Origin of the sequence: Streptomyces mashuensis, from assembly GCF_014654785.1 — a bacterium.
Lineage (GTDB): Bacteria > Actinomycetota > Actinomycetes > Streptomycetales > Streptomycetaceae > Streptomyces > Streptomyces mashuensis.
Genome location: NZ_BNBD01000002.1, coordinates 682,423 through 872,811, shown reverse-complemented (window position 1 = coordinate 872,811; position 190,389 = coordinate 682,423). Strand labels below are relative to the sequence as shown.

Below are 190,389 nucleotides of genomic sequence, written 5' to 3'. Positions count from 1 at the left end.
TGCGGGCTCGGCGCTGCGGTGGATCGCGGACAACACCAACCCGGAGGGGATGACGGGCACCCTGAAGGAGGCCGTGCGCGGCGCGGACGTCTTCATCGGCGTCTCGGCCCCGAACGTCCTCGACGGCACGGATGTGGCGGCGATGGCGAAGGACGCGATCGTCTTCGCGCTGGCCAACCCCGACCCGGAGGTCGACCCGGCGGTGGCCCGGCAGACCGCCGCGGTGGTGGCCACCGGCCGCTCCGACTTCCCCAACCAGATCAACAACGTGCTGGTCTTCCCCGGTGTCTTCCGCGGCCTGCTCGACGCGCAGTCCCGCACCGTCAACACCCAGATGATGCTGGCCGCCGCCGGCGCCCTGGCCGACGTCGTCGCCGAGGACGAACTCAACGCCAACTACATCATCCCCAGCGTCTTCAACGACAAGGTCGCCGGCGCGGTCGCCGGGGCCGTCCGCGAGGCCGCCAGGGCGGCCGGTGCCGCTGTGACGGCCACCACGACGGCCTGACGCCCGGCGCGTCGAGTGGCGCGCCGCCGCCGAAGCCCCCATAAGGTGTCGGGCAGAAAAATTCGCCGCAGAAATGCGGCGGCATCCGAGGCTGTGGCGCTTTCCGTGTGACTCTCCAGGGTGCCGGATTGGCTTTCCCGCCACTGGTGGGGGCAGGATGCGTTACCGGGCGGGAGGGTCTGGCAACGGACCCGGGTCCGGGGACTGTCCGAGGGCCCTGGCAGCATCGGCTTCGATCTCACGCCTCATTGGCAAGAAGAACACGGGAGTACAACATGAACCGCAGTGAGCTGGTGGCCGCAGTGGCCGACCGTGCCGAGGTGACCCGCAAGGACGCCGACGCCGTTCTGGCCGCTTTCGCCGAGACCGTCGGCGAGATCGTCGCCAAGGGCGACGAGAAGGTCACCATCCCCGGCTTCCTGACCTTCGAGCGCACCCACCGTGCCGCTCGGACCGCGCGCAACCCGCAGACGGGCGAGCCGATCCAGATCGCTGCCGGTTACAGCGTGAAGGTCTCCGCCGGCTCGAAGCTGAAGGAAGCCGCCAAGGGCAAGTGAGCCGCGGACGCCTCGCGGCAGCGCGAGAGCGTCGTGCAGCGCCTTTGACGTGAGGGGCGGCCACCCGGACTCCGGGTGGCCGCCCTTTTCCGCTCCGGGCGCCTGTGGGCCGTCACGGCGGCTTTCAGGGGGCCTGCCGGCCCGTCTGAGGGCCCGGGAAGCACGGAAGCCCGTACGGATCGCTCGAAGATCCGTACGGGCTTCTGGTGGGCTCACGGGGCGTCAGGAGGACGCCGTGGCCGGGGCCTTGTGGGTGCCTTGCGGGCGCCGCGGCCCTGTGGGCGGCCGGGGGCTCAGGCGTCCTGCTCGCCGGGGAGCTCGACGTTGGCACCCAGGTCGCGCAGCTTCTGCATGAAGTTCTCGTAGCCGCGGTTGATGAGCTCGATGCCGTGCACCCGGGACGTGCCCTGGGCCGCCAGCGCCGCGATGAGGTACGAGAAGCCGCCGCGCAGGTCGGGGATGACCAGGTCGGCGCCCTGGAGCTTGGTGGGCCCGGAGACGACGGCGGAGTGCAGGAAGTTGCGCTGGCCGAAGCGGCAGTCGGAGCCGCCCAGGCACTCGCGGTACAGCTGGATGTGGGCGCCCATCTGGTTGAGCGCGGAGGTGAAGCCGAGGCGGGACTCGTAGACCGTCTCGTGGACGATCGACAGGCCGCTGGCCTGGGTCAGGGCGACGACCAGCGGCTGCTGCCAGTCGGTCTGGAAGCCGGGGTGGACGTCGGTCTCCAGGGCGATGGCCTTCAGGGAGCCGCCGGGGTGCCAGAAGCGGATGCCCTCGTCGTCGATCTCGAAGGCGCCGCCGACCTTGCGGTAGGTGTTGAGGAAGGTCATCATCTCGCGCTGGCTGGCGCCGCGCACGTAGATGTTGCCCTCGGTGGCCAGGGCCGCGGAGGCCCAGGACGCCGACTCCAGGCGGTCCGGCAGCGCGCGGTGGTTGTAGCCGCCGAGCTTGTCGACACCGGTGATGCGGATGGTGCGGTCGGTGTCCATGGCGATGATCGCGCCCATCTTCTGCAGCACGCAGATGAGGTCCTCGATCTCCGGCTCGACCGCCGCGTTGGACAGCTCGGTGACGCCCTCGGCCAGCACGGCCGTCAGCAGCACCTGCTCGGTGGCGCCCACCGAGGGGTACGGCAGGCGGATCTTCGTACCGCGCAGCCGCTGCGGGGCCTCCAGGTACTGGCCGCCCTCGCGCTTCTCGATGGTGGCGCCGAACTGGCGCAGCACCTCGAAGTGGAAGTCGATCGGCCGGCCGCCGATGTCGCAGCCGCCCAGGCCGGGTATGAAGGCGTGGCCGAGGCGGTGCAGCAGCGGGCCGCAGAAGAGGATCGGGATGCGCGAGGAGCCGGCGTGCGCGTCGATGTCCGCGACGTTGGCGCTCTCCACGTAGGTGGGGTCCAGGACCAGCTCGCCCGGCTCGTCGCCGGGGCGGACGGTCACGCCGTGCAGCTGGAGCAGGCCGCGCACGACACGCACGTCTCGGATGTCCGGGACGTTGCGCAGGCGGCTGGGCCCGTGCCCGAGCAGGGCGGCGACCATGGCCTTGGGCACGAGGTTCTTCGCACCGCGGACGCGGATCTCTCCCTCGAGCGGGGAGCCGCCGTGGACAAGCAGGACATCGTCAGGGCCGGTCATGGATCTCGCGTTCCTGGAGTTGGGCAAGGGGCAAGAAGAAAGGGTAATGCGACCGGAGGGGCCTCCTGCCGCCCCGAGGGCCCCTCGCGCACGTCATGGGTTTGTCACAACACGCTGTGCTTACGGAATGGTCGCTACCGGTTATCGGTGGCGGGGGCCAAGGGGGTCAGAGGGGATGGAGGGGGTAAAAGGGGCCGGGGGGATTCCGGGGCCGGCCCGGGCCTGCCCGCAGCCGACCGGGGCCCGCGGGTCCGGCCGGGAGCCCCGCAGGTCCGTGCGCGGGCCCTGCGCTCGTACGCCCCCGGCGGCGCTCGGCCGGGGCCCGGATTCCCCTCCCCGCGCCGCCCCGAAATGCGGGATCATGTGGCCATGACCGAGGTGTCCTCGCTCACAGGTCGGCTGCTCGTCGCCACCCCGGCGCTGGCGGACCCGAACTTCGACCGCGCGGTGGTCCTCCTGCTCGACCACGACGAGCAGGGCTCCCTCGGTGTGGTCCTCAACCGGCCGACCCCCATCGGCGTCGGCGACATCCTCGAGTCCTGGGCCGCGCTGGCCGGCGAGCCGGGCGTGGTCTTCCAGGGCGGCCCGGTCTCGCTCGACTCGGCGCTGGGCGTGGCGGTGGTGCCGGGGGAGCGGTACGCGCACGGCGCCGCGGGCGGCCCCCGGGGCGCCGACCCCATCGGCTGGCGCCGGGTGCACGGCGCGATCGGCCTGGTCGACCTGGAGGCGCCGCCCGAGCTCCTGGCCACGGCCCTGGGCTCGCTGCGGATCTTCGCCGGCTACTCCGGCTGGGGGCCGGGCCAGCTGGAGGAGGAGCTGGCCGGCGGCGCCTGGTACGTGGTCGAGTCCGAGCCCGGCGACGTGTCGTCGCCCGATCCGCAGCGGCTGTGGCGCGCCGTATTGCGACGTCAGCGCAACGAGCTGGCCATGGTCGCCACCTATCCGGACGACCCGAGCCTCAACTGACGCGGCCCCGTCCCAGTACCCTTGGGGACCATGAGCACTCTCGAGCCCGAGCGCGGGGCAGGTACCGGCACCCTCGTAGAGCCGACGCCGCAGGTGTCGCACGGCGACGGCGACCACGAGCGCTACGCCCACTACGTCCAGAAGGACAAGATCATGGAGAGCGCGCTCTCCGGCTCCCCGGTCGTCGCCCTGTGCGGCAAGGTGTGGGTGCCCGGGCGCGACCCCAAGAAGTACCCGGTCTGCCCGATGTGCAAGGAGATCTTCGACGGCATGGCGCCCGGCGGGGACGACAAGGGTGGCAAGGGCGGCAAGGGCGACAAGTAGCCCGGCCGGCCGTCGGCCACCGGTCCCCCGTCAGGGGACGTGCGGCTGCCTCCGGGCAGCCGCGGCGCGCCACCGCTCGAAGTAGCTCTGCCATCGCTTTACGGCTGCCAGGCTGTCCGGCTGCCCGGCCTTTCGGTCGTCCGGTGGTCCGGTAGTCCCTACGGCCCTCGGCCCCGCACCTCGCGGGACCGGGGGCCGTAGGCATTCCTACGGGTCCCGTACGGGGCGCTTGCCCTTACGGGTGCTGCCCTGCCCTTACGGGGGCGCCTTCCCTTACGGGGGGGCGCTTCCCTTACGGGGGGTGCTTCCCTTACGGGTCGGCCGGCCGACCCGTTCCCGTAGGGGCCGTCGCGGCGCCACGATGTCCCCATGGCCATGACGGACAGCGACCCGTACGCCCCCGCCCCCGCCTCCACCCCCCTCCTCGCCCTGATCCCCGCGCCGACCCGTCTCACCCGTACGCCGGACCGCGGGCCGTACGTTCTCGACGCCGGTACGGCCGTCGAGGCGCGGCCCGGTACCGAGCACGTCGCCCACTGGCTGCGCTCGACGGTGGGTGCGGCGACGGGCCTGCCGTTCCGCGACGCCGCCGGTGTGGCCGGTGCTGCCGGTGCTGCCGGCGCGCCCGGCCGCCTCCTCCTGGCCGTCGACGAGGACGTGACGCGCGGCCTCGGCCCCGAGGGCTACCGCCTCGTCGTCGACGGCACCGGCGTCCGGATCACCGGTGGCGGGCCCGCCGGTGTGTTCTGGGGCGCGCAGACCCTCCGCCAGCTGCTGGGCCCCGACGCCTTCCGCCGCGCCCCGGTCGGCGGGCAGCGCGCGTGGCCGGTGCCGGCGCTCGTCGTCGAGGACGCGCCCCGGTTCGCGTGGCGCGGCGTGCTGCTGGACGTCGCACGCCACTTCCTGCCCAAGGACGGCGTCCTGCGCTACGTCGACCTGCTCGCCGCCCACAAGCTCGGCGTGCTGCACCTGCACCTCACCGACGACCAGGGCTGGCGCGTGGAGATCCGCCGGTGGCCGGAGCTGACGGCCACCGGCGCCTGGCGCGCCCGCAGCCGGTACGGGCACGGCGCGTCGTCCCTGTGGGACGAGCGCCCGCACGGCGGCTTCTACACGCAGGACGACCTCCGCGAGATCGTCGCGTACGCCGCCGCCCGGCACGTCACCGTCGTCCCCGAGATCGACCTGCCGGGCCACTCGCAGGCCGCCGTCGCCGCGTACCCCTGGCTGGGCAACACCGACGTCGTCGACACCTCCGCCCTGGGCGTGTGGGACCGCTGGGGCATCAGCCCGAACGTGCTCGCCCCCACCGACGCCACCCTCGCCTTCTACGAGGACGTGCTCACCGAGGTGCTCGACATCTTCCCCTCGCCCTTCGTCCACCTCGGCGGCGACGAGTGCCCCAAGGAGCAGTGGCGCGCCTCGCCCACCGCCCGGGCGTTCATCGCCAAGGAGGGGCTCGGGGACGAGGACGGCCTGCAGCTGTGGTTCATGCGCCACTTCGACCGCTGGCTGGCCGCCCGCGGCCGGCGCCTCGTCGGCTGGGACGAGATCCTCCAGGGAGGGGAACGGCGGGGAGCGGGAACCGGCCTGTCCGAGGGGGCCGTCGTCTCGTCCTGGCGCGGCTACGGGGGCGGGGTGGCCGCCGCGCGGGCCGGGCACGACGTCGTCATGTGTCCCGAGCAGCACGTGTACCTCGACCACCGGCAGGCGCCGGGCGACGACGAGCCCGTGCCCATCGGCTGGGTCCGCACCCTTGAGGACGTCTACCGGTTCGAACCGGTGCCGCCCGCACTGGCGGGGCAGGACGCCGCCGCGCACGTCCTGGGCACGCAGGCAAACCTCTGGACGGAGGTAATGGAGAACCAGCAGCGCATCGACTACCAGGCGTTCCCGCGCCTCTCCGCCTTCGCCGAAGTGGCCTGGTCGCACCTGCCCGCGCCGGAGGCACGCGACTGGCACGGCTTCGAACGCCGTATGACGGCGCATTACGCGCGTCTCGACGCCCTGGGCGTCGACTACCGCCCGCCTGGCGGCCCGCAGCCGTGGCAGCGCCGCCCCGGCGTGCTCGGACGCCCGATCGAGGGTGCGCCCCCGATCGTGTGAGCCGCGCCCGAAGGCGCCGAACCGGTTGCGGGGCCCTGGCACGGTGGTCCTCCGCAAGAGCCGTAAGCCGCAGCAGGTTGCAGCAAGGCGCCTCAAGAGGCATCAAGAGACATCAAGGGGCATCAAGAGACGCCAAGGCGCATCAAGGCGCGTCAATGGGCGTCAAGGCGCACCAAGAGGCGTCAAGATGCAGCAAGGTGTGGCGAGGCTCGTCAAGTCGTGCCAATACGCCCACAGGGGGCGCAAGGTTCACTTCAACCTCAAGAGTCGCAGAGCTCGCAGAAGGGAACACCGGGCCCGGCCGTTCCCCCTCCCCGGGGACCCGTGGGCCGTTCGCCGACCCTCGCGACGGCGGAGCCGGAAGATGTGCCAGAGTTGCCAAGTCCGGGCCGACAGCACGTACCGTACGGCGGGAACGGCCGGGACCACCGGGGAAGGGGCAGCTGGGTTGACCACGCACGCACCGCAGGCGGCGCACACGGTGACGTTGCCGGGCTCGCTCGACGAAGCCGTGGCGGCGCTGTCCGCCATGCCCACGGCCGTGCCCGTCGCCGGCGGCACCGACCTGATGGCCGCCGTCAACGCGGGCCTCCTGCGCCCGGCGGGCCTCGTGGGCCTCGGCCGCATCAACGAGATCCGCGGCTGGCAGTACCAGGACGGCGCCGCCCTGCTGGGTGCCGGGCTCACCCACGCGCGCATGGGCCGCCCGGACTTCGCCGCGCTCATCCCCGCGCTCGCCGCCGCTGCCCGCGCCGCCGGACCACCGCAGATCCGCAACGCCGGCACCCTCGGCGGCAACATCGCCTCCGCCCAGCCCACAGGCGACGCCCTGCCCGTCCTCGCCGCGCTGGAGGCCTCCCTCGTCATCGCCGGGCCCGGCGGCACGCGCCGCGAGATCCCCATCGGCCGCCTGCTGGCCGGCCTGGACATGCTGCGCCCCGGCGAACTCATCGGCTACGTCCGCGTACCGCTGCTGCACGCCCCCCAGACCTTCCTCAAGGCCACCGCCCGCACCGGCCCCAGCCGCGCCGTCGCCTCCGTCGCCGTGGTCCTCGACCCGGCGCGGCGCAGCGTGCGCTGCGCCGTGGGCGCCGTGGCCCCGATGCCGCTGCGCCCCTTCGACGCCGAGCGCTGGGTCTCGTCCGTCGTCGACTGGGACGGCGAGCGCACGCTCCCGCCGGACGTGCTGGCCGCCTTCGGCGACTACGTGGCCGCCGCCTGCATCCCCGACCCGACGCCCGCACAGTCCGCCCTCGACGGCACCGAGCCGGGTACCCTGCCGCCTGCCGTGCTGCATCTCCGTCGTACGGTGGCGACTCTGGCCCGCCGAGCACTGGGGAGGGCACTCGCGTGAGTGACGAACAGCTGCGACACACCGCCCACGCGCCCGCCGAGGGCGGCTGGCAGCCCATTCCGCGCGGTGGTGAGCTGGACGCGGACGGCACGACGTTCGTCCAGCTGCCGCCCGAGCTGCTGGCGCACGGCGGCGGCACGCCCGCGTCCGGGGCGTGGGGCCCGCTGGCCGCCCCGGGTACGGGGTACGCGCCGCCGGCCGCCGAGCCGTGGCAGCACCAACAGCAACAGCAACAGCACGTGCAACCGGAGCAGTCGGTGCCCGTGCCGCAGCCGGTGCAGGAGCCGGTGCCGGCGGCGGCCCAGGCGTCGACGGCGGCGTACGCGTCGCACTCCCCCCACCCCGCGCACTCCTCGCACCCTTCGCACGCGTCGTACGAGCACGGTGGTGCCCAGGGCGACGACTGGCCCATGAGCTTCGAGGCGGGCGGCCAGGGCGACGGCGGTGCGATGGCGCACGCGACTGTTTCCGGCCACACCGGCCCGACGGGCCAGTGGTCGGTTCCGGCCGCGGGCGACGACTCGGTGGAGGAGTCGGGCGAGTACGCGGTGCGGGGCGCCGTGAACCCGCAGCACGCCCCTGCCGGGAGCTACGCGCCGGAGCCGGCCGAGGCGTCGGGCGTCACCGGTGCGGGCGACGGTGTCCCTGGTGGCCCGGGTGACGGGCCGGGCGCCGAGTGGACGACGCCCGCCGACGCCGGGACGGCCGGGACGGCCGGCGAGGCCGCGCCCGAGCCCGGGCCGGCCGTGGAAGCGGCGCCTCCGGCTCCCGCAGTCGCGTCGGTGCCGGAACCGCGCTCGGAGCAGCCGCCGGCCCAGCCGGCTCCGGCACCCGAACCGGAGACCGGGCCGGAGACGGGGCTGGAGCAGGAAGCGTCCCCGGCCGCACAGGAGCACGCGGAGCACCCGGAGCAACTGGAGCACCCGGAGTACCAGGCACAACAGCAGCACCCGGCGCAGCAGGAGCACGAGCTTCCCCTCCCGCCCCACCCCACGCAGAACGAACACCCCTGCGCGTCCTACGTCCTGCGCGTCAACGGCACGGACCGCCCCGTCACCGGCGCCTGGATCGGCGAGTCGCTGCTGTACGTGCTGCGCGAGCGCCTGGGCCTGGCCGGTGCCAAGGACGGCTGCTCGCAGGGCGAGTGCGGGGCCTGTTCGGTGCAGGTCGACGGCCGTCTGGTCGCGTCGTGCCTGGTGCCGGCCGCCACGACCGCCGGGTCGGAGATCCGTACGGTCGAGGGCCTGGCCGTCGACGGGCAGCCGTCCGACGTGCAGCGCGCGCTGGCGCAGTGCGGCGCGGTGCAGTGCGGCTACTGCGTACCGGGCATGGCCATGACCGTGCACGACCTGCTGGAGGGCAACCACGCGCCCACCGAGCGGGAGACCCGGCAGGCGCTCTGCGGCAACCTCTGCCGCTGCTCCGGCTACCGCGGTGTCCTCGACGCCGTCCGCCAGGTCGTGGACGAGCGCGCGGCCATTGCCGCCGCGGAAGCGGCCGCGCAGGAGGAGGCCGAGGGCGCGCAGGGCCACGGCCACCCCGAGCCGGAGGCCGCGCTCATCCCGCACCAGGCGGCCCCCTACGGGGACGCGCCCTACGGCGACGCCCCCTACGGGCAGGGCCCGGACGCGTACCCGTACGGCAACGACCCGTACGGGCAGGGCCTCCAGGGCCCGCACGGTCCCCAGGATCCCTACGGGCTCGAGCACGGCCATGAGCACGGCCACGGGCACGGCCCGTACGGGGACGGCGGCAGCGGCGACAGCGGCATCGGAAGGGCAGGGGCATGACGGAGATGGGCGGGATGGCCGGATCGGCCGCGACGGGAGGCGGCACGGGACCGGGCGACGTGACCGGCGCCCTCGCCGCCGCGGCGCCCGTCGTGTCGGCCGCCGCCACGGCCCGGCCGCACGGCCTCGGCGTGTCCGTACCGGCCGCCGACGCGGACGCCAAGACCCAGGGCACCTTCCCCTACGCCGCCGACCTGTGGGCCGAGGGCCTGCTGTGGGCCGCCGTCCTGCGGGCCCCGCACCCGCGCGCCCGCATCCTCGCGGTCGACACCTCGGCCGCCGCCGCGATGCCCGGCGTGCACGCCGTCGTCACGCACGCCGACGTCCCCGGCGCCGGCACGCACGGCCGTACCGTCGCCGACCGGCCCGTCTTCGCCTCCGACACCGTCCGCCACCACGGCGAGCCGATCGCCGCCGTCGCCGCCGACCACCCCGACACCGCGCGGCTCGCCGCGGCCGCCGTGGCCGTCGAGTACGAGGTGCTGGACCCGGTCACCGACCCCGAGGCGGCGTTCTCCGCCGAGCCGCTGCACCCCGACGGCAACCTCGTCCGTCACATCCCGCTGCGCTTCGGCGACCCCGAGGCGCAGGGCGAAGTCGTCGTCGAGGGCCTCTACCGCATCGGCCGGCAGGACCCCGCGCCCATCGGCGCCGAGGCCGCCCTCGCCGTGCCGCGCCCCGACGGCGGCGTCGAGATCTACACCGCCTCCACCGACCCGCACACCGACCGCGACCTGGTCGCCGCCTGCCTGGGACTGCCCCAGGAACGCGTGAAGGTCGTCGTCACGGGCGTGCCCGGCGCCATGGGCGACCGCGAGGACCCCGCCCTCCAGATCGCGCTGGGCCTGCTCGCGCTGCGCACCGGCCACCCCGTGAAGCTCGCCGCCACCCGCGAGGAGTCCTTCCTCGCCCACGGCCACCGCCACCCGACGCTGCTCCGCTACCGCCACCACGCCGACGCCGAGGGCAAGCTGGTCAAGGTCGAGGCGCAGATCCTGCTCGACGCGGGCGCCTACGCCGACTCGTCCGCCGAGGCGCTCGCTGCCGCGGTCGCGTTCGCCTGCGGCCCGTACGTCGTCCCCAACGCCTTCGTCGAGGGCTGGGCCGTCCGCACCAACAACCCCCCGTCGGGCCATGTGCGCGGCGAGGGCGCGATGCAGGTGTGCGCGGCGTACGAGGGCCAGATGGACAAGCTCGCGGCCAAGCTGGGCCTCGACCCGGCCGAGCTGCGCATGCGCAACGTCATGGCCACCGGCGACCTGCTGCCCACCGGCCAGACCGTCACATGCCCGGCGCCGGTCGCCGAACTCCTGCGTGCCGTCCGCGACTACCCGCTGCCCGAGCCGGCCGCGCCGGAGGACGACTGGGCGCTGCCCGGCGGCCCCGACGGCGCCGGCGAACCGGGCGCCGTGCGGCGCGGCGTCGGCTACGGCGTCGGCATGGTGCACATGCTGGGCGCGGAGGGCGCCGACGAGGTGTCGACGGCCACGGTCAAGGTCAGCGGCCAGGTCGCCACGGTGATCTGCGCGGCGGTGGAGACGGGCCAGGGCTTCACGACGCTGGCGCGGCAGATCGTGCAGGAGGTCCTGGGCGTCGAGGAGGTGCACGTCGCCCCCGTCGACACGGACCAGCCGCCGTCGGGCCCGGCGGCGCACGGCCGCCACACCTGGGTCTCGGGCGGCGCGGTGGAGCGTGCCGCGCGCATGGTCCGTACGCAGCTGCTCCAGCCGCTGGCCCACCAGTTCGGCATGTCGACGGAGCTTCTCTCCATCGCCGACGGCAAGATCACGTCGTACGACGGCGTACTCAGCACGACGGTCGCCGAGGCCCTGGAGGGCAAGGAACTCTGGGCCACAGCCCAGTGCCGCCCGCACCCCACGGAACCCCTCGACGAGTCGGGCCAGGGCGACGCGTTCGTCGGCATGTCCTTCTGCGCGGTGCGCGCGGTGGTCGACGTGGACGTGGAGCTGGGCTCGGTGCGGGTGGTGGAGATGGCCGTCGCCCAGGACGTCGGCCGCGTCCTCAACCCGGCCCAGGCCCGCACCCGCATCGAGGCCGGCATCACCCAGGGCATCGGCGCCGCCCTCACGGAGAACCTCCGCACCCACGCCGGCCACATCCGCCGCCCCGACCTCACGGCCTACGCCCTCCCGACGGCCCTGGACACCCCCGACATCCACATCGTCAAACTGGTCGAGGAACGCGACGTCGTGGCCCCCTTCGGCGCCAAGGCCCTCAGCGCGGCCCCCGTCGTCACGTCCCCGGCAGCAGTGGCCTCAGCAGTCCGCGCCGCCACGGGCCGCCCGGTGAACCGCCTCCCGATCAGGCCCCAGACGGCGGCGATGGCGGTGCAGGGGAGCTGAGGGCCCGTCACCCGCCCGGTAAGTAAGCTGTAGCCGCCTAGCAGTTACGCACGTGACACGGGGGGCGAGGCGGGCAGGATGGACGTACGGGCGGAACTCGAATCGCTGAAGACGTTCCGGGGGCAGCTGGACCGTATCCTCACGGGCCTGCACGAGTCGGCGGGCGCTCCCCGCCGCATCGAGGACCACACCTTGGGCGGTCTTCCGTTCGGCCAGGACTTCGGTGAGGCGCACGCGCTGTACAACGTCTACTCGAGGGTCCATGAGGAGCTGAAGACGCTCTCGACGCTGCTGGGCGACCAGATCGAGGCGTTCCAGACGGCTGTTCTCGCTGCTCAGGTGGGCTACGCCAACGTGGACGACGACCTGCGCCGGCGCATGCGGGAGATCCAGGAGCGGACGCGGAAGCTGTACGACCCCCGCCTCGACCCGAACGGGAAGGCGGCGCAGCAGGAGAAGCACCCTGCCGAGACGAAGCGGGGCGCCGGCGAGGGGAGCATGCGATGGCGGACGGCTCGCAGGGCATCCCGTACAACTCGTACAACCCGTACGGCCTGTCGAAGCAGCCCCTTGTACAGCCCCAGGGAATCCCCTCCCTCCACCCGGACGTCCCGGCGCCCCTCCGCCAGTACATCGCTCCTTCCTACGAGCACTACGACCCGGTGGGGGAGCCGCGCCCGGCGGCGGGGCCGCTGAACACGAACCTGCCGAAGGACGGCAGGAGCACCTGGACGAACTTCGACCGGATGCCCCTGCTCCAGCTCCGGGCACTGCTCAAGAACGCCGATGCGAAAAAGGCCTCGGGCGTGGCCCACGGCCTCCAGGAGGCCTCCGAGGCCATCAGCAAGGTCGGCGACGCGATCAAGCAGCACATGGAACGCGTCGACTGGGACAGCGAGGGCGCCACGGCATTCCGCGAGTGGGGCGCGGACATGGCCAACGCGACGCTGCGCCTGGCCGCGTTGGCGCAGCAGGCGAGCCACTGGATCGACCACGCCGCCACCACACTGGCGGAGGCGAAACTCCCGCCGTACGCGGAGGACGACGTCAAGACACTGGCGGCCTACCACGCAAAGCACGGCACAGCCGGCACCCCCGTCCCGCAGCCCCTCTTCCCGACCGACCCCCGGACCGCCCAGCTCCTCAAGAACTACCCGGCCCTGCAACCGTCCGACGGCCCGACCCAGCAGGACGCCTACGCAGCACAGGAACGCCTGGAGAAGGCCCGCCGCGACACGGCCCAGGCGCTGCGCAAGGTGGCGGGGGCGTACGTGTGGTCGGCACACAACATCGTGGGGGCGAAACGGCCCACGTTCCGGCCGTTGCCGGACAGCTCGTCGAAGGACGGCTACGCGTACGTTCCGGGTTCGGGGTCGGGGTCGGGAGCAGGGTCGGGCTCGGGGGCGGCGGCCGGTGCTGGCGGTGCTGGCGGGGCTGGCGGGGCGGGGTCCTGGGCGCAGGGCGGCTACTCCGTGCCACAGGCCCCCCGCCCCTCGCACGACCGGGTGGACGCCGACGGGGTGAAGACGCCGCCGGTTCCCCCGCTACCGCCGGTCCCGTCGCACGACAGCCGACCGGAGACGCCGCACCGGCCGCCCACCGACAACTGGCCCCATGACGTCCCGCACCGGCCGGGCCCGGTGATCCCGAACGTGCCGCGCGTCCCCCCGGCGCCTCCCAGCCCTCCGCGTACGCCGGTGGGCCGTCCCGGGGACGTGCCGCACCGCATACCGTCCGGAGGCCCGGCGGACGAGTAGTGGTTCCCCCTACGGGGCCGGCGGGGCGGGGTCCGGTGACGCCCCCGGGCCTGCCCGGCCGCGGGGGCACGAGGGTGCCGGACGCGGGCGTCATCGGTGGCCGGCAGGCGGGGTCGGCACCGGGCCGGCCGTCGTCGCCGCCGTCACCGTGGGGAGCGGTGTTCGGCGCGGAGCCCTCGCCGCGCGGGACCGGGCAGACGGGCACGGGTTCGGGCACGGGCTTCGGCGCCATGCCCGGCATGGCTGCGGGCGCAGCCGGTGGACGGGCCGGCGGCGCCGCGGGAGGGGGCCGCCGTCTCACGTCCGAACCCGGCGGTGTGGTGGGCGGACGCCCTGGTCAGCGGCCTGCCTCCGAGGGTGGCGCCTTCACGCCAGGCGGAACGGGACTGGTCCGCGGTGCGGCAGAACCGAAGGGAGGCCGTACCGGTCGGCGTCGAGCCAGGGAGGACGAGGAGACCTGGTCGCCGAACCAACGCCGCACCGTCCCGCCCGTCATCGAGTAACCGCCGAGGAAGTTGAAGCTATGCAGCGCAGCGCAGCGTTCGCCCGAATCACCCGGCGATCCGTGGCACTGGGTCTGGCCGCGTTCTGCGTGCTCGGGATCTCCGCGGCTCCCGCCCACGCCGAGACGGTCCGGAAGCGGCAGTGGCACCTGGATGCCATGGGTGCCGAGGAGATCTGGGCCATGAGCACGGGAGCGGGCATCACGGTCGCTGTGGTGGACACCGGGGTGGATGCCCAGCTCCCTGATCTGGCCGGACAGGTGGTTCCCGGCAAGGACTACGGCGACCCGGACGGCGGGGTCCAGTCGGACCCCGACGGCCACGGAACGCGGATGGCCGTGCTCATCGCGGGCACCGGCAAGAGCGACGGTGGCACCGGGGGGTACGGCTTGGCTCCCGGAGCCAGGATCAGGCCCTTCCACGTGGTGCAGGGCGGGGAGGCGATCAGCCGGCGGAACGGGAACGCCGTGGTCAGCCGTGCCATCCGGGACGCTGCCGACTCCGACGCGAAAATCATCAACCTCTCGGTCGGAGGCATGAGCCGTATTCGCCAGGAGGCGGAAGCGGTCGAGTACGCGCTCAGCAAGGGCAAGTTGCTGTTCGCCGCCACGGGGAACGACGGGATGGACGACGCCGTCGACTACCCGGCCGCGTACCCCGGCGTCGTCGCCGTGGGCGCGGTGGACGAGTCGGGCAAGGTGACGAAGGAGTCCAACCAAGGACCTGAAGTCGCCCTGGGGGCCCCGGGGGACAACATGGTGATGACCTGCAAGGGCGGCACCGGCGTCTGCCGCAGCCACGGCACCAGCGACGCAACCGCCATCGCCTCCGCCTCCGCCGCCCTCGTCTGGTCCGCCCACCCCGACTGGACCGCGAACCAGGTCCTCCGCGTCCTCATCAACACCGCCGGCGCAGCCAAGAGCGGCGACAAGCGCACGACGGCGATCGGCTACGGCATCGTCCGCCCGTACCGCGCCCTGCAAAACCCCGGCGACCCGGGCCCGCCGGACGTCAGCCCCCTACCGGAACGGGCCCCGAAGCCGACCCCCTCGCCAACGGTCGCCCCGGCAAAGACCGCCACTACGGCAGCCTCGAAGGAGCAGCAACACTCACTCCTCAGCACCCGCAACGTCCTGACGGCGGCAGCCGTGGCGGCATTCGCCGCCGGCGCCACGGCCGCCGTGCTGGTGACCCGCCGTCGCAGCCAGCGAGCACGGAAGCCGTGACGGGACGCTTCATGAGCATCGGCCTCCTACGGCCGGGGGCAGGTCCACGAACGAGTGGACCTGCAAGCGGGGTCCGATGTGCGGAACGGGTGGGACGTGGAGTGGCGTGCTGTTCAGGCGCTGAGCACGAAGCTGAGTACCTGGGTATCTGAGTATCCGCACTCAGGCGATGTGTCACGTGCTGTCAGTAAGGTGTAGCGACCAGACAGTACGGGCGCGACGCAGGGGGCGGGGCGGACAGGGTGGACCTGAAGGCGGAGCTGGAGCAGCTGCAGACGTTCCGGGGCGAGGTGGAACGCATCCTCTCAGGGCTGAAGGAATCCAGCGGGGCCCCCGGCCGCATGGACGACCACAAGCTGGGCGGTGCCGTCTTCGGCAGCAATTTCGACGAGGTCCAGGCGTTCTACACCGTCTACAACGAGGTCCACGGCCAGCTGAAGACCCTTTCCCAGCTCATGCAGGACCAGATCGAGGCCCTGCAGACAGCCGTCCTGGCGGCGGAGGTCGGCTACGCCAACGTGGACGAGGACCTGCGTAAACGTCTGCTCGAAATCGAGAAGCGCACCCGCGAGCACTACAACCCGAAGCTCGACCCGAACAAGAAGGCGGCGGAGCACGCCCAGCAGGAGGCGCGCGAGGCGGAGAAGGCGAAGAAGGCCGCTAAGGACGGGAAGAAGGGCTCGAACCCCGACAATCACGAGGCGGACCTCGGATGACGACGCGCCCGAACGACCCACGCTTTCTGTACTCACCTGACCTGGCCTTCGCCAGGGGCCCTCTGGACCCGGCACCTGGGACGTCTCCCGACAAGCCCCTCGTAGCACCGATGGCGACGCCCGGCCCGGTCATCGTCCGCCCCGGAATAGGGCTCGCTGCGTGGACGAATTTCGACAACATGTCGCTCGACCAGCTGCGCGGGATGGTGGAGCACGCGGACACCGAGAAGGCCCAGCACCTGGTGAAGGGCTTGAAGGACGCGGCAGAAGCCATCAAGAAGGTCGGCAACGGACTGAAGACCCATGCCGACAAGGTGGACTGGCGCGGTGACGGCGGCACCGCGTTCCGTGAATGGTGCGCCGACATGGCGAACGCGACTCTTCGGCTCTCGGAGCTGACGTCTACCGCAGGAAACTGGGTCGACCACGCTACGACGACCCTGGCGTCGGTGAAATCCGCGCTGCCACCGGTATCGGCGGACGACCGCAAGACCCTGGAGACCTACCGCGCGCAGCACAACATGAAGACGGGCAGGGTGCCTCTGCCGCTCTACGAGCAGGATCTCCGCTTCACGCCCGTCAATCCTTCGGCTTCCGCCGTCCCGACCCAACTGCAGGCGTTCCAGGCCCAGCAACGGTTGCTCGAGGCGCAACGCCAGACGGCACAGCAGCTGAAGAAGCTGGCGGGCGCGTACGTGTGGTCGGCGCGCCAGATCGAGTCGGCGCAGCGGCCTACGTTTCGGCCAATGCCACCTGTTGCGGGCATTGATGCGAGGAGGGAATTCGTCCCAGGGGCGGGCGGCAGTGCTGGTGGAGCAAGCGCCCAGCCCCAGGGCAGTGGTGGTTTCGGAGGCTCCGGTGTCGCGCCGGGGACGATGGGCAGTGGTGGCTATTTCGTGCCCGGCCGTGTGGGGCAAGGAACACACAGCACGGGCCCCTCGCACGACCGAGTGGACGTCGATGGTGTGAAGATGCCCCCGACTGTGCCGACTCCGTCGCATGACAGTCGGCCGGGACTGCCTCACCGTCCGCCCACCGACAGCGGTACCCATGATGTACCTCACCGCCCAGGGCCGGTGGTGCCGAATGTTCCGCACCTCCCCCCTATGCCTTCGAGTGATCCGCGTACGCCGATGGGCCGTCTTGGGGATGTTCCGCGCCGAGTACCGACCGGGCCGGAAGGGCGGGTAGTGGTTCCGCCCCCGGGCCCGACGGGGCGCGGGCCGGGAGCCACGCCTGGGCTTCCCGGGCGTGGAGGCAGCGGAGCAACCGGAGTACCCAGGGTGCCGAATACAGGCGTGATCGGGGGTAGGGCAACGGGGCCCATGCCGGGTCGGGCCTCCTCACAGCAGTCCCCGAGGGGAGCTGCGTTCGGCGCGGAACCCTCCCCGCGTGGAACCGGACAGCCGGGCATGGGCTTCGGCCCAGTGCCTGGCATGGCAGCAGGCGGAGCCGCCGGACGCTCCGGTGGCGCTGCTGGAGGGAGCCGTCGTCTGACGTCCGAGCCCGGAGGCGTGGTGGGGGGCCGCCCTGGTCGACGTGCGGCTTCGGAGGGTGGCGCCTTCACGCCAGGTGGAACAGGCCTGGTACGGGGCGCTTCCGAGCCGAATACAGGCCGCGTCGGCCAGCGGCGAGGCGGAAGTCGTCCTGGCTATGCCAAGGAGGACGAGGAGACCTGGTCGCAGAGCCGGCGCCGCACTATCCCGCCTGTCATCGAGTAACCGCCGAGAAAGTTGGAGTTATGCGTCGCAGCGCAGTGTTCGTCCACGGTACCCGGCGATCCGTGGCATTGGGCCTGGCCGCGCTCTGTGTCCTCGGAACCTCAGCGGCTCCGGCCCAGGCCGAAACGGTCCGGGAACGGCAGTGGTACCTGGACGCCATGCATGCCGAGGGCGTATGGGCCAAGAGCACAGGGGCGGGCGTCACGGTCGCTGTGGTGGACACCGGAGTGGACGCCGAGATGCCTGATCTGGTCGGACAAGTAGTGCCCGGCAAGGATTATGCGGATGCCGACGGAGGGGGGCTGACAGACGCCGATGGCCACGGCACGCACATGGCCCTGATTATTGCCGGCACGGGAAAAAGCTACGGAGGCACGGGCACGTTCGGTCTTGCGCCGGGCGTGAAAATCAAGCCCTTCCACGTCACGACAGGCGAGGCTCCCATCACGAGTCAGGGTGGAAGAGCGTCCCTGAGCCAGGCCATCAGGGACGCTGCCGATTCCGAGGCCGAGATCATCAACATCTCTTTGGGCGGCATGAGTCAGACCTGGCAGGACGCAGAAGCTGTCGAGTATGCGCTCCGCAGGGGGAAGCTGATCTTTGCGGGTGCCGGTAACGACAGCTCCGATCACCTCGTTGCCTACCCGGCTGCTTACCCAGGGGTTGTTGCTGTGGGAGCGGTGGGCAAGACGGGGAGGGCACTCGATGATTCGAATCGAGGACCCCAACTCGCCTTGGCGGCTCCCGGAGACGAGATAGTGACAACGTGCAGGGGCGGGACCGGCGTCTGCCGTACCAGTGGCACCAGTGACGCAACCGCCATCGCCTCCGCCTCCGCCGCCCTCGTCTGGTCCGCCCACCCTGACTGGACCGCGAACCAGGTCCTCCGCGTCCTCATCAACACCGCGGGTCATCCCAAGAGCGGCATCAAGCGCAGCGACTCGATCGGCTTCGGCATCGTCCGCCCCTCCCATGCCCTGGCCAACCCGGGCGACCCCGGCCCGCCTGACGCGAGCCCCCTGCCGGAGCTGGCACCCAAGCCCAAGCCCTCGCAGACGGAGATCCCCGCCCAGGCGGCGACTGCGGCCAACACCAAGGAGCAGAACTCGCTCCTCAGCACACGCAACATCCTGGCGGCAGCGGTCGTCGCCGCAGTGATCACTGGCATCTCAGCTGCCGCGCTCCTTAGGCGCCGTCGCAAGACGCGCTTTCAGTAATCGCCCTACTTCCTTCATTATGAGGTCTGTTGATGACTGATGCCCACATACGACCCCTTCCGGCCGACTCACGGATGACCCTGGCATCCGCAGGGCCGGCCGAGGGTGGCGCCTCTGGTACTCACAAGGCCAGTGTCCAGCCTTGGACGACAGCCTCCGGCATAGCGGAAGAGCTGTCACACGGAATGGACGCCGCGCTCGGCGACCTCAGCCACGGGCACGAGGACTTCGGCAAGGGAACCAAGGGCCTGGCCAGCGCTGCGGCGCTGAAAGGCATCATGGATGGCTGGGAGTCGCGTCTCAAGGCTGTCCGTAACGAGTGCAAGGAACTCGGCGCTACCTTGCAGAAGGCTGGCATCAGCTTCTCGGGAAACGACGCGCGTGTTAAAAAGTCGTTCGAGGGGATGCGGTCGAAGATCGATCATTACTCCCAACCGGCCTCCCGCACGGCGAAGCGGGCAGACTAACAGTCGTGAAGATGGAAGATCTCGTCGGCCTCGACATCGCCAAACTCACCGACGCAGGCAAGGCGTGGAGTGCGGTGAGCAATTATGCCGGCGGTGCGCGGGACTTCGTCGACCAAGGGGTGCGGGGAAGGTTGGCCGCCACTCAGCAGGGGGAAGGGGCCAAAGCCGCGCTCGAAAAACTCGGCCTGCTCAGTGACAACTACCAGTACATTCACGTTGAGTGTGGAATGATCCGCACACTGCTTCAAGGGTTGGCTGAGGAATTGGCCGTTCCTCAACGTAACCTGAAACAGGCTCTTGAAGACGCCCACAAGCTCAACTTCACTGTGAAGGAAGACGGGTCGGTCGAGTACCCCCGCAGCGCATCGACTCCTTCCCCCTTGCTCCCTAAACCGGCCAGGTCGACAGGTTCCCCGCCTCTGATCAAGTCGGCGGACCCGAACGAGGCCAAAGCTCAAGTGCTGGCCGAGCGCATCGGTACGGCACTCAAAGAGGCAGCCGAGATCGATGGCCGGTACGCTAGAGCGGTCGCCGCGCTCAAGACCGACGGGAATCTGAAGAACACCGACTGGTCGGATGTCGCCCGAGATCAGAGAGGCGTTCAAACCGCTGCTGGGAAGCATTTCAATGAGGAGGGTATACCGAAGGGAAGGACTCCTAAGGAGAATGCTGAATGGTGGGACAGGCTGAGCCAGGAGAAGCAGGAAGAATATTTGGCTGTTCATCCTGAGATCATCGGCAAGATGGACGGGCTTCCCTCCGGCGTTCGCGACCAGGCCAATCGTGTGGTGCTTGCTGGGGCGCGTGTTGACCTGGAGGAGCAGATTCGCGATCTGGACAAAAAAGAGCCGGTGCATTATCAGCCGAGATACAATAATGCAACTGGGCTACCCACCGGCGCAAAGGACCCGACTGCTGCTTGGCTGAAATGGGAGGAGCGGCGTAATGCTCTCAAGGAAAAGCTGCTCGGGATCGATGCCATTCAGCAGCGGTTCGACCGGACCGGCGAAGAGGGCTTGCCGGACGCTTACCTTCTGGACTTTGATACCAAGAAGCGTGGTCACGCCGTCATAGCAAACGGGAATCCGGATACGGCAGAACATACGGCAGTCTATGTCCCAGGGACCACGGCCAAGCTCGGCAAAGTGGATGGTGACATCAGAAGGATGACCGGCCTTTGGCGAGTTGCTGCGACCATGCCGGGAGAACCCTCGGTGTCGACGATCACCTGGATCGGGTACGACGCGCCGCAGTCTGCCTATCCCACCCATAACGGTGACCTGCTCCCGGAAGCCGCATCGGATTCCTATGCGCACAAAGCCGCCCCGACCCTGAAGCAATTCCTCGACGGCGTCCAGACTGTCCAAGGTGGCCCTGACGCAAGCCATACGACTGTAATCGGCCACAGTTATGGAACCACTGTTGTGGGTGCCACGTCGATGGATCGCGGCCTGGGGGCGGACGATATTGTCTCTGTGGCCAGTCCTGGCATGCTCGTCGGACATGCGAACGAGCTGGATGCTCCGAAGGGGCATGTCTGGTCGGAGGCTGCTTCAGTGTGGAACGATCAGGTGACCGTCGGTGGAAAGATAGCGTTCCTCGGAGGTAATACACGTCTCGGCAGTTGGGACGTTACTACGCCAGTGACCGATTGGCTGACGCAGAACGTACCCTCGGACCGGGCGTTCGGGGCAAATATCATGCAGACCACGGCTAAGGACCATGGAGGCTACTGGGACGACGGATCTGTAAGTCTGGAGAACCAGGCGGCAGTGGTGACCGGTAGGTATGAGCAGGTGAAGCGTGACTAGCCTTAAAGCGGCGATGTGTGCGCGGGCGGCTCGATGGGCTGCGCTTGCCTTTTCTGGTTCTGTCTTCTTGATTTCTGGATGTGCGGCAATGGGCAACAGTAAGAGTCTTGACTACACTCCTCGGGTCCAGGAGATCGACATCGCGAAGGGCCAGGCCAAGGAGCTTTCGAGCGAGATATATGATGCTCTTGGCTTGCAAGGCCAAGTCAGCAAGTCTGGCCCTGGTGTTTCCCCGTGCGACCAGGATCCCGAGGTTTTGTACAAGGTCTTTCACCCCTGGTCGGTGTGGGGAGTTTCTGAGCAGGACATGGAACGTTCCATGCAGAGACTCAAGGATGACCTTCCAAGGCGTGGCTGGAAGGTGGTGGAATTCGGTCCCGGGAACACCGGTGCCAGATACCTGGAGCTGACCGCAAATTCGACTCGGCGTCAGTTCTCGGTAAATATTACCTTCATCGATGCGAGGAGGTCTGCCCCAGGGTCCCCGTCCAGCCGCAAATATAACCCGTCGGGAATTCGGGTGCACCTCACGTCCGCGTGCTTCCGTGTCCCCGAGGGAAATAAGATTGATCAGTACTGATCTGGCCATCGCTCAGCTGGTCACGCGGTCAGAGGCCGTGGCGGGAATCGAACCCGCGTTACTCGCTTTGCAGGCGAGTCCCTGAGCCACTCGGGCACACGGCCGTGTGTTGTGGCTCCTTGACCATAGGAGTGGCCCTTCTCCCTGCTCAAGCTCTCCGCGCGCCCCGCCACGTGACCGCAACAGCCCGTTCACGCAGCCGGGTGTGTCGGTCCCGGTGTGTGGAGGAAGTCCTCCACCAAACCGCGGAACATCTCCGGTTCGTCGACCCATGGGTAGTGGCCCACCCCGTGCAGGGCGCGGAGTGTTGCGCGGGGGAAGGAGGCTGCCACTGCCTTGCCTGCGCGTGTGCCCGTGATGGCGTCGTGGTCGCCCGTGATGACCAGGACCGGGCAGCGGGTCTCGCGGAGGCGGCGGAGGATGGTCAGGCGGGAGGGTTCGTCGGTGGGGGGCCAGAAGCCGGCGCGGGGGAGGGGGTTGAGTTGGTGGGGTTCGGTGGCGGCGTGGGTGCGTTGGGGGGTGTTCCAGCGGGCGTAGGCCATGGGGGCTGCGCGGAGCAGGAGGGAGCGGATCTCGGCCAGGTCGGTGGCGGCGGGCAGGGAGTGCACGGCCACGTATGCGTCGGGCCACCACTCCTCCGTGGCCCGTTGTTCGAAGATGTCCTCGGCGTCCGTGGGCAGTTCGCCCTGGAGGCGTGAGCCCGGGGTGACGAGCACCAGGTGCGTGAGGTACTCGCCGTGGGCCGCCGCGTACGCCTGGGCCGTGGCGCAGGCCGCGTCGTGCGCCAGCAGCGCGAAGCGGTCCAGGCCCAGGTGGTCGCGGAGCGACTCCAGGTCGTCGGCCAGCGCCGGGAAGGCGTACGCGGCCGGGTCGCGGGCCGGCGGTGACGCGCCCGTACCGCGGCTGTCCGGGATCACCAGCGGGCGGAGCGCCGCCAGGCCGCCCAGGTCGCCCAGGTACGCCGCGTCCCGGCCGGGGCCGCCGGCCAGGCAGACCAGCGGTGGGGCCGCGGGGCCGGGCCGTTCGTCGCCCAGCACCCGGTAGTGCAGTTCCGCCGCGTCGTACGAGGTGTAGTGAGGCATATACCCACCATGCCGGAAATGTTCCCTGTGGGGATCTCCGGCCTGGCTGCTCCGGCCCCCTGATTCCGCTGATGCCGTTAGATCCAAACCCGATCCGTGGTGATCGTCGGTCTTCCCCAAATTCCGCTTATGATTTGGGCGTGTTCGACTCCCGGCACATCAGGACCTTCCACGCGGTCGTCACGGCGGGGTCATACACCGCCGCCGCCCGTGCCCTCGGCTACACCCAGCCCGCGATCACCCAGCAGATGAAGGCGCTCGAGCGCGTCGTCGGCAGTCCGCTGTTCACCCGGGCCGGCCGCCGGATGCGGCTCACCGAGGCCGGCGAGGCCCTCGCCCGGCACGCCGAGATCATCCTGGCCAGCCTCAATGATGCGCAGCAGCAAATGAGCGCTCTGACGCGGCTGCGCGCCGGACGGGTGCGCGTCTGCGCGTTCCCCAGCGCGGGCGCGACCCTCATGCCCGAGGCCCTGGCCCGGCTGGCCGCCGACCACCCCGGCGTACGGGTTGAGCTCCAGGAGGGCGAGCCGCCCGACTCGCTCGGGCGGCTGGTGCGCGGCGAGTGCGACATCACCCTCGCCTTCACCTACCCCGGCCTGCACGAACACGTCCCCGACGAGCTCGTCGAGATCCCCCTGATGGAGGATCAGCTCACCGTCCTGCTGCCCATAGGGCACCCGCTCGCCCGCCGCCGCGCCGTGAAGCTCACCGACCTCGCCGACGCCCGCTGGATAGCCGGCTGCCTGCGCTGCCGCACCAACTTCCTGCACGAGTGCGCCGAGCAGGGATTCGCACCCGACATCGCCTTCACCACCGACGACAACCTGGTCGTGCAGTCCCTCGTCGCCGCCGGCCTGGGCGTGGCGATGATGCCGGGCCTCGTCCTGTCGTTCCTCCGCCACGACAAGATCACCGGCCGGGCGCTGGACCCCGCCTGCCGCCGCCAGGTCTCGGCCTACGTGCTCCGCGAGCACCTACGGGTCCCCGCCACCGCCCTCGTCCTGGACGAGCTGCGCGCGGCCGCCGCACAGCGCGTCGGCTGCTGACCGGAATCCGTAGGGGCAACCCATAAGCACGGCTTCACCTTGCGGCAACAAACTGTCGTTGGACGCCATGGAACCGCGCGGCCGACCCTGCACCCATGACCCCGCCCACCGCGCCCCCCGGCACCATTCCCCCGACCGCCCCCACGGCCGCCCGTACGACCGACCGGATCGCGCAACTCGTCGCCGACGTACGGGACGTCGTCGGCCGCGGCCTGCCGCCCGACACCACGGCGTACCTCGTCGGCGAGCGCCTCGCGCCCCACCTCGGCGCCCCCGGCCTGCTCACCCCCGAGCAGTGCGAGGGCGACCCGGACCGCTACCGGCAGCACCTCCTGCACGCCGAGCACGACGGCAGCTTCTCGATCGTGGCCCTCGTCTGGCTGCCCGGCCAGCAGACCCGCATCCACGACCACGTCTCGTGGTGCGTCACCGGCGTCCACCAGGGCACCGAGAGCGAGCGGCGCTACCGCCTCGTACCCGACGGCGCCACCGCCCGCCTCGTCGCCACCGAGGACGTCGTCAACCATCAGGGCGACGTCTGCGGCTTCGCCCCGCCCGGCGACATCCATCGCGTCCGCAACGCCTGCTCGTCCACCGCCATCTCCGTCCACATCTACGGCGCCGACGTCTCCCGCCTCGGGTCGAGCGTCCGCCGCGTCTACGAGCTGCCCACCGACGAGCGATGACCCTCACCGAGAACAACGGGCGGGCCGCCGGTACGACCTCCCCGCGGCCCGCACCCGCCGCCACCCCCGCCACCCCCCGCCGCATCCCGGGCCTCCCCCGCAGCCTGCCCGGCCTCGCCCTCGCCGCCTGCGGCGTCGCCGTCGCCGAGGCCGTCCACCTGCTGCTGCCCGCCGTCCCCATGCTCACGGCGGCCGTCGTCCTCGGCATCACCGCCGCCCACCTGCCGTGGCTGCGGCACCGCGTCCGCGGCACCGCCCGGCCCGGCCTCACGCTGGCCGGCAAGCGCCTGATGCGCCTCGGCGTCGTCCTCCTCGGCCTCAAACTCAGCCTCGACGACGTCCTCGGCCTCGGCTGGGCGACCGTCCTCATGGTGCTCGCCGTCGTCGTCGCAACCTTCTTCGGCACGCTCTGGCTCGGCCGCCGCCTCGGCCTGCGCGGCGACCAGCCCCTCCTCATCGCCACCGGCTACTCCATCTGCGGCGCCTCCGCCATCGGCGCCGTCAGCGAGGCGTCGGGCAGCGACGAGGAGGACGTCGCCACCTCCGTCGCCCTCGTCACGCTCTGCGGCACCCTCGCCATCGCCGTGCTGCCGCTGCTGCACCAGCCCCTCGGGCTCGACGACGCGCAGTTCGGCCGCTGGGTCGGGGCGGGCGTGCACGACGTCGGCCAGGTCGTGGCCACTGCCCAGACCGCCGGGCCCGCGGCGCTCGGCGAGGCGGTTCTCGTCAAGTTGATGCGCGTGGCGCTCCTCGCGCCCCTGGTGGCCGCCGTCGCCCTGGCCGTACGCAACCGGCGCCGCGCGGACGCAGCGGGAGCCGGAGCGGGAGCCGGGGAGGGCGCTGCGGCCGGCAAGCGTCCGCCGCTGCTGCCGCTCTTCGTCGTCGGCTTCCTCGCCATGGTCGTCGTACGCACCACTGGCGTGCTGCCCACCGCCGCCCTCGACGGCGCCCGCGAGGCCCAGGAGCTGCTGCTCGCCGCGGCCTTGTTCGGTCTCGGCAGCGCCGTGCACCTGCCCACGCTCGTCCGCACCGGCGGGCGCGTCGCGGCGCTGGGGCTGTGCTCGTGGGTGGTGATCGCGGGCGTGTCGTACGCGGGTGTGCTGCTGACCACGTAGGCGCGTGGGCGCGCGGGGGGCGTACGCACGTGGGCGCGTGGGCACGTCGGCAAGCATGTGCGGCCCTCCGGCCTAGGCCCTATGGACCATGCCATTCCGGTCGTCCGACAGGGGTGCCCCCGCCCCACCCGCCCCTACGCTGACAGTCATGGCCGATACCCCCACTGACCAGCACATATCCCCGGACGTCCCGTCCATCGCGCCCGTGCAACAGGCCGGGGACGCCGACGGCGTCCTCGGCCGCCGCCACCGCGCCCTCACCCTCGGCATCATCACCGTCGTCTCCCTCGTCGCGTTCGAGGCGAGCGCCGTCACCACCGCCATGCCGGTCGCGGCCCGCGCCCTGGACGGCATCGGCCTCTACGCCTTCGCCTACTCGGCGTTCTTCACCGCCAGCCTCTTCGCCATGGTGCTCTCCGGCGAGTGGTGCGACCGCAGCGGTCCGCTCGCGCCCCTCTTCACCGGCATCGCCGCCTTCGGGGCGGGCCTGGTGACGGCCGGCTCGGCCGGCGCCATGTGGATGTTCGTGGCCGGCCGGGGCGTGCAGGGCATCGGCGCCGGGCTCGTGATCGTCGCGCTGTACGTCGTCGTGGGCCGGGCCTACCCCGAACGACTGCGGCCCAAGGTCCTCGCGTCGTTCTCCGCCGCCTGGGTCGTCCCGGTGATCGTCGGCCCGCTGGCCGCCGGAACCGTCACCGAAACGATCGGCTGGCGCTGGGTGTTCCTGGCCATCCCCGTCCTGATCGTGCCGCCGCTCGTCGTCATGCTGCCGGCGCTGCGCAAGCTGCCGCCTGCCGGCGGTACGGACGGGATGGGCGGTGCGGACGGTACGGACGGCGCGAAGGCGCTCGACGGGCGTCGCATCGTGCTGGCGCTGGCCGTCGCCGTGGGCGCGGGCCTGCTCCAGTACGCCGGCCAGGACATCACGCCGCTCTCGCTGCTGCCGGCCGCGGCCGGGCTGGCGCTGCTGGTGCCGTGCGTGCTGCGGCTGCTGCCCCGCCGTACGTTCCTGGCGGGGCGCGGCCTGCCGGCGGTGGTGCTGCTGCGCGGCCTGGCGCAGGGGTCGTTCCTGGCCGCCGAGACGTTCGTGACGCTGATGCTCGTGACCGAGCGCGGCCTGACGCCCACGCTGGCCGGCCTCAGCCTCACGGGCGGCGGCCTGACCTGGGCCCTCGGCTCGTACACCCAGAGCCGCGCCCGGCTGGAACCGCACCGGGAGCGGCTGGTGGCCGCGGGCATGCTGTTCATCGCGCTCGGCGTGGCGCTGGCCCCGGCGGTCCTGGCGCAGGCCGTGCCGGCGTGGACGGTGGCGGTCGCGTGGGTGATCGGCGGCTACGGCATGGGCCTGACGATCTCCGGTGGCGCGGTGCTGCTGCTGAAGCTGTCCCGGCCGGGCGAGGAGGGCGCGAACTCCGCTTCGCTCCAGGTGTCCGACGCGCTGGGCAGCATCATGCTGGTGGGCCTGGCGGGCGTGCTGTTCGTCGCGGCGGGCGGCGCGTCGGCGGCCCCGGGCGCCACGGACGCGGCGGCCCCGCCGCGCGCGTTCCTCGCGGTCTACGCCCTGGCAACGGCGTCGGCCCTGGCGGGCGCGTACGTCGCCACCCGCCTGAAGCCGCCGCCGGCGGCCTCGCGGGACCAGGGCCCGGCCCGCGGGGCGTAACCCAGGCGGGGCCCGGCTGCTGGCCGCGTACGGTCACGGTCCCGTACGGGCGCGGCCGCACCGGGGCTGCGCCGCCGGGCCGTACGGGTAGGGATGCGGGCGGCGACCGCATCGGGGCTCCCCGCACCCCTACGGGTGGTCCGGACACGGGCGGGCCGGCCTCGGAGCCCCCGGTGCCGTGCCGCCGGGCCCGTAGGGGACCCGTCGCGGCCCTTCCGGGTTGCCGCTGACCCGTACGGAATGCCGGGGTGGCCGGCGGCCCCGGCCCGACTCGGTCGTCGTGCGCCCCAGGGCGTGTCCGGCGGATCATGCAGTGCCCCATAGGGACGCGGGGCGGTGTCGGTCTGCGGCTCCGCCGCGTGGGCGCGATCGGCCACCGACGGCCCGCAGCTGCCACGCCACCCCGGGGCCGGCCGCGGGCGCGTCGTGGCTTGTCGCGCAGTTCCCCGCGCCCCTACGGGGCGCCGTGGTAGCGCGTGACGAAGATCCGCCGGACACGCCCTTAGGGCCCGTAAGGGATCCGTCGTGGCCCCTCGCGGTTGTCGGCGACCCGTACGGGATCCGGGGGCGGCCCGCAGCCCTGCCCCGGCTCCGTCGTCTAGCGCCGTAGGGCCCGTACGGGACCGAGCGGCGCCGCGCCCCGGGCCCGTCCGGATCCGTCGCGCCCCCTCCGGGTCCCCGACCCGACCCGTACGGGACCCCCGGGGCCGCCCACACCCCCGTCCTCACCCCGAGCGCCCTACGGAACCCGTACGGGTCCCCGCGGCGCCCCGCCACCGGGCCCTCCGGGGCCCGCCCCGCACACCCCCCAGCGCATCGCCCCCACCCCCCGTACCGCTCCCCACCCACAGGGTCGGGGTGGGGCCCGAGCCGGGTATGTGACGTCCGTCCCACCCTCGGGTGAGGGCCGCAGGTCTCACCCGGAGGGGGGCCGGGGCGCAGGTAGGCTGACGCGGTTCCCGCTCGCCGTGCCGGGCGGCTCCTGCCGGGCCGGCAGGTTGCCGGACGACGCGGTCGGCGGAACCGCCGCCGGCGGCCGGAAGCCGGCCGGCGACAGCCGGAACGACCAGGCCGACCAGGACGACCAGCCGGAAGCCCGCCGGCGACCGACCAGCGACCGACCAGCCGGAAGCCCGCCCGCAGCCGACCAGTAACCGACCAGCGACCGACCGACGACGACCAGCCGGAAGCCCGCCCGCAACCGACCAGCCGACCGCCGAGAGCCGACCGCCGACGGAGACCGTGACTACCACCGCCGCCCATCACCACCTCTCGCCCGCCTTCCCCAACCGCGCCCCCTGGGGTACGGCCAACAAGCTGCGTGCCTGGCAGGAAGGCGCGATGGGGAAGTACCTGCAGACCCAGCCGCGTGACTTCCTCGCCGTGGCGACCCCCGGCGCCGGAAAGACCACCTTCGCGCTCACCCTCGCCTCCTGGCTGCTGCACCACCACGTCGTGCAGCAGGTGGCCGTCGTCGCCCCGACCGAGCACCTGAAGAAGCAGTGGGCGGAGGCGGCCGCGCGCATAGGTATCAAGCTGGATCCCGAGTACAGCGCCGGGCCTCTCGGCCGCGAGTACCACGGCGTGGCCGTCACCTACGCCGGCGTGGGCGTGCGGCCCATGCTGCACCGCAACCGGTGCGAGCAGCGCAAGACGCTCGTCATCCTCGACGAGATCCACCACGCCGGTGACTCCAAGTCCTGGGGCGAGGCCTGTCTGGAGGCGTTCGAGCCGGCCACCCGCCGTCTCTGCCTGACCGGTACGCCGTTCCGTTCCGACACCAACCCCATCCCCTTCGTGACGTACGAGGAGGGCTCGGACGGCATCCGCCGCTCGGCCGCCGACTACACCTACGGCTACGGCAACGCCCTCAACGACGGCGTCGTGCGGCCCGTCATCTTCCTCTCCTACAGCGGCAACATGCGCTGGCGCACCAAGGCGGGCGACGAGCTGGAGGCCCGCCTCGGCGAGCCGATGACCAAGGACGCCGTCTCGCAGGCGTGGCGCACGGCCCTGGACCCGCGCGGCGACTGGATGCCCAACGTGCTGCGCGCCGCCGACCGCCGTCTCAGCGAGGTCCGCAAGAGCATCCCCGACGCGGGTGCGCTCGTCATCGCGTCCGACCAGGAGTCGGCCCGTGCGTACGCCAAGCTGATCCGTGAGATCACCGGCGAGGGTGCCACGCTCGTCCTCTCCGACGACGCCGGCGCCTCGCAGCGCATCGACGACTTCTCCCAGTCCGACGACCGCTGGATGGTCGCCGTCCGCATGGTGTCCGAGGGCGTGGACGTGCCGCGCCTGGCGGTCGGCGTGTACGCCACGACGATCTCGACGCCGCTGTTCTTCGCGCAGGCCGTCGGCCGTTTCGTGCGGTCCCGCCGGCGCGGCGAGACCGCGTCCGTCTTCCTCCCCACCATCCCGACGCTGCTGAGCTTCGCCAACGAGATGGAGGTGGAGCGCGACCACGTCCTGGACAAGCCCACGAAGGAGGGCGAGGAGGAGAACCCGTACGCGGAGGAGGAGAAGCTCCTCGCCGAGGCGGAGAAGCAGCAGGACGAGGACACGGGCGAGCAGGACATGCTGCCCTTCGAGGCGCTCGGCTCGGACGCCGTGTTCGACCGGGTGCTGTACAACAGCGCCGAGTTCGGCATGCAGGCGCACCCGGGCAGCGAGGAGGAGCAGGACTACCTCGGCATCCCCGGCCTGCTGGAGCCCGACCAGGTGCAGTTGCTGCTCCAGAAGCGCCAGGCCCGGCAGATCGCGCACAGCCGCCGCAAGCCCGACACGGAGGCCGACCTGCTGGAACTGCCTGCCGAGCGGCGCCCGGTGGTGACGCACAAGGAGCTGATGGAGCTGCGCAAGGAGCTCAACAGCCTGGTCGGCGCGTACGTGCACCAGAGCGGCAAGCCGCACGGTGTCGTCCACACGGAGCTGCGCCGGGTGTGCGGCGGCCCGCCGAGCGCCGAGGCGACGGCGGGTCAGCTGCAGGAGCGCATCAAGAAGGTCCGGGAGTGGGCCACCCGCATGCGATGACGGCGCCGGTGACAGCGCCGTTGACGCCGCGCGCCCGGCGCGCGGCGGTTCGCGGTGACCGGATTGTGGGCAGACTCTTTCGCTGAGCGGACCGGCGGCGTTACGGTGCCGGTCACGCACACGCCCCGTGGCAGCGGCGCCGCGGAGCGCAGCCGGATCATGCGTCTAACGGCCGGCGGCCTCTTCTCGCGCGCTGCCGGACGGGACCGGCGGCGCAACCCCACCGCGACGAGGGCCGCCACTCATCGGAGGAGGGGCGTCGTGACCGCGGAGACCTCGCAGACGCTCGACAGAGGACTGCGCGTCCTCAAACTGCTCGCCGACAGCGACCACGGCCTGACCGTCACGGAGCTGTCGCTCCGCCTCGGCGTCAACCGCACGGTCGTCTACCGTCTGCTGGCCACGCTCGAGCAGCACGCACTCGTACGGCGCGACATCGGCGGCCGCGCCCGCGTGGGCCTGGGCGTGCTGCGGCTCGGCCGGCAGGTGCACCCCCTGGTACGGGAGGCGGCGCTGCCGGCGCTGCGCTCCCTGGCGGAGGACGTCGGCGCCACCGCACACCTCACGCTGGTCGACGGCGCGGAGGCGCTGGCCGTCGCCGTTGTCGAACCGAGCTGGACCGACTACCACGTGGCCTACCGCGCCGGGTTCCGTCACCCCCTGGACCGCGGCGCGGCCGGCCGGGCCATCCTCGCCGCCCGGCGCGGCGAGGTGGACCAGCCGGGGTACGCGCTCACGCACGGCGAACTGGAGGCCGGCGCCAGCGGTGCGGCCGCGCCGCTCCTCGGCGTGACCGGCATCGAGGGCAGCGTCGGCGTGGTGCTGCTGTCGGACACGGTCCCGGAACGGGTCGGCCCGCGCGTGATGGAAGCGGCGAAGGAGGTCGCGGACGCCCTCCGCTGACGGGGAGGGGTGACGGTACGGGGGCGGGGCTCGGCGCGCCCGACTGCGCGCACGCCCCCGGAGCACGGTCGCGCGGCCGGCGTGAACTAGATTCGACGCATGCCTGCCGCGCCCTCCGACGCCTCCGCCCCCGCACCCGACGCCTCCGGCGCCCGCGCCGCCCGCCGCCGGCTGCGTACGCTCGCCGTCTGCGCCGCGCCCGTCGTCGCTCTGCTCGCCGTCGCCGTCCTGGCGCCGCTGCCGTTCACGATCGCGCAGCCCAGCGCGACCGTGAACGTCCTGGGCGTGGACAAGGGACAGCCGGTGATCACCATCCAGGGGACGCCGACCCGCGGCACCAGCGGTCAGCTGCGCATGACCGCCATCGGGGCCACCGGCCCCGATGTCGAGGTCCGGCTCGCCGACGTGGTCTCCGGCTGGTTCCGCACCGACCGCGCGGTCATGCCGCACGACGCCGTCTACCCGGCGGGCAAGTCCGACCAGGAGATCGAGCAGCACAACCTCTCCGACATGAAGAAGTCGCAGGACGCCGCCACCCAGGCCGCGCTCGCCCTCCTGCACCGCTCGCCCGGCGACGTCAAGGTCGGGCTGCGCCTGGCCGACATCGGCGGGCCCAGCGCCGGCCTGCTGTTCGCGCTCGGCATCGTCGACAAGCTGGACGGCGACGGCCGCGGCGGCGACCTGACGGGCGGCAGGACCATCGCCGGAACGGGCACGATCGAACCGGACGGCACGGTGGGGCCCGTCGGTGGTGTGTCGCTCAAGATGCAGGCGGCGCACCGGGACGGGGCGACCGTCTTCCTCGTGCCGAAGGAGGAGTGCTCGGACGCGACGGGCGAACTGCCCAAGGGCCTCCGGCTGATCCCGGTGACGAACCTCAAGGGGGCGGTCGGCGCCCTCAAGGACCTGTCCGCGGGCCGGCCGGTGCCCAGCTGCTCGTCCTAGGCGGCCTCCGGGTGGCGCTCCGGGTGGCCCCTAGGCAGCCCTCTAGGCGGCCCCGGCCTCGTACCCTGCCCCGGCCCTGACCCTGACCCCGACCGATTCCCGCACCGTCTCCAGCGCCGTCGTCCGCTCGTCGTCGGTCATCCGGGCCGGCCCGTAGGTGATGACGGGTTCGAGGACCTCGTAGCCGACGAACTCGAACATGCCGCGGTGGATATGGAAGAGGAAGTCGTCCATCGGCCCGACCGCGCCGCCCGGCTGGAACGCCTCTCCGGACCCGCCGGTCGTGACCAGCAGCATGGCCCGCTTCCCGGCGAGCGCGCCGTCGCCGAAGGTGCCGTGGTCGCCGCCGAAGACCCCGCCCATCACGAAGACCCGGTCGATCCAGCCCTTGAGGACGGCGGGCAGCGAGAACCACCACAGCGGGAACGACAGCACGAGCAGGTCCGCGGCGAGCAGCCGGTCGAGGTGGGCCCGGACGGTCGCGTCCAGCGTCCCCTCCTTGACCGCGCGCATCTGCTCGGCCTGCGGCTTGAAGTGGCCTTCCACGGGCGGGAAGTCGTCACGCCCGAGGACCGGGCCCCAGCCCTCGGCGTGGAGGCCGTAGAGGTCGAGGACGTCGACCTGGTACCCGGCGTCCCGCAGGGCCTGCGCCGCGGTGGTCATCTGCGCGGTGCTGAATGAGAGCGGCTCGGGGTGGGCGTGCACGATCAGGGCGCGGGGGAGTGTCGGCATGACGCGAGCGTATCGACATATTGCGATGCGTCAATGGGATTTAGACCTCCGTGCCGATCGCCCGCGCCACCTCCGCCAGCCGCTCCTCGTCACGCCGGTAGTGGGTCCACTTGCCCACCCGGGTGGGCCGTACCAGCCCGGCCCGTTCCAGGGTGCTCATGTAGCTGGAGACGGTCGACTGGGCGAGCCCCGACTTCGCCTGGATGTGCGTGACGCACACCCCGACCGTCCGGCGGTCCGCGATCGGCTCGTACGCGGCGAAGTGCGTCTCGGGGTCCTTCAGCCACTGCATGATCTGCAGCCGGGCGGGGTTGCCGAGGGCCTTGAACACCTCGATCAGCTCACCCGGCCCAGGCCCCTGCCCCGCCGCCGTCCCCGCCACCCGGCCACCTCTCTCGTCCCGCAAGTCGTCCCGCATGTAGTTCCGCGTTTCGTTCCGCATTCCGGACACACCACCGTATCCCCGTACGCCGCCCGCCCCGCCTAGTCCTCCGACGCCTGCTTCACCAGCGGGATGATGCGCAGCGGCACCGGGTTCTCCATCACGATCGCCGTCGAGGCCCGGACGATCCCGTCGTACGCCACCACCTTGTCGATCACCCGCTGGAGGTCGGCGTTCGAACGGGCCACCAGCCGGCACAGCATGTCGCCGTGGCCGGTGGTCGTGTGCAGCTCCAGCACCTCGGGCACAGACGACAGGTGGCTGCGCACGTCGGCGCCCTGGCCCTGCTTGATCTCCAGCGTGGCGAACGCGGTCACCGGATAGCCCAGCGCCGCCGGGTCCACCTCCGGTCCGAAGCCGCGGATCACGCCCTGTGCCTGGAGCCGGTCGAGCCGTGCCTGGACCGTGCCGCGCGCCACGCCGAGCCGGCGGGACGCCTCCAGCACACCGATGCGCGGCTCCTCGGCCAGCAGCTCGATCAGCCTGCCGTCCAAACGATCGATCACCGTCGCCCGCCTCCCGTGGTCATCCTGTACACAACGCCCGATGGTTCTTGCGCACCGCTATGCAGATTGCCCAGCGAAAACGCAAAGTATTGCGCACCTTGTGGATCGGAGAGACGCTGCGGCCATGACTCAGACCACCGAACACACCTTCTCCGCCGAGCGGCAGGCCGATCCCTTCCCGGTCAAGGGGATGGATGCCGTGGTCTTCGCCGTCGGCAACGCCAAGCAGGCCGCCCACTACTACTCGACCGCCTTCGGCATGCGGCTCGTCGCGTACTCCGGACCGGAGAACGGCAACCGCGAGACGGCGAGTTACGTCCTGGAGTCGGGCAGCGCCCGCTTCGTCCTCACCACCGTGATCAAGGCGACGAGCGAGCACGGCCGCTTCCTGGCCGAGCACGTGGCCGAGCACGGTGACGGCGTCGTGGACCTGGCCATCGAGGTGCCGGACGCGCGCGCGGCGTACGCGTACGCCGTCGAGCACGGCGCCACGGGCCTGGAGGAGCCGCACGAGGTGAAGGACGAGCACGGCACGGTCGTCCTCGCGGCCATCGCCACCTACGGCCGGACCCGGCACACCCTCGTCGAGCGCTCCGGCTACGACGGCCCCTACCTGCCCGGCTACGTCGCCGCCGAGCCGCTCGTCGAGCCGCTCGCGCGCCGCAACTTCCAGGCCATCGACCACTGCGTGGGCAACGTCGAACTGGGCCGGATGAACGAATGGGTGACCTTCTACAACAAGGTCATGGGCTTCACGAACATGAAGGAGTTCGTGGGCGACGACATCGCCACCGAGTACTCCGCGCTCATGTCGAAGGTCGTCGCGGACGGCACCCGCAAGGTGAAGTTCCCGCTCAACGAGCCGGCCGTCGGCAAGAAGAAGTCGCAGATCGACGAGTACCTGGAGTTCTACGGCGGGCCCGGCGTGCAGCACGTCGCCCTCGCCACGAACGACATCGTCGCGAGCGTCCGGGCGATGCGCGCCGCCGGCGTGCAGTTCCTCGACACCCCCGACTCGTACTACGACACCCTCGGCGAGTGGGTGGGCGAGACCCGGGTGCCCGTCGAGACGCTGCGCGAGCTGAAGATCCTCGCCGACCGCGACGAGGACGGCTACCTGCTCCAGATCTTCACCAAGCCCGTCCAGGACCGGCCGACCGTCTTCTTCGAGATGATCGAGCGGCACGGCTCCATGGGCTTCGGCAAGGGCAACTTCAAGGCGCTCTTCGAGGCCATCGAGCGCGAGCAGGAGAAGCGCGGCAACCTCTGACGACCCGTACGGGCCGTCGGCGGGCGATCTTCCCCTCCCCACCCTGTGATGGCAGGGTGGGGTCATGGGTGATCTGATCGATCAGCTGCGCGAAGGGCTCCCCGCCGAAGCCGTCCTCACCGACCCCGACGTCACCGCCTCCTACGCCCGGGACATGGCCGGCTTCTGCCCCGCCGGCAGCCCCGCCGCCGTCGTCCTGCCCCGCACCACCGAGCAGGTGCAGCACGTGATGCGCACCGCCACCGCGCTGCGCGTCCCCGTCGTCCCGCAAGGGGCGCGTACCGGTCTGTCGGGCGCCGCCAACGCCACGGACGGCTGCATCGTGCTCTCGCTCGTCAAGATGGACCGCATCCTGGAGATCGACCCCGTCGAGCGCATCGCGGTGGCCGAACCGGGCGTCGTCAACGCGGTCCTGTCCCGCGCCGTCGCCGAGCAGGGCCTGTACTACCCGCCGGACCCGTCCAGCTGGGAGCAGTGCACCATCGGCGGCAACATCGGCACGGCCTCCGGCGGCCTGTGCTGCGTCAAGTACGGCGTCACCGCCGAGTACGTCCTCGGCCTCGACGTCGTCCTCGCCGACGGCCGGCTGCTGACGACCGGGCGGCGCACCGCCAAGGGCGTCGCCGGCTACGACCTCACCCGCCTCTTCGTCGGCTCCGAGGGCACCCTCGGCATCGTCGTCCGCGCCGTCCTCGCGCTCAAGCCGGCGCCGCCGCAGCAGCTGGCGCTGGCCGCCGAGTTCCCGTCCGTGGCCGCGGCCTGCGAGGCGGTGCGGCGCATCATGGCCGACGGCCACGCGCCCTCGCTGCTGGAGCTGATGGACGCGACGACCGTACGGGCCGTCAACTCCATGGCCCGCATGGGGCTGCCGGAGACCACCGAGGCCCTGCTGCTCGCCGCCTTCGACACGCCCGACCCGGCGCCCGCGCTGGCCGCCGTCGGCGAACTGTGCGCGGCGGCCGGCGCCACGCAGGTCGTACCGGCCGAGGACGCCGCCGAGTCCGACCTGCTGCTCCAGGCCCGCCGGCTGTCCCTGCCGGCGCTGGAGCGGCTGCGGCCCGCGACGATGATCGACGACGTGTGCGTGCCGCGGTCCCGGCTGGCCGCCATGCTCGACGGCACCGCCGCCATCGCCCGCGAACACGGCCTCACCATCGGGGTCGTCGCCCACGCGGGCGACGGCAACACGCACCCCGTCGTCTGCTTCGACCCCGCCGACCCGGACGAGTCGCGGCGGGCGCTGGAGTCCTTCCACCGCATCATGGCGCTGGGGCTGGAACTGGGCGGCACCATCACCGGCGAGCACGGGGTGGGCCTGCTGAAGAAGGAGTGGCTGGCGCGCGAGGCGGGGCCGGTGGCCCTGGAGGTCCAGCGCGGCATCAAGGCCGTGCTCGACCCGCTGGGCCTGCTCAACCCGGGCAAGGTCCTGGACCTGCCGGCGGCGGAGTGACGGCCGGGGGAGGGGGGAACCCGTAGGGCCCGTAGGTCCCTTACGGGTTCCCCGGCCCCTACGGGTCGCCCGACCCGCACCCGCACCCGCGCCCGCTCACGCGCCCGCCCCCGGCCCAGCCCCCGCTCACGCCCCCGACGCCAGCAGCTCCCGCAGGCCGCGCTCCAGCCCCAGCCACGCCCGCTCCCGCCCCGGCGGCACGATGCGCAGCGTCCGCTCCAGCCACTCCCCGACCTCGCCCGACCGCACCCGCAACAGCGCGCTGCCGTCGGGCGACGACAGCAGCACGCACACCACCGCGCGGCCCCCCTCCTTGCCCGGGAACACCCTCACGTCCCCCTCGCCACTGGCCCGGAACGCCCCCTCCATCAGCAGGTCACGGGCGAACGTCCAGGTCACGGGGGCGGCGGAGCCGAGATGGAAGGTGATGTGGACGGCGTAGGGGTCGTCCGTACGGTAGACCAGCCGGGCCGGCACGGGGACGCTGTTCTCGCGCGAGACCGCCAGCCGGACCTCGACGTCCTTCTCCACCACGCTGTGCATGACGTACGCCCTCTCTCCTCGCGTCTCTCTGGTGGCGCGGCTGCCTCGTCCGAGGCGGCCGCACACCGGTGAGAGGGCGCCGGGTACGCACTATGACGCGACTTCGCGCCACCGGCCGGAAATTTTTTCCGGTCGCAGTTTTTCGCCCGAAGGCAGTCTTTCGCTTGCGCTGCGTCTTCGTCCTGCTCCCGTCTTCGTTAATGTCGCACGAGGGCCCGCGCAGGAAGCGGCCCTGGGCGGCTGTGGCACGCGCGAGGCGTGCAGCCCGCGGTCGAACCGGTCGAACAGTCAAATGCGGTCAAAACTGGTTGACCCTGGTGGAAAATGGTCAAGCGTGGTGTTCATGAACGGAGTTGGGGGCATCGGTGACGTCTCCTAGCAGCCCTGAGAACGTGCCCGGCGAGGGGTACTACCCCGACCCGTCGATTCCCGGCTACATCCGTTACTGGAGCGGCACCGCCTGGGTACCCGGCACCAGCCGGCCCGCCCCCGCCGAGGGCGAGCCGATGCCCGCGCCGCCGGCCTCCGTGGCCGCGGCGGCAGCGCCCGCGCTCGCCGCACCCGTGCCGCCCACGCCCCGTACGGGGCAGCGGCCGGCGGACCCCCGCACCGCCGAGGAGACCGGGCCGGTGTTCCTGGACGAGGAACCCCGGCCGGCCGACGAGCCGACGGCCTGGAAGGCCGACACCGGGCGGCAGGAGGGCTTCGGCGGCGAGCGCGACCGCCGCGTCTCCTGGGGCGGCGCCCCCGCCCAGGACCCCCGCGACCCCCGCGACCCGCGCAGCACCCGTGACACCGGGCCGGCCGCCGGCCCCGTGACCGCAGCGCCCGGCCAGGGCACCCTCCACCTGCGCCCCAAGCCGCACGGCGCCGCCCCCGGCGGCCCGCCCGCGCCCCTGCCGTCGGCGCCCGCCGCGCCCGACCCCGGGCCGCTGCCCGTACAGGCCGCCACCGCGCCGGCCCTCCCGCAGCAGCAGTCGCCGCAGCAGGCCCCCCAGCTCCAGGCCCCGCAGCAGCAGTCGGCGCGGCCCGGTGCGGCGCTGCCCGTGCCGCGGCCGGAGTCCGCGCCCGTGCCGGCCGCCCGGCAGCAGCCGGGCGGCTGGGCCCGCCAGGTGCAGGAGCTGGCCCAGCAGGGCCCGGAGCCCGTGCCCGGCGAGCCGGTCACGCCGTGGAAGCCGCCGGCCGAGGACCCCTTCTCCGGCATGGCGCAGACGCAGGGCCGCCCGGCGTCGCTCGGCCGCCGGCTCGTCGCCCGGCTGCTGGACACGGCCGTGCTGGGCGGGGTGACGGCCACGGTCGCCGTCCCGCTGTGGAACAAGTCGGTCGCGCACATCGACGCCAAGGTCGAGCAGGCCCGGCAGAACGGCGAGACGGTGACGGTCTGGCTCATCGACGGCACCACCGGCACGTATCTGGCGATCGTGCTGGCCGTGCTGCTCGTCGGCGGTGTGCTGTACGAGGCGCTGCCGACCGCCAAGTGGGGGCGCACCCTCGGCAAGCGGCTGTGCGGCGTGCGCGTGCTGGACATCGAGGGGCACGACACGCCCGGCGCGGGCGCGGCGCTGCGCCGCTGGCTGGTGTACGGGGTGCTGGGCGTGCTCGTGGTGGGCGTGCTGAACGTCCTGTGGTGCCTGTTCGACCGGCCGTGGCGGCAGTGCTGGCACGACAAGGCGGCCCGGACGTTCGTGGCCTCGGCCGAGAGCTGACGCGACGGCGCCGGTCCCGTGAGGGCCGGGTGCCGTCCTGCCACGAACGGCATACGGCCGGATGCGCACCCCGGGGAGCTGGGTTGTACTCGGGCCATGAGCACCGATGAGCCCCAGGAGCCGCCACCGCCCGCCTCGGGCGCCTACCCCGGTGGTCCTCCACCGGCCGGTGGGCCCGTGGGCGGCGGCGGCCCTGCCGGGCCCGGTGGCCCTCCGCCGCCCACCGGGCCGCCGCCGGGCGGCACACCGCCCGGTGGCCCCTACGGCGGCGGTCCGTACGGTGGTGGCCCTTACGGGTCGCCGCCCCCGCCCGGCCACGGCGGCCCGTACCCGGGCGCCCCCTACGGGGGGCCGCCGAGCGACCCGCTCGCCGGGATGCCGCCGCTCGCCAACCGCTTCAAGCGGCTGATCGCCCGCATCATCGACGGGCTGCTCGTGTCGGTGCCGGTCAGCATCGTCTTCACGTTCGCGGCGGGCCACTACGACCCGTGGAACGACCAGAACAAGTCGACGGGGCTGTCGATCATCGTCGCGCTCGTCTACTTCGTCTACGAGGGCCTGATGCTCTCCACGCGCGGGCAGACCGTGGGCAAGATGGCCATGAAGATCCGTGTGGCGATGCTGGAGAACGGCGCGATCCCGCAGGGCGCGCCGGGCTGGACGCGCGCCGCGGTCTACTCCCTGCCGGAGGTCGTGCTGTGCTGCGGCTTCGTCTTCTGGCTGGTGAACGTCCTGTGGTGCCTGTGGGACGAGCCGTACCACCAGTGCGTGCACGACAAGGCGGCGAAGACCGTGGTGGTCTCCACCGCGGGGTGACCCCGCAAACCCGGCTCAGCCGTGCAGCGAGCGCTCGGGCACACCCGCCCCGGCGTGCGCGGGCGTGCGCGCCCGGCCGGCCGCCCGGCCCGCCGCGGAGGCGGCGTCCGGTGTGCCGCGCCGTGGTGCCGGCACCATGAGGGCGACGAGCAGCCCGAGCAGCAGGGCGCCCAGCGCGACGAGGGCGACGGCCGGCCCGGAGGGCCGGGACAGCAACAGCATGGCCAGGGCCGACGCGACGGTGGTGGCCGACCCGCAGGCGAGCTGTGCGGGGGTGGGTGCGGGACGCGACATGGGGATCCGTCCTGGGGCAGCGGGGGCAGCGGCAGGGGGCGCACGAGCCGGCTGAGGGCAGCACGTACCGGCCGGCCGGCTCTACCGTGCTCTCTGCCCGGGCCGAACCGTCGGTAAGCGTGACCTAACCCACGGTGGGGGGATCGTAACGGGCGTACGGGGGCGCGGGTGTGCCCGGGGCGCCAAGGGAGCCCCGCCTTCCGCCCGTTGTCGGCCGATTTCCGTAAGTTAAAGGCCGGATAACGTACTTGCTGTCATGCCCACAGTCAAGATCTGTCTTTTCCTGCGTCACTCCGGTCAAATACCTCCACAGTTCTTACTGGGGAGGACATTCACAAGTGAACATCAGCCAACGGAGGGTCGCCCGACCCGCCGCGATCGCGGTTGTGGTCGCCGCGCTCGGCGCGGGCACCCTGTCGGCAGGGGTCGCGCAGGCGGCGGGCACGACCGGCCCGTCCGACCGGCCCGCATCCGTCGAGCGCCATGACCCGGCGCAGGTCAAGCAGGGTGCGGAGCACGACCTCAAGGGCCCGTTCAGCAAGAAGCAGGAGGACGGCCGCAAGGCCGCGCTGGAGCAGGTGATCTCCGGCGACGCCAAGGCGGAGCAGCGGGGCGCCTCCAAGGTCGTGAAGCTGGGCCGGGACAAGTACGTCGAGCTGGGCCGGGAGAAGACCGACAAGATCTTCACCATCCTGGTCGACTTCGGCGACAAGGTGGACAACACCACCATGTACGACCCGGACGGTCCCGACGGCCCGAAGCCGCCCGTGGTGAAGTACGGCGGCACGCCCGGCCCGGCGCACAACCAGATACCCAAGCCGGACCGGAGCAAGGACAACAGCACCGCCTGGTCCGCCGACTACAACCGGCAGCACTTCCAGGACCTGTACTTCTCGCACGACAAGGACAAGGAGTCCCTGGCGAAGTACTACGAGAAGCAGTCCTCGGGCCGCTACTCGGTCGACGGCCAGGTCACCGACTGGGTCCGGGTCCCCTGGAACGAGGCGCGGTACGGCTCCAACTACTGCGGCTCCACCAACTGCACCAGCGCCTGGGACCTGGTCCGGGACGCGGTCAACAAGTGGGTCGAGGACCAGAAGGCCGCCGGCCGCTCCGACGCGGACATCAAGGCGACGCTGGCCCAGTACGACAAGTGGGACCGCAACGACTACAACCACAACGGCAACTTCAACGAGCCGGACGGTTACCTCGACCACTTCCAGATCGTGCACGCCGGCGAGGACGAGTCCGCCGGCGGCGGCGCGCAGGGCAAGGACGCGATCTGGGCCCACCGCTGGTACGCCTACGGCTCCGACGCCGGCAAGACCGGCCCCGCGGACAACAAGGCCGGCGGCACGCAGATCGGTGACACCGGCTTCTGGGTCGGCGACTACACCATGCAGCCCGAGAACGGCGGCCTGGGCGTCTTCGCCCACGAGTACGGCCACGACCTCGGCCTCCCCGACGAGTACGACACGACCGGCACCGGCGAGTCCTCCGTCGCCTACTGGTCCCTGATGTCCTCCGGCTCCTGGCTCGGCGAGGGCAAGGACACCATCGGTGACCTGCCCGGCGACATGAGCGCCTGGGACAAGCTGCAGCTCGGCTGGCTCAACTACGACAAGGCCAAGGCCGGCAGCCGCTCCCTGCACAAGCTGGGCGTCGCGGAGTACAACACCCGTGACAAGCAGGCCCTCGTGGTCGACCTGCCCGCCAAGAAGGTCACCACCGACGTGGTCAAGCCCGCCGAGGGCACCCAGCAGTGGTGGTCCGGCCAGGGCGACGACCTGAAGAACACGCTCTCCCGCAGCGTGGACCTCACGGGGAAGTCCAAGGCCGCCCTCGACCTGTCCGGCTGGTGGGACATCGAGGAGAACTACGACTACCTCTACGCCGAGGTCTCCACGGACGGCGGCAACAACTGGACGCCCGTCGACGGCACCGCCGACGGCAAGCGCATCACCCGGGACGGCGGCGACAAGCCCGCGCTGACCGGCGTCTCCGGCGCGTACAAGAAGCTGTCGTACAACCTCGACGCGTACGCCGGCAAGAAGATCGACCTGCGCTTCCGCTACGCCACCGACGGCGGCACCTCCGGCAAGGGCTTCACCGCCGACGCCATCACCGTCACCGCCGACGGTGCGGCGCTGTTCACCGACGGCGCCGAGAACGGCGACAACGGCTGGACCGCCAAGGGCTTCTCGCGCATCGGTGCCTCCTTCACCAAGGAGTACCCGCAGTACTACATCGCCGAGAACCGCCAGTACGTCTCGTACGACAAGACGCTGAAGGCCGGCCCGTACAACTTCGGCTGGCGCAGCACCCGTCCCAACTGGGTCGAGCACTTCCCGTACCAGAGCGGCCTGCTGATCTGGCTGTGGGACACCTCGCAGCCCGACAACAACGTCGGCGTCCACCCGGGCACCGGCCGCATCCTGCCGATCGACGCGCACCCGAAGGCCGAGAAGTGGGCCAACGGCAAGGTCATGGGCAACCGCTTCCAGGCGTACGACTCGACCTTCGGCCTGCGCCCGGCGCAGGGCTACACCGTCCACTCGGACGGCGTCGCCACCAAGGTCAAGGGCAAGCTCGGCGTCCCGGTCTTCGACGACCACCGCAACACCTACCAGGACCCGGCCAACCCCTCGGGCGGTGTGAAGGTCACGGACACCAACACCCGGATCCGCGTCCTGCACCAGGCCCTGGACGGCTCGACGATGATCCTCCAGGTCGGCCCGGCCAAGTGACACCGGACGGGTCCCTGTAAGGGGCACCCGTAAGAGCCGCAGCTCACAGCCGTCCGGCCGGCGCCCTCTGGCGGGCGCCGGCCGGACGTGCAGAGAATGCCTCTCATGATGGTCTTATCGACGCCACGACCCGTGCCGCCGGCCAGGGGGGTCTGAGAGGCATGGCAGGCGGTGGATACGCCAAGCTCCCCGACGGCAGCGTGGTCGTCGCGCTCTCGCTGACCGTGCCCGTCGCCCCGGCGGCGCCCGGCGGCCGCGTACGCGTCCTGGTGCACGCCGCCAACCGCCAGCGCGCCCTGACCCGGCTGCGCAACCTCGGCCTGCGCGCCGTCTACCTGCGCGGCAACACCGAACCCCCGGACCCCGACGAGATCACGGCCGTCCTGCACCACCCGGACGGGCTGGTCTGGCGCTCCGTCCCCGGCGTCGACACCGAGTCCTGGCACCCCATCCGGCAGCTGCGCCCGTACGGGTGACCGTCAGGGCCGTCGGCCGTCTCAGGCGGCCTGGACCACCGGCCGGCCGGTCAGTTCCACGCCGGCGGCCCGCAGCTCCTTCAGGGCCTGCTCCGTGGTGTGCGCCGACACGCCCGCCGTCAGGTCGAGCAGGACGCGCGTGGCGAAGCCCTCGTGGCGGGCGTCCAGGGCGGTGGCCCGCACACAGTGGTCGGTGGCGATGCCGACGACGTCCACGTCCGTCACGTCCCGCTCGCGCAGCCAGTCGGCCAGCGCGGTGCCGTTCTCGTCCCGCCCCTCGAACGCGCTGTACGCCGCGGCGTGCGCGCCCTTGTCGAAGACCGCCTGGACCGCGCCCGAGGTGATGGCCGGCGCCAGGTTGGGGTGGAAGCCGCTGCCCTCGGTGCCCGCCACGCAGTGCCGCGGCCAGGACCGCTCGTAGTCGGGCTCGTCGGAGAAGTGCTCCCCGGGGTCGACGTGCATGTCGCGCGTGGCGACGACGTGCGCGTACCCGGCGGGCGCCTCGCCGACGAGGTCGGTTATGGCCGCGGCCACGTCGGCGCCGCCGGCCACCGCGAGGCTGCCGCCCTCGCAGAAGTCGTTCTGCACGTCGACGATGATCAGTGCACGGTGCATGGTGCAGATCCTTTGTGAGGGGTCCCTCGGCCGACTGTGCGGATCAGCCCTGTGTGACCGAGGGTAGTGACTCCGGTGGGACGGCGGGAGGTGGCAGAGGGGGCCTGTCAGGGGCCCGTCAGGGAAGGTAGTGGGTGGGCAGCACGGGCTCGCCCCGCGAGAGCTGCGTCGCCGACATCGGGAGCGCCGCGCGCGCCGCGCGGTGGCGGTCGCGCGGCGCGTCCAGGGGCTCGCGGGCCACGACCTCGCCCCCGCGCACCAGCGGCACCAGCAGCTGCCGGTCCACCAGGTCCGCCGGGACCTCGCCGGTGCCCACGACCTCGGCCTCGGCCACACCGTCGGCGTCCACGCGGCGCGCGGCCCACTTGCGGCCGCCGAGGGACGCCTTGCCGCCCATCGACTTCTTCGCCACCGGCACCAGCGGCGCGTCGGCGCCCGGCCCCTCGGCGCGGGCGACCAGCTTGTAGACCATGGAGCAGGTGGGGTGGCCGCTGCCGGTCACCAGCTGGGTGCCCACGCCGTACGCGTCCACCGGCGCGGCGGCCAGCGAGGCGATGGCGTACTCGTCCAGGTCGCTGGTGACGACGATGCGGGTGTCCTTGGCGCCCAGCTCGTCCAGCTGCTGCCGGACCCGGTGGGCGAGCAGCAGCAGGTCGCCGGAGTCGATACGGACCGCGCCCAGGCCCGGCCCGGCCACCTCCACGGCCATCCGCACGGCCTCGGCCACGTCGTACGTGTCCACGAGCAGCGTGGTGCCGGCGCCCAGCGAGTCGACCTGCGCCGTGAAGGCGTCGCGCTCGGTGTCGTGCAACAGGGTGAACGCGTGCGCGCTGGTGCCGACCGTCGGGATGTTGTAGCGGAAGCCGGCGGCGAGGTCGGAGGTGGAGGTGAAGCCGCCGACGTAGGCGGCGCGGGCGGCGGCCACGGCCGCCAGCTCGTGGGTGCGGCGGGCGCCCATCTCGATCAGCGGCCGGTCGCCGGCCGCGACGGCCATCCGGGAGGCCGCGGCGGCGACGGCCGAGTCGTGGTTGAGGATCGAGAGGATCACCGTCTCCAGCAGCACCGCCTCGGCGAAGGTGCCCTCCACCCGCATCAGGGGCGAGCCGGGGAAGTAGACCTCGCCCTCGGGGTAGCCCCAGATGTCACCGCGGAAGCGGTAGTCCGCCAGCCACTCCAGGGTCGCCTCGTCCACGATTCGCTGGTCGGCGAGGAAGCCCAGCACGCCGCTGTCGAAGCGGAAGTTCTCCACGGCGTCCAGGACCCGCCCGGTGCCCGCCAGTACGCCGTAGCGCCGGCCCTCCGGCAGCCGGCGGGTGAAGACCTCGAAGACGCAGCGGCGGTCGGCGGTCCCGGACCGCAGCGCGCCCTGCAGCATCGTCAGCTCGTACCGGTCGGTGAAGAGGGCCGTCGACGGCACTGTCACCGGGAGTCCCAGGTCCGCAGTGTTCATGTGGTGATGCTACCCCCGCTACTCGTCAGAGTGACGATTTCCCCCCGGGGCTTTCTGCGGACCTCTGCGGGCTCGCCGGAGGGGGGCCCGTTTGCGCGGGGCGGGGTGCCGAGTGGCAGCATGGAAGCGTGAGTGTTGCACCGGTCGAGATCGAACGACCCGAAACGGGTGAGTCGCCGTACGCGGTGGCCGAGCCGGACGTCCCCTGGGTGACGCTGGTGCACAACGACCCCGTCAACCTCATGAGTTATGTGACCTACGTTTTCCAGACGTACTTCGGCTACTCCAGGGACAAGGCGCACCGGCTGATGCTCGACGTCCACCACAAGGGCCGCGCGACGGTCTCCAGCGGCAGCCGTGAGGAGATGGAGCGCGACGTGCAGGCGATGCACGGGTACGGGCTCTGGGCGACCCTCTCGCAGGACCGTTGATGGCCGGGCACTTCGAGCCGCTTCCCGGCGGCGGGGCGGCCGTTGCCCTGGACGAGGTCGAGGTCTCCATCCTCCGCAGCCTGGCGGTGCAGCTCCTGGAGCTCATCGGGCCGGGGGAGACGCACGGCCCGGAGTCCGTGGACCCGCTCGACCGGCTCTTCGCCGAGGGCCCCAGCGAGCCGCCCTCCGACCCGGCCCTGGCCCGGCTCTTCCCCGACGCCTACGGCGCGCCCGGCACCGAGCAGGACCAGCGGGAGCGGGCGTACGCGGCCGAGTTCCGCCGCTACACGGAGAACGACCTGCGCGAGCGCAAGCGCCAGGACGCCCTGGGCGTGGTGCGGTCGCTGGACGCGCTGACCGTCGCGGGCGACGACGCGGCCGTGCTGCGGCTGGCCCCCGAGGACTGCCGGCAGTGGATCGGGACGCTGAACGACCTGCGGCTGACGATCGCCGCCCGGCTGGAGATCGGCGACGAGGACGACAGCGGGCAGCTGTACGGGCTGCCGGACGACGACGCGCGCAAGCCCATGGTCATGGCCTACCTCTGGCTCGGGGGGCTCCAGGAGACCCTCGTGGAAGCGCTGATGGCCTGACCTGCGCCGGAACGACACCCGACCGTCGTCCGTTATCCGGACAAGCGGACGGTGTCATGTCCGGAGTCCGGACATGCGCCTCGATCCTCAGCGGACGCTCAAGTCCGGATAACGATCGAATCACTGTGGTGGCGGCTATTAGTAGCCGTTATGCATTTTGTCCTGATTTAGTTGTGGCGTGCGCCACAAAGTCCTCGGGTGCGCCCGGACGATCACCCGTTCACCCGTGATACATCTTGCCGACCTGCCTCCGCGACGCCACCCCTGTCGCGGCGGGAGCGCTGAGCCGACCGACCGTCGGCACTTGCAGGACTCCATCCGGGGGGATCGGAACCCGGTCCGGTGATACGGACCGGTATGGAGAAAGGCGCACCACCATGACCTCTGAGCAGGTCGCCGACCGCACCGCAGTCGAGGACGCGGCGCGGGACGGAAGCGGCAAGGAAGCTTCCGAGGGTTACCAGCGGGGGCTGGGCAACCGACAGATCCAGATGATCGCCATTGGTGGCGCCATCGGCACCGGCCTGTTCCTGGGCGCGGGCAAGGCCATATCCAAGGCCGGGCCGTCGCTGATCCTGGGTTATGCCATAGCCGGCCTGGTCATCTTCTTCATCATGCGAGCGCTCGGCGAGCTGCTCATGTACCGCCCGGTCTCGGGCTCCTTCTCCGAGTACGCCCGCGAGTTCCTCGGGCCGTTCTTCGGTTACGTCACCGGATGGACGTACTGGCTCTTCTGGGTCGTCACCGGCATGACCGAGGTCACCGCGGCGGCCACCTATGTGCAGTTCTGGGACAAGTCGATACCCCAATGGGTGTCGGCCCTCGGCTTCACCGTCGTCCTCTACCTGGCCAACCTGATCTCCGTGAAGCTCTTCGGCGAGCTGGAGTTCTGGTTCTCCATGGTCAAGGTCACCGCCATCATGGGCATGATCCTGATCGGCATCGGCGTCATCACGCTCGGCTTCTCCGAGGCCGGTGAGACCGCCTCGTTCAGCCAGCTCTGGTCGCACGACGGGTTCTTCCCCAAGGGCATCGGCGGCACGCTGATGACCCTGCACATCGTGATGTTCGCCTTCATGGCGGTCGAGCTGGTCGGCGTCACCGCCGGCGAGGCGAAGGACCCCGAGAAGACCCTGCCCAAGGCGATCAACACCGTGCCGTGGCGCATCGGCCTCTTCTACGTCGGCTCCCTCATCATCCTGATGTCGGTGATCAGCTGGACGAACTTCAAGGCCGGCGAGAGCCCCTTCGTGGCCGCCTTCCAGCGCATCGGCCTGCCGGCCGGCGCGGGCATCGTCAACTTCGTCGTCCTCACGGCGGCGCTGTCGTCCTGCAACTCCGGCATGTACTCCACCGGCCGCATGCTGCGCGACCTCGCGCTCAACGGCCAGGGCCCGAAGTTCTTCGCCCAGCTGTCGAAGAAGGGCCTGCCGCTGCGCGGCACCACCGTCTCCGCCGCGCTGATGCTGGTCGGTGTCTGGATCAACTACCAGTGGCCGGGCGACGCCTTCAACTACGTCGTCTCCTTCGCCACCATCTCCGGCCTCTGGGCCTGGGTGATGATCCTCGCCTCGCACCTGCGCTACCGCCGCCTGGCCGACAAGGGCCTGCTGCCGCGCTCCACGTTCCGCGCCCCCGGTGCGCCGTGGACGAGCATCTTCGGCCTGGCCTTCATCGGCGCGGTGTTCGTCCTCATGGGCATCGACGAGGACGCCCGGGTGTCGCTGTACTTCGCGCCCGGCTGGGCCGCGATCATGGTGATCTCCTACTTCGTCCTCAAGCGCCGCAACCCCGAGGCGTTCGCCCGCCGCGACCTGCCGGTCCACGCCGACACGACCGGCCCGGCGGCCTGACGGCCACACCGCACCCCCCACCCGGAGGGCCCGCCCGTACCGCACGGTACGGGCGGGCCCTCCGCGTCGTGGGCACCGGGCGCACAGCGGGATTTCATCCCCCCGCAACAAGAGGCCGTGTCCGGCCTCGTCCCGGCTGCCTATTCTTTGCGCATGCTGACCCTGACCCAGGACCTCTACGACAAGATCGTGGCGCACGCCCGCGCCGACCACCCCGACGAGGCGTGCGGAGTCGTGGCCGGGCCGGCGGGCAGCGACCGCCCCGAGCGGTTCGTCCCCATGCTCAACGCGGCCCGGTCGCCCACGTTCTACGAGTTCGACTCGCAGGACCTGCTCCGGCTGTACCGCGAGATGGACGACCGCGACGAGGAGCCGGTGATCATCTACCACTCGCACACGGCGACCGAGGCGTACCCCTCGCGCACCGACCTCACCTACGCCAACGAGCCGGGCGCGCACTACGTGCTCGTCTCCACCGCCGACACCGACGGCGCCGGCCCCTTCCAGTTCCGGTCCTTCCGCATCGTGGCCGGCGAGGTCACCGAGGAGGACGTCCGCGTCGTCGACGCGTACTGAGCCGTAGGGGCCGTACGGGCCGTAGGGGCCGAGCCGTACGGGGCTCCGGGACCCGTACGGGGAATCGATACGCTGCCCCCACCGTTGATCCCGGCGGGGACTCCCCGCGGGGCGGCGCCACGCGCCACGTACACCGCGCACCGCACACCAGCAGGCAGGAGCACACCATGGCCATCGAGGTCCGCATTCCGACCATCCTCCGCACGTACACGGACGGCCAGAAGGCGGTCGCGGGCAGCGGCGCCACGATCGGCGCGCTCTTCGAGGACCTGGAGAGCCGTCACCCGGGCATCCGCGAGCGCCTGGTCGACGACTCCGGCGAGCTCCGCCGCTTCGTGAACGTCTACGTCAACGACGAGGACGTCCGCTTCCTCGCCGGGCTGGGCACCGAGCTGGGCGACGGCGACAACGTCACCATCCTCCCGGCCGTGGCCGGCGGCGCGGCCTGAGCGGCAGGGCCGTGCGCTACGACAGCCCCCTGGCCGCGGTGGGCAACACCCCGCTGGTGCGCCTGCCGCGCCTGTCGCCGTCCGCCGCGGTCCGCGTCTGGGCGAAGCTGGAGGACCGCAACCCGACCGGCTCCGTCAAGGACCGCCCGGCGCTGCACATGATCGAGCAGGCCGAGAAGGCCGGCCGGCTCACCCCGGGCTGTACGATCCTGGAGCCCACCTCCGGCAACACCGGCATCTCCCTGGCCATGGCGGCCCGGCTCAAGGGCTACCGCATGGTGTGCGTGATGCCGGAGAACACCAGCGAGGAGCGGAAGCAGCTGCTCGCCATGTGGGGCGCCGAGATCGTGCCCTCCCCGGCGGCCGGCGGCTCCAACACGGCCGTACGGGTCGCCAAGGAGCTGGCGGAGCGCCACCCGGACTGGGTGATGCTCTACCAGTACGGGAACCCCGACAACGCCGGTGCGCACTACGCCGGCACCGGCCCGGAGATCCTGGCCGATCTCCCGGAGATCACCCATTTCGTCGCGGGCCTCGGCACCACGGGCACCCTCATGGGCGTCGGCCGTTACCTTCGCGAACACAAGCCGGACGTGACGATCGTGGCCGCCGAGCCGCGGTACGACGACCTGGTCTACGGCCTGCGCAACCTCGACGAGGGGTTCGTGCCCGAGCTCTACGACGCGTCCGTGCTCTCCACCCGCTATTCGGTGGGGTCCGAGGACGCGGTCCGTCGCACCCGCGAACTGCTGTCCGAGGAGGGCATCTTCGCCGGGGTGTCGACCGGTGCCGTGCTGCACGCCGCGCTCGGCGTCGCCCGGAAGGCCGAACGCGCCGGGGAGAGCGCCGACATCGTCTTCATCGTCGCCGACGGCGGCTGGAAGTACCTGTCCACCGGGGTGTACACGGCCCCCACCACGGAGGAAGCGGTGGCCGCGCTGCACGGGCAGCTCTGGGCCTAGGGGTCCTGGCGGCCCCGGCCCCGGCGCACGGGTGAACTTCCCCTACCGATGTTGGGGAGCGGCTGACATCATCCCGTAGGAGACGCACATGAACTGTCCCGCATGTGGATCTTCGGACATGAGGCAACTCAACAATGGAAACTGGCAGTGCGGAAGCTGCGGCGCAGTCACGGCTGGATCGTGAGGCCTGGGAGGCGCTCGCTCCCGAGACGCGTGAGCGGCTGGCGGCGTTCATGTCGCCGGAGGTGTTCACGGTGACCGCCGGCAGCAAGGAGTCGGCCGAGCGCTTCCAGCGCTTCATGGACACGCTGGACCGCGCGGAGAAGCACCGGCCGGTGTAGCCGCGTTCCGCCGCAGGCCGACGGGCCCCGACGTGCACCACCGGTGTGCGGCGGGGCCCGCGCACGTCCGTGCCGGGGCTCAGGTCCGTCCTGGTGATTCCGCCCACACGCCACCCTCTCGGAGGAGTCCTCGCGCCCATCTCGCCTTACCCTCGACTCCACCGCACGGCGCCCCGTACCCGGCCCACGGAGGTTCAGGCCCGCATGAAGCTCACCGTCATCGGATGCTCGGGCTCCTTCCCGTCCGCGGAATCGGCCTGCTCGAGCTATCTGGTGGAGGCCGACGGCTTCCGGATCCTCCTGGACATGGGCAACGGCGCCCTGGGCGCGCTCCAGCGCCACACGGGCCTCTACGACCTCGACGCCGTGTTCCTCACGCATCTGCACCCGGACCACTGCATCGACATGTGCGGCTACTTCGTCGCCCGTTACTACCGGCACGACGGCGGGCGGGCCGGCGCGGTGCCCGTGTACGGGCCGGAGGGCACGGAGGAGCGGCTGCTGACGGCGTACGGCGACGTGCCGGACGACGCGTGCATGGGTGAGGTGTTCGACTTCCGCACGCTCGTGCCGGGGCCGGTGGAGGTGGGCCCGTTCACGGTGCGTGCGGCCCGCGTCGACCACCCGGTGGAGTCGTTCGCGTTCCGGGTGGAGCACGGTGGTGCGTCGCTGGTCTACTCGGGCGACACGGGTCCGTGCGCGGCGCTGGAGGAGCTGGCCGCGGGCACGGACCTGCTGCTGTGCGAGGCGTCGTTCACGCACGGCAAGGAGGACATCCCGGGGCTGCACCTCAATGGGGTGCAGGCCGGCGAGTGCGCGGCGCGCGCGGGGGCGGGGCGGCTGGTGCTCACGCACATCCCGCCGTGGACCGACCCGCTGACGAACCTGCGCGACGCGCGCTCGGTGTACGACGGCCCGGCGGAACTGGCCCGCGCGGGCGCGGTGTACGAGCTCTGACGCCCCTTACGGGACCCGTAGGGCCCGTACGGGAACGGCGAGGGCCCCGGAACCATTGCGGTTCCGGGGCCCTCGCCGTGCGGGGTCACGCCTTGGTGGCGGCCTCGGTCTCCTCCTCGGGCTCGCGGCCCGGGGTGGGGATGTTGAACTTCAGGATGGCGAACCGGAAGACCGCGTAGTACACGGCGGCGAAGCACAGGCCCACCAGGACGAGCAGCCACGGCTTGGTGGCGATGCCGAGGTTCAGCAGGAAGTCGATGACGCCGGCGGAGAAGCCGAAGCCGTCCTTCATGCCGAGCGCCCAGGTCAGGGCGAGCGAGACACCGGTGAGCACCGCGTGGATCGCGTACAGGACCGGCGCGATGAACATGAACGTGAACTCGATCGGCTCGGTGACGCCGGTGACGAACGCGGTCAGGGCGAGGGAGCCCATCATGCCGGCGACGAGCTTGCGGTTCTCGGGCCGGGCGCAGTGCACGATCGCGAGGCAGGCGGCGGGCAGCGCGAACATCATGATCGGGAAGAAGCCGGTCATGAACTGGCCCGCCGACGGGTCGCCGGCCAGGAAGCGGGCGATGTCGCCGTGCTTGTCCTTGTACTCGCCGGCCTGGAGCCACGGGAACGAGTTGAGCAGGTGGTGCATGCCGACGGGGATCAGCGCGCGGTTGAAGAGGCCGAAGATGCCGGCGCCGACGGCGCCGGAGCCGACCAGCCACTCGCCGAAGTTGTGCAGGCCGGTGCCGAGGACGGGCCAGATCAGGCCGAAGACGATGCCGATGACGAGGCCGGCGAACGCGGCGAGGATCGGCACCAGGCGGCGGCCGCCGAAGAAGCCGAGCCACTCGGGCAGCTTCTTGCGGTGGTAGCGCTGGTAGAGGAGGGCGACCACGATGCCCATGACGACGCCGCCGAGCACGCCCGCGTCGACGGCGGCGTCGGTCATGACGATCTTTCCGTCGACGACCTTGGCGACCTTCGGCAGGTTGCTGTCGGTGAACGTGGCGAGGACGTTCTTGAAGACCAGGTAGCCGGTGACGGCGGCCAGGGCCGTGGAGCCGTCGGACTTCTTGGCGAAGCCGATGGCGACGCCCACGGCGAACAGCAGGGCCATGTTGCCCAGGAGGGCGTTGCCGCCGGCCGCCATGTAGCCGGCGATCTTCGTGATCACCTCGGGGAAGTTCTTCCGGCCCAGCATGTCGTCGTTGCCGAGGCGGACGAGCAGGGCGGCGGCGGGCAGCACGGCGACGGGCAGCATGAGGCTGCGGCCGATACGCTGGGCCACGGCCATCGCTCCGGCGCCGGGCTTCTTCTTTTCCTTCGCCGGTGCCTCTTCAGGCGCCGCCTTCGCCGCCTTGGCTGCCGTACTCATCGGATTCCTCCAGGTGAGGCGGGCGCTCGGGGGAAGCTGGACGGCCCGCATTTGGTCTACACCACAAGTGGTTTAGACCTGTTGTAGCACGTAAGCCCGGTATCAAGGAATCCATCGTTCCGAGTGGTCCGGCTCACAGGCGTAAGAGCGTCGTGAAGCCGCCCCGGGCCCCGTCCCGCGCCGTCACCGGCCGTTCACTGCACGTTCTGCTTCTCGCTCTCCGCGGCCTCCTCCTCCGGCTCCCGGCCGGGTGTGGCGAGGTCGAAGAAGGTGATGGCGAAGCGGAAGACCGCGTAGTAGACGAGGGCGAAGGCCGCCCCGACCGGAATGATCAGCCACGGTCGCGTGGCCAGCCCCCAGTTGATGACGTAGTCGATCAGCCCGGCCGAGAAGCTGAAGCCGTCGTGCACGCCCAGCCCCCATGTGACCGCCATCGACACGCCCGTCAGCAGCGCGTGCACCGCGTACAGCGCCGGGGCGATGAAGAGGAACGAGTACTCGACGGGCTCGGTGATGCCCGTGACCAGCGAGGTCAGCCCCACCGAGAGCATCAGCCCGCCCACCACCTTGCGCCGCTCCGGCCGGGCGCAGTGCGTGATCGCCAGCGCCGCGGCGGGCAGCGCGAACATCATGATCGGGAAGAAGCCGCTGGTGAACTGGCCCGCCGTCGGGTCGCCGGCCAGGAAGCGGTTGATGTCGCCGTGCACCACCGTCCCGTCCGGCTTGGTGTAGTCGCCGAACTGGAACCACACGAAGACGTTGAGGAACTGGTGCAGCCCCACCACCAGCAGCGCCCGGTTGGCCACGCCGAAGATGCCGGAGCCGGTGGAGCCGATGTCCACGAGCCACCTGCTGAAGCTCGTCAGCCCGCGGCCCACCGGCGGCCACACCCACAGGCACAGCGCGGCGAAGGCGATGGCGACGAACGCCATGATGATGGGCACCAGCCGGCGGCCGTTGAAGAAGCCCAGCCAGTCCACCAGCCGCACCCGGTGGAAGCGCTGCCAGAACCAGGCGGCCAGCAGGCCCATCACGATGCCGCCGAAGACGCCCGGGTTCTGGTACGAGGCCGCCGCCGGCTGCCCGGCGGCGGTGACGCAGACCCCGTTGAGCAGCCCCAGCGCGGTGTGCCGGGCGCCGGCCGGGCACGGCTCGGGGAACTGGTGCAGCACCGCGTAGTAGACGAGGAAGCCCGTCACGGCCGCGAGCGCCGTGGAGCCGTCGGACTTCTTGGCCATGCCGATGGCCACCCCGACGGCGAACAGCAGCGGCAGGCCCAGCGAGGAGTCCAGCAGCGCCCCGCCCGCGCCGGCCATCACCTTCGCGACGTCCGTCCAGCCCAGCCCGTCCTTGCCGAAGACGTCGGGCTGCCCGAGCCGGTTGAGGATGCCCGCCGCGGGCAGCACCGCGATGGGCAGCTGGAGGCTGCGGCCCATCTTCTGCAGCCCCTGGAACAGCCCGTGCAGCCTCCGGCGGCGCGGTGCCGCGGCGGCGGTGGAGCTCATCGGCGTCCTCCCGGCGACTGGCATACTGGTGTAGACCACTTGTGGTGCGTCGTGGGCCGCCCGGAACGCGGTTGCCGGGTGGTCGCCATCCTGCGTGAGATGGCGGACGAACGCCCACATAGTTGGGCTGAACGTGGAATACCGTGTGAAGCCGGTCGGCGGAACGCCGGAAGGCCGAGACAACCAGGAGTGCACATGGCCAGCAAGGCTGAGAAGATCGTCGCCGGCCTCGGCGGCATCGACAACATTGAGGAGGTCGAGGGCTGCATCACCCGCCTCCGCACCGAGGTCAAGGACGCCTCCCTGGTCGACGAGGCCGCCCTCAAGGCCGCCGGCGCCCACGGCGTCGTGAAGATGGGCACCGCCATCCAGGTCGTCATCGGCACCGACGCCGACCCGGTCGCCGCCGACATCGAGGACATGATGTGAGCCGGAGCCCCCGGCTCACAGGCACGGCCTAGCGCGAAGGGCCCCTTCCGGGCAACCGGAACGGGGCCCTTCGCCATGGGCGATAGGCTCGGGGCCATGTCTCGCATCGACGGCCGTACCCCCGACCAGCTCCGCCCCGTGACCATCCAGCGCGGCTGGAGCAAGCACGCCGAAGGCTCCGTCCTCGTCTCCTTCGGCGACACCAAGGTCTTCTGCACGGCCAGCTTCACCGAGGGCGTCCCGCGCTGGCGCAAGGGCACCGGCGAGGGCTGGGTCACCGCCGAGTACGCCATGCTGCCGCGCTCCACCAACACCCGCGGCGACCGCGAGTCCGTCCGCGGCAAGATCGGCGGCCGCACCCACGAGATCTCCCGCCTCGTCGGCCGCTCGCTGCGCGCCGTCGTCGACTTCAAGGCCCTCGGCGAGAACACCGTCGTCCTGGACTGCGACGTCCTCCAGGCCGACGGCGGCACCCGCACCGCCGCCATCACCGGCGCCTACGTCGCCCTCGCCGACGCCATCGCCTGGGCCCAGGGCAAGAAGCTCATCAAGCACGGCCGCAAGCCGCTCACCGGCAGCGTCGCCGCCGTCAGCGTCGGCATCGTCGACGGCGTGCCGCTGCTCGACCTCTGCTACGAGGAGGACGTGCGCGCCGAGACCGACATGAACGTCGTCTGCACCGGCGACGGCCGCTTCGTCGAGGTCCAGGGCACCGCCGAGGCTCAGCCCTTCGCCCGCGACGAGCTCTCCGCCATGCTCGACCTCGCCGTCGCCGGCTGCTCCTCCCTGGACGCCGCCCAGCGCGAGGCCCTCGCCCGCACCCTCGGCTGACCCACGGACATCACCATGACGAAGCGACTGATCCTCGCCACCCGCAACGCCAACAAGGTCACCGAGCTGCGCGCGATCCTGGCCGGTGCCGGACTCGACGTCGAGCTCGTGGGCGCCGACGCGTACCCCGAGATCCCCGACGTCAAGGAGACCGGCGTCACCTTCGCCGAGAACGCCCTCCTCAAGGCCCACGCCCTGGCCCGCGCCACCGGCCACCCGGCCGTCGCCGACGACTCCGGCCTGTGCGTGGACGTCCTCGGCGGCGCCCCCGGCATCTTCTCGGCCCGCTGGGCCGGCCGCCACGGCGACGACAAGGCCAACCTGGACCTGCTGCTCGCCCAGCTCTCCGACATCGCCGACGAGCACCGCGCCGCCCACTTCGCCTGCGCCGCCGCCCTCGCCCTGCCCGACGGCACCGAGCGCGTCGTCGAGGGCCGCCTGGAGGGCACGCTGCGCCGGGAGCCCGCCGGCAGCGGCGGCTTCGGCTACGACCCGGTCCTCCAGCCCCTGGGCGAGAGCCGCACCTGCGCGGAGCTGACCCCGGACGAGAAGAACGCCATCAGCCACCGCGGCAAGGCGTTCCGCGCGCTGGTGCCCGTGGTGCGCGAGCTGCTGGGCTGACGCACACGAAAAGAAGGGGCCTCCCGCCCGGCGGGAGGCCCCTTCTGCACGCTGTGCGGCCGGAGGGACTCGAACCCTCACGGGTGTTACCCCACTGGGACCTAAACCCAGCATGACTGCCAATTCCATCACGGCCGCGCGACACCGCCATCGTACTGGCCCCGCCGCGGCAGTTGGGCCCCACCGTCCCGTACGACGGGCCCCGCGACGGCCACTTGGCCGCCACGTAGGGGAGATCACGGGAGGAACGGGAACGCGGAGCGCCGATTAACCGTCACTCAGGGCGGGACAGCACGGGTGTGCCGCCCGGACGCGCGGCCTCCTCCCCTTTTCCGTCCCTACCGACCCACCCGGCCGTGAGCGAGGAAGAAGCCGATGACCGACCGAGCCGGCGCCCTGCGGGGCGGCCTGCGCACCGCTGGGGCGATTGTGGCGGGGGCGGCCGTGCTCGTGTTCGGCGGGTACTGGCTGGGCGACGCCACCGACCGGGCGAGCGTCGTCGACAAGGCGCCGAAGACCGCCGCCGCGCAGAAGTCGAAGGCGGCCGGGCAGGAGGCGCAGGCCGAGATCGAGGACGCCTCGGCGCGCGAGCTGCCCGGCGTGCGGGACTGCGGCGTGGGCGAGCCGGTGCTGGAGCCCACCATCATCACCCTCGACTGCTCCACGGCCGGCCGGGTGGCCAGCGGCATCCAGTGGGACGACTACGCGGCCGACGGCGCCGCCGGCAGCGGCGTGGTGCAGGTCTCCAGCCGGGCGGCGGGCGCCGCCGCCGGCAAGGCGTTCCCGGCGCGGCTGCGGCTGTTCGGGCCCAAGCGCGTCGACGGCCTGGTGGCGTTCACCGCCCTGGAGGTCGTCTACACGGGTGCCACTCCCACCGGGGAGCACCGTGAGGTGCTGACGATCGCGTGATGGGCATCCGCGGCCGCATCGCGCTGGCCATCTCGTTCGTCACCGCCCTGGCCGTCGTGGTGCTCGGGGTGGCGGTGCACCACATCTCCGGGATGGAACGCGACCGGCAGGCGCTCGCCTACCAGGACGGGCTGCTGAGCTCCGCGCTCCAGATCTACCAGCGCGACGGGACGCTGGCGCTGGGCGCCGAGCTCGACGACTCCACGCTGCCGTTCCCCCTCGCCCAGGCCGTGGCCAGGGGCCAGTCGGGCACGTACATCAGCGGGGGCGAGGACCCGCGCGTGTGGGCGGCCACCGGCGTCGGCGACGGCAGGGTGCTGTCCATCTCGGCCTCCTACCCCGACCGCGACCCGCTGCAGACGGCGCTGGACAAGGCCCTGGTGGTGGCCGGCGCGGCGACGGTGGCGCTGATGGCGGTGGTGGCGTGGTTCGTGGCGCAGAGCCTGTCGCGGCGGCTGCGGCTGAGCGCCGCGGCGGCCCGGCGGATCGCCGCCGGCGAGGCCCCGGACGCCGGGGCGCTGGACAGCGGCGGCCGGGACGAGGTGGCCGAGCTGGGCCGCTCGGTGCACCACATGGCCACCTCGCTGGCCGCCCGGGTGTCGGCCGAGCGCCAGTTCACCGCCGACGTCGCCCACGAGCTGCGCACCCCCGTGGCGGGCCTGGTGGCCTCCGCGGAGCTGCTGCCGCACCCGCGCGCCGTGGAGATGGTCCAGGAGCGCGCCCAGACGCTGCGCGCGCTGGTGGAGGACCTCCTGGAGGTCTCCCGGCTCGACGCGGGCGTGGAGAGCGCCCAGCTGGACGCCGTGGAGCTGCCGGCGCTGGTGCGCGGCATCGTGGGGCGGGCGCGGGGCCAGCGGGGCGTGGCCGACGTGGCGGTCGAGGTCGTCGGCGACGGCCGGATCGTGGCGACCGACGCGCGCCGCGTGGAGCGCATTCTGGTCAACCTGCTGGCCAACGCCGCCAAGCACGGCCGGCCGCCGATCGAGATCACCGTGGACGGCACCCGCATCGTGGTGCGCGACCACGGCGACGGCTTCCCGCCCGGCCTCGTCGACCAGGGGCCGCGCCGCTTCCGTACAGCCGCGCCCGAGCGCGGCACGGGCCACGGCCTGGGCCTGACGATCGCCGTGGGCCAGGCGGCGGTGCTGGGCGCGACGCTGCGGTTCGGCAACGCGGAGGGCGGCGGCGCCCAGGCCGTCCTCGACCTGCCGGAGGCCGAGGACGTGCCCGAGGACGAGCGGCCGGTGTGCCGGGGCGCGGCCGTCTAGCCCGCGCCGGTCAGCGGCTCAGAGCCCCAGATCCTTGATGATCCTGGCGACGTGGCCGGTGGCCTTGACGTTGTACAGGGCGCGCTCGACCTTGCCCTCCTCGTCCACGATCACGGTGGAGCGGATCACGCCCTGCACCACCTTGCCGTAGAGCTTCTTCTCGCCGAAGGCGCCGTACGCCTCCAGCACCTTCTTCTCGGGGTCGCCGACGAGGGTGACCTTCAGCGCCTCCTTGTCGCGGAACTTCGCCAGCTTCTCCGGCTTGTCCGGGGAGACGCCGATGACGTCGTAGCCGTGCCCGGCGAGGAAGTCGAGGTTGTCGGTGAAGTCGCACGCCTGCTTGGTGCAGCCGGGCGTCAGCGCGGCGGGGTAGAAGTAGACGATGACCTTGCGGCCCCGGCGGTCCGCGAGCGAGACCGGGTTGCCGTCCGCGTCGGGCAGGGTGAAGGCGGGGGCGGTGTCGCCCGGCTGCAGTCGCTCGCTCATGGGCTCTGCTCTCCTTACGGGGGTCTGGGATGACGGTCCCGAGGGTAGCCAGAGCGTGGAACGGGGGTGCCGCGGGGCGTGAGCCCCGGGCGGCTGACAGACTGGGGTCATCACCCTTCAGCATGATTGACCGACGAGACGGAGGCAGCGCGGTGGCGGAAGCCAGGACCCCTGCGCAGATCGAGGCGGACATCGCCCGCCGGCGGCAGGAGCTCGCCGTGGTGCTCGACGAGATCGGCGTGCGGATGCACCCGCAGACGATCATCGGCGACGCGAAGGCGAAGGTCGCCTCCAAGGTCGACCAGACGGCCGGGCGCGCCTACGTGGCGGCGAACCGCGTCGTCACCGAGGTGCGCTCCCGCTTCGTGGACGAGCACGGGGCGCCCCGCCTCGACCGCATCGTGCCGGTGGCGATGGTCGCCGTCGGCGTGGTCGGCCTGCTGACGGTGGCCCGCCGCCGCAAGTCCTGAGCGGGGCCCGGTGGCCTCGGCGTCCCGCCGGGGCGGGTACCGTCGTGGCGTGACGACGAACACCAGCCACGACAAGCTGCCCATCCGGATGCTCCACGACCGCGTACTGGTCCGGACCGACATCCCCGAAGGCGAGCGCAGGTCCACCGGCGGCATCGTCATCCCGGCGACCGCCGCGGTCGGGCGCCGGCTGGCCTGGGCCGAGGTCGTGGCGGTCGGGCAGAGCGTGCGCACGGTGGAGCCGGGCGACCGGGTGCTCTACGACCCGGAGGACCGGGCCGAGGTCGAGGTCCGCGGCGTCGCCTACGTGCTGATGCGCGAGCGCGACCTGCACGCTGTGGCCGCCGAGCGCCTGGAGGGCTCGGAGGACTCCACCGGCCTGTACCTTTGATCCGACCCCCGCCCTTCCGGGCTCCCGACGAGACGCGCCGTACCGGGTCAGGACAAGACGACGCACCCCCACGAGAACCACTCTCACCGGAGGTGCCGTCATGGCATGGATCCTGCTCGCCCTCGCCGGCCTGCTCGAAGTCGGCTGGTCGGTCGGCATGAAGTACACCGAGGGCTTCACCCGCCTGTGGCCCAGCGTCTTCACCGTCGCGGGCATCGCCGCCAGCATGCTGCTGCTCTCGCGGGCCGCCCGCACCCTGCCGATCGGCACCGCCTACGGCGTCTGGGTCGGCATCGGCGCGGCGGGCGCGGCCGTGCTGGGCATCGTCCTGCTGGGCGAGCCCGCGACAGCCGCGCGCATCTTCTTCATCGTGCTGCTGCTCGTCGCCGTGACCGGCCTGAAGGCCACCTCCGGCCACTGAGGGCCGGGGCGCCCGCTCAGTAGTCGTACCCCAGCAGGTCGCCGCCGCCGTGCCGGTCCCGCGGCTCCTTGGCCTCCGGCGGGCCGAAGGTCGGCGGGCCGGGCGGCGTCGGGAACCCCGGCGGCGTCACCGGCGGCGGCGTGAACGTCGGCAGCGGCGGCAGCGAGAACGGCGGCGGGGTGCGCGGCGGCAGCGAGGAGGCCGGCGGCGACGTGCTGGGCGACGGCGGGGCCGTGGGCGCCGACGGCTCCAGCGTGGGCGGCGCCGCGCCGCTCTGCAGCTCCAGGTCGAAGTCGGCCGCCTCGGTGCCCTCCAGCGCCTCCGCCGTGTACGCCGCCCAGATCTGCGCCGGGTAGCCGCCGCCGTTGATCCGGGCCAGGCCCGTGGCGCCGTACAGCGGCTTCTGCTCGGCGGAGTCCGGGTCCTGGCCCATGACGGCCACCACGGTGGCCAGGTCGGGCGTGTAGCCCGCGAACCAGGCCGCCTTGTCCTCCTCCGCCGTGCCGGTCTTGCCCGCCGCCGGGCGCCCCGCGGCCTGCGCGGCCCGGCCCGTGCCGCTCTCCACCACGCTCTGCAGGATCGACGTCGTGGTGTCGGCGGCCTCCCGCGACACCGCCTGCCGCGTCTCGTGGCCGTCGGGCAGCTGCACGTCCTCGGAGCCCTTGGTGACCTTCTCCACCAGCGTGTACGGGCCGTGCTTGCCGTGGTTGGCGAGCGTCGCGTACGCCTGCGTCATGTCCAGCACGCTCGCCGTGGCCACGCCCAGCGCGATCGACGGCGTGGCCGTCAGGTCCGGCGTCTTCTCCGGGATGCCCAGCGCCACCGCGGTGTCCTTGACCTTGCCCGGCCCCACGTCCTGCGCCATCTGCGCGTACACGGCGTTCACCGACCAGTCGGTGGCCTGGGTGACGGTGATCTGCCCGTACGACTTGCCGTCCTCGTTCTCCGGGCTGTAGCCCACCGGCCCGTTGGGCCCCTGCACCGGACGCTTGTTGGTGCCGTCGTAGCGGGTGCCCGGCGTGATGAGGCGGCCCTCCTGCGTGCTCGCCCCGTTGTCCACCGCGGAGGTGAACACGAACGGCTTGAACGTCGACCCGACCTGGTAGTCGCGCCGGGTCGCGTTGTTGACGTACTGGCGCGTGTAGTCCACGCCCCCGTACAGCGCCACCACCTTGCCGTTGCGCGGGTCGATGGAGGCGCCGCCCGCGCGCACGTACCGGTCCACGGCGCGGCTGTCGCTCAGCTCGGTCGTCAGCTGGTCGTGCACGGCGGTGGCGAACGCGCTCTGCTTCTTCCGGTCGATGGTGGTGGTGATGCGGTAGCCGCCGGTGGCCAGCGTCGTCTCGTCCACGAGCTTGTTGGCCGTCAGGTAGTCCTTGACGGCCTCCACCAGGTAGCCGCGCTGCCCGGCCATGCTCAGCCGCGGCTTGGTCTTCCCCGGCGCCGGGAACTGCATGGCCGCGCGGTCCTGCTTGCTCAGCCACTTCTTCTTCACCATGCCGTCGAGCACGTAGTTCCAGCGGGCCAGCGCGCGCGGCTTGTTCTCCGGGTGCGCCCCCACGTCGTAGAGGCTGGGCGCGTTGAGCAGCGTGGCCAGGTACGCGCCCTCGCCCAGCGTCAGCCGGTCCGAGTCCTTGCCGTAGTACGCCTGCGCGGCCGCCTGCACCCCGTAGGCGTTGCGGCCGAAGTAGCTGGTGTTGAGGTAGCCCTCGAGGATGTCGTCCTTGCTCTCCTCGCGGTCCAGCTTGATGGCGATGAAGAACTCCTTCACCTTGCGGCTGATGGTCTGTTCCTGGCCGAGGTAGTAGTTCTTCACGTACTGCTGGGTGATGGTCGAGCCGGACTGCTTGCCCTTGCCCGTGACCGTGTTCCACGCGGCGCGCAGCATCGCCTCGGGGTTGACCGCCGACTCGGAGTAGAAGTCGCGGTCCTCGGCCGCCAGGACGGCGTGCTGCACGTCCTTGGGGACCTTGCTCAGCGGTACGCTCTCGCGGTTGATCTCCCCGTCGCGGGCCAGCAGGCTGCCGTCGGAGTACAGGTAGACGTTGCTCTCGGCGATGGCCACCTTGTTGGCCGGGGGGATGTCGACCAGCAGGTAGCCCGCGACGAGCCCGCCCGCCAGCAACAGGACGACCAGCAGGAACCCGCCCAGGACCATCCGCCAGGTGGGGACGAGCCGCCGCCAGCCGCGGCGCCGCGCCGGCTGCCCGGCCGCCCCCGGGGCGGCGCCGGGGTCCCGGGGTGCCCAGCGCGGTGGCGCCTGGCCGCCACCAGCCCGACGCTGCTGTGACTGCTCGTCGCTCATGTCTCCTGGGACTCCTCGGCCGCCGCCGGGGTTGTGCGGCCCCGGCGAAAGACACTCTCGCATCATGGGTGCCGGCACGAGGGTGCAGCGCACCTTTGACAGCACCGTAAGGGCCGTTCGGGCCAGAGTGACCACCTGCTCGGGTGAAAAACCGTGGCCTCCGGCGGACGTCTGCGGCTAGGCTCCTGCGCTTCGGCGGGACGACGGCACCGCGGGCGCGCGGCCCCCGGTGTCGACAAGTCCCCGAAGTGCTTCAACGACGAGAACGACGAGGGGGCCCGGCAGGATGCGGCTGTACGCGACGGTCGCCGTCAGCAGCTTCCGGCGGTACGCCACCTACCGCCTCGCCACCGTCGCCGGCGTGTTCACCAACACCGTGTTCGGGTTCATCGTCGCCTACACGTTCATCGCCCTGTGGAGCGAACGGCCGCACCTGGGCGGCTACGACCGCGACCAGGCCCTGACGTTCGTGTGGACGAGCCAGGCACTGCTGGCCGCCGCCTGCCTCATCGGCGGCGGCTTCCAGGTGGAGCTCCAGGAGCGCATCCGCTCCGGCGACGTCGCCGTCGACCTGTACCGCCCCGCCGACCTCCAGCTGTGGTGGCTCGCCGGCGACCTGGGCCGGGCCGCCTTCGAGCTGCTCGGCCGCGGCGTCGCCCCCATGACCGTCGGCGTCCTCGCCTTCGGACTCGCGCTGCCCACCTCGCCGTTGACGTGGGCGGCCTTCCTCCTGTCGGTCCTCCTCGGCCTGCTCGTCGGCTTCGCCCTGCGCTACCTGGTCGCCCTGTGCGCCTTCTGGCTGCTCGACGGCTCCGGCGTCAACACGCTCCAGGGCCTGCTGTGCATGTTCTTCTCCGGCTCGCTGCTGCCCCTCAACGTCTTCCCCGGCGCCTTCGGCGACATCGCCCGGGCCCTGCCCTGGGCCGCCCTCCTGCAAGTCCCCGCCGACGTCCTCCTGGGCCGCCACCACGGCGCCACCGGCATCGGCGCCGCCCTCGCCTTCCAGGCCGTCTGGGCGGTGCTGCTGCTCGCCGCGGGCCGCGCCCTCCAGGCCGCCGCCACCCGGAAGGTGGTGGTCCAGGGTGGCTGACCACCCTCTCGTCCGCCCCTTACGGCGGCCGGCCGCAGGCACGCGCGCGTACGGCCTCGTCGCCGGCATGTGGATACGCTCCGCCCTCGCCTACCGGGCCTCGTTCCTCATGATGGCCGCCGGCAACTTCGCCGCCACCGCCCTCGACTTCGTCGCCATCTACCTCATGTTCCGCCACGTCGACGCGCTCGGCGGCTTCACCCTGCCCGAGGTCGCCCTCCTCTACGGCACCACCAGCACCTCCTTCGGGCTGACCGACCTCGTCCTCGGCAACATGGACCGCGTCGGACGGCGCGTGCGCGACGGCACCATGGACACCCTCCTCGTCCGGCCCGTCCCCGTCCTCGCCCACGTCGCCGCCGACCGCTTCGCCCTCCACCGGCTCGGCCGGCTCGGCCAGGGCCTGCTGCTGCTCGTCTGGTCCCTGAGCCGCGTCGACGTCCACTGGACGCCCGTCACCGTGCTCCTCGTCCCCCTGATGCTGCTCAGCGGCTCGCTCATCTTCGCGGCGGTGTTCGTGGCCGGCGGCGCCTTCCAGTTCCGCGCCGGCGACGCCTCCGAGGTGCAGAACGCCTTCACCTACGGCGGCACGACGCTGCTCCAGTACCCGCCCACCGTCTTCGCGCAGGACCTCGTGCGCGGCGTCACCTTCGTCGTCCCCCTCGCCTTCGTCAACTGGCTGCCCGCGCTGCGCCTCCTGGGCCGCGACGACCCCCTCGGCCTGCCCGGCTGGGCCGACTTCGCCTCCCCGGCGGTCGCCCTCGCCTGCTGCGCCCTGGCGGGCCTGGCCTGGCGGGCCGGACTGCGCGGCTACCGCAGCACAGGGAGCTGATACCGATGCCCACCACCCCCGCCGGGCCCCCGGCCACCGAGGCGCCGCTCATCGAACTCGACGGCGTGGAGAAGGTGTTCCACGTCCGGCGCCGCACCGGCCTGCTGCGCCGCGAACGCCGCGAGGTGCGCGCCGTCGACGGGCTCACCTTCCGCGTGCCGCGCGGTGAGATGGTCGGCTACATCGGCCCCAACGGCGCCGGCAAGTCCACCACCGTCAAGATGCTCACCGGCATCCTCGTGCCCAGCGCCGGCCGGCTGCGCGTCGCCGGCACCGACCCCTCCCGCGAACGCGAGCGCCTGGCCCGCCGCATCGGCGTCGTCTTCGGCCAGCGCACCACGCTCTGGTGGGACCTGCCGCTGCGCGACTCGTACGGCCTGGTGCGCCGCATGTACCGCATCCCCGAACGGCGGTACCGCGAGAACCTGGAGCGCTGCGTCGAACTCCTCGACCTGGCCGCCCTGCTGGACGTCCCCGTGCGCCAGCTCTCCCTCGGCCAGCGCATGCGCGGCGACATCGCCGCGGCGCTGCTGCACGACCCCGAGGTGCTCTACCTCGACGAGCCCACCATCGGCCTGGACGTCGTCAGCAAGGCCAAGGTGCGGAACGTGCTGCGCGACGTGAACGCCGAGCGCGGCACCACCGTCCTGCTCACCACCCACGACCTCACCGACATCGAGCAGCTCTGCAAGCGCGTCATGGTCATCGACCACGGTCGGCTCGTGTACGACGGCGGGCTGGACGGCCTGCTCACCGCGGGCGGCGGCGAACGCACCCTCGTCGTCGACCTGGAGCGGGAGTTCCCGCCCATCGAGGACGTGCCGGGGGCTCGCGTCGTACGGGTCGAAGGGCCGCGCCAGTGGCTCGCGTTCGCCGCCGGGGGCAGCGCCGCCCCGCTCGTCGCGGCGGTGGCCGAACGCTACCCGCTGGTGGACCTGTCGGTGCGCGAGCCGGCCATCGAGGACGTCATCGCCCGCATGTATGCGGACCGGCCCGCCGCCTAAGCTGAACCGCATGAGCGAACTTCCGGAAATGCGGGCCTCGGACGCCGAGCGCGAGCGGGTCGCAGAAGCACTGCGCGAGGCGGTCGCCGAGGGGCGGCTGGACATGGAGGAGTTCGGCCAGCGGCTGGACGCCGCCTACAAGGCGCGCACCCACGCCGAGCTCGAACCGCTGGTGCGCGACCTGCCCGTGCCCACCCGGGCCGCCGCGGCGCCCGAGCGGGCCGACGACGGCTCCTGGGCGGGCCGCATCGGCGGCACGCCCACCTCCCGCACCGGCATCGCCGTCATGGGCGGCTTCCAGCGGCGCGGCGGCTGGACCGTGCCCCGCCGCTTCACCGCCTTCACCTTCTGGGGCGGCGGCGTCATCGACCTGCGCGAGGCCCGCTTCGAGGGCGACGAGGCCGTCATCCGGTGCATCGCCATCATGGGCGGCGTGCAGGTCGTCGTGCCGCCCGACCTCGACGTGCACGTCGGCGGCATCGGCATCATGGGCGGCTTCGACGACGACGGCGCCTCCGGCCCCGGCGCGCCCGGCTCGCCCAGCGTGCACGTCACCGGCTTCGCCTTCTGGGGCGGCGTCGGCGTCGAGCGGAAGATGACGAAGGAGGAGCGCCGGCGGCTGCGCGAGGAGCGCCGCGCCGAACGCCGGCTGGAGCGGGACGAGCGGCGCGGCGGCGGGGGGAAGGAACTGCGCTGACCGCCGGCCTCCCCAGGGGCGGGCTACAGCGCCCGGTCCGGCTGTCCCCGGAGCGTCTCCAGGTCGACGGCCTGGGCCATGGCCCGGTAGCCGGCGTCGCTGGGGTGGAGGTGGTCGCCGCAGTCGTACGCCGGCAGCAGCCGCTGCGGGTCCGCCGGGTCGCGCAGCACCATGTCGAAGTCGACGACGTGGTCGAAGACGCCGCCCGCGCGAATCGCCTCGTTGACGGCCTGTCGGATGGCCTCCTGCTCCGGCCCCACGCCCTTGTGCCCCTCGAACGGCGTCAGCGTCGAGCCGACCACCGGCAGGCCCCGTGCGTGCGCCCGCGCCACCAGCTGCCGCAGCCCCTCCGTGATCCGCTCGGGGTCCGTCTGCCGCGGCTGCCGCAGGATGTCGTTGATGCCCAGCTCCACGACCACCGCGCGGACGCCCGTGCGCGTCAGCACGTCGCGGTCGAACCGCTCCAGTGCACTGGGGTTGTTCACGGCCGACGTGCCCATGCCGCCGAGCAGGACGCGGTTGCCGCTGATGCCCTCGTTCAGCACGCCATAGCGCGGCGCGCCGTGCTCGGTGCGCAGCCGGGCCGCGAGGAAGTCGGTCCAGCGCCGGTTGGCGCCCACGGTGGCCGACACGCCGTCGGTGATGGAGTCGCCGAGGGCGACGACCGCGCCGCTCGCCTCGGTGCTCCACACGTCCACCCCGGTGACGTAGCGCCAGTAGGCGGTCTTCTCGGTGTACGCGGTGCCGTCGGCGTCCTCGGCCCGGTCGCCCTCGGCGAGGTACGAGATCTGGCGGGCGTGCGGGTGCAGGGTCACCGGCCCGGACGGGGTGGGGGAGTAGGTGGTGACCAGCAGGTCGGCGCCGGGGCCCACGTCCAGGTCCACCGGGTCGCTGACGACGGCGTCGCCCGGCGGGACCGTCACCTCGAGGTTGCCGCCGAAGCGCAGCGGCCGCATGCTGCCGGGCGCGGCGGTGGCGCTGCCCGGTACGGAGGCGAGCGCGAGGGAGGCGTGGCTCAGGGTCAGCGGGGTGCTGCCGAACAGGTTGGACAGCTGGACCCGGGCCCGGCTGCCGGCGAGTGTGCTGTGCACCACGTTGCGGATGGAGCGGCCGGCGTAGCCGCCCGGCGTGTCCGGCTCGGCCACCGCCGGCGAGGTCGACCAGGCCCCCACCCAGTGCCCCAGGGCCGCGGGCGCGGCCGACCGGTGCGGCTCGCGCGGGCCCTCCGCGGGCTCGCCGGAGCCCGCGGCCCCGACGAATATCGCGGCGGACACGGCGACCACCACGGCCGCCAGGGCGGCGGCCACGGCGTAGGCGGCGCCGCGGGGCAGGGGTGACCTGAACATGAACGGTTGTCTCCCGGGGACGGTGGAGATGTCACCTCGGCGGCAGCGCATGAGCGCGGAAATGCCGGTGACATGTCATGGGCGACTTGTCAGACGCGGGGAACTCTTCGTGCGTTCCCCGAGTAGGACGAACGGGGACGTCGCGGGACGGCGTCGGAGCGGACAATGCACATGAGGTCAGCCGGAACGGGTGGTGCGGATGAAACAGTCCCATGGTGGGGAGCCGGCTGCCGCCGGGGGCGGATCGAGCGCCGCCGATGGAGTGATGCCCGTTCCGGGCGCCGGCCTCACCTACAGCGCGGCCGACGCGGAGCGGCGGCGCGGGGTCCGCAGGATGAAGACCCTCGCCACGGGTCTGCTGCTGGCGGTCGCGGTGGTGTACGGGCTCGCGAAGTGGGCCGGGGCGGCGGGCGCCGGCGGCTGGACGGCGTACGTGGCGGCGGCCGCCGAGGCCGGCATGGTCGGCGCCCTCGCCGACTGGTTCGCGGTCACGGCCCTCTTCCGGCACCCGATGGGCCTGCCCGTGCCGCACACGGCCATCATCCCCACGAAGAAGGACCAGCTGGGACAGAGCCTGGGCGAGTTCGTCGGGGAGAACTTCCTCTCCGGCGACGTCGTCCGGCTGCGGCTGCGCGCGGTCGGCATCGGCACCCGGCTGGGCGCCTGGCTCAGCCGCCCGGAGCACGCCGACCGGGTGACGGCCGAACTGGCCACCGCCCTGCGCGGCGCCCTCACCGTGCTGCGCGACACCGACGTGCAGGCCGTCGTCGGCGAGGCCATCACCCGGCGGGCGGACGCCGTGGAGCTCGCGCCCGGCGCCGGCGCGCTGCTGGAGAAGGTCGTCGCCGACGGCGGCCACCGCCGCGTCGTCGACCTCGTGTGCGTCCGGGCCCACGACTGGCTCGTCACCCACCAGGACTCGGTGATGGAGGCCGTCGCGGGCGGCGCCCCCGGCTGGACGCCGCGCTTCGTCGACCGGAAGGTCGGCGAACGCGTCTACCGGGAGCTGCTGCGCTTCGTCACCGAGATGCGCGACATGCCCGGGCACCCGGCGCGCGGCGCCGTCGACCGCTTCCTGTCCGACTTCGCCTCCGACCTGCGGTCCGACGCCGACACCCGGGCCCGTGTCGAGCGGCTGAAGTCCGAGCTGCTGGCCCGCGGCGAGGTGCAGGACGTCATCGCCTCGGTGTGGTCCTCGGTCCGCGCGATGATCGTGGCCGCCGCGGAGGACGAGCACAGCGAGCTCCGCCGCCGCACCCGCGCCTCCGTCCTCTCCCTCGGCACCCGCATGACGGACGACGCCCGGCTCCGCGCCAAGATCGACGGCTGGCTGGAGGACGCCGCGGTGTACGTCGTCACGACGTACCGGGACGAGATCACCGCGCTCATCACCGACACCGTGGCGAGCTGGGACGCCGAGCACACCACCCGGAAGATCGAGGCGCACATCGGCCGCGACCTCCAGTTCATCCGCATCAACGGCACGGTGGTCGGCGCCCTGGCGGGCCTGCTCATCTTCACGGCGTCGCGGCTGCTGGGGGCGTGAGCGGTGAACAGGTTGTCACCGCCCGGAGTCGCCTAGGGTCGGACACCGTGCTGAGAAAACGCCCCCACCTGGCCTGGCTCGCGGCCCCGTACGTGCTCTACCTGGCCGCCCTCCCGGCGGTGAACCGCCTCCACCCGACCGTCGCCGGGCTGCCCTTCCTCTTCTTCTGGCTGCTCCTGGCCACCCTCCTCACCCCGGCGGCCGTCTACCTGGCCTGGCGGGGCGACCGTGCCCACCGGGCCCGCAGGACGCGGGACGGTGCCGGCGGCACTGACCGGGGTGCGGCATGACGTCCCAGGCCGCCACCGCCACCACGGTCTTCGCCGTCTTCATGCTCGCCACTGTCGTCCTGGGCCTGGCCGCCGTACGCGGCCGTACGCCCGGCGGCGGCATCGCCGACTGGTCCGTCGGCGGCCGCAGCCTCGGCACCGTCCTCATCTGGGTCCTCATGGCGGGCGAGGGCTACACCAGCTTCAGCTACCTCGGCGCGGCCGGCTGGGGCTACAACCACGGCTCCCCGGTCCTCTACGTCATCGCCTACATGTCGTGCGGCTACGCCATCGGCTACGTCGTCGGCCCCACCCTGTGGGCGTACGCCCGCCGCCACGGCCTCGTCACCATCACCGACATGGTGGCCCACCGCTACGGCCGCCCGTGGCTGGGCACCGCCGTCGCGATCCTCGCGACCGTCTGCCTCCTGCCCTACATCCAACTCCAGATCACCGGAATGGGCGTGGTGGTTTCCACCATTTCCTACGGTGCCATCAGCCTGAACTGGGCCTACTTCGTCGCCTTCGCCGTGACGACGACGTTCGTCGTGATCAGCGGCCTGCGCGGCAGCGCCTGGGTGTCGGTCCTCAAGGACGTCCTCGTCATCGCCACCCTCGGCTTCCTCGCCGTCTACGTGCCCCTGCACTACTTCGGCGGCTACGGGCCCTTCCTCGACCGCCTCACCGCCGAGAAGCCCGCGTGGCTCACCCTCACGGGACACGGCGGCAGCGGCCTCGGCGGCGCCTGGTTCGCCACCACCAGCTTCCTCAACTCCCTCACCGTCGTCATCTTCCCGACCACGGTCGCCGGCTACCTGGGCGCCCGCAGCGCCGACACGCTGCGCCGCAACGCCATGCTGCTGCCGTTCTACAACGTGCTGCTGTTCGTGCCCATGCTGCTCGGCATGGCCGCGCTGTTCGTGGTGCCGGGACTCAAGGGCGCCGAATCGAACCTCGCGTTGTTCAAGCTGGTCGTCGACTCGCTGCCGGCCTGGGCCGTCGGCGTCATCGGCGTCGCCGCCGCCCTGTCGTCGATCGTGCCGATGGGCGTCTTCATGCTCGTCATCGGCACCATGTGGGGCAGGAGCGTGCTGGGCGCCGTACCGGCGCTGGCCGGACGCCAGGACCGGCAGAAGGTCGCCGCGCAGGTGGTCGTCGTCGTGGCCGGCGCGCTCGCCCTGCTCATGACCTACACGCGGCCGGACACGCTGGTGCGGCTCTCCCTCATCTCCTACGAGGGCATGGCCCAGCTCGTCCCGATGGTGCTGATCGGCCTCGTCTGGCGGAAACTGACGCTGTGGGGCGCGGTGTCCGGTCTCGTGGTGGGCGGCACGCTCGTGTGCTGGCTCGTCTTCACCGGCCACGACCCGCTGTGGGGCGTGAACGCCGGCGCGCCCGCGCTCGCCGTCAACCTGCTGGTCGCCCTGGCGGTTTCCCGGTTCGGGCCGCGCACGGCCGACCTCCGGCCCGACGACGAGGTCCTGGCGGCGGACCCGGGGCCGGGCGGGGAACCGGAGGGCCCGGGCGGGGCGTTGTCAGTGCCGGGGGCTACGCTCGGGAACGACTGAGCACCCATGGAGGGGAGCCACGGAGGGGAGAGGAGGAACGGGATGAGCGCCGCGCAGGCCGTGCGTACGCAGCTGAGCGTGCTGTTCGTCGTGCTCGCCGAGCTGTTCCTCGCCCAGAGCGGCATGCTCGCCGCCGCCACCGCCGTCACCGCGGTCGCGGCCACCACGGTGGTCGCGACGGCAGTCCTGCTGCTGAGCGCCCTGGCCACGGCCGCCGCCCCGGCCGGGCCGCTCACGCCCACCCGCATACGCACCGCGATACGGGACCGGGAGCTGCGCACCGCCTTCCTCGCGCAGCGCGACCCGGACGCCCGCGGCCGCCGGCGCCCCCGTGCGCCGGGCCGGGCCCTCCCGGCGACCGCGTAGGCACCCGTCACCACCCTTTCCCGGAGGCGCCCGCCAGGGCGCCGCCCGGTGCCGCGGGATGCCCGCGCGCCTCGTCACGCCGACCGCTCGACCCTTCGGCCACGACGAGACCCGTGGAGGGCTCTGTGTCTTCGTTCCTTGCTTCCCTTTCTGCTCCCTTCTTCCACCTGCTCGGGTCCCTGCTGACCCGTCTCGCCGCCGTCCTCGAACCCCTGGCGGGTGCTTCCGCGACGGCCGCCGCCGTCGTCGTGTTCACGGCGCTGGTGCGGCTGGCGATGCACCCGCTGGCCCGTTCGGCGGTGCGGGGCGAGCAGGCCCGCGTCCGGCTCGCGCCGCGCCTCGTGGAGCTTCAGCGGCGGTACGGCGGCGACCCCGAACGGCTGCGGCGCGAGGCGGGCGCGCTGTACGCCCGGGAGGGCGCGTCGCCGCTGTCCGGCTGCCTGCCCACGCTCGTCCAGCTGCCGGTGTTCTTCGTGATGTACCGCCTGTTCGCGTCCGGCGACGGCGGCGCGGGCCTGCTGGACCACACGCTGCTGGGCGCCCCGCTCGGCGAGCGCTGGTCCGACGCGCTGGCGCGCGGCGGCCCCGCCGGGGCGCAGGGCCTGGTGTACCTGGGCCTGTTCGCCGCCGTCGCGGCGGTGGCCACGTGGTCGTACCGCCGGGGGCGCGCGGCCGTCGCGAAGGCCGCGGCGGCGCAGCCCGTCGCGGACGGCACGCCGGGCGCCGGAGCGGTGACGGCCATGACGAAGGTCGCGCCGCTGCTGGCCTTCGGCACGCTCGTCACGGCCGCGGTGGTGCCGCTCGCCGCCGGCCTCTACCTCGTCACCACCACCACGTGGACGGCGGTGGAACGGGCGCTGCTGCAGAGGGGCGTGCGGGCGGAGCGTACGGCGTAGGCGGGGGCGGAGGCGGGGCGGGGGCCGAAACGATCCTTGTGCGGTGGGCCCCGGACCTGCACGATCATGGTCGAGGCCGTGCGCCCCGGACAGGGCGCGACGACGACGGGGGCGGGACGATGAAGCTGCTGCGGGTGGGACCGGCCGGCGGGGAGCGCCCCGCGCTGCTGGAGGAGGACGGGACGCTGCGCGACCTGTCGGCCGTCGTGCCGGACGTGGACGGCGCGCTGCTCTCCGACGACGCGGCCCTGGCCCGCGTCCGGGCCGCCGCCGGCGCCCGCATCCTGCCCGCGCTCGACCCCGTGGGCCTGCGGACCGGGCCGCCGGTGGCCCGCATCGGCAAGATCGTCTGCGTGGGCGTGAACTACCACGACCTGGTGGCCGAGGCGCGGATGGCGACGCCCACCGAGCCCGTCCTGTTCCTCAAGGCGCCCGACACGGTCGTCGGCCCCGACGACACCGTGCTCGTCCCGCACGGCAGCGAGAAGACCGACTGGGAGGCCGAGCTGGCCGTCGTCATCGGCCGCACCGCCCGCCACCTGGGCAGTGACGCCGAGGCGCTGGCCGCGGTCGCCGGCTACACGGTGTCCAACGACGTCAGCGAGCGCGCGTACCAGTACGAGCGCGGCGGGCAGTGGGACAAGGGCAAGAACTGCGAGACGTTCAACCCCCTGGGGCCGTGGCTGGTGACGGCCGACGAGGTGCCCGACCCGCAGGCGCTGCGCATCCGGCTGTGGGTCAACGGCGAACCGATGCAGGACTCCAGCACGGCCCGGCAGGTCTTCCCCGTCGCCCGCCTCGTCCGGTACATCAGCGGGTTCATGACCCTGTACCCGGGCGACGTGATCAACACGGGTACGCCGGCGGGGGCCGCCCTGACCCGCCCCGGCACGCGGTACCTGCGGGCCGGTGACGTGATGGAGCTGGAGATCGAGGGGCTGGGGCGGCAGCGGCAGGAGCTCAAGGACGCCTGAGACCGCTGTCCGCTCGAGGTCGTTGTCCGCCGATCGGGTCGTACGGGCGGCGTGGGGCGTGTACTGCCGTACGCGGCATGGGCGTATATGCATATTTTCGGATATGCGCCAGAGAACAGCCGCACGCCACCGGGTGTCCCGTCCGGTGACCACGGCTGTGGCCGCCCTGGCTACGGCCGGCGTCACGGGTCTGACGACCGCCCTGCCCACCGCGACGGCGGGGGAGATGCCGCCGGTGGCCCGCGCCACCGGGCCGGGCCCCTGCGTCCCCGGCAAGTGCCCGAAACCGTACCCCGAACCCCACAACGGCACCGTCTCCGGCCGGGACAACGCCGTCAACGTCTTCGTCGGCGGCGACTACGCCGTCCGCGAGGCAGCCGCCGGCGCCGAGGGCCGGGCCGTGGTGCTCGGCGACGTCGACGTCGCCAAGGCGCCCGGCGCGGCGCAGACGTACACCGTGGGCGCCGTCCCCGTCGGCTCGCGCGTACCACCGGACAACGGCACGCCGTTCCTGCGCGTGGGCGGCGCGGTCAAAATCGCGGCGGGCCAGCGGCTGCTCACCCAGGACGGCACGGTCAACGGCACCGTCTCCTACGGCGGCGCGCTCGCCGGCCCCGGCACCGTGGGCCCCAAAGCGGTGCGCGACCCCTCCGCCGTGGCCGCGTACCGCGCGCTGCGCGACGACGTCATGGCCGCCAGCACCTGCTACGGCTACGACCACGGCGTGCTGCGCAGGACCACCGGCACTGCCGTGAACCAGGGCGCCGCCACGGTGTTCACGGGCGACGGCACGTCGAAGCTCCAGGTGTTCAACGCGCCGTTCGACCTGACGGCGGCCGGTGGCGGCCCGCAGGAGATCGGCTTCCAGCGCGTGCCCGCCACCGCGACCGTGCTGGTCAACGTCACCAACCCGAGCGGCGAGGACCGCGCGGTGAACGTCTCGGCGAGCAAGCTGGCGGGCGTCCGCCGGGAACGGCTGCTGTGGAACTTCCCCGACGCCAAGAACGTGCGCCTCACCGGCAGCGGCACGCTGGAGGGCACGGTCCTCGTCGGCCGCCGCACCAGCACGGTGCGGGTGAGCGTCGCGGCGGTCAACGGGCGGTTCTTCACGGCGGGTTCCCTGGCGCACGAGTCGGGGCCGGCGGCCCCCGCCCCGGGCGCCACCGGGCCCGTCCTGCACGCGTACCCCTTCGAGGGCGCGCTGCCGGACTGCGGCACGGGCCCGACGCCGGAGGCCGACGGGCCCGTACGGGAGCTGGGCCCGGACTCCTTCCCGTTCCCGCCGGAGCTGCTGGGCCCGCCCGTGCAGCAGGCCGTGTACCCGGGCCTGCGCGGCGGCGCCCCCGCCCGCCCGCCGCGGCACGGCCAGGACCCGGAGCGCCACAGCCCGCCCATGAGCCCCGCCCTGGCCATCGGCACGCTGCTGGTGGCCGCGGGGACGACGCTGGCGCTGGCGGTGCTGTACCGCACGCGGCCCCGCGCCTAGGGGGCCGGTCTCAGCCGCCGGCTTCCAGATAGCGCAGGACGGCCAGGACGCGGCGGTGGCCCGACTCGGTCGGCGGCAGGCCGAGCTTGGTGAAGATGTTGGCGACGTGCTTCTCCACGGCCCGCTCCGAGACGACGAAGTGCTGGGCGATGGCGCGGTTCGTGCGGCCCTCGGCCATCAGCGCGAGCACCTCGCGCTCGCGCGGCGTCAGCACGTCCAGCGCCCGGGCCCGCTTCCCCGCGCCGAACAGCTGCGACACTACCTGCGGGTCGAGGGCCGTCCCGCCCGACGCCACCCGTTCCAGCGCGTCCACGAACTCGCCGATGTCGACGACCCGCTCCTTGAGCAGGTAGCCGAGGCCGGCCGCGCCGTCGCCCAGCAGTTGCTCGGCGTAGCGCGTCTCCACGTACTGCGAGAAGATCAGCACGCCGGTGCCGGGATGGGTGCGCCGGATCTCCACGGCGGCCCGCAGGCCCTCGTCGCTGTGGCCGGGCGGCAGCCGGATGTCGACGACGGCGGCGTCGGGGCGGTGCTCGGCGACCGCGGCCAGCAGCGCGTCCGCGTCCTCGACGGCGGCGGCCACCTCCACCCCGCGCAGGCCCAGCAGCTGGACCAGCCCGTCGCGCAGGATCGCGGAGTCCTCGGCGATGACGACGCGCATGCTCCCCCGTTTCTCGCGTCAGCTGATACGCGTCAGCTGTACGGCAGTACGACCGTGACCACCGTAGGTCCTCCCTCCGGGCTCGTGCAGCTCAGGGTGCCGTCGACGGTGCGTACCCGCGCGAGCAGCCCCGTCAGCCCGCTCCCCGCGCCCACGCGCGCGCCCCCGCGCCCGTCGTCCTCCACACGCAACCGCAGCGCCGTGTCGTCGGCCGTCACAGCGATGGCGACGGCCGACGCGCCACTGTGCTTCACGGCGTTGGCCAGGAGCTCGGCGGCACAGAAATAGGCGATCGACTCCAACGCGGGGCTGGGGCGGCGCGGGACGTCGACGGTGACGGTGACGGGCAGCGCGCTGTCGGCGGCCAGCGTGTCCAGGGCGGGGCCGATGCCCTCGTTCAGGACGGGCGGGTGGATGCCGCGGACCAGGGCGCGCAGGTCGGCGATGGCCTGCTTCGCGTTGCCCTGCGCCGTGTCGACGACGGCGAGGAGCTGCTCCGGGCCGGCGCCGGCGGTGACGAGTTCCCGAATCATCGTGAGGTGCATGCCGAGCCCCACGAGGCGGGCCTGCGTGCCGTCGTGCAGGTCGCGCTCGATGCGGCGCAGCGTGGCCGCGGCGTCCTCGACGGCCTGGGCGCGCGTCTCCTCCAGCACGGCGATGCGCCGGTCGGCGGCGCTCGGCCCGAGGAGCGAACGCAGCAGGGCGCGGTGCGGGGCCAGCGCCCCGTCGAGCAGCCGGCGGGCGAAGAGGAGGAGCAGCAGGCCGACGGCGACGGGGACGAGCAGCCGGGGCCAGGTGTCGAACTCCATGCCGGCGACCTTCAGGGAGACGTGCCGCACGGAGCCGTCGGGTTCGTGCACGGTCGTGTAGTTCCAGTGGCGGAGGAGCGGATGGAGGGTCAGCAGGACGCCGTAGACGTAGCCGACGAGGAGGGCGAGAAGCGGCACGAGGACGGTCAGCGGGGCGAGCAGCGCCCAGCCGGCGGCCCGCCGGGCGGCGCGGTCACCGAGAAGGGCCCGGCGGCGGGCGAACAGGCCGGACCCCGCCCGGGCCGGTGGCTCCGGCGCCTCCACGGCGTACCCGAGCAGGGAACGCGCCAGCACCCGGTGTGCGTTCCCGAGGCCCTTCGCGCCGCGCAGCGTCAGCGCGACCACCCAGGGGCCGAGGGCGGTCACGGACAGGACCGTGCCGACGAGCAGCCCGGCGGCCACGAGGGGGAGGCCGGCGAGGGAGAGAGGGAGGGAGAGGAGGACGTAGAGGGGAGCGCGGAGGTGGGTGCGGAGGTGGGAACGGTGGAGCATGGGGACCAGCATTTCACCAGGTCAGAACCTATGCGGCGAGCAGCCGGCGGGTGGCGCGGCCCTGGACGGCGAGGGCGCCGCGTATCAGGCCGAGCGCGGCCAGCTGCATTCCCAGGGCGACGCAGGAGTGCACGAACCACGCGCCGACGAGGGTGGGCCCGCCCCAGGCGTTGTGGAAGCGCTCGTCGGGCGTGAAGGGGTGCCCGAGGGCGAACGACGCGTCCGGGCGGAGGAAGTAGAGGTAGCCGGCGTAGGTGAGGTAGCCGACGAGGAGCGCGGCGACGAAGGACACCAGGGCGGGCAGGGCCACGGCGACGCTGTGCACCAGCACCCGCCACCGGGCCGGCCGCCGCGCCGGGAGGCCGGCGAGCGAGGTCTGCGCCCGCGCGGCGGGCCCGTGCGCGCCGAGCAGCGCCATGGGCACGGCGGCCACGGCGAGCGGCAGGGCGACGACCCCACGGAAGAGGGTGCGCGCGGCGGCGTGGAGCAGGGGGCGGAGGGAGACGGTACGGACGGTCGGGGTGACGGCGCTGCTGGTCATGGCTCCACCTTGCCCGTGGGGGAGGGGGCGGGGCGATGGTGGCAGTACGGGGATCGGGGGTTCGGTTTTCCCCACCCCTGGGCGGGGGTGGGCCCGCGCACGACAATCACCGTCATGGGAAAGACGTACGATCGCATCGACGGCAGGCTCCGCGCGTTCATCGAGGCCCAGCCCGTCTTCTTCACCGCCACGGCCCCGCTGGCGGACGACGGCACGATCAACCTCTCGCCGAAGGGCGTCACGGGTTCGTTCGCGGTCCTCGACGAACGGACGGTCGCGTACCTGGACTTCGCCGGCAGCAACGCCGAAACGATTGCCCACCTGCGGGAGAACCGCCGCATCACGCTGATGTGGTGCGCATTCCAGGGCCCGCCGAACATCGTCCGCATCCACGGCCACGGCGAACCGGTCTTCCGCGACGACCCCCGCTTCGAGGACCTGCTGACCCGTTTCCCGCACACCGACCCGGAGGCTCACGGCCTGCGGGCGGTCATCGTGGTCACGGCGACCCTGATCCGCGACACGTGCGGCTACGGGGTGCCGTTCATGACGTACGACGAGGACCGCGACCTGCACCGCCGCCGCTTCGAGCGGGAGGACGAGGCATCCCTGTCACGCTACTTCGAGCAGAAGCCCCACATAGCGGAAAGCATCGACGGCCTCCCGGGCCTGCCGCTGCCGCTGGCGCGGCGGCGCGGGAGCGCGACGGGCTGACACGCGCGCATCAGTCGCGCAGGGTGCGGAGAAAGACGGCCCAGGCCCGCGGCGGGACGGCGAGGGCGCCGCGAGCGGGGGCTTTGCTGTCGCGGACGGCGACCGGATCGCCCCGGCCGACGCGGAACTCGACGCACTCCCCGCACCCGTCACCGCTGTAGGAGGACTTGCGCCACTCAGGTCCGGGCCGGTGCTGATGCGTCATCACGGGGCCGCTCCTTCTCTATCCGTCGCGTAGGGTGCGGAGAAGGGCGGTCCAGGCGGCCGGGGGGACGGCGAGGGTGCCGCGGGCGGGGGCCTTGCTGTCGCGGACGGCGACCCAGGAGTTCCGCGTCATCCGGCATTCCACGCACTGGCCGTGCGTGTCGCCGCTGTACGAGGACCTGTGCCAGCTCTGCCCTGCACGTATCACGGAGGAGCGCCCTTCTTACGTCCGTTCGAGCTCGTCGGCGATCGACGAGATCAGCTCGGCGGACTGCTGCGCGGACAGCGCGCACGCACGCAGGCCGTCGAGCACCTTCCGGTACTTCTCGACCGTCGCATCCTCCTGCAAGTACAAGGCTCCGTCGAGGTATTCCACCTGCACCACGTCGAGGTCGAGGTGGTCCGGGTAGGAGTAGACGACGAACGATCCGCCGGTCGGCGGGCACGTCTGCTGCGTGAAGGGAATGACCTGGATCGTCATGTCCGGCGGGTTGCTCAGCTCGACGAGGCGCCGCAACTGCCGTGCCGCCGCCCGCGGTCCGCCGATCTGCTGCCGCAGAATGCCTTCGGGCAGCAGGCAGAGGTATTGCGGCGGGTTCGCCCGCCGGAAGATGTCCTGCCGGTCCATCCGCAGGTCGACGCAGAACTCGACCTGATCCGCCGGCGTGAAGTCGAAGCTGGAGATGACCGCCGTGGCGTACTCGCGCGTCTGCAACAGGCCCGGTACGACCTGGGCCTGGTAGGCGCAGATCCTCGCGGCGTCCGACTCCAGCGTCAGCAGTTCCTTGAACGTCGGGCCGAGCGCGTCGCTGCGCTGCCGCCACCAGCTCCGCTTACGTCCCTCCGAGGCCAGGGCGATCAGCCACTCGCGCGTCTTGTCGTCCGTGACGTTGTAGAGGCCGAGCAGCGCTTCGAGTTCGAGCCGGCTGATCAGATGGCGGCCGGTCTCCTGCCGGCTGATCTTCGTGCGGTCGCCGTGAATGGCCTTCGCCGCCTCCTCGGCAGACACCCGCGCGGCCTCGCGCAGTGCCTTGAGTTCCGCGCCCAGCCGCTGCCGGCGGGCGGTCCGGAGTGCGGACTGTCCCATCGCATCCTCCCCTGATGTCGGTGCCGCTCAGTCTGTCGGTGGGCCGCCGCAGTGCCGCGGAGCGATCGAACCTTTCACCCTCATGGGTGAGATCTGCACTGTGGAGCCCGAACCGGTTGCGAGCGTCCCTTCGAGGGGTGCATCGTAAGGCTGTGGCTACGCAGAGTAGTCGTCGTCGGCAGGGGGAAAGGGGCGGAGCCATGTCGTACCGGCAGGGCGCATACGTGATCGACACGCGGGAGAACCGGCTCGCGCAAGTGGTCGGCGGCACGGACGCGCGCGTCCAAGTGCGGAGGCCGGGCGGCGGTGGCCGTCCGTGGGAGGTGCCGTTCACGGCGTTGAGGCTGGCGACGCGCGCGGAGCGGGAGGCCGCGGGGTTGCGGGCGAGCGCGGCGCGGCCGCCGCTGTCGCCTGTGGGGTGCAAGGAGTGCGCGGAGCTGGAGGCCGCACGGCGGCAGGCCGTGCTGGGACGCGACAAGGAAGAGATCACGGACGCGACCGTGGCGATCCGGAGCCACTTCCGGAACGCGCACATCCTGCCGAGGAGGGACGTCTGATGGCGACGGCGACGTACAACACCTGCACGCACGCGTCGGGCTGGACTCACCACGCCGGGGAGGCGCGGTGCGACGCGTGCGGCGTGCGGCGGTTCACGGAGTACCGGGCGGTACGCCCCTCGGGGCTGCCGGTGGTGGTCACGCAGAGCCTGGAGGAGGCGCACGCGGCGGACAGGGCCGCGGCAACGTGGATCGCGCAGATGCTGTGCGACGAGGGCGCCGACTGGGTGCGGCCGGGGAAACCGGGGATCTGGCGGAGAAGGAGGGCGACGGCGGCGGCGCGCTGGGCGGCCGGACGGGCCGGTCCTCAGACGGCGGCGAGGGGCTCGGCCTCGTAGGCGCGGCGGAGGAGGCCGACGAAGGAGGCGGCGGCCGGCAGCGGCGCGGAGCCGATGCGGTGCACCGGGACGCCCGGGGTCCAGGAGTTCATGACGACGGCGCCGGCCAGCCCCGGCAGGTCGTCGGGGGTGACGTCCCGGACGTCCTGGGGGACGCCGAGGCGGTCGAGTTGGCGGCGGACGATGCTCATCGTCGTGCCGGTGAGGACGTCGGCCGCGGGCCACACCACCGTGGTGCCGTCCCAGAAGGCCAGGTTCCAGATGGTGCCTTCGCTCAGCCGGCCCCGGCGGTCCAGGAACGCGGCGTCGTCGTAGCCGTCGCGGGCGGCCTGGCGGAGGAAGTACGTCTTGGCCACTTCGCCGACGTGCTTCACGGCGGGGAGTACCCGCTCGTACGGGACGGTGGCCAGGGCCAGCGGGCCGGAGGGCCCGTCGGCGGGCAGGCCGGTGCGGACCAGCAGATCGGGCTCCGTACCGGCGTCGGCGGCGGTGAACTCGCCGGGCCGTGAGTACACCGTGGCGGTCAGGGAGAGGTCGGCCGGCCCCGCCTCGATCGCCGTGCGGAGGAAGGAGCGCACGCGCTCGTCGGGCAGGGCCCGCCCGAACAGCTCCACCGAGGCGGACCGCAGCCGCTCCAGATGGAGGTCGAGGCCCCGGACACGGCCACCGCGCACCTGGAGGGCGGTGAAGTGGGCGTAGCCGGCGAAGGCGAGGGGAGCGAGGTCGTCGGTGGTGGCCGGCCGGCCGTTGCGGTGGACGACGAAGGAGGGCATGCGTCACTCCAGCGGTACGGGAGGAAGGGGGGAAGGAGGAAGGGGGGGAATGACCGGTCGGGGGACGACGTTAGAGGTTCACACGGTGGCAAGGTCAACGCGGAGGCGGAGCAGGGGCGGATGCTGATCGGGGAGTTGTCCCGGCGCACGGGGGTCAGTGCACGGCTGCTGCGCTACTACGAGGAGCAGGGCCTGCTCGAAGCGGAGCGCGGCACGAACGGTTACCGCTACTACGGCGAGGAAGCCGTGGTGACGGTCAGTCAGATACGTGCGTTGCTGGCGGCGGGCCTGAGCACGGAGGTCATCCGCTCGGTACTGCCCTGCTTCAGGGACGAGGGTTTCGAGTGGTGCCCGGACCTCCGCGCCACACTGGACCGCGAGCTGCAAGAGCTGGACGCACGCATGGCGGAGCTCCGCCGCAGCCGCGACACCCTGGCGGACCTGCTGGCCGGGGGCACCGCAGCAGAGCAGCCGGCCTAGCCGGGGGAGGTCACTCGCCCCGGTGTCCCCAGCCGAGGACGTTCTGCTCGGGCGGGGGCTTGTAGACCTCGCCCCTCGCCTGCTCACGGTCGTTCTTGGCCTTCGCTTCCTGCTCCTGCTGCTCGCGGTCGCGGTCGGCGGCGGCCCCGGTGCCGGGCCCCGCCTCCGCCCCCGTCTCCTTGTGCCTTCTCTTCAGCAGCCCGGACATGGCCGGTCCCACCTCTCGTGCTCCGGCCCCCCACCTTCAGGTTCACACGCGCACACGCCGCGTGCACGCCCCGAGTGGAATGCCGGGGAGGTGCGCGGGAGCCTGGAGGCATGGGGTCGCGCCGGCGTTCAGCTCCCTGGCTCTACGTGCTGGGGCAGTGCGTGCCGTTCGCGCTTGCGCTGCTGGTGATCGCCATCGAGCTCTCGCCCGCACACTTCCTGTACACCGGGCCGCTCCTGACGGCGACGCCCGCGCTGGCGGCGGTGACGATGGGGCCGCGGGGCACGCTGGCGGCGATCGCCGTCGCCGTGGCGGTCAGCGTGACCACCGCGACGTACAACGACGCCTGGGGAACCCAGCAGGTCTACACCAACCTGCTGGCGCTCCTCCTCGTCTCCGCGGCGGGCCTCGCCGCGAGCAGTGCCGCGCGGACCCGCAGGCAGGGCGAGCTGGACCAGGTGCGCCGGATCGCCGAGGCGGCGCAGGAGGTCATCCTGCGGCCCGTCCCCGAACGACTGGGCCCCCTCCGGGCCGCCGGCAGATACCTGGCGGCCGAGGAGGGCGCGCAGATCGGCGGCGACCTCTACGAGGTCCTCCAGACCCGGTACGGCGTGCGGATGATCGTGGGGGACGTCCGGGGCAAGGGGTTGCCGGCCGTACGCTCGGCCGCCGCGGTCCTCGGCGCCTTCCGCGAGGCCGCGCAGTACGAGGACGACCTGGCCGGGGTGATGAACCACTGCACGGCGGCCCTGCACCGGGAGGCCGCCGTACCGGGCGCATACGACCAGGCGGTCCTGCTGGAGGGGTTCGTCACCGCGCTCGTGGCCCAGGTGTCGGACGCCCTCACGGTCGAGCTGGTCAACCGTGGTCACCCGCCCCCGCTCCTGCTGAGCCGGGGCACGGTCCGGGCCCTGGTTCCCGCCGACCCCCTGCCGCCCCTGTGGATGGAGGATTTCGCCGCAGGTCCGCTCTCCGGGACCGAGAGCCATCCGCTCGCCCCCGGTGACCTGCTGTTGCTGTACACCGACGGGCTGATGGAGGCCCGGAGCCGCGACGGCACGTTCTTCCCGCTGGCCGAGGCCGCGGAGAAAGCCGTCGCCGGCCGGGAGACCGGGGCAGAGGGGTGCTCCGTCAGCCCGCGGGACGTCCTGGAGGTCCTGCACCGGGCGTTGCTGCGGCACACGGGGGGCCGCCTGGCGGACGACGCGGCGATGCTCCTCGTCGAACGGGCCGGCGCGTGAACCGGCTAGCCCGCCGCTTCAAGCTCGAGTTTCCAGCTGCAAGCTTCCAGCGTCAGGGCGCCTGACGCCGCGGCGCGTCCCGTCACCCCCGGCGTGAGCGGCGCCGTGCGGACCAGGCCCCGGCGACGAGCAGCGAGACGGCGACGAGCACCAGCAGGCAGGTGCCCCAGAAGCCGCCGGCCAGCCGGACGTCGGCCCAGACGACCGCCACCGTGGCCAGGAACGGCGTCAGCATGAGGACGACGAGCCGCAGCACGGTGGCGAGGCCGGCCGTCGTGGGCAGGTGGACCGGCCGGTGCCGGTGCCGTACCAGGTCCCCGGCCCGGCCCGGCGTGTAGTACGCCACCGCTTTCGCCGCGAGCCGCAGGGTGTTCTTCCGGTAGATCGCCGCGAGGGCCGGCACCCAGATCAGCGGCAGCACCATGCCGACAAGGAATAGCGCCCCGATCCACGTCCAGGACAGCACCTGCTGGGCCCGGCTCTGCCGCTCGCCTCCGCCGACGAGGCCGAGGATCGCCGCCATCCTGACGAGCAGCGACCAGCGGGTCCGCCGGGGCACCTTGCCGTGGCCTCCGTGCGGGTGGCGTTCGACGTGCGTGAGGGCCCGGGCGGCCGCCTCGGGGGAGGGGTGGACGTTCTGGAGGACCAGCAGGTCGGCGACGCGTGCCTCGTCGCAGGGGTCGCGGCCGGCCAGCGCGGCCACTTCCAGCACCATCTGCGCCTGGCTGAGCAGAGCCGCCACGAAACTCACGGGCATGAGGACCACGAACGGCCCGCCCAGGGCCGCGCCGTCGACGATCGTCAGGCGTGTGCCGTGGGTGACGGTGGCACGGACGAGTGCGCCGTCGTCGGCGGACGGTTCGCGCTGCTTCCGGCGGGCCACGGCCGCGGCGGCCCGGGGCCCGAACCGCCGTACGGCGAAGAAGGCCAGCTGCTCGGGCATGTGCTGGGGGTCGGCCCAGATCATCGGCAGCAGTGCCTGGGCCTCGACCGTCGTCGACGCCTCCGGGCGGTCCGGCCGTGCGCCGTCGGCGGCCGGTCCGTCACGTCCCTCACGTCCGTCACGTTCCATCCGGGCCTGCTCTTCCCGACCGCCGACCGCCGACCGCCGTCCCGGCGGGCTTCCAGGGACGCCGCGACCGCGACCGGCGGCCCCCCTTGACCGTCCCCGGTGCGGGCCGTGCCCTCACCCGCCTCACCCGCACGGAGGACCACGGTGACTCCTCCGGACGAGCGCGGGGGGTGCCCGGCGGTCACCATGGTCGGGGGAGCCGCAAGGACCTGCGAGGTGCCATGGGACGTGCTGCCGCGACACCCGGCCGGGCGGCCCGGGCGCGCCGGCGCTGGAGCGCGCGTCTCGCGATCGGCGCGGCCGTGGGCGGGACGGTCCTCCTGCTGTCCGTGGCGGGTGTGGGGAGCCTGGCGCTGGCGGCCGTGGGCCTTGCGGGGCTGTCCGTCGCGGCGGCGGCCGGCTGGTGGGCGCTGACGCGCCGGGGCGTGCTGCGGGTCGCGGCCATGGTGCTGGCCGTGGCCGCGCCGCTGGCCGTCGTCGCGTCGTACGTCCTGGCGCGGCTGCTCTGGGTTGTTCTCGCCTCCTCGGCGCTGTGGGCGCTGGCCGCCGTGACGGGCCGGGCCGCCCTGCGCTCCGGCGGCCCTCGGACGCAGGCGGCCGGGGGACGTCCGCCGCGGCCGTGCACGCGCCCCTTCCTCCTGATGAACCCGCGGTCGGGCGGTGGCAAGGTGGGGCGTTTCCGGCTCAGGGAGCGGGCGGAGGCGCTGGGCGCGGAGGTCGTCCTGCTCGACCCCGCCCACCCGCAGGACGTGGCCGCGCTCGCCCGTGACGCCCTGGCCCGGGGAGCGGACCTGCTCGGTGTGGCGGGCGGCGACGGGACGCAGGCGCTGGTCGCGGAGGTGGCCGCGGAGGGTGACGTCCCGTTCGTGGTGATCCCCGCCGGGACGCGCAACCACTTCGCCCTCGACCTCGGGCTGGACCGGGACGATCCGGCGCGGAGCCTGGAGGCGTTCACCGACGGGGTGGAGTTCCGGGTGGACCTCGGCTTCGCGGGAGGGCGCGTCTTCGTCAACAACGCCTCCTTCGGGGCGTACGCGGAGGTCGTGCAGAGCCCCGCGTACCGGGACGACAAGGCGGGCACCGTGCTGCGGCTGCTGCCCGACGTGCTCACCCACCGGCAGGGCCCCCGGCTGAGGGTCACCGCGCTCGGGGCCACCGCGGGAGAGGGCTCGGGGGACGTGTCGGGGGAGGTCTCGGTGGACGGTCCGCAGGCCGTGCTGGTCAGCAACAACCCGTACCGGGTGGGCGACCGTGCCGGGCTGGGCCGGCGGGACCGGCTCGACGGGGGTGTGCTGGGCCTGGTCGGTATCACGGTCGACAACGCGGTGCAGGCGGCCGAGCTGCTGCGCGGCCCGCACGCCCCCGGCCTGGTGTCCCTGACCGCCGGCGAGGTCGTCGTCGACGCCGACCGGCCCGAGGTGCGGGCCGGTATCGACGGTGAGGCGCTGGTCCTGCCCACCCCGGTGCGCTGCGTGGTGCGGCCCGGCGCGTTGCGGGTGCGGGTGCCCCGGAGCCGCCCGGGGGTGCCGCCGCCCCGGCCGCGCCTGGAATGGCGACACCTGTGGGGCCTCGCCTTCGGCCGGGCCCGCGACTGACGGCCTGTCCGTCGGCCTGTCCGTCGGCCTGACCGTGGCGACCTGGCCGTAGCGGCCTATCCGCCGGCCTGTCCGTCGTCGCCCGCCCGGCGCCCGAGGGCGGACTGGACCGCGCCGACGACGACGTGGGCGGCGACGGCCAGGAGCAGGATGTCGCCCGTCATCTGCACCATGGTGATGATCCGCGCGTGTTCGGTGCGGGGGGTGATGTCGCCGAAGCCGACGGTGCTGAACACGGTGAGGGTGAAGTACAGGGCGTCGGTGCGGCCGAGCCGTTCGGAGAAGTCGCCCTCGCCGGCGCGGTCCAGAAGGTGGTACGTGGTCGCGAAGAGCAGCAGGAACAGCGGAACCGTGGTGGCCAGGGCCTCGACGGCACGCAGCCGCGGCCGGGGCGAGTGGAGGATGGAGCGGATCTGCCAGGTGAACAGCGCGGCGACGGCGCACAGCCCCAGCACGAGGCCGGCCCCCGTCCCCGGCGTGAACCCCCGGTCCATGGGGAGCAGGTAGTAGGCCAGGACGAGACCGGTCGCGGTGGCGAGGGGACGCAGGAGCTCCCTCATGCGCCGGCCTTCCGTGCGGGGCGGCGGGCCGGGAGGTGGCGGGTGAAGGGGAAGGCGGCGAGGGTGACGGCGCCGGCGGCCAGGACCGCGGCTCTGAGGGCGTCGAGCTGCGCGGTGGCGTACGAGTCCACGATCGCGTCCACTTCGGACGGCGGCAGCGCGGCGCGCTCGGCGCCGGCCCGTACCTGGTCGGTGCCGACGAAGCTGACCCCCGCCTCCATGGCGATGCCGGCCTGGTGCCGTGCCGCGTCGGAGACCTTCGGGTTCTTCTCGATCTGTGTGGTGAAGGCGCTGACCAGGGCGCCGATCAGCAGGGAGCCGATGAGGGCGGTGCCCAGGGAGGAGCCGAGGTTCTGTGCGGTGTACTGGAGGCCGCCGGTCTCGCTGCGCTCCTGTTCCCCGACGCTGGACTGCACGACGTTGCCCAGCTGGGAGGCGAGCAGCCCCATGCCCAGGCCGAGGACCGCCATCGCGAGCCCGAAGGAGAGGTTGTCGAGACGGGGCTTGATGGTGGCCAGCAGCCACAGTGACGCGGCGAAGAGCACGAGCAGGCCGCATCGCACCACCGTGCGGGGCGCGGCGACGCGGGCGAGCAGTGGCCCGGTCATGGCGGACACCAGCATGGTCACGGACACGGGCAGCAGCCGCAGCCCGGTCTGGAACGCGTTCAGTCCCTGCACCACCTGCAGGTAAAGGGGGATGACGAAGAACAGGCCGAGCAGCACGAGGTTCTGGCAGAGCAACATGGTGAGCCCGGACTTCAGGGGCGGGATGCGCAGGAGTGACAGGCGTACCAGCGGCTGCCGGCCGTGCGCCTCCCGCCGTCTCTCCCATGCGCCGAACAGCCACAGCAGGATGCCGCCGGCCGCGACGAGGAACAGGGCCGGGGAGAAGCCGAGGACGGTGAAGGGCGGGTTGCGGGGCTTGAGCCAGCCCCAGGAGCTGCTCTGCAGCACGCCCAGGACGACGGCGGCCAGGCCGGCCGCGGACAGGACGACGCCCACCCGGTCCAGCGCGGTGCGGGACTCCGCGGGGACGTCCGGGATCCACCGGACGACGCACAGCATGGCGACGACCAGGACGACCTCGCCCGCGAACACCAGCCGCCACGTCAGATACGTCGTCACCCAGCCGCCGAGCAGCGGCCCCACGGCGATGCCCGCGCCGGCCAGTCCTCCGATGACTCCGTAGGCGACGGACCGGTCGCGGTCGCGGTAGGCGCCGGCGACGAGCGCCGCGAGAGCCGGGAGGACGAGGGTGGCGCCGAGGCCCTCGACGACCGACCAGCCGAGCGCCAGCACCCACAAGGACGGGGCCAGGGACGTGACGGCGGAGCCGATGCCGTACACCACGAGGCCGGCGGCGAAGGTCCGGCGGCGCCCGAAGGCGTCGCCGAGCTTCCCGCCGGTGATCATGAAGGCGGCCATGACGAGGGTGTAGAGCGTGATGACGGCCTGGATGGCGGTGACCTCGGTGTCGAAGTCCTCGACCAGTCTGCTGATCGACACGTTCATCACGGACGTGTCCAGGACCATCAGGAACTGGGCCGTCCCCAGGACGAGCAAGGGCCGCCATCGCTTCATCTGATGTCTCCCAGGAGTGCCGGCAGCCCCTTGTCCGCACCCTAGAACGCCGCCGTCCCCGGCCCGTGCTGTGCGCGGCGGTGTGTCGCACGGCTCCCGGCGGCGCTCCGGGGACGGGCCGGAGCCCCGCCATGCGATCACGGCGAAACGGTGGTGACCCTGGAGACAGGAGTGGTCCACCCCGGCTGTCAGGCTCTCCCGCTGTCCGGGAAGGAAACAGCCCCATGAGCACGTCCGGCGTGCCGGGCCCCCACGAGCCCGCCCCCCCCCGCCCGCCGGCGTCCCCCTGAGCCCCGGCGAGCGTGACGACTACGAACGGCTCCGCCGCCACGAGACCATGCACCACCGGCGCCTGCGCTACGCGGTGACGTCCGTGCTCCTGGTGCTCGCGTTCGTCCTCTCACCGCTCGCGGTGGTGGCGACGTGGGCGCACAGCCAGGTCTCGGACACCGACCGCTACGTGCAGACCGTCGCCCCCCTCGCCAAGGACCCGTCGGTGCAGAAGACCGTGTCCGACCGGCTCACCACGAGGGTGGTCGACAACGTCGACGTCAACGGCATCACCGACGCGCTCAGCAATGCGCTGGCCAAGGCCAACGCCCCGCCGCTGATCGTGGACAAGTCCCACCTGCTGGCCGGTCCGCTGAAGAACGCGATCACCTCGGCCGTCCACGACGTGGTGAACAAGGTCGTCACCAGTGACGAGTTCGCCCAGCTGTGGGACGGCGCCAACCGGCGGGCCCACGCCGCCGTCGTCAAGACCCTCACCGGAGAGGGCAACAGCGCCGTGCAGGCCAAGGGCGACGCCGTCGTGCTGGATCTCGGCACCGTGGTGGACAAGGTCAAGCAGAAGCTGGTCGACGAGGGCTACCAGAGGGCCGCGAACATCCCCGACGTGGACAAGTCGATCACGCTGTTCCGGACCGACAAGCTGGACAAGGCCCAGGACGCGATGCGCCTGCTCGACATCACCGGGACCTGGCTGCCCGTCACCGTCGTGGTCATCGCCGCCGTCGCCGTCTGGGCGGCGCCCTCGCACCGGATCGGGCTGATGAGCGCGGCGACCGGCATCGGCGTCATGATGCTGCTGCTCCTCGCCGGGCTCGCCGTCATGCGACGCATCTACCTGGACTCGGTGCCGCCCGACGCGCTCCCGCCCGACGCGGCCGCCTCCATCTACGACACCTTCGTGCGCTTCCTGCGCGACGGCACCCGTACGGTCCTGGTCGTCGCGGTGATCACGGCCCTGGCCGGCTGTCTCTACGGTCCGGGACGCGGCGCCCGGTTCGTCCGCTCGGCGTCCTCCCGGAGCACCGGCGCCACCGGGCGGGCCATGGCGCGCAGCGGACTGCGGACCGGTTCCACCGGCCGGTGGCTGGAGTCCCACCGCCCCTGGACCACCGGCATCGTCATCACGGCGGCGGCCCTCGTCCTGTTCTTCTGGAACCACCCCACCGTGGCGGGCGTGGCCCTGGTGCTCGGCATCACCGTCCTCGTCCTGCTGATCCTCGCGGTGCTCGCCGCGGCCTCGACCCCGACGACAAGGAAGCAGACGCCATCATGAGTTCACACGTGCTCCTGGCCTACGACTACCCGCTGCTGGGCGCCTTCTGGACGGTCCTGTGGATCGTGCTGTGGGTGTGGTGGTTCATCCCACTGACGCCGGTGTACGTGCGCGAGGGCACGGCGGAGACCGTTCCGCCGTGCCCTCGGGGCCGGGGTCCCGGGCCCGTCAGCGGGCCCGGGGGCCGGTCACCAGCTCCAGTAGCGGTGGGAGATCCAGCCGCCGGCGCCGGTGGTGACGTCGTAGACCTTGTCCCACTGGCCGTCGCCGGAGACGTCCCGGTGGGCCAGGCGGTGGTCGGAGTAGCAGAGGCCGACGACCGGGCTGGAGGTGCTGGCGGCGGCACGGATGCGGACGCCCTCGCCGGTGCAGTGGCCGTAGACGTCGTCGGCGTAGGCGGGGGCGGCCAGGGCGGCGCCGCCGAGGGTGGCGGCGACGAGCAGGCCCGCGACCGACGCGGCGCGCTTGCGGGTGCTCTTCGCCCGGATGACAGAACTCACGTGGTGCTCCTCGACGGATGGTGCTGCGCCGAACAAATGATCTTGCGCGGCGTCGAGGAACGTATCAGCGACATGATCATGACCAGTCGCCTGATACGCAGTCAGAACAGGGTGGGTACCGGCCGCGGACGGCGTCGTGACAACCGTGACGAATACCCGCAGTAACCCCACCTCAGAGATGTACCGTGCGGCCCTCCGCCGCCGAGAGCCGGGCCGCCTCCAGGACCGCCAGGGCCTCGGCCGCCTCCTCGGCCGTGACCGGGGGCCGGGCGCCGGTGCGGAGGGAGTGGGCGATGGCGGCGTAATAGGCGGGGTAGTCGCCGGGGACGGTGGGGACGGGTTCGCCGCCGCCGGTGAGGGGCGACTCGCCGGAGCCGAGGCGGCCCCAGGAGCCGGGCGGTTCCTCGCCCCACGGGTGGGGGCCGTCGGGGCGCAGGCCCTCGCGCAGGGCGGCCTCCTGCGGGTCGAGGCCGTACTTCACGTACCCGGCGGTGGTGCCCAGGACGCGGAAGCGGGGCCCGAGCTGGGCGGCCGTGGCGCTCATCCACAGGTGGGAGCGGACGCCGGAGGCGTGGGTGAGGGCGATGAACGTGTCGTCGTCGGCCTCCGCGCCCGGCCGGCGCACGTCGCTCTCGGCGTAGACGGTGGTGGCGCGGCCGAAGAGGGTCAGGGCCTGGTCGACGAGGTGGCTGCCGAGGTCGTAGAGGATGCCGCCGATCTCGGCGGGGTCGCCGGACTCGCGCCAGCCGCCCTTGGGCTGCGGCCGCCAGCGTTCGAAGCGGGACTCGAAGCGCTGGACGCGGCCGAGGGCGCCGTCGGCGACGAGGCGGCGGACGGTGAGGAAGTCGTTGTCCCAGCGCCGGTTCTGGAACGCGCTGAGCAGCAGCCCCCGGCGGTCGGCGAGCGCGGCCAGGTCCCGGGCCTCGGCGGCCGTCGCGGCCAGCGGCTTGTCGACCACGACGGGCAGCCCCGCCTCCAGCGCGGCGCGCGCCAGGGGGACGTGGGTGCGGTTGGGGGAGGCGATGACGACGAGGTCCAGCTCGCCGGCCCGGTCGAGGAGGGCCTCGGCGGTGTCGGCGACCCGGACGTCCGGGTACCGGTCGCGGGCCTGGGCCTGCCGGCCGGGGTCGGACGTGACGACGGTGTCGAGGGCGAGGCCGTCGGTCGCGGCGACGAGCGGCGCGTGGAAGGCGGAGCCGGCGAGGCCGTAGCCGATCAGGCCGACACGGAAGGAAGGGGAGGCAGCCATGCGGCCCACTTTGGCAACGCTGTTGCGTAAGCGCAAGTCGTGGGGAGAATGACCGTGTGAGGAATGTGGGGAACCGGGGAGCCAACCTGTCCGCGCTGCGCGACCACAACGCCGCCGTGGTCCTCGGCCTGCTGCGCGACGCCGGCCCGGAGGGCGCGAGCCGGGCGGAGCTGGCCGCGGCCGCGGGGCTGACCCCGCAGGCGGTGAGCAAGATCAGTGCCCGGCTCAAGGAGGCCGGCCTGGCGGCCGGCGCGGGCCGGCGGGCGTCCACGGGCGGCAAACCCGCCACCGCGCTCAGCCTCGTGCCCGACGCCGCCCACGCGGTCGGGCTGCACCTCGACCGCGACACGGTGACCACCGTCCTGGCCGACCTGAGCGGCACCGTCGTCGCCGCCCGCACCGCGCCGCTGGCATTCGGCGCCGGTGCCGGGCCGGTGCTCGACACGGTGACCGCCGAGGTCCGCACGCTGCTCGCCGACGCGGGCCCGGACCCGGCCACCGTCCTCGGTGCCGGTGCCGCCGCCCCCGGCCCGCTCGACCACCGCACCGGCGTCCTGCACCGCGTCACGGGGTTCCCCGAGTGGGACGGCTTCCCGCTGCGCGACGCCCTGGGCGAGCGGCTCGCCCTGCCCGTGGCCCTGGACAAGGACACCAACGCCGCCGCCCTCGCCCTGGCCCCGCGCGGCCCCCGCGCCGGCGGCTCGTTCGCGTACCTGCACCTCGGCACGGGCCTCGGCGCCGGCCTCGTGCTCGGCGGCGCCGTGCACCGCGGCGCGCGGACGGGCGCGGGCGAGTTCGGGCACCAGGTCCTCCAGCTGGACGGGCCGCCGTGCCGCTGCGGCGACCGCGGCTGCCTGGAGGCGCTGTGCCTCGCGGCCGTCGCCGGGGGCGACACCGCGCGGGCGGCCCGCCTCCTCGGCGTCGGCGCCGCCAACCTCGTACGGCTGCTCGACATCGACCACGTGGTGCTCGGCGGCCGTACCGTCCTGGCCGCGCCCGACGCGTACGCGGCCGGCGTCCGCGCCGTGCTGCCGCCCTCCGTCCCCGTCGCCGTCACCCCCGCCGGCGACCGCACCGTCGCCACCGGCGCCGCTGAACTGGTCCTCGCCCCGCTCTTCGGCGCCTCCCCCGGCCAAAAGGACGAAGGGCTGCCGCGCGGCACTGATTAGGCTGGGGGTGTCGGGGCGGCGCACGAGCGGTGCCGTCCCGGCGTGTCCGGCCCGGCACGGGCCGTCCCGCACGGCAGGAGTCCCACGTGGCAGAACGCAAGCCGATCGAGTCCTGGCTCACCGACATGGACGGTGTCCTGATGCACGAGGGCATCCCGGTGCCCGGTGCGGACGCCTTCGTGAAGCGGCTCCGGGAGTCCGGAAAGCCCTTCCTCGTGCTCACCAACAACTCGATCTACACCGCCCGCGACCTGCACGCGCGCCTCCGGCGCATCGGCCTCGACGTCCCCGTCCCGAACATCTGGACGTCGGCCCTGGCCACCGCCCAGTTCCTGGACGACCAGCGGCCCGGCGGCACGGCGTACGTCATCGGCGAGGCCGGCCTGACCACCGCGCTGCACGACATCGGGTACGTCCTCACCGACGCCGACCCCGACTACGTGGTCCTGGGCGAGACCCGCACGTACTCGTTCGAGGCGCTCACCAAGGCCATCCGCCTCATCAACAACGGTGCCCGCTTCATCGCCACCAACCCCGACGAGACCGGGCCCTCCGCCGACGGCGCCCTGCCCGCCACCGGCTCCGTGGCCGCGCTCATCACCAAGGCCACCGGCCGCGAGCCCTACTTCGTCGGCAAGCCCAACCCGCTGATGATGCGCGCCGGGCTCAACGCCATCGGGGCCCACTCCGAGTCCAGCGCCATGATCGGCGACCGGATGGACACCGACATCCTGGCGGGCCTGGAGGCTGGCATGGAGACCTTCCTCGTCCTCACCGGCCTCACCCGTGCCGAGGAGGTCGACCTCCACCCCTTCCGTCCCTCGCGCGTCGTCGACTCGATCGCCGACCTGGTCGAGCTCGTCTGACGGCCCGCCAGGAGCGGTCCGCCCGTACGCCTCCGGTCACCCACCGGCCACACGTCCGGTGTGATCGGAACCGAAAGCACTACGTTCCCGAACCCGCCCCGGATTAGGCCGAATCGGTCGGATCGCGTCCGACGATCGCCAAATGGAGCAATACGACTTCGGAGCGGATGCGATCCGCGCCGCCGGCGGGTGAACCTCTGGATACAGGAGGTTCACCATGGCTCCACTGGCTTCAGTCCGCTCCGCCGCGGCCCTCGCCTGCGCGCTCGCCGTCGGCGGCGCGGCCCCCGCGCTCGCCGTCGACGGCCCCGCCACGTCCCGATCCGTCGAAGTCGCCCCCCTCACCAGCAAACCCGGTGCCGAGATCCGGCTGAAGGTCTCCGGCTGCTCCGGCGACCGGGCCACCGCCGCCTCCGAGGCGTTCGTCAGCGACGCCAAGCTCACCCGCGACGCCGCCGGCCAGGCCCGCCTCTCCGCCGACGCCACCGTCCGCGAGACCGTCACCCCCGGCACGTACCCGGTCAAGGTCGACTGCGACGGCTTCAACGTCGCCGCCGGGCAGCTCACCGTCGTCGACGACGACCGCGACCTCTCCGGCTACCACGCCGCCGACCGTCCCGACCGCACCGAGCACCCCGACGCCTCGCCCGTCGCCCCCGTGCCCGCGGGCGGCGGCGGCACCGCGGAGGCCGCCTCGCCCGAGGCCCCGGACACCGCCGGACTCGTCCTCGCCGGCACCACCGCCGCCATCGCCGGCGGCCTGATCTGGTACCGCCGCCGCACCAACGCCACCCAGCGCTAGCCCCCGGGCCACCCCCCCCGAGCGCCATGACCGAACCGCCATGACCGAACCCCGCGCCACCGGCGCCGGCCGCCTCCTCGCCGCGCTGGCCTGGACCGTGCTGCTGGTGCCGGCGTGGCTGTGGGGCCGGGCCCTCACCGAACAGCCCGCGGCCACCGTGTCCCCGCCCGGCGCGGCGTTCGCCGCCCGGCACCCGCACGCCGCCGCCGGCCGTCCCGGGGGCGCGCTCGCGCTGCCGCGCGCCCACACGCCGCTGCCCCGCGCCCGCCCCCGGGCCCTGGCCATCGCCTCCCTCCGGCTGCGCGCCCCCGTCGAGCCCCGCGGCCTCGACGCGTCCGGCGCCGTCGACCCACCGCCGTACGACCGGCCGGGCACCGTCGCCTGGTACCGGAACGGGCCCGCCCCCGGCAGCCCCGGCGCCGCCGTGCTCGTCGGCCACCTCGACACCCGGCACGCCCCCGCCGTCTTCCACGGCCTCGGCCGGCTCCGGCCCGGCGCCACCGTCCAGGTGGCGCGCGAGGACGGCAGCACCGCCGAGTTCACCGTCGAGGACGTCACCCTGCACACCAAGGACCATTTCGACGCCGCCAAGGTCTACGGGCCCCGCGACCGGTCCCGCGCCGAGCTCCGCCTCATCACCTGCGGCGGCCGGTACGACCCCCGGCACCGCACCTACGACGCCAACGTCGTCGTCTCCGCATACCTGACGGGCACCACCACGGCCGACGGGACAGGACGGGCCTGATGCGGTCGCCCGACAGGGCTACGCGCCCCGCCTCCTGGCATGACTCGCCCCGCCCGGGGGCACCTCTGTGCCAGCATGGCCAAGGCACCGACATTTCCACAGTCAACGTCACAGGCATCTCCACCAGCGGTACACCCAAGGGGGAGTGGATGTACGGCACCGACCGCCGACCGGCCCGGACGCCCCGCGCGCGCAGGCGCAGGACCGCCCTCGCGGTGACGGCCGTACTGCTCGCCCTGCCCGGCTGCTCCGGCGCCTCCGACGACGAGAGCGACGCCGGCGACCAGCAGCGGGCCGCCGCCGTCTCCCCGCCCTCCCAGCAGCCCAAGGACCGCTCCCCGTTCTGGGTGAACCCCGACGGCACCGCCGCCCGCGAGGCCGTACGGCTCGGCAAGGACGGCCGGCAGCAGGAGGCGCAGCTCCTCCAGCGCATCGCCCGGCAGCCCGTCGCCGAGTGGATCGGCCCGGACAACCCCGAGGGCCAGACCCGCGGCTTCACCGAGGCCGCCGCCAAGGCCGACCGCGACGCCTTGCTGGTCCTCTACAACATCCCGCACCGCGACTGCGGCCAGTACTCCCAGGGCGGCGCCGCCGACGGCAACGCCTACCGCTCCTGGCTCGACCAGGCCGTCGCCGGCATCGGCGACCGCGCCGCGACCATCGTCCTCGAACCCGACGCCCTCCCCCACATGGAGGACGGCTGCACCCCGCGCCAGTTCCACGAGGAGCGGTACGCGCTGCTCAAGGAGGCCGTCGGCAAGCTCAAGGCCCTGCCCCGCACCAAGGTCTACCTCGACGCCGGCAACCCCAGCTGGGTGACGCCCGCGGACCGCATGGCCGAGCCGCTGCGCCGCGCCGGCATCGACCAGGCCGACGGCTTCGCCCTCAACGTCTCCAACTTCCAGACCACCAAGGCCAGCAAGGACTACGGGCACCGGCTGTCCGGCCTGCTGGGCGGCAAGCACTTCGTCATCGACACCAGCCGCAACGGCAACGGGCCCCTGTCCGGTGGCGGCGCCGACCACGAGAAGGCGTGGTGCAACCCCGCCGGCCGCGCGCTCGGCGAGCCCCCGACCATCCGGACCGGGGACCGCCTCGTCGACGCCTTCCTGTGGATCAAACGGCCGGGGGAGTCCGACGGTTCCTGCCAGGGCGGCCCGGACGCGGGCCAGTGGTGGGAGAAGTACGCCCTCGAACTCGCCCGCAACAGCGGCTGAGCGCACCCCGGCCCGCCCTCAGCGCGCCCCTACCGCGCCCTCACCGCAGGTCCTCCGCCACCGGCACCTTCACCCACACCGCCTCCGACGGCGTGCCCTTCCGGTCGACCACGGTGAGCATGTACCAGCCGGGCGGCACCAGCGACGGGTCCTTCGGCAGGGTCAGCGTCACGCGCCCGTCCTGCGCCACCTTCATGTCCAGGGCGATCGACCGTTGTTCGACGTTGGTGACGTGGGTGAAGGACCCCGGCCGGATCAGCCGGGCGCGCGCCAGCGGCTCGGCCGACTGGACCGTGTACGTCGTGTCCCCGCCCAGCGCCACGGTCCTCGGCGTGCCGTCCTTGATCTCAGGCCGGTCCTCGCGGAACAGGTAGGGCGGGCTGTACAGGTCGATCTGCTGCTGGAACGTGCCCATGCGGGTGTTGTCCTTGTCGGCGAAGAGCGAGTCCGAGCCGAAGGTCATCACCCGGCCGTCGGGCAGCAGCAGCGCCCCCGAGTGGTAGTTGCGGCCGACCAGCGGGTCGGCGACCGGGCGGGTGCTGTCGTCCCGGGCGTCGAACAGCTCGGCGCGCAGCACGTTGGAGTCGCTGCGGCCGCGGTAGTCGCCCGAGCCGTTGGTGGTCAGCACGGTGTCGTCGGGCAGGATCACGCTGCTGGGGTAGCGGACCTTGGCGTAGAGGTCCGGCCCGTCCCGGAAGCGGGGTTCCTCGTCGTGCAGGTCGACGATGCGGGTACGGGCCGTGGACCTGCGGTCCTCGCCGACCCCGCCGCCGCCCAGCACCATGTAGCGCTGCTCCTGCGCGGGCGGCAGCAGCACGGACATCGACGTCTCCAGCAGGTCGGGGTCGCCGATGCCCGGCACCTCGGTGAACTCGTTGCTCTCCACGTCCCAGACGCCCGGCACCCGGCCGCGGTCGGCGGGGCCGTAGCCGGCGTTGGAACCGGTGTAGAAGATCTTGCCGCCGTCGGTGAGGAACAGCGCCGGGTAGGTGGGGAAGAACCGTTCCTTGGGCAGGTAGCTCCAGCGCTTCGTGGCCGGGTCGTAGACCTCGTTCTTGCCGGGGACGACCTGCCCGATCTCGTCGAGCCCGGAGACCGACAGGATGCGGCCGTCCTGGAGCATGGTCAGCGTCGGGTACCAGCGGGCCTCCTCCATGGGGTCGACGGTGATGTAGCGCTCGGCCACGGGGTCGAACTCGTAGGCGTCGCGGATGCCCTGGAAGTCCTTCTTGTCGAACGACAGCTTGTTGGCGATGCCGTAGACGTTGCGGGCGTCGTCGCCGGTGAGGCCGTCCACGCGGTAGTTGTCGGTGGTGCCGGTCTCGTGCTCGCGGCCCTTCTCCAGCGCCTCGACGTACACGCGGGCGGTGCTGGCGGTGACGCGCACGTCGGCGCCCTCGCCGGTCTTCCGGGCGCGCGGCACGAGCAGCGCGTCCTTCGACTCGAACGTCTTGCCGTTGGACCTGCCGGTGAAGCGGGTGCCCGCGGGCAGGGTCACCGGTTTGTCGGGGTCCTCGTTGTGGACGACCATCAGCCCGCCGGCCTTGGTGATGTCGCCCTCCAGCTTCTCGTAGCGCTGGGTGCCGCCGGCCACGAGCAGCTTGCCGTCGGCGAGCTGGGCGTGGCCGGCGCAGAAGAGGTCCTTGGGGGTGGGGATGTTCTTGAAGGTGTTCTTCACCGGGTCCCACAGGACCGTGCGGAACGACTTGGCCTTGAAGTTCTTGGCGTTGTTGCCGGAGCCGGCGACCAGCAGCACCTTGCCCGTGTGCAGGAGGGCGGCGTGGATGGTGTTGATCCGGTACTGCCGGGGCACGTCGACGACCGCCCAGTGGCCGTTGCGCTCCTTGTACGAGTCCCGGTTGATCGCGTACTCGTGGTACTGGCCGGCGGCGTACCCCCACAGCGCGGGCCCGTTCATCGCGGCGAGCACGAGCGACACGCCCGCGCCCACGGCCAGCCGCCGGGTGCGCCGGCTCGGCCGGAACCGCCCGGCCCAGCGGGCTCTCCGCTCCGCGCTCACCGGGCCTCCTCCGGTCGCGGGGCGAGCGGCCGCCGGGCGCGGTGCTCGGTCCAGGCCCAGGCGACGACCGGCGCGACGGTGATCAGCAGTGCCAGCGTGGCCCAGGTGCGCATGGCCACGTGGGTGTGGCCGAGGACGAACGAGGCGACGAGCGAGCCCCCGAAGACCACGAAGAAGAACAGGTGGATGCGGAAGGTGCCGAACAGGGTGTCGGGGCTGGCCGAGTCGCCCTTGGGGGTGACCACGAAGCGGCTCTTGCGGCGCAGCACGGCGTCCATCAGCGAGCGGGCGTAGATGGGTGCGGAGAGGGCCGACATCACCATGCCGGCGAGGCCCCCGGACCCCTCGGGTTCGTGCGGTGAGACGTTGTGCCGGCGGTTCCAGATGTAGAGGCCGATCTGCAGGGCGGCCGCGTCGCTGTAGAGCATCATCCAGATCTCGGAGTCGATCTGGATGCCGGAGGCGCCCAGGCCCAGGAAGAGGGCGCAGCTGAGGGCGCCGAGCATCCAGTTGATCGCCGTCATCGGGTAGTAGATGACCATCAGCGTGTAGTTGAGGAAGGGGCCGGGCGGGAGGCTGAAGGGCGCCTTCCAGTACTGCTTGAGGATGGTCTCGTACGTGCCGCGGGACCAGCGCAGCTGCTGGGTGAAGAAGTCCGTCCAGGCGCCGGGGCCCTCGCCGACGGCGAGCACGTCGGGCGTGTAGACCGAGCGCCAGCGCCGGCCGGTGCCGGGGTTGCGGTGGCGGTGCAGCTCGAAGCCGGTGGCCATGTCCTCGGTGATCGAGTCGTAGAGGCCGCCGATGCTCTTCAGGGCGCTGATGCGGACGGCGTTGTTGGTGCCGACGAACATGGGGGTGCCGTAGCGGTTGCCGGCGCGCTGGATGAGGGCGTGGAAGAGGAACTGCTGGCTCTCGGCGGCCTTGGTGACCGCCGCGTCGTAGTTCCCGTACACCTGGGGTCCAACGACAAAAGCGACATCCGGGTCACGGAAGTAACCGAGCATGCGCTCGAGGAAGTTCGGCAGCGGTACGTGGTCGGTGTCGACGGAGGCGAAGAAGTCGTAGTCGTCGCCGTGCGCGTCGAGCCAGGCGTTGTAGTTGCCGTGCTTGGTGCGGGCGCGGTGCGGGCCGGTGGGCCGGTTCCACTTCTCGACGCCCTTGCGGGTGAAGTGGCGCACGCCCAGGCGGGCGCAGACGGCCCTGGCCTCCGGGTCGTCGCCCTCGTCCAGCAGCCAGACGTCGACGGGGCCGCGGTGGCGGACCCGGACGGCGGCCTCCAGCGTGCGGGTGACCATGTCCAGCGGTTCCTTGCCGGGCACGTAGGAGGTGAGGAAGGCGACCCGGGTGCCGCTCTCGGGCACGACCGGTATCGGGTCGCGGGCGACGAGGGTGGCGTGCGCGTTCGACGTGACGTTGAGCGTGCGGAACAGCTCGATCAGCCCGATGGAGACCAGCATCACGACGTCCAGGGCCCGCAGCCACCCCGGTGCGTCGTCGCGCCGCGTCCAGTGGGCGGGCTGCATCAGCCAGATCAGCAGGCCCAGCGAGACCACGGGGGCGGCGCCCAGCAGCAGGGCGGCCCGGATGCGGTGCGGCTCGTCGGCCAGGAGGCTGCGGTATCGGACACGGTACGGGCCGGCGCCCGGCGGCCCCGGGTCGGTGAGCGGCCCGGCGAGCCGGCTGTAGTGCTCGTAGTCGTAGCGGGGCAGGGGTCTGCGGGGGTGCGGGGCGGGGGCGGGTCTGCGCGGCCCGCGCGCCGGGACCTGCGCCGGGACGTGCCCCGGGCCGTGCGGCCGGGCGCGCGCGCCGGGCGGGCGCGGGCCGCCGCCGGGCCGCGCGGGGCCGGGCCCCGACGGATCACGGGTCTGCTGCCGGGCGTCGGCAGGCATGGACGTCATGACTCATTCCCCCCGCACGCGAACGCACTGCGTGTGTATGGCGGTGCACGATCCCGCAGGCCCCCCTCCGGCCGTGCGGGCACGCCGGTGCCGGCTCCCTCCGGCACCACCCAACTCACTGGCCACACCGTGACATTGGGTGCAGCGTGCGGTTCAGGATCTCGGACCGCGGCTCATGATCGCAAGGGTGAAACAAGGAGTTTACCGGGCAAAGCGGTACGTCGAACGAAGACGTCTGTGAATGTGGCGCAAGTGGTCAGAATCGGCACAGTAGCGGCAGTCTGCCGAGCGCTTGTCTGTTCGTATCACTCCGGGAACGACTCAGGGCTCCTCACCGAAGTGAGGAGCCCTGAGTCTCGCGTGCGCCGCCAGGGACTCGAACCCCGGACCCGCTGATTAAGAGTCAGCTGCTCTAACCAACTGAGCTAGCGGCGCCTGCTGACAGAGAAAACTCTACCCGACGCCGGAGGGTGCTCCTGACCACCCCGCCTCCACGCCCGCCCGCCGGCGGGCGGGCACCGGCCACCCGGCCGGCCGCCCTCCGGTCGCCAGGACGCCCGGAATGCCCTTAGATGGGTGGACGACCCCTACCGTGGGTCATCGCCGTGCGACGTGACGTCGCCCTCGGTCGCCGCACACCGCGCTCCGCACCTCCGGAGAACCGTCCGGAAAGTCGTCCGGAAAATCGCCGGAACAGGAGCCGGATCAGCAAGGAAACCGGCGAAAGGCGAGAGAGATGCCCGAAGACATACCCGAGACCGGCCGCCGGCGCGCCCTGTGCGGGGCCCTGCTGGCGCTCATGGGAACGGCCGTCATCGCGACCCCGGGCGCCGCGGCCGCCGCGGTGCGCCCCGGTGCCGGGGTCGCGGCCTCCGCCCGCCCCCGCCCCGGGCCCGCCGTGAACTACGCCCTGCGGCACGTGGGCGACCCCTACGTGTACGGCGGCACCGGCCCCCGGCGCTGGGACTGCTCCGGGCTCGTGCAGCAGGCGTACCGCCGGGCCGGCGTCCGGCTGCCACGGCTGGCCGCCGACCAGTACCGCGCCACACGCCGCATACCGCGGGCCTCGCTGCGCCGCGGGGACCTGGTCTTCTGGTCGAGCGACGGCGCGGCCTCCGGGGTGCATCACGTGGCCATCTACCTGGGGGGAGGCCGGTACGTGGAGGCGGCGCACGGCGGTACGCGGGTGCGCGTCTCGTCCTTCAAGCGCTACGACGCGCACATGTACGGCCGGGTCGGCAAGAAGTGAGCCCCGGGCGGACGGCTGCCCCTCCGTAGCCGGTATTTGTGAACTGTGTTTGGCCTGGACATGACGAATCCGTGAGGGCTAGCCTCAAGGTGGCCGTATTTGGTCTAGACCTGGCGGCCCCCACGTCTCAGAACCCCCCACGTTCTCGAGGAGTGCATGTCCATGCGCAGAAAGATCGGCGCGGCGGTCATCGGCTTATCCGCCGCGTGTCTCACCCTCGTCCCGGCCGGCGGCGCCGCCGGCCACGGCTACACCGACACACCCACCAGCCGCCAGGTGTTCTGCGCCCAGGGCGCCGTCACCGACTGCGGCGAGATCCAGTGGGAGCCCCAGTCCGTCGAGGGCCCCAAGGGCTTCCCGTCCCACGGCCCCTCCGACGGCACCCTGTGCGCCGGCGGCAACAGCCGCTTCGCCGAGCTCGACGACCCGCGCGGCGGCGCATGGCCGGCCACCCGGGTCGCCGCCGGGCAGAACTACACGTTCCGCTGGCGGCTCACGGCCCGGCACGCCACCACGGACTTCCGCTACTACCTCACCAACGACAGGTACCGGCCCGACCGGCCGCTCACCCGGGCGGACCTCGACCTCACGCCGTTCCTGACCGTCCCCTACAACGGCCGGATCCCCGACGCCACCGTCAGCCACCAGGGCAGGCTGCCCGCCGGGAAGACCGGCCGGCAGATGATCCTCGCCGTGTGGACGATCGCCGACACCGGCAACGCGTTCTACGCCTGCTCCGACGTCGAGTTCTGACGCCGTCCGCCGCCGGGCCCGGGCCGTGGAGCCCTGGCCCGACGGCCCGATCAGCGGTCGCCGGACTCCGGCGCGGCGTCCCCGCCGGCCGGCCCGGGGCCGCGCCGGAACGCCACCCACGCCAGCACCCCGGCCACCCCCAGCGCGACCACCGCCAGCAGGACCTCGTCGGGCACCGCCCGGCCGGCGCGGGCGGCCCACTCCTCCAGGCGGAACTCCTGGTCGGCGTCGAGCAGCCCCGGCAGGCCGGTCGTCCCGTCGTAGCGCAGGAACAGCACCCCGATCGCGACGAAGAACAGCCCCGAGACCAGCGACGTGGTGTGCAGCCGCAGCCGGCCCAGCCGCAGCTCGCGGCCGCGCAGCCAGCCCCGGCTGCCGAGCCGGAACCGGTCCCACAGCAGCGCCAGCACGAACAGCGGCAGCGCCATGCCCAGGGCGTAGACGGCCAGCATCGACGCGCCGTGCACGGGGTTGCCGTCCAGCGCCGTCACCGTGAGCACCGCGCCGAGGATCGGCCCGGCGCAGAAGCCCGCCAGTCCGTAGACGCAGCCCAGCAGGAACGTCGAGGCGGCGGTGCGCGGCGTGATCCGCCCGGCGGCCGCCTGGGCGCGCCGCGAGGCGAAGCCCAGCCCGCCTATCTGGGCCAGGCCCAGCGCGATCACCAGCCAGCCGCCGGCCGTCACCAGCAGCTCGCGGTGGCCGTTGAACAGCCGGCTCGCGGCCGTGGAGGCGACGCCGAGCGGGACGAGGGTGGTGGCGAGCCCCGCGTAGAAGACGCCGGTGCGGAGCAGCAGCCGGCCGGCGCCGGTCAGCGAGTAGGCGAAGAACGCCGGCAGCAGCAGGGCGCTGCACGGGCTCACCAGGGCGAGGACGCCGCCGAGGAAGGCGGCCAGGTAGCCGATGCCGCTCACTGGCCGGCCGCCTTCACCGCCTTGGCCTGCGCGATGGCGGCCTCGAACTCCTTCAGCGGCTGGGCGCCGGCCAGGGGCTTGCCGCCGACGAGGAAGGAGGGCGTGCTGCGGACCTGGAGGGCGTAGCCCTCCTCCTGGTCCTTCTTGACGGCCTCCTCGGCCTCGGTGCTGTTCAGGTCGGCGCGGAACCGGTCGAGGTCGGTGACGCCGGCGGTGCGGGCGAGGTCGGCGAGCTTGTCCTCGGCGAGGGCGTCGCCCTTGCGGAGCTTGGCGAAGAGCTCGTCGTTGAAGGGCCAGAAGCGGCCCTGCCGGCCGGCGGCCCAGGAGGCGCGGGCGGCCCGCTCGGAGTCCTTGCCGAAGATCGGGAAGTTGCGGAACTCGATGCGCAGCACGCCCGCGTCGACGTACTTCTTGATCAGCTCGGGCTTGGTCTCACGGGTGAAGCGGCCGCAGAAGGAGCACTGGTAGTCGGCGTACTCGACGAGCACCACGGGCGCGTCGGCGCGGCCGAGGGCCATCGGGTCGCCGTCCTTGCGGCGGCTGGTGGCCTTCTCGATGCGGTCGTACGCGGCCTGGTTCGGGTCGAAGGCGGGCTCGTCGGCGGCGGTGGCGGCACGGTCGCCGCCGGAGCCGCCGGAGCCCCGGCCGATGGCGATGCCGGCGGCGACGAGCGCCACGACGAGGGCGAGCACCGCGCCGGCCGCGGCGATGCGGCGGCCCGGCGTGCTGAGGGCGGAAGGGCGTGCGGACATGGAGGGGTCTCCCGGGTCGTACGGATCTGGGCATGCCGGAGCACGGCCCGGCGCGGGGCGGGCCGTGGTGGGCGGTGTCTAGATCCGCAGGACGGGGAGGAGCTCGGCGCAGCCGGCGACGGGTATGGGCGGGGCCCGGGGCGGGACGGCGCGCGGCACCGCGGCCCGGGGCGTTGCCGTACGGGACGGGGCGGGGCCGGTGAGGGGGTCGCCGGTGGCGTGGGCCACGGCGGGTTCGGCGTCCTTCAGGGGGACGTCCTGCTGGCGGCAGCTGCCGCCGCTGCCGGCCGTGCCGCCGGGGGCGTCCGCGCGCGGGTGGTCCTCGGCGACCCGGCTGCCGGCCTGTGCGGCGGCGGCCGTGACGGGGGAGGAGGCGGTGGCGGCGGAAGGAGCGGCGGTGCCGGAGACGGCCGGGCCTCCGGCGAGGAAGGGGGCCAGGACGACGGCGAGGAGCAGCAGGAGCACGGCGGCGGCCGACGGGCGGCGGCGTCGCATGATCCGCTCCTCCTTCCCACGGTGGTCTTCCCGGCCCTTCGGGGGCGGGCCCTCTGACGACGAAGGCCCCCACCATAGGTGAGGGCCTTCGCCTGTCTGTGCGCCGCCAGGGACTCGAACCCCGGACCCGCTGATTAAGAGTCAGCTGCTCTAACCAACTGAGCTAGCGGCGCCCGCTGACAGAGAAAACTCTACCTGATCCGCAGGGGTGCTCCGAACCACCGGTCACTCCGGCCCCTCGCGCCCCTCGGGCGCGCCCCTGGACACGCCCCGGGCCGTGGCCCTAGAGCACCAGGGTGAGCAGCATCGGGGCGGCGTGCCGGTTGAGGGCCTCGGCGGCCTGCCGCAGCCGGTGGGCGTGGCCGACGGGCAGCGACAGGGCGAGCGAGCCCGCCGCCCGCCCCACGGTGACCGGCACCGCCGCGCAGACGGTGCCCACCGCGTACTCCTGGAGGTCGAGCACCGGCACCCCGGCGGGCTGGGCGTCGAGCTCGCGGAACAGCGCCTTCTCGTTGGTGATCGTGCGCGAGGTGAGGCGGGCGGTGCGGTGCCGGGACAGGTGGTCGCGGCGGCCGTCCTGGTCGAGCTGGGTGAGCAGGCACTTGCCCAGCGCCATGGCGTGGCCGGCGGAGCGGAAGTCCACCCACTCGTTGACCTTGGGCGTGCCGGGCCCGTCCGCGTACTGCGTGATCTGTATCTCGCCGTCGACGTAGCGGCTGAGGTAGACGGCGGCGCCCACGGTGTCGCGCAGGACGTCCAGCGAGCGCTGGAGCTTGCGCGCGAGTGCCCGGCGCCGGTCGCCGGCGGAGCTCAGCCGGGCCAGGGCGTCCCCGGACACGTAGCCGCCGTCGCCGGTGCGCTCCACGTACTCCTCGCGGCACAGCATCCGCAGCAGGTGGCCGAGGTGGGCCGGGGGCAGGCCGGTCTCCCGGGCGATCTGCTCCTCGCTCACACCGCCGGCGTACCGGGCGACCGCCTCCAGCGCGCGCAGGGCGTACTGCACGGAGTGGAACGGCGCGGTCGGCTCGGGCCTGAGCGCCACGGTCTTCCCCCCTCCCGTCGGGCCGTCTCCCTCGTTCTTGCTCGTTCTTCGACGTTCGTTCCTCGTCGTTCCCCGTCGTTCTGCCTGGTTCCACGATAAGCGCGAAACGGGCGGTGGCGAGAGGGCGTTGACGACATCCGGGCACGATCCGGGTCACCACCCCGGAAGATCCCCGGGGCGTTCACGGGGCATCCCCGAAAAACCCCGGGGCGCGCCCGGAATATACGGAGCCACTCTCCGGTTGCTGCGGTTGCTGCCCACCGGCAGCACCAGCCGCACAGCACACACACCAACCAGGGAGGCGGGCCACGGTGTCCGACGTTCGCGACCACTCCGTACGGGGCACGGCCCGGGGCACGGCCCCCGTGCCGCTGTCCGTGCTCGACCTCGCCACCGTCGGCAGCGGCCGCACCGCGCGGCAGGCGCTGGAGACCACGACGGAGCTGGCCCGGCTCGCGGAGCGCCGCGGCTTCCACCGCTTCTGGGTGGCCGAGCACCACTCCATGCCCGGCGTCGCCAGCTCCTCCCCGGCCGTGATCCTCGCCCACCTGGCCGCCCGCACCGAGCGCATCCGGCTCGGCTCGGGCGGCGTGATGCTGCCCAACCACGCCCCGCTGGTGATCGCCGAGCAGTTCGGCACGCTGGAGGCCCTGGCCCCCGGCCGCATCGACCTCGGGCTGGGGCGCGCACCCGGCACGGACGGCGCGACCGCCGCGGCCCTGCGCCGCCAGGACCACCTCCGCGAGGGCGCCGACGACTTTCCCGAGCAGCTCTCCGACCTCGTCCGCTTCCTGGACGACGACTTCCCCGACGGCCACCCCTTCGCCCGCATCCACGCCGTGCCCGGGCCCGTGCAGGGCCGCGTGCCCGGCGGCGTCCAGCGCGCCGACCGGCCCGCCATATGGCTGCTCGGCTCCTCCGGCTTCTCCGCCCGCCTGGCCGGGCTGCTGGGCCTGCCGTTCTCCTTCGCGCACCACTTCTCGTCGCAGAACACGCTGCCGGCGCTGGAGCTGTACCGGCAGTCCTTCCGCCCCTCCGAGGTCCTCGACCGCCCCTACGCCTCCATCGGCGTGCAGGCGCTCGCCGCCGACGACCCCGCCGAGGCGCGCCGCCAGGTGATGACCGGTGCCGTGGCGATGCTGCGGCTGCGCTCCGGCCGCCCCGGCCTCGTCCCCACCCCCGAGGAGGCCGAGGCGCACCCGCTGGCGGAGCACGAGCGCGAGTTCGTCGCCGACTGGCTGCGCCCCGTGATCTTCGGCTCGCCGGACGAGGTGCGGGCGGGCCTGGACGAGCTGGTGCGCCGCACGGGCGTGGACGAGCTGATGCTCACCAGCAACGCGCACGGCCCGCAGGTGCGGCTGCGCAGCCTGGAGCTGATCGCCGACGCGTACGGGATGTGACGCTTCCGGCCGTGGCGGGCGGCGTCACGGCCGGGCCCCCGTGCTGAGCAGCTCCGAGATGCGGTCGGCCGGGACGGGGCGGGAGTAGAACCAGCCCTGTCCCGTGTCGCAGCCGATGCGGCCCAGCCGCTCGGCCTGTTCCGCGCTCTCCACGCACTCCGCGGTGACGGTGAGGCCCAGCCGGTGCGCCAGCTGCACCAGGGCCTCGACGATCGTCTCGTCGGCGGGGTTGGGGTGGTGCTCGGTGCGGAAGCCGTGCACGAAGGAGCCGTCGAGCTTGAGCGTGGAGACCGGCAGCCGGCTGAGGTAGGCGAGGTTGGAGTAGCCGGTGCCGAAGTCGTCGATGGCGATGGCCACGCCCATCTCGCTGAGCGCCTGGAGCTGCTGGAGCGGCCGGCCGGCCGAGCCCATCACGGCCGATTCGGTGAGCTCCAGCTGGAGCAGGTGCGGCGGCAGCCCGGTCTCGGCGAGGATCTCGGCCACGTCCGCCACCAGGTCGGAGTCCCACACCTGGCGCACCGCCACGTTGACGCTGACGACGAGGGGTTCGTCCGGGTGGTCGAGCTGCCAGCGGCGGGCCTGGCGGCAGGCGGTGGCCAGCACCCAGCGGCCGAGCGGCACGATGGCGCCGGTCTCCTCGGCCAGCCCGATGAAGCGGTTCGGCGGCAACGTCCCGAACTGCGGGTGGTGCCAGCGCACCAGCGCCTCCACGCCCCGGACGATCCCGTCGCCCAGCCCGACCAGCGGCTGGTAGTGCAGGGCGAACTCCTCCCGATCGACGGCCGGCCGCAGGGTGCTGGAGAGGGCCTGACGGGTCATCCGGTGGGCGTTGCGCTCGGGGTCGAAGAGGGTCCAGCGGGCCTTGCCGTCGGCCTTGGCCCAGTACAGCGTGGTGTCGGCGGCCTGCATCAGCTCGGTGGCGTGGGTGCCGGCGGCGGGCCGTTCGACGACGCCGATGCTGGCCGAGACGGCCAGCCGCTGCCCGGCCACCTCGAACGGCTCCTGGAGCCGCTCCAGGACGGCGGTGGCCAGGTCGACCACCTGCCGGGTGCCCGTGGAGTCCTCCACCAGCAGCGCGAACTCGTCGCCGCCGAGCCGCGCCACGAGGTGGCCGCCCTCCGCCGCGCACTCGCTCAGGCGTCTGGCGACGGCGCCCAGCAGCCGGTCGCCGGCGCGGTGGCCCAGGGTGTCGTTGACGGCCTTGAAGCCGTCCAGGTCGAGGTAGCACAGCCCGACCCGGCCGGTGCCGCCGCGGCTGCGGGCCGTGGCGGCCGTGGCCAGGGCGGCGGCCAGGCGCTCGAAGAAGAGGCTGCGGTTGGGCAGATGGGTGACGGGGTCGTGCATGCGCAGATGGCGCAGCCGGGCCCGCAGCTCGCGCCGGTCGGTGATGTCCGTGACCGACAGGAGGGCGTCGTGCGTCTCGGGCAGCGGGGTGACCGTCACCTCCGCCCACACCCCTTGGCCGCCGGGCTGCTTGAGGCGGCGGGTGCAGTGCAGCCGGTCCCGGCGGCCGAGCAGGACCTCGCGGTAGGCGGTCCAGGTGCGGGAGTCCTCGCGCAGACCGGTGAACTCGGCGGCGGGCGCGTCGCGCAGCAGCTCGGGGTCGGTGCCCAGCAACGCGCCGAGGGCGTCGTTGGCGGTGCGTACGAGGCCGTCGCGGCCGACGACGGCCATCCCGAGGTGCGCGGCTCGGAAGGCAGCGCGGAATTCGTCCGACGTGACGTTACGTTGCGTGACGACTGGCGGCCCGGAACCGGGCGTGCCGCCCTTGCCGTCGAGTGTTCCGCTCAACGCTCGCTCCCGCGTGGCATGGGGTCCGCACGGAACCCGTGCGGCGGTGGGGTGACTCGTACGCGTGGTGGAAAAGACGGCAAATGGCCGTCTGTAGGGGGATTCCGTGCTGGAAGTGTGGCGAGCATAAAGCCCGCGCAGGGACCGTTCCAGCGGCCCGGCCGGGGGCCGGGCGGGTGCCGGCGGTGGTCCGACCGTTTCTGCGTGTTCCTGCGCGTTCGTGCGCGCTCATGCCGGGTGTCGCCTGACTGTTCTTCTCGACTGCCGTCCTCGATTGACCATATGTGACTCAGTGTGATGTACCCAGAAGTCTTATTGGTCACTCGACTGGGGTAGTGAAACGGGGCATATCACCGCAAATAACAAGAGGGTGGGTGAGGTCTCCCGATTCCGTCCCCGGAGGTCGACGTGGTGCGTCCGCTGACACCCATGGGAGTGGACCGGCCGCGTACGGGCCTGCTGCGCCGGCCCCGGCTCCGACGTGCCGGGGCGGTGCTCACCTGCCTCAGCGCGATCGCCACGACCGTGGTGGCCGCACCGGCGCACGCGGCGGGGCCCGGCGGCCCCTGCGCGCTGCCCCGCAGCGACGCACACCACTCCGAGGGGCTCGACAGCTGGAACCCCGACTACCCCCGGCCCCTCGGGCGGCTCGACGCCGTGATGATCTTCCTGTCCTTCCCCGACTCCAAGCCCCTGGTCACCCCCGGCCGGCTGGCCGCCGACCACTTCCCCGGCACCTCCCGCTTCTTCGAACGCGCCTCCTACGGCCGCTTCTCGCTGCGCGTCCACCCCCTCAAGCGGTGGTTCACCATGCCCAAGCCGTCGGGGGAGTACCACATACAGCGCGACTGGGACGGCGAACAGCGCTCCGCGTACCTGCGGGACGCCATCGCGGTCGCGGACCCGCACGTCGACTTCCGGCGCTACCAGCTCGTCTACCTCGTCGCGGACCCCGACGCGCCCGGCGTCGACTCCGACGCGACCAAGGTGGTCAACCTGGAGGAGCCCATCCGGACGGACGGCGCGGAGCTGAACCGCGTCGTCACCGTCTTCGAGCACCACCCGCCCGACCGCAACGTGCTCGCGCACGAGACCGGGCACGTGCTGGACCTGCCCGACCTCTACCACCGGCCCACCGACGGCAAGGGCGACTGGGACACGCACGTGGGCGACTGGGACCTCATGGGCAGCCAGTTCGGGCTGGCCTCCGAACCCTTCGCCTGGCACAAGTGGAAGCTGGGCTGGCTCTCCTCGCGCCAGGTCCGCTGCGTCAGCGCGCAGGGCAGCAGCGTGCACACCCTGCATCCGCTGGAGGCGCCCATGCGGCCGGGCGGCGACCCCCGCACCCGGCTGGTGGTCGTGCGCACCGGCGCGAGCAGCGCCGTCGCGCTGGAGGCGCGCTCCGCCACCGGCAACGACGCCGCCACCTGCACCGAGGGCGTGCTGGTCTACCGGGTGCGCAGCGACACCGCCTCCGGCAGCGGGCCGGTGCAGGTGCTCGACGGCCACCCCGGCACGCACGCGTGCTGGGGCGAGTCCGTCTACCCGCCGCTGGCGGACGCCCCGCTGGGCGTGGGCGAGTCCCTGGTCTCCACGCAGGACGGCGTACGGGTGGAGGTGGGCGGACGCACGCCGGCGGGCGGCTGGAACGTCCGGGTGAGCCGCGGCTGAGCAGCGGCGGGCGGACACGACGAAGGCCCCCACCGTACGGTGGGGGCCTTCGTCTGTCGGTGCGCCGCCAGGGACTCGAACCCCGGACCCGCTGATTAAGAGTCAGCTGCTCTAACCAACTGAGCTAGCGGCGCCTGCTGACGAAGAAGACTGTAGCACCCCGGTGGGGTGGAACGAAAATCCGCATGTTTCAGGGGCCCTCCGGGGTGGGTAGAACGGCAGATCGGGCCGTCGCGCGAACGGCCCGGACACAGGCCCACAGCAGTGCGTCCGCGCCCGGCAACCACGGGTGACGGCTCTCCGGTGCGATCAGCCACCGGGAGGCCGGCGGGCCCGGCTCCGCCCCCTCCGGCGGCGCGAACAGCGGGGGTACGGTCACGGCGTCGCCCGTCCCGTAGCAGAGCAGCGGCGGCGCGAGTCGGCCCTGCCGCGTCCACTCCTCCCAGCGCAGCAGCGCGGGCAGCCGCTGCGCCGTGCCCGGCGCCGCGAAGAGCAGCAGCCTGCCGCGCACCACGGCCACCGGGCCCGAGCCGGGGCCGGGCGCCGCCCACAGCCGGTCGAGGAGGGCCCGGCCGAAGAGGGCGGGGGCGTCGATCACGTCGAAGACCGTGCCGCAGGGAAGGACGACACCGGCCATCGGGTCCTCCGCCCACAGGGCGTGCACGGCGCGCGGCCGACGGTCGGCGGAGGCGAGCCAGTCGGCGCCCGCCAGGGGCACGGTCACGGCGGCCGCCGGCCGGGGCCGGGGCGGGGGCGGCGCGGACCGGCCGGTGCGGCGGGCGCGGTCGTGGTGGTGGTCGCGATCGCGGTCACGTTCGTGGTCGCGGTCGTGGCCGGAGCGCCCGGACCGGTCGGTGCGGGCGGCGCGGTCCGGACGGGGGGCGCAACGGGGTTCGTACGGCCGGGTGCTCATGGCTCCACGGTGGCCCTCCGCGGGAGCCCGTCCGGGGTCCTTCGGGGAATTCGGGACAGGGCCGTTCGCCGTGCGCTACCGTACGCGCCGCATATGCCAGCGGCGCGTGATCGGGCAGGGGAGGTCAGTCGACGGGGCTGCTGCCACGCTGCAGCTCACGGCCGAACTCGACCATCTTCTTCGCGTAGTCCTCGCTCCACTCGGCGCGCTCAGCGATCACCGCCGTCGGCAGTCTGTCGAAGCGCCGGGGATCGGCGAGCTGAGCCGCCGCCACCGCCTGGAACTCCGTCGCCCGGTCCGCGGCGGCCCGGAACGCCAGCGCCAGCTCCGTGGAGCGCGCCAGCAGCTCGCGCGGGTCCTCGATCTTCTCCAGGTCGAAGAAGTGCTCGGGGTCGGAGACGGCCTCGGGTGGCTCGAAGAGCAGCTGCGCAGGCTTCAGGCGCCGGGGAGCCTCGTCCCGGCCACCGGGAGCCTGCTTCGGCTCGCACATGTACATACCTCCAGAATCGTCTGCACCGTCATCCATTGTCCCGCCGTGCGCAAGTGCGCCCCGGCCCCACCGGGCGCACGATCACGCCCCCGGGCCCCGTGGGGCGGCCATACGATCACGGCCCCCGCCCCGGCCGCCCGCTCACGGCGCCCACCGCACCCGGTGCTCCGCCAGGTGCGCCAGGACCGCGTGGTTCGCCTCCCAGCCGTCGGGGCTGTGTCCTTCGGCCGCCTCCGGCGGCGTGCCGGACTCCGTCCGGCGGTCCGGGCGTGCCGTCCGGCCCATGGCGTCCGGCCCAGGGGGCACGGTCGCGGTGCCCCGCCCCGGCCGCCCGCTCACGGCGCCCACCGCACCCGGTGCTCCGCCAGGTGCGCCAGTACCGCGTGGTTCGCCTCCCAGCCGTCCGGGAACTTCACCGTCACGCCCAGCGACACCGGCTCCGTCGACGGGTGCTCGTCCAGCAGGCGGTCGACGCCCGCCCGGCACACCACCACGCACGCGTGCCGGTGCCGCGACGCCAGGACGCACAGCCGGCCCGTCTCCAGGTGGAACTCCGTCGCGTCCGGCCGGCCCGACAGCGGGTGCAGCACCACCGTCACGTCGTACTCGCGGCCCTGGAGCCGGTTCGCCGTGTCGACCGTCACCCCGTCCGCCCCGCACGGCACGCCCAGGTCCGCCAGGGCCGTCCGTACCGCCGCCGCCTGGTCGCGGTGCGCGGTGCCCACCGCGATGCGGGCCGCCGTCAGCGGCACCGGGCCCGGGGCGGCCTCGCTGGTCACCACGCCGCCCCGGTCCAGCAGCCGGCGCACCACCAGCGCCACCGCGCCCACCGCCTCCGGGTCCGTGCGCGGCGTGTGCCGCGCCGGCAGCTCCAGCAGGCCCCAGCCCGACCCGGCCGCCTCGTCCAGCACCCGGTCCGGCCCCGACCCGTCCGACGCCACGCCGAACGCCAGCCGCCGGTCGCCGTGGCCCGTGCCGCTGCGGAACGGCGTGTACGGGTAGAACGCCGCCGACACCAGCGGCGCCGCCGACGCCGGAAGCCGCCACGACACCGGCAGCCGGTGCTGCGGCAGCCCCGGGTTGTGCGCCAGCAGCGTGCTCACCGCGCTCGCCGACGGGTCGTACGCCAGGCCCGCCCACTGGTCGGCCCCCACCACGCTGAACGGGTCCAGCTGCCCCGGGTCGCCCACGAACAGCGCCCGTTCGAACAGCCCCGCCACCGCCAGCAGCGCGTCCGACCGCATCTGGTACGCCTCGTCGACGATCGCGTCGCCCCACGGCTCGGCCACCTTCGTGTGCGCCCACTTCGCGGCCGTGGACACCACCACGTCCAGCCCGGCCAGGTCGGCCGCCTTCGCCGAGGTGACCACCGAGTCCAGGGCGTCCAGCGCCGGGTCGTAGGGCTGCCAGTCGCTGCTGTGCAGCCGGCCCACGGGCAGGTCCGGGTCCTTCTCGGCCAGCCGCCGCACCAGGTCGTCGACCTGGGCGTTGGTCTGCGCCACCACCATCAGCGGCCGGCCCGCGGCCGCCAGCTCCCGGGCCGCCCGCACCACCAGCGTCGACTTCCCCGCGCCCGGCGGCGAGTCCACGACGACGCCGCGGTGCGCGCCGTGCAGCGTGTCCCGCAGGATCGCCTCCGTGGCCGCGGCCGCCGCCGCGGCGGGGTCCTTCCGCAAGGCGGTGTCCGTCGTGCTCACAGGTAGTCCTCCGCCGTCACCACGTCCGGTGCCTCCGGCCCCTCCGCCGGCGGGCCGCCGTGCGTCCAGGGCGTCCGCTCCGGGTCCGGCAGGTCCGGGCCGCCGCGCGGCGCGTGCTCGAACAGCGTCCAGCACACCCGGTCGCCCGGCTCCGGCACCGAACCCGGCTCCGGTTCCTTGCCGCGCCCCATGCCGCCCGTCAGCCGGACGGTCACCAGCGCGCCCCCGGCGCCGTCCGGCGCGTACGCCACCACCTCGCCCGGCTGCGAGCGGCCGTCCGGCAGCGCGCGGTGCGCCCGCGCGCCCCCGTCCACGTACGGGCTGTCGTCCGTCCGCACCGTCACCAGGGGGCGCGGGCGCGGCACCCTCGCCTCCGACCAGGCCATCTCCACCGCCGTGACCTCCCCCGCGAACGCCTCGCCCGCCAGCCGCCGGCCGGCCATCACCAGCGGGTCGTCCAGCGCCTCCTGCGCGTCCAGCTGCGCCTGGGCGGTCTCGCGCGCCGCGAGCTTGCGGGCGGCGGTCACCGCGTCGTCCCGGCGGGGCTGCGGCGGCTCGCCGGCGCGCAGCCGGTCGCGGTGCGCGGTGTACGACCAGCGGTCCCGCTTCCACCGCTCCGCCACATGCGCCCCCTCCGGCAGCTCCCGCAGCAGCCCGATGCCCTGCCACACGGCGTCCCACACCGGGCGCAGCTGGCTCTCCAGCAGGGCGGCGATCTCCGCCTCCGCGCCGGGCAGGCCGGCGTCGTAGCGGGCGACGGCCGGGGCCAGCAGGGCGTTGTCGAACGCCGGGTCGGTGGCGGGCCCGGCCGGCGGGTGCAGTAGGAGGCCGTCCGGGCCGCGGCCGGTCTCCGCGCGCAGCGCGGCCTCGGCGCCGGTGGTCCCGGCCGGCGGGTCGATCCAGGCCAGCAGGGCGCCCAGGTGCTGGTCCTCCAGGACGCTCTGGCCGGTGGCCCAGTGCCGTGCGAGCAGCTGGGTGAGCGACAGCAGCAGCGACGACCCGGGGACGCGGGCGCGCTCGCCGTAGTGGGTGAGCCAGCGGCCGAGCAGCGGGACGCGCGGGGGAGCGGGGTGGGGGGCGTCCGGGTCCTGTTCGGCGGTGCGGCGGAACCGCATCGAGCGGCCCAGCAGCCGTACGTACTCCACGCCGGCGGCGCTCGGCACGAGCAGCTGCGGCGCGTCGCAGCACAGCTCCACCTCCACGGTGGTGCGTTCGCCTGTCGCCGGGTCGGTCTCCTTGCGTTCCTCGTACGAGACGTCGTCGGCGTAGGCCTCGATCTCCGGCAGCATCACGTCGGCGAGCCCGGCGAGGAACGCGGAGCGCAGGTCGCGGTCGCGCGGCTGGGGGACGACGAGCAGCCGGGGCGCGCCGGGGTCGGTGCCGACGAGGGCGCCGAGCGGGGCGCCGGCCTCGCCGGCGGTGGTCAGCGGCACGAGGACGATCGGGCGCGCGGCCAGGTGGCGGTGGCGGACGGTGGCCAGCGGCCGGGCGCGGCCGTCCCGGACGGCCTCCATGCGGGCCAGGGTCGTGATCAGCGACATGCGGCGGCCTCCCCGGCCCGGGACTGCGCCAGGGCTTCGGCGCGCAGCCGGGCGGCGCGGCGCAGGGCGGCGACGGCGGGGTCGTGCGGGTCGCCGGTGTCCCCGGCGGCCGCGGACAGCACCTCGCCGATGGTGGTGAGCCCGCCGAGCTCGGCGCGTACGCCGCGGCCGAGGACCTGGACGGCGCCGGTCTCCCGGGCGGCGGCACGGCAGTGGAAGGCCAGCTCGCAGGCGGCCAGGCACTCGGGCGCGTACGCGGCGGGCACGGCGTCGACCGCGGCGGCCAGCTCCTTGGCGGGGCGGCGGGCGGTGCGGCCGTCGTCGGCGAGGTCGAGGTCGAAGGTGGTGCCCTCGGGCAGGTCCGCGGCGATGTCCTCGACGCCGGCGAGGCGGCCGAGCTGGCGGCGGGTGGTGGCCAGCTGTTTGCGCAGGTCGACGAGGGAGGCGGTGGGCAGGTTGGTGAAGTCGCGGGGGCACACCAGCAGGGCGCCGTGGGTCACGGAGGCGCCGGGGACGCGCTCGGCGAGGGCCTCCAGGGCGAGGGCGTAGACCGCGGCCTGCCGGGCGGCGGCGCCCACCTTGGCGGCGTCGGCGGCGCCGTCGACCACGGGGAAGGACTTGATCTCGACGACCGTCCAGCTGCCGCCGGGGTGGACGACGACGGCGTCGGGCTCCAGGTAGGCGGGGGTGCCGGCGACGGCCAGGGTGAGCAGGGGGTGGTCCAGCACGGCCCAGCGGCCGGCGGCGGTGGCCTCGCGCAGCGCCAGGGCCGTGCGGGCGGCGCGGCCCTGGGGGCCGGCGGCCGTCAGCTCGGGCCGGTCGACGTCGTCCGGCCCGGGCGGCGGGCCCTCCGGCGCGGGGAGCCGCTCGTGCAGGAGGCGTACGAGCCCGGTGCCGCCGTCGGCCTTGGCACGGGACTCGAAGGCGTGCCCGCGGGCGAAGGCGAACTGCGACTGGCCGAAGGCCGCCGGCGCGCCCAGGGCGCGGGCCAGCGCGGGCTTGTCGACGCCGGCGCCGTCGAGCAGGGCGCGGCGGCGGCAGCCGGGGTTGGCGGCCAGCGCGGCGAGCGCGCGGGCGTCCAGCGGCCGGGGTGCGGCCGCGGGGCCGCGCAGTTCAGCGAGCCGCTGCCGGAGCGCTGTCGGGGGCGCTGTCTCCGGCCTCGTCCCGGGCCGGCTGTCGGGGGAAGTGGTGGTCACGGGGGTCCGCCTCGAGGAGTGTGTCCGGCGCAGCCGGACGCCCCTGGCCGGCCGGCTGGCCGGTGCGGGTCGCCCGGGGAAGCGCTGTACCCGCCGCAGTCTCCCACTCGCCACTGACAGTCGCGGGCGTCCCGCCCGTGACGGCGGTGCGGCGGCCGGCCGCGAAGCGTGCGCGGGCCAGGCCGGCCAGGCGTACGGCGGGGCCGGAGAGCAGGAAGCCGGCGCCCATGACGGCGGCGCCGGCGGCGGCGTCCAGGAAGTAGTGGTTGGCCGTGCCCATGACGACGAGGGTGATCGCGACGGGGTAGAGGACGCCCGCGGCGCGCACCCACAGGGAGCGGGCGTGCCGCCACAGCACGACGCCGCACCACAGCGCCCACCCGACGTGCAGGCTGGGCATGGCCGCGTACTGGTTGGTGAGGCCGCCCAGGCCGCGCGGCGCGCTGGCGTCGCCGCCCCACCAGCCGTACTCCGAGTACTGGCGCATGGTGTCGACGAACCCGTACGCCTCGTCGAGCAGGCGGGGCGGGCAGGTGGGCAGCAGGGTGAAGCCGACGAGGCCGATGAGGGTGGAGATCATCAGCCAGGTGCGCAGCCGCCGGTAGTGCTCGGGGCGGCGGCGGAAGAGCCACACGAGGAGGGCCGGGGTGAGCAGGTAGTGCAGGGAGGCGTAGGCGAAGTCGGCGGGTATGCCGATCCAGCCCTGCTCGGTGAAGAACCGGTTGAGCGGGTGTTCGAAATTTATTCGAAACGTTTTTTCGACGTCGAGGATGGCTGTGCCGTGATCGACGGCCGTCGCCACGTCCCCCCGTACCAGCAGCCGGCCCAGCGAGTACAGCCCGTACACCACGGCGATCAGTGGCAGTTCGGTCCACCAGCGCGGCCGCTCACGAAGGGGTGCGGTGCGGTACATCCGGACGGCTCTCCATCTGCTTCGGGTGCTCAGGCGGCCAAACAAGCGCGCATGCAACCGTACGGCGTACGCCACATTGCTCGCACACCGCCCCGGAGGTTCACCGGAACCACAGGGCAGCGGGGAGGGAGACGCGCGAGGTGACGCCGGGGTTGCCTGGGGGCGAGGTACGGGTGAGGCGTGAGTGATGACCGGTGAGTGATGATGGAGGCGCACGACCGGGTGCCGCCGGCGCCACCCGCGTGACCTGCCCCACCCGCACCACCCGAAAGGCCCTCCGCCATGGCACCGCGCATCCTGCTGGCCCGGCACGGACAGACCGAGTGGTCGCTGTCCGGCCGGCACACCGGCCGTACGGACATCCCGCTCCTCGACGAGGGCCGGCGCGGCGCGAAGCTGCTCGGCGAGCGCCTGCACCGCGCGCCGTGGAACGGCCTGCCGGACACCGAGGTGCGCACCAGCCCGCTGATCCGCGCCAAGGAGACCTGCGACCTCGCCGGCTTCGGCGACCGCGCGACCACCTGGGACGCGCTGATGGAATGGGACTACGGCGACTACGAGGGCATGACCCCCGCCGAGATCAAGGCCGGCCGCCCCGACTGGCTGATCTGGCGCGACGGCGTCCCCGGCGGCGAGACCCGGGCCCAGCTCTCGGCCCGCGCCGACGAGATCGTCGAGTGGGCCCGCTCGGCCGACCGCGACGTGCTCGTCTTCGCCCACGGCCACATCCTGCGCACCCTCGCCGCCCGCTGGCTCGGCGAGGACGTCTTCTTCGGCTCCCGCATCCGCCTCGACCCCACGTCCCTCTCCATCCTCGGCTGGGCCTACGGCGCACCGGCCCTGGAACGCTGGAACGACACGGGGCACTTGGGCTGAGGGCGGGGGGCGGCTCGTCGGCGGAATGCCGTCGAGCAGGCCATCGGCGCCTGATCCCTGACCTCCCGGGCAGGAAGTCCCCGCCATGGCGGGGACTTCCTCGTACCGGGCCTCCTCCAGTAGGGGCGCCCGGTGTCCGTCCTTGTCGTCCCCCTGTGCGCCCTGCTCGCTTCCCTCCCGTCGCGCTTTCCCGTTCCGGAAACCGGAACCTCTTGCGCCCCGCCCTGCGAGGCCGGAAGCATCGAACCGGACACGGCGAAGCAGACCGGGGAGGGAACCGCGTGAAGGTCACCAAGCTGGTGAGTACGTGTGACATCAAGGACTGCCCGACCATCTATGCCACGGACAGGGACACCCTCTTGGTGCAGGGGGAGACACCTACCGATCACGGGCTGGAGATCCCGGCACACGAGACCCTTGTGGAGATCCCGATGCAGCTCGTGTTCGACCTGATCCGGAAGGGCCTTCGTGACGCTTAAGACCCTCGGGGAGCTGTTCGACACCTTCGAGCGGGAAGCATTCAGGCTGGAGACCCTCGCCGACTACAGCGGGTCGGGCAATGTGGACGCCTATCAAGCCTTCCTCTCCGGACAGCCGCAACCCGACGACTACAACGAAGCATGGGTATCGGAGCTCCGGGCCCTCACTGACCTCGGTAAGCGCGTCTACCGCGTGCACATCCTGTCGCGCCCTCTCACCCCGTACCTGCGGTTCGAACTGGGCTGGGGGTACCAGAAGAACGCAACCGGGGGCGAAGAGTTCTTCATCCTCGACACAACGGATAAGCCCAACCCGCTCCAAGGGGCGGAGGACTTCTGGCTCTTTGATGCCAGGACGGCAGTCGTCATGCGTTACGACGACCGGGGAGCCGTCACAGGGCGGGAGACGATGCCCGACAACCGAGCACGCGACTTTGTCACCGTCCGGGATACCGCGCTGGCGCATGCCGAGCCGTTCTCCGACTGGTGGGAGAAGCACGCCGGCGCGTGAACCGCGTGAACAGAGGGCAACTGGGAGCAGCGCTGCGGGCGCTTCGGCAGGCATCCGGGAAGGAAGCCAAGACCGTCGCCCGCAGCGCTGTGATGTCCACGAGCAAGCTCAGCAAGATCGAAACGGGGAAGGCAGCGCCGTCCCCGGCGGACGTTGAGCGCATCCTCACGGCCATCGGGGTCTCGGACGAGGTCAAGGCCGAGTACCTGGAGGTCGCCCGGGCGGCGTCCACGGAAGCCACGGCTTGGCGCCTGGTCCGCCGGATGGGGGTGCACAAGGCGCAGGAGCAGACCGGATCGCTGGAGGCCCGGATGGCCGTGGCGCGGATCTTCCAACCGGCCCTGATCCCAGGACTGCTGCAAACACCCGAATACATCCGGGCCATTCTTGCCCGGCACAACCTTGGCGAGGAGGTCCTTGTGCGCACCATCAGTGCGCGGATCGGCCGCCAGCAGGTGCTCTACGACGCAGCCAAGGAACTTCACTTCGTCATCACCGAGTCCGTGCTGCGGTGGCGGATCGTGTCAGTCGCCAGGATGGCGGAACAACTCGACCGACTCGTTTCCCTCTCTCGCCTCCCCAACATTGACATCCGGACCGTTCCCCTGTCGGTGTCGCAGCAGGACATCGCCAACCACGCATTCGTCATCCGGGACAACAGGACAGTGACAGTCGAGACGATCCACGCCGAGATCGTTGTCACCGATCCCCGGGACGTTTCCTTGTATTCCGAGAAGTTCGAGCGATTCGCGTCGGCAGCTCTGTCCGGTGACGACATGCGCGCCATGGTGGTGCGTATCCGGGACGAGTTGTTGCACGAACAGGAAACCATCTAGATGCCGCTGCCCAACCCCGGCACCATCGACTGCTGACGCACACAGACAGCGGTGAAGAGGTACGCAATGGCGACCGGGACCAACGAGCAGGAGTACGTGACCTACGCGCCCCGGGCAGCCCCGCCGGGGAACGGTTGCGGCGTAATGAAGATGCGGACGTGGGGTGCTGCCCTGGGCGGTGAGGGCATGGCTCAGGCCCCGGCGAAGCCGGAGCACCCACCTGCAAAGCTTCCGCCTGCTACGGGCGGAGGACGGCCTCCAACGGCCGTCGGGCAGATCAGGAAGGACGCGATGATGACCGACCTGTACGTGCTTCCCATCGAAGGCGCCGCGTTCGCCAAGGCGTGCGGCGGCAACACCCATCCGGACGGCGAGTCGTGCGTGACGCTGGCGAAGATCGGGCCGGACGCGTGGGCCATGGGCGACAGCAAGCGCCCCGACGCCGAACCGCTGCGCTTCACCACGGCAGAGCTGGACGCGGCGGGTATCGACCCCGCCCGCTTCGAACTGTCCGCCTGACCAGCGACGCCACCTGAACTGACGGCCCTGCCCCCGAGCCGACGGGCGGGGCCGTCGCCTTTCCTATGGAACGGGGCAGGAGTGCACCACCACGGTTACGCATGGCTCGGGGAGAAGAAGACCTTCGACCGGGAGAGCATCCGCAGACCACCCGGCCAGGCCCCGACGGCGGGCAGTGAGAAGGACGTGGTCGACCGGCACCGGGAGGCTGTGGCCGCGTTCCCGACGTCTGATGTGCCGCCGATCCAGACGGCCCACTGGCTGCTGAAACCCGCGTCGATGATCCGGGGGACATGGGAGGAGCCGGAGGACGCCGGTGAGTGGCTCGGTCTCCAGCTCGCCGAGTTCGCTCCCCGGTTCGCCTCCGCGGGAGACCGGGAGGTGACCAGGCTGGTTCTCCTGGTGAGGGCCGCAGTCGAACGGCTCACATGGGGAGGCGACGTCTCCCTCGGCCACTACCTGAACGGCACCGTCTTCCACTCCGTCGCCCTCGTCACCTGCTCCCCCAACCGTGCTGCTCCCGGCCTTCTCTGTCCGGCCAGGCAGACCCACACATGACAGGGCCCCGACGAATGCGGGGGCCGGCCGGGAAGTTGGCGAAGCGTGCCGACCGACAGGCCTCGGGCAGGCCTACGGCGCGCCCGCGCTGGAGCGCTGGAACGACAGGGGGCACTTGGGGTGAGGGTGGCGGGGGCGGGCGCGGGGGCGCCCCTCCGGACAGCCACTTCTCCCGCCCCGTTGGTGTGTGAACCACCTCACGCCAAGCCGGTCTTGCCCCCTACTCTGACAGCGACGAGCCGGCAGAGAGGGGCAAGGTCATGCGAGACGCTGCTACCCCCCACCCGTACGCCGACCCACTGGCCTTCGGTCAGCGGATGCAGATCCTTCGTACGCGCCGCGGTCTGAGCCGTCCTGTGCTCGCCGGTCTCCTCGGCCGCTCGCCCTCGTGGGTGAAGCAGGTCGAGACGGGAGTCATCAAGACGCCCTCCCTGTCCGTGATCCTGCGGATCGCCGAGCTGCTTCGCGTCCGCGACCTGGCCGACCTCACCGGCGACCAGAGCATGCCGGCCGACCTCTTCACCGGCCCCGGCCACCCGCTTCTTCCCGAGGTCCAAGCAGCGGTGAACGCCTATCCGGTGCGCTCGGACCGCGAGGCGCCCACGGCCGCCCACCTGCGCCACCGGCTCGACCGGGCCTGGGCCTCGCGCCATTGCTCGCCCAACCACCGGAAGGTCGTAGGCGGTCTGCTGCCCGGGCTGATCCGCGACGCCCAGCTGGCCGTGCGCCAGGCCGACTCATCGGCGGAACGCCGGGCCCGGCAGGCGATCCTCTCCGAGGTCTACTCCCTTACGCAGTTCTTCGTGGCCTACCAGCCCGACGCGGCCCTCCTGTGGCGGGTCGCCGAGCGCGGCATGGTCGCCGCCCAGGAGTCCGAGGACCCGCGCGCCATTGGCGTCGCGGCGTGGCTCACTGTGCAGGCGCACCGCGATGCCGGCCACTACGAGGCCGCCGACACCGTGAACCGCGACACCATCCGTCACCTGGAGCCTCTCCTCCCGGACGGGGACGACCGGGTCCGGGCCATCGCCGGCGCCTTGCAGTTCGAAGCCGGCTACACCGCGGCGCGGTGGGGGGAGTCCGGTACGGCCTGGGGCTGGTGGGAGAAGGCGCGGGCCGCCGCTCAGACCCTCCCGGCGTCGTACTACGACCCCGTCACCTCGTTCTCCCGGGCGGTGATGTCGGCCCACGCCGTCACCGTCGCCGTTGAATTGCGCGCCGGCGGCGAGTCGGTGCGCCAGGCGGCTGCGGCCGACGCCCACACCATCCCGTCGCGCCCCCGCCGGGCGCGCCACCGTATCGAGGAAGCACGCGGTTATCACCTCGACGGGCAGCCGGATGTCGCGCTGGCGACGTTGGCCAAGGCCCACGAGGCGGCACCGGAGACGATCACCTACAACGGGTACGCCAGGCGGATCGTGCTGGAGGAGACGGAATCGAAGAGCCCGGAGCGCCGCCGGCGCGCCTCGGACCTGGCGGTGAAGCTGGGCGTGCTCGCCGCGTAGTCGCATCCACGTCCGAGAGGCAGGATTCCTGCCCCTTCTCCGTACGGCCGGGCCCTACGGTCAGCGCTCACCCCAATCCACCGGACGCAGGGGCTGACCTATGCGCACCAGCACCAGTGAGACTTCCACGACCGCAGCCGGCCGCGGCATCGACCCGGAGACGATCGGACAGGACATCGAGCGGGCCCTCGCCTGCGGCCACATGCTGCCCAAGCGGGCCGAGGCGGAACGCCTCGACCGAGCCCCCCCGCCACCACATCGGCCGGCTCCTGCCGATGGCCGGACAACTCCGCGGCGCCCCCGCGGCGGCACTCGTCGCGCAGACGCGCAGAGCCCTGGCGGGAGACCTCGGGAACGGCCTCCAGTCCGCCGCCGACCACGTCGAGCTGCTCGGCGGCGTCTGCCGCGAGCTGCTGTGCCGCGTGGAGCTGGCGAGCAGGGAGGACGCATGACCTCCCTGCTGCGGCACCGCAAGGCGCCGCGGCGAAAGCCGGGGTCATCCTCACTCATGCCCGGCCTGACCAGACGATGAGTCCTGAGGCGACAGCTGCTCGAAATGAGCAGCGGGTTCGAGTCCCGTTACTCACCCCAAGGGACAAAGCCCCTCCCACGGGCCGCCGCGGGAACGCCCCGGTACCCCACGCCCCGTCAGGCCGCCCGTCTCGTCGCCGCGCGGTGGCGGGCCAGGAACGTCGCGACCTCCGGCTGGGCCGCGTACCGGCGCAGGAGCCGGGCCGTGTCGGTCAGCATCGAGCGGATGCGGGCCGAACGGACGCCCTCCAGGAGGTCCAGCACCCGGCCGCCCGCCGCGGCCGCCTCCTCCGGCCGGCCGTTGCGTACCAGGTCGCCCGCCAGCTGTGCCGTGTACAGCGCGATGTTCCGGGTGAAGTGCGGGTCCTGGAGCACCACCGCGCGCCCGGCGTGCTCGGCCGCCCGGCGCCAGTCGCCCAGCGCCGACCAGCACTGTGCCTCCAGCCCCTCCAGCTCCGCCTCGCCGAAGAACGTCATCCACTCCGGGTCCGCGTCGCTCGGCCCCCGCCCGAACAGGGCCCGGGCCCGCAGCAGCGCCGCCTCGCACGCCACCCGGTCGCCGAGGTGCGCCCAGCCGCCGGCCTCCCGCAGGTTCAGCAGCGACATCAGCCGGGCCGACGCCAGGTGGCGGCCCGCCTGCTGGGCCGCCTGCGCGGCCCGCACCGCCTCCCTCGGCCGCCCCGCGTCCCGCGCCAGAAAAGCCGTGTTGCAGAACGCGTGCGCCTCCAGCGCCGAATCGCCCGCGACCCGGGCGGTGGCCAGCGCCTCGGCGTAGTGCGACCGGGCGTCGTCGAACCGCCCCGAGTCGTGCGCCAGCCAGCCCACCGAGATGGCCAGCTCGCCCGCGCCCGCGTGCAGCCGGTCGGCCACCGACTGCCGTCGCGTGCCGGCGTCCAGCAGGTCGTACGCCGCCTTCAGCGGCCGGGCGGCACGCCGGTAGAGGCCGTCGGCGCCGTGCCGGTCGTCCAGGACGCGGATGCGCCGTACGGCGTGTTCCACGGCGGCCGCCTCCGCCTCGCCCGCGTGGCGCCCGGCGCGCGTGCCGGGGGCGGTGCCCAGGGAGGCGGCGGCCAGGGAGGCCGGGCCGGAGGTCAGGAACGCGCGACGCAGCACGTCGCTCTCCTCGCTGCTGTCGATGGCGCCGTCCCCCGCACCGGCGGTACGGCTTTCGGCGGGGCTCTCGGAATTCCCGGACGGCGCAGAGCCCTTCTTGCGCGCCCCCCGGCCGCGCACGCTCTCGCGCGGCGCGAAGCCCATGTCCGCCGGTTCGCGCCCCGGGAACATGTGCCGGAACACTCGCTCGTAGGCGTAGTTGGGACAACGGATCTCGCCGGACTCCACGCGCCCGACGTAGCGCGCGTCGCACGAGACGTGTTCCCCGATCTCGCGCGCCGCCCGGCGCACAGCCGCCGCGAACTCCGCTGGTGAGCGCTGCCCGCGCAGCTCCCGGAAGGCGGTGTTCGGGCGTGGTGACGAAGACGAGCGCGGCGACGTCATGGCCGGCCTCCCCCTGGAACCTCCTGCGAGCCCGCCCCGGGGACGGCCCCTCGGGGGCGGACTGCTGTGCTTGCCGTATGGCGTGATGACCGTACCGGCTGTCCGGGCACGACAACGGCATGTTTGATGACGAACCGGAAATCCCACCTGTCATCCGCCATGAACTGCCATCCTTTGCGGCGGCGCGTCGCCGTAGCCGTTGACGCGGTCCGCACGTTGAACACGGTGGGCGTGAGCGCGCCTGATCGCGGAGTGGCACCGAGGAGGGGTTTCCCGTGGTGGAGGCCGGAGTGGACATCAGCGGCCCGCGGACGACGGCCCTGCGCGGCGGGGCCGGTGACTGCGACGTCGTCACCGTGCCCGCGCGCCAGGGCCTGGAGGCCGTGGACATCCTCCGGCTGCGCGACGGCGTCGGCCCCGTCATCCACGACGGCGACTGCGGCACCCTCGGCTTCCTCGTACCGCCCGGCACCGCCGACGGCTGGGACGTCCCCGGCAGCGCCTGCACCCGCTCGAACGGCCGGGGCCTGCGCCTGGCCGCCGCCGCGCTGGGCGAACCGCCGGTGCGCGCCGCCGGCTGGCTCGTCACCCCCGAGGCCGCACCGGCGGCGGCGACGGACCCGGCGGTGCTGCGCGCGGCGCTGGGAGAGGCGGCCCGGACGATCGCGGCGGTCGACCGCTGCCGCTGACGGCGTCCCCGTAGGGGGCGCGGGCTCCGCGGCACGGTGCGCCCCCGGCGGCGGCGATACTGGACGCATGGCCAGGGAGAAGCGCCGCCAGGCGCACAGCGTGTCCGCCGACGTGGGCGGCGGCACCGCCGAGCTCGTACGCGATCCCGACCGGCCCCGCGCGTACACCCTTCTCCTCGACCGCGCCCCGCAGTCCCACGTCGACCTCGACGACCCCACCCGCCTGGCCTTCGCCTACCAGCGCCGCATCGGCCACGCCGCCGACCTCGTCGCACCGCCCGGCCGGCCCGTCCGCGCGCTGCACCTCGGCGGCGGTGCCTTCACCCTCGCCCGCTACGTCGCCGCGACGCGGCCCCGCTCCACGCAGCAGATCGCCGAGATCGACGGCGCGCTCGTGGAGTTCGTACGCCGCGAGCTGCCGCTCGACAGCACGTGGCGCATACGGGTGCGCAGCGGCGACGCCCGCGAGGTGCTGGCCAAGGTGGCGGACGGATGGGCCGACCTGATCATCGCGGACGTCTTCTCCGGCGCCCGTACCCCCGCCCACCTGACCAGCACCGAGTTCACGGCGGAGGTGCGGCGGGCGCTGCGCCCCGGCGGTTTCTACGTCGCCAACCTCGCCGACGGGCCGCCGCTGGCCCACCTCAAGGCGCAGGTCGCCACCGTCGGCACCGTCTTCCCCGAGCTGTGCCTGACCGCCGACCCCGCGGTGCTGCGGGGCCGCCGCTTCGGCAACGCCGTGCTGCTGGCCTCCGACCGGCCGCTGCCCGTCGCCGACCTCACCCGGCGCGCGGCCACCGACCCGCAGCAGGGCCGGGTGGAGCACGGCCGGGACCTGGCCGGCTTCACGGGCGGCGCGGCGCCCGTCACCGACGCGACCGCCCGGCCCTCGCCGGAGCCGCCGCCCTCCGTCTTCGAGTAGGGGCTCTCAGCCCTGCGGCAGCCGGCCCGTCCGGATCAGCTCCGCGTACCAGCGGGCGCTGGACTTCAGGGTGCGGGCCTGCGTGGCGTAGTCGACGTACACCATGCCGAAGCGCTTGCTGTACCCGTAGGCCCACTCGAAGTTGTCCAGCAGCGACCAGAGGAAGTAGCCGCGGACGTCGGCGCCGTCGGCGAGGGCCCGCAGCACCGACTCCAGGTGGGCGTGCAGGTAGGCGATGCGCTCCGGGTCGTGCACCGCTCCGTCCGCGCCGGGCTTGTCGTCGTACGCGGCGCCGTTCTCGGTGACGAGCAGCGGCAGCCCGGGGGCCTCCCGCGTGAACCGGGTGAGCAGGTCGTACAGGCCGGTGGGGTCGACGGCCCAGTCCATCGCGGTGCGCCGGCCGGGCGGCTGGTGGAACGTCACGCCTTCCGTGGCGGGCCAGGGTGAGCGGCCGGGGCCGGCGGGACGGGGCGGCGCCTTGCCGTCGGCCGCCGACACCAGCATCGGCGCGTAGTAGTTGACGCCCAGCGCGTCCAGAGGGTGCCGGATGACGTCGGTGTCGCCGTCGCGGACGAACGACCAGTCCGTGAGGGCGGCGGTGTCGGCGAACAGGTCGGCGGGGTACGCGCCGTGCAGCATGGGCCCGGTGAAGATGCGGGTGGCGAGCGCGTCGACGCGGCGCGCGGCGTCGGCGTCCTCCGGAGAGTCCGTACGAGCCCGTACCGCACCGGCGTTGAGCGCGACCGCCACCTGCGGGCGGCCCGGCACGGCGGCGCGTACCGCCTGGGCGGCCAGTCCGTGCGCCAGGTTGAGGTGGTGGGCGGCGCGCAGGGCGGCCTCGTCGTCCGTGCGGCCGGGGGCGTGGATGCCGGCGGCGTAGCCGAGGAAGGCGCTGCACCAGGGTTCGTTGAGGGTGATCCACCAGGGGACGCGGTCGCCGAGGGCCTGGCCGACGAGGTGGGCGTAGTCGGCGAACCGGTGCGCCGTCGTCCGCTCCGGCCAGCCCCCGGCGTCCTCCAGTTCCTGCGGCAGGTCCCAGTGGTAGAGGGTGAGGACGGGCGTGATGCCGTGGACGAGCAGGTCGTCGGCGAGCGCCCGGTAGAAGTCGAGCCCGCGCTGCGAGACGGGGCCGCGCCCGGTGGGCTGGACGCGCGGCCAGGAGACGGAGAAGCGGTAGGCGCCCAGGCCGAGGCCGGCCATGAGCCGGACGTCGTCGGCGCGGCGGTGGTAGTGGTCGCTGGCCACGTCGCCGGTGTCGCCGCCGAGCACCCGGCCCGGCGTGCGGCAGAAGGTGTCCCAGATCGAGTCGGTGCGCCCGTCCTCGCGGGCCGCGCCCTCGACCTGGTAGGCGGCGGTGGCGGCGCCCCAGAGGAAGCCGGGCGGGAAGGTCGTGGTCATCGAAGCGCTCCCGTGGGGGGTGGGGGATGCGGGTGATGCAGATTGTGCGGTCAGCCTTTGAGCGCGCCCTGCATGACGCCGCCGGTGATCCGGCGGCCGAGGAGGGCGAACGCAAGCAGCAGCGGCAGCGTGCCGAGCAGGGCCCCGGCCATGACGACGGCCTGGTCGGGCACGTAGCCGCGGCCCAGGCCGGTGAGGGCCACCTGCACGGTCGGGTTCTCCTGGGTGAGGGCGACGACGGGCCAGAAGAAGTCGTTCCAGGACTGGACGAAGGAGAGCATGCCGAGCACCACCATGGCCGGGCGGGCGGCGGGCAGCACGACGTGCCAGACCACGCGCCCGGTGTGCGCGCCGTCCACGCGGGCCGCCTCGACGAGCTCGGCGGGCAGCGCCCCGCTCAGGTACTGGCGCATGAAGAACACCCCGAACGCGCTGACGAGGGCGGGCAGGACGACGGCCCGCAGCTCCCCCGCCCAGCCCAGCCGGGCCATCAGCAGGAACAGCGGGACGACGCCCAGCTGGGGCGGCACCATCATCGTGCCGACGGTCAGCAGGAGCAGCGGCCTGCTGCCGCGGAACCGCAGCCGGGCGAAGGCGAACCCGGCCACCGTGCAGCACAGCACGGTGCCCAGCGCGACGGTGCCGGCCACGAGCACCGTGTTGGCCAGCGCCAGGCCGAGGCCGGCGTCGGTCCAGGCGACGCGGAGGTTGTGGGGGAGGTGGCCGCCGAACCACAGGGGCGGCGGGGTACGGGCCAGGCGCGCGGAGTCGTGCGAGGCGGCGACGGCCGTCCACAGCAGCGGGAACAGCGACACGGCCGTGACGAGGGCCAGGGCGGCGTAGGTGAGCGGCCCGGCGGAGGAGTGTCCCCTGGCTCTGGTGGTCATGGTGGTGTCTCACCCGTCCTTCCGGAGCAGCCGCCGGGCCAGGCCGTGGCCGGTGGCGATCAGGAGCAGGAGGAGGAACATCGTCCAGGCGACGGCGCAGGCCCGTCCCAAGTGGTACGTGAACCAGCCCTGTTCGTACAGGAACAGGCCGAGCGTCTGGAACTGGTGCGACGCGCCGCCCTTCTGCCCGCCCGCGCCGCCGAACAGCAGGGGCTCGCCGAAGAGTTGCAGTGCGCCGATGGTCGACACGACGACGGTGAACAGGATCGTGGGCCGCAGGGACGGCACCGTGACGTGCAGGAACTGCCGGGTCCGCGACGCGCCGTCCAGCTCCGCCGACTCGTACAGCTCGTCCGGCACCGCCTGCATCGCGGCGAGGTAGAGGAGCGCGTTGTAGCCCGTCCACCGCCACACGACGATCGAGGAGACGGCGAGGCGTGCGCTCCACGTGCCGTTCTGCCAGTCGACCGGGCCGGCGCCGAGGGCGCCGAGCACCCAGTTGACGAGGCCGTGGTCGCGTCCGTAGAGGAGGGAGAAGACGAGCGTGGCGGCGGCGACGGAGGTCGCGTACGGGGTCAGGAGCGCGACGCGCCAGAAGGTCGCGGCACGCAGCCGGCTGTGCAGCAGGTGCGCGAGGGCCAGGGCGGTGAGCAGCTGGGGGACGGTCGACAGGACGCCGATGACGAGGGTGTTGCGCAGGGCGTTCCAGAAGAGCGGGTTGCGCAGTAGGCGCGCGTAGTGGTGCAGCCCGGCCCACTCCGCGCGCTCGGGCGCCGTCAGCTCGATGCGGTGCAGCGAGGCCCAGCCCGTATAGAGGAGGGGGAGGAGGGTGAAGACGGCGAAGAAGAGGAAGAAGGGCGCGATCAGGGCGTACGGGCCCCAGCGCACGTCCCACCGGTGGAGGCGGGCCCCCCGGGAGGCGGGCGGGTCCTGCGGGAGCGTGCCCGTGGTGGGCGCGGCGGGAGTGGTGGGGGTGGCGGGGCTCGTGGCGGTCATTCGTCCACCGCGTTCTCGATCTCGCGGCGTGCGGCGGCCCAGGCGGCGCGCGGGCTGCGGCCCTGCTGTTCCACCTGGGGGATGCCGACGTCCGTGAAGGCCGCCCCGATCTGCTGCTCGCGGGGGCCGAAGACGAGCGTGGGCGCGCCGCGCGCCGCGGCGGCGAAGAGGGGGCCGATGGGCGCGTCGCCGAAGTAGGGGTTCCGGGCGCGGGCCAGCTGCGGCATGGCGTACGAGGCGGGGGTGGACGGGAAGCTGCCCTGCCGCTCGAAGAGGCGGGCCTGCTGGGCGGGCGCCGTCAGCCATACGGCCAGGTCGACGGCCTCCTTGCGGTGCCGGGCCGCCTTGGGCACGGCGAGGAAGGAGCCGCCCCAGCTGGCGGGGCGGGGCGCGGCGGCCACGTCCCAGCGGCCGCGGCCGGCCGGGCCGGACTTCTCCTGCATGTAGCCGAGCATCCAGGGCGGGCAGGCGACGGTGGCGAAGCGGCCGTTGGCGAAGGCCTGGTCCCAGTTCTTCTCGAACTGTCTGAGCCGGGCCGTCAGTCCGTCGCGCGCCGCCCGGACGGCCAGGTCCCAGGAGGAGCGGACGGCGGGCCCGTTGGTCAGCAGGGGGTGGCCGGCGCGGTCGTAGTAGCGCTCGGCGTGGGCGTGCACGGCGGCGTTGTAGAGGCCGGCGGCCGAGTCGGTGAAGACGGTCCCGGCGGGTGCGTGCCGCCGGTAGGCACGACCCGCCGCGAGGTACGCCCGCCAGTCGCCGGCCCACAGCCGGCCGACCTCCTCCCGCCCGGTGGGCAGCCCGGCGCGGCGGAAGAGGTCCTTGCGGTAGCAGACCGCCAGGGGCCCGATGTCCGTGCCGAGGCCGATGGTGCGGCCGTCGGGCGTCGTGGCCTGCGCCCACTTCCACGGCAGCCAGTCGCTGCGGCGGACGCCCGGGGCGCGGGAGAGGTCCTCGAACTTCTCGCCGCGCTCGGCCGCGAGCTCGTGGACGTTGCCGACCTCCAGGGCCTGCACGTCGGCGAGGCCGCGGCCGGCGGCGAGGCGGGTGAGCAGCTGCGGGTAGTAGGTGTCGTTGCGCTCGACGACCTCCTCGCGGATGCGGACGCCCGGGTGCAGCCGCTCGTACTCGGCGTAGAGCCCGGCCTGCCGGTAGCCGAACACCCCGAAGGTGCCGACGGTGACGGTCGTCGTCCGCCCCTTTTCCCTTCCCGCCCCGGCACAGCCCACCGGCCCGGCGAGGAGCAGAACGGCCACGGCCAGCAGCACCGCCGTCCGCCGCCGCCGGGGGACGCCTGCTGCCATCTGCGGTGACCCTTCGTCCGGTGCCGGGCACTGGAGCATTCCCGGCCCGCGCCCGGACGCACGCCGTCCGCGAGGAGCGTCACTCGTGGGGGTGATGCCCGGTGTACGCAAAAAGCCGTGGGCTCCGACCTTTTCCAAGGTCGGAGCCCACGGCTCCTGATGAGGGTGAGTAACGGGACTCGAACCCGCGACATCCTGGACCACAACCAGGTGCTCTACCAGCTGAGCTATACCCACCACGTCCGGCGTTTGTTTCCGTGTTTCCCACCGGCCGAGAAAAAGTGTACAGGGTCTTGGAGGGTGCTCGCTCCCGGCTTCGGGTCGTGCCGGGAGCGAGCTGCGTCACTCTTCCCTTTCGGGCGCCGTTCAGGCCTGAACAGGGAGGACGTGCCGGGCCGCGATGGCCTTGGCCGTGTCGGAGTCCGGGCCGGGCTGCGGGACGAAGATCGCCTCGCGGTAGTAGCGGAGCTCGGCGATGGACTCGCGGATGTCCGACAGCGCCCGGTGGTTGCCGTTCTTCTTCGGGCTGCTGAAGTACGCGCGCGGGTACCAGCGCCGGGCCAGCTCCTTGACGGAGGAGACGTCGACGATCCGGTAGTGCAGGTGGCGCTCCAGCTCGGGCATGTCGCGGAGCAGGAAGCCGCGGTCGGTGCCGACCGAGTTCCCGCACAGCGGTGCCTTGCCGGGCTCCGGGACGTGCTCGCGGACGTACTCCAGGACCCGGCGCTGGGCGTCCTCCAGCGTGGTCCCGCCGTCCAGCTCCGCGAGCAGCCCGGAGGCCGTGTGCATCTGGCGCACCACCTCGGGCATGGTGGCGAGCGCCTCGGCGGGCGGGCGGATCACGATGTCCACGCCGTCGCCGAGGATGTTCAGCTCGGAGTCGGTGACCAGGGCGGCCACCTCGATGAGTGCGTCGTCCGACAGCGAGAGCCCGGTCATCTCGCAGTCGATCCACACCATGCGATCGTTCATACGTCTCACCCTACGGGGCGCTCCCGCTGGCCGGGCAGGCGCGGAGCATAGAGGTCCGAGTCCGGTTTGCCGGATTCGGGGAGGTTGCCCCCGTATGGCGTGCCGTGCCCGACGTGGCCGCCGTGACCATGGCCGCCGTGCCGCTCGGACGGGCCCGGCCCCAGGGGCGCACCCGTCACCGCGTGCGCCGGGGTCAGGGCCGCGCGCCGCATCGCGACCAGCGACGGCTCGCCCGGCCGCTCGCCCGCGCGGGCGTCGGCGGGCTCGGGCCGGTCGAAGCGGTCACCGCGCTCCACCCGCTCGGGGCGTTCGCCCCGCTCGGGCCGGTCCGCCGGGCCGCCCTGCGGCCGGCGGGCCCGGTACGCGGCCCGGTAGGCCGCGGGGGAGGACCCCAGCTGCCGCCGGAAGTGGCCGCGCAGCGCCACCGGCGAGCGGAAGCCGCAGCGCCCGGCGACCTCGTCCACGGAGTAGTCCGAGGTCTCCAGCAGCCGCTGCGCCTGGAGCACCCGCTGGGTGATCAGCCACTGGAGCGGCGCGCTGCCGGTGAGCGAACGGAACCGCCGGTCGAAGGTGCGGCGGGACATATAGGCGCGGGCGGCCAGCGTCTCCACGTCGAACTGCTCGTGGAGGTGCTCCAGCGCCCAGGCGACGACCTCGGCCAGCGGGTCGGCGCCGATCTCCTCCGGTAAAGACCTGTCGAGGTAGCGCTCCTGCCCGCCGCTGCGGCGCGGCGGCACCACCAGGCGCCGGGCCAGCGCGCCCGCCGCGTCCGCGCCGTGGTCGGTGCGGACGATGTGCAGGCACAGGTCGATGCCCGCGGCGGTGCCCGCGGAGGTCAGTACGTCGCCGTCGTCGACGAAGAGCTCCCGCGGGTCCACGTGGACCGACGGATAGCGCTTGGCGAGCGTGGGCGCGTACATCCAGTGGGTGGTGGCCGGCCTGCCGTCGAGCAGTCCGGCTGCCGCCAGTACGAAGGCCCCGGTGCAGAGGCCCACGATGCGGGCCCCTTCCTCATGGGCGCGGCGCAGCGCGTCCAGGGCGGCGGCCGGCGGCGGCTGGGTGATCGACCGCCAGGCCGGTACGACGACGGTGCCGGCCCTGGAGAGCGCCTCCAGTCCGTACGGTGCGGTCAGTTCCAGGCCGCCGGTCGTTCGCAATGGCACATCTTCGCCCGCGCACACCAGCAAGCGGTAGCGGGGGACTCCGGCGTCCTGTCGGTCGATGCCGAACACGGAGAGCGGAATGGAGCTTTCGAAGATGGGGCCGCCGCTGAACAGCAGTACGGCGACGATCTCCCGGCGGCGGCGTCCGGAGAGCTTGCGCGCGGTCTCCGGTGCGGTCGTGGAGTCCTGGCTCATGGCGCTAAGCCCCCCTCGGCGGTCGAGTCCTCTCGGTCCTGCACGTTTCCCCTCGGTCCTGAACGGTTCCCCCGCCGGTCATGGCCAAGATCGAATCTACTGCGTCGCTTCGGGACGCGATGACCAGTTCACCACCCGCCTCTAAGTCGACATGACAACTTGGCGCGAAGCGTTCGATCACGAAGCGTTGCACTCGCAGGGCGCGGTGAAAAGTACGCCTCACGACCGTGCCCACGCTCCGTAGGCGGCAACCGGCCAGGGCGCCCTCTTCCTTGCTGGTCGACCGGCTGTGGCGGGGGGTCGGAAGCGAGGTGACGACACCCTCGAAGTTCGGCCTGAAGTTGGCTGAAAACATATGGGTGCAGACGTGCGACGAGGTCCGCCGGGAGGGGAGACGGAGCGGCCGGGGCAGCGCGGTGATGCTGTCCGGAAGGGCGCAGTCGAGGGCCGGTCGAGGGCTGTTCGAGGATCGGCCGGGAGCCGGCCGAGGGCGCGGCGAGGGGTCAGTCGAGCGGTGCGCCGGAGTTGGGGTGGCGGGCGCCGCGATGGTTGCCGCCGCCCGTCCTGCCGTGCCGGCCCCGGTGCGGAACCACATGCTCCGCAGACACCCGGGCGGCCGTGCGCTCGGACTGCCGCAGCAGCGCGTGGCAAGCGCAGGTGAGCCCCACCAGACCGGCGGCCGTGCCGGCCGCGCCGCCGAAGGACTGACCGCACATCAGCAGGACGACGGGGACCAGCGCACAGCTGAAGGCCGACCAGCGCACCACGTCGCTCACCGGATCGGGGGAATGCCCCTCGGTGGCGTCCTCACGGCTGCGATCACGGGGTCCGGGCACGGCGGCGGCTCCCTGCTGGCGGTTGCTGGCGGTACTACAACGCGATCCGTGGGGCGCGGGTCACTGGGGAACGCGTATCGGTGAGTACACCCCGGGCCATTGCGCTACGCGCCGCGCTCGTGCATGCTCCGGGGAACGCCCGGCGGGGCCTTGGGCGCCCGGTGCGGCGCCTTCCGGGTTGGGCCGGGAGACTCTGGGCAGGCAGCGAGTGTCGCCGTACCCTGGGGGGTAAGCGATTGAAAAGATGAATCCCGGACGGATTTTCCCGTCGAAGATCCACTCGGGATGCAGGCGCCGCCCCTCCGACAACTCCACACCAGTCCACCGTCGATCCCTCTGCCCGAGGGCTTCCTTCGCCGAGACACCGATGGCCGGTCACGAATTCCCCGAACCCGCGGACCGCAAGCGGATCGCCGATCAGACGGCGCATCCCACAGCGGCGGAAGAATCACGTCATTCCTGCGATCCGGCGTTCCAGCACGGCGTCGTGGTGGGCTTCGACGGTTCCACGTCGAGCGAGCGAGCGCTTGCGTATGCAATCGGTATGGCCCGGCGCGCCGGCTCCGGGCTGATCATCGTGCACGTCGCCAACCGGTTGCCCACGACCGTCTGGGCGGGCTGCGAGCCCCCCGTCTTCGTGGACGTCCCCGACCACCGCACCGAGGTGCTCGGCCTGGAACTGGCCTGCGCCGACTACCTGTCCGAGGTGCCCTGGATCCTGGTGGAGCGGGGCGGCGACATCTGCCACGAACTGGAGGAGGTCGGGCGCGAGTACGCGGCCGACGCCATCGTCGTCGGCTCCACGCACGGCCTCGTCGGGCGGATCTTCGGCTCGGTGGCGGGCCGCCTCGCGCGCCGCGCGCAGCGGCCGGTCGTGGTCATTCCGTAGAGAACACCGGAAACGGCAGACGGCTCCCCCGCGCGAAAAGCGCGGGAGAGCCGTCCTCTCGTACCTGTCGCGGACAGGTGCGGACAGGTCCGAGAGCTCGGGGGCCTTCAGGCCGCGGGTCCTACTCGACCGTGACCGACTTGGCCAGGTTGCGCGGCTTGTCGATGTCGCGGCCCATGGCCTTGGCCGTGTAGTAGGCGAAGAGCTGCAGCGGGATGCCCATGAGGATCGCGTCGAGCTCGTGCTCGTTCTTCGGCACCACGATGGTGTGGTCCGCCTTTTCCTGCACGCTGTGCGCGACGGCCAGGATGCGGCCGCTGCGGGCCTTGATCTCCTCCAGCGCGGCGCGGTTCTTCTCCAGCAGCTCGTCGTCCGGGACGATGGCGACCGTCGGCATCGCGGGCTCGATCAGCGCCAGCGGGCCGTGCTTCAGCTCGGACGCCGGGTAGGCCTCGGCGTGGATGTACGAGACCTCCTTGAGCTTCAGCGACGCCTCGCGGGCCACCGGGTAGCCGCGCACCCGGCCGATGAACATCATCGACTTGGCGTCCGCGTACTCCTTGGCCAGCTCCTCGATCTGCGCCTCGTTGGCCAGGATCTCCTCGATCTGGGCCGGGAGCTTGCGCAGGCCCGCCAGAATGCGCTTGCCGTCCGCGACGGACAGGTCGCGGGTGCGGCCCAGGTGCAGGGCGAGCAGGCCGAAGGAGACCACCATGTTGGTGAAGCACTTGGTGGACACCACGCAGACCTCGGGGCCGGCGTGCACGTAGATGCCGCCGTCGGTCTCCCGGGCGATCGCGGAACCGACCACGTTCACCAGGCCCAGCACGCGGGCGCCCTTGCGCTTGAGCTCCTGGACGGCGGCGAGCACGTCGTAGGTCTCACCGGACTGCGACACGGCGATGTACAGGGTGTCGGGGTCGACCACCGGGTTGCGGTAGCGGAACTCCGAGGCCGGCTCGGCGTCCGCGGGGATGCGGGCGAGCTCCTCGATCATCTGCGCGCCGATCTGGCCGGCGTGGTACGAGGTGCCGCAGCCGAGGATCTTCACCCGGCGCACGGCGCGGGCCTCGCGGGCGTCGAGGTTGAGGCCGCCCAGGTGCACGGTGGAGAAGCGGTCGTCGATGCGGCCGCGCAGCGCGCGGTCCACGGCGTCGGCCTGCTCGTGGATCTCCTTGTGCATGTACGTGTCGTGGCCGCCCATGTCGTACGACTCGGCCTCCCACTCCACGGTGGTCGGCTGGGCGGAGGTGCGGGAGCCCTCGGTGGTGTAGGTGCGGTAGTCGTCCGCCTTGAGGGTGGCCATCTCGCCGTCGTCCAGGGTGACGACCTGGCGGGTGTGGCTGACCAGGGCCGCCACGTCGGAGGAGACGAACATCTCCTTCTCGCCGATGCCCAGAACCACCGGCGAGCCGTTGCGGGCGACGACGATGCGGTCGGGGAAGTCGGCGTGCAGGACGGCGATGCCGTAGGTGCCCTCGATGTGGCGCAGCGCCTCGCGGACCTTCTCCTCCAGCGTGGCGGCCTCGGAGCGGCCGATGAGGTGGGCCAGGACCTCGGTGTCGGTGTCGGAGACGAAGGTGAAGCCCTCGGCGGTCAGCCGGGTGCGCAGCTCGGCGGCGTTGTCGATGATGCCGTTGTGGACGACGGCCACCTTCTCCTCGGCGTCGAGGTGCGGGTGGGCGTTGACGTCGTTGGGCGCGCCGTGGGTGGCCCAGCGGGTGTGGGCGATGCCGGTGGTGCCGGCGAAGCGCTTGGGCAGCCGGGCCTCGAGCTCGCGGACGCGGCCCTTGGCCTTGGCGGACTTCAGGCCGCCGCCCTTGCCGCTGGAGTGCAGGGCGATGCCGGCGGAGTCGTAGCCGCGGTACTCCAGCCGCTGCAGCCCCTCCAGCAGCAGCGGCGCGACGTCACGCTTGCCGATGTATCCGACGATTCCACACATGGGTGACCCTCCCTGTAAGCGTTGGCGGTGCCCGGACGACGTCCGTTCGGGCGACGGAACGGTGACGTGGCGCGGGAACGGGGCGTCGCGGCGGCCGTGCGGGGCCGCCGGGCCCGGTCCCGGCCGCGGTCAGCCGTAGACGATGCGGCGCAGTTGCCGCAGTGAGAGCTCGGGTGGTGCCACCGCGCGGTGCGGCAGCTCCGCCGCGATCCGCTCGAAGATCTCCGCGTTGTTCAGTCCGCCGGACTGGAGCTCGCGGTGGCGGCGGCGGACGAACTCCTCCGTCGTCTCGTCGAAGTACGCCAGCACGTCCAGCACCACCCGGGCGGCCTCGCCGCGCTGGAGCGGCGTGCTGCGGACCAGGTGGTCGACCAGGTCGTCGTGGGACATGCGGCGTTCGAGCACCCGTCGATACTGAGGGGAACGGTCGATTTACGCAAGAATCCTGCCCGATTTCGGGCAGGAGTGCCAGTGAATGTGAGGAGAAAGGGGTGGGAAAGGGGCAGGAACGGGGAGAAGCAGCGAGAAGCGGCTAGAAACTCCGCAGGATCGCCTGCTTCGCCGCCGTGAACTCGTCGTCCGTGAGGACGCCCGCCCGGTGCAGCTCGCCCAGCTCGCGCAGGCGCCGCAGCAGGGTGTCGTGATCACCGGCGTCCGTCACTTCCGCAGCCGGGGCGGGGGCCGGAGCAGCGGACAGCTGCGGCGGTACGGCGGGGGCGGCCAGGGCGCCGGTCCCGGGTGCGGCCACAGGGGCGGCGCCGGGGCCCGCCGGGGCGCCGGCCGAGGGGTGCGGCAGCCGTACGGTCACGGCCGCGGCGACCAGGGCCATCAGCGGGTCCTTCTTGAAGCCGTACAGCTCCACGGCGTGCGGGTCGTGCTTGGCCCGGACCTTCGAGGGGGCGCCGGGCACCAGGAAGCGGAGGTGGCCGTTCTCCAGGCCGGCCGAGGGCAGCCACTCCACGGCCGCGATCTGCGCGAGGGCGATCTCCTGCGGGCCCGTGGCCCGCTTGTCCTCGTCGGTCGTCCAGTTCCACTCCAGCCGGACGCGCTCCCCGTCGAAGGACGCGGTGCCGTCGCCGGCGCTGACCGACAGCGGCACGTCCGGGCCCGGCAGCAGATAGCGGTCCGCGGGCCCGGCGGGCACCTGCTCCAGCAGCAGGGCGGTGCGGACCTCCTCGACGAAGTACTCGGCGACGCCGGAACGGTCCCCCTCCACCGTCAGCTGGTACGGGTCCGCGGCCTCCGGCAGCCGGCCGCGGGCGGCCTGGGTCAGCGGGTCGGCCCCGGCGCGCAGCCGCAGCCGGAGCCGCCCGCCGCGGCGCTTGCCGGGTTCGAGCGCCACACCGGCCACGGCGGCGAGGGGGACGGCGAGCTCGCCCAGCGCCTGGCGGAGCGGGTGCACGCCGCGCTCCCGCCCCGGCACGATGCGTATGGTCTCGCCGTCGAAGGTCCAGGTCCCGTCGTTCTGGAGGATCTCAGCCATGAACGGAATTCTCGCAGGCCGGCGGGGGAGCGGAAGGAGTGCTGCGGCGCCGGGAGCTGACGGTCCGTCGGGGCCGCGCCACACCCGGGGACTCAGGCCTCCAGGTCCCCCATCCCCAGCTCGCGGGCGATGAGCATGCGCTGCACCTCGCTCGTGCCCTCGCCGATCTCCAGGATCTTCGCGTCCCGCCACATGCGGGCCACGGGGTACTCGTTCATGAAGCCGTAGCCGCCGTGGATCTGGGTGGCCTCGCGGGCGTTGGTCACCGCGATCTCGGAGGAGTAGAGCTTGGCGAGCGCGGCCTCCTTCTTGAACGGCTCGCCGTGCACCAGCCGGGACGCGGCGTCGCGCCAGGCCAGCCGGGCCGTGTGGGCCCGCATCTCCATGTCGGCGATCTTGAACTGGATGGCCTGGTTGGCGCCGATCGGCCGGCCGAAGGCCCGGCGGGTGCGGGCGTACGCCAGCGACTCGTCCACGCAGCCCTGGGCGAGGCCGGTGGCCAGCGCGGAGATCGCGACCCGGCCCTCGTCCAGTATCCGCAGGAACTGCGCGTAGCCCCGGCCCTCCTCGCCCAGCAGGTTGGCCTTCGGGACGCGGACGTCGGAGAAGGACAGCTCCCGGGTGTCCGAGGCGTTCCAGCCGACCTTGGAGTACGGCGGGGCGGCGGTGAAGCCGGGGGTGCCGGAGGGCACGATGATCGCGGAGATCTCGGGGCGGCCGTCCGGCTTGCGGCCGGTGACGGCGGTGACCGTCACCAGGCCCGTGATGTCGGTGCCCGAGTTGGTGATGAAGCACTTGGTGCCGTTGATCACCCATTCGCCGGTGGTCTCGTCGAGCCGGGCGGTGGTGCGCGTGGCGCCGGCGTCGGAGCCGCCGTCGGGCTCGGTCAGGCCGAAGGCGCCCAGCATCTCGCCGGAGCACAGCCTCGGCAGCCAGGTGCGCTTCTGCTCCTCGGTGCCGAACCGGTACACCGGCATGGCGCCCAGGGAGACGCCCGCCTCCAGGGTGATGGCCACGGAGGAGTCCACCCGGGCCAGCTCCTCCAGGACCAGGCCCAGCGCCAGGTAGTCGCCGCCCATGCCGCCGTACTCCTCGGGGAAGGGCAGGCCGAACAGGCCCATGCGGCCCATCTCCCGCACGATCTCGTACGGGAACTCGTGGCGCTCGTAGTAGTCGCCGATCTTCGGTGCGACGACGTCGTGGGCGAACTCCTCGACGGTGCGGCGGAGTTCCTCGTGCTCGGGGGCGAGGCGGTGGTCCAGCGTCATGGCTCAGGGCTCCTGGTGGGAGAGGGCGCGAACGGTCCGGGACGGGCTGGGCCGGCCCAGCCGGGAGGCCATCCACACGCTCGTGGCGGTGAGACGGCCGAGGTCGACGCCGGTGTGGATGCCGAGGCCGTCGAGCATCCACACCAGGTCTTCGGTGGCCAGGTTGCCGGTGGCGCTCCTGGCGTACGGACACCCGCCGAGGCCGCCCGCGGAGGCGTCGACGGTGGTCACGCCGTACCGCAGGGCCGCCAGGGTGTTGGCCAGGGCCTGGCCGTAGGTGTCGTGGAAGTGCACGGCGAGCCGGGCCGCGGGCACCTCCGCCTCGCCCAGCTCGGTGAGCAGGGCGGTGACGTGCCCGGGAGTGGCCACGCCGATGGTGTCGCCGAGGCTGAGCTCGTCGCAGCCGAGGTCCAGCAGGCGGCGGGCGACCCGCACCACCTGGGCGACCGGGACGGCACCCTCCCAGGGGTCGCCGAAGCACATGGAGAGGTAGCCGCGGACCCGTACGCCCGCCTCCCGGGCGGCCGCCACGACCGGCGCGAACATCTCCAGCGACTCGTCGACCGTGCGGTTGAGGTTGGCCCGCGCGAACGCCTCGGTGGCGCTGCCGAACACGGCGATCTCGCGCACGCCCAGCGCCAGGGCGCGGTCCAGGCCGCGCCGGTTCGGCACGAGGACGGGCAGCCGGGCCGGCACGTCCGCCAGGAGCGGCATCAGCTGCTCGGCGTCGGCCAGCTGCGGCACCCACTTGGGGTGCACGAAGCTGGTCGCCTCCACGGTGTCCAGGCCGGCGTCGGCCAGGCGGTGCACGAACTCCGCCTTGACCTCCGTGGGGACGACCGTCTTCTCGTTCTGCAGGCCGTCGCGGGGTCCCACCTCGTGGATGCGGACCCGGGCCGGGAGGGAGGGGTCCGGCACGGTCATCGGCAGCGGCCGGGCGGTGTCGCTCATGACTCCTCCAGGGCGCCGCCGGCCGGCGCGGCCGGGGTGACCACGGCCAGCACCTGGTCCATGGCGACGGTGCCGCCGGCGGTGACGTCGAGCTCGGTGACGGTGCCGGCGTGCGGGGCGGTGATGACGTGCTCCATCTTCATCGCCTCGACGACGAGGAGGCTCTGCCCGGCGGCGACCTCGTCGCCGACGGCGGCCTTGACGACGGTGACGGTGCCGGGCATGGGCGCGGTGAGCGTGCCGGCGTGCGCGGCGGCCGCGCCGCCGGTGGCCGCCACGGGGTCGTGGGGGAGGAGGTGCCACGTGTCGCCGTGCCGGGCCAGCCACGTGCCGTCCGGGCCGGTGGCCACGGTGAGCGTGTGGGTGACGCCGTCGAGCTCGAAGCCGAGGCCCTCCCCGTTCCCGCCGTGGTGCAGCAGCTTCGCCGTGCGGGGCATCTCCGCCTCGCCCACCACGACGTCCGCCTCGCCCGTCGTGCCGCGGGCCCGGACGCGGACCGTCACCGGGGTGTGCCCCGGCGCGCGGAAGTGGTGGTGGGCCCAGGCGGCCTCGCCGCCGAGGCGCCAGCCGGAGGGGACCGAGAAGGGGTCCACCCACGTGCCGCCGGCCGCCACGGGCGCCAGGTCCGCCTGGCGCCGCAGCGCCGCCGCCACGTACACCTCCTCCGGCACCTCGTCCCTGACCAGGGCCGCCGCCTCGCGGTCGACCAGGCCCGTGTCGAGGGCGCCCGACCGCACGTCCTCGTGCGCCAGCAGGCGCCGCAGGAACGCCGCGTTCGTGTCCACGCCCAGGACCACCGTGTCCGCCAGGGCCGCCCGCAGCCGGCGCAGGGCCGTGGCGCGGTCCGGGCCGTGGGCGATCACCTTGGCGAGCATCGGGTCGTACGACGTGCCGACCTCGGAGCCCTCCAGGAGCCCCGAGTCGACGCGCACGCCCTCGCCGGACGGTTCGCGCAGCACGCGGACCGTGCCCGCCGAGGGCAGGAAGTCGACCCGGCCGCCCGGTCCCTTGCGGGCCGTCTCCGCGCACAGGCGGGCCTCGACGGCGTGGCCGGTCAGGGTGATGTCCTCCTGGGCCACGGACAGCGGCTCGCCCGCCGCGACGCGGAGCTGCCACTCGACCAGGTCCAGCCCCGTCACCAGCTCGGTGACCGGGTGCTCCACCTGGAGACGCGTGTTCATCTCCATGAAGTAGTACGACGCCGGGTCGTCGCCCGGCACGATGAACTCCACCGTGCCGGCGCCGCTGTACCCGCACGAGCGGGCCGCCTGGACCGCCGCCGCGCCCATCGCCGCGCGCGTGGCCTCGTCGAGCAGGACGCTGGGCGCCTCCTCGACGATCTTCTGGTGGCGGCGCTGGAGCGAGCACTCGCGCTCGCCCAGGTGGATCACGTTGCCGTGGCCGTCGGCGAGCACCTGGATCTCGATGTGCCGGGGCCGGTCGATCCACCGCTCCACGAGCAGCGTGTCGTCGCCGAAGCTGCCGCGCGCCTCGCGCCGCGCGGCGGCGATCTCCTCGCCCAGTGCCGCGGCGTCGCGCACCAGCCGCATGCCCTTGCCGCCGCCGCCCGCCGAGGGCTTCAGCAGCACGGGCATGCCGATCTTCTGGGCGGCGGCCACCAGTTGGGCGTCGGTCAGGCCGCTGCCCGAGGAGCCCGGCACGACCGGCACGCCCGCCGCCTGCACCGTCTCCTTGGCGCGGATCTTGTCGCCCATGAGCTCGATGGCGCCGGCGGGCGGGCCGACGAAGACCAGCCCCGCCTCGGCGCAGGCCCGCGCGAAGGCCGCGTTCTCGGCGAGGAAGCCGTAGCCGGGGTGGACGGCCTGCGCGCCGGTCCGCTCGGCGGCCTCCAGCAGGCGCGGTATGGACAGATAGCTCTCCGCGGCGGCCGCGGGGCCGATCCGCACCGCGGTGTCCGCCTCGCGGACGTGCCGTGCGCCGGCGTCGGCGTCGCTGTACACGGCGACGGAACGGATGCCCAGCGCGCGCAGCGTACGGATGACCCGTACGGCGATCTCGCCCCGGTTGGCGACAAGGACGGTCTCGAACATGTGCTGCCTCACTCCTCGCCTCACTCCGCTCACATCCGGAAGACGCCGAAGCCCGGCGCGCCGGCGTCCTTCGCGGGCAGGGGCGCGTTGGCGCAGGCCGTCAGGGCCAGGCCGACGGCCTGGCGGGTCTCCAGGGGGTCGATGACGCCGTCGTCCCACAGCCGCGCCGTGGCGTAGTAGGCGTTGCCCTGGGTCTCGTACTGCTCGCGGACGGGGGCCTTGAACGCCTCCTCGGCCTCCGCCGGCCACTCCTCGCCGCGCGCCTCCAGCTGGTCGCGCTTGACGGTGGCGAGCACCGACGCGGCCTGCTCGCCGCCCATCACCGAGATCTTGGCGTTGGGCCACATCCACAGGAAGCGCGGCGAATAGGCCCGGCCGCACATCGAGTAGTTGCCGGCGCCGTACGAGCCGCCTATGACCACCGTCAGCTTGGGCACGCGCGTGCAGGCGACGGCGGTGACCATCTTGGCGCCGTGCTTGGCGATGCCGCCGGCCTCGTAGTCGCGGCCGACCATGAAGCCGGAGATGTTCTGGAGGAAGAGCAGCGGGATGCCGCGCTGGTCGCACAGCTCGATGAAGTGCGCGCCCTTCTGGGCGGACTCCGAGAAGAGGATGCCGTTGTTGGCGACGATGCCCACCGGGTGGCCGTGGACGCGGGCGAAGCCGCACACCAGCGTCTGCCCGAACTCGGCCTTGAACTCGGCGAACCGGGAGCCGTCCACCAGCCGGGCGATCACCTCGCGGACGTCGTACGGGGTGCGGGAGTCCACCGGCACCACGCCGTACAGCCCGGCCGGGTCGGCCTTGGGCTCCTCCACCGGCTCCACGGCCCACGGCAGCTCACCGCGCGCGGGCAGCGTGGCGGCGATGGTGCGGACGATGCGCAGCGCGTGGGCGTCGTCCTCGGCGAGGTGGTCGGTGACGCCGGAGACCTTGGAGTGGACCTCGCCGCCGCCCAGCTCCTCGGCCGTGACGACCTCGCCGGTGGCCGCCTTCACCAGCGGCGGCCCGCCGAGGAAGATCGTGCCCTGGCCGCGGACGATCACGGCCTCGTCGCTCATGGCGGGCACGTACGCGCCGCCCGCCGTGCAGGAGCCGAGGACGGCGGCGATCTGCGGGATGCCGGCGCCGGACATCCGGGCCTGGTTGTAGAAGATCCGCCCGAAGTGGTCGCGGTCGGGGAAGACCTCGTCCTGCATGGGGAGGAAGGCGCCGCCGGAGTCCACCAGGTAGACGCAGGGCAGCCGGTTCTCCAGGGCGATCTCCTGGGCGCGCAGGTGCTTCTTCACCGTCATGGGGTAGTACGTGCCGCCCTTGACGGTGGCGTCGTTGGCGACGACCACCACCTCGCGGCCCGAGACCCGCCCGATGCCGGCGATCACGCCCGCGGCCGGTGCCGCGCCGTCGTACATCCCCTCGGCCGCCAGCGGCGCGATCTCCAGGAACGGCGAGCCCGGGTCCAGCAGCGCGTCGACCCGGTCGCGCGGGAGCAGCTTGCCGCGCGCGGTGTGCCGTGCCCGTGCCTTCTCGCCGCCGCCGAGCCGCGCGGCGGCCAGCCGCCGCCGCAGCTCCTCCGTCAGCTCCCGATGCGCCGCCTCGTTGGCCCGCCAGGCCGCCGACGACGGATCGGCGCTGCTCTCCAGCACCGGTGCCTGCTGCATGGAACTCGAGCCCCCTTGCCCGTTCACGCGCGCTCGGTTAATGAGCGTTAACAGATGCCTTCAGGTTAACGACCATTAACGGCGGCTGTCTAGAATTACGTGCGTGAAAGACGCAGCCGCCGCCCGCCCCTCCGCCGGGCTCCCCGCCCCCACCCGCCGCGAGCAGATCCTCCGCGAGGCCGCCCGGCTCTTCGCCGAGCGCGGCTTCCACGGGGTCGGCGTGGACGAGATAGGCGCGGCCGTCGGCATCAGCGGGCCGGGGCTCTACCGGCACTTCGCCGGCAAGGACGCGATGCTCGCGGAGCTGCTGGTGGGCATCAGCGGCCGGCTCTTCACCGGCGGCCGGCGCCGCGTCGCCGAGGCGGCCGAGGCCGGGGCCCCGCCCCGGGAGGTGCTGTACGCGCTGATCGACGGCCACATCGACTTCGCCCTGGACGACCGGGCGCTGATCACCCTCCACGACCGGGAGCTCGGCCAGCTCCGCGACAGCGACCGCAAGCTGGTGCGCTCGCTCCAGCGGCAGTACGTGGAGCTGTGGGTCGAGGTGGTGCGCGAGCTGCACCCGCGCGCCCTGGAGGTGGAGGCGCGCGCCGCCGTGCACGCCGTCTTCGGCCTGCTCAACTCCACGCCGCACCTCGGGCGCCCGGGCGCGCTCCCGGGGCGCGAGGCCATGGCCGCGCTCCTGCGCCGGCTCGCGCTGGGCGCGCTCGACGCACTGGGCCCGTCGCCCCTCCTGGAGGACTGACGCCCGGGGCGCCGGCCGGCCGGATGCCGCGCCGGATGGTTGTCCCGATGGCCGGCCGGATATGGACAGCCGATCTGACCGGCCGGTAACTTCGCTGAGCAAGCGCTTGTGAAGCGGCGGCTCCTGGCGGAGCCCGCACGGGAGGGCAGCAGCGATGCGACGCACCGTCTTCGACGAGGACCACGAGGCGTTCCGGGCGACCATCCGCGAGTTCATCGCCATGGAGGTCGTCCCGCACTACGACGACTGGCGCCGGGCCGGCGCCGTACCCCGCGAGTTCTACAAGAAACTCGGCGCGCTGGGCGTCTTCGGCATCGGCGTGCCCGAGGAGTACGGCGGCGCCGGGCAGGGCAGCTTCAAGTTCCACGCCGTCATCACGGAGGAGTGCGCCCGCGCCGGCGTCAGCTTCGGCGGCAGCAGCGTGCACACCGCCCTGTGCCTGCCCTACTTCCTGGCGTACGGCACCGAGGAGCAGAAGCGGCGCTGGCTGCCGTCCTTCGTCTCCGGCGACATGATGACGGCCATCGCCATGACCGAGCCCGGCACCGGCTCCGACCTGGCCGGCATGACGACCACCGCCCGGCTGTCCGGCGACGGCACGCACTACGTGCTCAACGGCGCCAAGACCTTCATCACCGGCGGCGTCCAGGCCGACCGCGTCATCGTCTGCGCCCGCACCGCCCCGCCCACCGCGGAGGACCGCCGCGGCGGCATCACGCTCCTGGTCGTCGACGCCTCCGCGCCCGGCTACTCGGTCGGCCGCAAGCTGGAGAAGCTCGGCCTGCACAGCTCCGACACCGCCGAGCTGTTCTTCGACGACGTACGGGTGCCGGTGGCGGACCGGCTCGGCGAGGAGGGCCGGGCGTTCGCGTACCTCACCCACAACCTGCCGCAGGAGCGCCTGGGCATCGCCGTGAGCGCCTACGCGCAGTCCGCCGCGGCCCTGGAGTTCGCCCGCGCCTACGTGGCCGAACGCACCGTCTTCGGCCGCACCGTGGCCTCCTTCCAGAACACCAAGTTCGTCCTGGCCGACTGCAAGGCCGAGGTCGACGCCATGCAGGCGGTCGTGGACCGGGCCCTGGAGGCGCACGACGCCGGGGAGCTCACCGCCGCCGACGCCGCCTCCGCGAAGCTGTTCACCACCGAGCGGGCGGCCGTCGTCATCGACAAGTGCCTCCAGCTGCACGGCGGTTACGGCTACATGATGGAGTACCCCGTGGCCCGCCTGTACGCCGACGCCCGCGTCACCCGCATCTACGGCGGCACCAGCGAGGTCATGCGGTCCATCATCGCCAAGTCGATGGGTCTGTGACGCGAGATGAGTGACATGAGATGAGCGAGCCCCGCACCCCCCTCGACAAGCTCCTGGCCCTGCTCGACCTGGAGCGGATCGAGGAGAACATCTACCGCGGCCGCACCGGCCGCGCCGTGCTCGTCCCGCGCGTCTTCGGCGGGCAGGTCGCCGCGCAGGCCCTGATGGCCGCCGGCCGCACCGTCCCCGCCGACCGCGTCGCGCACTCCCTGCACTCGTACTTCCTGCGCCCCGGGGACCCCTCGGCGCCCATCGTCTACACGGTCGACCGCATCCGCGACGGCGTCTCCTTCACCACCCGGCGCGTGGTGGCCGTGCAGCACGGCGTGCCGATCTTCCACCTGTCCGCGTCGTTCCAGCGCGCCGAGGACGGCCTGGAGCACCAGGAGGCCATGCCGCCGGCCCCCGACCCGGACACCCTGCCCACCGCCGCCGAGCTGCTGCCGCGCTACGCGGAGCGGCTGGGCGGGCAGGACACCGTGGAGCAGATTCTGCGCGCCCGGCAGGCCGTCGACCTGCGGTACGTGGACGAGCCGCCGTTCGCCAGCGCGGGGGAGCCGCGCCGGCCCACGTCCCAGGTGTGGTTCCGCACCAACGGCAAGGTGGCCGACGAGCCCGGCCCCGACGCGCCGTGGGGCGACCCGCACCTGCACATCTGCCTGGCCACCTACGTCTCCGACATGACGCTCCTCGACTCGGTGCTGCTGGCCCACGGGCGCGGCGGCTGGGCGGTCGGTGACGTGGTGGGCGCCAGCCTGGACCACGCCATGTGGTTCCACCGGCCGTTCCGCGCCGACGAGTGGCTGCTGTACGACCAGGAGAGCCCCACCTCGCAGGGCGGCCGGGGCCTCGCCCGCGGCCGCATCTTCACCGCCGACGGCCGGCTGGCCGTCTCGGTCATCCAGGAGGGCCTCATCCGCATACCTCGCAAACGGGTACGCTCGTAAGGTTGTTCGCGAGCACGGAAGGGGCGGGGATGGCGGGGACGACGGGGACAGCGACGGAGACGGGCGCGGCGCGGACGGTGCCCATGAGCGCCGTCGTCAGGGGGCTGCTGATCGCCGGGGGACTGCTGGCCATCGTTCTGGGCGCCGTGGTGCTGTTCTACGCGCACGACCGGCTGGTCGACGTCACCGGCGTGCCGAAGATCGTGGGCTGGGCGGGCTACCGCGGCGCCGAGGTGGCCTGCCTCTACGGCGGCACCTGGTGCTGCGTGAAGGGCTGGAACGGCCGCTGGGACCGGGCGGCCGGCTGACGGCCCGCCCGGCCGTCCCGGGGTCAGCCGACCGGCGCCGCCGTCCGCTCCTGCCGCGGCAGGCCCGCCGCGGCCAGCAGGTACGCGGTCATCGGCACGTAGTGGCTGGGCTCGACGTGGTCGTCCAGCGGCACCGCCACCCGCAGCGTGCCCTCGGCCTCGGCGAGGAAGAGGGCCGGGTCGTTGGAGTCGGCGTAGCCCACGGCGGGGATGCCGCGCTGGGCCGCCAGGCCCGCCCAGCCGTGGTCGGCCACCACCAGGTCGGGCAGCGGCCGCCCGGTGGCCACCAGGGCGTCCAGGACCGCCGCCATCGGGTTCGGGGAGTGGGTGTGCCACAGGGTGGCGCCGCGCTCGTACACCGCCACGTCCGCCACCTGGTGCACCTGGCCCTCGTCCGCCACGACGCCCGGCGGCACCGCGACCAGCTCGCAGCCGGCCGCGCGCAGCGCGACCGCCGTCGTGGCGTGCAGGCCCAGCAGCCCGCCCGGGTGGCCGGTGGCCAGCAGCACCCGCCGCCGGCCGGCCGCCGCCTCCCGCAGCAGCACCGCGGCCCGCTCCAGCGCCGCCACCGTCAGCTCCGGGTCGATGGTGTCCTGGCCCGCCCGGTGCTCCAGGTCGTCGCTGACGCCGCAGCGCTCGGCCATCACCGCGAGGACGTCCTGCTCGTCCCGCCAGCGGTCGCCCAGCTCCACGCCCAGCCAGTGGTGGCGGTCGCCCTGGGCCAGCCGGCGGTAGTGCTCCAGGTTGTTCTCCCGCGGAGTGGCCACCGGTCCCGCGATGCGCGTGCGCACGAGATGACCGATCAGTTCGCTGCGGCTGGGTGGTATCGGCATGGCGTCATTCTCCCCCGGAAGCGCGATGGACGTACTGTCCATATGAAGCGGCCGGACCGCGCAATTCCGTACATGTGCGCGTCCGGCCCGCCTGCCTACCCTCTCAGGTGCGACCCCGCCCGCCGCTCCGACGTTGACGCGACCGTGACCCGTCGGCGGCCCGTCCGTGATCCGAGAGGCAGACCCGCATGACCACCCCCGCCCCCCGTGAACCGCGCGGCCCCGTCGACTCCTCCCGCGTCCCCCGCTACGCCGGCCCCGCGACCTTCGCCCGCCTGCCCCGCCTGGACGAGGTCGGCACCGCCGACGTCGCCGTCGTGGGCGTGCCCTTCGACACCGGCGTCTCCTACCGGCCCGGCGCCCGCTTCGGCGGCAACGCCATCCGCGAGGCGTCCCGCCTGCTGCGCCCGTACAACCCGGCGCAGGACGCGTCGCCGTTCGCCCTGGCCCAGGTCGCGGACGCCGGTGACATCGCGGCCAACCCGTTCAACATCAACGAGGCCGTCGAGACGATCGAGGCCGCGGCCGACGACCTGGTGGGCACCGGCGCCCGCCTGATGACGCTCGGCGGCGACCACACCATCGCCCTGCCGCTGCTCCGCTCGGTGGCCAAGAAGCACGGCCCCGTCGCCCTGCTCCACTTCGACGCGCACCTGGACACCTGGGACACCTACTTCGGCGCCGAGTACACCCACGGCACGCCGTTCCGGCGCGCCGTCGAGGAGGGCATCCTCGACACCGAGGCGCTCTCCCACGTGGGCACCCGCGGTCCCCTCTACGGCAAGAAGGACCTCGACGACGACGCCAAGATGGGCTTCGGCATCGTCACGTCCGCCGACGTCATGCGGCGCGGCGTCGACGAGGTGGCCGACCAGCTGCGCCAGCGCATCGGCGACCGGCCGCTGTACATCTCGATCGACATCGACGTCCTCGACCCGGCGCACGCGCCCGGCACCGGCACCCCGGAGGCCGGCGGCCTCACCTCGCGCGAGCTGCTGGAGATCATCCGCGGCCTGGCCGACTGCCACCTGGTCTCGGCGGACGTGGTGGAGGTCGCCCCGGCCTACGACCACGCCGAGCTGACCTCGGTCGCGGCCTCGCACACGGCGTACGAGCTGACGACGATCATGTCGCGGCAGATCGCCGCGTCGCGCGGCTGAACCGGTCGCCGGCCCCGTGGCCGGCCCCCGGCCCCCGTCCGAGGGCGCGTGGCTCCACCACGCGCCCTCGCGCCTTTCCCGCGCCCCCGCCGCACCCCCGTGCCGCCCCGAGCGTGTTGCAGCGGGATGAAATCCGCCCTGCGCGACGTTGGGGCCTTCCGTCGGCAGCAGCCGGCACGACCGGCAGCAACGGACGCGAACGGGGAGGCCACGGGTGGCGGCGAGGGACACGGACGGTGAGGGGTGGGCCAGGCGGCTCGCCGGCTACTGCTGGCGCTACCGGAGCACCGTGGTGCTGGCGCTGGGTTCCTCCCTCGCCGGCATGGCCGTCATGGCGCTGGTCCCGCTCATACCCAAGCTGATCATCGATGACGTCATAGGCAGCGGCGACCGTCCCCTCGCCCCCTGGGCGGCCCTCCTGGTGGCCGCCGCGGTCGTCGTCTACGCGCTGACCTACGTCCGCCGCTACTACGGCGGGCGTCTCGCGCTCGACGTCCAGCACGACCTGCGCACCGAGATGTACCGGTCCATCGCCCGCCTCGACGGCCGGCGGCAGGACGAGCTGTCCACCGGGCAGGTCGTCGGCCGGGCCACCAGCGACCTCCAGCTCATCCAGAGCCTGCTCTTCATGCTGCCGATGATGATCGGCAACATCCTGCTCTTCCTCATCTCGCTCGGCGTGATGGCCTGGCTGTCGCCGCTGCTGACCGTCGTCGCCCTCGCCGTGGCGCCCGCCCTCTGGTTCCTCGCCCGGCGCAGCCGCGTGAAGCTCTTCCCCGCCACCTGGTACGCCCAGGCGCAGGCGGCGGCCGTCGCGGGCGTCGTGGACGGCGCCGTCGGCGGCGTCCGCGTGGTCAAGGGCTTCGGCCAGGAGGAGCAGGAGGCCGCCAAGCTGCGGGACGCGAGCCGCGAGCTGTTCGCCGCCCGTATGCGCACCGTGCGCCTCAACTCCCGCTACACCCCCGCCCTCCAGGCCGTGCCCGCCCTCGGGCAGGTCGCCATGCTGGCGCTCGGCGGCTGGATGGCCACCCGCGGCCAGGTCACCCTCGGCACCTTCGTGGCGTTCTCCACCTACCTCGCGCAGCTCGTCGGCCCGGTGCGGATGCTGACGATGGTGCTCACGGTCGGGCAGCAGGCGCGGGCCGGCGTCGAGCGCGTCCTGGAGCTCATCGACACCGAACCGGTGGTGACCGAGCGTGCCGAGGCGCACGACCTGCCCGCGGACGCCCCCGCCACCGTCGAGTTCGACCACGTCCGCTTCGGCTACGACCCCGAGCGGCCCGTCCTGGACGACCTGACGCTGAGCATCGCCCCGGGCGAGACCCTCGCCGTCGTCGGTGCCTCCGGCAGCGGCAAGTCCACCCTCGCGCTGCTGCTGCCGCGCTTCTACGACGCCACCGCCGGCACCGTCCGCGTCGGCGGCCACGACGTGCGGGACCTGACGCTGTCCTCGCTGCGGGCCGCGATCGGCATGGTGCCCGAGGACAGCTTCCTGTTCTCCGACAGCATCCGCGACAACATCGCCTACGGCGTCCCCGGCGCCACCGACGAACAGGTCCGGGCCGCCGCGCGCGCCGCACAGGCCGACGGCTTCGTCTCCCGCCTGCCCGACGGCTACGACACCAAGGTCGGCGAGCAGGGCCTCACGCTCTCCGGCGGCCAGCGCCAGCGCATCGCCCTGGCCCGCGCCATCCTCACCAACCCGCGGCTGCTGCTGCTCGACGACGCCACCTCCGCCGTGGACGCGCGCGTGGAGCACGAGATCCACGAGGCGCTGCGCGGCGTCATGGCCGGCCGCACCACCCTCCTCATCGCCCACCGGGCCTCCACGCTCGCCCTCGCCGACCGCATCGCCGTGCTCGACGGGGGCCGCCTGGTGGACGTGGGCACGGCCGAGGAGCTCCAGGAGCGCTGCGAGGTCTACCGGCGGCTGCTGACCGACCCCGAGGAGCTCGCGGGCGTCCCGAGGGACCCCGCGGGCCTGGCGGCCGCCCCCACCGCCGCCCGTACCGCCGACGGCGCCGTGGACGGCGCGGTGGACGGCGCGGTGGACGGCGCCGTGGACGGCGTCACCCCGCACCTGTGGGCCCGCAAGGAGACCGACGGCCGTCCCGCGGCCCGTGCCGCCGCCGCCGGCAGCCCCGCCACGCCCGAGCTGCTCGCCCGCGTCGAGGCGTTGCCGCCGGCCACCGACACGCCCGACGTGGACGAGGAGCACGCCGCCCGGCCGGAGGAGTCGTACGGCCTCCGGCGGCTGCTGCACGGCTTCTGGGCGCCCCTGGGCCTCGCCCTGCTGCTCGTGGCCACCGACGCGGTGGCCGGGCTGCTGCTGCCCGTCCTGATCCGGCACGGCATCGACCAGGGCGTGCAGCGCCTGGCGCTGGGCGCGGTGTGGGCGGCCTCCGGTCTGGCGCTGCTCGTGGTGCTGGCCCAGTGGGCGGCGCAGATCGGCGAGACGCGCGTGACCGGCCGGACGGGCGAGCGCGTGCTGTACGCGCTGCGCGTCAAGATCTTCGCGCAGTTGCAGCGGCTGGGGCTGGACTACTACGAGCGCGAGCTGACCGGCCGCATCATGACGCGGATGACCACCGACGTGGACGCCCTGTCGTCGTTCCTCCAGACCGGTCTGGTCACCGCCGTCGTCTCCGTCCTCACCTTCCTGGGCATCCTCGTCGCCCTGCTCGTCATCGACGTCCAGCTCGCCCTGGTCGTCTTCGCCACCCTGCCGCCGCTCGTCGTGGGTACCGTGTGGTTCCGGCGGCAGAGCGTCAAGGCGTACGAGCTGGCCCGGGAGCGCGTCGGCACGGTCAACGCCGACCTCCAGGAGAGCGTGGCCGGGCTGCGCGTGCTCCAGGCGTTCCGCCGCGAGGCCGACGGCAGGCGGCGCTTCGCCGCCCGTAGCGACGCCTACCGGCACGCGCGCGTGCACGGCCAGTGGCTCATATCGGTGTACTTCCCCTTCGTGCAGCTGCTGTCGTCCGTGGCCGCGGCCGCGGTGCTCATCGTGGGCGCGGGCCGGGTGCACGACGGGACGCTGACGGCGGGCGCCCTGGTGGCCTACCTGCTGTACATCGACCTGTTCTTCGCCCCCGTGCAGCAGCTGTCGCAGGTCTTCGACGGCTACCAGCAGGCCACCGTCTCCCTGGGCCGCGTCCAGGAGCTGCTGCGCGAGCCCACCACGACCCCGGTGGCGGAGCGGCCGCGCGAGGTCACCGCCCTCAAGGGCGAGGTCGTCCTCGACGACGTGTCGTTCCGCTACGGCGGCGACGGCAAGCCGGCGCTGGAGGGCGTCTCCCTGACCGTGCCCGCCGGCCAGACGGTGGCGTTCGTCGGCGAGACGGGCGCGGGCAAGTCCACCCTCGTCAAGCTCGTGGCCCGGTTCTACGACCCCACGTCCGGCACCGTCCGCGTCGACGGCCACGACCTGCGCGAGCTGGAGCCGGCCGGCTACCGGCGCCGGCTCGGCGTCGTGCCGCAGGAGCCGTACCTCTTCCCCGGCACCGTGCGCGACGCCATCGCCTACGGGCGGCCGGACGCCTCCGACGCTGAGGTGGAGGCGGCGGCGCGGGCCGTGGGCGCCCACGAGATGATCGCCGGCCTGGACGGCGGCTACCTGCACCCGGTGACCGAGCGCGGCCGCAACCTCTCCGCCGGACAGCGGCAGTTGATCGCGCTCGCCCGCGCCGAGCTCGTCGACCCCGACGTGCTGCTGCTGGACGAGGCCACCGCGGCGCTGGACCTGGCCACCGAGGCGCTGGTGAACCAGGCCACCGAGGCCCTGGCGGGCCGCCGCACGACCCTGGTGGTCGCCCACCGCCTCACCACCGCCGCCCGCGCCGACCGCGTCGTGGTCCTCGACCGCGGCCGTATCGTCGAGGACGGCCCGCACGACCGCCTCGTGGCGCAGGACGGCCCCTACGCGCGCCTGTGGCGCACGTTCACGGGCGAGCCGGTCCCGGCGGCCTGACGGGCACGCACGACGGCCCCACGGACGGCCCGGCGGACGCGAAACCCCGCCGGGCCTGGCGTGCTGCCCCTCCCCACCTGTAGGTTCGCCCGCGACCTTTGCGAACCCAGGGGAGGGACGCATGCGCAAGGCTGTCAGACTCCTGCTGGCACTGACCATGTCCATAGGGGCGGTCGGGGCCGGCAGCGCCACGGCGGGGGCGGCGAACACCGGCACCCAGCCCGACATCAAGGAACGCATCCTCAAGATTCCGGGGATGAGCCTGGTCGAGGAGAAGCCCTACGAGGGCTACCGCTACCTCGTCCTCAACTACGTCCAGCCGGTGGACCACCGCAACCCGGCCAAGGGCACCTTCAAGCAGCGCTTCACCCTGCTGCACAAGGCCACCGACCGGCCGACCGTGTTCTACACCTCCGGCTACAACGTCTCCACCGACCCGCGCCGCGCCGAGCCCACGCGCATCGTCGACGGCAACCAGGTGTCGATGGAGTACCGATTCTTCACGCCGTCCCGGCCGCAGCCGGCCGACTGGTCCAAGCTGGACATCTGGCAGGCGGCCAGCGACCAGCACCGCCTGTACGAGGCCCTCAAGCCCGTCTACGGCAAGAACTGGCTGGCCACCGGCGGCAGCAAGGGCGGCATGACGGCCACCTACTACCGGCGTTTCTACCCCAAGGACATGAACGGCACGATCGCCTACGTCGCGCCCAACGACGTGGTGAACGACGAGGACTCGGCGTACGACCGCTTCCTCGACACCGTCGGCGACAAGGCGTGCCGCACGCAGCTGAACTCGGTGCAGCGCGAGGCGCTCAAGCGCCGCGACGAGATCGTGCCGCGCTACGAGAAGTGGGCCAAGGAGAACGGCAAGACGTTCAAGACCGTCGGCAGCGCCGACAAGGCCTACGAGAACGTCGTGCTGGACCTGGTGTGGGCCTTCTGGCAGTACCACCTGCAGAGCGACTGCCCGACCGTGCCCGCCACCAAGGCGTCCACCGACGAGCTGTACAAGTTCATCGACACCATCTCCGGCTTCGACGGCTACACCGACCAGGGCCTGGAGAAGTACATCCCGTACTACTACCAGGCGGGCACCCAGCTCGGCTCCCCGAGCCCCAAGTTCGCCCACCTGCGCGGCCTGCTGCGGTACAAGGACAGCTACCAGCCCCGCACCTACGTGCCGCGCGACATCCCGATGACGTTCCGCCCCGGCGCCATGGCCGACGTCGACCGGTGGGTGCGCGACAAGAGCACGCAGATGCTGTTCGTGTACGGGCAGAACGACCCGTGGAGCGCCGAACCGTTCCACCTGGGCCGTGACGCCGCCGCCCGGCACGACTACCGCTTCTACGCGCCGGGCGGCAACCACGGTTCGAACATCGCGCAGCTCGTCGCGGACGAGCGTGCGGTGGCCACGGCCGAGGTGCTGCGCTGGGCGGGTGTCGCGCCGGCGTCCCTGAAGGGCGACGACCGCAAGGCCCAGCCGCTGGCGCCGTACAACGCCAAGCTGGACAAGCAGGACGTCGAGCGCCAGGCCACGCTGCGGCCCTGACGCGCTCCCGGGGCTCCTAGGGCTCCTCTAGGGCTCCTCACCGGTACCGAGGCGGCGGGCACACCCCACGGGTGTCCCGCCGCCGACCTGTACGTACAGGTCGGTGCCGGCCGGGCAGTCGGCGCGCCGCAGCGCCTCGCTCCGGACCCGGTACTCCGGCGCGTGCTCCTGCGAGCCGTCGCACGCCGTCTCCTTCACCACCCCGTGCCGCTCCATGTAGACGCAGTCGCCCACCACCGTCAGCGGGCCTCCGCCCATGCCCGGGTCGCCGGGGTGGGGCGGAAGCAGGTTGCGCATGCAGGCGTAGCCCTCCGGGACGCTGTCCGTCTCGGACGTGCCCGCGTCGACGGCGGTGATGTGCAGGACGAAGTCGGTCTCCCCGGGGCAGCGCGGCCCCCCGGACTGCGGACCGTAGTAGCGGGCCAGCACGGCCGCCGTGGCCTGCCCGGACGCGCAGTCCACCTCGGTGAACGCCGTCCGCCCGCGGCCGGCGCACGTGCCCTGCCCGAGGAAGACCCCGGTCCGGCCCGGACCGGCCGGCGCCCGGGTCTCCTCCTGCTGCGTCACGGCCTCGGCGCCCGGCCGCCCCGCGGCCTGGCAACCGGCCAGCGCCCAGGAGCCGTAGAGCACGGTGAACGCGAACAGCGCCTCGGGCAGCGCGCGGTGCCGCATCTCCTCCCCCAACCGCCGGACGAACATCAACAGTTACACCGCACCCGCACACCTCGCCAGGCGTACGCAGAACCTCGCACAAGGTCATCACCGGCGCTCCCTTGGACGGACGCTCCCCGCCACGGGTTCCCGGCGCGCGCGACTCAGCGGGAGGACGGCCGGTGCGCCCGCAGGAGCCGTACGGTCTCCACGATCGCGGGCCGCCGGGCGGCATCACGGCGCCAGTAGGCGAACAGCTTCCTTACGGGCACGGGCTCCAGCGGCACGGCCACGACGCCGTCCGGCAGCGGGCCGCCCCCCAGGCGGGGCATCAGGGCGATGCCCAGGCCGGCGGCGACCAGCGCGACCTGCGTGTGGTTCTCCGCGGCCTGGTGGGCCAGCAGGGGCTCGCTGCCGGCGGTGCGCAGGGTCCGTACGAGCCAGTCGTGGCAGACGCTGCCGGGCGGCTGGTGGATCCAGCGCTCGTGCGCCAGGTCGGCCGGGGACAGCCGGTCCCGGGCGGCCAGCGGGTGGCCCGCGGGCACCAGGAGGTCGCAGGTGTCCTCCCCCGCGGGGGCCCGTTCCAGCCCGTCCGGGGCCGGCAGCGGCTCGGTGTCCCACTCGAAGGCCACGGCCAGGTCGAGCACGCCCTGCGCCACCAGGTCGACCGACACGTGCGGCTCGATCTCGGAGAGGCGGGCGTCGACGCCGGGGTGCGCGCGGGCCAGCGCGGCCAGGACGGGCGGCAACAGGCCGCGGGCCGCGGACGGGAAGGCGCCGATGTGCAGCTGCCCCGCCGGCTGCCCGCGGCGCTCCTCCAGCTCCGTCTCGGCCCGTTCGACCAGGCCCAGCACGTCCCGTGCCGTCGCGGCGAGGTGCTCGGCCGCGTCGGTCAGCGCCACGCCGCGGCCCCGGCGCTCCAGGAGCGTGGTGCGGGTCTCGCGCTCCAGCTTGGATATCGCCTGCGAGACCGCGGAGGGCGTGTAGCCCAGCGCGGTGGCCGCGGCGCTCACCGAGCCGTGCACCGAGACGGCGTACAGGGCGCGCAGCCGTGACAGGTCGAGCATGCGGGTCCCCGCTCTCTGCTGATGTGTGAGCGTTGCTGAATCCCATCATGAAGAACTGTGTGCTGGTGCTACATGGTTGCCGCGCGTGATGCTCGTCGCATGCGTCCGCACCACATCGCCCTGGCGGTGCTCGTCACCGCCCTCTGGGGCGTGAACTTCGTCGTCATCGACCTCGGCCTGGGGCACTTCCCGCCGTTGCTCTTCTGCGCCCTGCGCTTCCTGGCCGCCGCCGTGCCGGCCGTCTTCTTCGCCGGGCCGCCACCCGTGCGGTGGCGGTGGATCGTGGGGGTCGGACTGGCCCTGGGCGTCGCCAAGTTCGGGCTGCTGTTCGTCGGCATGCACGTGGGGATGCCGGCGGGCCTGGCCTCGCTGGTGCTCCAGGCGCAGGCCGTCTTCACGGCGGCATTCGCCGTCGCCGCGCTGGGCGAGCGGCCGGGGCGGCTGCGGCTGGCCGGCATGGCCGTGGCGCTGGCCGGCGTCGTGGTGGCGGCGGTGGACGAGGGCACGTCCGGGCCGCTCCTGGGGTTCGCGCTGGTGGTCCTCGCGGCGGCCGCCTGGGGCGTCTCCAACGTCCTCACGCGCAAGGCCGCGCCGCCCGACGCCCTGCGCTTCATGATCTGGATCAGCACGGTGCCGGTCCTGCCGCTGCTGCTCCTGTCGCTGGCGGTCGAGGGCCCGTCCGCCGACCTGGCGGCGCTGCGCTCGATGGACTGGGGCGGGGTGGGCGCCGTCCTCTTCGTCGCCTGGGTGGCGACGCTGCTGGGCTTCGGCGGGTGGGGCTTCCTGCTGCGCACCTACGACGCCTCGGTGGTGGCCCCGTTCTCGCTGCTCGTGCCGGTGTTCGGGATGTCGTCGGCGGCGCTGGTGCTGGGGGAGGGCGTGAGCCCGCTGCGCTGGTGCGCGGCGGTGCTGCTGGTCGGCGGGGTGGCGGTCACGTCGTTCGCGGGGCGGCCGCGGCGAGGCCGCGCAGGTACTCCGCTCCCGGTCCCGCCAGTTGCGGGAAGTCGGCCGCGTGCGGGTGCCAGCGTTTCTCGTACTCCCAGCACAGCCAGCCGTTCCAGCCGGACCGGCTGAGCGCGCCCACGCAGGCGCCGAGGGGCAGGACGCCGGAGCCCAGCGGCAGCGGCGCGGTGTCCTCGGCCGAGGCGACGTCCTTGACCTGGACGTAGCCCAGATGGGGGGCGAGGGCGGGGAAGCTGACGGCCGGTTCCTCGCCGCCGAGCCAGGTGTGCAGCACGTCCCACAGCGCGCCGACGTGGTGGTGGCCGACCGGGCCCAGGACGCGGACCACGTCCTGGGCCCGGCGGTGCGAGTCGTGGGTCTCCAGCAGCACGTGGACGCCGGCGTCGGCGGCGAGCGGGGCCACGGCGCCCAGCCGGCGCGCGGCGTCGGCGTCCGCCTCGGCGGCGGGGCGGGAGCCACCGCCGGGGAAGACGCGGACGTACGGGGCGCCCAGGTCGGCGGCGAGCCGGACCAGGCCGGCGAGCTCGTCCAGGACGGGTTCGTCGGGCCCGGCGGCGGCCACCCGGGCGTACCCGGCGACGGCCAGCACGGACACGCCGGCGGCCTCGAACTCGCGGACGGCGGCAGCGCGTTCGGCGGGGCCGGTGCCGGGGTGGAGGGGCTCCTCCGGATGGGCGCGCAGCTCCACGCCGTCGTAGCCGTGGGCCGTGGCGAGCCGCGCCACGTCGGGGACGGGGAGGCCGGGGACACCGAGGGTGGAGAACGCCAGTTTCATGACCCACCGGTTCCCTCCCGGGTGCGGGACATGCCCGCGGGAGGAGTGAAACGTCCCTGCGAAAACGTGTTCCCTACAGTAAGTAACGGAACGATAACAGCTCGGATTCCCTGCAACCCTGGACGGCCGTGGTGGGTCGTAGTTGGCGTCGGACCTCCCGAGGGGGGAATCCGGGGGGATTCGGAGGAGGCCGACAGGGGGGAACCGAGGGGCCCGGTCGTCGGACCGGGCCCCTCGAATCGCATCCGGGCCCCGGCTCCGCATGAAGCGGAACGAAGGTTTTCCACAGGCCCGAACGCCCTGTCGGGGCCCGGCGGTACCGTTCGGGCATGGTGCAAAGGGCTGTGGTCGAAGGGGTCCTGGAGCGGATCACCTACACCAACGAGGAGAGCGGCTACACGGTCGCCCGCGTCGACACCGGGCGCGGCGGCGGCGACCTGCTCACGGTCGTCGGGGCACTGCTGGGCGCCCAGCCGGGCGAGTCGCTGCGCATGGAGGGGCGCTGGGGCTCCCACCCGCAGTACGGCCGCCAGTTCCTCTGCGAGAACTACACGACGGTCCTGCCCGCCACCATCCAGGGCATCCGCCGCTACCTGGGCTCGGGCCTGATCAAGGGCATCGGGCCGCGCATCGCCGACCGCATCGTGAGCCACTTCGGCACCGACACGCTCGACGTCATCGAGCAGAGCCCCGAGCGCCTGATCGAGGTGCCGGGCCTGGGCCCCAAGCGGACGAAGTCGATCGGTGCGGCGTGGGAGGAGCAGAAGGCCATCAAGGAGGTGATGGTCTTCCTCCAGGGCGTGGGAGTCTCCACCTCCATCGCCGTCCGCATCTACAAGCAGTACGGCGACGCGTCCGTCTCGGTCGTCCGTCAGGAGCCCTACCGGCTGGCGGCCGACGTGTGGGGCATCGGCTTCCTCACCGCCGACCGCATCGCCCAGGCGGTGGGCATCCCGCACGACAGCCCGGAGCGCGTCAAGGCCGGGCTGCGGCACGCCCTGTCGCAGTCGGCCGACCAGGGGCACTGCTTCCTGCCGGAGGAGCAACTGATCGCGGATGCGGTGAAGTTGCTCCAGGTCGACACCGGTCTGGTCATCGACTGCCTGGCCGGGCTCGCCGCGGAGGAGGAGGGCGGGGTGGTCCGGGAGAGCGTCCCCGGGCCCGACGGCGGGGAGCCGGTCACCGCCGTCTACCTCACCCCCTTCCACCGGGCGGAGCTGTCGCTGGCCGGCCGGCTGACCCGGCTGCTGCGGGCGGAGGAGGACCGGCTGGCGGCCTTCGCGGACACCGACTGGGAGCGGGCGCTGGGCTGGCTCGCCGGGCGGACGGGCGCGGAGCTGGCCCCGGAGCAGCGGGACGCGGTGCGGCTGGCGCTCACCAGCCGGGTCGCGGTGCTCACCGGCGGGCCGGGCTGCGGCAAGTCCTTCACCGTCCGCTCGGTGGTGGAGCTGGCGCGGGCCAGGAAGGCCCGGGTGGTGCTGGCGGCGCCCACCGGCCGGGCCGCCAAGCGGCTGGCGGAGCTCACCGGCGCCGAGGCGTCCACGGTGCACCGGCTGCTGGAGCTCAAGCCGGGCGGTGATGCCGCCTACGACGCCGACCGGCCGCTGGACGCCGACCTGGTGGTCGTGGACGAGGCGTCGATGCTGGATCTGCTGCTGGCGAACAAGCTGGTCAAGGCGGTGCCGCCGGGGGCGCACCTGCTGCTCGTGGGGGACGTGGACCAGCTGCCGTCGGTGGGCGCCGGAGAGGTGCTGAGGGACCTGCTGGCGCCGGGCAGCCCGGTGCCGGCCGTCCGGCTGACCCGGATCTTCCGGCAGGCGCAGCAGTCGGGCGTGGTGACCAACGCCCACCGCATCAACAACGGGGTGCCGCCGGTCACGCAGGGCATGGCGGACTTCTTCCTCTTCGTCGAGGAGGACACCGAGGAGGCCGGGCGGCTGACGGTGGACGTGGCGGCGCGGCGCATCCCCGCGAAGTTCGGCCTGGACCCCCGCCGGGACGTGCAGGTGCTGGCGCCGATGCACCGGGGCCCGGCCGGTGCGGGCACCCTCAACGGCCTGCTCCAGCAGGCCATCACCCCGGCCCGGCCGGACCTGCCCGAGCGGCGCTTCGGCGGGCGCGTCTTCCGGGTGGGGGACAAGGTCACCCAGGTCCGCAACAACTACGAGAAGGGCCGGAACGGCGTCTTCAACGGCACGGTCGGCGTCGTCACCGGGCTGGACGAGGTGGAGCAGCGGCTGACGGTGCTCACCGACGAGGACGAGGAGGTGGGGTACGACTTCGCCGAGCTGGACGAGCTGGCCCATGCCTATGCGGTGACCATCCACCGCTCGCAGGGCAGCGAGTACCCCGCCGTGGTGATCCCGGTCACCACGGGTGCGTGGATGATGCTCCAGCGCAACCTCCTCTACACCGCCGTGACCAGGGCCAAACGGCTGGTGGTGCTGGTGGGGTCCCGGCGGGCGCTGGGGCAGGCGGTGCGGACGGTGTCCGCCGGACGGCGCTGCACGGCTCTGGACCACCGGCTGGCGGGGGGCGTGCGCGGGGGTGGTGGAGGTGGTGTTCGTCTCTGAACGGTTTACCAATCCGGGCGAAGGGGGCAGGATGGCCAGGCCGAGCGGCACTGAGTGCCGCCGGTAGGCCCTATGGCCGACCCCGAGTGCACGTTGATCGTCCAAATGGGGGAAGGTAGGGGTAGTCAGGGCACCTCGAAGAAGAGGCACAACGTCGGTGAGGGATGACGTGAGCGACAACTCTGTAGTACTGCGGTACGGGGACGGCGAGTACACCTACCCGGTGGTCGACAGCACCATCGGCGACAAGGGCTTCGACATCGGCAAGCTCCGTGCCCAGACCGGTCTGGTGACCCTGGACTCCGGTTACGGCAACACCGCCGCCTACAAATCCGCGATCACCTACCTCGACGGCGAGCAGGGCATCCTCCGCTACCGCGGTTACCCCATCGAGCAGCTGGCCGAGCGCAGCTCGTTCCTCGAGACGGCGTACCTGCTGATCAACGGCGAGCTGCCCACCGTCGACGAGCTGGCCGCCTTCAAGGGCGAGATCACCCAGCACACCCTGCTGCACGAGGACGTCAAGCGGTTCTACGACGGCTTCCCGCGCGACGCCCACCCGATGGCCATGCTGTCCTCCGTGGTCAGCGCGCTGTCGACCTTCTACCAGGACAGCCACAACCCGTTCGACGAGAAGCAGCGCCACCTGTCGACGATCCGGCTGCTGGCCAAGCTCCCGACGATCGCGGCGTACGCGTACAAGAAGTCCATCGGCCACCCGGTGGTCTACCCGCGCAACGACCTCGGCTACGTCGAGAACTTCCTGCGCATGACCTTCTCGGTGCCCGCCGCCGAGTTCGAGCTCAACCCGGTCGTCGTCAGCGCCCTGGACAAGCTGCTGATCCTGCACGCCGACCACGAGCAGAACTGCTCGACCTCGACCGTGCGCCTGGTGGGCTCCTCGCAGGCCAACCTGTTCGCCTCGATCTCCGCCGGCATCAACGCCCTGTGGGGCCCCCTGCACGGCGGCGCCAACCAGGCCGTGCTGGAGATGCTGGAGTCCATCCAGGCCTCCGGCGGCGACGTCGACGCCTTCATCCGCAAGGTGAAGAACAAGGAGGACGGCGTCCGCCTGATGGGCTTCGGCCACCGGGTCTACAAGAGCTTCGACCCCCGGGCCAAGATCATCAAGGCTGCGGCGCACGACGTCCTGTCGGCCCTCGGCAAGAGCGACGAGCTGCTCGACATCGCGCTCAAGCTCGAGGAGCACGCCCTCAGCGACGACTACTTCGTCTCGCGCAACCTGTACCCGAACGTCGACTTCTACACGGGTCTCATCTACCGCGCGATGGGCTTCCCGAGCGAGATGTTCACCGTGCTCTTCGCGCTCGGCCGGCTCCCCGGCTGGATCGCCCAGTGGCACGAGATGATCAAGGAGCCGGGTTCCCGCATCGGCCGCCCGCGCCAGATCTACACGGGCGTCGTCCAGCGCGACTTCGTCCCGGTGGAGCAGCGCTGACGCGCGCCCGCCCCGCAGACCGTACGAGGCGCCCCGCACCGGAAGGTGCGGGGCGCCTCGCGCCGTTCCGGGATCGTCACGGGATCGTCCGGGGCCGTCCGGAGGGCGGACAAGTAGGTGCAGGGTGCATGTGAAAAGCGCCCCGACTCCGATCCCCCCACGGGTCGGAGCGAGGCGCTTTCCCGCCCCGGCGGATTCCCCCCACGGGATCCGGCCGGGAGCTGCTGGACGCGACCTGCCGGGACGCGTACATACGGGAGGGCCGCTCAAAGCTCCCCGGGTACGCCGTCCCGGCCACGCGTGGCCGGTCCGTCCCCCAAGACGATCCAGCACTGCCCGGTTAGACCCACGACCCCCCGCGATGGTTACCCGCCAATCGCTGTGATCTAGGTCTCCGTTGCGGAGTGCGGCTCAGGCGCGGCCGGCGAGCTCGTAGCCGGCCTCGTCCACCGCCGCGCGGACCGCCTCGTCGTCCAGCGGCGCGGCCGAGGTGACGGTCACCAGACCGGTGGCCGCCACCGCCTGCACCGAGGTCACGCCCTCCAGCGCGGAGAGCTCGCTGGTGACCGCGGACTCGCAGTGGCCGCAGGTCATGCCGGTCACCTGGTAGACGGTGGTGCTCATGGGCGTACTCCTCGAACGTGTGTGACGTAGCGGGCGCTTGCTGCGCTCCGCTGACGACCGCCAGGGAAGCAGCTTACCCCCTGGGGGTATACCCAGGGGGTGTGCGGGCAGGGGTGGACGTCAGGTTCTCGCCTTCCGCGCCCGGTTGCCCGGACGGGAGGCGACCCAGAGCCGGATGGTGTCGGCGAACCAGTAGGGCCTGCCGTTCTCGGTCAGGTCCGGCTGCGGGAGCATTCCGTGCTTGCGGTAGGAGCGGACGGTGTCGGGCTGCACCCCCAGGTGGGCCGCGATCTCCTTGTAGGACCAGAGCCGACGGTCGGTCATCTCACGCGCCTCTCCGCCGTGCCGCGGCCACGGAAGGGGTTCCGTGGGGGGAGCCGCGGCGCGGCCTGTCGTCGTTCACCCTGCCGGGGTGAACGACGGAGAGTGACGACCCGTGCAGGGGCGTCCCGCGCTGTGACGGAAACAGGGCGCCGGTGTGACGTCCGTTACACGTGCGTGACACCGCCGCGCGCGCAGCGCCTGCCCCAGCCCGTCTCAGCCCGTTTCCGCCAGCCGGACCGGTCGGTCCTCGCGGCGGGACCGCTCGCACGCCTCGGCCACGTGCAGCGCGCGCAGCCCCTCCGCGCCCGGGCAGGGCCCCGTCGTCTCGCCGCGCGCCACGGCCGCCACGAACGCGGCCAGCTCGGCCCGGTACGCGCCCTCGAACCGCTCCAGGAAGCCCGGCCACGGCCGGGCGGGTGCCGCCGGGCCGCCCGGCTCGGCCGAGGTCATCGGGGACCGCTCGTCCAGCCCCACCACCCACTGGTCCCGGTCGCCGGACAGCTCGGTGCGGACGTCGTACCCGGCGCCGTTGCAGCGCGTGGCGGTCGCCGTGACGAGCGTGCCGTCGTCGAGCGTGAGCAGGGCCACGGCGGTGGCCACGTCGCCCGCCTCGCGGAAGAACGCCGGGCCCGCGTCCGACCCGCGGGCGTACACCTCCACCACCTCACGCCCCGTCAGCCACCGCACCGTGTCGAAGTCGTGCACCATGCAGTCGCGGATCAGGCCGCCCGAGTGGGGAAGGAACGCGGGCGGCGGGGGCGCCGGGTCGGAGGTCACGCACCGGATGGTGTGCACCCGGCCCAGTGCGCCCGACCGCAGGGCCTCGCGCGCGGCCCGGAAACCCGGGTCGAAGCGGCGCTGGAAGCCGATCTGCAGCAGCGTCCCCGCCGCCTCCACCTCGCGCAGCGCGGCCACGGTCCCCGGCAGGCTCAGCGCCACCGGCTTCTCGCAGAACGCCGGCAGCCCGGCCCGCGCCGCCCGCACGATCAGCTCCGCGTGGGAGGCGGTGGCGGTCGCGATGACGACGGCGTCCACGCCCCGGGCGTGCAGCAGCTCGCCCGCCGAGGCGGCCGTACCGGCGCCCACGGCCGCGGCCACGGCGGCCGCCCGCGCGGGGTCGGCGTCCGCGACCACGAGCTCCGCCACGCCCTCCGTCCGGGCGAGGGCCGCCGCGTGGAACGCCCCCATCCGCCCGGCCCCGAGCACCCCGACCCGCAGCCCGGCCCCGCCCGTGCCGCCTGCTCCCCGGGTCATCCGTCCGCCCTCCCGCCGCCGTCCTTCTCCGCCCCGTACAGCGCCGGCCGCGGGGCCATCTCCACCCGCGTACGCCCGCCCGTCGCCTGGGCTTGCAGGGCCGCCTCACAGACCGCGGCCGCCGCGTAGCCGTCCCAGGCGCCCGGCCCCGTGGTGTCCCCGCGCCGCGTGGCGTCCACCCATGCCTGCACCTCGCGGTCGTACGCCTCCTCGAAGCGCACCCGGAAGTCGGCGGGGATCGCCCCGCCCCAGCGGCCCGCGGCGTTCACGAAGGGCCCGTGGTCGTCGCCCACCCGGGCCGTGCCGCGCTCGCCCACGACCTCGCACCGCACCTGGTAGCCGAAGCCGCAGTTGACGAAGATCTCCACGTCCACGACCACGCCGCCCGCCGTCTCCAGCAGCACCAGCTGCGGGTCGTCCAGCCCCTCCGGCGCCGTCCCCGACGGCGCCGGCCGCACCACCTGCACCGCGGCGATCTCCTGGTCCAGCAGCCAGCGGGCCGTGTCGATCTCGTGCACCACCGAATCGCTGATCATCATGGGGGCGGTGTAGCCGGGCGGGGTGGCGGCGTTGCGGTGCACGCAGTGCAGCATCAGCGCCCGGCCCAGCCCGCCGCCCGTGAGCAGGGCCCTGAGCCGCCCGTACTCCGGGTCGTACCGGCGCATGAACCCCACCTGGACCCGGCGGTGCCCCAGCCGTGCCTCCGCCTCGACCACGCGCAGCGCCGAGGCGGCGTCCGGGGTGAGCGGCTTCTCGCACAGCACGGGCACGTCGCGGGCGAGCGCCTCCAGCAGCGTCGCCTCGTGCGCGGGCCCGGGGGAGGCGATCAGCACGGCGTCCACGCCCGGCGCCCCCATGGCCGCCTCGGGAGCGGTGTGTGCGGAGCAGCCGCCGGCCAGGGCCGCCGCGGCCCGGGCCCGTTCCTCGTCCACGTCGGCGACGGCCACGACCCGCGCCCCGCTGATCACCCGTTCGATGCGCCGTACGTGGTCCGCGCCCATGCGTCCCGCGCCGACGACGGCCACGCCGAGGAGGTCCGGGGCGTCCTGTCGCGTCATGGCTGTGCTCTCTCCCTCGAAAAGGTCCGGAAGGCCGGAGGGCCCGGACGGTTCAGGCGCCGCAGGAGCGCAGGAAGGCGCGGGTGCGCCGGGCGATGGGCAGCGGTGCGTCGGGCGCGCAGGGGTACATGTCCTGCTCGACGATGGCGAACAGGTCCACGCCCAGCTCCTGGGCGGCGGACAGGACGGGTTCCAGCGGCGGTACGCCGGTGGGCGGTTCGCACATCACGCCCTGCGCGACGGCCGGCCCGAAGGGCGTGCCGTGCTCGACGACGCCGGCGAGCACGGCGGGGTCCACCTGCTTGAGGTGCAGGTAGCCGATGCGTTCGCCGTAGGTGCGCAGGAGCTGCACGCTGTCGCCGCCGCAGTAGGCGTAGTGCCCGGTGTCCAGGCAGAGGTCGACCAGGCCGGCGTCGGTGGCGTCGAGGAAGCGCGTGACGTGCTCCTCGGTGTCGATGTGGGTGTCGGCGTGCGGGTGGACGGCGATGCCGAGCCCGAAGGCGTCGCGCACCTGCCGGGCCAGCCGCTCGGTGCCGCGGGCGAGCTCCCGCCACTGTGCGGCGGTCAGTTCCCGGTCTTCCAGGACCTCGGCGGTCCGGTCGTCGCGCCAGAAGGCGGGGATGACGACGAGGTGCTCCGCGCCCATGGCCCGGGTCAGCGCGGCCACGCGCGCCACCTGGGCCCAGGTGGCGTCCCAGACCGCGGGCCCGCGGTGCAGGGCGGTGAAGACGGTGCCGGCGGAGACCTTGAGGCCGCGGCGGGCCGTCTCGTCGCGCAGCAGGGCGGGGTCGGTGGGCAGATAGCCGTACGGGCCGAGCTCGATCCACTCGTAGCCGGCGTCGGCCACCTCGTCGAGGAACCGCTGCCAGGGCACCTGCGCCGGGTCGTCGGCGAACCAGACGCCCCAGGAGTCCGGGGCGGAGCCGACCCGGATGCGGTCCAGGACCGGGGGCCGCGGGCCGGGGGGAGTGCGGGCGGCTGCGGCTGCGGCGGCTGCTGCGGCTGCGTCCATGCGGCGGCTCTCCTCTCGCCGGCCGGCGTCGGCCGGGCAAGGGCTCTGCGGATGCCGGTAGCTTCGCGAGCGGGCGACAGGGTGTCAAGGTTTCGTCATGACATACGGACGTCACGTCAAGAACGCCCACCCGACGTCAATATGTAAGGACAAATCCTTGACAGTGGGGCGCGGCCCCCGCTAGACCTGCTGGCGTCGGCCCCGGGCCCGCCGGGGCGTCGAGCGCGGAGGGGGTGTCATGGCCGGTCACGACGGTCCCGGCGGTTCGTACGACCTGATCACCATGGGCCGGCTGGGAGTGGACCTGTATCCGCTCCGGGCCGGGGTGCCGCTGGAGGAGGCCGACACGTTCGGGAAGTTCCTCGGCGGGTCGGCCGCGAACGTCGCCGTCGCCGCCGCCCGCCTGGGCCGCCGCACCGCGCTCGTCAGCCGTACGGGTGACGACCCCTTCGGCCGTTACCTGCACGCCCAGCTGAGGGCCTTCGGCGTCGACGACCGCTGGGTGACGCCCGTCGCCGCCTACCCCACCCCGCTGACGTTCTGCGAGATCCACCCGCCGGACGACTTCCCCCTCTGGTTCTACCGCCGGCCCAAGGCCCCCGACCTGGAGATCCGCCCCGAGGAACTGGACTTCGCGGCGGTCCGCGCCACCCGCGTCTTCTGGGTCACCGGCACCGGCCTGTGCGAGGAGCCCAGCCGCTCGGCCACCCTCGCGGCGCTCCAAGCCCGCGCCAAGGCCGGCACCACCGTCTTCGACCTCGACTGGCGGCCGGTGTTCTGGGGCGGCGAGGGCGGTGCCTCGGGCGCCGGCGGCCGCACCGGCCCCGCCGCCGTGGCCGCCGCCCGCCCCCACTACGCCGCCGCGCTCGCCCACGCCACCGTCGCCGTCGGCAACGCCGACGAGTGCGAGGTCGCCACCGGCGAACGCGACCCCCACGCCGCGGCCCGCGCCCTGCTCGCCGCCGGCGTCGAACTCGCCGTTGTCAAACAGGGGCCCGAGGGCGTCCTGGCCGTCCACCGCGACGGCACCACCGCCGAGGTGCCGGCCGTCCGCGTCGAGGTGCTCAACGGCCTCGGCGCCGGGGACGCCTTCGGCGGCGCGCTCTGCCACGGGCTGCTGGCCGGCTGGGACCTGGAGCGCACCCTGACGTACGCGAACGCCGCCGGCGCCCTCGTCGCCTCCCGCCTCGCCTGCTCCTCCGCGATGCCCACGCACGACGAGATCACCACCCTGCTCGCCGGGGCCGCCTCGTGACGGCCGTCCGCATCGCGGACCTGCCGGCCGTCCGCAGCCACCACCCCGAGGCCATCGCGGAGGCCGCCGCCCGGCGCGCCCGCCGGCCGCTGCTCGGCCCCGGCGGCCGGCTGATGATCGTGGCCGCCGACCACCCCGCCCGCGGCGCGCTCGGCGTCGGCCCCCGCCGCCTCGCCATGGCCAACCGCGCCGACCTGCTCGAACGCCTCTGCATCGCGCTGTCCCGGCCCGGCGTCGACGGCGTGCTGGCCTCCGCCGACGTCCTGGACGACCTGCTGCTGCTCGGCGCCCTCGAACAGAAGGTCGTCATCGGGTCGATGAACCGCGGCGGCCTCCAGGGCGCCGCCTTCGAACTTGACGACCGCTTCACCGGCCCGCGCGCCCACGACCTGGTGCGGCGCGGCTTCGACGCGGGCAAGCTGCTGCTGCGGATCGCCTACGACGACCCGGGCTCCCTCGCCACGCTGGAGGCGGCGGCCCGGGCCGTCGACGAGATGGCGGCCCGCCGCCTCCCGGTGTTCGTCGAACCGTTCGTCTCCCGCCGGGCCGACGGCGGACGCGTCGTCAACGACCTGAGCGGCGAGGCGGTGGCGACGGCCCTCGCCATCGCCTCGGGGCTGGGGGCGACGTCGGCGTACACGTGGCTGAAGGTGCCGGTGACGGAGGACCCGGAGGAGATGGAGGCGGCGATGGGGGCGACGACGTTGCCGGTGGTGCTGTTGGGGGGTGACGTGGGGGCGCGGCCGGAGGACGTGTACGAACGGTGGGGTGCGGCCCTGCGACTGCCGTCCGTGCGGGGGCTCGTGGCCGGGCGCGCGCTGCTGTACCCGCCGGACGGGGACGTGGCGGGCGCGGTGGACGCGGCGGTGGGGCTGCTGTGAGGGGAACGGGATTCTTCCGGCCGAGCGCACGAGGAGCCGTATGACCGACCACACCTACACCTCCCTCGACATCGTCACCCTCCCGCCCGGCGGCACCCACTCCTTCCCCACCGGCGGCAGCGAGTGGATCGTGCTGCCCCTCAGCGGCGGCTGCACCGTCACCACCCGCGAGGGTGACACCTTCGCCCTCCGCGGCCGCGACAGCGTCTTCACCGCCGTCACCGACTTCGCCTACCTCCCCCGCGACACCCACGCCGGCGTGGCCACCGCCGCCGGCGGCCGCTTCGCCCTCGCCGGGGCCCGCTGTACACGGCGGCTGCCCGCGCGGTACGGGCCCGCCGAGGCCGTACCCGTCGAGCTGCGCGGCACCGGCACCTGCTCGCGGCAGGTGAACAACTTCGCCGCCGCGGACACGTTCGCCTGCGACCGGCTCATCGCCGTCGAGGTCCTCACCCCCGGCGGCAACTGGTCGTCGTACCCGCCCCACAAGCACGACGAGTACCACCCCGGCGAGGAGTCCGAGCTGGAGGAGATCTACTACTTCGAGATCGCCGACGGCCCCACCGGCACCCCCGGCCTCGGCTACCAGCGCGTGTCGCCGTCGCGCGACCACGGCACCGACCTGCTCCGCGAGGTCCGCACCGGGGACACCGTCGTCATCCCCGACGGCTGGCACGGGCCGTCGATCGCCGCGCCCGGCCACACCATGTACTACCTCAACGTCATGGCCGGCCCCGGACCGGAGCGCGAGTGGCTCATCCGCGACCACCCCGACCACGCCTGGGTCCGCGCCACCTGGCCGGAGCAGCCCGTCGACCCCCGTCTGCCGCTCTACCCGGGAGCCACGTCATGACCACCCGCCGTCTCACCGTTGCCCAGGCCCTGGTGGAGTTCCTCACCCAGCAGTACACCGAGCGCGACGGCCGCCGGCAGCGGCTGATCGCCGCCTGCTGGGGGATCTTCGGCCACGGCAACGTCGCCGGCGTCGGCCAGGCCCTCCTGGAGACCGGCGACGCCCTGCCCTTCCTCCAGGGCCGCAACGAACAGGCCATGGTCCACGCCGCCGTCGGCTACGCCCGGCACCGCGACCGGCTCTCCGCCCACGCCGTCACCACCTCCATCGGCCCCGGCGCCACCAACCTCGTCACCGGCGCCGCCCTCGCCACGATCAACCGCATCCCCGTCCTGCTGCTCCCCGGCGACGTCTTCGCCACCCGCCCCGCCGACCCCGTCCTCCAGCAGCTCGAACACCCCGGCGCCGGTGACGTCTCCGTCAACGACTGCCTGCGGCCCGTCTCGCGCTCCTTCGACCGCGTCACCCGCCCCGAGGCGCTGATCCCCGCTGCCCTCGCCGCCATGAGGGTGCTCGCCGACCCCGTCGAGACCGGCGCCGTCACCCTCGCCCTGCCGCAGGACGTGCAGGCCGAGGCGTACGACTGGCCGGAGGAGTTCTTCGCCGAGCGCACCTGGCACGTACGCCGCCCCGCGCCCGACCCCGCCGAACTGGACGCGGCCGTACGCGCCGTACGCGCCGCCCGCCGGCCGCTGATCGTGGCCGGCGGCGGCGTGCACCACAGCGGGGCCGAGGACGCGCTGCGCGCCCTGGCCGACGCCACCGGCATCCCGGTCGCCTCCACCCAGTCCGGCAAGGGCTCCCTGCGGTACGACCACCCGGCCGACGTGGGCGGCATCGGGCACACCGGCACCGCCACCGCCAACGCCCTGGCCCGCGCCGCCGACCTCGTCCTCGGCGCCGGCACCCGCTGGACCGACTTCACCACCGCCTCCGCCACCCTCTTCACCGCGCCCGGCGTCCGCTTCGTCAACCTCAACCTCGCCGGCCACGACGCCCACAAGCTGGCCGGGCTGCCGCTGGTCGCCGACGCCCGCACCGGCCTGGAGGCCCTCGCCGCCGGGCTCGCGGGCCACCGCGTGGACGAGGAGTACGTGCGCGCGTACACCGCCGGCAAGGCCGAGTGGGAGACCCTCGTCGACCGCGCCTTCGCGCCCTCCGACGGGCGCGGCGACGGCGCCCGCCCCACCCAGGCCCAGGTGCTGGGCGCGCTGGACGCGGTCGTCGGCGACGACGACGTCGTCATCAACGCCGCCGGGTCGCTCCCCGGCGACCTGCACAAGCTGTGGCGCGCCCGCTCCCGCCGCCAGTACCACGTGGAGTACGGCTACTCCTGCATGGGCTACGAGATCCCGGCCGCCCTCGGCGTGCAGCTGGCCGCCCCCGACGACCCGGTGTGGGCGCTCGTCGGCGACGGCACGTACCTGATGATGCCGACCGAGCTCGTCACCGCCGTGCAGGAGGGCCTCGCCGTCAAGGTGGTGCTGGTGCAGAACCACGGCTACGCCTCCATCGGCGGGCTCTCCGAGGCCGTGGGCGCCGAGCGCTTCGGCACCGCCTACCGCTTCCGCGCCCCCGACGGCACGTACACCGGCGACCCGCTGCCCGTGGACCTGGCCGCGAACGCCGCCTCGCTGGGCATGACCGTGCTGCGCGCCCGCACGGCGAAGGAGCTGCACGCGGCGCTGGCGGAGGCGCGCGCCTCGGACCGGCCCACATGTGTCTACGTGGAGACCGAAACAGCCGACACAGTGTCCGGCGCGCCCCCGGCGCAGGCGTGGTGGGATGTGCCTGTCGCCGAGACCGCGACCCGCCCGGCGGCCGTCACGGCCCGGGCCGGGTACGAGCGGGACGCCGCCGAGCGCCGCCGTCACCTCCGTCCGTAAGCGCACCCCACGCGAGAGAGGCCGCAGCCGATGAAGACCGTGAACCACTGGATCGGGGGCAAGTCCGTCGAGGGCACCTCCGGCACGTACGGACCGGTGACCGACCCGGCGACCGGGGCCGTCACCACGCGCGTCGCCTTCGCCGGCGTGGAGGAGGTCGACGCAGCGGTCGCGGCGGCCAAGGAGGCGTACGCGACGTGGCGCACGTCCTCGCTGGCCACCCGCACCTCCGTGCTGTTCGCCTACCGGGCGCTGCTCGACGCGCGCCGCGAGGAGCTGGCCCGCCTCATCACCGCCGAGCACGGCAAGGTGCACGCGGACGCGCTGGGCGAGGTGGCGCGCGGCCTGGAGATCGTGGAGCTGGCCTGCGGCATCACCACGCAGCTCAAGGGCGAGCTGTCCACCGAGGTGTCCGGCCGGGTGGACGTCGCCGCGATCCGGCAGCCGCTGGGCGTGGTCGCGGGCATCACCCCGTTCAACTTCCCGGCGATGGTGCCGATGTGGATGTTCCCGCTGGCCATCGCGTGCGGCAACACGTTCGTGCTGAAGCCGAGCGAGAAGGACCCGTCGGCCGCGATCCGGCTGGCGGAGCTGGCCGCGGAGGCCGGCCTGCCCGACGGCGTGCTCAACGTCGTCAACGGCGACCGGACGGCCGTGGACCGGCTGCTGGAGCATCCGGACGTGGCCGCGGTCTCCTTCGTCGGCTCCACGCCCATCGCCCGGCACATCCACGCCACCGCGTCCGCGCACGGCAAGCGCGTCCAGGCGCTCGGCGGCGCCAAGAACCACATGCTGGTGCTGCCCGACGCCGACCTGGACGCCGCCGCCGACGCCGCCGTGTCGGCGGCCTACGGCTCGGCGGGCGAGCGGTGCATGGCGATCTCGGCGGTGGTGGCGGTCGGCGGCACCGGCGACGAGCTGGTGGCGCGGATCCGCGAGCGCGCCGAGAAGATCAAGGTGGGGCCGGGCGACGACCCGGCGTCCGAGATGGGCCCGCTCATCACCGCCGCCCACCGCGACAAGGTCGCCTCCTACGTCCGCGGCGCCGCCGCCCAGGGCGCGGAGGTGGTGCTCGACGGCACCGGCCTCACGGTGCCGGGGTACGAGGACGGGCACTGGATCGGCATCTCGCTGCTCGACAAGGTGCCGGTGACGGCGGACGCCTACCGGGACGAGATCTTCGGGCCGGTGCTGTGCGTGCTGCGCGCGGAGACGTACGAGGAGGGGCTGGCGCTCATCAACGCCTCGCCGTGGGGCAACGGCACGGCAATCTTCACCCGCGACGGCGGCGCGGCGCGCCGCTTCCAGCTGGAGGTGGAGGCGGGCATGGTGGGCGTCAACGTGCCCATCCCGGTGCCGGTGGGCTACCACTCGTTCGGCGGCTGGAAGGCGTCGCTCTTCGGCGACCACCACGTCTACGGCAACGACGGGGTGCACTTCTACACGCGGGGCAAGGTGATCACCACGCGGTGGCCGGACCCGGCGGACGGGGGAGTGGACCTGGGGTTCCCGAGCCACCGCTGACGGGACGCCGGCCGGAATGACGGCCGGGAGGGCGGGGCAGCCGGAATGTAATGGTTTGCCCTGCCCTCACCCTTAAGCTCACCCTCATGACGTGGGCGCGCGCTCTCCGGGACACCGTGCGCGCCGGGCTGACCGTCGAGCGCGCCAAGCTCGAACCCCTGGTGGCGCTGCGCGGCGCGGCCGGTGTCGCCGTCGTCGTCGGCGTCTTCCTCGCCGTGGCCACCCCCGCCCTCGCCGTCTCCTCCGCGTTCGGGGCCTTCGCCTCCGGCGTGGCCACCTTCCAGCGCAGCTGGCGGCCCCGGCCCGTGCTGGCCCTCGCCGCCGCCTGCGGGCTGGGCGTCTCCACCTTCACCGGCTACCTCACCATCTCCCGCCCCCTCCTCTTCGACGCGCTCCTCGCCGCCTGGGCCTTCCTCGCCGGCATGGCGTGGGCCGTGGGGCCGGTGTCCGGCATGGTGGCCTCCCAGATGGTCGCCGTGATGCTGTTCACCGTCACGCTGCCCACCACCGTCCTGGGCGCCCTCGAACACGCCGGCATCATCGTCCTCGGCGGCCTCGTCCAGGCCGCGCTGATCGTCCTGTTCCCCATCCGCCCCTGGGGCCGGCAGCGCGACGCCCTCGCCGACGCGCTCGCCGCCGAGGCCGACTACGCCCGCCGGCTCCGGCACGACCCCACCGCGCCCTTCGACCCGCAGCCGCTGATGGACGCCCGCAGCGCCGCCGAACTGACCCCGCGCCAGGCGCGGCGCCGCCCCGCCCAGCTCGCCGGGCCCCGCGGGCTGGCGGAGCGGCTGCGGCCGGTCCTCGCCTCGCTCGCCGACCCCGTCCTCGGCGCGCCGCCCGACGGCCCCGGCCGGGACCGCGCCCGCGAACTGCTGGCCGCGGCCGCCACCGTCCTGGACGCCGTCGCGCACGCCGTGCGCCGGGGCCGGCCCGTGCGGCTGCCGCCGGAGACCATGGCGGCGCTCGACGTGCCGGAGCCCGGGACGGAGACGGCGCTGCGCGGCGCGGCCGGCCGCTCGGCGCTGCGGCTCATGGTGCTGCTCGCCGACGTCGTGGAGGCCGCCGACGAGCCCGTCACCTCCACCCGCCCCGGCATCACCGAGGAGGAACGCCGCCACCTGCTGCGGCCCTCCGTGCCCCGGCTCGTGCCCGTCGGGCTGCGCGCCCTGCGCCGCGAGGCGCGCCCTTCCTCCGCCATCGGCCGGCACGCGGTCCGGGTCACCGCCGTGGTCACCGTCGGCCACGCGCTGGGCGGCGCGCTGCCGTTCGGGCACGCCTACTGGGCGCCCATGACGTCGGTGATGGTGATGCGCCCCGATTTCGCCCAGACCTACTCGCGCGGCGTGGCGCGCTTCGTGGGCACCGTCGTCGGCGTGCTGCTGGCCGGCGGCCTGGTGATCCTCACCCACCCCGGCCCGTACGTCTGCGCGGGGCTCGCCGTGCTCTGCGTGGGCCTGATGTACCTGCTCATGCGCACCGGCTACAGCGTGGCCTCCGCGTGCATCGCCGCGTACGTCGTCTTCCTGCTCGGCGTCGTGGGCGAGGGCTGGTCGCAGACGGTGCAGTCGCGCCTGGTGCTCACCCTGCTCGGCGGGGCGCTGGCGCTCGCCGCGTACGCCGTGTTCCCCGCCTGGGAGACGCCGCGGCTGCGGGACCGGCTCGCCGACTGGCTGGACACCAACGGCCGGTACGCGCTGGCGGTGCTCGCCGTGTACGCGCGCCCCGGCGAGCGCCGCCCGCGCCGGGTCCGGGAGGCGCTGCTGGACGCCCGCGCGGCCCGCCGCGCCTGGGAGGAGGCGGCCGGCCGGGCCCGGCACGAGCCCGTACGGCACCGGGGCCTCTCCCGCCGCGCCGAGCGCGCCGCGGAGGCCGCCCTGGCCACCGCGGGCCGGGCCGTGATGCTGATGGAGGCCCACCTGCCGGGCCGGGACGCCCCGCCCTCGCCGGACGCCGGGGCGTTCGCGGACGCGCTGCGCGCCGCCCTGCCGGCCGCCGTACGGGCCGTACGGCACCGGGAGCCGCTGGACTGGTCCGCGCCCCGCGCCGCACTGGCCGCACGGCAGGCCGCGCCCGACCCGGAGGCCGTGCCGGTGCGCGCCGGCGAGCTGCTGCTGGACGCCCTCGACGAGCTCGCCGCCGCGCTCCGGCCGGCCCCGCGCGGCCGGGACCGCGCCCGCCGCCCTTGACCATTTCTGACGGCCTGTAAACGTGAGGCCGTTCACACTTCGTACGACAGTCCTACGGTCCTCCCGTAGATTCGCCACCAACTTTTTGTTATCCGCCCCGCCGCACCGGGTCTCCCAGGTGTCGGATCCAGCGCCGCCGCGCGGTGGCGCGGTGGCGGATGCTTCAAGAGAGGTGCGGGCGTGGAGAGTGTGAACGTGGCCGTGGTCGAGGCGGCGAGGGCCGGGGACACCGCGGCGCAGGACGAGCTCGTCGCCGCCCACCTGCCGCTCGTCTACAACATCGTCGGACGGGCCCTCAACGGCCACGCCGACGTCGACGACGTCGTGCAGGACACCATGCTGCGGGTGATCAACGGCCTGGACGGGCTCCGCGACGCGGCGAGCTTCCGCTCCTGGCTGGTGGCCGTCGCCATGAACCAGATACGCAACCACTGGCGGGACAAGCGGCCCGAGGCCCCCGTCAGTGGCATCCAGGACGTCGTCGGCGACGTCGTCGACCCGCAGGCCGACTTCGTCGACCTGACCATCGTGCGGCTCGGCCTGGAGGGCCAGCGCAAGGAGGCCGCCGAGGCCACCCGCTGGCTCGACGAGGGCGAGCAGGAAGTGCTGTCCCTGTGGTGGCTGGAGGCGGCGGGCGAGCTCACCCGCGCCGAGGTCGCCGCCGCGCTGGACCTCACCCCCCAGCACACCGCCGTCCGCGTGCAGCGCACCAAGGCCCAGCTGGACATCGCCCGCAACGTCGTCCAGGCCCTGGCCGCCCACCCGCGGTGCGCGCGCCTCGCCGACACCGTCGCCACCTGGGACGGCGTGCCCTCCGCGCTGTGGCGCAAGCGCATCGCCCGCCACGTGCGCGAGTGCGGTCGCTGCTCCGGCGCCCTGTCGGCGCTCGTGCCCGCCGAGGGCCTCCTCGCCGGTCTCGGCCTCGTCCCCGTGGGCGGCGCCCTGCTGCACCGCTGGGGCACGCCGGCCGCGCACACCGCGCCCGTCGCCCACAGCGCCTCCATACCCGGCCCGCGCGGCCGGCGCCGCGCCTCCGAGGGGCGGACGTCCGCCGGGCGCGGCCACCGGTCGAAGCCGCGCACCGCCCGCCGCGTGGCGGTCGGCGCCGGCGTCCTGGCCCTCATAGGCGGCGGCATAGCCGGCGGCGGCTACCTCCTGCAGACGTCCCCCGACGACACCCGCCTGACCGCCGAGGACCGCCCCGCCTCCGGCGAGCTGCACCAGCTGGGCGCCAAGGACCCCTCGCCGCTGCGCTCCGGCAGCCCCTCCGCGAGCCCGTCGCCCTCCGCCTCGGCCTCCGCGTCCGCCTCGCCCTCCGCGAGCGCCTCCGCGTCCGCCTCCGCCACCCCCTCGCCGTCGGCCTCCCGCACCTCCGACACGTCCGGGGAGCGCACCGCCGCCCCCACCAGGAAGGCCGCCCCCAAGGCGCCGTCCAACCCCGGCGGCGGCTCCACGGCCCAGAAGGTCGTCGCCCTCGTCAACGCCGAACGCGCCAAGGCCGGCTGCTCGCCCGTGACGTCCAACAGCCTCCTGGACGCCGCCGCCCAGGGCCACTCCGACGACATGGCCGCCCGCGGCTTCTTCGACCACACCAACCCCGACGGCAAGGGCCCCGGCGACCGCATCACCGCCGCCGGCTACCGCTGGAGCACGTACGGCGAGAACATCGCCTACGGGCAGCAGGACGCCGCGGCCGTCATGGACTCGTGGATGAACAGCCCCGGCCACCGCGCCAACATCCTCAACTGCTCCTTCAAGGAGATCGGCATCGGCATCAACACCGCCCCCGGCGGCCCCCGCTGGACACAGGTGTTCGGCGCCCGCTGAGCCGACCGGTCCCCAACTCCCCCCGTCCGCCGGTACGGTGATGATCAACGGCGGCCGCCCGCGCCACGGCACGGGCGGCCCACGACGCTGAACCGGCGGAGGGGCGGACGATGAGCGGTGCGGGGAACGGCGTGACCGGACGGCACGCGGTGGTGTTGGGAGGCGGCCTCGCGGGGCTGCTGGCGGCGCACGTGCTCGCCGCCCACGCGGAGAAGGTCACGCTCGTGGAGCGCGACCGCTTCCCCGACGGCCCCGAGTCCCGCCCGGGACTGCCGCAGGACCGGCACACGCACGTCCTGCTCCTCGGCGGCCAGCACGCCGTGGAGAAGCTGCTGCCGGGCCTCGTCGGCGAACTGGTCGCCGAGGGCGCGCCCCGCATCGGCGCGCCCCGCGACATCGTGCACTGGCAGGCCGGCACCTACTACCGCCGCACCGAGCCCACCACCCACTACCTCACCGGCTCCCGGCCGCTCACCGACTGGGTGGTGCGCCGCCGCGTCCTCGCCCACCCGCGCATCACCACCGTCGAGGGCGCCGAGGCCGTCGGCCTGCTCGGCGACGCCCGGCGCGTGCGCGGCGTACGGCTGCGCGAGCGCGGCAGCTCCGGCCGCGGCACGCACGACCTCGCCGCCGACCTGGTGCTGGACACCACCGGCCGCTCCTCCCGCGCGCCCCGCTGGCTCGCCGCCCTCGGCGCCGAACCGCCGCACGAGGAGCACCTGGAGACCGGCCTGGCCTACGCCACCCGCTTCTTCAAGGCCCGCCCCGCCGACCAGGACCTCACCTACCGCGGCGTCTACGTCGTCCCCAACCCCGCCCAGCGCCGCGCCGGCATCATGCTGCCCCTGGAGGGCGACCGCTGGTCGGTCATCCTCTCCGGGGTGCGCGGCGACGAACCGCCCACCGACGAGGACGGCTTCCTCGCCTTCGCCGCCACCCTGCCGCACCCCCTGCTGCACGACTGGCTGCGCGAGGCCGACCCCCTCACGCCCATCCACGGCTTCCGCAAGACCGCCAACGTCCGCCGCCGCTACGACCGGCCCGGGCGCCGCCCGGCCGGCTTCCTGGCCGCCGGCGAGGCCCTGTGCTCCTTCAACCCCATCTACGGGCAGGGCCTGTCCGTCGCCGCCCTCAGCGCCGTGGCGCTGCGCGACGCACTCGACGACCCGCGCCGCACCCCCACCACGCTCCGGGTGCAGCGCGCCCTGTTCGAGGCCACCCGGCAGGCGTGGGACATCTCCGCCGGCGCCGACAAGAACATGCCCGGCGCCACCGGCAACGCCCTGCGGCCGCGCGCCGTCGACAAGCCGGCCGAGTGGTACATGACCCGGCTGGTGGCACGCGCCACCGGCGACCCCGTGGTGGGCCGGGCCTTCCGCGACGTGCTCTCGCTGACCGCCCCCACCGCCTCGCTGTTCGCCCCCAGGGTGGCCGCCGCGGTGCTCTTCGGCCGCGGCGGGCAGGCACCCACCGAGCCGCCGCTGCACCGCGAATAGGCGGGCTCCACGGGGGTCACCGCAGGGCGTGGCCGAGGCCCACCCCGGCCCAGGCCGCGCCCAGCCCGCACACCAGGCTCGCCACGACGTTCAGCACCGCGTACCCCCGGGCGCCGTCCTCGGCCAGCCGCAGCGTCTCGTAGGAGAACGTCGAGTACGTCGTCAGCGCCCCGCACAGGCCCGTGCCCAGCAGCAACCGCAGCCGTTCCCCGGGCGCCGCCCCCGTGAGCACGCCCAGCACCAGGCACCCCACCACGTTGACGACGAACGTGCCCCAGGGGAACACCGAGTCGTGCCGCGCCTGCACCGCACGGTCGGTCAGATAGCGCAGCGGGGCGCCGGCCATGGCCCCCGCCACCACGAGCAGCCACGTCACGCGGGCCCCTCCCCGGGCGCCTCCTCCGGCGCCGCGCGGCCGCCGTACCGCACGACCCGTACGGGCTCCAGGGTGACCGGGCCCGTCACGCCCAGCTCGTCCAGGACCGGCAGGAAGGCCCGCACCCGGTCCTCGGTGTCGACGACCACCACGGCCACCGGAAGGTCCTCGCTCAGCGACAGCAGCCGCGCCGTGTGCACCACCGAGGAGGCGCCGAAGCCCTCCACGCCGCGGAACACGCTCGCACCGGCCAGCCCGGCGGCGTGCGCCCGGTGCACGATCTCGGAGTACAGGGGGCGGTGGCCGTGCACATCGGACTCGCCGACGTACGCCGTCAGCCGCACCGCGGCGCCCGGCAGGCTCATCGCCGCCTCCCCAGCGCCAGCCGCGTGACCGCGGACCCGGCCCACACCGCCGCCATCGCGCCCAGCAGCGTGCCCACCAGGCAGCCCGCCGCGGCGGCCTGGCGGCCCTCCGTCACCAGCCGGTGCACGTCCACCGCGTACGTGGAGAACGTGGTGAAGCCGCCGAGCACCCCCGTGCCGAGGAACGGCCGCACCAGGCGGTGCGGCGTGCCCCGCTCGGCAATCGTCACCAGCAGGACACCGATGAGGGCGCATCCCACGACGTTGACGCCCAGCGTCGTCCAGGGGAACCCGCCCGGCGCCGTGGGCCACAGCAGCCCGGCGCCGTAACGGGCCGCCGCCCCCACGCCACCGCCGGCGGACACCGCGCACACCACCGGCCCCTGCCCCGCACCACCGCGCCGCGGCACCGCCGCGCCCGTGCTGCCGGGGCCGGTCACCGGCCCCGCCTGAGTCGTTCCCACCGCGTCAGGCTAACGCGGGGCGCACACGTCCCCCCGGTACGCCCGCCGCGGCACGCCCCCGCCGCGCCCCGGCGCTCCGGCGCGGGCCCCGGGCACGCGCCCCGGGTTGGCAGGAAACCGGCGCTTCCCCCCGCCGTCGCTGGGCAGCCTTCTGGCCTGTCCGGTCGCCTCCGCCGCCCCCGCGGACCGCCGCCGTTCAGGGGCCGCGGCCGCCGCAGCCGATCGCAGCCGACCGCCGTCGATCCAGGGAGTCCGCGATGACGAAGCACCACCGGCAGCTGCCGCCCCCGGCCGCGCCCCGCACCGTGTCGCCCCAGCTCCAGCGCGCCAAGATGCTCGACCGGGTCGAGGAGCGGCTGCGCGCCGTCCTGGACGAGGAGCACCGCCGCTGGCGCACCACCGACGCGCGCGGCGCGGGCCTCGTCGAGTCCCTCGCCGAACTCGTCTCGGCGGGCGGCGACCGCGCCCGGCCCACCGTCTTCCTCACCGGCTACCTCGCGGCCGGCGGCGACCCCGGCGCCCCCGCCCCCGTCGACGCCGCCGCCGCACTGGAACTCCTGGACACCTGCACCCTCATACGCGCCGACATACGCGAGAACGCCGCCCTGCGCAGAGGGATCCCCACCCTCCATGTCAGCCGCGCCGCCGAGCACGAGCACGGCGGCTGGGCGGGCGAGGCCCGCCGCTTCGGCGAGGCGTCCGCCACCCTCGCCGGCGACCTCGCCCTGGCCCTCGCCGACCGGCTCGCCGCCCGCCTGCCCGCCGAGCCGTGGCGCGTGTGGGACGAACTGCGCCGCGAACGGACCATCGGCAGCTACGGCCACCAGGCCCTGGCCGCCGAGTACCTGGAGGACCCCTGGCCCGGCCGGTGCGTCGCCGGCTGCGACCGCGGCTGCTCGGCCGGCTGGTACGCCCTGCGCCACCCCCTGCGCCTGGGTGCCGCCCTCGCCGCCCGCCCCGACCTGGACGCCGTCTACGCCGCGTACGCCCGCCCCCTGCACGCCGCCTGGCGGCTGCGCGGCTTCCTCGACGGCGGCCCCGAGTTCACCTGGGACGCGGAAATGCTGCGCGAACTGCTGCTGGACGCCGAGGAACGCGACACGGCCGAGCGCCTCATCGACGAACTCGTCTGCCGCGCCCGCCACACGGTGGCCGCCCCGCCCCTCGCCGAGGGCTGGCGCGAGGAACTGGCGGCCTTCGCGGTACGGGTGGCGGCGCGGGACGCGTGAAGGGAGCGCCGGGCGTCAGCGCGGTACGGAAATGGCCGTCACCACCAGCCCGTCCCGTACCGCCCAGCGCCCCTCGAAGCCCGACAGCCGGCCGCCCGTCGCGGCCCGCAGGGGCGCCGGGTCGAGGATGCGCGCCCGGAACGTGCCCTCCGTGCCCGACGCGTCGGCGGCGAGGTCCAGCACCGCGTCCTGGAAGTCCAGCCACATCGTCGTGAGCGGGAACCACGCCTTGTAGACGCTCTCCTTGGCGCTGAACAGCAGCCGGTCCCAGTGCACGCCGGGCCGCGCCGCCGCCAGCCGGGCCAGCGGCCCGTGCTCCTCCGGGCGCGTGATCAGCCCGCGCACGCCGTCGTTCGGCAGCGGCGCGTGCACCTCCGCGTCCACGCCCACCGTGAGCACGTCCGCGGCCCGCGCCACGGCCGCCGCCCGGTAGCCCTCGCAGTGCGTCATGCTGCCGATGACCCCGGCCGGCCACTGTGGTGCGCCGCGCTGCCCCGGCAGGATGGGCGCGGGCGCCACGCCCAGCCGGCCCAGCGCCGTCCGCGCGCAGGCGCGCACGGTGGCGAATTCCCGGCGGCGTTTGTCCACGGCACCGGCCACGAGGGCCGCCTCCTCGGGAAAGAGCCCCGCGACGTGGTCGGGGTCGCGGAAGGACTCCACGACCTCGATGCCGGGAATCAGCAGCGCGCCCAGGAATTCCGCCGCGGCACCCTCTCGCCCGGCTGCCGGTTCCGCTTCTGTTTCCGCTCGTGTTTCCGTTCCGGAAATGGTCCTGCCCCCATTCGTGCTGCCCTGCCCGCCGGTCGGCTCGTCGTATGCGCGGAAAAGTATGCGGGGCCGCCCGGGGCCGCCGGAACCCCGGCCGGCCGGAAATCCCATGCGGAAACCCCTATTCCTGTTCATCCGACCGCAGCAAGATCTCACCCGGACGCCGCGCCCACGAAACCTTTGTCCTTTTCGGACGTTGATCCGGGCTCCCGGCCCCCCTGGGCCGGGAGCCCGTCCCGTACGACCGAGCAAAGGTGTCTCCCCATGTCACGAATCGCCAAGGCAGCAGTCGTCACCGCCGCCGTCGGCGCCACGCTCGCCGGTGTCGCCGGCAGCGCGGTGGCCGATGCCGGAGCGAAGGGTGTCGCCGCCGGCTCCCCGGGTGTCATCTCGGGGAACGTCATCCAGGTCCCCATCCACATCCCGATCAACCTCTGCGGCAACTCCATCGACATCCTCGGCCTGCTCAACGCCGCCTCCGGCAACGTCTGCATCAACGACTGACGCAGCGGCCGACGCAGCGGCCGACGAGTCCCCGGCGCGTCCCCCGCGCCGGGCCGCGGCTTCGGGACCCCTCCCCGGCCCGGAGCCGTCCTGGTGTGCAGGGCGCCCGACCCGGCCGACGCCGGCGGGCGCCCTGCGCCCTTCCGGCGCCCCGCCGCCCGGCCCCATCGGGTGACGGTGCCCCGATTTGCGGGAACTCTCCCTAAGAGGACGGTTGCGCGACGACGGGGGACGCGCGGGCGGGGAGGGGGCGGGCCATGGTGGCCGGAGGTTCCGCGTACGACCGGGCGTGCGAGGCCCGGCGGCAGGAGCGCGAACTGCGCGAACAGTTGTGGGCGGCACGCCGCGAGGCGGAGCGGTGGGAGGCGGCGAGCGAGGGCGAGCGCAGGGTCGCGGCCCAGCTGCTGATGCTCACCGGCCGCGGCTGGCACCTGCTGGTGGACCGGCGCTGGCCGGGCACCCGCGCCGCCAACGTGGACATGCTCCTCGTCGGGCCCGGCGGGGTGTTCGTCATCGACGTGAAGACCTGGCGGGCCGCCCCCGAGGCGGCCGGCGGCCGGCTCACCGCCGGGCGGCAGCCGCGCGACGGCGAGGTCCGCAAGCTGCTGGCGGTCACCCGCGTCACCGAGGCGGCCCTCGCGCCGCTCGGCCTGTCACCGGTGGCCGTGCAGCCGCTGATGGTGTTCTCCGGCCGCTCCTTCGACGCGGCCCTGGGGAGAGTGCGGCTGCTGGGCGAGCGCGAGGTGGCGCCCGCCCTGCTGACGGAACGGGTGCGGCTGAGCGCCGCCATGGTGCGGGTGGTCGCCGCGCACCTGGAGACGGTGTTCCCGGCGTACGAGACCTCGTCGGCCGGGCCCGCGCCGGCCGGGACCCCCTCGGCCGCCGGGCCGCTGCCGCCGGCACCCGTGGCACCCGTGGCGCCGGTGACGCCCCTCCCCATAAGGGCCGCAGCGCACGACGAGGACGCCCTCTTCGACGTCGGCGCCCTGCGCGACGCCGCCGCGAAGGCGGCCCGGCGCGGGCCGATCGAGCAGTGGATGACGTTCCTGCACCCCGACCAGGTGGCGCTGGTGCGCCGCAACTGGTCCGGCCCCGCCCGCATCGGCGGCCCCGCCGGCACCGGCAAGACCGTCGTGGCCCTGCACCGCGCCGCGCACCTGGCGCAGCGCACGACGGGACGCATCCTCTACGTGACGTTCGCCAGCAACCTGCCGCGCGTGCAGCGCACCTTCCTGCGCACCATGTCCCCGGCCGTCGTCGGCCGGGTGGAGTTCCGCAGCCTGCACGCGTGGGCCCGGGCGTTCCTGGAGGAGCGGGGCATTGCGCACCGGCTGCACGGGGGCCGCGCCGAGGACGCGTTCAGCCGGGCCTGGGTGCGGCGCGGCCGCGACAGCGTGCTGTCGGCCCTCGACCCGTCACCGCGCTACTGGCGCGAGGAGATCGACTGCGTCATCAAGGGGCGCGGCATCACCTCGTTCGAGGAGTACGCCACCCTGCGCCGGCACCGCCGCCGCGCCGCCCTGCGCCGCCCGCACCGCGAGGCCGTGTGGGAGCTGTACGAGGAGTACGAGCGGCTGCGCACCGAGCGCGGGGTGCACGACTTCAACGACATCCTGACGCTCGCCCTGGCCGAGGCCAGCGCCCGGCCGGGCCGGTCCCCTTACGCGGCGGTGATAGCGGACGAGGTGCAGGACCTCACCCTTGTGGGCGTACGGCTGCTGCACGCCCTGGTGGGCGACGCGCCCAACGGGCTGCTGCTGGTCGGCGACGGCCAGCAGGCCGTCTATCCGGGCGGCTACCGGTTGTCCGACGCCGGCATCGACGTCCGCGGCGACCGCGGCCAGGTGCTGCGCACCAACTACCGCAACGCCAAGGCCATCCTGGACGCCGCGCTGGCGGTCGTCGCGGACGACGCCTTCGAGGACATCGACGGCAGCCGGCTCGCCGGCCGCCGCGACATCCACCCCACGTACCACGACGGCCAGGTCACCCGGGCCGTCTTCACCGACCCGCAGGCCCGGGACGCGGCCCTGCTGGACGCCCTGCGCGCCCGCGGCCGGGCGTCCTGGCCCGACTCGGCGGTGCTGTGCCGCTCGCAGCGCGACGTGGGCCGCTACCGGCGGCTGCTGGAACGGGCAGGCATACCGGTGTGCGCGCTGGAACGGTACGACGGCCGCCCGGTGGCGGGCGTGAAGGTGGGCAGCTACCGGCGCGCCAAGGGGCTGGAGTTCAAGCACGTCCACCTGCCCGACCCGGGCCCCTGGCTGGAGCCCGTGCCGGACGGGGGCGGCCGGCCGGCGACGGCGTGGACGGCGTGGGCGCCGCCCGGCGCCGTCGACGACGAGATCGCGCTGGAACGGGCGCAGCTGGCGCGGGCCCAGCTGTTCGTGGCGATGACCCGGGCCCGGGACACGCTGTGGCTGGGCGTGGTGCGCGCGGCGGAGCAGGACGCGCGCCGGGAGGGCGCGGCGTACGAGCTGCGGGGCGCCGCCGTCACGCCGTACGACGCCCGGGGCCGCCACCGGGAGGCCCACGTCCCGTACGCGCCGTACGCACAGCCGGGCCGGGGCGCGTAGGCGCCCTACCGTAGGCAGCCCCGTGATGGGCCCGTGAGCACGGTGGTGAACGCCTGCTGCCCGTCCTGGTGGCCGGTGACGTGCACGGTGGTGGTGCGGGTGCCGCCGCTGACGCGGGCCTCGACGGTGCAGGGCCGGTCGAACTCGACGTAGCGGTCGAACGTGGCGGACACGGAGGCGGGCAGGAACGTGCCGGGTGCGGTGGCCAGCCGTGCCGCCTGGTGTGCGGCCTCGATCAGGACGAGGCCGGGCTGGTGGTCGACCGCGTGGTCGTACAGCGTGGTGTTGGTGAAGTCGCCGCGCAGCAGCCAGCGCAGGGGCTCGCCGGTGGGGGCGAGGACCACCTCGGGGGCGGTGGCGCGGCCCACGGACGCGGGCGGCACCGGGGCGGGCAGCGGCGGCTGGACGCGGACGGGCTCGGCGTGGTCTCCGCGCAGCCGCCGGTAGACGACGGGCGGTATCCATGAGAAGCCGGTGGCGGCGGTCCCGAAGACGTGGCCGTCGCGGAGGACGGTCATGTCCAGGTGCAGACCGGTCGTGCGGTTGCCGCGGCGCTCGGTCTCGGTGCAGGAGACCATGATGTCGAGGGCGGCGCGGGCGCCGGTGACGACCGGCCGGCCGGCGTCGAAGGAGAACGCGAAGGTGCGCAGCAGCACGGCGTGGGGGAGGGGGGCGCCGAACTCGGCGTGGGCGAGGAGCAGTCCGGCCTGGCGCACGGTCTGGGCCGTGACGAGGGACTCGTGGCGGGTGCCGCAGCCGGGTACCTCGGTGCTCGTGCCGGCCGGCCACTCGGCGGTGACCAGGTAGGTGGTGGGGTCCAGCCGGGACCAGCCGGTGCAGTGCACCGCGTCGTCGGAGCTGAGGTGGACCAGCTCCCGGGGAACCGGCCGGCGACGGCGTATCGTGCTCATTTCCGGGCTCGATTCGACGACGCCGATGGTGCTGGGCGCGAGCAGTGTGTGGGACACGATTCCCCCCTGGGCCGGGATTCTGCGAGATGGTCGCGGGAGCGGCCGATGATAAGATACGAACTATCCGGTTTAATTTTTCGATCTGTCCAAGAGCAGTGCTCCGGCCGGCCCGGGCGGCGAGGGCCGTCCGGTGACGTCCGGGGGGCAGCAGTACAGGAGGTGTCCTCGTGGCGAAACAGGCACGGGGAATCCAGACCCGCCGCCAGATCCTCGAGGCGGCCGGTTCCGTGTTCGACGAGTGCGGGTACGAGCCCGCCACCATCGCGGAGATCCTCAGCCGCGCGGGAGTGACCAGGGGGGCCCTGTACTTCCACTTCGCCTCCAAGGAGGACCTGGCCCGCGGCGTGCTCGCCGAGGCGGTCACCGCCGAGGGCGTCCTGCCGCAGGAGACCAAGCTGCAGGAGTGGGTCGACGTGGGCATGGTGCTCGCCCACCGGCTGCCCAAGGAGCCGCTGCTCAGCGCCTCGATCAGGCTCTCCAGCGACCGCAAGGCACGGGCGCTGTTCGGTACGTCCTGGGCCGACTGGTCGGAGTTCCTCAGCGCCCAGCTGACCGAGGCGAAGGACCGCGGCGAGCTGCTGCCGCACGTGGACCCCGACCGCATCGCCCGGCTCTTCGTCGGGGCCTGGACGGGCGTGGAGATCACGTCCACGGCGCTGCGCGAGACCGGTGAGCTGGAGGCGGAGATCGCAGCGCTCTACGACTGCTTCCTCCCCAGCATCGCCGTCCCCGGGGTGCTGCGGACCCTGGACACGTCCCCGGACCGCGGGGCGCGGATGTGGCAGGCCCACCGCGCGCAGGGTGATCAGCCGGAGACCGACGACAGCGGCCCGCTGCCGGCCCGCGCCTGACGGAGGGCGGCAGGGCCGGACGTCAGGGCTGTCCCGGCGTCGTGACGGTGGCTGACGGGGCGGTAGGTACGGAGGTGGCTGGCTGCGCTTTCCACGATTCCCCCCTCGGGCTGTGGGGCCGGGGGCCGTTGCCCCGACGCGTCGGACGTTAACAAACCGGTGATCCTGTTTGTCAAGGATTCCGGCCGTCCCCGCCGGAGACCCTCAGAGGGGCGTCAGCCGCACGTCAGGACTGTGTGAAGAACCGGCCCGCGCGGCCGGCCCCCACCGTCGCCGGGGCGGGACACGGCCCGTACCAGAGTGCCCCTCAAACACCCGAGTGGCCAAGGAACTTAAGCGGGCGGACCGGGCACCGCCGGAACCGGCAACGGCCCGCCCCGGTCGTTGTATACGCCACCCACCGGCCACTCGCGCGCCACCGGGTGGCCGTAGACTCGCGGCAGGAACCTAGGGCGTGTCCGATGGGTCGGCACAGGCCCCGCGACGCCTGGCACGGCACCTCGCTGCGTTGTCGCATCACCCGAGTACGCCCAGTACGAGGGAGATGCTCCGCCTTGCGATGCACCGCACCAGACGCCGCGGGGCCCGCACCGACCCATCGGACACGCCCTAGCGGCAGGCACCTCAACCGACGCCGGGAGCACTCTTCGTGGGCGACCTCCGTACAACCCGACGCACCCCCCGGCGTACGGCCCGGGCGGCATGGCGCGCGGCCCGCCTCTTCGACGGCCACGCCCTCCACGAGGGCCCCGTCCTCGTCCTGGCCGAGGACGGCCGCATCACCGCCGTCGACCTCACCGGCGCGGCCCCGCCCGACGGCTTCCCCCTCACGGACCTCGGGGACGCGACGCTCCTGCCCGGCCTCGTCGACGCCCACAGCCACCTGGTCCTCGACCCGCTGCGGCCCATGGAGCCGCAGCTGACCGGCGACCCGGACGCCGCGGTGCTCGACCGGGCGCGCGAGCACGCCGCGGCCGCGCTGCGCGCGGGCATCACCACCGTCCGCGACCTCGGGGACCGCGGCCACCTGACGCTCCGGCTGCGCGAGGAGCTGGCGGCCGAGGACGCGCTCGCACCCGAACTCGTCCTGGCCGGGCCGCCCCTCACCCGTAGCGGTGGCCACTGCTGGTTCATGGGCGGCACGGTGGACACCGCGGCTGAGGCCGTCGCGGCCGTGGCGGAACGGGCCCGCCGGGGCGCCGACCTCGTCAAGATCATGGCCACCGGCGGCATGGCCACCCAGGGCTCCAACCCCCGCGGCACCCAGTACACGCCGGCCGAACTGCGCGCCGTCACGGACGCCGCGCACGCGCTCGGCCTGCCGGTCACCGCCCACGCCCACGCCGCCGGCGGCATCGCCGACGCCGTCGCGGCGGGCGTCGACGGCGTGGAGCACTGCACGTTCATGACGCCCGACGGGGTGCGGCTCGACCCCCGGACGGTGGACGCCATGGCGGAGGCCGGCACGTTCGTCGGCTGCACGGTCGTCAAGCCGCGCGCCGGCATGCCGGACGCGGTGCTGAGCACCATCGAGCCGTACTGGCGGAACCAGGCGTTCATGCACGCGCGCGGCGTCCCCGTCGTCTGCTGCACCGACGCCGGCATCAACCCGCACAAGCCGCACGACGTGCTGCCCGGCGACCTGGCGTACTTCGCGTCGCAGGTGACCACCAACCGCGAGGCGCTCACCTCGGTGACCGCCCTGGCCGCGCGCGCCTGCGGGCTCGGCGACCGCAAGGGCCGCGTGGCACCGGGGTACGACGCGGACCTCCTCGCGGTCGACGGCCACCCGCTCCGCGACATCGGGGCGGTGGCGCGCGTACGGGCGGTGGTGCGCGCCGGCCGGCCGGTCACCGGGCACGTGCCGGGCCCGGCGGGTGCTGGGGCGGGTGCCCGCCCGGGTGCCCGGGCGAGTGCTCAGGCGGAGGCGGCCGGGGAGGCCTGACGGCGGAAGCCGTCGGCGAAGGAGCGCACCGGGCGCGACCGCAGCGCCCGGTGCAGCCGCAGCAGGTGCCGGATCTCGCGGGGGACGGTCGACCGGTCGGCCACCACCTCCGGCAACAGGTCCTTGTCCAGGTCCTCGTGGTGCACCTTGGGCAGGCCCTCGACGGCGTCGCGCCGCGTCACCTCGATCCAGCAGGCCGTCGCCACCAGCCGCTCCCGGCCGCGCCCCACCTCGTCCAGCAGCTCCGGCGTCGCCCAGCCGTCGTGCAGGAACGTGATGCTGTCGTGGATCTCGATGACGCGCTGGTGCAGCAGCTCCCAGCTGTCGCCGCGGGCCAGCAGGTCGGTGGTGCGCGAGGGCGGCGGGACGACGACGAGCTCCGGGGTCGCCCGGCGCAGCAGCAGCCACAGGCCGTGCAGCCGCTGCCGCCGGTACCAGTGGACGGCGGCCTGCCGCAGCGGTTCGACGGCGGCCAGCGAACAGCCGAGCGCGACGAGCACGAACCGCGCGAACGAGCACCAGAAGCCGAGGAGCTGGAGCCAGCCGGGCGCGTCGGTGTACCAGCGGACGCCCCGGACGACCAGGTACGGCAGTTCGGCGCTGGTGCCCAGCGCGAGGGCGAGCACGCTCAGCCGCAGCACGGGGCTGCGCATGGTGAGGCCGTCGCGCCAGAAGCAGGCGGCGGCGCCGACGGCGGTGACGGTGCCGAAGGTGATCCAGCAGGCGGCGTACCCGGCCCACCAGCCGTGGGCCTGTGCGCCGAAACGATCCGGCACGGGGGTGACGGCGAAGAACGCGAACGCGAGCACCGCCATGGTGGCGGCACACACCACGGGCGCCCGGCGCAGCCAGGCGGGGACGCGGTGGCCGGCGGCGTGCAGCGTCACCGAGAACCACCACACGGCGGTGAAGTCGCAGAGCGCGATCAGGGCCACGGCCAGTTCGCCGGCCTTGGGCACGCCGGTGACGTCGTCGACCCAGTGGCCCATCTGCTGCTGGATGAACAGCGCGCCCGTGGCCAGCAGCGCCAGCACGATCCAGACGGGCCGCTGCGCCGGCCGCCGCAGGGCGGGCAGCCGCAGGACGAGCACCGACCACACGACGAAGAGGATGACGCCACGGGCCGTCTCGACCCAGGCGGGAACATCATGCACGGCCGGCTCCGAGCAGGTCCTCGGCCCGTCGCTCCACGGGGCTGATGCCCTTGGGCCGCATCCGGCCGGCGGCCTTGAGCACCATGGAGGAGAAGGTCTCGGCCAGTTCCTCCTCGGCGTCGTTGCACGCCTTGCCCTTCGCGCGCGCCTCGGCGGCGACGTCCCGCAGCGCGGTGCCGTGCCCGGCGAGCATGTGGCAGATCTCGTGCAGCACGATGTGGTCGCGGTAGTAACCGGTCGCCGACGAACGGTGGATGATGTGGTCGCTGCGGCCGTCGTCGTACCACATGCCGAAGGGCAGGGCGGGCAGGTCGGCGGAGTGCAGCTTCACCGGCCGCCCCCGCATCCGGCCCAGCGCCTCGCACAGCACGGTGATGTCCCAGGGCTGCGGGAGCTCGGGGAGCAGCGCCACCAGCCGCCGCGCCTCCGCCCGCACATGCTTGTTGGCCACGGGCTCACCCCTCCTTCGTGTCCGCGGGCACCGCCGGCTCACGCTTTCCCACTCGGCACGCTCGCCCGGTCACGTCTCATCGCCGCCCTCCCTGGCCTCCGCCCTCGGCAGCCGGCGACCTCCCCCAGGCGCACGGCCCGGCGAGTGTACAGACTGGCCGCCCCCTGCCCACAGGACAACCCGTCGGTACCCCTACCGCAGCGATCCGGCCACCGGCCGAACCCCGTTGCCCCGCCGGGGGCCGCGGGCGAGAATCCGGGCATGACCTCCGTGGTACGTCATGTGACGATCGACAGCCGCGACGCGTACGCCCTCGCGAGCTTCTGGTCGCAGGTCCTGGACCTGCCCCTGGGCGAGGACGACAAGCCGGGCGACCCCGAGGCCCTGATCGAGGCCGCGGGCCTCCTCTTCCAGACGGTCCCCGAACCCAAGTCCACCAAGAACCGCCTCCACTTCGACCTCCAGCCCCAGGACCGCACCCGCGACGAGGAGGTCACCCGCCTCCTCACCCTCGGCGCCACCCTGATCGCCGACCACCGCCACCCGGACGGCACGGGCTGGGCAGTCCTGGCGGACCCGGAGGGCAACGAATTCTGCGTGGAACGCAGCAAGGAGGAACGGGCGAGGACGGGGGGCTGACGGGCGGAATCCGCGGAGCCAAAAAGCCCCTCCGTCAGGGAGGGGCCACGATCGAGGAGCGAGCGCCCCCGGCAGGACTCGAACCTGCGGCCAAGCGCTTAGAAGGCGCCTGCTCTATCCACTGAGCTACGGGGGCCGGTGTGTGGGCGGTCGCGGACGGCTGAAGCCCCGGGCTCGGTGGTGCCGTGACCTTGCCGGGGACAAGGATAGGGCTCCGCGTACCTCGTCCCGGTTGCTTCACCTCCGTGACATCATGTGGAGGTTCGGTGAAGCGGTCCTGATAATCGCAGGCAGGTGCGATTTTCGCATCGTTTTTGACGCCTCACGGGCCGGGTGTTGTCTACTCGTTATCCCAGCATCTCGCACGCCACGCCTCGCACACCAGGGGCTATACGCTTCAAAATCATCCCAGAATTGGGCATTCTGCACGTGTGGCGACCTTGGATGTACGGCCCCGACTGCTTGACGCGCTGTCCGCACTGCGTGACCGCGTGGACGCCGCACGCTTCCCGCTCCCCCTTCCGGGCGCCGCCCGTGCCCGGCGGAACCGGGACGAGCTCCTGGCGCAGCT

The 190,389-nt window shown here is 73.4% G+C and carries 177 protein-coding genes, 7 tRNA genes, 1 pseudogene and 1 riboswitch (1 of these 186 only partly in view); of the genes and pseudogenes, 106 read left to right on the top strand and 79 right to left on the bottom strand.

All coding sequences use genetic code 11. The annotated features are described in order from the left end of the window. The coding region (locus IE305_RS09240) for a malic enzyme-like NAD(P)-binding protein (protein WP_308440236.1) at positions 1 to 508 on the top strand (508 nt) is incomplete at its 5' end. A 275-nt stretch (positions 509 to 783) separates the two neighbouring features. After that, positions 784 to 1,065 (top strand): HU family DNA-binding protein, encoded by a 282-nt coding sequence (locus IE305_RS09235; RefSeq protein ID WP_190128934.1) that lies wholly within the window; start codon positions 784 to 786, stop codon positions 1,063 to 1,065. Positions 1,066 to 1,358: 293 nt separating this feature from the next. Here IE305_RS09235 and murA read toward each other — a convergent pair whose 3' ends face one another. Continuing rightward, positions 1,359 to 2,699 carry a UDP-N-acetylglucosamine 1-carboxyvinyltransferase gene (gene murA, locus IE305_RS09230; RefSeq protein WP_190128933.1) on the bottom strand — a complete coding sequence of 447 codons (1,341 nt, stop codon included), beginning with the start codon at positions 2,697 to 2,699 and terminating at the stop codon, positions 1,359 to 1,361. A gap of 369 nt (positions 2,700 to 3,068) precedes the next feature. Between murA and IE305_RS09225 the strand changes: the two genes are divergently transcribed. From IE305_RS09225 to IE305_RS09170, 12 genes are all read left to right on the top strand, one after another. Beyond that, positions 3,069 to 3,665 (top strand): YqgE/AlgH family protein, encoded by a 597-nt coding sequence (locus IE305_RS09225; RefSeq protein ID WP_190128932.1) that lies wholly within the window; start codon positions 3,069 to 3,071, stop codon positions 3,663 to 3,665. A gap of 30 nt (positions 3,666 to 3,695) precedes the next feature. Next, a complete protein-coding gene (locus IE305_RS09220) occupies positions 3,696 to 3,989 on the top strand; it encodes a DUF3039 domain-containing protein (RefSeq protein WP_190128931.1) in 294 nt (97 codons plus the stop codon). 375 nt (positions 3,990 to 4,364) lie between these two features. Beyond that, the gene (locus IE305_RS09215) at positions 4,365 to 6,095 is read left to right on the top strand and encodes a beta-N-acetylhexosaminidase (RefSeq protein ID WP_190129015.1); all 1,731 of its coding nucleotides are present in this window, start codon (positions 4,365 to 4,367) and stop codon (positions 6,093 to 6,095) included. 448 nt (positions 6,096 to 6,543) lie between these two features. After that, positions 6,544 to 7,449 (top strand): FAD binding domain-containing protein, encoded by a 906-nt coding sequence (locus IE305_RS09210; RefSeq protein WP_190128930.1) that lies wholly within the window; start codon positions 6,544 to 6,546, stop codon positions 7,447 to 7,449. Continuing rightward, complete coding sequence (locus IE305_RS09205) at positions 7,446 to 9,239, top strand: (2Fe-2S)-binding protein (protein ID WP_229890712.1); 1,794 nt, start codon at positions 7,446 to 7,448, stop codon at positions 9,237 to 9,239. The genes IE305_RS09210 and IE305_RS09205 overlap by 4 nt, the downstream gene beginning before the upstream one ends. A gap of 14 nt (positions 9,240 to 9,253) precedes the next feature. Beyond that, the gene (locus tag IE305_RS09200; protein WP_190129013.1) at positions 9,254 to 11,602 is read left to right on the top strand and encodes a xanthine dehydrogenase family protein molybdopterin-binding subunit; all 2,349 of its coding nucleotides are present in this window, start codon (positions 9,254 to 9,256) and stop codon (positions 11,600 to 11,602) included. Positions 11,603 to 11,680: 78 nt separating this feature from the next. Continuing rightward, on the top strand, positions 11,681 to 12,298 hold the full coding sequence (locus IE305_RS33920; RefSeq protein ID WP_506005200.1) for a DUF2563 family protein: 618 nt from the start codon (positions 11,681 to 11,683) through the stop codon (positions 12,296 to 12,298). Positions 12,299 to 13,882: 1,584 nt separating this feature from the next. Then, positions 13,883 to 15,088, top strand: coding sequence for a type VII secretion-associated serine protease mycosin (mycP, locus tag IE305_RS09190; protein WP_190128928.1), 1,206 nt, complete (start codon positions 13,883 to 13,885; stop codon positions 15,086 to 15,088). A gap of 242 nt (positions 15,089 to 15,330) precedes the next feature. Then, positions 15,331 to 15,804 carry a DUF2563 family protein gene (locus IE305_RS09185; protein WP_190128927.1) on the top strand — a complete coding sequence of 158 codons (474 nt, stop codon included), beginning with the start codon at positions 15,331 to 15,333 and terminating at the stop codon, positions 15,802 to 15,804. A gap of 1,783 nt (positions 15,805 to 17,587) precedes the next feature. Next, complete coding sequence (gene mycP / locus IE305_RS09180; RefSeq protein WP_229890709.1) at positions 17,588 to 18,742, top strand: type VII secretion-associated serine protease mycosin; 1,155 nt, start codon at positions 17,588 to 17,590, stop codon at positions 18,740 to 18,742. A gap of 185 nt (positions 18,743 to 18,927) precedes the next feature. Then, the gene (locus IE305_RS09175; protein ID WP_190128925.1) at positions 18,928 to 19,209 is read left to right on the top strand and encodes a hypothetical protein; all 282 of its coding nucleotides are present in this window, start codon (positions 18,928 to 18,930) and stop codon (positions 19,207 to 19,209) included. Positions 19,210 to 19,220: 11 nt separating this feature from the next. Next, a complete protein-coding gene (locus IE305_RS09170) occupies positions 19,221 to 21,020 on the top strand; it encodes an alpha/beta hydrolase (RefSeq protein ID WP_229890755.1) in 1,800 nt (599 codons plus the stop codon). Positions 21,021 to 21,632: 612 nt separating this feature from the next. On the opposite strand, the gene IE305_RS09165 is transcribed toward IE305_RS09170, so the two are convergent. Next, positions 21,633 to 21,704: transfer RNA gene (locus IE305_RS09165), tRNA-Cys, on the bottom strand. 87 nt (positions 21,705 to 21,791) lie between these two features. Beyond that, positions 21,792 to 22,682 (bottom strand): alpha/beta fold hydrolase, encoded by an 891-nt coding sequence (locus IE305_RS09160; RefSeq protein WP_190128923.1) that lies wholly within the window; start codon positions 22,680 to 22,682, stop codon positions 21,792 to 21,794. A gap of 140 nt (positions 22,683 to 22,822) precedes the next feature. On the opposite strand from IE305_RS09160, the gene IE305_RS09155 reads away from it, so the two are divergent. The 7 genes from IE305_RS09155 to IE305_RS09125 all read left to right on the top strand — a co-directional run bounded on the left by IE305_RS09155 (position 22,823) and on the right by IE305_RS09125 (position 32,070). Continuing rightward, positions 22,823 to 23,728, top strand: coding sequence for a LysR family transcriptional regulator (locus IE305_RS09155; RefSeq protein WP_190128922.1), 906 nt, complete (start codon positions 22,823 to 22,825; stop codon positions 23,726 to 23,728). 95 nt (positions 23,729 to 23,823) lie between these two features. Then, positions 23,824 to 24,414: a cysteine dioxygenase family protein gene (locus IE305_RS09150; RefSeq protein WP_190128921.1), complete on the top strand. Its 591-nt coding sequence runs from the start codon at positions 23,824 to 23,826 to the stop codon at positions 24,412 to 24,414. Next, positions 24,411 to 25,529 carry a YeiH family protein gene (locus IE305_RS09145; protein WP_190128920.1) on the top strand — a complete coding sequence of 373 codons (1,119 nt, stop codon included), beginning with the start codon at positions 24,411 to 24,413 and terminating at the stop codon, positions 25,527 to 25,529. Before IE305_RS09150 ends, IE305_RS09145 begins: the two co-directional genes overlap by 4 nt. A gap of 148 nt (positions 25,530 to 25,677) precedes the next feature. Continuing rightward, positions 25,678 to 27,189 (top strand): MFS transporter, encoded by a 1,512-nt coding sequence (locus IE305_RS09140; RefSeq protein WP_190128919.1) that lies wholly within the window; start codon positions 25,678 to 25,680, stop codon positions 27,187 to 27,189. 1,242 nt (positions 27,190 to 28,431) lie between these two features. Then, the gene (locus tag IE305_RS09135; RefSeq protein ID WP_190128918.1) at positions 28,432 to 30,222 is read left to right on the top strand and encodes a DEAD/DEAH box helicase; all 1,791 of its coding nucleotides are present in this window, start codon (positions 28,432 to 28,434) and stop codon (positions 30,220 to 30,222) included. 261 nt (positions 30,223 to 30,483) lie between these two features. Beyond that, entirely contained in the window at positions 30,484 to 31,125 is a 642-nt protein-coding gene (locus IE305_RS09130) for an IclR family transcriptional regulator (RefSeq protein WP_190128917.1), read from the top strand. Positions 31,126 to 31,224: 99 nt separating this feature from the next. Then, positions 31,225 to 32,070, top strand: a complete 846-nt coding sequence (locus tag IE305_RS09125) for a S16 family serine protease (RefSeq protein ID WP_190128916.1) — start codon at positions 31,225 to 31,227, stop codon at positions 32,068 to 32,070. Between the two features lie 42 nt (positions 32,071 to 32,112). Here IE305_RS09125 and IE305_RS09120 read toward each other — a convergent pair whose 3' ends face one another. The 3 genes from IE305_RS09120 to IE305_RS09110 form a co-directional block, all read right to left on the bottom strand. After that, on the bottom strand, positions 32,113 to 32,802 hold the full coding sequence (locus IE305_RS09120; RefSeq protein ID WP_190128915.1) for an NAD(P)H-dependent oxidoreductase: 690 nt from the start codon (positions 32,800 to 32,802) through the stop codon (positions 32,113 to 32,115). Positions 32,803 to 32,842: 40 nt separating this feature from the next. Continuing rightward, positions 32,843 to 33,220 (bottom strand): ArsR/SmtB family transcription factor, encoded by a 378-nt coding sequence (locus tag IE305_RS09115; protein WP_373311549.1) that lies wholly within the window; start codon positions 33,218 to 33,220, stop codon positions 32,843 to 32,845. A 65-nt stretch (positions 33,221 to 33,285) separates the two neighbouring features. Beyond that, a complete protein-coding gene (locus IE305_RS09110) occupies positions 33,286 to 33,750 on the bottom strand; it encodes an Lrp/AsnC family transcriptional regulator (protein WP_190128914.1) in 465 nt (154 codons plus the stop codon). Between the two features lie 124 nt (positions 33,751 to 33,874). Here IE305_RS09110 and hppD point away from each other — a divergent pair, with 124 nt between their 5' ends. Beyond that, positions 33,875 to 35,020, top strand: a complete 1,146-nt coding sequence (gene hppD / locus IE305_RS09105; RefSeq protein WP_190128913.1) for a 4-hydroxyphenylpyruvate dioxygenase — start codon at positions 33,875 to 33,877, stop codon at positions 35,018 to 35,020. A 64-nt stretch (positions 35,021 to 35,084) separates the two neighbouring features. Continuing rightward, entirely contained in the window at positions 35,085 to 36,470 is a 1,386-nt protein-coding gene (locus IE305_RS09100) for an FAD-binding oxidoreductase (RefSeq protein ID WP_190128912.1), read from the top strand. A 126-nt stretch (positions 36,471 to 36,596) separates the two neighbouring features. Here IE305_RS09100 and IE305_RS09095 read toward each other — a convergent pair whose 3' ends face one another. Next, complete coding sequence (locus IE305_RS09095; protein ID WP_190128911.1) at positions 36,597 to 37,013, bottom strand: SsgA family sporulation/cell division regulator; 417 nt, start codon at positions 37,011 to 37,013, stop codon at positions 36,597 to 36,599. Between the two features lie 392 nt (positions 37,014 to 37,405). Here IE305_RS09095 and IE305_RS09090 point away from each other — a divergent pair, with 392 nt between their 5' ends. After that, positions 37,406 to 38,719, top strand: a complete 1,314-nt coding sequence (locus tag IE305_RS09090) for an RDD family protein (RefSeq protein WP_229890705.1) — start codon at positions 37,406 to 37,408, stop codon at positions 38,717 to 38,719. 96 nt (positions 38,720 to 38,815) lie between these two features. Next, positions 38,816 to 39,535, top strand: coding sequence for an RDD family protein (locus IE305_RS09085; RefSeq protein WP_190128909.1), 720 nt, complete (start codon positions 38,816 to 38,818; stop codon positions 39,533 to 39,535). A 15-nt stretch (positions 39,536 to 39,550) separates the two neighbouring features. Here the strand turns inward: IE305_RS09085 and IE305_RS09080 are convergent, their stop codons facing one another. Next, positions 39,551 to 39,829, bottom strand: a complete 279-nt coding sequence (locus tag IE305_RS09080) for a hypothetical protein (protein ID WP_190128908.1) — start codon at positions 39,827 to 39,829, stop codon at positions 39,551 to 39,553. Between the two features lie 338 nt (positions 39,830 to 40,167). On the opposite strand from IE305_RS09080, the gene IE305_RS09075 reads away from it, so the two are divergent. Together IE305_RS09075 and IE305_RS09070 are read left to right on the top strand one after the other, a co-directional pair. Further along, positions 40,168 to 42,576, top strand: a complete 2,409-nt coding sequence (locus tag IE305_RS09075; protein ID WP_190128907.1) for an immune inhibitor A domain-containing protein — start codon at positions 40,168 to 40,170, stop codon at positions 42,574 to 42,576. 161 nt (positions 42,577 to 42,737) lie between these two features. Continuing rightward, positions 42,738 to 43,052: a hypothetical protein gene (locus IE305_RS09070; protein ID WP_190128906.1), complete on the top strand. Its 315-nt coding sequence runs from the start codon at positions 42,738 to 42,740 to the stop codon at positions 43,050 to 43,052. 21 nt (positions 43,053 to 43,073) lie between these two features. Here IE305_RS09070 and IE305_RS09065 read toward each other — a convergent pair whose 3' ends face one another. Both IE305_RS09065 and IE305_RS09060 read right to left on the bottom strand, forming a co-directional pair. Continuing rightward, on the bottom strand, positions 43,074 to 43,667 hold the full coding sequence (locus IE305_RS09065; protein WP_190128905.1) for an isochorismatase family protein: 594 nt from the start codon (positions 43,665 to 43,667) through the stop codon (positions 43,074 to 43,076). A gap of 118 nt (positions 43,668 to 43,785) precedes the next feature. Next, positions 43,786 to 45,117, bottom strand: coding sequence for a nicotinate phosphoribosyltransferase (locus IE305_RS09060; protein WP_190128904.1), 1,332 nt, complete (start codon positions 45,115 to 45,117; stop codon positions 43,786 to 43,788). A gap of 128 nt (positions 45,118 to 45,245) precedes the next feature. Here IE305_RS09060 and clpS point away from each other — a divergent pair, with 128 nt between their 5' ends. The 8 genes from clpS (at position 45,246) to IE305_RS09020 (ending at position 51,279) form a co-directional block, all read left to right on the top strand. Continuing rightward, positions 45,246 to 45,548 carry an ATP-dependent Clp protease adapter ClpS gene (gene clpS / locus IE305_RS09055; protein ID WP_190128903.1) on the top strand — a complete coding sequence of 101 codons (303 nt, stop codon included), beginning with the start codon at positions 45,246 to 45,248 and terminating at the stop codon, positions 45,546 to 45,548. Further along, a complete protein-coding gene (locus IE305_RS09050; protein WP_190128902.1) occupies positions 45,548 to 46,141 on the top strand; it encodes a DUF2017 domain-containing protein in 594 nt (197 codons plus the stop codon). Before clpS ends, IE305_RS09050 begins: the two co-directional genes overlap by 1 nt. A gap of 377 nt (positions 46,142 to 46,518) precedes the next feature. Further along, the gene (locus tag IE305_RS09045) at positions 46,519 to 47,994 is read left to right on the top strand and encodes an amino acid permease (RefSeq protein ID WP_190128901.1); all 1,476 of its coding nucleotides are present in this window, start codon (positions 46,519 to 46,521) and stop codon (positions 47,992 to 47,994) included. 153 nt (positions 47,995 to 48,147) lie between these two features. Next, positions 48,148 to 48,570 carry a M67 family metallopeptidase gene (locus IE305_RS09040; protein ID WP_190128900.1) on the top strand — a complete coding sequence of 141 codons (423 nt, stop codon included), beginning with the start codon at positions 48,148 to 48,150 and terminating at the stop codon, positions 48,568 to 48,570. A gap of 167 nt (positions 48,571 to 48,737) precedes the next feature. After that, on the top strand, positions 48,738 to 49,019 hold the full coding sequence (locus IE305_RS09035; RefSeq protein ID WP_190128899.1) for a MoaD/ThiS family protein: 282 nt from the start codon (positions 48,738 to 48,740) through the stop codon (positions 49,017 to 49,019). 11 nt (positions 49,020 to 49,030) lie between these two features. Continuing rightward, a complete protein-coding gene (locus IE305_RS09030; RefSeq protein WP_190128898.1) occupies positions 49,031 to 49,981 on the top strand; it encodes a PLP-dependent cysteine synthase family protein in 951 nt (316 codons plus the stop codon). A gap of 88 nt (positions 49,982 to 50,069) precedes the next feature. After that, a complete protein-coding gene (locus IE305_RS33740) occupies positions 50,070 to 50,165 on the top strand; it encodes a transposase (RefSeq protein WP_190128897.1) in 96 nt (31 codons plus the stop codon). A 361-nt stretch (positions 50,166 to 50,526) separates the two neighbouring features. Beyond that, on the top strand, positions 50,527 to 51,279 hold the full coding sequence (locus IE305_RS09020; protein WP_190128896.1) for an MBL fold metallo-hydrolase: 753 nt from the start codon (positions 50,527 to 50,529) through the stop codon (positions 51,277 to 51,279). A gap of 85 nt (positions 51,280 to 51,364) precedes the next feature. Here the strand turns inward: IE305_RS09020 and IE305_RS09015 are convergent, their stop codons facing one another. Together IE305_RS09015 and IE305_RS09010 are read right to left on the bottom strand one after the other, a co-directional pair. Continuing rightward, positions 51,365 to 52,648 carry a PTS transporter subunit EIIC gene (locus tag IE305_RS09015; RefSeq protein WP_190128895.1) on the bottom strand — a complete coding sequence of 428 codons (1,284 nt, stop codon included), beginning with the start codon at positions 52,646 to 52,648 and terminating at the stop codon, positions 51,365 to 51,367. A gap of 194 nt (positions 52,649 to 52,842) precedes the next feature. Further along, positions 52,843 to 54,153, bottom strand: a complete 1,311-nt coding sequence (locus IE305_RS09010) for a PTS transporter subunit EIIC (protein ID WP_190128894.1) — start codon at positions 54,151 to 54,153, stop codon at positions 52,843 to 52,845. A 195-nt stretch (positions 54,154 to 54,348) separates the two neighbouring features. Here IE305_RS09010 and IE305_RS09005 point away from each other — a divergent pair, with 195 nt between their 5' ends. From IE305_RS09005 to rdgB, 3 genes are all read left to right on the top strand, one after another. Continuing rightward, on the top strand, positions 54,349 to 54,582 hold the full coding sequence (locus tag IE305_RS09005; RefSeq protein WP_190128893.1) for a PTS sugar transporter subunit IIB: 234 nt from the start codon (positions 54,349 to 54,351) through the stop codon (positions 54,580 to 54,582). Positions 54,583 to 54,678: 96 nt separating this feature from the next. Continuing rightward, a complete protein-coding gene (gene rph / locus IE305_RS09000) occupies positions 54,679 to 55,413 on the top strand; it encodes a ribonuclease PH (RefSeq protein WP_190128892.1) in 735 nt (244 codons plus the stop codon). A gap of 15 nt (positions 55,414 to 55,428) precedes the next feature. Next, positions 55,429 to 56,034 (top strand): RdgB/HAM1 family non-canonical purine NTP pyrophosphatase, encoded by a 606-nt coding sequence (rdgB, locus tag IE305_RS08995; protein ID WP_190128891.1) that lies wholly within the window; start codon positions 55,429 to 55,431, stop codon positions 56,032 to 56,034. Positions 56,035 to 56,088: 54 nt separating this feature from the next. Here the strand turns inward: rdgB and IE305_RS08990 are convergent. Beyond that, positions 56,089 to 56,172 (bottom strand) — tRNA-Leu (locus IE305_RS08990). A gap of 237 nt (positions 56,173 to 56,409) precedes the next feature. Here IE305_RS08990 and IE305_RS08985 point away from each other — a divergent pair. Together IE305_RS08985 and IE305_RS08980 are read left to right on the top strand one after the other, a co-directional pair. Beyond that, positions 56,410 to 56,943 (top strand): hypothetical protein, encoded by a 534-nt coding sequence (locus IE305_RS08985; protein WP_190128890.1) that lies wholly within the window; start codon positions 56,410 to 56,412, stop codon positions 56,941 to 56,943. Then, positions 56,943 to 58,211: a sensor histidine kinase gene (locus tag IE305_RS08980; RefSeq protein ID WP_190128889.1), complete on the top strand. Its 1,269-nt coding sequence runs from the start codon at positions 56,943 to 56,945 to the stop codon at positions 58,209 to 58,211. Before IE305_RS08985 ends, IE305_RS08980 begins: the two co-directional genes overlap by 1 nt. Before the next feature lie 18 nt (positions 58,212 to 58,229). Here IE305_RS08980 and bcp read toward each other — a convergent pair whose 3' ends face one another. Next, on the bottom strand, positions 58,230 to 58,697 hold the full coding sequence (gene bcp, locus IE305_RS08975; protein WP_190128888.1) for a thioredoxin-dependent thiol peroxidase: 468 nt from the start codon (positions 58,695 to 58,697) through the stop codon (positions 58,230 to 58,232). A 152-nt stretch (positions 58,698 to 58,849) separates the two neighbouring features. Between bcp and IE305_RS08970 the strand changes: the two genes are divergently transcribed. The 3 genes from IE305_RS08970 (at position 58,850) to IE305_RS08960 (ending at position 59,979) form a co-directional block, all read left to right on the top strand. Further along, the gene (locus tag IE305_RS08970; RefSeq protein WP_190128887.1) at positions 58,850 to 59,167 is read left to right on the top strand and encodes a DUF3618 domain-containing protein; all 318 of its coding nucleotides are present in this window, start codon (positions 58,850 to 58,852) and stop codon (positions 59,165 to 59,167) included. Positions 59,168 to 59,255: 88 nt separating this feature from the next. Continuing rightward, complete coding sequence (locus tag IE305_RS08965) at positions 59,256 to 59,558, top strand: GroES family chaperonin (protein WP_048831771.1); 303 nt, start codon at positions 59,256 to 59,258, stop codon at positions 59,556 to 59,558. Between the two features lies 1 nt (position 59,559). Next, positions 59,560 to 59,625, top strand: a riboswitch (guanidine-III (ykkC-III) riboswitch). Between the two features lie 33 nt (positions 59,626 to 59,658). Further along, positions 59,659 to 59,979: a DMT family transporter gene (locus IE305_RS08960; RefSeq protein WP_190128886.1), complete on the top strand. Its 321-nt coding sequence runs from the start codon at positions 59,659 to 59,661 to the stop codon at positions 59,977 to 59,979. Positions 59,980 to 59,995: 16 nt separating this feature from the next. On the opposite strand, the gene IE305_RS08955 is transcribed toward IE305_RS08960, so the two are convergent. Beyond that, a complete protein-coding gene (locus IE305_RS08955) occupies positions 59,996 to 62,284 on the bottom strand; it encodes a transglycosylase domain-containing protein (RefSeq protein ID WP_190128885.1) in 2,289 nt (762 codons plus the stop codon). Positions 62,285 to 62,570: 286 nt separating this feature from the next. Here IE305_RS08955 and IE305_RS08950 point away from each other — a divergent pair, with 286 nt between their 5' ends. The 4 genes from IE305_RS08950 to IE305_RS08935 all read left to right on the top strand — a co-directional run bounded on the left by IE305_RS08950 (position 62,571) and on the right by IE305_RS08935 (position 65,907). Beyond that, entirely contained in the window at positions 62,571 to 63,374 is an 804-nt protein-coding gene (locus IE305_RS08950; protein WP_190128884.1) for an ABC transporter permease, read from the top strand. A gap of 67 nt (positions 63,375 to 63,441) precedes the next feature. After that, the gene (locus IE305_RS08945) at positions 63,442 to 64,206 is read left to right on the top strand and encodes an ABC transporter permease (protein WP_190129011.1); all 765 of its coding nucleotides are present in this window, start codon (positions 63,442 to 63,444) and stop codon (positions 64,204 to 64,206) included. 5 nt (positions 64,207 to 64,211) lie between these two features. After that, entirely contained in the window at positions 64,212 to 65,210 is a 999-nt protein-coding gene (locus IE305_RS08940) for an ABC transporter ATP-binding protein (protein WP_190128883.1), read from the top strand. A gap of 10 nt (positions 65,211 to 65,220) precedes the next feature. Then, a complete protein-coding gene (locus IE305_RS08935; protein ID WP_229890701.1) occupies positions 65,221 to 65,907 on the top strand; it encodes a DUF1707 SHOCT-like domain-containing protein in 687 nt (228 codons plus the stop codon). Between the two features lie 23 nt (positions 65,908 to 65,930). Here the strand turns inward: IE305_RS08935 and IE305_RS08930 are convergent, their stop codons facing one another. Then, positions 65,931 to 67,253 (bottom strand): SGNH/GDSL hydrolase family protein, encoded by a 1,323-nt coding sequence (locus IE305_RS08930; RefSeq protein ID WP_190128882.1) that lies wholly within the window; start codon positions 67,251 to 67,253, stop codon positions 65,931 to 65,933. Positions 67,254 to 67,452: 199 nt separating this feature from the next. Between IE305_RS08930 and IE305_RS08925 the strand changes: the two genes are divergently transcribed. From IE305_RS08925 to IE305_RS08895, 7 genes are all read left to right on the top strand, one after another. Next, entirely contained in the window at positions 67,453 to 68,799 is a 1,347-nt protein-coding gene (locus IE305_RS08925; protein WP_190128881.1) for a DUF445 domain-containing protein, read from the top strand. A 47-nt stretch (positions 68,800 to 68,846) separates the two neighbouring features. Then, a complete protein-coding gene (locus IE305_RS08920; protein ID WP_229890698.1) occupies positions 68,847 to 69,089 on the top strand; it encodes a DUF3311 domain-containing protein in 243 nt (80 codons plus the stop codon). After that, the gene (locus IE305_RS08915; protein ID WP_190128880.1) at positions 69,086 to 70,636 is read left to right on the top strand and encodes a sodium:solute symporter family protein; all 1,551 of its coding nucleotides are present in this window, start codon (positions 69,086 to 69,088) and stop codon (positions 70,634 to 70,636) included. The genes IE305_RS08920 and IE305_RS08915 overlap by 4 nt, the downstream gene beginning before the upstream one ends. Before the next feature lie 42 nt (positions 70,637 to 70,678). Next, positions 70,679 to 71,002 carry a DUF6412 domain-containing protein gene (locus IE305_RS08910; RefSeq protein ID WP_190128879.1) on the top strand — a complete coding sequence of 108 codons (324 nt, stop codon included), beginning with the start codon at positions 70,679 to 70,681 and terminating at the stop codon, positions 71,000 to 71,002. Positions 71,003 to 71,127: 125 nt separating this feature from the next. Continuing rightward, complete coding sequence (locus IE305_RS08905; RefSeq protein WP_190128878.1) at positions 71,128 to 71,898, top strand: YidC/Oxa1 family membrane protein insertase; 771 nt, start codon at positions 71,128 to 71,130, stop codon at positions 71,896 to 71,898. A 119-nt stretch (positions 71,899 to 72,017) separates the two neighbouring features. Then, positions 72,018 to 72,872: a fumarylacetoacetate hydrolase family protein gene (locus IE305_RS08900; protein ID WP_190128877.1), complete on the top strand. Its 855-nt coding sequence runs from the start codon at positions 72,018 to 72,020 to the stop codon at positions 72,870 to 72,872. A 145-nt stretch (positions 72,873 to 73,017) separates the two neighbouring features. Beyond that, the gene (locus IE305_RS08895) at positions 73,018 to 74,358 is read left to right on the top strand and encodes a choice-of-anchor A family protein (RefSeq protein WP_190128876.1); all 1,341 of its coding nucleotides are present in this window, start codon (positions 73,018 to 73,020) and stop codon (positions 74,356 to 74,358) included. Positions 74,359 to 74,368: 10 nt separating this feature from the next. Here IE305_RS08895 and IE305_RS08890 read toward each other — a convergent pair whose 3' ends face one another. Genes IE305_RS08890 through IE305_RS08880 form a run of 3 tightly spaced genes read right to left on the bottom strand, consistent with a single transcriptional unit; the run spans position 74,369 to position 76,861 of the window. Next, positions 74,369 to 75,019 carry a LuxR C-terminal-related transcriptional regulator gene (locus IE305_RS08890; RefSeq protein WP_190128875.1) on the bottom strand — a complete coding sequence of 217 codons (651 nt, stop codon included), beginning with the start codon at positions 75,017 to 75,019 and terminating at the stop codon, positions 74,369 to 74,371. Positions 75,020 to 75,051: 32 nt separating this feature from the next. Further along, positions 75,052 to 76,320, bottom strand: coding sequence for a sensor histidine kinase (locus IE305_RS08885; RefSeq protein WP_229890696.1), 1,269 nt, complete (start codon positions 76,318 to 76,320; stop codon positions 75,052 to 75,054). Positions 76,321 to 76,348: 28 nt separating this feature from the next. Further along, positions 76,349 to 76,861: a hypothetical protein gene (locus tag IE305_RS08880; RefSeq protein WP_190128873.1), complete on the bottom strand. Its 513-nt coding sequence runs from the start codon at positions 76,859 to 76,861 to the stop codon at positions 76,349 to 76,351. A 114-nt stretch (positions 76,862 to 76,975) separates the two neighbouring features. On the opposite strand from IE305_RS08880, the gene IE305_RS08875 reads away from it, so the two are divergent. Then, on the top strand, positions 76,976 to 77,575 hold the full coding sequence (locus tag IE305_RS08875) for a pyridoxamine 5'-phosphate oxidase family protein (RefSeq protein WP_190128872.1): 600 nt from the start codon (positions 76,976 to 76,978) through the stop codon (positions 77,573 to 77,575). 10 nt (positions 77,576 to 77,585) lie between these two features. Here IE305_RS08875 and IE305_RS08870 read toward each other — a convergent pair whose 3' ends face one another. From IE305_RS08870 to IE305_RS08860, 3 genes are read right to left on the bottom strand one after another with little or no spacing between them, the layout of a single operon-like run. Next, the gene (locus tag IE305_RS08870) at positions 77,586 to 77,780 is read right to left on the bottom strand and encodes a DUF397 domain-containing protein (RefSeq protein ID WP_190128871.1); all 195 of its coding nucleotides are present in this window, start codon (positions 77,778 to 77,780) and stop codon (positions 77,586 to 77,588) included. 18 nt (positions 77,781 to 77,798) lie between these two features. Then, entirely contained in the window at positions 77,799 to 77,987 is a 189-nt protein-coding gene (locus IE305_RS33440; RefSeq protein WP_190128870.1) for a DUF397 domain-containing protein, read from the bottom strand. Positions 77,988 to 78,002: 15 nt separating this feature from the next. Further along, positions 78,003 to 78,866 carry a helix-turn-helix domain-containing protein gene (locus tag IE305_RS08860; RefSeq protein ID WP_190128869.1) on the bottom strand — a complete coding sequence of 288 codons (864 nt, stop codon included), beginning with the start codon at positions 78,864 to 78,866 and terminating at the stop codon, positions 78,003 to 78,005. A 200-nt stretch (positions 78,867 to 79,066) separates the two neighbouring features. On the opposite strand from IE305_RS08860, the gene IE305_RS08855 reads away from it, so the two are divergent. Continuing rightward, positions 79,067 to 79,423 carry a hypothetical protein gene (locus IE305_RS08855; RefSeq protein ID WP_190128868.1) on the top strand — a complete coding sequence of 119 codons (357 nt, stop codon included), beginning with the start codon at positions 79,067 to 79,069 and terminating at the stop codon, positions 79,421 to 79,423. Further along, the gene (locus tag IE305_RS08850) at positions 79,423 to 79,761 is read left to right on the top strand and encodes a DUF6255 family natural product biosynthesis protein (RefSeq protein ID WP_190128867.1); all 339 of its coding nucleotides are present in this window, start codon (positions 79,423 to 79,425) and stop codon (positions 79,759 to 79,761) included. Before IE305_RS08855 ends, IE305_RS08850 begins: the two co-directional genes overlap by 1 nt. Here the strand turns inward: IE305_RS08850 and IE305_RS08845 are convergent. Then, positions 79,731 to 80,534, bottom strand: coding sequence for an aminotransferase class IV family protein (locus tag IE305_RS08845; RefSeq protein WP_190128866.1), 804 nt, complete (start codon positions 80,532 to 80,534; stop codon positions 79,731 to 79,733). The genes IE305_RS08850 and IE305_RS08845 overlap by 31 nt on opposite strands. A 120-nt stretch (positions 80,535 to 80,654) precedes the next feature. On the opposite strand from IE305_RS08845, the gene IE305_RS08840 reads away from it, so the two are divergent. Next, on the top strand, positions 80,655 to 81,014 hold the full coding sequence (locus IE305_RS08840) for a MerR family transcriptional regulator (protein ID WP_190128865.1): 360 nt from the start codon (positions 80,655 to 80,657) through the stop codon (positions 81,012 to 81,014). Positions 81,015 to 81,024: 10 nt separating this feature from the next. Here IE305_RS08840 and IE305_RS08835 read toward each other — a convergent pair whose 3' ends face one another. Then, positions 81,025 to 81,222 (bottom strand): hypothetical protein, encoded by a 198-nt coding sequence (locus tag IE305_RS08835; RefSeq protein WP_190128864.1) that lies wholly within the window; start codon positions 81,220 to 81,222, stop codon positions 81,025 to 81,027. Positions 81,223 to 81,332: 110 nt separating this feature from the next. Between IE305_RS08835 and IE305_RS08830 the strand changes: the two genes are divergently transcribed. Then, on the top strand, positions 81,333 to 82,463 hold the full coding sequence (locus IE305_RS08830; protein WP_190128863.1) for a PP2C family protein-serine/threonine phosphatase: 1,131 nt from the start codon (positions 81,333 to 81,335) through the stop codon (positions 82,461 to 82,463). A gap of 82 nt (positions 82,464 to 82,545) precedes the next feature. Here the strand turns inward: IE305_RS08830 and IE305_RS08825 are convergent, their stop codons facing one another. Next, positions 82,546 to 83,535, bottom strand: a complete 990-nt coding sequence (locus tag IE305_RS08825; protein ID WP_190128862.1) for a hypothetical protein — start codon at positions 83,533 to 83,535, stop codon at positions 82,546 to 82,548. Positions 83,536 to 83,756: 221 nt separating this feature from the next. On the opposite strand from IE305_RS08825, the gene IE305_RS08820 reads away from it, so the two are divergent. Further along, entirely contained in the window at positions 83,757 to 85,130 is a 1,374-nt protein-coding gene (locus IE305_RS08820; protein WP_190128861.1) for a diacylglycerol/lipid kinase family protein, read from the top strand. A gap of 56 nt (positions 85,131 to 85,186) precedes the next feature. On the opposite strand, the gene IE305_RS08815 is transcribed toward IE305_RS08820, so the two are convergent. Beyond that, on the bottom strand, positions 85,187 to 85,690 hold the full coding sequence (locus IE305_RS08815) for a potassium channel family protein (RefSeq protein WP_190128860.1): 504 nt from the start codon (positions 85,688 to 85,690) through the stop codon (positions 85,187 to 85,189). Then, positions 85,687 to 87,273, bottom strand: a complete 1,587-nt coding sequence (locus tag IE305_RS08810) for an MFS transporter (protein WP_190128859.1) — start codon at positions 87,271 to 87,273, stop codon at positions 85,687 to 85,689. Before IE305_RS08810 ends, IE305_RS08815 begins: the two co-directional genes overlap by 4 nt. A 337-nt stretch (positions 87,274 to 87,610) precedes the next feature. Here IE305_RS08810 and IE305_RS08805 point away from each other — a divergent pair, with 337 nt between their 5' ends. After that, positions 87,611 to 88,837, top strand: a complete 1,227-nt coding sequence (locus tag IE305_RS08805; protein ID WP_308440235.1) for a hypothetical protein — start codon at positions 87,611 to 87,613, stop codon at positions 88,835 to 88,837. 188 nt (positions 88,838 to 89,025) lie between these two features. Here IE305_RS08805 and IE305_RS08800 read toward each other — a convergent pair whose 3' ends face one another. Beyond that, positions 89,026 to 89,337, bottom strand: coding sequence for an SH3 domain-containing protein (locus IE305_RS08800; protein ID WP_190128858.1), 312 nt, complete (start codon positions 89,335 to 89,337; stop codon positions 89,026 to 89,028). Positions 89,338 to 89,509: 172 nt separating this feature from the next. Next, on the bottom strand, positions 89,510 to 90,586 hold the full coding sequence (locus IE305_RS08795; protein ID WP_190128857.1) for a Gfo/Idh/MocA family protein: 1,077 nt from the start codon (positions 90,584 to 90,586) through the stop codon (positions 89,510 to 89,512). Between the two features lie 56 nt (positions 90,587 to 90,642). Between IE305_RS08795 and IE305_RS08790 the strand changes: the two genes are divergently transcribed. The 5 genes from IE305_RS08790 (at position 90,643) to IE305_RS08770 (ending at position 95,385) form a co-directional block, all read left to right on the top strand. After that, a complete protein-coding gene (locus IE305_RS08790; RefSeq protein WP_190128856.1) occupies positions 90,643 to 91,755 on the top strand; it encodes an ROK family protein in 1,113 nt (370 codons plus the stop codon). Between the two features lie 86 nt (positions 91,756 to 91,841). Then, on the top strand, positions 91,842 to 92,621 hold the full coding sequence (locus IE305_RS08785) for an HAD-IIA family hydrolase (protein WP_190128855.1): 780 nt from the start codon (positions 91,842 to 91,844) through the stop codon (positions 92,619 to 92,621). 217 nt (positions 92,622 to 92,838) lie between these two features. Then, on the top strand, positions 92,839 to 93,423 hold the full coding sequence (locus IE305_RS08780) for a hypothetical protein (protein ID WP_190128854.1): 585 nt from the start codon (positions 92,839 to 92,841) through the stop codon (positions 93,421 to 93,423). 40 nt (positions 93,424 to 93,463) lie between these two features. Beyond that, positions 93,464 to 94,168, top strand: a complete 705-nt coding sequence (locus IE305_RS08775) for a class F sortase (protein WP_190128853.1) — start codon at positions 93,464 to 93,466, stop codon at positions 94,166 to 94,168. A gap of 149 nt (positions 94,169 to 94,317) precedes the next feature. Further along, positions 94,318 to 95,385 carry a glycoside hydrolase family 6 protein gene (locus IE305_RS08770; RefSeq protein ID WP_190128852.1) on the top strand — a complete coding sequence of 356 codons (1,068 nt, stop codon included), beginning with the start codon at positions 94,318 to 94,320 and terminating at the stop codon, positions 95,383 to 95,385. 40 nt (positions 95,386 to 95,425) lie between these two features. Here IE305_RS08770 and glxA read toward each other — a convergent pair whose 3' ends face one another. The 3 genes from glxA to IE305_RS08755 form a co-directional block, all read right to left on the bottom strand. Then, entirely contained in the window at positions 95,426 to 97,303 is a 1,878-nt protein-coding gene (gene glxA, locus IE305_RS08765; protein ID WP_229890753.1) for a radical copper oxidase GlxA, read from the bottom strand. Between the two features lie 98 nt (positions 97,304 to 97,401). After that, positions 97,402 to 99,303: a glycosyltransferase family 2 protein gene (locus IE305_RS08760; RefSeq protein WP_190128851.1), complete on the bottom strand. Its 1,902-nt coding sequence runs from the start codon at positions 99,301 to 99,303 to the stop codon at positions 97,402 to 97,404. 361 nt (positions 99,304 to 99,664) lie between these two features. Next, positions 99,665 to 99,738: transfer RNA gene (locus IE305_RS08755), tRNA-Lys, on the bottom strand. Positions 99,739 to 100,039: 301 nt separating this feature from the next. On the opposite strand from IE305_RS08755, the gene IE305_RS08750 reads away from it, so the two are divergent. Together IE305_RS08750 and IE305_RS08745 are read left to right on the top strand one after the other, a co-directional pair. Continuing rightward, the gene (locus IE305_RS08750) at positions 100,040 to 100,552 is read left to right on the top strand and encodes a C40 family peptidase (protein ID WP_190128850.1); all 513 of its coding nucleotides are present in this window, start codon (positions 100,040 to 100,042) and stop codon (positions 100,550 to 100,552) included. A gap of 162 nt (positions 100,553 to 100,714) precedes the next feature. Beyond that, positions 100,715 to 101,305 (top strand): lytic polysaccharide monooxygenase auxiliary activity family 9 protein, encoded by a 591-nt coding sequence (locus IE305_RS08745; protein ID WP_190128849.1) that lies wholly within the window; start codon positions 100,715 to 100,717, stop codon positions 101,303 to 101,305. Positions 101,306 to 101,355: 50 nt separating this feature from the next. Here the strand turns inward: IE305_RS08745 and IE305_RS08740 are convergent, their stop codons facing one another. The 5 genes from IE305_RS08740 to IE305_RS08720 all read right to left on the bottom strand — a co-directional run bounded on the left by IE305_RS08740 (position 101,356) and on the right by IE305_RS08720 (position 104,505). Further along, complete coding sequence (locus IE305_RS08740; RefSeq protein WP_190128848.1) at positions 101,356 to 102,216, bottom strand: cytochrome c biogenesis CcdA family protein; 861 nt, start codon at positions 102,214 to 102,216, stop codon at positions 101,356 to 101,358. Beyond that, positions 102,213 to 102,968 carry a DsbA family protein gene (locus IE305_RS08735; protein WP_190128847.1) on the bottom strand — a complete coding sequence of 252 codons (756 nt, stop codon included), beginning with the start codon at positions 102,966 to 102,968 and terminating at the stop codon, positions 102,213 to 102,215. The genes IE305_RS08740 and IE305_RS08735 overlap by 4 nt, the downstream gene beginning before the upstream one ends. 78 nt (positions 102,969 to 103,046) lie before the next feature. Then, positions 103,047 to 103,463 (bottom strand): hypothetical protein, encoded by a 417-nt coding sequence (locus IE305_RS08730; RefSeq protein WP_190128846.1) that lies wholly within the window; start codon positions 103,461 to 103,463, stop codon positions 103,047 to 103,049. Between the two features lie 99 nt (positions 103,464 to 103,562). After that, a tRNA-Lys gene (locus IE305_RS08725) sits at positions 103,563 to 103,636 on the bottom strand. Positions 103,637 to 103,746: 110 nt separating this feature from the next. Further along, the gene (locus tag IE305_RS08720) at positions 103,747 to 104,505 is read right to left on the bottom strand and encodes an IclR family transcriptional regulator (protein ID WP_190128845.1); all 759 of its coding nucleotides are present in this window, start codon (positions 104,503 to 104,505) and stop codon (positions 103,747 to 103,749) included. A 311-nt stretch (positions 104,506 to 104,816) separates the two neighbouring features. On the opposite strand from IE305_RS08720, the gene IE305_RS08715 reads away from it, so the two are divergent. Next, on the top strand, positions 104,817 to 105,905 hold the full coding sequence (locus tag IE305_RS08715; protein WP_190128844.1) for an LLM class flavin-dependent oxidoreductase: 1,089 nt from the start codon (positions 104,817 to 104,819) through the stop codon (positions 105,903 to 105,905). Between the two features lie 24 nt (positions 105,906 to 105,929). Here IE305_RS08715 and IE305_RS08710 read toward each other — a convergent pair whose 3' ends face one another. Continuing rightward, a complete protein-coding gene (locus IE305_RS08710; protein WP_190128843.1) occupies positions 105,930 to 107,696 on the bottom strand; it encodes a putative bifunctional diguanylate cyclase/phosphodiesterase in 1,767 nt (588 codons plus the stop codon). A gap of 429 nt (positions 107,697 to 108,125) precedes the next feature. On the opposite strand from IE305_RS08710, the gene IE305_RS08705 reads away from it, so the two are divergent. Then, the gene (locus IE305_RS08705) at positions 108,126 to 109,367 is read left to right on the top strand and encodes a M6 family metalloprotease domain-containing protein (protein ID WP_190128842.1); all 1,242 of its coding nucleotides are present in this window, start codon (positions 108,126 to 108,128) and stop codon (positions 109,365 to 109,367) included. Between the two features lie 60 nt (positions 109,368 to 109,427). Here IE305_RS08705 and IE305_RS08700 read toward each other — a convergent pair. The 8 genes from IE305_RS08700 to IE305_RS08665 all read right to left on the bottom strand — a co-directional run bounded on the left by IE305_RS08700 (position 109,428) and on the right by IE305_RS08665 (position 116,117). Next, positions 109,428 to 109,501 (bottom strand) — tRNA-Lys (locus IE305_RS08700). A 56-nt stretch (positions 109,502 to 109,557) separates the two neighbouring features. Beyond that, positions 109,558 to 110,280, bottom strand: a complete 723-nt coding sequence (locus IE305_RS08695; RefSeq protein ID WP_190128841.1) for a bifunctional DNA primase/polymerase — start codon at positions 110,278 to 110,280, stop codon at positions 109,558 to 109,560. 124 nt (positions 110,281 to 110,404) lie between these two features. Continuing rightward, positions 110,405 to 110,770 carry a DUF8844 domain-containing protein gene (locus tag IE305_RS08690; protein WP_308440234.1) on the bottom strand — a complete coding sequence of 122 codons (366 nt, stop codon included), beginning with the start codon at positions 110,768 to 110,770 and terminating at the stop codon, positions 110,405 to 110,407. Positions 110,771 to 110,911: 141 nt separating this feature from the next. Then, positions 110,912 to 111,109 (bottom strand): hypothetical protein, encoded by a 198-nt coding sequence (locus tag IE305_RS08685; RefSeq protein ID WP_190128839.1) that lies wholly within the window; start codon positions 111,107 to 111,109, stop codon positions 110,912 to 110,914. Continuing rightward, complete coding sequence (locus IE305_RS08680; RefSeq protein WP_190128838.1) at positions 111,106 to 112,467, bottom strand: AAA domain-containing protein; 1,362 nt, start codon at positions 112,465 to 112,467, stop codon at positions 111,106 to 111,108. The genes IE305_RS08685 and IE305_RS08680 overlap by 4 nt, the downstream gene beginning before the upstream one ends. Then, positions 112,464 to 114,008, bottom strand: coding sequence for a hypothetical protein (locus IE305_RS08675; RefSeq protein WP_190128837.1), 1,545 nt, complete (start codon positions 114,006 to 114,008; stop codon positions 112,464 to 112,466). The genes IE305_RS08680 and IE305_RS08675 overlap by 4 nt, the downstream gene beginning before the upstream one ends. Next, positions 113,999 to 115,204, bottom strand: a complete 1,206-nt coding sequence (locus IE305_RS08670) for a hypothetical protein (RefSeq protein ID WP_190128836.1) — start codon at positions 115,202 to 115,204, stop codon at positions 113,999 to 114,001. Before IE305_RS08670 ends, IE305_RS08675 begins: the two co-directional genes overlap by 10 nt. Beyond that, positions 115,122 to 116,117 (bottom strand): phosphatase PAP2 family protein, encoded by a 996-nt coding sequence (locus tag IE305_RS08665; RefSeq protein ID WP_190128835.1) that lies wholly within the window; start codon positions 116,115 to 116,117, stop codon positions 115,122 to 115,124. The genes IE305_RS08670 and IE305_RS08665 overlap by 83 nt, the downstream gene beginning before the upstream one ends. A gap of 282 nt (positions 116,118 to 116,399) precedes the next feature. Between IE305_RS08665 and IE305_RS08660 the strand changes: the two genes are divergently transcribed. The 8 genes from IE305_RS08660 to IE305_RS33735 all read left to right on the top strand — a co-directional run bounded on the left by IE305_RS08660 (position 116,400) and on the right by IE305_RS33735 (position 121,853). Continuing rightward, complete coding sequence (locus tag IE305_RS08660; RefSeq protein WP_190128834.1) at positions 116,400 to 116,993, top strand: histidine phosphatase family protein; 594 nt, start codon at positions 116,400 to 116,402, stop codon at positions 116,991 to 116,993. A 281-nt stretch (positions 116,994 to 117,274) separates the two neighbouring features. Then, a complete protein-coding gene (locus IE305_RS08655; RefSeq protein WP_189451795.1) occupies positions 117,275 to 117,472 on the top strand; it encodes a hypothetical protein in 198 nt (65 codons plus the stop codon). Then, positions 117,462 to 117,983 (top strand): DUF6879 family protein, encoded by a 522-nt coding sequence (locus IE305_RS08650; protein ID WP_190128833.1) that lies wholly within the window; start codon positions 117,462 to 117,464, stop codon positions 117,981 to 117,983. The genes IE305_RS08655 and IE305_RS08650 overlap by 11 nt, the downstream gene beginning before the upstream one ends. Positions 117,984 to 117,988: 5 nt before the next feature. Further along, a complete protein-coding gene (locus IE305_RS08645; RefSeq protein WP_190129006.1) occupies positions 117,989 to 118,819 on the top strand; it encodes a helix-turn-helix domain-containing protein in 831 nt (276 codons plus the stop codon). Between the two features lie 294 nt (positions 118,820 to 119,113). Continuing rightward, positions 119,114 to 119,338: a DUF397 domain-containing protein gene (locus IE305_RS08640; RefSeq protein WP_190129005.1), complete on the top strand. Its 225-nt coding sequence runs from the start codon at positions 119,114 to 119,116 to the stop codon at positions 119,336 to 119,338. A gap of 81 nt (positions 119,339 to 119,419) precedes the next feature. Then, complete coding sequence (locus tag IE305_RS08635; protein WP_190128832.1) at positions 119,420 to 119,896, top strand: hypothetical protein; 477 nt, start codon at positions 119,420 to 119,422, stop codon at positions 119,894 to 119,896. Positions 119,897 to 120,156: 260 nt separating this feature from the next. Further along, positions 120,157 to 121,401: a helix-turn-helix domain-containing protein gene (locus IE305_RS08630; protein ID WP_190128831.1), complete on the top strand. Its 1,245-nt coding sequence runs from the start codon at positions 120,157 to 120,159 to the stop codon at positions 121,399 to 121,401. A 275-nt stretch (positions 121,402 to 121,676) separates the two neighbouring features. Then, positions 121,677 to 121,853, top strand: coding sequence for a hypothetical protein (locus IE305_RS33735; protein ID WP_190128830.1), 177 nt, complete (start codon positions 121,677 to 121,679; stop codon positions 121,851 to 121,853). Between the two features lie 196 nt (positions 121,854 to 122,049). On the opposite strand, the gene IE305_RS08620 is transcribed toward IE305_RS33735, so the two are convergent. After that, a complete protein-coding gene (locus tag IE305_RS08620) occupies positions 122,050 to 123,429 on the bottom strand; it encodes an NsdA family TPR-like regulatory protein (RefSeq protein ID WP_190128829.1) in 1,380 nt (459 codons plus the stop codon). Between the two features lie 275 nt (positions 123,430 to 123,704). Between IE305_RS08620 and IE305_RS08615 the strand changes: the two genes are divergently transcribed. Next, positions 123,705 to 124,118 (top strand): hypothetical protein, encoded by a 414-nt coding sequence (locus tag IE305_RS08615; protein WP_373311541.1) that lies wholly within the window; start codon positions 123,705 to 123,707, stop codon positions 124,116 to 124,118. Between the two features lie 67 nt (positions 124,119 to 124,185). Then, positions 124,186 to 125,040 (top strand): spermidine synthase, encoded by an 855-nt coding sequence (locus IE305_RS08610; RefSeq protein ID WP_190128828.1) that lies wholly within the window; start codon positions 124,186 to 124,188, stop codon positions 125,038 to 125,040. Between the two features lie 6 nt (positions 125,041 to 125,046). Here the strand turns inward: IE305_RS08610 and IE305_RS08605 are convergent, their stop codons facing one another. From IE305_RS08605 to IE305_RS08570, 8 genes are all read right to left on the bottom strand, one after another. Beyond that, entirely contained in the window at positions 125,047 to 126,438 is a 1,392-nt protein-coding gene (locus tag IE305_RS08605) for a GH1 family beta-glucosidase (RefSeq protein ID WP_190128827.1), read from the bottom strand. A gap of 50 nt (positions 126,439 to 126,488) precedes the next feature. Further along, a complete protein-coding gene (locus tag IE305_RS08600) occupies positions 126,489 to 127,325 on the bottom strand; it encodes a carbohydrate ABC transporter permease (protein WP_190128826.1) in 837 nt (278 codons plus the stop codon). A gap of 9 nt (positions 127,326 to 127,334) precedes the next feature. After that, positions 127,335 to 128,321: a carbohydrate ABC transporter permease gene (locus IE305_RS08595; protein ID WP_190128825.1), complete on the bottom strand. Its 987-nt coding sequence runs from the start codon at positions 128,319 to 128,321 to the stop codon at positions 127,335 to 127,337. After that, positions 128,318 to 129,619: an ABC transporter substrate-binding protein gene (locus IE305_RS08590; RefSeq protein ID WP_190128824.1), complete on the bottom strand. Its 1,302-nt coding sequence runs from the start codon at positions 129,617 to 129,619 to the stop codon at positions 128,318 to 128,320. The genes IE305_RS08595 and IE305_RS08590 overlap by 4 nt, the downstream gene beginning before the upstream one ends. Positions 129,620 to 129,783: 164 nt before the next feature. Then, positions 129,784 to 129,856: transfer RNA gene (locus IE305_RS08585), tRNA-His, on the bottom strand. Between the two features lie 129 nt (positions 129,857 to 129,985). Next, on the bottom strand, positions 129,986 to 130,591 hold the full coding sequence (orn, locus tag IE305_RS08580; protein WP_190128823.1) for an oligoribonuclease: 606 nt from the start codon (positions 130,589 to 130,591) through the stop codon (positions 129,986 to 129,988). Between the two features lie 5 nt (positions 130,592 to 130,596). Then, positions 130,597 to 131,949, bottom strand: a complete 1,353-nt coding sequence (locus tag IE305_RS08575; RefSeq protein WP_190128822.1) for a helix-turn-helix domain-containing protein — start codon at positions 131,947 to 131,949, stop codon at positions 130,597 to 130,599. 503 nt (positions 131,950 to 132,452) lie between these two features. Beyond that, positions 132,453 to 132,785 carry a hypothetical protein gene (locus IE305_RS08570; RefSeq protein ID WP_229890693.1) on the bottom strand — a complete coding sequence of 111 codons (333 nt, stop codon included), beginning with the start codon at positions 132,783 to 132,785 and terminating at the stop codon, positions 132,453 to 132,455. 367 nt (positions 132,786 to 133,152) lie between these two features. Between IE305_RS08570 and IE305_RS08565 the strand changes: the two genes are divergently transcribed. After that, positions 133,153 to 133,674, top strand: coding sequence for a universal stress protein (locus IE305_RS08565; protein WP_190128821.1), 522 nt, complete (start codon positions 133,153 to 133,155; stop codon positions 133,672 to 133,674). 121 nt (positions 133,675 to 133,795) lie between these two features. On the opposite strand, the gene glmS is transcribed toward IE305_RS08565, so the two are convergent. The 7 genes from glmS to IE305_RS08530 form a co-directional block, all read right to left on the bottom strand. Beyond that, on the bottom strand, positions 133,796 to 135,616 hold the full coding sequence (gene glmS, locus IE305_RS08560) for a glutamine--fructose-6-phosphate transaminase (isomerizing) (protein ID WP_190128820.1): 1,821 nt from the start codon (positions 135,614 to 135,616) through the stop codon (positions 133,796 to 133,798). Between the two features lie 129 nt (positions 135,617 to 135,745). Further along, positions 135,746 to 136,021, bottom strand: a complete 276-nt coding sequence (locus IE305_RS08555; RefSeq protein WP_190128819.1) for a hypothetical protein — start codon at positions 136,019 to 136,021, stop codon at positions 135,746 to 135,748. Between the two features lie 127 nt (positions 136,022 to 136,148). Then, positions 136,149 to 137,099: a DUF4429 domain-containing protein gene (locus IE305_RS08550; RefSeq protein ID WP_190128818.1), complete on the bottom strand. Its 951-nt coding sequence runs from the start codon at positions 137,097 to 137,099 to the stop codon at positions 136,149 to 136,151. 92 nt (positions 137,100 to 137,191) lie between these two features. Next, positions 137,192 to 138,361, bottom strand: a complete 1,170-nt coding sequence (locus IE305_RS08545) for an acyl-CoA dehydrogenase family protein (RefSeq protein WP_190129002.1) — start codon at positions 138,359 to 138,361, stop codon at positions 137,192 to 137,194. Between the two features lie 9 nt (positions 138,362 to 138,370). Continuing rightward, the gene (locus IE305_RS08540; protein ID WP_190128817.1) at positions 138,371 to 139,318 is read right to left on the bottom strand and encodes a hydroxymethylglutaryl-CoA lyase; all 948 of its coding nucleotides are present in this window, start codon (positions 139,316 to 139,318) and stop codon (positions 138,371 to 138,373) included. Beyond that, positions 139,315 to 141,369: an acetyl/propionyl/methylcrotonyl-CoA carboxylase subunit alpha gene (locus IE305_RS08535; RefSeq protein WP_190128816.1), complete on the bottom strand. Its 2,055-nt coding sequence runs from the start codon at positions 141,367 to 141,369 to the stop codon at positions 139,315 to 139,317. Before IE305_RS08535 ends, IE305_RS08540 begins: the two co-directional genes overlap by 4 nt. Before the next feature lie 29 nt (positions 141,370 to 141,398). Further along, positions 141,399 to 143,030, bottom strand: a complete 1,632-nt coding sequence (locus IE305_RS08530) for a carboxyl transferase domain-containing protein (RefSeq protein WP_190128815.1) — start codon at positions 143,028 to 143,030, stop codon at positions 141,399 to 141,401. 103 nt (positions 143,031 to 143,133) lie between these two features. On the opposite strand from IE305_RS08530, the gene IE305_RS08525 reads away from it, so the two are divergent. The 4 genes from IE305_RS08525 to IE305_RS08510 all read left to right on the top strand — a co-directional run bounded on the left by IE305_RS08525 (position 143,134) and on the right by IE305_RS08510 (position 146,342). Further along, positions 143,134 to 143,775 carry an SACE_7040 family transcriptional regulator gene (locus tag IE305_RS08525; RefSeq protein WP_190128814.1) on the top strand — a complete coding sequence of 214 codons (642 nt, stop codon included), beginning with the start codon at positions 143,134 to 143,136 and terminating at the stop codon, positions 143,773 to 143,775. 154 nt (positions 143,776 to 143,929) lie between these two features. After that, on the top strand, positions 143,930 to 145,087 hold the full coding sequence (locus tag IE305_RS08520; protein ID WP_190128813.1) for an acyl-CoA dehydrogenase family protein: 1,158 nt from the start codon (positions 143,930 to 143,932) through the stop codon (positions 145,085 to 145,087). A gap of 20 nt (positions 145,088 to 145,107) precedes the next feature. After that, on the top strand, positions 145,108 to 146,034 hold the full coding sequence (locus IE305_RS08515; protein WP_190128812.1) for an acyl-CoA thioesterase: 927 nt from the start codon (positions 145,108 to 145,110) through the stop codon (positions 146,032 to 146,034). Between the two features lie 2 nt (positions 146,035 to 146,036). Next, entirely contained in the window at positions 146,037 to 146,342 is a 306-nt protein-coding gene (locus IE305_RS08510; RefSeq protein WP_190128811.1) for a hypothetical protein, read from the top strand. A gap of 23 nt (positions 146,343 to 146,365) precedes the next feature. Here the strand turns inward: IE305_RS08510 and IE305_RS08505 are convergent, their stop codons facing one another. After that, a complete protein-coding gene (locus tag IE305_RS08505; RefSeq protein WP_190128810.1) occupies positions 146,366 to 147,175 on the bottom strand; it encodes a phosphatase in 810 nt (269 codons plus the stop codon). Positions 147,176 to 147,363: 188 nt separating this feature from the next. On the opposite strand from IE305_RS08505, the gene speB reads away from it, so the two are divergent. The 3 genes from speB to IE305_RS08490 all read left to right on the top strand — a co-directional run bounded on the left by speB (position 147,364) and on the right by IE305_RS08490 (position 153,854). Continuing rightward, positions 147,364 to 148,335, top strand: a complete 972-nt coding sequence (gene speB, locus IE305_RS08500; protein ID WP_190128809.1) for an agmatinase — start codon at positions 147,364 to 147,366, stop codon at positions 148,333 to 148,335. A 214-nt stretch (positions 148,336 to 148,549) separates the two neighbouring features. Further along, positions 148,550 to 152,302 (top strand): ABC transporter ATP-binding protein, encoded by a 3,753-nt coding sequence (locus tag IE305_RS08495; protein ID WP_190128808.1) that lies wholly within the window; start codon positions 148,550 to 148,552, stop codon positions 152,300 to 152,302. 121 nt (positions 152,303 to 152,423) lie between these two features. Then, the gene (locus IE305_RS08490) at positions 152,424 to 153,854 is read left to right on the top strand and encodes a S28 family serine protease (protein WP_190128807.1); all 1,431 of its coding nucleotides are present in this window, start codon (positions 152,424 to 152,426) and stop codon (positions 153,852 to 153,854) included. Positions 153,855 to 153,881: 27 nt separating this feature from the next. Here IE305_RS08490 and IE305_RS08485 read toward each other — a convergent pair whose 3' ends face one another. Together IE305_RS08485 and IE305_RS08480 are read right to left on the bottom strand one after the other, a co-directional pair. Next, complete coding sequence (locus IE305_RS08485) at positions 153,882 to 154,553, bottom strand: hypothetical protein (protein ID WP_190128806.1); 672 nt, start codon at positions 154,551 to 154,553, stop codon at positions 153,882 to 153,884. A 116-nt stretch (positions 154,554 to 154,669) separates the two neighbouring features. Beyond that, entirely contained in the window at positions 154,670 to 155,572 is a 903-nt protein-coding gene (locus IE305_RS08480; protein ID WP_190128805.1) for a LysR family transcriptional regulator, read from the bottom strand. A gap of 99 nt (positions 155,573 to 155,671) precedes the next feature. Between IE305_RS08480 and IE305_RS08475 the strand changes: the two genes are divergently transcribed. Further along, entirely contained in the window at positions 155,672 to 156,646 is a 975-nt protein-coding gene (locus IE305_RS08475; RefSeq protein WP_190128804.1) for an EamA family transporter, read from the top strand. On the opposite strand, the pseudogene IE305_RS08470 reads toward IE305_RS08475, so the two are convergent. Then, a pseudogene (locus tag IE305_RS08470) lies at positions 156,531 to 157,310 on the bottom strand (sugar phosphate isomerase/epimerase family protein); the annotation flags it as partial. The gene IE305_RS08475 and the pseudogene IE305_RS08470 overlap by 116 nt on opposite strands. A 329-nt stretch (positions 157,311 to 157,639) precedes the next feature. On the opposite strand from IE305_RS08470, the gene recD2 reads away from it, so the two are divergent. Next, entirely contained in the window at positions 157,640 to 159,883 is a 2,244-nt protein-coding gene (gene recD2 / locus IE305_RS08465) for an SF1B family DNA helicase RecD2 (RefSeq protein ID WP_190128803.1), read from the top strand. A 169-nt stretch (positions 159,884 to 160,052) separates the two neighbouring features. After that, entirely contained in the window at positions 160,053 to 161,342 is a 1,290-nt protein-coding gene (locus IE305_RS08460; protein WP_190128802.1) for a citrate synthase, read from the top strand. A 411-nt stretch (positions 161,343 to 161,753) separates the two neighbouring features. Here IE305_RS08460 and IE305_RS08455 read toward each other — a convergent pair whose 3' ends face one another. From IE305_RS08455 to IE305_RS08435, 5 genes are all read right to left on the bottom strand, one after another. Further along, complete coding sequence (locus tag IE305_RS08455) at positions 161,754 to 161,966, bottom strand: heavy-metal-associated domain-containing protein (RefSeq protein ID WP_190128801.1); 213 nt, start codon at positions 161,964 to 161,966, stop codon at positions 161,754 to 161,756. Between the two features lie 120 nt (positions 161,967 to 162,086). Beyond that, positions 162,087 to 162,290, bottom strand: coding sequence for a helix-turn-helix transcriptional regulator (locus IE305_RS08450; protein WP_190128800.1), 204 nt, complete (start codon positions 162,288 to 162,290; stop codon positions 162,087 to 162,089). 213 nt (positions 162,291 to 162,503) lie between these two features. Next, on the bottom strand, positions 162,504 to 163,508 hold the full coding sequence (locus IE305_RS08445) for a Gfo/Idh/MocA family protein (protein ID WP_190129001.1): 1,005 nt from the start codon (positions 163,506 to 163,508) through the stop codon (positions 162,504 to 162,506). Between the two features lie 32 nt (positions 163,509 to 163,540). After that, positions 163,541 to 164,602 carry a Gfo/Idh/MocA family protein gene (locus tag IE305_RS08440; protein ID WP_190128799.1) on the bottom strand — a complete coding sequence of 354 codons (1,062 nt, stop codon included), beginning with the start codon at positions 164,600 to 164,602 and terminating at the stop codon, positions 163,541 to 163,543. Between the two features lie 52 nt (positions 164,603 to 164,654). Next, on the bottom strand, positions 164,655 to 165,614 hold the full coding sequence (locus IE305_RS08435; RefSeq protein WP_190128798.1) for a sugar phosphate isomerase/epimerase family protein: 960 nt from the start codon (positions 165,612 to 165,614) through the stop codon (positions 164,655 to 164,657). A 238-nt stretch (positions 165,615 to 165,852) separates the two neighbouring features. Here IE305_RS08435 and iolC point away from each other — a divergent pair, with 238 nt between their 5' ends. The 8 genes from iolC (at position 165,853) to IE305_RS08395 (ending at position 177,525) form a co-directional block, all read left to right on the top strand. Next, complete coding sequence (gene iolC / locus IE305_RS08430) at positions 165,853 to 166,869, top strand: 5-dehydro-2-deoxygluconokinase (protein WP_190128797.1); 1,017 nt, start codon at positions 165,853 to 165,855, stop codon at positions 166,867 to 166,869. Continuing rightward, complete coding sequence (locus tag IE305_RS08425) at positions 166,866 to 167,750, top strand: Cgl0159 family (beta/alpha)8-fold protein (RefSeq protein ID WP_229890692.1); 885 nt, start codon at positions 166,866 to 166,868, stop codon at positions 167,748 to 167,750. The genes iolC and IE305_RS08425 overlap by 4 nt, the downstream gene beginning before the upstream one ends. A gap of 40 nt (positions 167,751 to 167,790) precedes the next feature. Then, positions 167,791 to 168,603 (top strand): 5-deoxy-glucuronate isomerase, encoded by an 813-nt coding sequence (iolB, locus tag IE305_RS08420; protein WP_190128796.1) that lies wholly within the window; start codon positions 167,791 to 167,793, stop codon positions 168,601 to 168,603. Next, positions 168,600 to 170,489, top strand: coding sequence for a 3D-(3,5/4)-trihydroxycyclohexane-1,2-dione acylhydrolase (decyclizing) (iolD, locus tag IE305_RS08415; protein WP_190128795.1), 1,890 nt, complete (start codon positions 168,600 to 168,602; stop codon positions 170,487 to 170,489). Before iolB ends, iolD begins: the two co-directional genes overlap by 4 nt. A gap of 30 nt (positions 170,490 to 170,519) precedes the next feature. Beyond that, the gene (locus IE305_RS08410; protein ID WP_190128794.1) at positions 170,520 to 172,013 is read left to right on the top strand and encodes a CoA-acylating methylmalonate-semialdehyde dehydrogenase; all 1,494 of its coding nucleotides are present in this window, start codon (positions 170,520 to 170,522) and stop codon (positions 172,011 to 172,013) included. Positions 172,014 to 172,099: 86 nt separating this feature from the next. After that, positions 172,100 to 174,202, top strand: a complete 2,103-nt coding sequence (locus tag IE305_RS08405; protein WP_190128793.1) for an FUSC family protein — start codon at positions 172,100 to 172,102, stop codon at positions 174,200 to 174,202. Positions 174,203 to 174,382: 180 nt separating this feature from the next. Next, the gene (locus IE305_RS08400; RefSeq protein WP_190128792.1) at positions 174,383 to 176,029 is read left to right on the top strand and encodes a sigma-70 family RNA polymerase sigma factor; all 1,647 of its coding nucleotides are present in this window, start codon (positions 174,383 to 174,385) and stop codon (positions 176,027 to 176,029) included. Positions 176,030 to 176,139: 110 nt separating this feature from the next. Next, entirely contained in the window at positions 176,140 to 177,525 is a 1,386-nt protein-coding gene (locus IE305_RS08395; RefSeq protein ID WP_190128791.1) for an NAD(P)/FAD-dependent oxidoreductase, read from the top strand. Positions 177,526 to 177,541: 16 nt separating this feature from the next. Here the strand turns inward: IE305_RS08395 and crcB are convergent, their stop codons facing one another. Genes crcB through IE305_RS08380 form a run of 3 tightly spaced genes read right to left on the bottom strand, consistent with a single transcriptional unit; the run spans position 177,542 to position 178,706 of the window. After that, positions 177,542 to 177,901 carry a fluoride efflux transporter CrcB gene (gene crcB / locus IE305_RS08390; protein WP_190128790.1) on the bottom strand — a complete coding sequence of 120 codons (360 nt, stop codon included), beginning with the start codon at positions 177,899 to 177,901 and terminating at the stop codon, positions 177,542 to 177,544. Continuing rightward, positions 177,898 to 178,266: a DUF190 domain-containing protein gene (locus IE305_RS08385; RefSeq protein WP_190128789.1), complete on the bottom strand. Its 369-nt coding sequence runs from the start codon at positions 178,264 to 178,266 to the stop codon at positions 177,898 to 177,900. The genes crcB and IE305_RS08385 overlap by 4 nt, the downstream gene beginning before the upstream one ends. Beyond that, the gene (locus tag IE305_RS08380; protein WP_229890747.1) at positions 178,263 to 178,706 is read right to left on the bottom strand and encodes a fluoride efflux transporter FluC; all 444 of its coding nucleotides are present in this window, start codon (positions 178,704 to 178,706) and stop codon (positions 178,263 to 178,265) included. The genes IE305_RS08385 and IE305_RS08380 overlap by 4 nt, the downstream gene beginning before the upstream one ends. A 281-nt stretch (positions 178,707 to 178,987) precedes the next feature. On the opposite strand from IE305_RS08380, the gene IE305_RS08375 reads away from it, so the two are divergent. After that, entirely contained in the window at positions 178,988 to 179,959 is a 972-nt protein-coding gene (locus IE305_RS08375) for a polyprenyl synthetase family protein (RefSeq protein ID WP_229890690.1), read from the top strand. Between the two features lie 15 nt (positions 179,960 to 179,974). On the opposite strand, the gene IE305_RS08370 is transcribed toward IE305_RS08375, so the two are convergent. Then, positions 179,975 to 180,619, bottom strand: coding sequence for a 4'-phosphopantetheinyl transferase family protein (locus tag IE305_RS08370; RefSeq protein ID WP_308440232.1), 645 nt, complete (start codon positions 180,617 to 180,619; stop codon positions 179,975 to 179,977). Between the two features lie 372 nt (positions 180,620 to 180,991). On the opposite strand from IE305_RS08370, the gene IE305_RS08365 reads away from it, so the two are divergent. Further along, positions 180,992 to 181,231 carry a chaplin gene (locus IE305_RS08365; protein ID WP_190128786.1) on the top strand — a complete coding sequence of 80 codons (240 nt, stop codon included), beginning with the start codon at positions 180,992 to 180,994 and terminating at the stop codon, positions 181,229 to 181,231. 257 nt (positions 181,232 to 181,488) lie between these two features. Beyond that, entirely contained in the window at positions 181,489 to 183,807 is a 2,319-nt protein-coding gene (locus IE305_RS08360; RefSeq protein ID WP_190128785.1) for a nuclease-related domain-containing DEAD/DEAH box helicase, read from the top strand. A gap of 5 nt (positions 183,808 to 183,812) precedes the next feature. Here the strand turns inward: IE305_RS08360 and IE305_RS08355 are convergent, their stop codons facing one another. Next, positions 183,813 to 184,775, bottom strand: a complete 963-nt coding sequence (locus IE305_RS08355; RefSeq protein WP_190128784.1) for a ScbA/BarX family gamma-butyrolactone biosynthesis protein — start codon at positions 184,773 to 184,775, stop codon at positions 183,813 to 183,815. A 170-nt stretch (positions 184,776 to 184,945) separates the two neighbouring features. On the opposite strand from IE305_RS08355, the gene IE305_RS08350 reads away from it, so the two are divergent. Together IE305_RS08350 and IE305_RS08345 are read left to right on the top strand one after the other, a co-directional pair. Beyond that, positions 184,946 to 185,629 carry a ScbR family autoregulator-binding transcription factor gene (locus IE305_RS08350; RefSeq protein WP_190128783.1) on the top strand — a complete coding sequence of 228 codons (684 nt, stop codon included), beginning with the start codon at positions 184,946 to 184,948 and terminating at the stop codon, positions 185,627 to 185,629. Positions 185,630 to 186,278: 649 nt separating this feature from the next. Then, a complete protein-coding gene (locus IE305_RS08345) occupies positions 186,279 to 187,574 on the top strand; it encodes an amidohydrolase family protein (protein WP_190128782.1) in 1,296 nt (431 codons plus the stop codon). Here IE305_RS08345 and IE305_RS08340 read toward each other — a convergent pair. Beyond that, on the bottom strand, positions 187,547 to 188,728 hold the full coding sequence (locus IE305_RS08340) for a DUF6545 domain-containing protein (protein WP_229890689.1): 1,182 nt from the start codon (positions 188,726 to 188,728) through the stop codon (positions 187,547 to 187,549). The genes IE305_RS08345 and IE305_RS08340 overlap by 28 nt on opposite strands. After that, positions 188,721 to 189,179 carry a hypothetical protein gene (locus tag IE305_RS08335; RefSeq protein WP_229890688.1) on the bottom strand — a complete coding sequence of 153 codons (459 nt, stop codon included), beginning with the start codon at positions 189,177 to 189,179 and terminating at the stop codon, positions 188,721 to 188,723. The genes IE305_RS08340 and IE305_RS08335 overlap by 8 nt, the downstream gene beginning before the upstream one ends. Positions 189,180 to 189,440: 261 nt before the next feature. On the opposite strand from IE305_RS08335, the gene IE305_RS08330 reads away from it, so the two are divergent. Further along, the gene (locus tag IE305_RS08330; RefSeq protein ID WP_190128781.1) at positions 189,441 to 189,818 is read left to right on the top strand and encodes a VOC family protein; all 378 of its coding nucleotides are present in this window, start codon (positions 189,441 to 189,443) and stop codon (positions 189,816 to 189,818) included. A 63-nt stretch (positions 189,819 to 189,881) separates the two neighbouring features. On the opposite strand, the gene IE305_RS08325 is transcribed toward IE305_RS08330, so the two are convergent. After that, positions 189,882 to 189,954, bottom strand: a tRNA-Arg gene (locus IE305_RS08325). A gap of 304 nt (positions 189,955 to 190,258) precedes the next feature. Here IE305_RS08325 and IE305_RS08320 point away from each other — a divergent pair. After that, positions 190,259 to 190,389, top strand: the beginning of a protein-coding gene (locus tag IE305_RS08320) for a dynamin family protein (protein ID WP_190128996.1). The gene runs 1,516 nt beyond the window's last position; the window shows 131 of its 1,647 coding nt (coding positions 1-131); it begins with the start codon at positions 190,259 to 190,261; its stop codon lies off the right edge, out of view.

What these genes read in the sequence shown, in the direction of transcription:
- IE305_RS09235 (WP_190128934.1), top strand. Translation starts at nt 784, where the DNA reads ATGAACCGCAGTGAGCTGGTGGCCGCAGTGGCCGACCGTGCCGAGGTG.
- murA (WP_190128933.1), bottom strand. Translation starts at nt 2,699, where the DNA reads ATGACCGGCCCTGACGATGTCCTGCTTGTCCACGGCGGCTCCCCGCTC.
- IE305_RS09225 (WP_190128932.1), top strand. Translation starts at nt 3,069, where the DNA reads ATGACCGAGGTGTCCTCGCTCACAGGTCGGCTGCTCGTCGCCACCCCG.
- IE305_RS09220 (WP_190128931.1), top strand. Translation starts at nt 3,696, where the DNA reads ATGAGCACTCTCGAGCCCGAGCGCGGGGCAGGTACCGGCACCCTCGTA.
- IE305_RS09215 (WP_190129015.1), top strand. Translation starts at nt 4,365, where the DNA reads ATGACGGACAGCGACCCGTACGCCCCCGCCCCCGCCTCCACCCCCCTC.
- IE305_RS09200 (WP_190129013.1), top strand. Translation starts at nt 9,254, where the DNA reads ATGGCCGGATCGGCCGCGACGGGAGGCGGCACGGGACCGGGCGACGTG.
- IE305_RS33920 (WP_506005200.1), top strand. Translation starts at nt 11,681, where the DNA reads ATGGACGTACGGGCGGAACTCGAATCGCTGAAGACGTTCCGGGGGCAG.
- mycP (WP_190128928.1), top strand. Translation starts at nt 13,883, where the DNA reads ATGCAGCGCAGCGCAGCGTTCGCCCGAATCACCCGGCGATCCGTGGCA.
- IE305_RS09175 (WP_190128925.1), top strand. Translation starts at nt 18,928, where the DNA reads ATGGACGCCGCGCTCGGCGACCTCAGCCACGGGCACGAGGACTTCGGC.
- IE305_RS09170 (WP_229890755.1), top strand. Translation starts at nt 19,221, where the DNA reads ATGGAAGATCTCGTCGGCCTCGACATCGCCAAACTCACCGACGCAGGC.
- IE305_RS09160 (WP_190128923.1), bottom strand. Translation starts at nt 22,682, where the DNA reads ATGCCTCACTACACCTCGTACGACGCGGCGGAACTGCACTACCGGGTG.
- IE305_RS09150 (WP_190128921.1), top strand. Translation starts at nt 23,824, where the DNA reads ATGACCCCGCCCACCGCGCCCCCCGGCACCATTCCCCCGACCGCCCCC.
- IE305_RS09145 (WP_190128920.1), top strand. Translation starts at nt 24,411, where the DNA reads ATGACCCTCACCGAGAACAACGGGCGGGCCGCCGGTACGACCTCCCCG.
- IE305_RS09140 (WP_190128919.1), top strand. Translation starts at nt 25,678, where the DNA reads ATGGCCGATACCCCCACTGACCAGCACATATCCCCGGACGTCCCGTCC.
- IE305_RS09125 (WP_190128916.1), top strand. Translation starts at nt 31,225, where the DNA reads ATGCCTGCCGCGCCCTCCGACGCCTCCGCCCCCGCACCCGACGCCTCC.
- IE305_RS09120 (WP_190128915.1), bottom strand. Translation starts at nt 32,802, where the DNA reads ATGCCGACACTCCCCCGCGCCCTGATCGTGCACGCCCACCCCGAGCCG.
- IE305_RS09115 (WP_373311549.1), bottom strand. Translation starts at nt 33,220, where the DNA reads ATGCGGGACGACTTGCGGGACGAGAGAGGTGGCCGGGTGGCGGGGACG.
- hppD (WP_190128913.1), top strand. Translation starts at nt 33,875, where the DNA reads ATGACTCAGACCACCGAACACACCTTCTCCGCCGAGCGGCAGGCCGAT.
- IE305_RS09100 (WP_190128912.1), top strand. Translation starts at nt 35,085, where the DNA reads ATGGGTGATCTGATCGATCAGCTGCGCGAAGGGCTCCCCGCCGAAGCC.
- IE305_RS09095 (WP_190128911.1), bottom strand. Translation starts at nt 37,013, where the DNA reads ATGCACAGCGTGGTGGAGAAGGACGTCGAGGTCCGGCTGGCGGTCTCG.
- IE305_RS09085 (WP_190128909.1), top strand. Translation starts at nt 38,816, where the DNA reads ATGAGCACCGATGAGCCCCAGGAGCCGCCACCGCCCGCCTCGGGCGCC.
- IE305_RS09080 (WP_190128908.1), bottom strand. Translation starts at nt 39,829, where the DNA reads ATGTCGCGTCCCGCACCCACCCCCGCACAGCTCGCCTGCGGGTCGGCC.
- IE305_RS09070 (WP_190128906.1), top strand. Translation starts at nt 42,738, where the DNA reads ATGGCAGGCGGTGGATACGCCAAGCTCCCCGACGGCAGCGTGGTCGTC.
- IE305_RS09065 (WP_190128905.1), bottom strand. Translation starts at nt 43,667, where the DNA reads ATGCACCGTGCACTGATCATCGTCGACGTGCAGAACGACTTCTGCGAG.
- IE305_RS09060 (WP_190128904.1), bottom strand. Translation starts at nt 45,117, where the DNA reads ATGAACACTGCGGACCTGGGACTCCCGGTGACAGTGCCGTCGACGGCC.
- IE305_RS09050 (WP_190128902.1), top strand. Translation starts at nt 45,548, where the DNA reads ATGGCCGGGCACTTCGAGCCGCTTCCCGGCGGCGGGGCGGCCGTTGCC.
- IE305_RS09045 (WP_190128901.1), top strand. Translation starts at nt 46,519, where the DNA reads ATGACCTCTGAGCAGGTCGCCGACCGCACCGCAGTCGAGGACGCGGCG.
- IE305_RS09040 (WP_190128900.1), top strand. Translation starts at nt 48,148, where the DNA reads ATGCTGACCCTGACCCAGGACCTCTACGACAAGATCGTGGCGCACGCC.
- IE305_RS09035 (WP_190128899.1), top strand. Translation starts at nt 48,738, where the DNA reads ATGGCCATCGAGGTCCGCATTCCGACCATCCTCCGCACGTACACGGAC.
- IE305_RS33740 (WP_190128897.1), top strand. Translation starts at nt 50,070, where the DNA reads ATGAACTGTCCCGCATGTGGATCTTCGGACATGAGGCAACTCAACAAT.
- IE305_RS09020 (WP_190128896.1), top strand. Translation starts at nt 50,527, where the DNA reads ATGAAGCTCACCGTCATCGGATGCTCGGGCTCCTTCCCGTCCGCGGAA.
- IE305_RS09015 (WP_190128895.1), bottom strand. Translation starts at nt 52,648, where the DNA reads ATGAGTACGGCAGCCAAGGCGGCGAAGGCGGCGCCTGAAGAGGCACCG.
- IE305_RS09010 (WP_190128894.1), bottom strand. Translation starts at nt 54,153, where the DNA reads ATGAGCTCCACCGCCGCCGCGGCACCGCGCCGCCGGAGGCTGCACGGG.
- IE305_RS09005 (WP_190128893.1), top strand. Translation starts at nt 54,349, where the DNA reads ATGGCCAGCAAGGCTGAGAAGATCGTCGCCGGCCTCGGCGGCATCGAC.
- rph (WP_190128892.1), top strand. Translation starts at nt 54,679, where the DNA reads ATGTCTCGCATCGACGGCCGTACCCCCGACCAGCTCCGCCCCGTGACC.
- rdgB (WP_190128891.1), top strand. Translation starts at nt 55,429, where the DNA reads ATGACGAAGCGACTGATCCTCGCCACCCGCAACGCCAACAAGGTCACC.
- IE305_RS08985 (WP_190128890.1), top strand. Translation starts at nt 56,410, where the DNA reads ATGACCGACCGAGCCGGCGCCCTGCGGGGCGGCCTGCGCACCGCTGGG.
- IE305_RS08980 (WP_190128889.1), top strand. Translation starts at nt 56,943, where the DNA reads ATGGGCATCCGCGGCCGCATCGCGCTGGCCATCTCGTTCGTCACCGCC.
- bcp (WP_190128888.1), bottom strand. Translation starts at nt 58,697, where the DNA reads ATGAGCGAGCGACTGCAGCCGGGCGACACCGCCCCCGCCTTCACCCTG.
- IE305_RS08965 (WP_048831771.1), top strand. Translation starts at nt 59,256, where the DNA reads ATGCTCCACGACCGCGTACTGGTCCGGACCGACATCCCCGAAGGCGAG.
- IE305_RS08960 (WP_190128886.1), top strand. Translation starts at nt 59,659, where the DNA reads ATGGCATGGATCCTGCTCGCCCTCGCCGGCCTGCTCGAAGTCGGCTGG.
- IE305_RS08955 (WP_190128885.1), bottom strand. Translation starts at nt 62,284, where the DNA reads ATGAGCGACGAGCAGTCACAGCAGCGTCGGGCTGGTGGCGGCCAGGCG.
- IE305_RS08950 (WP_190128884.1), top strand. Translation starts at nt 62,571, where the DNA reads ATGCGGCTGTACGCGACGGTCGCCGTCAGCAGCTTCCGGCGGTACGCC.
- IE305_RS08945 (WP_190129011.1), top strand. Translation starts at nt 63,442, where the DNA reads ATGTGGATACGCTCCGCCCTCGCCTACCGGGCCTCGTTCCTCATGATG.
- IE305_RS08940 (WP_190128883.1), top strand. Translation starts at nt 64,212, where the DNA reads ATGCCCACCACCCCCGCCGGGCCCCCGGCCACCGAGGCGCCGCTCATC.
- IE305_RS08935 (WP_229890701.1), top strand. Translation starts at nt 65,221, where the DNA reads ATGAGCGAACTTCCGGAAATGCGGGCCTCGGACGCCGAGCGCGAGCGG.
- IE305_RS08930 (WP_190128882.1), bottom strand. Translation starts at nt 67,253, where the DNA reads ATGTTCAGGTCACCCCTGCCCCGCGGCGCCGCCTACGCCGTGGCCGCC.
- IE305_RS08925 (WP_190128881.1), top strand. Translation starts at nt 67,453, where the DNA reads ATGAAACAGTCCCATGGTGGGGAGCCGGCTGCCGCCGGGGGCGGATCG.
- IE305_RS08915 (WP_190128880.1), top strand. Translation starts at nt 69,086, where the DNA reads ATGACGTCCCAGGCCGCCACCGCCACCACGGTCTTCGCCGTCTTCATG.
- IE305_RS08910 (WP_190128879.1), top strand. Translation starts at nt 70,679, where the DNA reads ATGAGCGCCGCGCAGGCCGTGCGTACGCAGCTGAGCGTGCTGTTCGTC.
- IE305_RS08900 (WP_190128877.1), top strand. Translation starts at nt 72,018, where the DNA reads ATGAAGCTGCTGCGGGTGGGACCGGCCGGCGGGGAGCGCCCCGCGCTG.
- IE305_RS08890 (WP_190128875.1), bottom strand. Translation starts at nt 75,019, where the DNA reads ATGCGCGTCGTCATCGCCGAGGACTCCGCGATCCTGCGCGACGGGCTG.
- IE305_RS08885 (WP_229890696.1), bottom strand. Translation starts at nt 76,320, where the DNA reads ATGCTCCACCGTTCCCACCTCCGCACCCACCTCCGCGCTCCCCTCTAC.
- IE305_RS08880 (WP_190128873.1), bottom strand. Translation starts at nt 76,861, where the DNA reads ATGACCAGCAGCGCCGTCACCCCGACCGTCCGTACCGTCTCCCTCCGC.
- IE305_RS08875 (WP_190128872.1), top strand. Translation starts at nt 76,976, where the DNA reads ATGGGAAAGACGTACGATCGCATCGACGGCAGGCTCCGCGCGTTCATC.
- IE305_RS08870 (WP_190128871.1), bottom strand. Translation starts at nt 77,780, where the DNA reads ATGACGCATCAGCACCGGCCCGGACCTGAGTGGCGCAAGTCCTCCTAC.
- IE305_RS08860 (WP_190128869.1), bottom strand. Translation starts at nt 78,866, where the DNA reads ATGGGACAGTCCGCACTCCGGACCGCCCGCCGGCAGCGGCTGGGCGCG.
- IE305_RS08855 (WP_190128868.1), top strand. Translation starts at nt 79,067, where the DNA reads ATGTCGTACCGGCAGGGCGCATACGTGATCGACACGCGGGAGAACCGG.
- IE305_RS08850 (WP_190128867.1), top strand. Translation starts at nt 79,423, where the DNA reads ATGGCGACGGCGACGTACAACACCTGCACGCACGCGTCGGGCTGGACT.
- IE305_RS08845 (WP_190128866.1), bottom strand. Translation starts at nt 80,534, where the DNA reads ATGCCCTCCTTCGTCGTCCACCGCAACGGCCGGCCGGCCACCACCGAC.
- IE305_RS08840 (WP_190128865.1), top strand. Translation starts at nt 80,655, where the DNA reads ATGCTGATCGGGGAGTTGTCCCGGCGCACGGGGGTCAGTGCACGGCTG.
- IE305_RS08835 (WP_190128864.1), bottom strand. Translation starts at nt 81,222, where the DNA reads ATGTCCGGGCTGCTGAAGAGAAGGCACAAGGAGACGGGGGCGGAGGCG.
- IE305_RS08830 (WP_190128863.1), top strand. Translation starts at nt 81,333, where the DNA reads ATGGGGTCGCGCCGGCGTTCAGCTCCCTGGCTCTACGTGCTGGGGCAG.
- IE305_RS08825 (WP_190128862.1), bottom strand. Translation starts at nt 83,535, where the DNA reads ATGGAACGTGACGGACGTGAGGGACGTGACGGACCGGCCGCCGACGGC.
- IE305_RS08820 (WP_190128861.1), top strand. Translation starts at nt 83,757, where the DNA reads ATGGGACGTGCTGCCGCGACACCCGGCCGGGCGGCCCGGGCGCGCCGG.
- IE305_RS08815 (WP_190128860.1), bottom strand. Translation starts at nt 85,690, where the DNA reads ATGAGGGAGCTCCTGCGTCCCCTCGCCACCGCGACCGGTCTCGTCCTG.
- IE305_RS08810 (WP_190128859.1), bottom strand. Translation starts at nt 87,273, where the DNA reads ATGAAGCGATGGCGGCCCTTGCTCGTCCTGGGGACGGCCCAGTTCCTG.
- IE305_RS08805 (WP_308440235.1), top strand. Translation starts at nt 87,611, where the DNA reads ATGCACCACCGGCGCCTGCGCTACGCGGTGACGTCCGTGCTCCTGGTG.
- IE305_RS08795 (WP_190128857.1), bottom strand. Translation starts at nt 90,586, where the DNA reads ATGGCTGCCTCCCCTTCCTTCCGTGTCGGCCTGATCGGCTACGGCCTC.
- IE305_RS08780 (WP_190128854.1), top strand. Translation starts at nt 92,839, where the DNA reads ATGGCTCCACTGGCTTCAGTCCGCTCCGCCGCGGCCCTCGCCTGCGCG.
- IE305_RS08775 (WP_190128853.1), top strand. Translation starts at nt 93,464, where the DNA reads ATGACCGAACCCCGCGCCACCGGCGCCGGCCGCCTCCTCGCCGCGCTG.
- IE305_RS08770 (WP_190128852.1), top strand. Translation starts at nt 94,318, where the DNA reads ATGTACGGCACCGACCGCCGACCGGCCCGGACGCCCCGCGCGCGCAGG.
- glxA (WP_229890753.1), bottom strand. Translation starts at nt 97,303, where the DNA reads ATGAACGGGCCCGCGCTGTGGGGGTACGCCGCCGGCCAGTACCACGAG.
- IE305_RS08760 (WP_190128851.1), bottom strand. Translation starts at nt 99,303, where the DNA reads ATGACGTCCATGCCTGCCGACGCCCGGCAGCAGACCCGTGATCCGTCG.
- IE305_RS08750 (WP_190128850.1), top strand. Translation starts at nt 100,040, where the DNA reads ATGCCCGAAGACATACCCGAGACCGGCCGCCGGCGCGCCCTGTGCGGG.
- IE305_RS08745 (WP_190128849.1), top strand. Translation starts at nt 100,715, where the DNA reads ATGCGCAGAAAGATCGGCGCGGCGGTCATCGGCTTATCCGCCGCGTGT.
- IE305_RS08735 (WP_190128847.1), bottom strand. Translation starts at nt 102,968, where the DNA reads ATGTCCGCACGCCCTTCCGCCCTCAGCACGCCGGGCCGCCGCATCGCC.
- IE305_RS08730 (WP_190128846.1), bottom strand. Translation starts at nt 103,463, where the DNA reads ATGCGACGCCGCCGCCCGTCGGCCGCCGCCGTGCTCCTGCTGCTCCTC.
- IE305_RS08705 (WP_190128842.1), top strand. Translation starts at nt 108,126, where the DNA reads ATGGGAGTGGACCGGCCGCGTACGGGCCTGCTGCGCCGGCCCCGGCTC.
- IE305_RS08695 (WP_190128841.1), bottom strand. Translation starts at nt 110,280, where the DNA reads ATGAGCACCCGGCCGTACGAACCCCGTTGCGCCCCCCGTCCGGACCGC.
- IE305_RS08690 (WP_308440234.1), bottom strand. Translation starts at nt 110,770, where the DNA reads ATGTGCGAGCCGAAGCAGGCTCCCGGTGGCCGGGACGAGGCTCCCCGG.
- IE305_RS08675 (WP_190128837.1), bottom strand. Translation starts at nt 114,008, where the DNA reads ATGTCGCTGATCACGACCCTGGCCCGCATGGAGGCCGTCCGGGACGGC.
- IE305_RS08665 (WP_190128835.1), bottom strand. Translation starts at nt 116,117, where the DNA reads ATGTACCGCACCGCACCCCTTCGTGAGCGGCCGCGCTGGTGGACCGAA.
- IE305_RS08660 (WP_190128834.1), top strand. Translation starts at nt 116,400, where the DNA reads ATGGCACCGCGCATCCTGCTGGCCCGGCACGGACAGACCGAGTGGTCG.
- IE305_RS08640 (WP_190129005.1), top strand. Translation starts at nt 119,114, where the DNA reads ATGACCGACCTGTACGTGCTTCCCATCGAAGGCGCCGCGTTCGCCAAG.
- IE305_RS08630 (WP_190128831.1), top strand. Translation starts at nt 120,157, where the DNA reads ATGCGAGACGCTGCTACCCCCCACCCGTACGCCGACCCACTGGCCTTC.
- IE305_RS33735 (WP_190128830.1), top strand. Translation starts at nt 121,677, where the DNA reads ATGGCCGGACAACTCCGCGGCGCCCCCGCGGCGGCACTCGTCGCGCAG.
- IE305_RS08620 (WP_190128829.1), bottom strand. Translation starts at nt 123,429, where the DNA reads ATGACGTCGCCGCGCTCGTCTTCGTCACCACGCCCGAACACCGCCTTC.
- IE305_RS08610 (WP_190128828.1), top strand. Translation starts at nt 124,186, where the DNA reads ATGGCCAGGGAGAAGCGCCGCCAGGCGCACAGCGTGTCCGCCGACGTG.
- IE305_RS08605 (WP_190128827.1), bottom strand. Translation starts at nt 126,438, where the DNA reads ATGACCACGACCTTCCCGCCCGGCTTCCTCTGGGGCGCCGCCACCGCC.
- IE305_RS08600 (WP_190128826.1), bottom strand. Translation starts at nt 127,325, where the DNA reads ATGACCACCAGAGCCAGGGGACACTCCTCCGCCGGGCCGCTCACCTAC.
- IE305_RS08595 (WP_190128825.1), bottom strand. Translation starts at nt 128,321, where the DNA reads ATGACCGCCACGAGCCCCGCCACCCCCACCACTCCCGCCGCGCCCACC.
- IE305_RS08590 (WP_190128824.1), bottom strand. Translation starts at nt 129,619, where the DNA reads ATGGCAGCAGGCGTCCCCCGGCGGCGGCGGACGGCGGTGCTGCTGGCC.
- orn (WP_190128823.1), bottom strand. Translation starts at nt 130,591, where the DNA reads ATGAACGATCGCATGGTGTGGATCGACTGCGAGATGACCGGGCTCTCG.
- IE305_RS08575 (WP_190128822.1), bottom strand. Translation starts at nt 131,949, where the DNA reads ATGAGCCAGGACTCCACGACCGCACCGGAGACCGCGCGCAAGCTCTCC.
- IE305_RS08565 (WP_190128821.1), top strand. Translation starts at nt 133,153, where the DNA reads ATGGCCGGTCACGAATTCCCCGAACCCGCGGACCGCAAGCGGATCGCC.
- glmS (WP_190128820.1), bottom strand. Translation starts at nt 135,616, where the DNA reads ATGTGTGGAATCGTCGGATACATCGGCAAGCGTGACGTCGCGCCGCTG.
- IE305_RS08550 (WP_190128818.1), bottom strand. Translation starts at nt 137,099, where the DNA reads ATGGCTGAGATCCTCCAGAACGACGGGACCTGGACCTTCGACGGCGAG.
- IE305_RS08540 (WP_190128817.1), bottom strand. Translation starts at nt 139,318, where the DNA reads ATGAGCGACACCGCCCGGCCGCTGCCGATGACCGTGCCGGACCCCTCC.
- IE305_RS08535 (WP_190128816.1), bottom strand. Translation starts at nt 141,369, where the DNA reads ATGTTCGAGACCGTCCTTGTCGCCAACCGGGGCGAGATCGCCGTACGG.
- IE305_RS08530 (WP_190128815.1), bottom strand. Translation starts at nt 143,030, where the DNA reads ATGCAGCAGGCACCGGTGCTGGAGAGCAGCGCCGATCCGTCGTCGGCG.
- IE305_RS08520 (WP_190128813.1), top strand. Translation starts at nt 143,930, where the DNA reads ATGCGACGCACCGTCTTCGACGAGGACCACGAGGCGTTCCGGGCGACC.
- IE305_RS08515 (WP_190128812.1), top strand. Translation starts at nt 145,108, where the DNA reads ATGAGCGAGCCCCGCACCCCCCTCGACAAGCTCCTGGCCCTGCTCGAC.
- IE305_RS08505 (WP_190128810.1), bottom strand. Translation starts at nt 147,175, where the DNA reads ATGCCGATACCACCCAGCCGCAGCGAACTGATCGGTCATCTCGTGCGC.
- speB (WP_190128809.1), top strand. Translation starts at nt 147,364, where the DNA reads ATGACCACCCCCGCCCCCCGTGAACCGCGCGGCCCCGTCGACTCCTCC.
- IE305_RS08490 (WP_190128807.1), top strand. Translation starts at nt 152,424, where the DNA reads ATGCGCAAGGCTGTCAGACTCCTGCTGGCACTGACCATGTCCATAGGG.
- IE305_RS08485 (WP_190128806.1), bottom strand. Translation starts at nt 154,553, where the DNA reads ATGTTCGTCCGGCGGTTGGGGGAGGAGATGCGGCACCGCGCGCTGCCC.
- IE305_RS08480 (WP_190128805.1), bottom strand. Translation starts at nt 155,572, where the DNA reads ATGCTCGACCTGTCACGGCTGCGCGCCCTGTACGCCGTCTCGGTGCAC.
- IE305_RS08475 (WP_190128804.1), top strand. Translation starts at nt 155,672, where the DNA reads ATGCGTCCGCACCACATCGCCCTGGCGGTGCTCGTCACCGCCCTCTGG.
- recD2 (WP_190128803.1), top strand. Translation starts at nt 157,640, where the DNA reads ATGGTGCAAAGGGCTGTGGTCGAAGGGGTCCTGGAGCGGATCACCTAC.
- IE305_RS08455 (WP_190128801.1), bottom strand. Translation starts at nt 161,966, where the DNA reads ATGAGCACCACCGTCTACCAGGTGACCGGCATGACCTGCGGCCACTGC.
- IE305_RS08450 (WP_190128800.1), bottom strand. Translation starts at nt 162,290, where the DNA reads ATGACCGACCGTCGGCTCTGGTCCTACAAGGAGATCGCGGCCCACCTG.
- IE305_RS08440 (WP_190128799.1), bottom strand. Translation starts at nt 164,602, where the DNA reads ATGACGCGACAGGACGCCCCGGACCTCCTCGGCGTGGCCGTCGTCGGC.
- IE305_RS08435 (WP_190128798.1), bottom strand. Translation starts at nt 165,614, where the DNA reads ATGGACGCAGCCGCAGCAGCCGCCGCAGCCGCAGCCGCCCGCACTCCC.
- iolC (WP_190128797.1), top strand. Translation starts at nt 165,853, where the DNA reads ATGGCCGGTCACGACGGTCCCGGCGGTTCGTACGACCTGATCACCATG.
- iolB (WP_190128796.1), top strand. Translation starts at nt 167,791, where the DNA reads ATGACCGACCACACCTACACCTCCCTCGACATCGTCACCCTCCCGCCC.
- iolD (WP_190128795.1), top strand. Translation starts at nt 168,600, where the DNA reads ATGACCACCCGCCGTCTCACCGTTGCCCAGGCCCTGGTGGAGTTCCTC.
- IE305_RS08410 (WP_190128794.1), top strand. Translation starts at nt 170,520, where the DNA reads ATGAAGACCGTGAACCACTGGATCGGGGGCAAGTCCGTCGAGGGCACC.
- IE305_RS08405 (WP_190128793.1), top strand. Translation starts at nt 172,100, where the DNA reads ATGACGTGGGCGCGCGCTCTCCGGGACACCGTGCGCGCCGGGCTGACC.
- IE305_RS08395 (WP_190128791.1), top strand. Translation starts at nt 176,140, where the DNA reads ATGAGCGGTGCGGGGAACGGCGTGACCGGACGGCACGCGGTGGTGTTG.
- IE305_RS08385 (WP_190128789.1), bottom strand. Translation starts at nt 178,266, where the DNA reads ATGAGCCTGCCGGGCGCCGCGGTGCGGCTGACGGCGTACGTCGGCGAG.
- IE305_RS08375 (WP_229890690.1), top strand. Translation starts at nt 178,988, where the DNA reads ATGACGAAGCACCACCGGCAGCTGCCGCCCCCGGCCGCGCCCCGCACC.
- IE305_RS08365 (WP_190128786.1), top strand. Translation starts at nt 180,992, where the DNA reads ATGTCACGAATCGCCAAGGCAGCAGTCGTCACCGCCGCCGTCGGCGCC.
- IE305_RS08360 (WP_190128785.1), top strand. Translation starts at nt 181,489, where the DNA reads ATGGTGGCCGGAGGTTCCGCGTACGACCGGGCGTGCGAGGCCCGGCGG.
- IE305_RS08330 (WP_190128781.1), top strand. Translation starts at nt 189,441, where the DNA reads ATGACCTCCGTGGTACGTCATGTGACGATCGACAGCCGCGACGCGTAC.